A 228194-nucleotide genomic window follows, 5' to 3' on the forward strand; every position below is an offset into this window, starting at 1 on the left:
ATGTCGACTGACGGCATCGGCGAAAGCCTCTGGCAGGCCTGCGTCGACCAGCTCGCGCAGGAGCTGTCCGAGCAGCAGTTCAACACCTGGATCAAACCCCTGACGGCACAGGTCGCCGACGACCTGTCGCGCATGACGGTGTTCGTGGCCAACCGGTTCAAGCTCGACTGGATCCGTGCCCAGTACGCCGGCAAGATCGCCGCCATGGCGGAAAAGATGTACGGCCAGCCGGTTGCCATCGAGTTAGCGCTTGCTCCTCGCGAAATCCCCGTGCGTGCTGCACCCGTGGCCGTCATGACCGAGACGGACGTGCCGCGCGACGTGGCGGGCCCGGGCGAGGAGCCGGCCGCCGCCGGCTTCAAGAACCGCCTGAATTCCGGCCTCACCTTCGACACCCTGGTCGAGGGCACGGCCAACCGCATGGCGCGCGCCGCGGCGATGCACGTGGCCGGCATGCCGGGTCACCTGTACAACCCTCTTTTCATCTATGGCGGCGTCGGCCTGGGCAAGACCCACCTGATGCATGCTGTGGGTAACCGGCTGCTGGCCGACAAGCCGGACTCCAAAGTTCTCTACATCCACGCCGAGCAATTTGTGTCGGATGTGGTCAAGGCCTATCAGCGCAAGACCTTCGATGAGTTCAAGGAGCGCTACCACTCGCTCGACCTGCTGCTGATCGACGATGTGCAGTTCTTCGCCAACAAGGACCGGACGCAGGAAGAATTCTTCAATGCGTTCGAGGCACTGCTGGCCAAGAAGTCGCACATCGTGATGACCAGCGATACCTATCCGAAGGGCCTGGCGGACATCCACGAGCGCCTGGTTTCGCGCTTCGATTCCGGCCTCACGGTCGCCATCGAGCCGCCCGAGCTCGAGATGCGCGTGGCCATCCTGATCAACAAGGCGCGCGCCGAATCGGCCGAAATGCCGGAAGAAGTCGCCTTCTTCGTCGCCAAGAACGTGCGCTCCAACGTGCGCGAGCTCGAGGGCGCGCTGCGCAAGATCCTCGCCTACTCGCGCTTCAACCAGAAGGAGATCTCGATCGCCCTGGCGCGCGAGGCGCTGCGCGACCTGCTGTCGATCCAGAACCGGCAGATCTCCGTCGAGAATATCCAGAAGACGGTGGCCGACTACTACAAGATCAAGGTCGCCGACATGTACAGCAAGAAACGCCCGGCCAGCATCGCGCGGCCGCGGCAGATCGCGATGTACCTGGCCAAGGAGCTCACTCAGAAGAGCCTGCCGGAAATCGGCGAGCTGTTCGGCGGGCGCGATCACACGACGGTGCTGCACGCGGTGCGCAAGATCTCGGGCGAGCGCCAGCAGCTCACCGAGCTCAACCAGCAGCTCCACGTGCTCGAGCAGACCCTCAAGGGCTGACCGGAAAGAAATCGGATGTCGTCCAGGAAGCTCCCCGCGACAGCGGAGAATGGCGCCCTGCAAGCTGATTCAAAGAGATAGGAAGAGGAAGAAGACATGATCGTTTTGAAGGCAACCCAGGACAAGGTCCTCGCCGCGCTGCAGTCGGTGGCGGGCATCGTGGAGCGGCGTCACACCTTGCCGATCCTGGCGAACGTGCTGATCCGCAAGACCGGCGGCCAGCTGCAGCTGACCACCAGCGACCTCGAGATCCAGATCCGCACCACCGCCGAGCTCGGCGGCGATGAAGGCAACTTCACCACCACCATCGGCGCGCGCAAGCTGATCGACATCCTGCGCACCATGCCGGCCGACCAGACCGTGAGCCTCGAATCGAGCGCCAGCAAGCTCGTGCTCAAGGGCGGCAAGAGCCGCTTCACGCTGCAGTCGCTGCCGGCGGAAGACTTCCCGCTGGTGCAGGAAGCCGCCAACTTCGGCCCCGTGTTCAGCGTGCCGCAGAAGACGCTCAAGGACCTGCTCTCGCAGGTTTCGTTCGCGATGGCCGTGCACGACATCCGCTACTACCTCAACGGCATCCTCTTCGTGGCCGAGGGCAAGCAGCTGAGCCTGGTCGCCACCGACGGCCACCGCCTGGCCTTCTCGTCCGCCACGCTCGACGTGGAAGTGCCGCGCCAGGAAGTGATCCTGCCGCGCAAGACCGTGCTCGAAATGCAGCGCCTGCTGTCCGACGCCGAAGGCGCCATCGAGATGCAGTTCGCGAACAACCAGGCCAAGTTCAGCTTCGGCGGCATGGAGTTCGTCACCAAGCTGGTCGAGGGCAAGTTCCCCGACTACAACCGCGTCATCCCGAAGAACCACAAGAACACCGTCACGCTCGGCCGCGCGCCGCTGCTGGCCAGCCTGCAGCGCACCGCCATCCTGACCAGCGAGAAGTTCAAGGGCGTGCGCCTGAACATCGAGCCGGGCACGCTGCGCATCGCATCGAACAACGCCGAGCAGGAAGAGGCCCAGGACGAGCTCGACATCGACTACGGCGGCGACACCATCGAGATCGGCTTCAACGTGACCTACCTGATCGACGCGCTGTCGAACATGGACCAGGACATGGTCAAGATCGACCTGGCCGACTCCAACAGTTCGGCGCTGCTGACCATTCCCGAGAACGCATCCTTCAAATACGTCGTGATGCCGATGCGCATCTAGCAGACAGAAACCACGGCGCCTTGCGCACACGACCCGCGGCCTTCCGCGGGTTTGCGCTTTCAAGAGGCGGCGAATTGAGCTTTTGAGAGCCCGAAAAATCACGCGCGAATGCCGTGAGAGACTGAGGAATATCCGAATGAGTGCTGAAGAAAACAAGCCCGACGTGCCGCACACCGAGCCCGTCTACATCCCCGAGATCGAAACCGTGGCCGCCGACACCAGCTATGGCGAAGGCTCGATCACGATCCTCGAAGGGCTTGAGGCCGTGCGCAAGCGCCCCGGCATGTACATCGGCGACACCTCGGACGGCACCGGGCTGCACCACCTCGTCTTCGAGGTGGTCGACAACTCCATCGACGAGGCGCTGGCCGGCCACTGCGACGACATCGTCGTGACCATCCACACCGACAACTCGATCTCCGTCACCGACAACGGCCGCGGCATTCCCACCGGCGTGAAGATGGACGACAAGCACGAGCCCAAGCGCTCGGCCGCCGAGATCGCGCTGACCGAGCTGCACGCGGGCGGCAAGTTCAACCAGAACAGCTACAAGGTCTCCGGCGGCCTGCACGGCGTGGGCGTGAGCTGCGTGAACGCGCTGAGCACCATGCTGCGCCTGGTGGTGCGCCGCGAGGGCAAGATCCACGAGCTCGAATTCAGCCGCGGCTTCGTGCAGAACCGCCTGCTGGAGACGGTGAACGGCGTCGAGGTCTCGCCCATGAAGATCATCGGCGACACCGACAAGCGCGGCACCGAAGTTCACTTCCTGCCCGACACCGAGATCTTCAAGGAGAACTCGGACTTCCACTACGAGATCCTCAGCAAGCGCCTGCGCGAACTGAGCTTCCTGAACAACGGCGTGCGCATCCGCCTGAAGGACGAGCGCACCGGCAAGGAAGACGACTTCTCCGGCGCCGGCGGCGTGCGCGGCTTCGTCGAGTTCATCAACAAGGGCAAGACCGTCCTGCACCCGAACTCGTTCTACGCCGAGGGCGAGCGCCCGGCCGACACCTACGGCGGCATCCCCGGCACGCACATCGGCGTCGAAGTGGCGATGCAGTGGAACAGCGGCTACAACGAGCAGGTGCTGTGCTTCACCAACAACATCCCGCAGCGCGACGGCGGCACCCACCTCACGGGCCTGCGAGCGGCGATGACGCGCGTCATCAACAAGTACATCGAGGAGAACGAGCTGGCCAAGAAGGCCAAGGTCGAAGTCACCGGCGACGACATGCGCGAAGGCCTTTGCTGCGTGCTGAGCGTGAAGGTGCCCGAGCCCAAGTTCTCGAGCCAGACCAAGGACAAGCTGGTGTCCAGCGAAGTGCGCGCGCCGGTGGAAGACATCGTCGGCCGCCTGCTGACAGACTACCTCCTGGAACGCCCGAACGACGCCAAGATCATCTGCGGCAAGATCATCGAGGCCGCCAAGGCCCGCGAGGCCGCGCGCAAGGCCCGCGAAATGACGCGCCGCAAGGGCGTGCTCGACGGCATGGGCCTGCCCGGCAAGCTGGCCGACTGCCAGGAGAAGGACCCGGCGCTGTGCGAGGTCTACCTGGTGGAGGGCGACTCCGCCGGCGGCTCCGCCAAGCAGGGCCGCGACCGGAAGTTCCAGGCCATCCTGCCGCTACGCGGCAAGATCCTGAACGTCGAGAAGGCGCGCTACGAGAAGCTGCTGACCAGCAACGAAATTCTCACCATGATCACCGCGCTGGGCACCGGCATCGGCCGCGCCGGCGCGAGCACGCCGGGCGGCGGCGCCGATGACTTCAACGTCGCCAAGCTGCGCTATCACCGCATCATCATCATGACCGACGCCGACGTCGACGGCGCCCACATCCGCACGCTGCTGCTGACCTTCTTCTATCGGCAGATGCCGGAGCTGGTGGAGCGCGGCCACATCTATATCGCGCAGCCGCCGCTTTACAAAGTGAAGGTCGGCAAGGAAGAGCAGTACCTGAAGGACGGCCCCGCGCTCGACGCCTTCCTGCTGAAGGTGGCGCTGAAGGACGCGCGCATCGAGACCGGCGGTGCCAGCTCGACCACGCTCAGCGGCGACACCCTGGCCGAACTGGCGCGCAAGCACCAGGTGGCCGAGGCCGTCATCGCGCGCCTGCGCAACTTCATGGACGCCGAAGCGCTGCGCGCCATCGCCGACGGCGTGGCGCTCGACCTCGACACCACGCCCGCCGCCGAGGCCTCGGCCGTCGCGCTGCAGGCCAAGCTGCGCGAGCTCAACACGACCGGCGTGCCGGCCGAGGTGAGCAGCGAGTTCGACGCCCGCACCGACAAGCCCCTGCTGCGCATCAGCCGCCGCCACCACGGCAACGTCAAGAGCAGCGTGCTCACCCAGGACTTCGTGCACGGCGCCGACTACGCCGCGCTCGCCGAAGCCGCCAACACCTTCCGCGGCCTGCTGAGCCCCGAGGGCGCGGTGGTCAAGCGCGGCGAGGGCGACCGTACCAAGGAAGAAAAGGTCGACGACTTCCGCCAGGCCATGAAGTGGCTCATCGGCGAAGCCGAACGCGCCACCTCGCGCCAGCGCTACAAGGGCCTGGGCGAGATGAACCCAGAGCAGCTGTGGGAAACCACCATGGACCCGAACGTGCGCCGCCTGCTGAAGGTGCAGATCGACGACGCGATCGAGGCCGACCGCGTGTTCACGATGCTGATGGGCGACGAGGTGGAGCCGCGCCGGGAGTTCATCGAGCAGAACGCGCTGCGGGCGGCGAACATCGACGTCTGATTATTCTTCTTCCCGGCCCTGGGGCCGCGCTCCATCGGAGCGCCCGGCCTTGTATCTTTAAGCCTCGGACCGGCTCGGGTAGCCCGAGCGGCCTCCGGGCCATTTGTTGAAGCCCGCCTCTGAGCACTGGGCGCCCGAGCCGGACCGTCCTTCTCTGCAGCCCGAACGGTTGTAGGAACTTGAAGTTCGTATAGACAAGGATGGGAGTGAGAGGACGTGTCCGACTCTGTTTTTATCGGTATTGATGTCTCCAGCCAGACCCTGGAGATCGCCAGCAGCGATCAGGGCAAGACTTGGCAGCTCGCCAATGACGTGGCTGGCATCGAGCAACTGGTCAACCAGGCATCGGCTTTGGCGCCCGCGCTGGTTGTGCTGGAGGCCACGGGCGGCTACGAGTTCGAAGCGGCCTGCGCGTTGCAAGCCGCGGGCTTGGCGGTGGCGGTGGTCAACCCGCGCACCGCGCGCGACTTCGCCCGCTCGATGGGCGCGCTGGCCAAGACCGATGCGCTGGATGCGCGCATGCTGGCGGCCTTCGCCCGCGTGCTGCACCAACACCCCGAGCGCGAGCGCTTCGTCAAGCCGCTGGCTGATGCCGAGTTGCAGCAACTGCAGGCCTTGGTGCTGCGTCGGCGCCAGTTGGTGCAGATGCTGACCTCCGAGCGGCAGCGCCTGCGCCTGGCGCACGCGGCGGCGCGCCCGAGCATCGAGCGAGTCATTGAATTCTTGAAGCAGGAACTCGGCGACAGCGAAGCCGAGGTGGCTGCGCATGTGCAGCGCCATCACGCCCGATTGGCCCAGGCGCTGGCCAGCGTGCCGGGCATCGGCGCTGCCAGCGTTGCAGTGCTGCTGGCCGAACTCCCCGAACTCGGCAAGCTCGACCGGCGCCGCATCGCTGCGCTGGTGGGCGTTGCGCCCTTGAACCGCGACTCCGGCCAGATGCGTGGTCAGCGCTGCATTTGGGGTGGGCGCGCCGATGTGCGGCGAACCCTGTACATGGCCACGCTGACGGCGGTGCGACATAACCCGGCGCTTAAGGCCTGCTATGAGCGCCTGCTGGCGGCAGGAAAGCGCAAGAAGGTCGCTCTCGTGGCCTGCATGCGCAAGCTGCTGACCATGCTCAATGCCATCGCCAAACACGGCACCACATGGGATCCGACGATGCATATCGCTTGACTGACAAGACGGTTGCTCAGTGCTGCAGGATCTTCGAAAGAAACTGCCGCGCCCGATCCGACCGCCCCGCGGGGTTGCCGAAGAACTCTTCCTTCGCGCAGTCTTCGACGATGCGGCCGCGGTCCATGAAGATCACGCGGTTCGCGACCTTGCGGGCGAAGCCCATCTCATGGGTGACGCACATCATGGTCATGCCTTCGCGGGCGAGTTCGACCATCACGTCGAGCACCTCGTTGACCATCTCGGGATCGAGCGCGGAGGTGGGCTCGTCGAAGAGCATGGCGACGGGGTTCATCGCCAGCGCGCGGGCGATGGCCACGCGCTGCTGCTGGCCGCCGGAGAGCTGGCTCGGAAACTTGTGCGCGTGGGCGCGCATGCCCACGCGCTGCAGCAGCGCCATTGACGCCGTGCGGGCTTCCGAGGCCGAGCGCTTGAGCACCTTGACTTGCGCGATGGAGAGGTTGCCCTCGATCGAGAGGTGCGGAAACAGCTCGAAGTGCTGGAACACCATGCCCACGCGGGCGCGCAGCTTGTTGAGGTCGGTCTTCGGGTCGCCCACCGACACGCCGTCGATGGTGATGCGGCCGCGCTGGAAGGGCTCCAGCGCGTTGACGCACTTGATGAGGGTGGACTTGCCTGAGCCCGAAGGCCCGCAGACCACCACGACCTCGCCCTTGCGGACCTGGGTGGTGCAGTCGGTCAGCACCTGGAAGGCGCCGTAGCTCTTGTCGACGTGGCTGATTTCGATCATGTCGTGTCTCGGTGAGATGAAATTCAGCGCGCGAGCAGCCGGTGCAGGGTGTTGGCGACCACGCGCGTGGCCTTGCGCAGTTCGTCCAGCGGCACGCGCTCGTCGGCGCGGTGGCCGTTGGCTTCGAGCAGCGACTCGGGGCCGGCGCCGTACATCACGGTGGGAATGCCGGCCTCGCTGTAGAGGCGCGCGTCGGTGTACAGCGGCACGCCGATCGGCGTGACCGGCTTGCCCATGACTTCGCTGGCCTCGCGGCACACGAGCGCGGCGAACTCGTCGGCGCCGGGTGCGGGCGCGAAGGGGCGGGCCAGCAGGATCTGGCGGATCTCCACCGAGATGCCGGGCAGCGGCCGGCAGGCCGACTCGATCACCTCGCGCAGCTCGGCCTCGACGGCTTCGGGCGACTCCTCGGGCACGATGCGCCGGTCGATGCGCAGGCTCAGCACGTCGGACACCACGTTGGTGTTGATGCCGCCGTCGATGAGGCCCACGACCATCGTGGGATGGGTGATGCCCGGCGTGCGCGATGGGCGGCCGGCGAGGCTGTCTCGATATCGATAGAGCGCGGGCAGCAGGGTGGCCGCGGCTTCGATCGCGTCGTGGCCGGTGTCGGGTCGGGCGGCATGCGCCGAGGTGCCGCGCACGATGACCTCGAGGTGCAGGCAGCCGTTGTGCGCCACGACGACGTGGTGCGAGAACGCGGCGGAGAGCACGAAGTCGGGCTTGCTCAGGCCCTTGGAGAGGATCCAGCCGGGTCCCGTCATGCCGCCGGTTTCCTCGTCGTAGGTCAGGTGCAGCTCGACGCTGCCGGCCAGCGACGTACCCGAGGCCGCGAGATGCTTGAGCGCGCGCATCGCGAAGGCGTAGGTGGTGAAGTCCGACTTCGACACGGCGGCGCCGCGCCCGTAGAGCCAGCCGTCGCGTACCTCGCCGCCGTAGGGGTCGACGCTCCAGCCTGCGCCGGGCGGCACCACGTCGCCATGCGCGTTCAGCGCCACCACCGGGCCGTCGCCGAAGCGTTCGCGCACGATCAGGTTGGTCACGCTGCGCATGCCGTGCTCGGCGGCGAACTCGGCCGGCACTTCGTGGCGCTCGACCGTGAAGCCCATGGCCTCGAGCAGCCGGGCGGTGAGCTCGGCGTGCGGGGCGCAATCGCCGGGCGGGTTGTCGGAGGGACAGCGCACGAGCTCGGCGAGGGTGCGGACCTGCTCGTCGAAGTGCGCGTCGATGTAGTCGCGCAGCGTGTCGCGCGCAGAAGCTTTTTCGGTCATGGCGGTCAGAGGAAGCGGTCGATGAGAAAGGGGCTGATGTCGATGTCGGTGCGGCCGCGCACGATGAGGTCGGTGACCAGCCGCGCGGTGACGGGGGCGAGCGTGTAGCCGTTGGAGGTCACGGCGTTGTAGAAGCCGGGGCGGCCGGGCACTTCGCCGAGGATGGGTGCGCCGTCGATGTTCACGTTCATGCCGGCCCAGCAGCGCACCATGTGCAGCCCGCGCACGGCCGGCAGCACGTGGCCGGCCACCCAGAGATTGCCTTCGATGCTCTCGCGCTCGGCGCGGTTCAGGCGCATGCCTTCGTTGAAGGCGGCCGTCCAGCCGCCACCGACGATGAGGCCGCCGCTGGCGGCCTGCTTCAGGCTCAGGTGCCGGTCGGCATGCGCAACGAGGTGGTTGACCAGCGGCGGCGCGGGCTCGGTCACGATCATCTGCAGCGGCGCGCCCTTGACGGGGATGTCGATGTCCAGCATGCGGCCGACCGCGCTCGACCACGCGCCGCTCGCATTCACGACGCGTCCTGCGTGGATGCTGCCGCGCGAGGTGCGCACGATGAAGCCGGCGCCTTCGCCGGGCAGCGCCTCGATGGACTGCACGTCGCAACCGCGCAGCATGCGCGCACCCTGCTGCTGCGCGCGCCGCACGACGGCGTAGGTGGCGCGCAGCGGGTTGATCTTGCCTTCCATGGGGCAGAGCTCGGCGCCCAGCAGCTGCCCGGAGAGCGCGGGCGAGAGTCGCCGCAGCTCGGCGCCGTCGATCACCTGCGCGTCGATGCCGTGGCTGCGCTCCAGCGCGGCCTTGGCTTCGAGAAAACGCATGCCGGCTTCGCTGTCGGCCACCATGAGGCCGCCGGTGATCTTGATCTCGAGGTCCTCCCCGCAGTCGGCCTCGATCTCCTGCCACAGGCGCACCGACATCGGCCCGAGCGGCAGCGTGGCCGCGGCCGGGCCACCGCCTTCCTGCGCCTTGGCACCGAAGTCGAACGAAAGAAGCTGCACGTGGAGGCTGCCGGCGTTGGCGCCGGAGGCCTGGAGGTTGATGTCGTCGCGGTCGACCACCGTCACGTCCTGGCCGGCCTTCGAGAGGTAGTAGCCCAGGCAGGAACCGAGCACGCCGGCGCCGATCACCAGCACGTCGGTGCGCAGCGTGCCATCGAAGGGCGCCTGTTCCACCGGCCTCGCGAGGTTGGGCGTGATGGCGGGCTTGTGGCCGCCCCATTCGGGTTTCTCGAAACCGAGCGCGCCGGCCGGCACCGGCTTGGCGGGCGGACGCGGGGCGAAGTACTGCTCGACCTGCGGCGGCCGGCCGGTCATCTCGGTGAGCAGGCGGCCGGCGGTGACGCCGCAGTAACGCGCCTGGCAGCGGCCCATGCCGAGACGGGTGTTGCGCTTGAGCGCGGCCAGCGTGTCGCTGCCGGCGCGGATCTGTTCGCGTACGGAGCCGAAGGTGATTTCCTCGCAACGGCACAGCAGCGTTTCGTCGGGCACCGCCGCGAGGGTGACGGGCGGCGGCGCGTAGATCGACCACAGCGCCTGCTGGAAGCATTCGGCGCGGTGCAGTTTTTCAGCGGCCTCGTCGGGCTCGGGGGCCTGCAGGCCGAGGTTGCGCGCGACCGCGGCGCCCGCCAGCGTGCCGCGCGCCAACGCGACACGGGAGCCGCCGAGGTCGGCGCCGTCGCCCACCACGTACACGCCGGGCAGGCTGGTGGCGCCGTCTTCCTGGGTGACGGTTGCCAGGTAGCCGAGATGGCGGGACGCGAGGCGGTGTTCGCAGCCCAGCATGCGCGCGAGTTCGGTGGAGGGGATGAAGCCGTAGCCGAGGCAGAGCGTGTCGGCTTCGAGGCGGCGTTCCGTCGCGGGCATGGCCTGGCCCTGGGCGTCGATCTGCGCGACCTGCACAGCGTGCAAGCCGGTGGAGCCTTCGGCGGAGACGACGGCGTGCTCCCACAGCACGGGCACCTTGTGCGCGCGCAGCTTGCGCAGGTAGCGCCAGCCGTCGAGCAGCAGGTCGGCGGCCGTGCGCGCCGCGGTCAGCAGATGGCGCCATTGCTTCGGCGACGGGCGCGGGGCTGATTCCAATACCGCGACGACCTCGGCGCCGCCGGCGAGCAGCTCGGCGGCGAGCTGCAGGTTCAGCGGGCCGTTGCCGGCGATCACCACGCGGCGGCCGGGCGCCACACGGTAGGCGCGCGCGAGCGTCTGGCCGGCGCCGGTGGTCATCACGCCGGGGAGGGTCCAGCCGGGGAAAGGCACGGGGCGCTCGTAGGCGCCGGGGGCGATGACGAGTTGCCGGCAGCTGATCACGCAAGCGCGACCGTCGATGAGCGCGGCGACTTCGTGTGCAGAGAAGGCCGCCCAGACCTGCGCGCCCTGGACGATGGCAACGCCGGCAGCGCGGACATCGTTTTCCAGCGCGAGGCCCTGCGCGAACTGGCGGTCCGCAGGGGAGGGCGCCGCATGCGAAGGCGCGAGCGGCTTGTAGAACTGGCCGCCGGGCTGCGGGCGCTCGTCGAGCACCAGCACATCGGCACCAGCGCGACGCGCTGCGAGCGCGGCCGAAAGGCCAGCGGGACCCGCGCCGACGACAAGCACGTCGACCTGCCGGCGCTCGGGTTCGGCGCCGGGCTGAGGGATGAGCGGCTGCAGCGGATCGTCGTGCGTGCCGGCGGGCTGGGTCGAACGCACCTGCTGGCCGTCGGCCACTTTGGTCAGGCAGGCGCGCTGGCTGGCCTGGCCGTCGACGGTGACGAGGCAGTCGAAGCACGCGCCCATGCCGCAATAGAGACCCCGGCGCTCGCCGCCGCGGGTATGGCGCATCGCCTTGATGCCGCCAGCCGCTAGCGCGGCAGCGATGGTCTCGCCCTCCAGGCCCTCGACGGGCTGGCCGTCGTACCAGAAGCGCACGGGGCGCCCGGCCGGGGTGATGGAAGGGTGGGTCAGTCTGGCGCTCATGGGCAGTGCGAAGGAAGAACGTCAACTTACGATTGACGCGTCGAATTGTATACGTATACTCAACGTATACATATACCGAATTGCCCGAATTTTTCCCAAGGACTGCCCATGACAGCGTTCCGCGGCACCTATACGGTGCTCATCACCCCCATGACCGCCGACGGCAAGCACGTGGACGTGCCTGCGCTGAAGAAGCTGGTCGACTGGCAAATCGAGGAAGGCATCCACGGGCTGATTCCCCTAGGGAGCACCGGTGAGTTCCTCTCGCTGACTCCCGACGAGCGCCAGCTGGTGATCGAAACCTGCGTGAGCACCGCTGCAAAACGCGTGCCGGTGTTGATCGGCACCGGCGCGGAGTGGACCGACGAGTGCGTGCGGCTGAGCCGCGAGGCCGAGAGCATGGGCGCCGACGGCGTCATGATCATTCCGCCCTTCTACAGCACGCCCACCGAAGACGAGCTGTTCGAGCACTACCGCAAGGTAGGCGAGGCGATCGGCATTCCGATCATGGTCTACAACAACCCGGCCACCGCCAACGTCGACCTCAAGCCCGAGCTGGTGGCGCGCCTCTCGCGCATCGACAACTGCAAGTACATCAAGGAGTCGACGCTCGAGGTCACCCGCGTGCGCGACATCATCGAGCTGTGCGGCGACCGCATGACGGTGTTCGCGGGCATCCTGGGCTACGAGTCGTTCTGGCTCGGCGCACAGGGCTGGGTGGCCGTGTGCTCCAACCTCATCCCGAAGATGTCGGCGCGCCTGTTCGAGCTGGTGGCCGACGAGCGCGACATGCCCGCCGCGCTCGAGCTCTACAAGAAGATGCTGCCGATCGTGCGCTGGGTCGGCGGCCACCGCTACGTCGCGGCCTCCAAGGACGGCCTGTCGATGATGGGCCTGCCAGTCGGCAAGCCCCGCGCCCCGCGCCTGCCGCTGCCCGATGCCGATGCGGCCGACCTGCGCCGCGAGCTCGCGCGCCTCGAACTGCTCGATTCGATCCGCGCCTGAAGCAGCCGGCACCTCATTTCCGTTCCCGTTTCCCACCTCGTCGCCTCGATCCCTCCTCAAGGACCACACCATGAAACTGCTTCCCGCCCTCGCGTCGGCAACGGCACTCCTCTTCTCCTTCGCTGGCGCCGCGAACGCGCAGCAGGCCTGCAAGTCGCCCGTGCCCGATTCGGCCCTCGTCAAGAAGGGCACGCTGACCATGTCGGTCAACCCGACGCTGCCGCCGATGCAGTTCGTCGACCAGTCCGGCGCGCTCAAGGGCATGCGCGTGGAGCTGGGCGAGCAGATCGCCAAGCGCCTGTGCCTCACGCCCGAATACGTGCGCATCGAGTTCTCGGCCATGATCCCCGGCCTGCAGGCCGGCCGCTGGGACGTGATCAACACCGGCATCTTCTTCACCGACGAGCGCGCCAAGCTGATGCAGATGCTCGTCTACGAAGACCAGGCCATCAGCATCAGCGCCGCCAAGGGCAACCCGCTGAAGATCGCCAAGCCGGAAGACCTCTCGGGCAAGAGCATCGGCGTGGAGATCGGCGGCTTCGAGGAGCGCAAGGCGCGCGAGCTCGACAAGCAGCTCACCGACAAGGGCATGAAGGGCATGACCATCCGCACCTTCGAGAACTTCGCGATGGCCTTCCAGGCGCTGCGCGCGGGGCAGGTGGAGGTGGCGCTGTCCATCGACTCGACCGGGGCCGAATACCAGAAGCGCGGCGACTTCGAGCGCGTGCTCAACGGCCTGTTCCCCACGCCGGTGGCGCTGGCCGCGCGCAACAAGGAGCTGGCCGCCGCGATGGCCAAGGTCATGAACGACATGAAGGCCGACGGCAGCTTCCAGAAGCTGTTCGACCAGTACGGCGTCAAGGCCGCCGACGGCGCCGTGACGGTCAAGGGCCCGGCGAGCTGAGGGCGCGCCGCCGTCCGCATCGCCATAGAGCAAGCAAGCGAAGGAAACTTCCATGGGACAAGGCTGGAGCTGGTCGGGCTTCTTCGACTACCTGTTCAATCCGTACATCCTCAGCGGCGCGGTGACCACGCTGTGGCTCACGCTCGCGGCGATCGCGGGCGGGCTGGTGGTGGGCTGCGCGCTGGCCCTGGCCCGCCTGTCCAGCCACCGCTGGCTGTCGGCGCCGGCGCACTTCTACATCTGGGTGTTCCGCGGCACGCCGCTGCTGGTGCAGCTCATCATCATCTTCACCGGGCTGCCGCAGCTGGGGCTGAAGCTATCCGTGATCGAGTCGGCGCTGCTGGGGCTGATCCTCAACGAGGCGGCCTACCTTGCGGAGATCGTGCGCGGCGGCATCCAGTCGATTCCCGCCGGGCAGACCAACGCCGCGCGCGCCGTCGGCTTCAGCAGCGCGCAGACCATGCGCTACATCGTGCTGCCGCAGGCCATGCGCCTGATCGTGCCCACGCTGGGCAACAGCATCAACGGACTGCTCAAGACCACGTCGATCACCTCGGTGATCTCGATGGAGGAGCTGCTGCGCCGCACGCAAGTGCTGATCCAGGAGAAGTTCATGGTGCTGGAGCTCTTCATAGTTGCCGCCATCTACTACCTGCTCATGACCACCGCCTGGGACTTCATCCAGCGCCGCATCGAGCGCCACTACGGCCGCGCCTACGGCAGTGCCGCCGATGCGCCGGTCGTGCCCGCGGAGCCCGCGCTCGAGCAGCGCTAGAAGGAACCCGAGCCCATGAACACCTACGACCTGATCCTGCGCAACGCGGACATCGCCACCGCCGGCGACCGCTACACCGCCGACATCGGCGTGCGCGACGGACGCATCTGCGCCATCGCGCAGGGGCTCGACGCCAGCGCCGCGCGCGAGATCGACGCTCGCGGCCGGCTGGTCACTCCCGGCGGCGTCGACGGCCACTGCCACTTCGACCAGCCCACCAGCGACGGCTCGCGCTTCGCCGACGATTTCCTCTCCGGCACCCGCTCGGCGGCATGCGGCGGCACCACCACCGTGCTGCCCTTCGCCGCGCAGCAGAAGGGCCGCAGCGTGCAGGAGGCGGTGGACGACTACCACCGCCGCGCCGAGGGCAAGGCGGTGATCGACTACGCCTTCCACCTCATCGTGGCCGACGCCACGCGCGACGTGACGCAGCGCGAGCTGCCCGCCTTGATCGAGAAGGGCTATACCTCCTTCAAGATCTACATGACCTACGACGACCTGAAGCTGGACGACCGCCAGATCATCGAGGTGCTGGCCACCGCGCGCCGCCACGGCGCGATGACGATGATCCACGCCGAGAACAGCGACTGCATCGCCTGGCTCACCGAGCAGTTGCTCGACGCGGGCCTCACCGCGCCGCGCTACCACTCCAGCTCGCGGCCGATGGCGGTGGAGCGCGAGGCCACGCACCGCGCCATCGCGCTGGCGGAACTGGTCGACACGCCGATCCTGATCGTCCACGTCTCGGGCCGCGAGGCGGTCGAGCAGATCCACTGGGCGCGCGGGCGCGGGCTGCCCATTCACGCCGAGACCTGCCCGCAGTACCTGTTCCTGAGCGCCGAGGACCTGGGCATCGACCCCGACGACCCGATGCACGGCGCGCGCTGCATCTGCAGCCCGCCGCCGCGCGACAAGGCGAACCAGCAGTTCATCTGGAACGGGCTGTCGAGCGGGCTCTTCACCATCTTCTCGTCCGATCACGCGCCCTTCAACATGAACGGCAGCGACGGCAAGCGCGTGGCCGGCGACAACGCCTCCTTCGACCGCATCCCCAACGGCATTCCCGGCGTGGAAACCCGCCTGCCGCTGCTCATGAGCGAAGGCGTGCTCAAGGGGCGCATCGACATCCACCGCTTCGTCGAACTCACCGCCACCAACCCGGCGCGCCTTTACGGCCTGTACCCGCGCAAGGGCACCATCGCCGTGGGCAGCGACGCCGACTTCGTGGTGTGGGACATGTTCCCCGAAGGCCAGGAGAAGCTGCTCGCCAACGACATGCTCCACCACGACGCCGACTACACGCCCTACGAGGGCATGCGCCTGCGCGCCTGGCCGGGCCTCACCGTCTCGCGCGGGCGCATCGTGTGGCAAGACGGCGTGTTCCAGGCCGAGCCCGGCTCCGGCCAGTTCCTGCCGTGCCTGCGTCCTCGTGCGCCCAACGACGGCAATCCGCTGGACAAGTGGCTCTGAAAGAATGGCTCTGAGCGCGCCTGGCCGCCCCTGCTAAGCTCACCCGCCCTCGTGGCTTTCGCCCATCCCCGCATGCCCAGCCTTCCCAGCCCCACGCAGCCCGCCACCATCACGATCGCTCCGCTGGAGGTGCGCTCCGCCAGCCTGGCCGAACAGGCCTACGAACGGCTGCGCACCCTGATCCTCGATCGGCAGATCTCGGCCGGCAGCCCGCTGCAGGAAGCGCGGCTGGCGGAAGACCTGCGCATCTCGCGCACGCCCATGCGCGAAGCGCTGGTGAGGCTGGCGGGCGAGGGGCTGCTGGTGCGGCGCGACGCGCGCTCCTACGCCGTGCGTGCGCTCGGCACCAAGGAGTACTTCGATTGCATGCGCGCGCGCGAGGTCATCGAGTGCGAGGCCATCGCGCTGGCGGTGGGCAAGATCACCGACGCCGAGATCGACGCGCTCGAAGCCGACATCGCCACGCTGGGCGGCGGCGAGCACAGCGAAACCGAGCACTGGCACTTCGACGACCGCTTCCACCTGCTGATCGCCAAGGCCAGCGGCAACGTCGTGTTCCCCCGGCTGGTGGAGGAGCTTCGCGTCAACGCACGGCTCTTCCGCCTGCACAGCCCGCTGCACAGGCATTCGGAGAACCACGACGAGCACGGCGAGATCATCGGCGCCCTGCGCGCGCGCGACGCCGAACGCGCGCGCGTGGCCATGCGCGACCACCTGCGCAGCCTGCAGGAAGACGTCAAGCGCGCGCTGATCGAGTAGCCGGATAGCGGCGGGCGCGCGCAGCTTCGTCGATCAATCGCCCTCGAGCTGCGTCTCCAGCTTCTTCGCGACGCCGCTGTAGTGCCGCGCCGAGGCCGCGTTCTTCTGTCCGGCATAGTGCGCGCTGACAGCGCGCGCCGCGCGTAGCGCCGTCTCGAAGCCGTCGTGCCGCTCCTGCCATTCGGTGTCGCGCGTGCCGATGTCGCCCCGCACGAACCTGCCCACCTGGAAACCGCCATCGAGGTCGACGGTGCCGATCACCGGAACGCCTTCGCGCAGTTCGCCGTAGAACGCGTGGCCCGCGGTGGTGCCGACGCGCGTGCGGAGCATGCCGAGGCCGGCGGCCTTGCCGCCGGGGCAGGCGCCAATCCAGTAGGTCGGTGCCGTGCCCAGCGAGGAGGGCGCCACGAAGCGGCATCCCGTAGCGGGGTCCTGCGACCACTTCATGCCGCCGCCGCTTTCCTGCCCGACCGCCAGCATCGGTGCCGATGAGAGGACCAGCGCCACGAGCATGGCGGCACCCGGTCCGGTGCCTGGATAACTCTTCTTCTTGCGCGAAATGCGGCATTCCAGTTGCATGACATCGTTCCTGTAGAAGCCCGTTGGCCGACCCGCCTGCGGTATGTGGCGGCCCCGAACAGCCGGGGATTCTCCTATGGCTGCGGGCGTCCGGCACCTCTTCCGGCCGCGCAAGGTGTCGGCCCCCGGAATTCGGGCCGGTCCATTTAAAAACTGCCAACGAATTCATTAATAAAAAGGCCTCGGGCATTGCCGGAGGCCTTTTTCTTTTTCCCCTACCCGCAGTGCGGCAATCCCTTTGCCGTGGTTGCCTGCCTGATTTTTTCGAGCGCCCGATTCAAAAACTCCCAACGCTTTCTTTTTTCTACAAATGAATTTCTAAACAGAATTACTACGCCGGCCCGGCCGATTTCCGGGCCCGATCCGCCAACCTGTCCTGCACCTGAACACCTCAGGGGAGACAAGGTGTTGCACTTCGGATTTGACTCTCCGTGCCCTTTAGGGTCTGCGCCACAGCCTTTCCGGATCGTCCGATGCCATTCGCATTGCCCCGTTCGCCTGCAAACGGAACAGATTTTCGTAATTCCAAATACGCTTCAATTCCGAAGTTCTCGTGCTTTTACGTCAACAAATTTAACTGATGCGTCATTTGTGCGAGCACCCCAATTACAGTGCTGCAGCGCGGAATAATCGTGCAACGCCCGCGGCCCGGCCGCGCAAATATTCATCCCGCCACCCGAAGTACCTGCGCTTTTTTATTAATTGACAGAGCGCGGACCCTGGAGAGCGCACGTTATGCAGGAAGTGACCGTGGAAGCCGCTGCGACTCCAACCCGTGACAACCCGGCCAGGCCGCCGCCCCTGCAACAACAGGAGCAGCAACAGGCCCGGGGCACCCGCTCCACTTTCGCCCTGCTGTGGCTCAGCGAGACCGCCTTCGACCTCGGCACCACGCTGGTCAGCTTCGCGGTGGGCGTCTGGATCTTCTCGCGCACCGGCTCCGCGCAGGACTACTCCTTCTCGGTGCTCGCCGCCGCGCTCGCGGCGATGCTGGCCACGCCCTTCGCCGGTGTGCTGGCCGACCGGCACGACCGGCGCCGGGTGGTGCTGTGCTGCGACCTCGCCGCCGTCGCCGGCACCTTCGCGATCGTGCTGGCGCTGACCTCGGGCCGGCTCGGCATCGGCGCGCTCTACGCCTATGCCGCGGTCGCGGCCGCCGTCGGCGCGCTGCGGCGGCCGTCGATCCGGGTGGCCGTCAGCCGTTTCGTGCCCAAGGACCGCTTCGCCCAGGTCGGCGGGCTGACCGGCATCTCCCGCGCGCTGGTGCAGGTCGGCGCGCCCGCCACGGCCGGCTTCCTGATGGCGCACGCGGGCGGCCTGCAGGGCGTGATGGCGACGCAGCTGTGCCTGCTGTTGGCCGCCGCCGCGCTGGTGTTCGCCGCGCTGACCCGCGCCGGCGCGGACGTACGCGGTGGCGCGGACGTACGCAGTGGCGATGTGCCCGCGCAAGGCGGCGCGCTTTGGCGCGGCGCGGGCGCCAGCCTTTCCGGCGCGCTCGCCTACCTGCGCGAGCAGCCACTGATGCGCGCGCTGCTCGGCTACGGCGCGCTGGTGCAGTGCCTCATGGTGCTGGCCACGGCCATGGTGACGCCGATGGTGCTGTCCACGCACTCCAGCGGCGTGCTGGGCCTGGTGATGTCCGTCGGCATCGTCGGCGGCCTGCTCGGCTCGATCCTGGTCGCCACCGCGCGGCTGCGGCACGGGCTGATGCGATGGGTGCTGGCCTGCGACGCGCTGCAGTGCGCGGCGGTGCTGGCCGCCGGCTGCGCGACCACGCCGGCGCTGTGGTGCGCCGCGGCCTTCGTCTGCCTGTTCTGCGGCAGCACCTCGGTCGCGTGCTCGCATGCGCTGTGGATGCGCAAGGCGCCCCTCGGCCGGCAGGGCAGCGTCTTCGCGCTGATCGCCGCGTCCAACATGCTCGTGATGTGCGCCGTGCTGCTGGCCGGCGGCTGGCTCGCCGACGCGGTGCTCGAGCCCGCGCTACGCCCCGGCGGCGCGCTCGACGGCACGCCGGTGGGCAGCCTCTTCGGCACGGGGCCGGGCCGCGGCATCGGCTTCCTGTTCTTCGCGAGCGGCGCGGCCGGCCTCGCGCTGACCGTTCTCGCGCTCTTCCACCCGCGCCTGCGCCGGCTGGAAACGCTGGTCCCGGACGGCGGCCAATCGTGAGCGGCCCGCACGTGCACCCCCTGAGTTCGCCCCAGCAGGCCGTCTGGCTCGAGCAGTCGCTGGCGCCCGATGTGCCCTGCCACAACATCGGCGTGACGGCCAGCCTCGACGGGCCCACCGATGTCGACCGGCTGGAAGCGGCGATCCGCGCCGTCGTCTCGCGCCACCAGGCGCTGCGCACCGTGCTCGAGCGCGGCGGCAACAACGGCGACAACAACGGCGAAGCCATGCAGCGCTTCGCCGCGCCCGACGACGATGCCGCCGGCGCGCCGCTGCAGCGCTTCGATTTCACCGGCGAAGCCGACCCTGAGGCGAGCGCATGGGCACACCTGCGCGCCGCCTTCCTCGCCCCCTTCGCGCTCTACGGCCAGCGGCTGTGGCGCATGCAGTGGCTGCAGGTCGCGCCCCGGCGCGGCTACTGGCTGGTGTGCTTCCACCATCTCGTCGCGGACGGGTGGTCGGTCTCGCTGATCGGCAATGCCGTCGCCGATGCATACAACCGGCTCGGGCGCGGCGAGGCAGCGCTCGGGGAAGAAGAAAAAGACGAAGGCGGCGACTATGCCGGCTTCATCCGCCTCGATGCCGAGTACCGGGCCTCCCCGCGCTACGCCCGCGACCGCGCCTTCTGGCTGCAGCGCCACGCACGCCTGGCCGCGCCGCTGTTCGAAGACGCCCCCGCGCGGCGCAGCCAGGCGGCCCGCCGCAAGGTGGAGCAGGCCGTCTGGCACCTGGACCGCGCCGACCACGACCGCCTGACCGAAGTGGCTGCCGCGCAGGGCGCGTCGAGCACGCACTTCCTCGCCGCGCTGCTGGCGGTGTACTTCGCGTGCCTTCATCAGGAACGCGAAGCTGGCGACGAAGTCGTGATCGGCATGCCGGTGCACAACCGCACCAGCGTCGCGCACAGGCGCATGCCCGGCATGTTCTCGGGCGCGATCCCGGTCGGCATCGCGGTCGATCCGCGGCAGAGCTTCGCGCAGACCCTGCGCGGCGTCGCGGCCGAACTGAAGCAGTGCTACCGCCACCAGCGCTATCCCCTGGCCGAGCTGCACCGCGAACTGCTGGCCGGCACGGGCGAGCGCCGCGGCCTGTTCGACATCTCCCTGTCGATCGAAAGCTTCCAGGGCGACCTGAGGCTCGAAGGCATCCGCAGCACGGTGTTCCCGCTGCACAACGGCCACGAGCGCCAGCCGCTCGCGGTCTACGTGCGCGACTACGAGCCCGGGCGCCCGGTGCACGTCGAGTTCAACCACGACCCGGCGCTGTTCTCCGCGCCGCAGATGGCCATGCACCTGCGGCGACTGCAGGCGCTGATGCGCGCCGCAACCGATGCGCCGCATACACCCGTGCGCGACCTGCCGCTGATGGACGAAGCCGAGCGCGACCTGGTCGTGCACGGCTTCAACCGGCCGCTGCTCGACACCGGCGCCCCTTCGCTGATCCACGCGCTGTTCGAGCAGCAGGCCGCGCGCGACCCGGACGCCATCGCCGTGCAGTTCGAAGACCAGCGGCTGAGCTACGGCGAACTCGACCGGCGCGCCAACCAGCTGGCCCACCACCTGCGCGGGCTGGGCGTGGGCCCCGACGCGCTCGTCGCGATCTGCCTGGAGCGCGGGCCCGGCATGGCGATCGCGATCCTCGCCACGCTCAAGGCCGGTGGCGCCTACGTCCCGCTGGATCCGGCGCAGCCCGACGAACGCCTGGCGCACATGCTGCGCGACAGCACACCGGTGGCGCTGATCGGCGACCGCGCCTCGCTCGATCGCCTGCCCTCGCTGCCTGCGCTGCCCTCGTGCCAACGGCTGCGCCTCGACCAGCCATGGGAAGAAGCACCGTGGTGCGACGCACCCATCGGCAATCCGCAAATCGAGGGCCTCGCGCCCTCGCACCTGGCCTACGTGATCTACACCTCCGGCTCCACCGGCCTGCCCAAGGGCGTGATGGTCGAGCACGCGCAGGTCGGCCGACTCTTCGCCGCGACGCGCGGCTGGTTCGGCTTCGGCCGCGACGACGTGTGGACGCTCTTCCACTCCTTCGCCTTCGACTTCTCGGTGTGGGAGCTGTGGGGCGCGCTGCTCCACGGCGGCCGGCTGGTGATCGTGCCGCACGCGGTCAGCCGCGCGCCGGCGGAGTTCCACCGCCTGGTGTGCGAGCAGGGCGTGACCGTGCTCAACCAGACGCCGAGCGCATTCCGCCAGTTCGCCGCCGCATGCCGGTCTGCCCCGAAGGAGCTGCCGGCGCATGCGCTTCGCCACGTGATCCTCGGCGGCGAGGCTCTGGAAACCGCCACGCTCGCACCCTGGTACGCGCTGGCGCACAACCGGCGCGCGCAGCTGGTCAACATGTACGGCATCACCGAGACCACCGTGCACGTCAGCTGCCGGGTGCTCGGCCCCGACGATGCCCATCGCGCCGGCGCGAGCCCGATCGGCACGCGCATTCCCGACCTGAGCCTGTACGTGCTCGATGCGCAGGGCCGGCCGCTGCCGGTGGGCTGCGCGGGCGAGATCTGCGTCGGCGGCGCCGGCGTGGCCCGCGGCTATCTGCGCCGGCCCGAGCTGGACGCGCAGCGCTTCGTGCCCGATCCGTTCGGCGGCGTGCCGGGCGCGCGCATGTACCGCAGCGGCGACATGGGCCGCCTGCTCGCCGACGGCAGCCTGGAGTACCTCGGACGCAACGACCAGCAGCTCAAGATCCGCGGCTTCCGCATCGAGCCCGGCGAAATCGAGGCCCGGCTGTTGCGGCTCGACGGCGTGGCCGACGCGGTGGCGATCGCGCGGGAGGACCAGCCGGGCGATACGCGCCTCGTCGCGTACCTCGTGTTCGCCGACGCAGATGCCGAGGCCAGGGCGGCCTTCGATCCCGCCGCCGCGCGCATCGCCTTGGGCAGGCACCTGCCCGACTACATGATCCCGGCCGCGTACGTGCCGCTGGATGCCCTGCCGCTGACCCCCAACGGCAAGCTCGACCGCAAGGCGCTGCCCCCGCCGGAGCCTCGCGCATGGCACGGGCAGCGCGAGCATGAGCCGCCGCAGGGTGCCACCGAGCAGGCAATGGCAAGGCTGTGGTCCGAAGTGCTCGGCATCGAGCGGGTGGGGCGCGGCGACAACTTCTTCGAGCTCGGCGGGCATTCCATCCTCGCGGTGCGGCTGGTCGAGCGCATGCAGCGCGAAGGGATGGAGGCCGATATCCGCCAGCTCTTCACCGAGCCGACACTGGGCGCGCTCGCAGCCCGCGTGGCGGCGCAGGACAAGGCCGCGGCACCTGCACCTGTGCCGCCGAATGCGATCCCCGCGCAATGCGGGCGCATCACGCCGCGGATGCTTCCGCTCGCGGGCCTGACGCAGGCGCAGATCGACCTGATCGCCGCCGCCGTGCCGGGCGGCATGCGCAACATCCAGGACATCTACCCGCTCGCGCCGCTGCAGGAAGGCATCCTCTTCCACCACCTGCTGCAGGGCGAAAGCAGGGGCGAGGGCGACGCCTATGTGCTGCCCGCACTGCTGCGCTTCGACGATCGCGCGCGGCTCGACCGGTTCGTGGCCGCGCTGCGGCAGGTCATCGCCCGCCACGACATCCTGCGCACCGCCGTGCAGTGGGAAGGGCTGGACACGCCCGTGCAGGTCGTCTGGCGCAGCGCCGGCCTTGCGCTGCGGGAGCACCGCTTCGACCCGGCCGATGGCGACGTACAGGCGCAACTGCAGGCCCGTGCCGATGCGCGCACGGTGCGCCTGGACCTGCGCCGCGCGCCGATGCTGCAGGCCCATGCGGCCTTCGACCCCGTTTCGCAATGCTGGCTGCTGCAGCTACTGCATCACCACCTGACGCTGGACCACACCACCACCGAGCTGATCCTGCACGAGGTGGTGGCGCTGCTGCAGGGGCGCGGAGACAGCCTGCCCGCGCCCGTACCGTTCCGGGATTTCGTGGCCCGCTCGCGCCAGGGCATGAGCGAGGCGGAGCACGAAGCCTTCTTCGGCACGATGCTCGGCGACGTGGACGAGCCGACGGCGCCATTCGGCCTTCTCGACGTGCAGGGCGATGGCTCACAGGTCGAGCAGGCGAGGGCGACGCTGCCCCCGGCCTTGTCGCTGCGGCTGCGCGCCCTCGCCATGCGCCACGGCGTGAGCACGGCCAGCATCTTCCATCTGGCCTGGGCGCGTGTGCTGGCTTCATGCAGCGGGCGTGACGACGTGGTCTTCGGCACGGTGCTGTTCGGCCGCATGCAGGGCGGCCCGGGGATCGAACGCGCGATGGGCATGTTCATCAACACGCTGCCGGTGCGCATCGCGCTGGGCGGGCGCGGAACGCTGCAGGGGCTGCATGAGACCCATGCGGCGTTGAGCGCGCTGCTGCGCCACGAGCATGCATCGCTCACGCTGGCGCAACGCTGCAGCGGCCTTGGGCCGGGCGTGCCGGTCTTCCCGGCGCTGCTCAACTACCGGCACAGCCGAAGCGAGAGTTTCTCCGCGGAGGGCGGGATCGCGATCGCCGATGGCATGCACTACCTCGGCGGACGCGACCTCACCAACTATCCGTTCAGCCTGTACGTCGACGACCTTGGAGAAGGTTTCGTGCTCAGCGCCGAGATTCACGACTCGGTGCCCGCGCGGCGCGTGTGCGGGTTCGTGGTGCGGGCATTGCAGGCTGTTGCCGAGGCGCTGGAAGAGGAGCCCGGCCGAGCGCTGATGGCGCTCGAAGTCTTGCCGGCGGAAGAGCTTCAGCGCGTGTTGCACGGCTTCAACGATACGCATGGTGCGTACGGCACGGCGGCGCTGGCGCACGAGGCCTTCGAGCAGCAGGCGGCGCAGCACCCGGAACGCATCGCGCTCGAACTCGATGGCGCCCAGCTGAGCTATCGCGCGCTCAACGAGCAGGCCAACCGGCTTGCACGGCATCTTCATGGGCTCGGAGTCGGGCCGGACACCCGTGTCGCGATCCGTGCCGGGCGCAGTTTCGCGATGGTGATCGCGATCCTGGCCACGCTCAAGGCCGGCGGTGCCTGCGTGCCGCTGGATCCGGCATATCCACGCGAGCGCCTGGGCCACATGCTGCGCGACAGCGGGGCGGCGGTCGTCCTGGGGCAGATGGAAGGGCTCACGCCCGACGTGGCGTCGGTGCCGCTCGATGAAGCGGCCTGGGCCGGAGCATCTGCCGACAACCTTCGCGTCGAAGGCCTCGCGCCATCGCACCTGGCTTACGTGATCTACACCTCCGGCTCCACCGGCGAGCCCAAGGGCGTGGCGATGCCGCATCGCGGGCTCGTCAATCTGCTCGCATGGCAGCGGGAGCAATTGCCCGAACCCGCGCGCACCCTGCAGTTCGCGGCGCTCGGCTTCGATGTCGCCTTCCAGGAGATCTTCTCGACGCTGGCCAGCGGCGGCACGCTGGTGCTGCTGCGCGAGGGCTTGCGCCAGGACCTGCCAGCCTTGGCCGAATGGCTCGCCGAAGAATCGGTCGAACGGCTGTTCCTGCCTTGCATCGCGCTGCAGAACCTGTGCGAGCTGTGGTCGCAGCGCGGTGCGCTGCTGCCGATGCTGCGGGACGTGATCACGGCAGGCGAGCAATTGCGCATCACGCCCGCGATCCGGCTCATGTTCGGCAAGCATCCGCAGGCCCGGCTGCACAACCACTACGGCCCGACCGAGACGCACGTGGTCAGCACGCACACGCTGGGCGGCGCGCCCGGGCAATGGGAAGACCTGCCGCCGATCGGGAAGCCCGTCGGCAACAGCCGCATCTACGTGCTGGATGCGCAGCGCAATCCGGCTCCCGAGGGAGTCGTGGGCGAGCTGTATCTGGGCGGCGAACAGGTCGCCCGGGGATATCTCTCGCAGCCCGATCTCACCGAAGCACGCTTCCTGCCCGATCCGTTCGGCGGCCCGGGCGCACGCATGTACCGAAGCGGCGACCTCGGCCGCTGGCGCGCCGACGGCAGCATCGAGTATCTGGGGCGCAACGACCATCAGGTGAAGCTGCGCGGCTACCGCGTCGAATTGGGCGAGATCGAAGCGCAGCTCGCCCGCATCGAAGGCGTACGCGAAGCTGCAGTGATCGCCCGCGAAGACCAGCCGGGCGACAAGCGATTGGTCGCCTACCTCGTCCTCGCCGGTGCCCTCGATCCATCCGCACTGCGCGCCGCCTTGCGCGAACGCCTGCCGGACTACATGGTCCCCTCGGCCTTCGTCGCACTCGACGCGCTGCCGCTGACCCCCAACGGCAAGCTCGACCGCAAGGCACTGCCCGCACCCGGGGCCCATGGCCACGGCACCTCCGCGCCACCCCAGGGCGAAGTCGAACAGGCCCTCGCGGGCATCTGGTCCCGGCTCCTCGGCATCCGCCAGATCGGCCGCAACGACGACTTCTTCGAGCTCGGCGGCCATTCCCTGCTCGCCATCCGGTTGCTCGAACAGCTGCGCCGGCGCGGCTGGTCCACCGACATCCGGTCGCTCTTCACGCACCCGAGGCTGCATGCATTCGCCTCCACGATCCGGCGCGACGAAGAGACTGCATCGGTGCCGCCCAACCTGATCCCGCCGGGCTGCGAAGCCATCGAGCCCGCGATGCTGACGCTCGCCAGGCTCGACGCCGCCGATATCGCGCGAATCGTGCAGGCCACGCCGGGCGGCGCGGCCAACATCCAGGACATCTATCCGCTCGCGCCGCTGCAGCAGGGCATCCTGTTCCACCACCTGCTGCAGCGCGAAAGCAAGGGCGAGGGCGACGCCTACGTGCTGCCGACGCTGCTCGAGTTCGACAGCAGGCCGCGCATGGACAGCTTCGCCGCGGCGCTCTCCCAGGTGATCGGGCGCCACGACATCCTGCGCACCGCGATCCACTGGGAGGGCCTGGCCGAGCCCGTGCAGGTGGTGTGGCGAAACGCCGGATTCGCGCCCGCGACATTGACGCTGGCACCGGGCGAGAGCCCCGCGCAGCAGCGCCTGCGCGAGCATCCGCGCGTGCGGGGCCTACGCATCGACGTGCGGCGCGCGCCCATGCTGCAGGGCTTCGCGGCCCGTGACGACGCGAGCGGGCGCTGGCTGCTGCAGCTGTCCTATCACCACCTCGTGATGGACCACACCGCGCTGGAGCTGCTGGTGGAGGAGATCGCGGCCATCGAGCGCGGCGACGCGGGCAGCCTGCCCGCGCCGGTGCCGTTCCGGGACTTCGTGGCCCGCTCGCGCCAGGGCACGAGCGAGGCGGAGCACGCGGCCTTCTTCGGCGCGATGCTCGGCGACGTGGACGAGCCGACGGCTGCGTTCGGCCTGCTCGATGTGCAGGGCGATGGCTCGCGCATCGGGCAGGCGAAGTCGATGCTGCCTGCGGCGTTGTCGTCGCAGCTGCGCGCCCTCGCCATGCGGCATGGCGTGAGCACGGCGAGCCTTTTCCATCTGGCCTGGGCCCGCGTACTGGCCTCGTGCAGCGGACGCGAGGACGTGGTGTTCGGCACGGTGCTGTTCGGCCGCATGCAGGGCGGCCCGGGCATCGAACGCGCGATGGGCATGTTCATCAACACGCTGCCGGTGCGCATCGCACTGGGCGGGCGCGGAACGCTGCAAGGGCTGCATGAGACCCATGCGGCGTTGAGCGCGCTGCTGCGCCACGAGCACGCCTCGCTGGTGCAAGCGCAGCGCTGCAGCGCGATGCCCACGCATGTGCCCCTGTTCTCTGCGCTGCTCAACTACAGGCACGGCCAGTTCGCGCGCGCCGAGGTGCTCGACGGCGTGCGCCTGCTCGACGTGCGCGACCGCACCAACTACCCCTTCGGCCTGCATGTGGACGACGACGGCAGCGGCTTCGGGCTGACGGTGCAGGTCGATGCCTCGGTGGGCGCGGAACGCGTTGCCGGGTTCGTGCGGCAGGCGCTGCAATCTGTTTCGCGGGCTCTGGAAGAAGAGCCGGGGCGGCCGCTGATGACGCTCGATGTGCTGCCTGAGCAGGAACGTCGGCGTGTGCTCCATGGTTTCAACGACACGCATCGCGCGCACGACCCGACAGCCCTGGTCCACGAAGCCTTCGAACGGCAGGTGGCGGTGCACCCCGAGCGCATCGCGCTCGAACTCGATGGCGCGCAGCTGAGCTATCGCGCGCTCGGTGAGCAGGCCAACCGGCTTGCCCGGCATCTGCGCGGCCTCGGCGTCGGGCCCGATACCCGCGTCGCCATCTGCGCCGGGCGCGGCTTCGCGATGGTGGTGGCGATCCTGGCCACGCTCAAGGCCGGCGGCGCGTGCGTGCCGCTGGACCCTGCGTATCCGCGGGAGCGGTTGGTCCGCATGCTGCGCGACAGCGCGGCGACTGTCGTGCTGGGCCAGCAAGCCCTGATCGAACGGCTTGCGCCGGACGTGGCAACGGTCCCGCTCGATGAAGCAGGCGCGGCCTGGGCCGAAGCCTGCGCCGACGACCTGCAAGTCGAAGGGCTCGCCGCATCGCACCTGGCCTATGTGATCTACACCTCCGGCTCCACGGGCGAACCCAAGGGCGTGGCGATGCCGCATCGCGGGCTGGCCAACCTGCTGGAGTGGCAACGGGAGCAGCTGCCCGAGCCCGCGCGCACCCTGCAGTTCGCGGCGCCCGGCTTCGATGTCGCCTTCCAGGAGATCTTCTCGACACTGGCCTGTGGCGGCACGCTGGTGCTGCTGCGCGAAGGGCTGCGTCAGGATCTTCCGGCGTTGGCCGAGTGGTTGGCGCGGGAGTCCGTCGAGCGCCTGTTCCTGCCCTACATCGCGCTGCAGAACCTCTGCGAACTGTGGTCGCGGCGCGTCGAGCCATTGCCGATGCTGCGCGATGTGATCACTGCCGGCGAGCAGTTGCGCATCACGCCGGCGATCCGCCGGATGTTCGCGCGGCATCCGCAGGCAAGGCTGCACAACCACTACGGCCCGACCGAGACCCACGTGGTCAGCACGCACACGCTGAGCGGCCTCCCCGAAAAGTGGAAAGACCTGCCGCCGATCGGAAAGCCCGTCGGCAACAGCCGCATCCATGTGCTCGACGCGCAACGCAATCCGGTGCCGGTGGGTGTCGCCGGCGAGCTGTACCTGGGCGGCGCACAGGTGGCGCGCGGCTACCTGTCGCAGCCCGAACTGAGCGCCGACCGATTCGTGCCCGACCCGTTCAGCCGCGGCGGCGCGCGCATGTACCGAAGCGGCGACCTCGGCCGCTGGCGCGCCGACGGCAGCATCGAGTACCTGGGGCGCAACGACCATCAGGTGAAGCTGCGCGGCTACCGCGTCGAGCCCGGTGAGATCGAAGCGCAGCTGGCGAGGCTCGACGGCGTCAGGGAAGCAGCGGTGATCGCGCAAGAAGACCAGCCGGGCGAAAAACGGCTGGTCGCGTATCTCGTCCTCACCGAGGCCGCAGATCCGGGCGCATTGCGCACCGCCTTGCGCGACCGCCTGCCGGACTACATGGTCCCCTCGGCCTTCGTCGCACTCGACGCGCTGCCGCTGACCCCCAATGGCAAGCTCGACCGCAAGGCGCTGCCCGCACCCGGGGCCCATGGCCACGGCACCTCCTCGCCACCACAGGGCGAAGTCGAACAGGCCCTCGCCGGCATCTGGTCCCAGCTCCTCGGCATCCGCCAGATCGGCCGCGACGACGACTTCTTCGAGCTCGGCGGCCATTCCCTGCTGGCCATCAGGCTCATCTCGCAGATCCGCGAGCGCCTCGGCGCGGAACTTCCGCTTGCCACGCTCTTCGCCCGCCCACGCCTTGCCGCGCTCGCCGAGGCCATCTCCGAGGCCATCTCCGAGGCCATCTCCGAGGCAGGTCCGGGCGCACCGGACGCGATCACGCCCGCCGACCGCAGCCGGCCGCTGCCCCTGTCCCCGGCACAGCAGCGCCTTTGGTTCATCTCCGGTGTCGATGCCAAGGCCAGCGTCGCGTATCACATCACCGGCGCCCTGCGCCTGCGCGGCGCGCTCGACGGCACGGCCCTGCGTGCCGCGCTGGACCACGTCGTCGCCCGGCACGAGGCCCTGCGCACGCGCTTCGTCGAAGCGGATGGGCAGCCATGGCAGCACATCGACCCGCCGCGCGGCTTCGAGCTGCGCGAGCAAGGCGTCAGCGCCGCCGACGCCGCGGACCCCGCGCACATCGAGGCGCTGTGCCGCGAAGCCGCCGCCGTGCCCTTCGACCTCGCGGCCGGCCCGCCGATCCGTGGCCGACTGCTGCGCGTCGCGGCGCAGGACCACGTGCTCGTGGTCTCGATGCACCACATCGTCTCCGACGGCTGGTCGCTGGGCGTGCTGATGCGCGAGTTCGCCGCCGCCTACAGCGCGCTGCGCGAGGGGCGCGAGCCTCGCCTGCCGGCGCTGGCCGTCCAGTACGCCGACCATGCGGCGTGGCTGCACCGCCACCTGCAGGGCCCCGCCGCACAGGCCCGGCTGCGGGAGTGGGCCGGGCATCTGCAAGGCGCACCGGCGCTGGTCGAGCTGCCGCACGACCGCCCGAGGCCCGCGCTGCAGGACTATCGCGGCGCGAGCATCGAGGTCGGCGTCGATGCCGAAACCACGCGGGCCCTGCGAGCGCTCGCCCGGCGGCACGGCGCGACGCTGTACATGGTCGTGCTCGCGGCCTGGGCCGCGGTGGTGGCGCGCTACGGCGGCCAGCGGCAGGTGGTGATCGGCAGTTCGCATGCCGGCCGCGGCCGCGCCGAGGTCGAGCCGCTGATCGGCTGCTTCATCAGCACGCAGGCGATGAAGATCGCGCTGGACGGCAACCCGAGCGTGGCCGGCCTGCTCGCGCAGGTGCGCGAGACCGCGCTGCAGGCGCAGGCCCGGCAGGACGTGCCCTTCGAGCGCCTGGTCGAGACGCTGAACCCGCCGCGTTCCATGGCCCACCACCCGGTGTTCCAGCTGATGCTGGCCTGGCACAACACGCCGCCGATCGCGCTGGAGCTCGCGGGCCTCGCCGTCGAGCGGGTCGAGAGCCTGCCGGGCAGCGCGCAGTTCGACATGGCGCTGGACCTGCAGGAAGCCCAGGAAGAGGGCGGCCGCATCGTCGGCAAGCTCAACTACGCCACGGCGCTTTTCGACGAGGCCACGGTCCGCCGTCACTGGCAGGCGCTGGTGGCGATGCTGCGCGGCATGGCGCAGAGCGACGAAGGCCTGCCGGTCGAGCGCATCGCGCTGCTCGACGACACGGAACGCGACCACCTGCTGCACGTCTTCGCCCAGGGCGCATCCGCAGTTCCCGCGCACCCGTTCGCGCACGCGGCGTTCGAACGGCAGGCCGCGCTGCGGCCGCAGGCGGTCGCGCTGGAGCACGATGGCGAACGCCTCGGCTATGCCGAGCTCGACCAGCGGGCCAACCGGCTCGCACACCACCTGCGCGGCCTGGGCGCCGGGGCCGGCGAGCGGGTCGCGCTGTGTCTCGAACGCGGGTTCGACCTTGTCGTCGCTGTGCTGGGCACGCTCAAGGCCGGGGCCGCGTATGTGCCGCTCGATCCCTCCCACCCCGACCAGCGGCTGGCCTGGCAACTGGAAGATTGCGCGCCGGCCGTGCTGCTGACGCACTCCGCGCTGAGCCCGCGCCTGCATCCGCCGCCGCGCTGCACGACGATCGCGCTCGACAGGCACGAGCCGCTGGCGAACGAGCCCGCGCACCCGCCCGATGCAGGCGGCCTGCCCGGCGACGGCTCGCACCTGGCCTACGTGATCTACACCTCCGGCTCCACCGGCACGCCCAAGGGCGTGATGGTCGAGCACCGGCAGCTCTCCCACCAGGTCGCGGCGCTGCAGGCGCTCTACGGCTTCGGTGCGCAGGACAGGGTGCTGCAGTTCTCCGGCCTGAGCTTCGACGTGGCGGGAGAGGAGATCTTCGGCGCGCTCAGCCATGGCGCGACGCTGGTGCTGCGCACCGACGAATGGCTCGCCGAGCCCGCGCGCTGGTGTGCGCTGTGCGGCGAGCACCGGCTCAGCGTGGCCAATCTGCCGACGCTGTTCTGGCAGCGGCTCGCTCTGTCGCCCGAAGCGGTGTTTCCGCCGTCGCTGCGCCAGATCGTGATCGGTGGCGACACGGTCGGCGCGGCCGCGCTAGACGCGTGGTGGCGGCGCGGGGGGCATCGCCCGGCGCTGGCCAATGCCTACGGGCCGACGGAAACCACCATCAACGCCACCGTCGCGCGCTGCCGTGCCGGAGATTCGCCGCTGGACATCGGCCGGCCGGTCGCCAATGCGCGGGTCTATCTGCTCGACGCGCATCGCGAGCCGGTGCCGGTCGGCGCCATCGGCGAAATCTGGATCGGCGGCGCGGGCGTGGCGCGCGGCTACCTGCATCGCCCCGAGCTGACGGCGCAGCGCTTCGCGGCCGATCCGTTCGTGAAGGCGCCCGCCGATGCATCGCGGCCGCGCATGTACCGCAGCGGCGACCTCGGCCGCTGGCGCGCCGACGGTTCCATCGAATTCCTGGGCCGCGACGACCGGCAGCTGAAGATCCGCGGCTTTCGCATCGAGCCGGGCGAGATCGAAGCCGAGCTGATGCGCCTGGGCGGCATCCGCGAAGCGGCGGTGATCGCCAGCGAAGGGCCGGACGAAGACAGGCGCCTGCTGGCCTACGTGGTGGCCGCCGACCCGACCAGCCCGCCGCCCGAACCGGCGCAACTGCGCGCACGCCTGGCCGGGCGCCTGCCCGAGCACATGCTGCCGGCCGCCTTCGTGCCGCTCGATGCATTGCCGCTCAACGCCAACGGCAAGCTCGACCGCGCCGCGCTGCCCGCGCCGGACGACGAAGCCCATGCGCGGCGCGGCTACCGGGCGCCCGAGGGCGAGCACGAACGGGCGCTGGCACAGACATGGGAATCGCTGCTCGGCATCGAGCGCGTCGGCCGCGACGACGGCTTCTTCGAGCTGGGCGGCCATTCGCTGCTGGCCGTGCGCATGATCTCGCAGCTGCGCCAGCGCTTCGGCGTCGAGCTGGCGCTGACGACGGTGTTCGCGCGGCCCCGGCTGGCGCAGCTCGCGCAGGAGATAGCACGCGAGGCGCCCGGCGCGGCAGATCCGATCGTCGCGGCGGATCGGGCAACGCTGGATCGCGGCACGTGGCCGCTGTCGCACTCGCAGCAGCGCCTTTGGTACGTGACGCGCATCGACGCACAGGCCGGCGCGGCCTACCACCTGCCCGCCGCCCTGCGCCTGCGCGGTGCGCTCGACCGCGTCGCGCTGCAGCGCGCGCTCGAGCGGATCGTCGCGCGGCACGAGTCGCTGCGCGCGCGCTTCGTCATGGTCGACGGCCAGCCGCGCCAGCGCATCGAGGCGGCGCAGGGCGTCGCGCTGGAGCTGCAGGAAATCGACGGCCTCTTCAGCGGACCCGGCGGACCCGACGAGCTCGGCCGCAGCACCCTGCGCGCGCTGTGCCAGGCCGAGGCCGCCGCTCCCTTCGACCTGGAGCGCGAGCCGCCGCTGCGCGTGCGCCTGCTGCGCCTCGCGGCCGACGAGCATGTGCTGCTGCTCACGATGCACCACATCGTGTGCGACGGCTGGTCGCTGGCGGTGCTGGCGCACGAGTTCTCTGCGCTGTACGCGGCCTTCGGCCGCGGCGAGCCCGACCCGCTGCCGGCGCTGCCGGTGCAGTACGGCGACTACGTCGCGTGGCAGCGGCGGCGCCTGCAGGGCGAGGGCGCGCAGGCGCGGCTGGGCTACTGGGTGGAGCGGCTGCGCGACGCGCCGCCGCTGATCGGCCTGGCCACCGACAGGCCTCGCCCGCCACAGCAGGACTATCGCGGCGCCAGCATCGAAGTCGGCATCGACGAGGCGTTGACGCGCGAACTCGGCGCGCTGGCGCGGCGCCATGGCGTCACCGTCTACATGGTGGTGCTCGGGGCATGGGCGGCGGTGCTCGCGCGCCTGAGCGGCCAGACGCGCGTGGTGCTCGGCAGCGCCGTCGCCGGGCGCGACCGGGCCGAGCTCGAGCCGCTGATCGGCTTCTTCGTCAACGCGCAGGCTCTGCGCTTCGACATCGGCGAGGGCCTGGACGCCGAAGGCCTCCTGAAGCAGGCGCGGCAGGTGGCGCTCGAAGCGCAGCAGCACCGCGACGTGCCTTTCGAGCAGGTGGTGGAAGCGCTGAACCCGCCGCGCTCCAGCGCCTTCAACCCGGTCTACCAGGTCCGGCTGGCATGGCAGAACACGCCGCCGGCCCGGCTGGAGCTGGAAGGACTTGCCTTCGACAACCTCGCCAGCCACGCGGGCAGCGCGCAGTTCGATCTCTCGCTGGACCTGGAGCCGGCCGGCGAGCGCATCGCGGGCCAGTTCAACTACGCCACCGCCCTCTACGACGAGGCCACGGTGCGGCGCCACTGGCACGCACTGGTGGCAATGCTGCGCGGCATGGCGGCCGATGCCGCCGCGCCGGTGGACCGCATCGCGCTGATGGCGCCACGCGAGCGCGAGCTGGTGCTGCGCGGCTTCAACGACGGCGGCGAGGCCGGCGGGGGCAATGGCCTGCTGCACCGCCTTTTCGAGGCGCAGGCCGCAAGACGGCCGGGGACGCTGGCACTGGCCTGCGAGGGCGAATCGCTGGACTACGCGGGGCTCAACGCCCGCGCCAACCGCATCGCGCATCACCTGCGCGGCCTGGGCCTGCGCCCCGACGACCGCGTCGCGCTGTGCCTGGAACGCAGCGTGGACCTCGGCGTGGCGCTCATGGCCACGCTCAAGGCCGGCGGCGCCTGCGTGCCGCTGGACCCGGTTCACCCCGACGACCGCCTCGCCCATATGCTGGGCGACAGCGCCCCGGTGGCGGTGCTGACGCAGGCCCGCCTGCTGGAGCGCCTCGCGGTGCCCGAAGGATGCGCGGTGCTGGTGCTGGACGGCGATTCGCCGCCGCCATGGGCCGGTGCGCCCTCGCACGACCCCGACCCCGAAGCCGTGGGGCTGACCCCCGCGCACCTGGCCTACGTGATCTACACCTCGGGCTCGACCGGCGTGCCCAAGGGCGTGATGGTCGAACACCGCAACGTGCTGAACTTCCTGCGCGGAATGGAGCGGCGCATCCATGGCCCGGCGCCGGACTGCAGCCGCGTGGCCTGGAACTCCTCCTTCGGCTTCGACATGGCGGTGAAGGCATGGGGCCAGCTCGCCTTCGGCCGCAGCGTGTTCCTGCTGCCGGAGCGCACACGCCTCGATGCGCAAGCGCTGCTCGACTTCCTGGAGCGCCATGCCATCGAGGCGATGGAGTGCACGCCCTCGCACCTGCGCATGCTGCGCGCGGCCGGCTTTCCGCAGCGGCGCGGCACCTCGCTTCGAAAGCTGCTGCTGGGCGGCGAGGCGCTCGACGCCGACACCTGGCAGGGCCTCGCGGAGAGCGGCACGGAGCTCCGGTTCCACAACATGTACGGCCCGACCGAATGCAGCGTGGACGCCACCTGCGGCCCCGTCGCGGGCGCGGTGCCGAACATCGGCCGGCCGATGCCGGGGGCGCGTATCTACCTGCTCGACGCGCATGGCGAGCCGGTGCCCATCGGCGTTGCCGGCGAGATCCACATCGGCGGCGCCGGCGTCGCGCGGGGCTACCTGGGGCAGCCTTCGCTCACCGCCGGGCGCTTCCTGCCCGATCCCTTCGCGGCCGAAGCCGGCGCGCGCATGTACAGGACCGGCGACCTCGGCCGCTGGCGCGCCGACGGCAGCATCGAGTACCTGGGCCGCAACGACCATCAGGTGAAGATCCGCGGCTACCGCATCGAGCTGGGCGAGATCGAGGCCAGGCTCGCGCGGCTGGAAGGCGTGCGCGAGGCCATCGTGGTGGCCGATGGCAGCCAGCCCGGCGAGCCCCGCCTGGTCGCCTACCTGCTCGCGCAGCAGGGCGCGGCGCCGGAGCCTTCCACGCTGCGCGCGCAGCTCGGCGCGCAGCTGCCCGACTACATGCTGCCCGCCGCGTGCGTGGTGCTCGCGGCCTGGCCGCTCAACGCCAACGGCAAGCTCGACCGCATGGCGCTGCCGCCACCCGGCGACAGCGGCCTCGCCCGCCGCACCTACGCCGCGCCGCGGACCGACATCGAGGCCCGGCTGGCCGCCCTCTGGGGCGAACTGCTCGGCGTGGCGCAGGTCGGCCGTCACGACAACTTCTTCGAGCTCGGCGGGCATTCGGCGCTCGCGATACAGCTGATCCACGCCATGGGCGAGCAGCAGCTGCAGGTCGACGTGCAGATGGTGTTCAACGCGGCGACGCTGGCCGAGCTCGCGGCGGCCACCGTGCAGCTGGAGGAGATCGTCCTGTGAGCAACTTCGACGCGACGCCCTTGCAGCTGCTCGAGGCGCTGGCCTCGCGCGGCCTCGCGCTGCGGCTGGACGGCGAGCGGCTCGCGCTGCAGGGCGATGCGCAGCTGCTGGCCGACCCGGCGTTGGTGCGGGCACTGCGCGAGCGCAAGGCCGAGCTGATCGCGCTGCTGCGCGAGGGCCAGGGTGCCGATGCGCTGCCGGCGCTGGAGCAGGACGCCATCGACCGCCTCGCGGCGAAGGTGCCCGGCGGCCGGCGCAACGTGCAGGACATCTATCCGCTCGCGCCGCTGCAGGAGGGCATCCTGTTCCATCACCGCCTTCATCGCGAGAGCGAGGATGGAGGCGACGCCTACGTGATGCCGACCCTGCTGCGCTTCGACAGCCGCGAACGGCTGGAGGGCTTCGTGCAGGCGCTGCGCGAGGTGATCGCGCGCCACGACATCCTGCGCACCAGCGTGCACTGGCAGGAGCTGGAACAGCCGGTGCAGGTTGTGCAGCGCGAGGCAGACCTGGAGATCGCGATGCTGGCCGCCGCGCCCGCAGAAGAAGCACTGCAGCGGCTGCGCGCGCTGGCCGACCCACGCAGCTGCCGCCTCGACGTGCGCCGCGCGCCGATGCTGCGCGGCCATGCCATCGGGGAAGAGGGCAGCGGGCGCTGGCTGCTGCAGCTGCTGCACCACCACCTGATCCTCGACCACACGGCCTCGCAGCTGCTGGTGCACGAGGTCATGCTGATCCTGCAGGGCCGGCGCGATGAATTGCCAGTACCGGTGCCGTTCCGGCGCTTCGTGGCGCAGGCGCGCCGCGGCGGGTCGGAAGCGGGGCATGAAGCCTATTTCCGCCGCGTGCTGGGCGACGTGGAGCAGGCCGCCGTGCCCTTCGGGCTGGACGAGGTGCGCGGCGACGGCAGCGGCGTGCTGCAGTCGCGCGGCGAACTGGAGCCCGGGCTGGCGCGGCGCCTGCGCGAACAGGCGCGGCTGCACGGGGTGGGCGCGGCCAGCGTGTTCCACCTGGCCTGGGCGCTGGTGCTGGCGCGCTGCTGCGGCGCAAGCCGCGACGTGGTCTTCGGCACGGTGCTCTTCGGCCGGCTGCAGGCGGGCGCCGAGGCGACGCGCGCGATGGGCATGTTCCTCAACACGCTGCCGCTGCGCGTGCGCATCGACGACGGCGCCGAAACGGCGCTGCGCCGCGTGCACGCCGATCTCGCGCAGCTGATGCGCCACGAACACGCCTCGCTGAGCCTGGCGCGGCGCTGCAGCGGGCTGCCGGCCGAGGCGCCGCTCTTCACCAGCCTGCTCAACTACCGCCACAGCCATCGCGAAGGTAGCGCGGGTGCCGCGAGCATGGCGGGCATCGAATCGCTGGGCGGGCACGACCGCACCAACTATCCCTTCGTGCTGCACGTGGACGACCATGGCGACGGCTTCGGCATCACCGCCGAGATCGACCGCCGCATCGATGCTCGGCGCATCCGCGGCTTCGTCGAGCAGGCCCTGCGTTCGCTCGCAGATGCGCTGGAGGCCGAGCCCGGTCGGCCGCTTCATCGCATCGAGGTGCTGCCGGAAAGCGAGCGCCTGCGGGTGCTGAGCGGCTTCAATGCCACCGCCGCCGACTATCCGCGCGGCCTGCTCCTGCACCAGCTCTTCGAGCGCCAGGCCGCGCAACGCCCCGACGCGACCGCCGTGGTGTTCGAAGGCCGCAGCCTCAGCTATGCCGGCCTCGACGCGCATGCGAACCGGCTGGCGCGGCGGCTGCGCGCGCTCGGCGTGGCGCCCGACGCGCGCGTGGGCATCTTCATGCAGCGCAGCGAGATGCTGGTGGTGGCGCTGCTCGCGGTGCTGAAGGCCGGCGGCGCGTACCTGCCGCTCGACCCCTCGCATCCGCCGCAGCGGCTGCGGGAAATGATCGACGAGGCCGGCCCGGTGGCGGTGCTGGCCGACGCCGGGCTCGCGGCGGACCTGCCGACGATGGTGCCTACGCTCGCGCTGGATCGCTGCGCCCTCACGGATGCGCCCGCCGAACCGGACGAACGCGGCCCCGAAGTCCGCGAAAGCCACCTGGCCTATGTGATCTACACCTCCGGCTCCACCGGCCGCCCCAAGGGCGTGATGAACGAGCACCGGGGCATCGTCAACCGCCTGCACTGGATGCAGCAGGCCTACGCGCTGGCACCCGACGACGTGGTGCTGCAGAAGACGCCGCTGGGCTTCGACGTGTCGGTGTGGGAGTTCTTCTGGCCGCTGATGGCGGGCGCGCAGCTGGTGCTGGCGCGCCCCGACGGGCACAAGGACCCCGCCTATCTGTGCGAACTGATCCGCGAGAGCGGGGTGACGACGCTGCACTTCGTGCCTTCGATGCTGCGGCTTTTCCTGGCGCGGCTCGACGGCGATGCCGATGGCGCCGCCGCCTGCGCCGGCCTGCGGCGTGTGGTCTGCAGCGGCGAGGCCCTTTCCGCCGGCCTGGCGCGCCGCTGCCGCGAGCGCCTGCCGCATGCGCGCCTGCACAACCTGTACGGGCCGACCGAAGCGGCGGTGGACGTGAGCGCCTGGACCTGCGGCGATGGCGATGGCGATGGCGATGGCGATGGCGACGGCGTGCCCATCGGCAGGCCGGTCGCCAACACCCGGCTCTACCTGCTCGACGGCGCGCTGCGCCCGGTGCCGGCCGGCGTCGCGGGCGAGCTCTACATCGGCGGCGTGCAGGTGGCGCGCGGCTACCTGGGCCGGCCGGAGCTGACGGCGCAGCGCTTCATCGCCGACCCCTTCGGCGGGAACGGCCGGCTCTACCGCACCGGCGACCTCGGCCGCTGGCGCGCCGACGGCGCCATCGAGTACCTGGGCCGCACCGACTTCCAGGTCAAGCTGCGCGGGCAGCGCATCGAGCCGGGCGAGATCGAGGCGCGGCTGCGCGCCGTCGATGGCATCGCCGATGCCGTGGTGCTGGCGCGCGAGGACCGTTTCGGCACGCCGGCGCTGGTGGCCTACGTGGTGCCGGGCTCGTCCGGCGACGCGCCGGAGCCCGCCCGGTTGCGCGGCCGGCTCGCCGAGCACCTGCCCGAACACATGCTGCCCGCCGCCTACGTGCGCCTCGCCGCGCTGCCGCTGGGCGCCAACGGCAAGCTGGACCGCAAGGCGTTGCCCGCGCCCGGCGACGAGGCCTTCGGCCGCCGCGACTTCGAGCCGCCGCAGGGCGAGGTCGAGGAAGCGCTGGCGTCGATCTGGTCGCGGCTGCTCGGGGTGGAGCGCATCGGCCGCCACGACAGCTTCTTCGCGCTCGGCGGGCATTCGCTGCTGGCGGTGCAGATGCTGGAGCAGTTGCGCGGACGCGGCTGGGATATCGACGTGCGCGCGGTCTTCGACCGGCCGGGGCTGGCCGCGATGGCTGCGGCCGTGCGCACCGCGCCGGGCGCGCACGTGGTGCAGGTGCCGCACAACGCCATTCCGGCGCATTTCGCCCACCACGAGCCCGAAGCGCAAGCCGGGTGTGACACCGAATCGGAAACCGAGGAGTTCAGACTGTGAATCTGGAAGCAGCGAACACGCAATCCATGGACGCGCCGGCGCTGATCGGCCTGCTCGAGCAGCGCCGGGTCCTGGCGCGCATCGAGCAGGGCGAGCTGGTGCTCAAGGCGCCGCGCGGCGTGCTGACGCCGGGCGTGATGGCCTCGCTGAAACTGCACAAGCAGGCGCTGCTGAGCTGGGCTGCCGCGAAGGGCGACGCCGTTGCGCGGGAACAGCAGCCGCACGAGCCCCGCACCACACCCCGCATCACGCCCCGCATCACGCCCCTCATGCTGCCGCTGGTGCGGCTGGAGCAGGCGCAGATCGACCGCATCGTGGCCGCCACGCCGGGCGGCGCGGGCAACGTGCAGGACATCTATCCGCTCGCGCCGCTGCAGGAGGGCATCCTGTTCCATCACCTGCTGCAGCAGCAGGGCGACGCCTACCTGACCCGGCTGCTGATGGCCTTCGACAGCCGCGAGCTGCTGGACGGCTTCGTCGCCGCGATGGACGAAACCATCGCGCGCCACGACGTGCTGCGCACCGCGGTGCAATGGGATGGCTTGCCCGAGCCGGTGCAGGTGGTGTGGCGGCGTGCCCGGCTGGAAATCGAAATGCTGGAAGCCGGTGACGGCGGCAGCGAGAGCGATGTGCAGGCGCGGCTGCAGGCCCATGCCGACCCGGCGCGCTGCCGCCTCGACGTGCGGCGCGCGCCGATGATGCGCGGCTTCGCGGCGTTCGACGCACCTCGCGGACGCTGGCTGCTGCAGATGCTGCATCACCACCTCGCGATGGACCACGTCACGCTGGAGCTGCTGGCGCAGGAAGTCGGCCTGGTGATGCAGGGCCGCCGCGCGGAACTGCCGCCGCCCGTGCCTTTCCGAAACTTCGTCGCGCAGGCGCGGCTGGGCGCACGCGAGGCGGAGCACGAGCAGTTCTTCCGCGCGATGCTGGGCGACGTGGAGCAGCCGACCGCGCCCTTCGACCTGCTCGACGTGCAGGGCAACGGCAGCGACGCGGTGCAGGCGAGGCTTCGGCTGGAACCCGCGCTGTGCGCGGACCTGCGCCGCGTGGCGCGGGCGCGCGGCACCAGCGCAGCCAGCGTGTTCCACCTGGCCTGGGCGCAGCTGCTCGCGCGATGCAGCGGCAACGGCGGCGGCGACGTGGTGTTCGGCACCGTGCTGCTGGGCCGCCTGCAGGGCGGCGCGGGTGCCGACCGCGCCATGGGCATGTTCATCAACACGCTGCCGCTGCGCGTGCGGCTGGAGGGGCGCGGCGCGGGCGAGGCGCTGGACGAAACTGCCGCGGCTCTTGCCGAACTGCTGCGCCACGAGCACGCATCGCTGACGCTCGCGCAGCGCTGCAGCGGCCTGCCCGCGAACACGCCGCTGTTCTCGGCGCTGCTGAACTACCGCCACAGCCGCGAACAAGCGGCGCAAGGCGAGCAGGGCATCGCCGGCATCCATCACCTGGAAAGCCGCGACCGCACCAACTACCCCTTCGTGCTGCACGTGGACGACCATGGCGAGGGCTTTTCCATCACCGCCGAGATCGTCGAGCGCGTGGACGCCGCGCGCATCGCCGGCTGGATGCGCGAAACCCTCGGCAACCTGGTGCGCGCGCTCGACCGGGCACCCGACACGCCGATGCACCGCATCGAGACCCTGCCGCCGGCCGAGCTCGAACAGGTGCTGCGCGGCTTCAACGGCACACGCCGCGACCACGCTGCCGAAGGCGAACTGGTGCACGCGCTGTTCGAGCGCCGGGCCGACGGCGATCCGTCCACACCGGCGCTGGAATCCGCCGCCGGGCGGCTGACCTATGGCGAGCTCGAAGCGCGGGCGAACCAGCTGGCCCGGCATCTGCGCACGCTGGGCGTGGTGCCCGACCAGCGCGTGGCGATCTGCCTGGACGGCGGCGCGGCGGCGGCGGCGATCGCCATCGTGGCCACGCTCAAGGCCGGCGGCGCCTACGTGCCGCTGGACCCCACGCTGCCCGACGGGCGCCTGGCGCACATGCTCGCCGACTGCGCGCCGCGCGTGCTGCTCACGCAGCAGCGGCTGTTGCACCGCCTCGCCGCTGCGCCGGCCTGCGAACGCGTGCTGCTCGACGACATCGCCGGGGCGCCATGGGCGCAGGCCGCCGCGCCGCGTCCCGACGCGCATGCGATGGGCCTGCGCGGCGACCACCTGGCGTATGTGATCTACACCTCCGGCTCCACCGGCGTGCCCAAGGGCGTGGCGATGCCGCACCGTGCGCTGGCCAACCTGCTGGCCTGGCAGCGCGAGCAGCTGCCGGACGCGGCGCGCACCCTGCAGTTCGCGGCGCCGGGCTTCGACGTCGCGTTCCAGGAAATCTTCTCGACGCTGGCCACGGGCGGCACGCTGGTGCCGGTGCCCGAGGAGCTGCGCCGCGACCTGCCCGCGCTGGCCGGCTGGCTGGCCGGGCAGGGGATCGAGCGGCTCTTTTTGCCCTGCATCGCGCTCCATGCGCTGGGCGAGCTGTGGTCGCAGCAGGGGGAAGCGCTGCCGCCGGCGCTGCGCGACCTGATCGTCGCGGGCGAGCAGCTGCGCATCACGCCGGCGATACGGCGGCTGTTCGACGGCGGCGGCGCGGCGCGGCTGCACAACCACTACGGCCCGACCGAGAGCCACGTGGTCACGACCCACACGCTGGCGGGCCCGGCCCGGGACTGGGACGACCTGCCGCCCATCGGCACGCCGGTCGACAACTGCCGGCTGTACCTGCTCGACGCGCTGGGCCGGCCGGTGCCGCGCGGCGTGGCAGGCGAAATCCACATCGCCGGCGCGCAGGTGGCGCGCGGCTACCTGAACCAGCCCGCGCCTGGCGCCGAGCGCTTCCTGCGCGATCCGTTCCCGGACGCCGAAGGCGCGCGCATGTACCGCAGCGGCGACCTGGGCCGCTGGCGCGAGGACGGCACGATCGAATACCTCGGGCGCAACGACTTCCAGCTCAAGATCCGCGGCCACCGCGTCGAGCCGGGCGAGATCGAGGCGCGCCTGGGCGAGCTGCCCGGCGTGCGCGAGGCGGCCGTGGTCGCGCGCGAGGATGTGCCCGGCGAGAAACGCCTGGTCGCCTACATCGTCGTCGCGGACGGCGCGCCGACCGAAGACCCCCTCGATCCCATCGACCCCGCCGAACTGCGCCGGCAACTTGCCGCGCGCCTGCCCGAGCACATGCTGCCCGGCGCCTTCGTGCCACTCGCCGCCCTGCCGCTCACTCCCAACGGCAAGCTCGACCGCAAGGCGCTGCCGGCGCCGGAGAGCCTGGCCTTCGCCCACCGCAGCTACGAGGCGACGACGGGCGAGATCGAGGACACCCTGGCGCGCATCTGGTGCGAGCTGCTCGGCATGGAGCGCGTGGGGCGTGACGACGACTTCTTCGAGCTCGGCGGCCATTCGCTGCTCGCCGTGCGGCTGGTCTCGCAGCTGCGCGAGCGGCTCGGGGTGGAGCTGCCGCTGCCGGTGCTCTTCACCCACCCGCGGCTCGCCGACCTGGCGCGGGAGGTGGCCGAGGCAAGCCAGAACACGCTGGGCGCGATCGCGCGCGCCGACCGCTCGGCGCCGCTGCCGATGTCCTTCGCGCAGCAGCGGCTGTGGTTCATCGCGCGGGTCGATCCCGAGGCCAGCAAGGCCTATCACGTGCCCGACGCGGTGCGGCTGCGCGGCCCGCTGGACAGGGCGGCGCTGCAGGCCGCCTTCGACCGCATCGTCGAGCGCCACGAGGTGCTGCGCACCCGCTTCGTGGGCATGGCGGGCGAGGCGCGGCAGGTCATCGACGCGCCGCGCGGCTTCGCGCTTCTGCATGAAGACCGGCGCGGCATCGACGACGAGGCGCTGGAACGCATCGTGCGAGAGGAGGCGCTGCGGCCCTTCGACCTGGCGCTGGGCCCGCTGATCCGCGGCCGGCTGCTCGCGCTCGGCCCCGACGACCATGCGCTGCTGGTGACCATGCACCACATAGTGTCCGACGGCTGGTCTGGCGGGGTGCTGGCGAAGGAGTTCTCGGCCCTGTACGGCGCCTTCCGTGAAGGCCGCCCCGATCCGCTGCCGCCGCTGGCCATCCAGTACGCCGATTTCGGCATGTGGCAGCGCCAGTGGTTGCAGGGGCCGCTGCTGCAACAGCAGCTGCAGCAATGGGTGCGGCAGCTGCGCGGCGCGCCGGCGTTGCTCGACCTGCCGACCGACCGGCCGCGCCCGCCGGTGCAGGACTACCGCGGCGCCAACATCGCGGTCGAGCTCGACGCGGCGCTCGGCCAGGGCCTGCGCGCGCTGGGCCAGCGCCACGGCACCACGCTCTACATGACGCTGCTCGCGGCATGGGCTGTGGTGCTGGGCAGGCTCGCCGGGCAGGAGCAGGTGGTGATCGGCAGTTCGCACGCCGGGCGCAACCGGGTGGAGGTGGAACCGCTGATCGGCTTCTTCGTCAACACGCAGGCGCTGAAGATCGACATCTCGGGCGGCCCGAGCGTGGGCGCGCTGCTGGGGCAGGCGCGGCAGACGGCGGTGCAGGCGCAGAGCCTGCAGGACGTGCCCTTCGAGCGGCTGGTGGAGGCGCTGAACCCGCCGCGCTCGCTGGCCCATCACCCGGTGTTCCAGGTGATGCTGTCGTGGCACAACACGCCCGGGGCCGCGCTCGACCTGCCCGGCCTGCAGGCGCAGAGCCTGGGCGGCGGCGCCGACAGCGCGCAGTTCGAGCTGTCGCTGGAGCTGCGCGAGAACGGCGAAGGCATCGCCGGCCAGCTCAACTACGCCAGCGCGCTGTTCGACGAGGCCACGGTGTGGCGCCACTGGCGCTGCCTGGAGGCGGTGCTGCGCGCCATGGTCGCCGACGACGGCCAGCCGGTCGACCGCATCGACCTGCTGGATGCCGACGAGCGCGCGGCGATCGTGGAAGGCTTCAACGAAAGCCATGCCGCGGCGGCCGAACCGGTGCTGGTGCATGCGCTCATCGAGCAGCAGGCGGCGCGCCAGCCCGACGCGCAGGCGATCGAATACGCGGGCGAAAGCCTGGGTTATGGCGAGCTCAACGCGCGCGCCAACCGGCTCGCCCACCATCTGCGCGCGCTCGGCGTGAAGCCCGACGACCGCGTGGCGATCTGCGCCGAACGCAGCCCCGAACTGGTGGTGGCGATGCTGGCCACGCTCAAGGCCGGCGGCGCGTACGTGCCGCTCGACCCGGTGCATCCGGACGAGCGCCTCGCGCAGATGCTGGAAGACAGCGGCGCGGCCGTGCTGCTGACGCAGCGGCGCCTCGACGCACGGCTGCAGGCGCCGCAACGATGCGCGCGCGTGCTGCTCGATGCCGAACTGCCCAAGTGGGCCTCGGCGCCGTCCGCCAACCCGGACCCGGCCGCAGTCGGCCTCACGCCCTCGCACCTGGCCTATGTGATCTACACCTCCGGCTCGACCGGCGAGCCCAAGGGCGTGATGGTGGAGCACCGCAACGTGGCCTTCTTCCTGCGGGCGATGGAGGCCTGCGCGCACGGCACGGCGCCCGATTGCCGGCGCGTGGCGTGGAACTCCTCCTTCGGTTTCGACATGGCGGTGAAGGCATGGGGCCAGCTGGCTTTCGGCCGCAGCGTGTTCCTGCTGCCCGAAACGGACCGGCTCGGCGCGCACGAGCTGCTCGGCTTTCTCGAAACCCATCGCATCGAGGCGATGGAGTGCACGCCCTCGCACCTGCGGCTGCTGCAGGGCGCGGGCCTCCTGCAAGGCCGCGCACCGAGTCTGCGAAAGCTGCTGCTCGGCGGCGAGGCGATCGACGCGGCCACCTGGGGCACGCTGGCCGCGGTCGAAGGGCGGCTTTTCTTCAACATGTACGGGCCCACCGAGTGCAGCGTGGACGCGAGCTGCGGCGTGATCGACGGGCGCCGCCCGCACATCGGGCAGGTGATGCCGGGCGCGCGCATCTACGTGCTCGACGCGGCGGGGCAGCCGGTGCCGGTGGGCGTGGCCGGAGAGATCCACATCGGCGGCGCCGGTGTCGCGCGCGGCTACCTGGGCCGGCCCGAGCTCACGGCCCAGCGATTCCTGCGCGACCCCTTCGTTGCCGAAGATGCGCCGGCGCGCATGTACCGCACCGGCGACCTCGGCCGCTGGCGCGATGACGGCACGCTCGAATACCTGGGCCGCAACGACCAGCAGATCAAGCTGCGCGGCTTCCGCATCGAGCCCGGCGAGATCGAGGCGCGGCTGACCCGGCTGCCGGGCGTGCGCGATGCGGCGGTGGTCGCGCGCGAGGACGTTCCCGGCGACAGGCGGCTTGTCGCGTATGTGGTGGCCGGTGCGGAAGCGCCCGATCCGGCACTGCTGCGCGCGGGCCTCGCCGCGCAGCTGCCCGAATACATGCTGCCCTCGGCCTTCGTGACGCTCGACGCGCTGCCGCTCACGCCCAACGGCAAACTCGACCGCAAGGCGCTGCCCGCGCCCGACGCGCAGGGCCTGGCGCTGGGCCGCTACGAGCCGCCGCAGGGCGAGGCGGAGCGCGCCATCGCCGCGCTGTGGTCGGAGTTGCTCGGCATCGAGCGCATCGGCCGCCACGACAACTTCTTCGACCTGGGCGGCTATTCGCTGATGGTGTTCCAGGTCATCGAGGGGCTGAAGCGCAAGGGCTACGAGGTGGCGCTGCAGGACGTGCTGCTGGCGCAGCAGCTCAGCGCGCTGGCGGCGCTGATCGGCCAGCCGCGCGAGGGCGTGGCGGACGGGAACGCGGGTGCGAACGCGCAGTGGGTGACCATCCGCAAGGGCGGCGGCACACGGCGCGCGCTGGTGTTCGTGCACGAACCCAGCGGCGAGGTGCTGTCGTACGAGCGGCTGGCGCGGCATGTCGATCCGGAGATCGGCCTCTACGGCATTCGCGCCGACCGCGCGGCGGTGCATGGCGAAAGCCGCTACGAGGACCTGGCCGCCGGCTACGCGCGCCTGATCCGCGAGGCGTTGCCGCAGGGGCCCTACCGGCTCGCGGGCTGGTCGGCCGGCGGCGTGCTGGCCTTCGAGGTCGCACGGCAGCTGATCGCGGCGGGCGGGCAGGTCGAGTTTCTCGGCCTCATCGACAGCTGGCACCGTGGCGAGGGCGAGCGCGGTGTGTCCGAGCTGGGTGAGCAGGACCGCAAGCTGCTGCTGGTGGCCTTCGCCGAGTACTACGGACGCAAGCTGGAGGCGAGCGAGATCGAGCGCATCCTCGCCGCCGACGGGCTGCCCGCCGCGATCGCGCTGGCGCGCGCCGAGGGGTGGCTGAAGAAGGACATGAGCCCGGCGGAGTTCGACGCGCGCGCGGGGCTGTGGTTCGATCTGCGCGCGGCGGCGCACCGCTATCACGCGCGGCCGCTGGAGGTCGATGCGCACCTGTTCTCGGCACTCCCCGGGGACGCTGGCGATCCGGCCAACGGCTGGAGCGCGGTGCTGGGCAACCGGCTGCAGGTGCATCACGTCGGCGGCGACCACTGGAGCATCATGATGGACGCCGGGCATGCGGCGCGCGTCGGCGGGGCGATCGATTCGCTCCTCGCGCGGCTCGATGGCGCTCAGGCGAAGCCGGCCATGGCCAGCCGCCAGCCGGCGCCCGGCGCGGTGGTGACCATCAGGAGCGGCAGCGGCGCACAGGCACGCAAGGTGTTCTGCCTGCCGGGTGCAGGGGCCAACGCGACCACCTTCCTCGACTTCGCGTCGCGCAGCCCGGGCGACGCAAGCTTCATCGGCCTGGAGGCGCCCGCGCTGCTGGGTCGCGAGGGCGAGCCGCCGACGCTGCAGGAGGCGGCGCGGCGGCATGTGGATGCGATACGCGCGCTGCAACCGCAGGGGCCCTATCACCTGATCGGCCATTCCTTCGGCGGCTGGGTGGCGCTGGAGGCGGCGCGGCAACTCGCCGGAGCCGGTGCGACGGTCGCGCCGGTGGTGCTGGTCGACACCGATGCGCCGCGCGCCGAAGGCTTCGGCGACCGCGCCCACGCGCTGCGCGAGTACCTGGCGCTGATCCGGCTGCAGGGCGGAAAGGAGCACGGGCTCGACGCCGGCACGCTGGCCGCGCTGCCGGCCGGCGAGCAGACGGCATCGGTCTTCGAGGCCATGCGGCGCGCCCGCCTGCTGCCGCCCAGCGCGCGGCGCGCGGACTTCGCGCCGGTGCTGGAGATGTTCTGCCGCCAGTGCGCGATCGGCTACCGACCCGAGGGCGAGTTCACCGGCCTGGCGTTGCTGCTGCGCGCGGTTTCAGGCGACGGGACGGAGGCCGTCGGCCTCGATGCCTGGCGCCGCCACGAGCCCCGGCTGCGCAGCTTCGATGTGCCCGGCAGCGATCACCTGTCGATCCTTCGGCCGCCGCACGTCGATCGCGTGATCGGCATCGTCGGGCGCCATTGGTACCTGGGGCAGCGGCCATGAGCGGGGTGGCGATGACCGCAACGGACCCGGGCGAGGGCGAGGGTGAGGACTTCGGCGACGGTTTTCCGCATCGCATCCACGCCGATGCGGAACTGGCCGGCGGCAGCGCGGCCGACGCGCAAGGCTGGTTCCGCGAGGCGATGCCGCGGCTGGAGCCGGTGCTGCTGCGCGCCGGCGCGCTGCTGTTTCGCGGCTTTCCGCTGCGCGAGGCGGCGGACTTCCGGCGCGCGGTCGCGGCGATGGCGCCGCTGCAGCTGCGCGACTACGCGGGCGGCACCTCGCCGCGCAGCAAGGTGGACGAGGGCGTCTACACCTCGACCGAGTACCCGAGGCAGCTGGAGATCCCGCTGCACAACGAGATGTCGTACAGCCTGCGCTGGCCGGGGCGCCTGTATTTCTTCTGCGCGACCGCGCCGCAGGCGGGCGGCGAGACGCCGCTGGCCGACTCGCGGCGCGTGCTGCAGGCGATGCCGGCTTCCATCGTCGAGGAGTTCGAGCGCCGCGGGCTGATGTACGTGCGCAACCTCGCGCCGGCGCACGCGCCCTACAACGCCTGGAGCAAGGCCTTCGAGACCGCCGACCGCGGGCAGGTCGAGGCGCATTGCCGCGAGATGGACATCGGCTGCGAATGGCAGCCCGGCGGCGGCCTGCGCATCCACGAGCGGCGGCCGGCCACGCGCGTGCATCCGCTGAGCGGCGAGCGCGTCTGGTTCAACCAGGCGCACCTGTTCCACGCCTCCAACACGCCGATGGGCGCCAGGGTCGATGCGCGCATCGAGGCCGGGCTGCCGATGGCGGCGTACTACGGCGACGGCGGGCGCATCGACAACGACACGCTGGCCGGCGTGCGCGAGGTGCTGCGCGCGCAGCGCCGCAGCTTCGCCTGGCGCCAGGGCGACCTGCTGGTGGTGGACAACCTCCTCGCCGCGCACGGGCGGCTGCCCTTCGAGGGGCCGCGCCGCATCCTGGTGGCCATGGCCTGACGAGATCGACGAACCCAAGGTGTGAAACAACCCATGCAGATCACTTCCCCTTCCCACGAGCCGCTCGCGCCCTGGATCCGTCGGCACCGCGAGCGCATCGACGAGGCCCTGTGGAGCGACGGCCACGTGCTGTTCCGAGGCTTCGACGTCGGCGGCCTCGCCGGCTTCGAGGACTGCGCGGGCTCGGCCTGCGACGCGCTCTACCGCCACTACGGCGACCTGCCGCTGGCCAGCGCGGGCGACAACGTCTATTTCGCCACGCCGTATCCGAAGCACCTGGAGATCCGCTTCCACAACGAGGCCTCGCACACGCGCAGCTGGCCTTCGCGCCAGCTGTTCTTCTGCCTGGAGCCGGCCTCCGAGGGCGGCGAGTGGACGCTCTCGGACGGGCGCCAGGTGATCGAGCGGCTGCCGGCGCAGATGCTCGAGCGCTTCCGCGAGCTGGGCCTGATGTACCGGCGCCGCTTCATCCGCGGGCTGGACACTTCCTGGCAGCAGTTCTTCAAGGTCGAAAGCCTGGGCGAGCTGCGCGAGAAGATCGGCGCCAGCGGGCACGGGATCGACGCGATCTCCGAGAACGACCTCACCGTGTCGTACCGCACCCATGCGGTGCTGCGGATTCCCGAGCGCGACACCGAGGCGTGGTTCAACCAGATCCTGCTGCACCACCCCGACGCGCTGCCGGCCGAGGTCGATGCGATGCTGGGCAGGCACTTCCGCCGCGACCAGTTTCCGCGCACCGTGTTCTTCGGCGACGGCAGCCCCATTCCGGCCGAATGGGTGCGCACCATCGACCGGGTGCTGGTGGAGTGCTCGGTCCGCATACCCACCGAGGCCCACGACGTGCTGCTGGTCAACAACCTGCTGATGGCACACGGGCGGCTGCCCTACAGCGGCAACCGCCAGGTGCGCGTGGCGCTGGGCGACATGCGCGAGGTGGCCGCGTGATCCGCCGCCAGCACGTCGCCGCCGACTTCTTCCCGGAGGCCGAGGCGATGCGCGCGGCCTACGACGAGAAGGTGGGCAACGCCTACCGGCAGGCCATCGAGTGGCAGTACTTCTGCGACCCGCGCATGTACACCTACCTGCGCACGGCGCCGCAGCAGGTGTTTGCGCAGCCGCTGTGGCGGCGCTTCGACCGGCACCTGCGGCAGTGGTGCATGGAGCACGCCGGCCTGGTGCCGACGGGCGAGCCCAACCTGCACCTGATGGTCAATGGCTGCACGCTGGGCCTGCACAGCGACTTCCAGAACGGCACGCTGGGCTTCGTCTACTCGCTCACGCGGTGGGAGTCGCGCAAGTTCGCCGGCGGCGAGACGCTGCTGATGCGCGACGGCGTGCCCAGCTACAGGAAGCACCACGTGCAGGGCGAGGTGCTGTACGAACTGGTGCCGGCGCGGTTCAACCAGCTGCTGCTGTTCGACGACCGCATCGTCCACGGCACGCCGATCATCCAGGGCAGCATGGACCCGCTGGAAGGGCGCATCGCGCTGGTGGGGCACCTGCGCGCCGCCTCGCCGGTGGTGACCGCGGGGCCGCTGGACGAGGCGGCCGCGCGCGAGGTGATCGCCGGATTCCATCGCTCGCTCGCGCAGCCGCTGAAACCGTTCAAGGAAGTACAGGGCGTGACGAGCCTGCGCCTCGCGGTGGCGGCGGACGGCCGGGTGGAGTCGGTGGAGGTACTGACCGACAACTTCGTCACCGCGCAAAGCGGCTACGAGGCGGACGACGATGTCGCGGCGGCGCGCGCGCTGGTGCTCGACGCGGCGGCGAAGCTGCGCTTTCCGGGCGCGGGCGGGCCGTCGAAGCTCATCGCGCCGGTGCTGCTGCCGCTGCCGGATTTGCGGCCGGTGGAGATCGTCGTTGCGCATGCCGGTCAGGCGGCGGTGCTGCGCGAGGCGCTCAAGGCGCAGCTGAAGGAGGGCGAGGCGCTGGGCTTCCGGGTCGAGGTGCAGGGCGACAGCTTCGCGGTGCGCGAGCCGCTGGCGGGCACGATCCGCATCGAGAGCCATCGCATCGTCGCCTTCTTCGACGCGCCGATGTGGGTGCCCTCGCAGCGCGAGCATTTCCAGGCCGCGCTGGCCGAGAAGCTGGGCATGCTGGCCAGGTACGCGGGCTGAGGGAGCCCAGGCCGTGTCGGTGCTCGATGGCGCGATCGTGCTGGTCGCGGTCGGTCTTGCGTTGGCCGCCGCGGCGACGAGGCGGGTGGGCGCGCGCGTGGTCTCCGGCGTGTCGGCGATGCTTCTGGCCGCCTGTGCCTTCCAGCTCTGGCGCGAGGGCTTCTACTGGCAGTTCCTTCCCGTCTATTCGTTGCTGGCGGGACTGCTGGCGCTGGGCTGGAGGCGCGGCCGGCCAGCACCATCACCACTGCCGCCGCGCGCGCTCGCCTGGCTCGGCCGTGGCGGCGTGGCGGGTCTGGCCCTGGCGGCGCTGCTGGCGTGGAGCTTCCTGCCTGTGCCGGAGCTGCCCGCGCCGCACGGCCCTTACGCGGTCGGAACCCAGGTGTTCCGCTGGGTCGACAGCGAGCGCGCCGAGGACGCGACCGCCGGCCCGGACGACCGGCGCAGCGTGGTGGTGCAGGCCTGGTATCCGGCGGCAGCCGGGGAGGGCGCCGCGGGGCCGTCGCGCTACATCGACGGCCTCGAAAGGCTGCCGGACTTCGTCTCGCTGATACCCGGACTGGTGATGCGGCGCTACGACCGCATCGACACCCACGCGCGCCTCGACGCGCCGGTGGCGGCGCAGCGGGAGCGCTGGCCGGTGGTGCTGTTCTCGCCGGGGTACGGTGCCTCGCGCGCTTTCTATTCCGGCCTTCTTGCCGACCTGGCCAGCCGCGGCTTCGTGGTGCTCGCGCTGGACCATTCCTACGAGGCGCCGGTGGTGGAGCTGGCCGACGGCCGGCTCGCGACGCCGGTCGTGCGCTTCCTGCCCGACGACCCCGACCGCCTGCGCTACATGGGCGCCAGGCAGGCTGTGCGGGCGGCGGACCTTCGCTTCGTGGCCGGCCGCGTCGGTGAGCCCGGGGCCTTCGGCCCGCGCCTGTCGCAGCGGCTCGATCCGCGGCGCATCGCGGCGATCGGCCATTCCTTCGGTGGCGCCAGCGCGGTGGAGGCGGCGATGGAGGACGCGCGCATCCGTGCCGTCGCCAACATCGACGGCACGCTGTACGGCCACGCGGCCACCGGCGCGCTGCCGGTGCCCTTCCTCCTGCTGGAGAGCGACCACCGCGAGACGCGGCATTCGCGGCACTACCTGGACGGCAATCTCGCCCTGGTGCGGCATGCGCGGGCAGGCGGCTACCGCTACCAGATCGCCGAGGCGAACCACTATGGCTTCACCGACGTGCCGCTGTATCTTTCGGCGCCGGCGCGCCTCGCTGCCGCAGTGCTGATCGGCGGGTCGCGCGGCCCCGCGCGGACGCAGGCGGCCGCCAACGACGTGCTGGCTGCTTTTCTGGCGGGGCTGTCGATGGATGCGCCCGGCGATGGCGTCGCCGCCGCGGCGGCGCGGCATGCCGGGGTGAGCGGGGGACCGGTGGGCATGCGTGCCGGCGGCCCCTGAATGTCACTTCACGTCGGTGCCGTGGCCCGTGGCGTTGCGGGGACAGCCGAGGTTGAACTGCTTCTCGAGCGTGTGCTGCAGCTGCCGAGTCAGCTTCGAGATGCCGCCGGTGCCGCTGGCGGCGCGGCCGATCAGCGCGCCACCCGCCGCGCCCGCCGCGAGGCGCGCCACGAGCGAGCGGCTGCGGCCCGCGGCGAGCAGCAGCAGCACGCCCACGCCCAGCACCACCAGGTGCTCGCCGGGGTAGTCCTCGCGCTGCGCGTCCACTCGCCTGAATTCGTTGATCGTCGATTCCCAAGACATGGCTGAAAGCTCCTTCGTTGCGGTTTGCAGCCGTCGTTCTTAGCCCGCCCGAACGTGCACCGCTGTAGGCGTTCGCCATGCACTGTTGCCGAACGCACTCCCGGATGCGCTCGATGGAGCGGATCAGGGTTTCCGCGAGGTTTGTGAGCAGAAGTAGCGCGGGGCCACGTCACACGGCCGTCATCAGCTATGAAAACAATAGCATTCAGTTCCGATCCGCAGATCGTTCCTCGTAAACGCTATATCTAGCCCGACTCTTGCTAAGCAAAATCCCCGACGGATTTCACGTCACGCAAGTTCGAGGACCACACAGCAATGAACCCTAAGCGTCTCCGCCGGCCCCTGGCCGCGCTGGTATTGGGCGGCACAGCAGCATTCCTCGGGGCCGTGAGCATGGCCCATGCGTTCACCAACCCGCCCATCCAGGTGGCGCAGGGCATCGAATACATGTGCGGCGGCGCCGCCAGGGACGAGGCCGCGTTCATGGAAATGGTCTCGCCGCGCTGGGCCGCGACCATCGAGCTGGGCATCAGCGACGGCAAGGGCGCGCTGAAACCCGGCTTCCCGGCCAAGGCCGCGGTGGAAATCCACCAGAAATACACCGGCCAGACGGTGATGAGCGTGGAATCGCAAAGCCCCTACATGCTCGCGCGCCTGAATCCGGGCGCCTACGACGTGAACGTGACGCTCGGCGGCCTGACGCTGACGCAGACGCTGGTGGTGATCGCTGGCGTGCCGGCGCGCGCTTCCTTCGTGTGGCCGTCGAACTTCGACATGGCCTCGGTGATGCCGCCGCAGACGCAGACGCTCGCGCAGTCGTCCGCCACGGCGCGCTGAGCCAGCGAGCGCCCGCCCGCCGCCGCGGGCATCCACAGGTCAGACTTTCCTAAGCCGCGCACAGCACAGTGGCGGCGTGGCTTATCGCCACGACGACCAAGGAAAGAAAGGACTCTGACCATGACCCCCCGTTTTCCATCCTCGCTGCGCGCAATGCGGCCGCTGGCGGCCGCGATGTTCTGCGGCGCCGTCCTGCTCGGCGCCGTGACGTCGGCCCAGGCCACGGTGAACCCGCCTATCTACATGTCGCACGGCGTCGAATACATGAGCGGCGGCATCGGCAGCGACGAGGCCCAGCTGATGGAGACGGTGTCGCCGCGCTGGCCCGCCACCTTCGAATTCGCGATCAAGGACCACAAGGGCGCGGACTTCGCGGCCAACGTGCACGTGACAGTGCGCGACGGCAGCGGCACCGCGCTGCTCGACAACGTGGTGTCGGGCGGCCCCTTCATGGTGGCGCGGCTGGACCCGGGCAACTACACGGTCGAGGCGCGCATCGGCAGCCAGGTGCTCAAGCAGGAGCTGCGCGTGCCGCAGGGCGCGCCGGCCAAGGCGACCTTCGTCTGGCCGGCCGGCACCGACATGGCCTCGGCCGGCACGCGCACGGTGCAGTAGCGCCACGCAAGTGAGCGCCGGCCTGCATCCGGCTGGCGCACAATCCGGGGTTGGGCCATGCCACAAGGCTTGCTATCCGGGCGCCGTACGCTATAGAAAAAATAGCGACCGATGCGCCTCGCGGTGTCTTGAATGCGCGGCATGCGCCTTGCAGATGGCCTGTCCCGGGCCGCGCCCGACCCCTTTGCCCCGATGCCGATCCGTCCCCTGAGCGCACTGACCGCGCTGTTGCACGTCTATATCGCGCTGCGCCTGCTGCCCGCGCTCGCCGTGCTCACGCCCGCGTGGCCGCTGGCGCTGGTCGCGCTGGCGGTGTCGGCGGCGACGATTCCCCTGCCTTTCGTGTCGCGCCGCGGCACCCGCGAACGCTCCGGAAACGGCAGCGTGCTCAAGTGGACCGGCCTGATCAGCATGGGCTGGTTCTCCTCGATGTTCGTGCTGACGCTGGTGCGCGACGCCGGCCTGCTGCTGGCCTGGCTCGCGGGCGCCGTCGGCGGCGTGCAGGTGCAATGGGCCACGCTGCTGCCGTGGAGCGCGCTGGCGGTGCTGGCGATGGCCACGGCCACCTCGGCCGTCGGCTTCCTGAACGCGCGCCGCACGGCCGGCGTGAAGCGGGTGGAGGTGCCGATCCGCGGCCTGCCGCAGGCGCTGGAGGGCTTCAGCATCGCGCAGCTCAGCGACATCCACGTGGGGCCGACGATCCGCAACAGCTACATCCAGCGCATCGTCGACGCGGTGAACCGCCTGGGCGCGGACGCCATCGCGATCACCGGCGACCTGGTCGACGGCAGCGTGCCCGAGCTGCGCGAGCACATCGCGCCGCTGGCCGGGCTGCGCGCGAGGCACGGCACCTTCGTGGTCACGGGCAACCACGAGTACTACGCGGGCGCGCATGCCTGGATCGACGAGCTGCGCCGGCTGGGCCTGAAGGTGCTGCTCAACGAGCACGTGGTGCTGCAGACGCGCAACGTGCGCGGCGCGCAGACCGATGAAGAGCTCTTCGAAAGCGCGCTGGTGCTGGCCGGCGTGACCGACTTCACCGCCGGACATTTCGACGCGGCGCACGCCAGCGACCCGCACTTGGCGCTGCACGACGCGCCGCCGCTGGTGCACACGCGCGTGCTGCTGGCGCACCAGCCGCGCAGTGCGCCGCTGGCGGCTGCGGCCGGCTACCAGCTGCAGCTGTCGGGCCACACGCACGGCGGCCAGTTCTTTCCGTGGAATCTTTTCGTGCCGATGCAGCAGCCCTTCACGGCCGGCCTGCACCGCCTGCACGACATGTGGGTCTACGTGAGCCGGGGCACCGGCTACTGGGGCCCGCCCAAGCGCTTCGGCGCGCCTTCGGAGATCACGCTGCTGACGCTGGTGCCGGCGAAGGCCTGAAGTTCAGGATTCTTCGAGCCCCGACAGCCGGCGCGCGTTCGACGTGGCGGCGGCGTGGATGGGCGTGAGGCCCTGGCGCGCGATGCGCGCCGCGATCTCGGGCAGCTCGCCCGCCGCATCGACCGTGTCCGCCGCCGATTGCACGAAGGCGTCGCCGTGCGCGGCCGCCTGCGCGGGCGTGACGCTGCCCGCGAGCGAGAAGAAGGCCGTCGTGCTCCGCAGCCATTGCTGCAGCACCCGGTTGGCCAGAGAGAAGTGGCTGCTGTGCCACTGCCGGGCCATCGCGAAGCCCGACTCGCTCGCGGCATCGAGCTTTTCCTGTCCCATGAGCTGGAACTCGGCAAGGTCGTCCGCGCTGGGCGCGAGCCCCGCACGGGCCATGCGCTCGGTGCGCATGCCGATCACGAGGCCGGAGGACAGCAGCATCTCGTGGGTCTTGAGCGCCAGGTCGAACCACTGCTGCATGAGCGGGCCCTGGAGGCGGACAACTGGACTTGAAGAAGAAGAAGACGACATGTTGGACGGGCCGTGAAAGAGGCCGAGGGCACTATAGGCGTGGGCCGGCGGAAGCGGTTGGTGCACAAGAACAACAGTTCTGCATTTTTGTTGATCGAGTCCTACTTTCCGATGTGGAAATTACGTGCCGGGCAGGTGCGAACAGCGGCGGAGATTGAAGATGGCCTCTCGATTCCATCCAGTGCATTCGCCCGCCACATCATGAGATTTCACACCTGCCTGCCTGCCGTCGCAACCGCTCTGGTCGCGGGTCTTCTCGGTCTGGCAGGTACCTGCGCCCACGCCTTCGAGGACAAGGAGCGCGGCTTCTACGTCGAAGGCGGCCGTGCGCCGCACGGGGAGAGAGGCGCCACCAATTCGGCCACGGTGGGCATGACCATCCCGTGGTCGCCGCGGCAGCCGGTGCAGGAGGGCGCGCTCACCACCTACTGGGACCTGTTCCTGAGCAACTGGCATGCACCGGCGCTGGGCAACGGTCCGCACGACTACGCGCAGATCGGTGCGATCTACACCTGGCGCTACCGCTTCGACCACGGCGGCTCGCCCTGGTTTGCCGAAGGCGGCGTCGGCGGCAGCGTGATGGACCACGTCTACAGGACGCCCGACCGCAGCTTCAGCACCGCCTTCCAGTTCACCGAGGTGATCGGCATCGGGCGCAGCTTCGGAGAACACGGCGCGCACGAACTGACGCTGCGGCTGCAGCACTTCTCCAACGGCGGCATCAAGAAGCCCAACCCGGGCGAGAATTTCGTGCGGCTGCGCTACACGTATCACTTCTAGCTAGCGCCCGCCACGCAGCGCGGGCGCGCGCAGCCGCCGGGCCCGCGCCTCGGTGAGCAGGTAGCCCAGCGCGGCCACCGCCAGAGGCAGCAGGTAGTAGAGCCCCCTGTACGCCAGCAGCGCGCCGAGCAGCTGCGCCTGCGGTACCTCGTGCGAGAGCAGCGCGACGAACACCGCCTCCAGCACGCCGAGTCCCGCCGGCACGTGCGTGAGGACGCCGGCCACCGCCGCCACGAGCAGCACCGCGAGCACCTGCGCATAGGCCACCTGCCCCTGCAGCAGGAACCAGATCACGCCGCCGATCAGCGACCAGTTGGCGCACGACATCGCGAGCTGCAGCAGCGCCATGCCGAACCCCGGCACCTTGAGCCCGAACCCGCGCACGCGCCACACGTGCCCGCGCGCCAGGGCGCACATCACCAGGTAGGCCAGCGCAACCACCAGCAGCGTCGCGCCGAGGACGCGCAGGCCCTCGCTGCCGATCTTCCATTCGGGCGGCAGCGTCATTGGCCAGAAGCAGAAGGCGGCGCCGGCCACCACGAGGTAGCCCAGCCAGTTGGTCAGCATGCTGAAGCCGAGCACGCGCGTGATGGTGTCGTTGGAAAGCCCCAGCCGCGAATAGAGCCGGTAGCGGAAGGCCACGCCGCCCACCAGCGAGCCGAGGTTGAGGTTGAAGGCGTAGCTGATGAAGGTCACGCCCATCACCGTGCCCGTGCCCAAGCGGTGTCGCGTGATGTGCCGGCCCAGCAGGTCGTAGGTGCTGTAGAGGGCGAAGCTGCAGGCCGCCAGGGCGCCCCCCGCGAGCAGGGAAACCGCGGGCAGCGCGCGGATCGCGTCGAGCACGTCCTCCCAGTCGATGACGAGCGCCTGCCGCACCAGCAGCCACGCGATCAGCGCGAAGAAGCCCCACACCGCGGCGCGGCGGGCCCAGGGCCACCAGCTGTGGCGCGAAAGGGCCAGGGTGCTCATCGGAAGGCGCTCCTGTTGCGGTTCGGGCGGTCCGGGCCGTTCAGGCCGCTTCCGTCTGCGTGGCGCCGCCCGTCGGGTTGCTGCGCCCGGTGTCGCGCCGGCTCGCGAGGTCGGTGGCTTCGGCCGGCGTCAGGCGCGGCACGTGGCGCGGCAGTCGTCCCAGCAGGGCCGGGTACCAGCGCAGGATGTGGAACACGAAGAAGCTGCGCACCAGCCGCCAGCCGCTCCATTCGCTGGCGAGGTCGGCCGCCTGCACCTGCTTGCAGCTGTGCTGCATCAACCTCTCCATTCGCTCGGCCAGCACGTTGTTGAAGGCCTCGTCGCGCACGACCACGTTGGCCTCGAGGTTGAGCGAGAGGCTCAGCGGATCGAGATTGCTGGAGCCCACGGTGCTCCACCTGCCGTCCATGAGCGCGACCTTGCCGTGCAGCGGGCGGTCGCAGTACTCGTAGATGCGCACGCCCGCGTGCAGCAGATGGTGGTAGAGCATGCTGGCCGCGGTCTTCACGATCGGCATGTCGGGCTCGCCCTGCAGGATGAGCCGCACGTCCACGCCGCGCCGCGCCGCGCGCCGCAGCTCCTTGATGAGCCGGTAGCCCGGGAAGAAATACGCGTTGGCGATCACGATGCGCTCGCGCGCGGCGCGGATCGCCGCGCGGTACTGCCGCTCGATGTCGTTGGTGTGGCGCCGGTTGTCGCGCGTGACGAACATCGCGTCGGCCGTGCCGGCGGACTGCGCATGCCTCGCATCGGGCAGCTGGCGCAGCCTGCGGCGGAACCAGCCCGCGCCCTTGCCTCCGAGAGCGATCGCGCGCAGCACGAACTGGTGGATCTCGCCCACGATCGGGCCTTCGAGCTCCACCGCGTAGTCCTGCTTGGCCATCGGGCCGTAGTCGAGCAGGTGGTCGGCCGAGTAGTTGATGCCGCCGACGAATGCGCGCTCGCCGTCGATCACCACGATCTTGCGGTGCATGCGGCGGAACACGTTGAGCCGCTGGCCCATGAAGCGGCGGCCCGGGTCGAACACACGCACCTTCACGCCGGCCGAGGTCAGGCCCTCGATGAATTCGCGCGAGAGATCGGGCGAGCCGAAGCCGTCGATCATCAGGTCGACCTTCACGCCGCGCAGCGCCGCCTCGCGCATGGCGGCATGCAGCTGCAGGCCGACCTTGTCCTCGAACAGGATGAAGGTCTCGACGATGGCCTCGCGCCGCGCCCGGCGGATGGCTTCGAACACGCGCGGGAAGAACTCCTCGCCGTTCTCCAGCAGGCCGATGCGGTTGCCGGCGATCCAGTGGTTGTCGTTGACGTTGTTGTCGCTCATGGCGGCGTGCTCACAGGTCGATGTCCGCCACCAGCGGCGCGTGGTCCGAAAGATGCGACCACGGCCTGCGTGGCAGCACCACCGGCGCATGCGCGCCGGCGTTGCGCACGTAGATGCGGTCCAGCGAGAGCACCGGGAAGCGCGCCGGAAAGGTCCGGGCCGCCCGGCCGGTGGCGTGCACGAACACCTCGCGCAGCGAGGCGCCCTTTTCGAGGATGTCGTGCGCACGGCCGCGCCAGTCGTTGAAGTCTCCCGCCACGATCAGCGGCGCCTCGGCGGGCACCTCGTCGCGCACGATGTGGCACAGCAACTCCAGCTGCTGCTGCCGGTGCGCCTCGGCCAGGCCGAGGTGGGTGCAGATCACGTGCACGTCGACCACGCGGCCCGGCAGCCGCAGCACGCAGTGCAGCAGGCCGCGCTTCTCGGGGCCGCTGACCGACACGTCGTGATTGCGGAAATGCACGATGGGGAATTTGGAAAGCACCGCATTGCCGTGGTGCCCCTTCGGATACACCGCGTTGCGGCCGTAGGCGAACTGCGGCCACATGGTGTCGGCCAGGAACTCGTAGTGCGGCGCCTCGGGCCAGTTGCTCACCCGGCGCGAATGGCGCGAGTGCGTGCCCAGCACCTCCTGCAGGAACACCACGTCCGCGCCCACGGTGCGCACGGCGTCGCGCAACTCGGGAAGGATGAACCTGCGGTTGAGCGCGGTGAAGCCCTTGTGGGTGTTCACCGTCATGACCTTGAGCGAAGTCGGCGTGACCTGCGCTGCCGGCTGGCCATTGGCGACATCGGCCGCGTCGGCGGCATCGGGCATGGTGGCGTCGGGAATGATGGGCGTGGAGGACATCGTCATGCACGTTGTACGTGGCCGCGCCCGTGCTGACTGTAGGAACGCGCCAACTTCTTCCCGCCGCCATCCCGCCGCCGCCTTCGTGCCCGGACGGCCGGCTCCTACAGGCACGCCTGCCGCACCCCCACACGGGCGGAATTTCGAGGCTTCTACGGTGAATTCACGGTTCGGAAAAAGGCAGCCCGCCTTTCAAGGAACAAGCCACAAGGAGTACCCCATGAGACACAAGACAGCTTTCCACGCCACCGTTCTCGCCGCGCTGCTGGGCGCGGCGGGCATCGCGATGGCGCAGACCACGTCCATTCCCGCCCAGCCCGATCCCTCGGTCGGCGGCGAAGCCAGCACCATGACGCCGGCCGGCGTCGCCAATCCGCCGCAGCGGCCCGACAACTCGATGCCGCTGTCGCGTGAATCGGTGAAGGCAGAGGCCCGCGCGCACAACCGCAACAACGCCAACAACCCGGTGCCCAAGGGCGAGGTGACCACCACGGTCAACAGCCAGCCCAACGCCATGCCGCCGCCCACCGGCGAGATGTCGCGCGCCGAAGTGAGCCAGACCGGGCGCAAGGTGAAGCCGCAGTTCGGCCAGAAGGGCGAGCGCCCCGACGTGGTGACGAACCCCACGGACAAGACGGGTACGCCGAAGTAGGCACAAGGGCCCATTGAGCCCATGAGCCCATGAGCCCATGAGGCAAAAAGCCCGCAGCGCTTTTCGCGTTGCGGGCTTTTTTGTTGCTGCCTCCGGGCAGCGATCGATCAGCTCTTGGCGGGAGCCGGCGGCGCGCCGCGATGGCCGCCGTCATGGCCACGGTGACCGCGCGGGCCGCCGAAGTGGGCGGTCTCGGCGTCGAAGGTCTTCTGCTGGTCGGGAGACAGCGTGGCGTAGAAGGTCTTCGTGGCCTCGGCGCGCTTGGCGAACATCGCGCTGCGCTCGGCCTGGCGGGCCTGCATGCGTTCCAGGCGCTCCGGCGTGGTCAGCTTGGCGAACTCGGCGCGGTCCATGTGCGGACGCGGACCGGCGGGCGGCTGCGTCGCGCTGGTGAAGGTGCTCCATGCGCCTTCCTGGGCCGAGGTGAGCTTGAGCTTTTCCTTCAGGGCGGCGAGACGCTTGGCGCGGTGTTCCTTCATGCGCTCCATGCGCTGGGCCGGATCCATGCGCTTGTGCTGCGCCTTGGGCGCGGCGGCGTTGTCGGCCTGGGCCACCGCGGCGGTGGGCGCGGCTGCGGAGGGAACGGCAGCCGGCGCTTGAGCGAAGGCGCCCGAGGAGGCGAGGGCGGCCGAACCGAGCAGGCTGGCCCAGACGATGCGTTGGCGAAGAGAAATCATGAGAAGTGCTTCCTTTCGAAGAAGCCCGCCGCCGATGGGCAGCAGGTGAGAGGAAGTGTGGAAGAGCTCTGTATCGCATCCGTTAGCCCGGCGTGAGCTTGCGTAAAGAATGATGAACAGGGCCCGTGGAAGCCGCCTCCTGCGTGATTTATCGACTCTTTTCCTCCTACTTGGGCCGGGGCCGCTTCAGTCCGCGGTCGGGAGGCTGCAGCCGGCCCGCGCGCAGTTCGGCGACCGCCTTGCCCATGGAGCGGGCCGCCTGGCGCACTTCCTCCTGCACGTCGGCATCGGCGTCGAGCGCCTCATGGCTGGTGGCGTAGGGCTCGTAATAGCCGATGTAGCGGTCCAGCCACGATTGCGTGCCGGCCTCGATGAGGCCCATCCAGTCGAGCCAGTCGCAGAGATTGCGGCGCACGCTCTCCACGCCGGCCACGTCGCCGTGCACCACCACGCCGTAGGCGCGGCCGTCGAGGTGCCTGGGATAGCCCCAGCCCTCCAGCTCCAGCGCCTTGGCCTCATCGGGCTTCTTGCCGTGGGTGCTGGTGGGGTCTGGGTTGCCTCCGTCCGCGCACACCAGGCGGTCGATCATGAGCTTCAGCGGGCTCGCGGCCTGGTACCAGTGCGTGGGCGTGAGCAGGATCACGCCATGCGCGGACACCCAGCGCTCGTAGATCTCGTTCATCCAGTCGCCGGTCTGGCGCAGCGAGTGGTTCGGATAGCAGCTGCAGGGCCAGTGGCACAAGGGCATGGCGGTGGAGACGCAGCCCTTGCACGGGTGGATCTGCCGGCCGTATTCGGAAGTCAGCAGGCTCAGGTCGAGCAGGTCGGTCTCGATGCCGCTGCCGTCCAGCACCTCGCGCGCGATCTGCGCCAGCCGCCAGGTCTTGGAAACCTCGCCGGGGCAGGTACCGTCGTTGCGCGGCGAGCCGATCACCAGCAGCACTCGTGACGCCGTCTGCGGCTGGCTCCAGGCCGCCTGCGCGGCGTCGATGCGCGCCTTGGCCTCGAGCCAGTCGACCGAAAGTTCGTACTCGGGGTCCGCATAGCCGGGCCCGGCCTTGCGGGTGACGGGCGACTTGCGGCCTTCCTCGTAGGCCTCCCAGGCGATGAGTTCGATGCGCCGCAGCGAATCGGCCTCGGCGCGGAAGGCCGGGTCTTGAAAGGGCTGCATGAAACGTTCATGGAACTCGGCGCGCTGCAGCGTCTTCGGCGCCTGTCCTTTCCGGATCGTGGGAGGCATGTCGCAATCTAGGCTGCCCGCGCGGCAACCGGAGCCCGTGCCCGATGCCGTCTTCCGGTAGGCGGGCGACTACAGCAGCCTCAGCCCAGCTTCCCGTTCTGGAAGTCGTGCACCGCCTGCCGGATCTGCTCGGGCGTGTTCATCACGAAGGGGCCGTACTGCGCGATGGGTTCGTTGAGCGGCCTGCCGGCTATGAGCAGCGCGCGCGCCGGGCTGTGGTTGGTCGCGCCGGCGCGCAGCACCACGCCGTCGCTGCCCGGGTCGTTGGCGAGGATGGCCATGCGCCGCGTCGGGATCTCGCTGCCCGCGATCCACAGCGATTCGCGGAACACGTAGACCAGGGCGTTGTGGTCCTGCGGCAGCGGCTGCGCGAATTCGGCGTTTGGCGGCAGCTCGATGTCCAGGTAGAGCGGCTCGGTGTGCTCGCGCCGCACGGCGCCTTCGATGCCGTGGCTCGCGCCCGCGATCACGCGCACGCGCGCGCCGCCGGTGGTGGTGAATTCGGGAATCTCCGCGCTCTGGATGTCGCGATACCAGGGCTCGCGCATCTTGTCTTTCGCGGGCAGGTTCAGCCAGAGCTGGAAGCCTTCCATCAGCCCTTCTTCCTGCTCGGGCAGTTCGCTGTGCACGAGGCCGCGGCCGGCGGTCATCCACTGCACGCCGCCGTTTTCCAGCAGTCCTTCGTGGCCCGCGCTGTCGCGGTGGCGCATGCGCCCGGCGATCATGTACGTGACGGTCTCGAAGCCGCGGTGCGGATGGTTGGGAAAGCCGCCGATGTAGTCGCCCGGGTTGTCGCTGCCGAAGGCGTCGAGCATGAGATACGGGTCGAGCCGCTTCTGCAGGGGCTGCTGCAGCACGCGGGTGAGCTTCACGCCGTCGCCATCGCTGGTGGAAACACCGGCCACGATGTGGTCGATGCCGCGCGGCGTGGCGACGGGATCGGTGGGGTGATTGGCGTGGGGGTTGGCGTTCGTCATGCGTCCATGGTGGCACTAACGCCCGCGCCGCGCCACCCGCGCGCTGTCAGCCGACGGCTCGTGCGGCCTGCAGCTTCAGGGCCATTGCTGGCGCTGCCAGTAGCTGTATTTCCACTGCGTCCCGAAGCCGGCGCGGCGGTACAGCGACAGCGCCGCCTGGTTGTTCGCATCGACCTGCAGGAACACGCGCTCGAAGCCCCGTTCCGACGCGGCCTGCGCCAGCCCGGCCAGCACGCGCCCCGCGAGGCCCCGGCCGCGCTGCGCCTGGTCGGTGCGCATGCCGTGCACGCTGGCCCAGCCGTGGCCGAAGGCCATCGCGCCGGCGGCCACGGTGCGGCCGCCCTCGCGCACGCTGGCGTAGAGCGTGCCCTTGGCGCGCGAGAGCATGCGCACGCGATGGGCGCCGTCCACGGGGTCGAAGCCCTCGCCGAGGAACAGGGCCGACCAGGCGTTGTCGGGCGCGCGGTCGACGTCGGCCAATGCGCCGCCCGGCGCGGCCACCTGCCGCATGCGCTGCACCGAGCCGATCTGCACGCAGGTGGGGCTGTCGGCCATGTAGTGCCTGCGCTCCAGCTCGGCGCGCAGGCTGTCGAAGCAGGATGCGTCGGCAAGCCGCAGCGCGGGCGCGGCCTTGCGGCTGTCGTAGCGGTCCTCGATGCGGTCGAGCGTGGCGGCCTCGACCGCGCCGCGATGCAGCGGCACGGCCGACTTGGCGCGCTTGACGGTGCCGCTGGCGAAAGGCAGCAGCCAGCCGTCGATTTCCTCGGTCAGGTCGGGCGACACCGCCGTGATGGTGGCGCGTTCGATGGCTTCGATATCGGTGGCGCCCAGCACGGCTGTGTTCGTCATTGCGTTGCGGCCTCCGGCGCCATGAATTTCGCCGCGGCCACGCTCTTGAGCAGGGCCTCGCGCTGGTTGCGGCTGATTCCGCGGATGCCTTCGGCGATCCATTTGACGCGGTCGGCGTCGATCTGGCCGTCGCGGCGCCATTGCTCGAGCACGGCCTGCGGCTTGTGCAGCATGGCTGCGAGCCACACGGCCTGTGCCGGCTCCAGCGTGCGCGCGCTGCGCTTGAAGTAGCGCCTGGCCGCAGCCTCGGCGCCGCAGAGATTGCCGCCCCAGGGCGCGTTATCCAGGTACAGCTGCAGGATGCGGGCCTTGCCCAGCGTCTGCTCCATCTCGACCGCGTAGAGCAGTTCGCGCAGCTTGCGCTCGGCCGTGCGGTCGCTGCCCGTCACCAGCAGCTTGGCGAGCTGTTGCGTGAGCGTGCTGCCGCCGCGCCGTGTCTGGCCGGGCTTCTGGTTGTTGTCGATGGAGGCGAGGATTTCCGTCAGGTCGTAGCCGCCGTGGGTGAAGAAGCGCTGGTCTTCGGCAGCGATGACGGCGCGCGCCAGCCAGCTGTCGTTGGCCAGCTTCGCCGAGGGGCCACAGCTGGTGCGCGCGCCCAGCATGGCCTCGGTGCCCAGCCCTTCCACGGTGAACTGGCTGATGGCCGGCTGCACCGCGAAGGTGGCTTCGGGCAGCACGAGCTGGCCGCGCAGCGCCAGCGTGCCGCCGATGCGCGCGCGCTGCAGCTCCGGCAGGGCGGGCACCAGCACCGCGTACCAGCGGGCGATGGGCGCGTCCTGCACGCTGGCGTTGAGGTGGATGTTCTTCGGCATGAGCCTGCCGTCCCAGTGGCCTTGGAGCTGGCTCGCGTCGTTGCTCTGCGGCGTGGCCTCGAAGGTGCCGTTGAGCGTGTTGCCGTCGCGCTTCACCGTGGCGACCAGGCGATCGACGCGGATCGGCTGGGTGCCCAGCGCCGGCACCTCGGCGCTGCAGGGCGCGCACTGCATTTCCAGCAGTTCGCCGGCCGGCTTCCAGGCGAAGCGCACGGTGCCGAATCGGGTGCCGAACGAGCGGCCGTCGAGATACGGCGCGAACCATGTCGAGGTGGCCACGCGCACCGCCGTCGGCACGCCGATCTCGAAATTCAGCGGCCCCGCCTTCACCGTGGTGCTCCATTCGCCGGCAGCCGGCGCGAGCGCCAGCTTGACTATCAAAAAGATAGCTACACAGGCCGTAATGACCAGGGCCAGCAGGCCATAGAGCACGAATCGCAGGGTCTTCTTCACAGGCAGGTTTCTCAGATCGGTCTCGCTACGGTGACAGCTTGCCACGGCCCATGCGATTGGCCGCTGGCTGCTGCCCAGTACCAGCTTGAAGTGTCAGTGAAAGCCGTGCCCCGGGCGTCGACGATGCGCTCGCAGACGCGGATTTTTTGCGCTCCGTGCCGTTGAGCAACAAAACAGCGCCACATGCGCTCGCGCGCGTCGCGTTCCAGGCGCGCCTGCTCGATGCGGTAGCCCAGTGCGCGGTAGCAGTCGGCGGCCGGATGCAGCATGCGCGTGGGCTGGCTGACCTCGCGCATCACCAGCGTCTGGGTGCCGTCGGTCATGCGGCCGATGGCGCCGGGGAAGCGGTCCGCGAAACGCTGCTCCACGTCGCTGAGCGCCAGCGGGCGCAGCGCGGCGCCGTCCCATTCGCTGGGCCATTCGTGCGACGCGACGGCGGGTGCCATCGGTTCCGCCGGCGTGCGCAGGGCCGCCATGGCCGACCACAGCATGCACAGCAGCATCGCGAACGCGAAAGCGGTCTTGTGGCCGATGCGGTTGATGAAATGGTTTGCGAACCAGCGCTCAAAGAACGGTGTCGACATGGCGGCCTCCGTGGGTGGTGATCAGGCCCGGAATGGGCAGTTCGGCGGCTTCGGGCTCGGCGCGTGCGGGCACCATCAGCCGGGCGATGGAGCCGCAGACCACCGCCAGCACCACGAGGCCCAGCGTGTTGTGCGCCCACGGGGCGAGCGGATGGCCGGCGCCCTCGAAGGCGATCAGCACGCTATTGCGCACGATGTTCCCGGCAAGCACCAGCAGGCCGACCATCGGCAGCCGCGCCATGAAGTCCCGGCCGCTGCGCGAAGCCCACAGCGCGACCGCGCAGGCCGTGAAGTAGCCCAGCCACACCATCTGCACGCCCGAGCAGGGCGCATCGACGATCACGAGGCGGCCGTCGACCGCCAGGCTCGCGCCTTCGCGCGCCACGTCGAAGCCCGGCGACAGCAGCCAGCGGCTGACCTCGGCCGTCACCACGCGCAGCGGATAGCCCGCATAGAACTGCAGCGAGGAGAGCAACGGCAGCGCGAGCACCGCGAGGCCGGCCACCGGCAGTGCCGCTACCTTGCGCGGCAGGAAGGCCAGCAGCCCGCAGGCCAGCGCCAGCACAGCGATCAGCCCGGCCGCGAGCGGTGGCAACGCGGGCATGAAGCCGAGCCCCGTGCGCATCAGCGTCGCGAGCACGGTGCCCGCGCCGGCCAGCGCGAGCCAGCCCAGCCGGGGCGACGCGCGCAACTCGCGCCGGCGGCTCCAGGCCAGCGCTGCGAGCGCGACCAGCGCCAGCAGGCCCAGCGGATCGTCGGAGCCGTCGCGCATGCGCTGCGCCATCCAGACCCAGGTGGGCATCAGCGCGATGAACTGCAGGCCGATCCAGCCGGCAGCCGGCGTGCGGTCGATGTGGATGCCCCAGTCCACGATGCGCGGATGGCGGTGGGCAAGCATTGCCAGAGACATTCTTTTCTTTCTTACGGATGGATCAGGCAGTGAAGCGGCGCGCGTCGTTGCGGCGCGCGCGGCGGCGCAGCATGGCGAGCATCGACAGCACCACGACGATGGCGCCCAGCGATTCGGGCTCGGGCGTGCTCGGCACCTCGGCGCCGAGCGCCAGCTCGCTCACGCCTTGCGGCAGGGGCAGCGGCTGGTTCACGTCCACGCTGTCCTGCGGTGCGACGTTGCGCACCACCTTGTCGACGGCGATGAAGCTCGTGTATTGGGTGAGCAGGCTGTACCTCAGGCCCAGCTCGGTGATGCGGTCCTTCAGGGCCGTGCCGCCTTCCAGCGTCTCCTGGTCGCTCAGGCTCTGGATGCGGTGGCGCGCCCACAGCGTGCGCAGCGCGGCCGTGTCCTGGCGGGTGCTGCCGTCGATGCGCACTTGCTGGCGGTAGGGGCCGCTGGCGCCCTGGCCTTCGATGATCACGCGGCCTTTTGCCTCGCCGCGCCACTTGCCGAACACGATCACCGGTCGTTCGCCGAGCACGTCGGGCAGCGCCTGCGGCTCCACGTCGTACACATCGAGGCCGCCGAAGGTGGCCTTCACGTTCGTGAGCACCGGCGACTCGACCATGCGGCGGAAGCGCGCGGCCTGCTCGGGGGCCTGGACCGGGTCGGTGATGATGAAGGGCTCGCCCATGCCGGCGCGCGCAATGCCTTCCATCAGGCTGCGGTTGACCGAGGAGCCGATGCCGAAGGCGAACACGTTGGCTTTCGACAGGTTGTTGCGCACCAGCTCGAAGGCCTCGCGCTCGACCGTCACGTAGCCGTCGGTCACCACTACCACGGTGCGCGACACGTTCTCTTCCTTGGGTTCTGCATACACGCGCTTGAGCGCCGGAATGAGCTCGGTGCTTCCGCTGCCGCTGTAGTTCTTGATGGTGGCCAGCGCCTGCTCGATGTTGGCGCGCGTGGCCGGCACCGACTTGGGCGACAGCATCTTGTTGCTACCCGAAAAGAGCAGCACGTTGAAGGTATCGCTCGGACGCAGGCCGCCGATCAGGCGTTCGAGCACCGTCTTCGCGGTGTCGAGCGGAAAGCCGTGCATCGAGCCCGAGATGTCGACCACGAAGATGTAGTCGCGCGGCGAGATCGCGCTGGCGGCCACGGCCTTGGGCGGCTCGACCATGGCGAGGAAGAAGTTCTCGGCGTTCTCCCCCTGGCCCTTGTAGAGCATCAGGCCCGATTCGATCTTCTCGCCCGCGAGGCGGTAGTCGAGCACGAAGTCGCGGTTGTCGGCGGGACGGCCGTCGGCGGCGAGCGCGATGTCGGCGTGCTGGTCCTCGTCGCTCTTCTTCACGTCGATGGTGTGCGTGGCCGAGCGGATCTCCTTGATGCCCATCGGCGTGTCGATGGTGGCCTTGAGCCTGAAGCTGGTGCCGGCGGCGGTGCCCGCGGGCAGCGTGGGCTGCGCGACCCACTTGGCCTGCGCGTTCTCCGATTGCGGCGAGTTGTAGCGCGGGCCGACCACGGTCGGGAACACGAACTGGTAGTTGCCCGACTGCGGCACCAGCAGCTCGGTGTAACGCAGCTCCACCTTCACGTCGTCGCCCGGCAGGATGTTGGCGACGTTCATCTGGAACACGTTGGGCAGGTGCTGCTCGAGCAGCGCGGCAGTCTTGCCTTCCTTCTTGGCCGTGTCGTACTCGATCTGCGCCTGCTGCTTCTCGCGGATCTGCGCGGTGATGAGCCGGTCGGCCAGCCGTACGTTGAGGCCGCTTACCGCGGCCTTGGTCGAGCCGGGGAACACGTACTTCGCCTCGATGGCGCGCTGGCCTTCGTTGCGGTAGGTCTGCGTGACCGTCACATCGGCGATCACGCCCGAGATCTTCACCGAGACCTCAGTGCCCTTGAGCGGCAGGCGGTCGACCGAAGGATCGTCGCTCTTCACGAAGAAATAGGGGCTCTCGGTCTTCAGGCGCGGACCGGCGGGCGCTTCCTGAGCGTGCGCCGGGCGCACGCCCATGGCGATGAAGCCCGCGGTCGCCAGGCTCACGGTGGCGAGCCAGAGCCAGCGGCCGGGACGTGGGGTGGTTTGGGCATCCATGGCGGGGGTCCTTGTCCGTGCGAACTTGCACGGCCGCAACTTTCTCCAGCGCGCGAGAAGCCAGTTGGAAGGCGTCTTGAAGTCGCCGACAGCCCGCATCCGCTGTGTGAAGTCTGTGTGAAGCGAGGCGGCCCGGGCCCTTCACACGGCCTTCGGGTCGCGCGGCGAGCATCGCGGCCACCGCTACAGACGAGGAGAGAAAAAATGCTTCAGTTGCTCAGGGTCGTGATGAGTTCCATGCTGGCCAAGGTCGCCGGCCTGCTGTTCCTGCTGCTGCTGCTGTGCATTCCGCTGGGAGAGATCGATTCGATCAACCGCGCACGCGGCGAGAGCCAGCGAGAGGCGGCCAGCGAACTCGCCGCCACCTACGCCGGGCGCCAGACCATGGTCGGCCCGCTGCTGCTGGTGCCCTACGTGGAGCGCTGGATGGAGCCGCTGCGCAACGCGCAGGGCAAGGTGATCGGCCAGGAACCGCGCAGCAAGGAAATGGCCCACGTGGTGTTCCCCGACAAGCTGCACATCGAGGGCACGATGGCGCCGCAGGAACGCTATCGCGGCATCTTCAGGATTCCCTTCTACACGCTCGACGCCACGCTCAGCGGCGGCTTTGCCGCCTTCGACCCGAAGGCCGTGTCGCACAGCGAGACCGACTCGAAGATCGAATTCAAGGCCCCGCTCATCGCCTTCAACGTGAGCGACCTGCGCGGCCTCGATGGCTCGCCGACCATGACCATGGGCAGCGAAGCCCTGCGCTTCAGGCAGCGCGTGCCCGGCCTGGATGACGATGCCTGGTTCGCCAACGGCATCCATGCCCCCGTCACCGGCGCCGCGCTCGCCGCGTGGCAGGCCGGCACGCCGATTCCCTTCGAGATGAAGCTGGGCCTGGTCGGACAGGACACGCTCGCCATCGCACCCATCGCCGAAGAAACGACCGCGCACCTGAGCTCGCCCTGGGCACACCCCAGCTTCGGCGGCCGCTTTCTCGCGGCCCAGCGCAGCGTGACGCCGCAGGGCTTCGATGCCCACTGGCGCGTTTCCTCGCTCGTGACCTCGGCGCGCGAACAGGTTCGCGCAGGCCTCTCGGGCCGGGGCGGCGCAGTGGATGTGGCCAGCAGCGCCGACGTGGCAGCGACGGCTGCCCCCGCTGTCCCGGCACGTCGCAACCTGGGCCCTTTGCAGACCTTCGACGTATCGCTCGCTCAGCCCATCAACGTCTATTCGATGAGCACGCGCGCGGGCAAGTACGGCGTGCTCTTCATCGGCCTGGTGCTGATGGCCGCCTTCATGTTCGAGTTGTTCCGCAAGCTGCGCCTGCATCCGATCCAGTACGGCCTGGTGGGCCTGTCGATCGCGCTCTTCTTCCTGCTGCTGCTGGCGCTGTCCGAGAAGTTCGCCTTCTGGATGGCGTACGCGAGCGCCGCCTCGGCAAGCGTCGCGCTGCTGGCCGTGTACTTCAGCGCGGTGCTCGGCGGCTGGCAGCGCGGCCTCTCGTTCGGCGCGTTCGTGGCGCTGCTGTACGGCGCGCTCTACGGCCTGCTGGCTTCGGAAAGCAATGCGCTGCTGCTGGGCGCGCTGCTGATCTTCGGCATGCTGGCCACCTTGATGCTCGTGACGCGCAAGGTCGACTGGTACGCGCTCTCGCGCCGCAGCGAAGCCGCGCCCGTGGCTGTGCCCGAGGCGCAGACGGCCGCATGAGGCTGCTGCGGGTCATCGCTGGTGCATCGGGCTGGCTGGCGCTGGCCGTGCTGTGGTTCTGGGCCTGGCACCTGAAGGACCCGCACCTGCGCTTCATGCGTGCCTGGGAACTGCCGCTGCTGCTGGCTTTTCTTCTTGCGGGCATCGCGCTCGCATGGCGCTACGCACGAGGCAGGCTGCGGCCCGTGGCACTGGGACTGGCATTCGCAGCCCTGCTCACGGCGCTGTGCAACGAAGCGATGTCGCGCCAGCATCGCGCCGAGGTGAATGCGATGGAGGGCCCGCTCGCGCAGGCGGTGGGCGCGCATTTCATCGTCGGCTATGACGACGCGAAGGAGTTGCGCGAACTGGCACGCAAGGGGCTGATCGGCGGCATCTTCGTCACCGGCCGCAATGTCAGGGGCCGCACGGCCGAAGAACTGCGCGACGAGATCGCGGGCCTGCAGGCGCTGCGCCGTTCGGCCGGCCTGCCGCCGCTGATCGTCGCAACCGACCAGGAAGGCGGCGCTGTCTCCCGCCTGTCCCCATTGATCGAACGCCAGCCCGCGCTCGCCTCGCTTCTCGATGCCGATCTGCCAGAAGACGAACTCGCCCAGAGCGCCCATGCCTACGGCGCGCAACAGGGCAGGGCGCTCGCCGATCTGGGCGTCACGCTCAACTTCAGCCCGGTGGTGGACCTGCGCACCGGCCGTGCGCCGGGCCGCTGGGACTTCCACACCCGCATCGACGAACGCGCCATCTCGGCCGACCCGGCGGTCACCGCGCAGGTGGCGCTCGCTTACGAACTGGGCCTCGAGTCGGCAGGCGTACGAGGCACGCTCAAGCACTTTCCCGGCCTGGCCGGCGTGACCGAGGACACCCACCATTTCGCCGCCGAACTGCGCACGCCGGTCGCCCGGCTCGCGGCGCACGACTGGAAGCCGTTTCAAGACGTATCGAAACATTCGGATGCGGCCATCATGCTGGGCCATGTCATCCTTGAGGAACTCGACGCCGCTTATCCGGTCTCTTTCTCGCGCAAAATCGTACAGCGGGTGATCCGAGGCGAACGGGGCTACCAGGGCCTGCTCGTCACCGACGATCTCACGATGGCCGCGGCCTACAACCGCGGTCTTTGCGACGCCACCGTCCGTGCCCTCGACGCCGGGGTGGATCTTCTTCTTATCGCCTTCGACCACGACAAGTACTTCGACGCGATGCATTGCGCGCAGCGTGCTGCGCGGCAAGGCACGTTCGAGCTCCGGAAGCCGGAACGCGCAGGCGCGCCGCGGCTCCAACCCTTTCGCTAGCCAAACAGGCATTTCCCATGTTCAAACGCACAAACTCCAAGGCTCCCGGCGACGACGGCGCGGCGCCGCGCGATTCCCGCCTCGACTGGAAGCGCATCGCCGGCTGGGGCGCCATCGGTGTCGGCTCCGGCGCGCTGGTGGTGCTGGTCGCGGCCATCGTCGCCGTGGTGACCATCTACCCGAAGCTGCCCGATGTCTCGGAGCTTTCCGACTACCGCCCCAAGCTGCCGCTGCGCGTGTATTCGACCGAAGGCCAGCTGATCGGCGAGTTCGGTGAAGAGCGGCGCAACCTCACGCCCTTCGCCAACATCCCGAAGGTGATGAAGGACGCGGTGCTGGCCGTGGAGGACGCCCGCTTCTACGACCACGGCGGCGTCGACTACAAGGGCTTCGTGCGCGCGGCCGTGGCCAGCCTGAAGGGCGGACGCAAGCAGGGCGCCTCGACCATCACGATGCAGGTGGCGCGCAACGTGTACCTGAGCTCCGAGCGGACCATGAGCCGCAAGACCTACGAAATCCTGCTGGCGATGCGGCTGGAGCAGCAGCTCACGAAGGACCAGATCCTCGAGATCTACCTGAACCAGATCTACCTCGGCAACCGCGCCTACGGTTTCGCCGCCGCGGCCGAGACCTACTTCGGCAAGCCCTTGCAGAACATCACCATCGCCGAGGCCGCGATGCTCGCCGGCCTGCCGAAGGCGCCCGGCGCCAACAACCCGGTGGCCAACCCGCGACGCGCGCGTGCGCGCCAGCTGTACGTGATCGACCGCATGCAGGAGACCGGCTTCATCACCGCCGAGCAGGCGGCCGCCGCGAAGAAGGAAGAGCTGCACCTGCGCGATGCGGCCGACCCCAACCGCCTGCATGCCGAATACGTCGCCGAGACGGTGCGCCAGATGATGTACGCGCAGTACGGCGACAGCATCTACACCAGCGGCATGAAGGTCTACACCTCGATCGTGGCGGCCGACCAGGCTGCGGCCTACAGGTCGCTGCGCAAGGGCATCATGGACTACGAACGCCGCCAGCCCTACCGCGGGCCCGAGAAGTTCGTCGACCTGCCGAGCGAGCAGAAGGAAATCGACGAAGCGGTGGACGACGCGCTGGCCGAGCACCCCGACAACGGCGACGTGATCGCGGCCGTGGTGCTCGATGCGAGCACGAAGGAAATCAGCGCGGTGCGCGCAAACGGCGAGACCATCCAGATCACGGGCGATGGTTTGAAACCCGCGCAGTCGGGCCTTGCCGCGAAGGCGCCGCCCAACATCAAGATCCGTCGCGGCGCGGTCATCCGCGTGGCGAAGACGCCGAAGAACACCTGGGAAATCACCCAGCTGCCCGAGGTGGAGGGCGCCTTCATCGGCATGGATCCGCGCAGCGGCGCCATCAAGGCGCTGGTGGGCGGCTTCGACTACGGCAAGAACAAGTTCAACCACGTGACACAGGCCTGGCGCCAGCCGGGTTCGAGCTTCAAGCCCTTCATCTATTCGGCCGCGCTCGAGAAGGGCTTCACGCCCGCCACCGTGGTGAACGACGCGCCGCTGTACTTCGACGCCAGCGCCAACGGCGGCCAGGCCTGGGAACCCAAGAACTTCGAGGGCACCTACGAAGGTCCGATGCCGCTGCGCAACGCGCTGATGAAGTCGAAGAACCTCGTCACGCTGCGCGTGCTGCAGTCCATCGGCACTCCCTATGCGCAGGACTGGGTCACCAGGTTCGGCTTCGACAAGGACAAGCAGCCCGCCAACCTGCCGATGGGCCTAGGCGCAGGCTCGGTCACGCCGATGCAGATGGCGGTGGGCTACTCGGTGTTCGCCAACGGCGGCTACCGCGTCAATCCCTACCTCGTCACGCGCGTCACCGACCTGCGCGACAAGGTCATCATGGAGACCGAGCCGCCAGTGCTCGACGAATCGCGCCGCGCCATCCCGCAGCGCAACGCCTTCATCATGGACTCGCTGCTGCAGAGCGTGGTGCGAAACGGCACCGGCTTCAAGGCCTACCAGGCACTCAAGCGCGACGACCTCTACGGCAAGACCGGCACCACCAACGATTCCTTCGACACCTGGTTCGCCGGCTTCCAGCCGACGATGGTCGGCATCGCATGGGTCGGCTACGACACGCCGCGCCAGCTCGGCGTGCGCGGCGAGACCGGCGGCAGCCTTAGCCTGCCGATCTGGACCGGCTACATGCAGACCGCGCTGCAGGGCGTGCCCGTGACTCACCCGGCCCAGCCCGAGGGCGTGGTGAGCATCGACGGCGAGTGGTACTTCGACGATTTCACGCCGGGCCACAACGTGGCGAGCCTGGGCCTGGAGAGCAGCGACACGCTGCCGCCGCCGGTCGAGCAACTCACCGGCGCGCCCGTCGGTGCGCCGCCCCCGCCGGAGGAACGCAACCGGATCCTCGATTTCTTCCGGTAGCCGCACTTCTTCGAGAAACCGGAAGCGAAGGCGGGTTCGCGGTGCCTACACTCGGTACCGCTTCCCGCCTTTTCCTTTTTCTCCTTCTTCCGCATCCATGGAAATCCTCACCCTGGTGGCGCTCGTCGCCGCCGGCTTCTACATCCTCAAGTCCAGGGAACAACGCCTGCGCATCGCCCTGCTGGCGAGCCACCTCGGCCGCTACCAGATCGAAAAGCTGATGGAGAGCCTCACATCCGGCTACATGCGCTGCCTCGGCGAGGACGACGCCGAGCGCCGCCGCCAGATCTGGCAGATCCTGGACAGCACAGAGGAAAAACTCTCCGGCCAGATCGATGGCTTCGCAGCCGAGTTCTCGCGCATGCCCGAACCCGTCACCCGCGTAAGCAAGCTGCCCGTGGCCATTCCGCTCTTCACCCAGTTCTTTCCGTCGGCGGCCTTCGACATGCGCCAGGCGTTGCTCATCCACGCACGCGGCATCGCCGGCGTGATGCGCAACGAAGCAGGCCGCACACCCAAGTCCAAGGCCTACATGATGTCGGCCGAACTGTTCCTGCTGCAGCACACCTGCCACTGGTATTGCCGATCGAAGACGGTGGCGTCGGCGCGCATGATCGGGCAGCACCAGACGCAGTACCTGCAGGCACTGCGTGCGGTGAGCCCGCAGACGCGCGAAGCCTATTGCGCGCTGATCGGGCGCTGAGCTTCCTGCAATGCAGTCCACCGGTCTCGATCACCATCGGGTTCACGCGGGACAGGGCGATTTCGTCTGCCAAGGCGAAGTTCTGTACGCACCGGTCAAGTCGCTCTGGTTCTCGGGCATGGCCGCCGCCGCACTGGTTGGCGGTTTTTTCTTTTTCCGGTGGGATGCATTCGCGCTTTTCGTCGTCAGCACCGCGTTCGTGCTGTTGTTCGGCCACTCGCTGGGCAGCCATCGCCAGCTGATTCATCACAGCTTCCAATGCCCCCGATGGCTGCGCTGCACGTTGATCTATTGCGGCGTGCTGGTCGGCCTTGCGGGCCCGCTGGGAATTCTTCGCCAGCACGAGTTGCGCGACTACGCGCAACGTCTGTCGGTCTGTCACGACTACCTGAGGCACGGCCGCGGTTTCTGGACGGATGCCTGGTGGCAGCTTCACTGCGAGCTTCATCTCTCGCATCCGCCCGACATCCGGATCGAGCCTCTCGTCGCGAACGACCGCTTGCTGCACTGGCTCGAAAGAACCTGGATGCTGCAGCAACTGCCTGTCGCCTTGCTCTTTTATCTCTGGGGCGGATGGGCTTTCGTCTTCTGGGGCGTATGCGCACGCGTCACTGCCGGCGTGCTGGGCCATTGGCTGATCGGCTGGTTCGCGCACAACCAGGGCGAGATGAATTACGAGGTGCGCGGTGCCGCCGTACAGGGACGCAACATCCCATGGACTTCGCTGTTGACCATGGGCGAGAGCTGGCACAACAACCACCATGCCTATCCAGGCTCGGCCCGGCTGGGACTCGCGCCCGGCGAATGGGATCCGGGCTGGTGGATGCTCAGGTTGTTCGAGCGCTGCGGCATGGCATGGGATCTGCGCCAGCCGGATTCGCTGCCGCCGCGCCCCGAGCTTGTCGAAATCCGCTCAGTGATGCGATGACGACAACGGCAACGTCAGCGTAGCCACCGCCCCGCCGCGCGATGCGTTGCCCAGGTCGATGCGGCCGTGGTGCAAGGCCGCGATCTCCTTGACGAAGGCAAGGCCCAGCCCGGTGCTCTTCTTCTGGCTGTGCGGCCTGGCGAGCGAATAGAACTTCTCGAAGACTTTTTCCTGCGCGTAATCCGGAATGCCGGGGCCATGGTCGCGCACGCTCACGCGGGCCAGCTTGGAAGTGGTTTCGAGGGTGAGCAGCACCTCGCTGTCCAGCGGCGAGAAGTCGATGGCGTTGTCGAGCAGGTTGCTGATGGCGCGGCGCAGCAGGAAGGGGTCGCCCTCGGTGCGGGCTTCGTTGCGGATGTTCACGAGCAGCCTGATGTTGCGCTTCGCGGCCGCAGGCTGCGCGCTCGCGGCGATGTCTTCGATCAGCGCGGCGAGCGACACCGGCTCCGTGCGGTCGAGCGCGCGCCGCGTCTCCAGCGCGGTAAGTTCCATCATGCGGTCGACGATTTCCTGGATGCGTTGGGTCTCGCGCTCGATGTTCTTCAGGAACCGTTCGCGCTCGGCGTGCGGCATCGACGGTTCCTGCAGCAGCTCGGCCGCGCCGCGAATGGCGGAGAGCGGGCTCTTCACTTCGTGCGTGAAGGTCTGGACGTAGTCGGCCACGTAGTTGCGGCCGGTGAGCGCGTCGCGCATTTCGCTGAAACCTGTGCGCACGCCGTCGATAGCGCGCCTCACCATGCGTGAAAGGCTCAGGCTGCGCTGGGCGCGCACCCAGGTCCAGTAGTCACGGATCAGGCCGAAGGGCCGCACCAGCCAGACCGAGACGATCAAGGTGAGCAGCAGCAGCGCGAGCGCCGAACCCACGCCGACCCAGATGGTGCGCCCGCGCGCGTCTTCCACGAACTGGCCGAAGCTTTGCACCGGCTTGCCGACGCTGACCATGCCGACGATCTCGTTGTTCCAGCGGATCGGCGCGCCCACGTACATGACCGAGGTGCGCGGATCGCCGTCGACGTCGCGCGACGTGCGCGCGCCGTACAGGCCGGCGAGCGTGCGGCTCACGTCGCTCCACTTCGAATAGTCGGCGCCGAGATGCCTGCCGAGCGAGTCGAACATGACGCGGCCGTTGCGGTCGGTGACGTACACGCGCAGCTCGACGCGGCTCTTGTGCAGGTTGTAGATCTGCGCCGAGAACTCGCGCGCGTAGACGGTGCGGAACAAAGGCTCCAGCCGCGCGGTGTTGATGGCGCCGGCGATCACGTCCTGCTCGACCAGGCTGGCCACGAGCTGCGAGGTTTCTACCAGCGATTCCTCGGCGGATTCGCGATAGCGGGGATCGATATCGGAGACGACGCGATAGAGAAGGAAGGCGATGCCCGCCGTGTAGATCAGCAGGATCCCGATGAAGATGCGCGTGCGCCGTGTCACGACGCCTTGGCGGGCAGTTCTTCGTTCAGCGCGTAGCCGGTGCCGCGCAGCGTGCGGATCGGCTCCACTTCCGGCGCGATCGCCTTGAGCTTGGCGCGCAGGGTCTTGATGTGGGCATCGACGGTTCGGTCGAAGCTGTCGCTGGAGTCGTCCCAGACGAGTTCGAGCATTTCATCGCGCGTGAAGACGCGGCCGGGGCGCTGCACCAGGAGTCTCAGCAGGCCGTATTCATAGCGCGAGAGTTCGAGCAGCCGGCCGTAGTAGCGAATCTGCATGCGCTCGGTATCCAGTGCGAAGGGCGATACGGGGGCCTGGGAGCCCGCAGGAGCGCCGTTCGCGGAAGTTTGATGCCCCCCCACGTGATTCGTGCCCGCGGCGCCTTGGGGGGCGCCTGAGCCGCTCCTGGCACTGCGCCGCAGGATGGTCCGCACGCGCGCGACCAGCTCCCTTGGAGAAAAGGGCTTGGCGATGTAGTCGTCGGCGCCCAGTTCGAGGCCCACCACGCGGTCTATTTCGTCGCTGCGGGCCGTAAGGAACACCATGGGCACCTCCGGTCCTCCCATGGACTGGTTGAGCGCCTGCAGGCGCTTGAAGAGCTCGAAACCGTTGAGGTCGGGCAGTCCGATGTCCAGGATGGCCAGCGCCGGTGGTTCCTGCGCGAACTGGGCGATCGCTTCCTCGGCCGTGGCGCACCAGACAGGGATGAATCCGTCGCTTTTCAGGACGTATTGCAGCGTGTCGGCGATGCCCGACTCGTCTTCGGCGATCAGGATCCGGGGTTTGAAGCTCATCCACGGATGTTACCGAGGGGAGGACCGGCCGGGAGGGCCGGTTCGCCCCCAGCTTCCGGGACCGGCGCGGCCATTCGCGGCGTTTTTTTCGGGCGCGGCTTTTCCTCTTCTTGTCTTCTTGTTTTTCTTATTCAAATTAGTAGTAGTAGATAAGGGTCGCCCCCCTCTGTGGACATGCCCTTTTTTTCGTTATGCGACAAGCACTTGTCATGCCGCTGTCACTGTGCGCAGCCGCGCTTCCGGTTTGTACGCGCGACATGGACAACATTGGGTAACCCTTCGGGCCTGTGGATAAACCATGCCTTGTTCAAGAAATGTCCCCAGACTTGTCCTTTGACGGCACTTCAGAAATCTGCGAAAGACGGTTTTCGCCCGGAGAAATTCATTGCTGAAAATTTGGGCAAACCGTAGATTTCCATTTGAAATCAATAACTTGCAAGACCCCTACACAGAAGTGCCGACGTTATCCACAGAGTTGCCCAAGGTTTGTGGGGAGAACGCCCGACGGAACCTTCGGACCGCAGCCACGACCCCACCGGATCATTGAAATTGCGGAAATATCGAACATGACACCTTCTGAAACAAAGTCGATCGTTACCCTGAGCCTGCTGGCCGCCTTCGTGGACGGCGAGAAGCACGAGCGCGAGCGCGCCGAGATCAAGCGCATCGCGGAAGGCCTGTCGCAGGCCGACGGGCTGAACCTGCCGACGCTCTACCAGGACGTGCTGATGAAGCGGGTGTCGCTGGCGTCGGTGGCGGGCGAGCTCAAGAGTCCGGAAGCGAGGCAGCTCGCCTACGAAATGGCGGTGTGCGTCTGCGACGCGGACGGCACGCAGTCGGAGGCGGAGCGGATGTTCCTGGCGGACGTGCGCACCTCGCTGGGCCTGGACGCCTCGGCGGCCGCGTTCTCGCAGCAGGCGGAAGAAATCGCCGCGGTGCCGGTGGCCGCCACTGCGGCGGCCGCATCGGTGCCTGCAGCGCCGAAGAGTCCCGACACGGCGGAGCTGGACAAGTCCATCCTCAACGCCTCCATCCTCAACGGCGCGCTCGAGCTGCTGCCCGAGACGCTATCGACCATGGCGATCATTCCGCTGCAGATGAAGCTGGTCTACCGCATCGGCCAGGCCTACGGCTACCAGCTGGACAGCGGACACATCAAGGATTTCCTCGCGACCGTCGGGGTTGGCCTTACCTCGCAGTACCTGGAGCAGGCCGGGCGCAAGCTGCTCGGCGGCTTGCTCGGCAAGGTCGGCGGCGGCCTGCTGCGCGGCCTCGGCAACCAGGCTGTGAGCTCGGGGATGAGCTTCGCGTCGACCTACGCGCTGGGGCACGTGGCAAAACGCTATTACGCTGGCGGTCGCACGCTCTCGGCGCAGATGCTGAAGGACGCGTTCTCGGGCGTGGTGAAGGAAGGGCAGAGCCTGCAGACGCAGTACCTGCCGGCGATCCAGGAAAAGGCCCGCACGCTGGATGCGGGCAAGGTCTTGTCCTTGGTGCGCGGCGCTTGAAGGACTTATTCCAGGAACATCGTGGAACCGGCTTCGCCGGGCCACAGGTGTTGCCCCCGGCGAGGGGGTAGGCGAAGCGACACGAAGTGCGCGAAGCCTGGGGGAGTACCTAGTTCGCCAGGTCGTCGAGGATCGGGCATTCGGGGCGCGCGTCCCCGTGGCAGCAGTGCACCAGGTGCGCCAGCGTGCTGCGCATGGACTGCATGTCGGCGATGCGCTGCTCCAGTTCGCCAAGGTGCTTCTCGGCGATGCGCTTCACGCTCGAGCTGGCGCGGCGCCGGTTGTTCCACAGCCCGACCAATTCGGCGATTTCCTCCATCGAGAAGCCGAGGTCGCGCGAGCGCTTGATGAAGCGCAGCGTGTGGATGTCGGCCTCGCCGTACTGGCGATAGCCGCTTTCGGTGCGCGCCACCGCCGGCAGCAGGCCCAGGCTCTCGTAGTGGCGGACCATGCGGGCCGACACGCCCGAGCGCTGCGCGGCTTCGCCGATGGAAACCTGGCTCATCGTCATTGAACCGCGTACCCCGCGTTCTCGATCGCGGCCACGATGTCCTTGCGCGGCTGCTCGCTCAGCACGTCGACATGGCCCGTTTCCAGATCGACCGTGACCTGCGCTTCGGGATCCACCGTTTGCACCGCGTTCTGCACTGCGTTCGCGCAGTGGCCGCAGCTCATGCCCGTGACCTGGAATTTCTGGCTCATCGTGTTGCTCCTTGAAAGTAGCTGGTAAAGAGAAGTGGCCGGCCTGACGACCGGGGAACCCGCAGTTTGAACCCTCTCACGATGTCAATGTTCAGCGCAGGGGCTCTGAATTTTTCCGCTTGACCTTGACATGGTGTGAGGCTTTAGCCTCGGCACATGGAAAAACTTCAGCTCCAGCAAACCCCCGGTACCGCCACGCTCGACCTGTCCGTCGGCGGGATGACCTGCGCCTCCTGCGTCATGCGCGTCGAGCGTGCCTTGAAGAACGTGCCCGGCGTGCAGGACGTGAGCGTGAATCTCGCGACCGAATCGGCCCGCGTGGTGACGTCCGGCGACGATGACATGGATGTCCGGCTGCGCCGCGCCGTGCGCGCCGCCGGTTACGAGCCTCGGGCGGCGAGCGAGGCCGCGGACGAAGCAACGCTGTCGCCCTGGGCCGGCTTCGCCCCGGTCGCCATCGGCCTTGCGCTGTCGATTCCGCTGATGGCGCCGATGCTGGGCGACCTCATCGGGCTCGACTGGATGCTGCCGCCGTGGGTGCAACTGCTGCTCGCGACGCCGGTGCAGTTCTGGCTGGGCGCGCGCTTCTATCGCGCGGGCTGGCATGCAGTGAAGGCGCGCACCGGCAACATGGATCTGCTGGTCGCACTTGGCACCAGCGCGGCCTTCGGGCTTTCGCTATGGCTCTGGTGGCGTGCGACCACCGGCGAGCATGCGGGCCACGGCATGGTGCCGCACCTGTACTTCGAGGCTTCGGCGGTGGTGATCACGCTGGTTCTGCTCGGCAAGTGGCTGGAGGCGCGCGCCAAGCGCCAGGCCACGTCCGCGATCCGCGCGCTGCAGCAATTGCGGCCCGAGGTGGCGCACCTGCTCGACGCACGCGGCAAGGAAAGCGACGTGCCGCTGGCCGAGGTGATGGTGGGCGACCGTCTCGCGGTGCGTCCCGGCGAGCGCGTACCGGCCGACGCGAAGGTGGTCGAAGGACATTCCGAGGTTGACGAATCGATGCTCACCGGCGAGCCGCTGCCTGTGGCCAAGGGCCCGGGCGATGCGCTGACCGGTGGCGCGGTGAACGGCGACGGCCGCATGGTCGTCGAGGTGAGCGCGGTCGGCTCCGAGAGCGTGCTGGCGCGCATCATCCGCCTGGTCGAGGACGCGCAGGCCGCGAAGGCGCCCATCCAGCGGCTGGTGGACAAGGTCGCCGCCGTGTTCGTGCCGGTTGTGCTGCTGATCGCGCTGGCCACCTTCGCGGGCTGGATGCTGGCGGGCGCCGGCATCGAGACCGCGCTGATCCATGCGGTGGCGGTGCTCGTCATCGCCTGTCCATGTGCGCTGGGCCTTGCAACGCCCGTGGCTGTGATGGCGGGCACCGGCGTGGCGGCTCGGCATGGCGTTCTGATCAAGGATGCGCGTGCCCTGGAGATCGCCCACCGCGTCGATACCGTCGCCTTCGACAAGACCGGCACGCTGACCATCGGCCGTCCGGTGCTCACCGCGCTGGTGCCAGTGGCCGGCGCCTCGGCCTCGCAAGACCAGTTGCTGGCCACCGCCGCCAGCCTGCAAGGCGGCAGCGAGCATCCGCTGGCCAAGGCCGTGCTGTCGGCCGCCGCGCAGCGCAACCTGCAGGTGCCAGCGCTGGGTGCGATGCAGGCTTCGCCGGGCCGTGGCGTGCGCGGTGAAGTCGAGGGCGTCCAATGGGCCATCGCCAGCCTGCGCTGGTGCCGTGAGCTCGATGCGATGCCAAATGCCGAAGAAGTGGAGCGCCTGCAATCGCAAGGCGCGACGGTTTCCGCGCTGCTGCGCTTCGACGAAGCCGGTGCCGCGCAGGTGCAGGCCCTGCTCGCCTTCGCCGACGAGCCCAAGCCACAGGCCGCCGAAGCCATCCGCACGCTGCGTGCACGTGGTCTGCGCGTGGTGATGATCTCGGGCGACAACCTGCGCGCGGCGCAGGCCATGGCTGCACGGCTGGGCATCGCGGCCGAGGATGTGCGCGCCGATGTGCTGCCTGCAGACAAGGCCGCGCAGGTCGCCGCGCTCAGGAGCAACGGACATGTCGTCGCGATGGTCGGCGATGGCGCCAACGATGCACCTGCACTGGCAGCGGCCGATGTCGGCATCGCGATGGCGCCTTCGGGCGGCGGCACCGACGTGGCGATGGAAGCAGCCGGCATCACGCTCATGCGTGGCGATCTCGCGCTGGTCGCGCAGGCCTTCGAGCTTTCGGGCCGCACGGTGGCGAAGATCAGGCAGAACCTGTTCTGGGCCTTCGCCTACAACGTCGCCGGCATTCCGCTCGCCGCCTTCGGCCTGCTGAGCCCGGTGGTGGCCGGCGCGGCGATGGCGCTGTCGAGCGTGAGCGTGATGGCGAATGCGCTGCTGCTGCGGCGCTGGAAGCCCTGAGCCTGCCGCTCAGTCGAGCAGCAGCGCCATGATGTGGTCGTCGATGGCCTGCGCATCCGTGGCGCGCTTGTAGAACCTGCGCAGCGTGCCTTCGCGTTCGAAGCCGAGCTTTTCGTAGAAGCGCAGCGCCGGTGCGTTGTCGCTTTCCACGATGAGCTCGATGCGCCTGACGCCGTCCGCTTTCAGCCGCTCGATCGCATCCGTGACCATCGCCAGCGCGATGCCCTGGCCATGCAGTGCGGGGTTTACAGCCAGCGTGCCGAGGCTGGCCACATGCCGCACACGGCCCGGGTAGCGCGAGGCGCGGTAGAAGCCGGCGATGCGGCCGTCGCGTTCGTAGACGAAGAAGTCGCCACCATCGAGCAGCTGCCGGTAGATCGGCTTGAAGTCTTCCAGCGGCATCGGGTCGTAGCCCAGGTAGGGCACGACCTTCTCGTGCATGTAGAGGGCGAAGACGGTGTCGATGTCTTCGGAAGTGGCCAGCCTGCGCATGATGGGTGCCCCGCAACGGTGAAGGCGCCGAGCATAGCGGGCGGCGTATGCGTGGCGGTCAGCCGAAGAGCAGTACCGCCGAGATGGCGAGAAGCGCTGCCTGCGCGCACCAGGCCCATCGCAGACGCAGCCGCGAATCGAGCACTGCGCCGATGGACCAGAAGCCGCCGACCGAGAGTGCAAGAAGCGTCAGCCCGGTGTGGAAGGCGAGATCGTCCGCGCGCCAGAGAAAGGCCAGCGTCACGCCGACCCAGCATGCGAAGTGGAGGGCGGCCGACGCGACCTGTGGACGCGTGAGCACGGGGGCGTGGATGTGCATGGCTTTTTCCAGCGAGAACGCGGGTTCCGGAAAGCGCGCAGCCACGTCGGCCGGCCGCCAGCCCGGCGGCTTGAACCACACGGCGATCTTGTCTCGCCAGCGCTTCGTGTGCCAGGCATCGCGCAGCAGCGGCATGTAGGGACCGAGGATCGCGCGCATCGGGTCGAAGCTCGTGAGCGCCTTGCGCGTGCCGTAGACGCACCGTTCGGTCTCTTCGGCGAAGGTGCCGAACATGCGGTCCCACACCACGAGCATGCCGCCGTAGTTGCGGTCGATGTACTGGTCGTTCACCGCGTGATGCACGCGGTGGTTCGACGGAGAGGAGAACACGCGGTCGAACCAGCCCAGCTTGCCGATGTGCTCTGTGTGAATCCAGAACTGGTAGACCAGCACGATCAGCCCCGCGAGCCCGAACTGCTCCGGCGGCACGCCGATCACCGCCATCGGCAGGTAGAAGGCCCAGCCGAGGAATGCCACCGTGCTTTCCTGCCGCAGCGCGGTGGAGAAGTTGAAGTGCTGGCTCTGGTGGTGCACCGAGTGCGCGGCCCAGAACACGGCCGACTCGTGTCCCGCGCGGTGCAGCCAGTAGTCGAAGAAGTCGAACAGCAGCACCGCAGCGATCCAGCCCATGGCGCTGTCCCAGAAGGCGGACTGCGTCCAGATCGCGACCAGCGGATAGATCAGTGCGTAGAGGCCGATCTGGAAGAGCTGCGTGCACACCGAGAGCGCCTGGCTCAGCAGTCCCTGGCTGAGGCTGCCGATGGTGTCGCCGAAGCGGTAGGTGTTGCGCCGCTTCAGCCAGCCCCATGCGAACTCGCACGCCATGAGCAGCGCGAACACCGGCACGACGAAAACAACCAGCCGGTGCACCGCGCGATTTTTCAGGAAGCGTTCAGTGAATCTTCAGCGATCGGACGCGCGGCCGGCCACGATGACGGCGTTGGTGCCGCCAAAAGCGAAGGAATTGGACAGTGCGTAACGCATGCCCTTGGCCTCGCGAGCCTCGCCTTGCACGAAGTCGAGATCGAAGGCGGCGTCGGGCGTCTGCAGATTGGCGATGGGCGGCAGCGCTTCGCGTGCCAGCGCGCGCAGCGTCGCGACGAGCTCGATCGCGCCGCCGCCGCCGAGCACGTGGCCGTGGATCGCCTTGGTCGCGCTCACCGGCACGGTGTTGCCGAACACTTCGCGGATCGACGCGGCCTCGGCTGCATCGCCGGCCGAGGTGGCCGTACCGTGCGCGTTGATGTGGCCGATCTCGGAAGGCTCGATGCCCGCGTCGCGCAGCGCGGCGCGCATCACGCGCACCTGGCCCGCGGTGTCGGGGTTGGTGATGTGCGTGCCGTCGCAGTTGGTGGCGTAGCCGGCGAGAACGAAGGGCGCGGCTCCGGCGCCGCGGGCGGCGGCGTGCGCTTCGGATTCGAGCACCAGCGCGGCGGCGCCCTCGCCGATGGCGAAGCCCGCGCGGTCGCCCGAGAAAGGGCGGCAGGCGGTCGAAGGCGCATCCGCCGGCGGCGGCGCCATCACGCGCATGGCGTGCCAGCTGGCCATCACGCCGGGCGTGAGCATGGCGTCGTGGCCGCCGACGACGGCGACGTCGATCCAGCCGCCGCGGATGGCGCGCATCGCCTCGCCGATGGCCACGGCCGAGGAGGCGCAGGCACAGGCATAGGCGATGGCCGAGCCGCGCGCGCCGAAGTGCAGGGCGAGCTCGGCCACGGCGGCGTTGGGCATCACGGTGAGCACGGTGGTCGGGCGCATGCGGCGCTGTTCGCCGTAGAGCGTGCTGGTGGTGTTGTCGAAGGTGCCGGCGCCCGCGAGGCCGCTGCCCCAGAAGATGCCGAGACGGTCGCGGTCGATGCTGTCGAGGTCGATCTTCGCTTCGCCGGCGGCGTCCTGCGCGGCGGCCAGTGCCATGGCGGTGCCGCGGTCCAGTGGCAGGCGGGAGGTGCTGCGTACGCCGTTCGAGTCGAAGTCGCAGGCCGCGACGGCCAGCGTCATCGGGTCCATGCCCTTGATCTCCAGCGTCTGCGCGCGCACGGCAGAGCGCCCCGCGAACAGGGCCTCGTCGAAGGCCTCCACGGTGCGGCCGATGGGCGTGACGAAGCCGATGCCGCTCACACGCACGGGTGCGGATGCGGCGCGCGCGGCGGAGGCCGCGAGCACGGAGTGAGCGGCGCCGCTGCTCATGCGGTTGCTTCGGCGGGCTGGGCCGCAACAGCGCCGGCGCTCTCCGCGTCGATCACTTCGCACAGGCGCTGCAGCGTGATGCCGGCTTCGCGCGGGTCGAGACGCTCTTCGGGAATGCGCAGGTGGAAAGCGTCCTCGACGGCGAAGACGAACTCCATCAGCGCGAGCGAGTCGAGGCCGAGGTCGGTCAGCGCGGTGGCGGGCGAGATGGCTGCGGGGTCGACGCGGAAGTCGGTCTGCAGGATTGCCGCGATGCTGTTGAAGGTGGGCGAGGAGAGATCGGAAGAAGACATGGAAATGCTTTCCTTTCGGACGTGGTCGAAGTTGTCAGGCGTACAGCGGATGCTCGGGCATCGTGCCATGCGCCACCGCGTCGACGAATGACACTGTTTCGCTCACGACCTGTTGACGATCGTTGTCGATGGTGATCATGTGGTAGCTGTTGGCGACCACGACGGCACGGAACGCGCGGCAGCGCAGGCCGCGCGCGAGGATGCCCAGGTTGGCCACGCTGGCCACCTCGTCCTGCTGGGCGTGCAGCGCCAGCACGTTGCCGCACTGCACGCCGTGCAGGTTGCGGCGCACATGGCGGATGAGCCTGTCGTGCTCGCGCAGGTGGCCCACGCCGATGACCGAGCTGCCTGCGCGCGAGATCTTGCGGTGGCGCAGCTCGCGCTCGATCCAGGCGCGCACGCGCTCGTTCTTCACGCCATAGGGCGGGCGTTCGCGGTATTGCCAGAGCCTGCCCAGCGGCGTGTAGAAGGCCAGCGGCAGCAGGAACTGCGTGCGCGGAATGGCCCAGCCGTCGAAGCGCAGCGTGGTCGACATGAGCACCAGCGCATCGACTTCGCTGCCGCAGCGGATGGCCGCGCCCAGTGCCAGCGAGGAGCCCGCCGAGATGCCGACCAGCATCACGCGGTCGTGCCGCTCGCGCAGCGACTTCACCTGTGCCTGGATCGCGTCGAGCCAGCGTTCGTACGGCGCCGCGCGCTGCATCGGCGCGCTGGCGTCGAACGAGTAACCCTCGATTGACAGCGGATGGACTGGATAGCCCCGGCTGCGCAGTGCGGACTGCACGGTCAGCAACTCGTCAGGCGTGCTGCATAAACCATGCAGCAGGACCACGGCGGTGCGTTGCACCTCCGGGGGAACCAGGCTCAGCAGATCGGAGGGTTCGCGCGCACTCATCGTGTGGCGCAGGCCATGAAAGTGGCCCGTGATTCATCGTGCTGTCGTATGCTCATGTTGCGTTTATCGCTTGGAGCGACTGACCGGCCGCTGACCCGTCGTTCGCAAGGCAGATTACCCCCAACCATTCAAAGACCATGCGAATTCTGCTTGTCGAAGACGACACCGTTCTGCGCGATGTGATGGTGCGCAGCCTTGCCGATGCAGGCCACCGTGTCGACGTTTCCACCAACGTGGAAGACGCCGATCACCTGTGGCGCGTGCAGCCCTTCGATGCGGTGCTGCTCGACCTCAACCTGCCCGCCACCGCGAGCCCGACCAGCGGCCTCGCGAGCGGCCTCACCGCGCTTCGGCAGGCACGCGCGCGCGGCGACCGCACGCCCGTGCTCGTGCTCACGGCGCGAGGGCGTACCGAGGAACGCATCGCCGGCCTCGACGCGGGTGCCGACGACTACCTCGGCAAGCCCTTCGACCTGGCAGAGGTCGAAGCGCGCCTTCGTGCACTGGTGCGCCGTGCCAAGGGCACGGAAGACATCGTGCTGCTGGGCCAGCTCAAGCTCGACCGCAAGGCGCGGCGCTTCTCCACCGCGAGCGGGCCGCTCGACCTGCCCGCGCGCGAGTTCGAGGTGCTCTGGGAGCTCATGAGCCCGCCGGGCCGTACGGTGAGCAAGCGTGCGCTGTCCGACAAGCTGTCCAGCTTCGATGAGTCGCTCGGCGACAACGCGCTCGAGGCCTTCATCTCGCGCCTGCGCAAGAAGCTGCAGGGCACGGGCGCGAGCATCCGCACGCTGCGCGGCATCGGCTACCTGCTCGAAGCCGAGGTGTGATCGACGCCGGTCCGCGCGTGAACGGGCAGCAGCAACAGACCATCGCCGAATCGCAGCCGGCTGCGGTGCGCGCGCCTTCGCTCACGCAGCGCGTGCTGCGCAACGTGCTGGTGCCGCTGGCGCTCACGTGGATGGTGGGTGCGGTCATCGCGCTGGTCATCGCCAACTACTTCTCCGAACAGGCCTTCGACCGAGGCATGCTCGACGACGCCTATGCGCTGTCGGCCAACGTGCAGGCGGGCGAGCGCGGCATCGAGCTGATGCTCACGCCGCGCGAAGTGGCCACCGTGCTCTTCGACCAAGTCGACAAGGTGTACTTCGCGGTGCAGCGGCTCGACGGCTCGCTGATCTCCGGCCAGGCGGGCCTGCAGGCGCCGCTGCCGGTGGACGGCTCGCGCTACCGCTTCTCCGACGTGAACTACGAGGGCAGCACGCTGCGCGCGGTGGTGCTCGAGCATGACGCCGAGCCCGACATCAGCATGCCCTATCGCGTGATCATTGCGCAGACCACGCTGAGCCGCGCCGCGCTCGTGCGGCAGCTGTTGGGCTATGCGCTCGCGCCGCAGATCGTGCTGCTGATACTGCTCGCGATATGGCTCTGGTACGGCATCCGCAGCGACCTGCGGCCGCTGGGCGACCTGCAGCGCGCGCTCGACCGGCGCGACGTGCGCGACCTCTCTCCGGTGGCGGTGGCGCAGACTTCGCGCGAGATCCAGCGCCTGGGCAATGCGGTCAACTCGCTGTTCGAGCGCCTGGGCAACAGCGTGCAGGCGCAGCGCGAGTTCGTCGGCAACGTGGCGCATGAGCTGCGCACGCCGCTGGCGGGCATCCGCGCACTGGCCGAATACGGGCTGGCGCAGCAGGACACCCATGTGTGGCGCGAGCAGCTCGAGCGCGTGTCGGAGCGGCAGGCGCGCGCCAGCCACCTCATCGACCAGTTGCTGGCGCTCGCATTGGCCGAGGAGGCCCGCACCGAGCTCAAGCGCGTGCCTGTGCGGCTCGACGTGCTGGCCGAGCAGACGGTGCTTCGGCACCTGGGGCGTGCCGATGCGCGCGGCGTCGACCTGGGCGCGCGCGGTCTCGACGACGTCGTGGTGGTGCAGGCCAACGAGGCGCTGGTCGAGGGCATCCTCGACAACCTGATCGACAACGCGCTGCGCTATGGAGGCCGCACCATCACCGTAGAGCTCGCGGGCCACACGCTGAGCGTGATCGACGACGGGCCCGGCATTCCGCTCGAAGCCCAGCGCGCCTTGATGCAGCGGTGGGCGCAAGGCCCTGCAGGAGAGAAGCTGGGGCAGGGTTCCGGGCTGGGCCTGTCGATCGTCTCGCGCTATGCGGAGCTGCTGGGGGCCGAGCTGCGGCTCGAAGCAGCGGAGCCCACGGGCCTGCGGGTGAGCGTGGCGTTCGGTGAAGTCGCCTGAGCGCTCAGGCGAGCGGCGTGCCCTGGTGGAAGGCCATGCGCCAGCGGCCCGCGCGCCGCTTCCATAGCGAGCTGCGCAGGGAGTGGGCCGCCGGGCGCTGTGGAATGACTTCCCGGCGCGCGCGGTAGGTGACCAGCGCCACATCGGGGGCCATGCGCAGCACGCGGAAGTCCGAGATCGTGCGTTCGGAGAAGGCTTCGTCGCGCAGCGCCTCGATGATGGCGGCGCGCGTCCATACAGTGCCCGAGACGCCGAGTTCGTGGAAGTCGTCATCGAGCAGTTCTTCCAGCCGTGCAGCGCTCGCACGCACCTCGCGCAGATGCAGCGCGCCTTCGAGCTCCAGCAGCAGCGCTTCGAGTTCCTTGCCCGGCGCGGCCTCGTAGAGTTCGAGCGGCAGCCCATCGGGATCGGCGAAGAAGGTGAAGCGCCGGCCGGTGTATTCGTCGATGCGCAAGGGCTCCACCGCAATGCCCTGCGCCGCGAGTTCGTCGGCGGCGGCTTGCACATCGTGCACTTCGAAGGACAGGTGCCGCAGTCCCTGTGCCTCGGGCCGGGTAGGCCGCGCGGGCGCGCCGGGGAAGGAGAAGAGCTCGATCTGCGAGCCGTCGGGCAGGGCGAGATCGAGCTTGTACGAATCGCGCGCGGCGCGGTAGTTCTCGGCCACCACGTGCAGGCCCAGCACCTCGGTGTAGAAGCGCTTCGACACCGCGTAGTCGGCGCAGATGATGGCGACGTGATGAATGCGTTCCAGCTGCATCGCAGAAGATCTCACTTCAACGGCTTGCGCATGAACACGCGGGTGCGCTGCGCGAGCGCGAGGCGCTTGTATTCGACGTAGCCGATGCGCTCGTAGAGCGCGCGGTTCTCGGTCATCTTCTCGTTGGTGAAGAGATGGATGGAGTCATGGCCCTGCCGCAGCGCCTCCTGTTCCGCCAGTTCGAGCAACGCGCGGCCCACGCCCGTGCCCTGCTGCGCGGGGCGCACCGCGATCACGTCGATAAGGAAGCCCTCTTCGGTGATGTCGAGCACCAGCGCTGCGACGATGCGCTTCTCCTGTTGCGCCACCCAGACCTGCGCGTTCGCGATCGCCGCGCCATAGTCCTTCGTCATCGGAATGGGCGTGAGGCCGAGGCGCGGAATGTAGTGGCGAAAGGCTTCCACGGCGCATTCGGTGATGGCCGTGGCATCAGCAACATCGGCACGCCGCAGTGTCCAGGGCGTGGTGCTCATGCGTCGAACTCCACCTCGCCTTCGATCTCCACCGGAATGTTGAAAGGCAGCTCCGCCATGCCCACCGCGCTGCGCGAATGCGCTCCGATGTCGGGGCCGAAGACTTCGAGGATGAGATCGGAGAAGCCGTTGATGACGGCCGGCTGTTTGTCGAAGCCCGGTGCGCAGGCGACCATGCCGAACACGCGCGTCCATGCGGTGATGCGGTCCAGGTCGCCGAGGGCGCGCTGCAGGCTGCCCAGCATCGCGAGCGCGGTGAGCCGAGCGGCGGTGTAGCCCTGTTCGACGCTCAGCTCGCGGCCCAGCTTGCCCAGCGGCGCAGCGATGGTGCCGTCGGCATTGAGCGGGCCATGGCCCGAGATCAGTGCGCGCCGGCCGACGATGCGCACGAACCGGAATGGCAGCACGACGCCGGGAGGCGGCGTGACTGCGGGTGGCAATACGAGGCCTGAATCGGCCAGTCGTTGCGCGATGCGGGCCATGGCATTTCTCCTTCCTTGCTGGCGGCGGACGAACGGGTCCGCCGCATCTTGCCATGGCCGCTTCCGGCTTCAGGCCAGCGCCGGATAGTCCGTGTAGCCCTTGGCGCCGCCGCCGTACATGGTGGCCTTGTCGAGCGGATTCAGCGGCGCGTTCTCGCGCAGGCGGCGCACGAGGTCGGGGTTGGAGATGAAGGGCTTTCCGAAGGCCACGAGGTCGTCGCCTTCCTTCAACGCTTCCTCGGCCAGCGGCTTGTCGTAGCCGTTGTTGACCATCCATGCGCCCTTGCCGCCGGCTTCGCGGTACGCGGCCTTGAGGGCCTCGTAGTCGAAGGGGCGGTCCTCGATCTCGCGCGGGCCGCCGGTGGCGCCTTCGATGATGTGGATGTAGGCCAGGCCGAGCGTGGCGAGCTGCTTCACCACGTAGTTGAAGAGCGGCTGCGGGTCGCTGTCGTGCGCGTCGTTGGCGGGCGTGACGGGCGACAGGCGGATGCCGGTCTTGCCGCCGCCGACGGCGTCGACCACGGCGCGCGTGACCTCGAGCAGCAGGCGGGCGCGGTTCTCGATGCTGCCGCCGTAGTCGTCGGTGCGCTTGTTGCTGCCGTCCTTCAGGAACTGGTCGAGCAGGTAGCCGTTGGCGCCGTGGACTTCCACGCCGTCGAAGCCTGCGGTTTCCACGGCGCTGCGGGCGGCAACCGCGTAGGAGTGGACGATGCCCGGCAGTTCGCCGGCGTCCAGCGCGCGCGGCTCGGAGGTGTCGACGAAGGTGGGCACGCCGTCCTTGATGAGCACGGTCTTGGTCTTGGCGGTGATGGCCGAGGGGGCGACGGGCTTTCCGCCACCGGGTTGCAGTTCGTTGTGCGAGACGCGGCCCACGTGCCACAGCTGCACCACGATCTTGCCGCCCTTGGCGTGCACGGCTTCGGTCACGCGCTTCCAGCTGTCGAGCTGCTCGGTGCCGTAGAGGCCGGGCACGTCGGAGTAGCCCTGGCCCTGGTGGCTGATGGCGGTGGCTTCGGTGATGAGCAGGCCCGCACTGGCGCGCTGCGCATAGTAGGTGGCGGCGATGTCGGGCGGAATGGCGTTCGGCGAGCGGTTGCGCGTGAGCGGCGCCATGACGATGCGGTTGGCGAGCTTCAGGTCGCCGGCCTGTACGGGGTCGAAAAGGGTGGACATCGTGCGATCGAAAGCAGAGTTGATACGGGGCGCAAGGCTAAGCGCGCCGCCTCAACCCTGCTGTCGCACGGTTGACGGATTGGTGCTAGGCGAGCAGCGCCAGCAGTGCCGGGCTCACGCGCACCGGCATGGCCAGCAGGATCTGGCCCATGCCCTTGCCGAGCGGATCGTTGCGCAGCGAGGCCATGCCGCCGCCGCCCAGCGCCTGCTCGCAGACGAAGTTGAAGGCGTCGATGCCGGGCACCTCGTAGCGCGTGACGCGGCCCTTGACCAGGTGCGCGAGCCATTCGGCCACGCGCGCTTCGGTGAGCTGCTCGCGCAGCAGCGGCAGCAGGGCAGGGTGACGTGCGATGACGCCGATGTTCGAGGTGTCGCCCTTGTCGCCGCTGCGGGCCCAGGCCAGGCGCAGCAGCGGTACTTCGATGCTGTCGGCATCGGAAGCCGTGATCTCCGTCTTGATGGCTCTGGCAGGCGAAGAGGTGGGCTTGGCCACCTCGGCTGGCGACGGGACTTGGGGGCGGGGAACATCGATGCGCTTTCCATCGATGACCACCGATGCCTCGACCAGTGATTTGTCGAGCAGGAACGCGTACTGACGGATCGATGGGGAAACCGAGGCGCGTCCGCCACCCGCGCCGGTAGTGCCCGGGGCCCACGATGTACCGGCCGGAGCGACCTCACGCACGAACAGTTCCAGAGCTTCTTTGCGCGGGTGCGTCACCGCAAGCCGCAGCACCGCTTCGCGCGTCTGCGATGCGCGCGCGTGCGGTCCGTAGCAGGACTCCGCGCCCAGCACTTCGAGCTGCGTGCCGCTGTAGGGGCCGAAGCCGTACTGCGAGAAGAGCGCGCCGGTGCGCGCGAGGATAGCTTCGCCCGTTCGCTTCGCCTTCGCCACAGCGTCGAAGCCCACGATGGTGAGCTGCGCCGCCGTCTTGAAGCCGTCAACGTAGGTGGCGCTGACCTTGTAGCTCGCAGTCGGTGCATGGCCGCGAGCGCCGTGCACGCGCACGCGGTGCTCACCGGCCTGCTCGATGCGCACCTGCGTGAAGTCGGCCACCACGTCGGGCAGCAGGTAGGCGGCGGGGTCGCCGATCTCGTAGAGCATCTGCTCGCCCACCACCGCGGGCGTGACCTTGCCGCCGGTGCCCGCGGGCTTGGTGACTATGAAGCTGCCGTCGGCGCTGCATTCGACGATGGGGTAGCCGATGTCGGGCCAGTCGGGCACGGTGTCCCAGTCGGTGTGCAGGCCACCCGTGGCCTGGCAGCCGCATTCGATGATGTGGCCCGCGAGGCTGCCCGCGGCGAGCAGGTCGAGATCGTCCTGCTGCCACTCGAATTCATGCATGAGCACGCCGAGCGTGACGGCCGAGTCGACACAGCGGCCGGTGATGACGACCTGCGCGCCCGCATCGAGCGCGGCCCTTATGGGCTGCGCGCCGAGGTAGGCGTTGGCGGTGAGCACGCGCTCGGGCAGCGCGGCGCCGTTCTGAAGTTCGCGCACCGGCGGTTGCGACTTGCGCAGCCCGGGCAGCAGCGGCGACACGTCGTCGCCGCTCACTACGGCGATCTTCAGTGCGATGCCCTGTTCGGCCGCGAGCGCGGCCAATGCATCGGCGCAGCCTTGCGGGTTGACGCCGCCCGCGTTGCTCACCACGCGGATGCCCTGTTCCACGACGTCTTTCAGCACGGCCTTCATCGCCACCGAGACGAAGTCGGTGGCGTAGCCGAGCTCCGGCTTCTTGAGCCGCGCGCCCGCGAGGATCGACATGGTGAGTTCGGCGAGGTAGTCGAACACGAGGTAGTCGATCCGGCCGCTGGCCACGAGCTGCGGCGCGCCCACGCTGCTGTCGCCCCAGAAGCCCGAGGCGCCGCCGATGCGGACGATGCGTTCGTCGATGTTGCCGCTGCCGCTCATCGTCCGCTCCACTGCGGCTTGCGCTTCTCGCGGAAGGCGAGCTGTCCTTCGGCCGCGTCCTCGGTGAGCGCGAACAGGCCGATCTGGCTTTCGGTGAAGGCCATCGATTCCTCGAAGGCCATGGCCTCGATCTTCTTCATGGTGTAGAGGCCGCGGCGGATGGCTGCGGGCGACTTGTCGAGCATGCGGCCGAGCAGCCAGTCGACGCTCTCGTCGACGTCGTCGCTCACGCGGTTGACGAGATTCAGTTCCAGCGCCTGTGCCGCGTCTATGGGCTCGCCGGTGATGCACATCTCGGCCAGCACGCGGCGCGGCAGCAGGCCGCCGAGCACGCTGAGCACCTGCGCGGGAAAGAGGCCGACCTTCACTTCGGGCAAGCCGAACACCGCGTGGCTGCTGGCCACCGCCATGTCGCACATCGCCATGAGGCCCATGCCGCCCGCCATGCAGGCGCCGTTGACGCGCGCGATCAGCGGCACGGTCGACTGCCGGGCCTGGCGGAAGAGGTTGGCGAAGCCCTGGTAGGGCGCGGCGTAGTCGAACTTGAAGGAGGTGCCGCTCTGCAGGTCGGCGCCCGCGCAGAAGGCACGTGTGCCCGCGCCGGTGATGACTACCGCGCGCACCGCGCTGTCGTTGTTGGCACGTGCGATGGCATCGCCCAGGCCGGCGAGTACGGCGCCGCTGATGGCGTTGCGGCGCTCCTCGCGCTCGATGGTGAGCCACATGACGGGCCCGCGCATCTCTTCGCGCAGTTCGGCGGGTGGAGGGGTTTCGGTCATGGCGAGATTCCTTCTTCGGTCTTCCGGGAGTTCTTTTCTCTCTTGCCCGTAGCGTCGCCCGAAAAAAAAGCCGCATCGTGCGGCTTGTGGCTGAAGCGGTTCGGGTTTTCCCTGAAGGGGTTCCGATCCGCTTGCTGCTTCTGAACGCTTTTGCGTGCTTCGGCTTACTTCAGAAGACCTTCGGCCTTCATCGCTTCCTGCACGGCGGGGCGGGCACCCACGCGGGCATGCCAGGCCAGCAGGTTGGGGAAGTCGGAGATGTCCACGCCCGTGGGCTTGGTCCAGTTGGTCACGGTGAACAGGTAGCCGTCGGCCACGCTGAAGTGATCGCCCATCAGGTATTCCTTGCTGGCGAGTTCGCCGTCGAGCCACTGGAAGCGCGACTTGAGCTTGTCCTTGAAGATGGTCTTGGCTTCCTCGGGCATGTTCGGGTTGAACAGCGGGCTGAAGCCCTTGTGCACTTCGGTGCCGATGAAGGTCAGCCATTCCTGCAGGCGGTAGCGCTGCATGGTGCCGGCGGCCGGCGCCAAGTTCTTGGTGGGGGCGAGGTCGGCGATGTACTGGAGGATGGCCGGGCCTTCGCGCAGGCGGGTGCCGTCGTCGAGTTCGAGCATCGGCACGTAGCCCAGCGGGTTGATGCCGTAGTAGTCGGTGCCGTCCTGGAGCTTGTGGCTCTTGGTGCTGGCCAGCACGGGTTCGGCGGCGATGCCCGCTTCATGCAGCGCGATGTGGGGGGACAGCGAGCAGGCGCCGGGCGAGTAGTACAGCTTCATTCGAGAACTCCAGTGAATGTCGAGGTTGGTTGGATTCTTTGGGTAAACCGCAGCGGATGCTAGCGGGTTTGGAGGCGTCGCGTTTTTGTCCTACGGCCGCACGCGCGGCGCGACTATCGGGCTGGAGGACGGCGCTTCCTAAGCTGCGCTCCATGGCAGGCAGGGCCTGCTGCAAGGAGAAACGCATGTTGAAGTACGCCATCATTTTTGCAGTCATCTCGCTCGTGGCCGCGCTGCTCGGCTTCGGCGGCATCGCGGCGGGTGCGGCCGGCATCGCCAAGTTCCTGTTCGGCCTGTTCCTGGTGCTGGCGCTGCTGTTCGTGGTGCTGGCGGTCCTGGGCGTGGGCGCGGTGAAAAAAGCGATCGACTGATGCACCTCTCGCACATCGAGGCGCAGCTCGACTACGAAGTTGCCGCCCCGGCGCACATGCTGCTGAACATCGAAGCAGCGCGCTCGGGCATGCAGAGCGTGGTCGGGGAGGAACTGGTCGTGGAGCCGCCGACGCCTTTGCGGCTTTTCTGCGACGAGGGAAGCGGCAACCGCTTCGTCCGTTTCGATGCGAAGCCGGGGCCGCTGAAGATCGCCTACAAGGCCAGCGTGAGGCGCGCTCACGTGGTGGTGCCGAACGACCTGGCCGAGATGCCGGTGACCGAGGTGCCCAACGAGGTGCTGCACTACATGATGCCGACGCGCTACTGCGAGTCGGACCTGATGTCGCGCTGTGCCCAGCAGCTCTTCGGCGACCTGCCGCCCGGCATCGGCCGGGTGCAGGCCATCGTCGACTGGATCCACGACAGCATCACCTACGAGCCGGGCAGCAGCGACTCGACCACTACCGCGCGCGAGGTGTTCGTGGAACGCGCGGGGGTGTGCCGCGACTTCGCGCACCTGGGCATCACCTTCTGCCGCGCGCTGAACATTCCGGCGCGGTTGGTGGTCGGCTACGTGTGGTTCGACGAGCCTCCGCAGGATTTCCATGCTGTGTTCGAGGCGTGGCTGGGCGGGCGCTGGGTGCTGTTCGATCCGACCCGCATGGCGCCGGTCGACCGGCTGGTGCGCGTGGGTACGGGGCGCGACGCGAAGGACGTGGCCTTCTGCACGATCTTCGGCGACGTGCGGATGACCGGGAAGAAGCTCGTCGTGCGCGAGCTGCAGGACGAGAGCCTGCAGCCGTCGATGCCGCCTTCGCCCACCGGCGAGGTGATGGGCATCGAGAAGCCGGTGCCTTTGGGACAGGTCGACGAAGCCGCGGCCTGACGGATTCATTTGCTATAAAAAATATAGCAAACTATCAAGCGACGGCCTTGGAAGCAGCCCTTAGGCGTCGCTCTCCAAGCTTATCCACACAAGGGACGCAAGAGGGTCGCGCCGATTAAAATTGGTGCCCCTTTTTGCGCCGCGCACGCGTCAGTTGTGCGCTCCCCATTTTCAAATGCTGTACCCCGAAGAATTCGACGTGATCGTCGTCGGCGGTGGCCATGCCGGCACCGAAGCCGCGCTCGCCGCTGCACGCATGGGCGCCAAGACGCTGCTGCTCTCCCACAACATCGAGACGCTGGGGCAGATGAGCTGCAACCCGTCGATCGGCGGCATCGGCAAGGGCCACCTGGTGAAGGAGGTGGACGCGCTCGGCGGTGCGATGGCGATCGCGACCGACGAGGCCGGCATCCAGTTCCGCATCCTCAATTCGAGCAAGGGCCCGGCCGTGCGCGCGACCCGCGCCCAGGCGGACCGTGTCCTGTACAAGGCGGCCATTCGCCGCAGGCTGGAGAACCAGCCGAACCTGAGCCTGTTCCAGCAGGCGGTCGACGACCTGATGGTGGAGGGCGATCGCGTGGTCGGCGCCGTCACGCAGGTCGGCATCGCTTTCCGTGCGCGGACCGTGGTGCTGACTGCGGGCACTTTCCTCGACGGGCGCATCCACGTCGGCCTCGACAACTACCAGGCCGGCCGCGCGGGCGATCCGCCGGCGGTCAGCCTTTCTGCGCGGCTCAAGGAACTGAAGCTGCCGCAAGGCCGGCTCAAGACCGGCACGCCGCCGCGGCTCGACGGGCGCAGCATCGATTTCTCCAAATGCACCGAGCAGCCGGGTGACGGCATGCCCGGTGGGGCAGGGCCGATGCCGGTCTTCAGCTTCATGGGGCGCGCCGACATGCACCCGCAGCAGATGCCCTGCTGGATCACCCATACCAATGCGCGCACGCACGAGATCATCCGTTCGGGCTTCGACCGCAGCCCGATGTTCACCGGCAAGATCGATGGCGTGGGGCCGCGCTACTGCCCGAGCGTGGAGGACAAGATCAACCGCTTCGCCGACAAGGAAAGCCACCAGATCTTCCTCGAGCCCGAAGGGCTGACGACCAACGAGTACTACCCGAACGGGATCTCGACCAGCCTGCCCTTCGACATCCAGTACCAACTGGTGCGCTCGATGCCCGGGCTGGAGAACGCACACATCCTGCGGCCTGGCTATGCCATCGAATACGACTACTTCGATCCGCGCGAGCTCAAGAGCAGTTTCGAGACACGCTCGGTCAAGGGACTGTTCTTTGCCGGGCAGATCAACGGCACGACCGGCTACGAAGAGGCGGCGGCTCAGGGTCTGTTCGCCGGCATCAACGCCGCGCTGCAATGCCGCGGCGAAGACGCTTGGCTGCCGCGCCGCGACGAAGCCTATCTGGGCGTGCTTGTTGATGACCTCATCACCAAGGGAGTGACCGAGCCATACCGCATGTTCACCAGCCGCGCCGAGTTCCGGCTGCAGCTGCGCGAGGACAACGCCGATATGCGCCTGACGGAAATCGGACGAAAGCTGGGCCTGGTGGACGACGAACGCTGGGACGCCTTCAGCCGAAAGCGCGATGCTGTTTCACGTGAAACAGAGCGCCTCAAGTCGATCTGGGTGAACCCGCGCAACCTGCCGGCTTCGGAATCGGAGCGGGTGCTGGGCAAGGCCATCGATCACGAATACAACCTGGCTGACTTGTTGCGTCGGCCCGATGTGAGCTACGAAACGCTGATGACGCTCGATGGCGGCAAGTACAGCGCCCAGGCTCCGCTGAGCGAGACCGAGATCGAGCAGATCGAGATCTCGGCCAAGTACTCCGGATACATCGAGCGCCAGCATGACGAAGTGGAGCGCGCGGCGCACTTCGAGAACCTGAAGCTCCCGGCCGATTTCGACTACAGCCAGGTCAAGGCGCTGAGCTTCGAGGTGCGACAGAAGCTCAACAAGCACCGGCCGGAAACGCTGGGACTGGCTTCGCGCATCTCCGGTGTGACGCCGGCCGCCATTTCCCTGCTGATGATCCATCTGCGAAAGGGCGGCCATAAGGCCTTTGCCCGCGACGCTGCAACGGAAGCTGCCGCCGAATGACGGCGCCGATCGACACGCTGCGCGCAGGCGCAGCCGACATGGGCGTGGCGCTGTCCGATTCCCAAGCCGAGCGGCTGCTGGCCTACGGCACGCTGATGCTCAAGTGGAACAAAGTCTATAACCTCACGGCACTGCGCGATCCGGCCAGCGTGCTGACGCACCACCTGCTCGACAGTCTCGCGGCGGTCGCGCCGCTGCGGCGCGAATGGGCAGGGAAGGGGAAGCTGCTGGATGTAGGTTCCGGTGGCGGCTTGCCTGGGGTGGTGATCGCGATCATGCGACCCGATCTTGAAGTGAGTTGCCTTGATGCGGTGGCCAAGAAGGCTGCCTTTGTCCAGCAGGTCGCAGCTGAACTGGAACTGCGGAACCTTCGCGGGCTGCATGCCCGGGTCGAATCGCTGGTCGGCAGCTATGAAATCATCAGCTCCCGCGCCTTCGCATCGCTGCCCGATTTCTTCAACGGCTCGATGAATCTGCTCGCACCCGGCGGTGTTTGGCTCGCCATGAAGGGCAAGGTACCGACCGACGAACTCGCTGTATTGCCCAAGGGCGTGTCTGTGTTTCACGTGGAACAACTGGCGGTTCCGGGCTTGGATGCCGAGCGCTGCATCGTCTGGGCACGCAAGGCTCCTGCCGAAATCGGCGCCTGATTCACGAAAAGAGGGGGCGACACCGGTAAAAGCCGGTGTCCGAACGATCTTCGCGGCAGTGTGCTCGCTTAGACTCGATGCCTCCCTCTGGTCTCCTTCCCGGCTCGCTTTTTCGAGGCAAACCCATGTTCGGCATCGCTGACTACGGCGCATTCGTCGCCGCCATCATCCTGTTCCTCTTGATTCCCGGTCCGGGCAATCTGGCGCTGATCACCTCGACCAGCAAGGGCGGCATCCGTGGCGGTCTCGCCGCGACGGCCGGAGTGATCGTCGGCGACCAGTTCCTCCTCTGGGCAGCAGTGGCCGGCGTGTCGGCCGTCATGGCTGCCTACCCGGCTGCGTTCAAGGCAGTGCAATGGCTGGGCGCAGCCTATCTGGCCTGGATGGGCATCAAGATGCTGATGGCGAAGCCCGGCTCGGCCCCGATCCTCAACATCAAGCCCAGCCACTTCATGCGCCAGGCATTCACGATCACGCTGCTGAATCCGAAGGCGATCGTGTTCTACATGGCCTTCTTCCCGCTGTTCGTGGACCCGGCCCGGCACCAGGGCGTGATCACTTTCGGCGCGATGGCCGTGACCATTGCCGCGCTGACCTTCCTGTACGGCCTGACCTCGACGCTGCTCACGCACTTCTTGGCCGAGCGCATCCGCGCGAATCCCCGCATTTCCACCACGCTCGAAAAGCTTGCCGGCAGCTTCCTGATCGCCTTCGGCGTCAAGCTCGCAATCTCGCGCTGATCGATCGACCCCCCGGTACTCACATGGCCAAGATTTTCTGCATCGCCAACCAGAAGGGCGGCGTCGGCAAGACCACCACCACCGTCAATCTCGCCGCCGGTCTGGCAAAGGTAGGCCAGCGCGTGCTGATGATCGACCTCGACCCGCAGGGCAATGCCACCATGGGTTCGGGCATCGACAAGCGCGAGCTGGAGTTGACGGTGTACGACGTGCTGCTCGAATCGGCCTCGGTGGCCGAGGCGCGGGTCAAGGCCGACAAGCTGGTGGAAGGCGGTTGCGGCTACGACGTGCTGGGCGCCAACCGCGAGCTGGCGGGTGCCGAAGTCGAAATGGTCGCCCTCGACCGCCGCGAGAAGCGCCTGCGTACCGCGCTGGCGGCAGTCGGTGCCGAGTACGACTTCGTGCTGATCGACTGCCCGCCCAGCCTGAGCCTGCTGACGCTGAACGGCCTGTGCGCTGCCCACGGCGTGATCGTGCCGATGCAGTGCGAGTACTTCGCGCTCGAAGGGCTGACCGACCTGGTCAACACCATCAAGCAGGTGCACGCCAACCTCAACAAGAACCTGCAGATCATCGGCCTGCTGCGCGTGATGTTCGATCCGCGCATCACGCTGCAGCAGCAGGTGAGCGAGCAGCTCAAGTCCCACTTCGGCGACAAGGTGTTCGACACGGTCATCCCGCGCAACGTGCGGCTGGCCGAGGCGCCAAGCTACGGGCTGCCCGGCGTGGTGTTCGACCCGGCCGCGCGCGGCAGCCAGGCCTTCATCGCCTTCGCGCAGGAGTTGGTCGACAAGATGCCGCCCGCGAGCGCCTTTGCCTCCGGCGCGGTGGCTCCGCCGATCGCACCGGTTGCGCGGATTACGCCGGACCTGCCGATTCCCGACGACGTCATGGCGCCGGCCGCCGCGCCGGCTACCGACTCGACAAGTGAGAACAATGCCTGACGGCCGCATGCGACCCGCAGGATGCTATCAAATCCGTAGCAAATGACAGAGCCTCGCATCCTGCTGCTGCCCGGTTGGCAGAACAGCGGCCCCGGCCATTGGCAGACCCGCTGGGAATCGGTCCATGGCGATCACCGCGTCGAGCAGCACGAGTGGATGCGCCCGCTGCGCGGCGACTGGTCCGCGCGGCTCGAAGAAGAAGTGCTGGCATCGCCCGGCCAGGTGGTCTTCGCGGCGCACAGCCTGGGCTGCATCCTCGTTGCCGCCTGGGCCGCGCATTCGCGCAACACGCACAAGGTGCGCGGCGCGCTGCTGGTCGCGCCCGGAGACGTGGAGAGCGACAACCTGCGCCAGCAGATTCCCGGCTGGGCGCCCATCGTGCGCAAGCCGTTGCCGTTCCCGGCGGTGCTGATCGCCGCCAACGACGACCCTTACTGCGAAGCTTCGCGCTCCCGCCAGCTTGCCGCCGACTGGGGCGTGCGCTTCGTCGATGCCGGCGCGGGCGGTCATCTGAATGCCGAATCGGGCCTGGGCGACTGGCCCGAGGGCCGGAAACTCCTGAACGAAATCTCGAAAGAAAAGAACTGATGGCGACCAAGAAACCCAAGGGACTGGGCCGCGGCCTCGAAGCGCTGCTGGGCCCGACGGCCGCCCCATCCGCCGACAACACAAGCGGCGGCAGTGGCAGCGTCAACGATGCGGAGGAGGGCGGCGCGCAACGCAACCCGAGCACGCTGATGCTCGACCAGATGGTCGCCGGCGTCTACCAGCCGCGCACGCGCATGGACGAGGGCGCGCTCTACGAGCTGGCCGAGAGCATCAAGGTGCAGGGCATCATGCAGCCGATCCTGGTGCGCCGGCTCGATCCCGACTCGGCGGCGGCCAAGAACGCCGAGTACGAAATCATCGCGGGCGAGCGGCGCTTCCGTGCCGCGAAGCTCGCCGGCCTCGACAGCGTGCCGGTGCTGGTGCGCGACGTGCCCAACGAGGCCGCTGCGGCGATGTCGCTCATCGAGAACATCCAGCGCGAGGATCTCAATCCGCTCGAAGAGGCCCAAGGTTTGCAACGCCTGGTGACCGAGTTTGGGCTCACTCACGAGCAGGCCGCGCAAGCCGTGGGCCGCTCGCGCAGTGCGGCCAGCAACCTGCTGCGCCTGCTGAACCTGGCCGAGCCCGCGCAGCAGATGCTGATGGCCGGCGACATCGACATGGGCCACGCCCGCGCGTTGCTGTCGCTCGACCGCGGCACCCAGATCACGGCCGCCAACCAGATCGCGGCCAAGAAGATGTCGGTGCGCGAGGCCGAGTCGCTGGTGAAGAAGCTCGCGGCCGAGTTCACGCTCACGCCTTCGCGCCGCAGCAATGATGGCGAGAAGTCGCGCGACCTGCTGCGCGTGGAAGAAGAACTGGCCGACCTGCTCACGGCCGAGGTCGAGGTCCGCATCAAGAAGCGCACCAAGCGCGGCGGCCGCGTCGAGGAAAGCGGCGAGCTCGCGATCCACTTCGGCTCCATCGAGGCGCTCAACGGACTGATCGAACGCATCCGCCGAACGGCCTAGTGTTGTGAATCAGGGCTCCGGCATTCGTTTGATTGATTCCTGCAATCCTTTGCGCGTATCCTCGACCGCTGGTTTTTCCAACCCCAGTTCTCTGAACAAACAGAGGGAGTAGTCCACCATGCAGCTCACCAGGTTTCCGCTCGCGGCCATCGCCGCCGGCGCACTTCTTCTCACCGGTTGCGCCACGACCGACATGCAAATGGGCAGCCAGTCGGCCAAGACCATGGCCACCGGCAGCGCGGCGGGTGGCGCCACCGACAACGCCAGCAGCCAGCTCGAGCGCTGCGAATCGCCGCTCGGCACCGTCTCCCTGATCGAGAACCAGAACGCGGGCTGGTACACCATCCTCACCGGCGAATACCGCCTGCCTCCCACTGCCAACCTGCTGCGCCTGCTGGTGCAGCAATCGAACTGCTTCATCGTGGTCGAACGCGGCGCTGCAGGCATGAATGCCATGACGCGCGAACGCGCGCTGATGCAGTCGGGCGAAATGCGCGGCGGCAGCAACTTCGGCCGCGGCCAGATGGTCGCTTCCGATTACGGCCTGTCGCCCGAAATCGTGTTCAGCAACAGCGATGCTGGCGGCGTCGGCGGCGCGCTCGGCGGCCTGGTGGGTGGCGGCCGTGGCCGTGCGCTCGCTGCCCTGGGCGGCAGCATGCAGACCAAGGAAGCCAGCGCGATGTTGACCCTGATCGACAACCGCTCGGGCGTGCAGGTTGCCGCTTCCGAAGGCAGCGCCTCCAAGACCGACTTCGGCGCCTTCGGTGCACTCGCTGGCCGCAGCGCGGGCGGCGGCCTCGGTGGCTACACCAACACCGCCCAGGGCAAGGTGATCGCCGCGGCTTTCATGGACGCCTTCAACCAGATGGTCCGCTCGCTGCGCAACTACAAGGCGCAGACGGTGCGTGGCCAGGGCCTCGGCGGCGGCGGCCGCCTGGGCGTGGACGGTGGTGCGGCTCCCTCGCAGACCTACGTGCCGGCAGAGAAGGCACCAGCCCGTCGCCGCAGCAACTGATCGATCGATCGGTCATCGCACAACAAAAAGCCCGGCGGCTCGCAAGAGCCCCGGGCTTTTTCGTTGAGTGCTGAGCGGAATCAGAGGCTGAAGATCTTCCCCGGATTCATGATGTTCTTCGGGTCGAGCGCGCGCTTGATCGTGCGCATCATGTCGATGGCGCCCGTGCCCGCCTCGTTCACCAGGAACTCCATCTTGTGCAGCCCCACACCGTGCTCGCCGGTGCAGGTGCCTTCGAGCGCCAGCGCGCGGCTCACCAGCGCGTGGTTCAGCTCTTCGGCCTTCACGCGCTCCTCGGGGATGTTCGGGTCGAGCAGGTAGCCGAAGTGGAAGTTGCCGTCGCCCACGTGGCCGACGAGGAAGTAGGGGATGCCGCTGGCATCGGCCTCGGCCACCGAGTCGAGCAGGCAGTCGGCCAGGCGCGAGATCGGCACGCAGGTGTCGGTCGAGATCACGCGGCAGCCGGGACGCGACTGCACCGCCGCGAAGTAACTGTTGTGCCGCGCCGTCCACAGGCGCGTGCGCTCTTCCGGCGTGCTCGCCCATTCGAAGGCATTGCCGCCATGGCCGCTCGCGATTTCCTGCACCGTCTCGGCCTGCTCCTTCACGCCGGCGGGCGAGCCGTGGAACTCCATCAGCAGCATCGGTTCCTCGCGCAGGTTGAGCTTGGCGTAGGCGTTCACCATGCGCACCGTGTTCACGTCGATCAGCTCCACGCGCGCGATCGGCACGCCGAGCTGGATGGTTTCGATGGTGGTGCGCACGGCGGCCTCGATGCTCGGGAACGAGCAGATCGCCGCGGACACCGCCTCGGGCAGCGGGTAGATGCGCAGCGTGATCTCGGTGACCACGCCCAGCGTGCCTTCGCTGCCCACCATGAGGCGCGTGAGGTCGTAGCCAGCCGACGACTTCTTCGCGCGCGTGCCCGTGCGGATGACGTCGCCCGCGGCCGTCACCACCTCGAGCGCCAGCACGTTCTCGCGCATCGTGCCGTAGCGCACCGCGTTCGTGCCGCTGGCGCGCGTGGCCGTCATGCCGCCGATGGAGGCATCGGCGCCCGGGTCGATGGGGAAGAAAAGGCCCGTGCTCTTGATCTCTTCATTGAGCTGCTTGCGCGTGACGCCGGGCTGCACCGTCACCGTGAGGTCGTCGGCATTCACCGACAGCACCTTGTTCATGCGCGAGACGTCGATGCTGATGCCGCCCTGCACCGCCAGCAGGTGGCCTTCGAGCGAGGAGCCCACGCCGAAGGGGATGACCGGCACGCTGTGCTCGCTCGCGAGCTTCACCGCGTCTGCAACATCCTGCGTGCTCTCGGCGAACACCACGGCGGAGGGGGGCGGCGCGTCGAAGGAAGACTCGTCGCGCCCGTGCTGCGTGCGCACCGCCATCGCCGTGGAACAGTTGGCGCCGAAGCGTGCCTTCAGCGCCTCGATCAGGCTGTCGGGCACGTCGCGCAGATGAAGCTCCGGCATCAGGTGCGAGGTTTGGGTCGGGGCGTTCATCGGCTGTCTCCTGGCGGGGTGGGGGTGATCGGCCATTCTACGGAGCGAGCACCATAATGCGCTTCGGAAAAACATGAACCCCACCACACTCAGCGCCCTTGCGGCCTTCCCCTCGCAGCTGGAGGCCCACTACGCGGCCATTCCCTTCGCCTTCAGGCACTGGACGCCGCCTTCATGGGAAGGCGTGCCCAGCGAGGCCTTCACCGCCATCGAGCAGCTCTGCCATGTGCGCGACATCGAGATCGAGGGCTACCACGTGCGCTTCCGGCGCACGCTGGCCGAAACCCATCCGACGCTCGCATCCATCGACAGCGAGCCGCTGGCCATCGAGCGCAACTACGGAGCGGCCGATGCGGCGCAGGTGCTGGCCGATTTCCGCATGGCGCGCGCGCAGACGATGGAGATCATCTCCAGCCTGAGCGACGCACAGCTCGCGCGCACGGCAGTGTTCGAAGGCTACGGGCCGCTCACGATGCGCAGCCTTATCCACTACCTCTGCAGCCATGACCAGCAGCACCTCGCCGGTCTGCAATGGCTGGCGGGCAAGATCGACGCGTCGACCGTCGCGCAGTAAGAAAGAAGCAGGAGCGCCCATGGGCAACCGACTTTCCCAGATCGCCACCCGTACCGGCGACGACGGCACTACCGGCCTCGGCGACAACACGCGCGTGTCGAAGGACAACCTGCGCGTGCACGCGATGGGAGACGTGGACGAACTCAACTCGAACATCGGCGTGCTGCTGTGCGAGCCCATGCCCGAGCCCGTGCGCGAGCTGCTGGTCGATGTGCAGCACCAGCTCTTCAACCTTGGCGGAGAGCTGTCGATGCCGGGCTTCACGCTGCTGAAGTCCGATGCCCTGCTGCAACTGGACAACGCACTTGCCGAACACAACGCGGCGCTGCCGCGCCTGGCCGAATTCATCCTTCCCGCCGGCACACGCGCGGCCTCGCTCGCGCATGTGTGCCGCACGGTGGCGCGCAGGGCCGAGCGTGCCGTGGTGGCGCTGGGCGCCGCCGAGCAGCTCAACGACGCGCTGCGCCAATACCTCAACCGGCTCAGCGACCTGCTCTTCGTGCTCGCGCGCGTGCTCAACCGCATGGACGGCGGCGACGACGTCTACTGGAAGAGCGAGCGCATGGCGCGTGCTGCCGCTGTGGCAGCGGAAGACACAAACACCAAGGAGGCTCCATGAAACTTTCCTTCTCTCTCCACGCGCCGCTTGCCGTGGCGATGTCCGCCATGCTGTGCCTGCCCGGTCTCGCGCAGGCCCAGAGCGCCGACAACCCGCCGAAGGCGCAGCGCGCCCATACGCTCAAGTCGCCCTCGCGCGGCGGCAAGGTTGTGGGCAGCGTGCAGCGCGGCACCAACGCCGCCGGCCGCGGCATCGACCGCGCCGACGCGGCTACGCGGCGCGGCGTCAACAGCGTGTCGGAAAAGGCCAGCCGGCCCGTGCGCCGGGTGGGCGAGGCCTTCGGGCGCAAGCTCTCGCCAGGATCGAGCGGACGCGCTGCACCGCCGTCCGTGGGCCCGCAAGGCAGCGCGCCCTGATCCTTGGAGCCGCTACTCGGCGTGATCGATGAGCGCAGCGCTCATGCGACCGGCATGAGCAGAGCGTCCTATGCGAATGGCGCCGGGTGCTACCCGGTGTCATTCGCACGCATCCCGGAACATCTCTCCAAGGAACACATGGCACGAAATGTAGAGATCAAGGCCCGCATCGACAGCATTGACCGGGTCGCAGCCATCGCCGCGACACTGGCCGACAAGGGCCCCATCGAGATCGCGCAGGACGACACCTTCTTCCGCTGCACCGACGGCGCCGACCGCCTCAAGCTGCGCACCTTCGCGCCCGACCGCGCGGAGTTGATCTTCTATCGCCGCACCAACAGCAGCGGTCCGAAGGAATCTTTCTACCTGATCACGCCCTGCGCCACGCCCGACGTGCTGCGCGAATCGCTCACGCTCGCCTGGGGCCAGGCGGGCCGGGTGCGCAAGCAGCGCCGGCTGTTCCTCGCGGGCCGCACGCGCATCCACCTCGATCGTGTGGAAGGGCTCGGCGAATTCCTCGAGCTCGAAGTGGTGTTGGAGGAGGGCGAGTCGGCCGAGGCCGGCATCGCCGAGGCGCATGCACTCATGGCGCAACTGGGCGTGCGCACCGATCAGCTGGTGCAGGGCGCCTACGTCGACCTGCTCAACGCCAGCCAGCGGACTTGAGCTGATCCGCCAGGAGCTGCGCGACCTTCTCGTAGCCTCGCGCATTCGCGTGGATGCGGTCGGAGCGCAGCGACGAATCCGAGAGCACGCTCGAATACACGTTCGCGACCAGCAGCGCCTGCTGCGCCTTCGCCACCTCTTCGTAGAACGGCGCATCGCTGAGCGACCCCACCGCCGCGCGCATCGCGTCGGGCGAGGGCGTCGCCAGTACGGCCACGTAGGGCGTGTGCGCGCGCGCCTGGGTGACGAGCTCCACGAGGTTGTCGCGCGTGGATGCGGCCGACACGCCACGCAGCATGTCGTTGCCGCCGATGCCGATCAGGATCGCGTCGTAGCTCGCGCCGCCCAGCAGACCTGGCAGGCGCTGCAGCGCGCCCGCCGAGGTGTCGCCGTTGACGCCCGCGTTCTCGACCTGCCAGCCAGTGAGCTCGCCCAGCTTCACCGGCCATGACGCCTCGGGCGGCGCGCCGTAGCCGAAGGTCAGGCTGTCGCCCAGGGCCAGCACGTGGGCTCCGGACTTTAGCGCCGCCGTCGAGGGCTTGCGCCTGCCGCATGCCGCCAGGAGGCTCGCAGCGGATACGCCCGCCAGCAGATGGAGAAGGTGTCGTCGCTTCATGTGGCGCGCAGCTTAAACGCGCCCGAAGCCGCGCGAGCGCTTGTCCCTTTGCTCGGAAAGCGCATAAGCCTCCCCGTTTTTGTTCGTTCCCCGGCGTGGAGCGCGGGCGAAGAATGACTGGCTCCCCGCACCTCTCCCATCCATCACCGGACCCGAACGACACCATGCCGCTGCTCTTGAACCGCCACCGCTTCCTGCGTCATGTGACCGCACTCTCCATGGCCCTGCTGGCCGCGCCTTTTGCCGCATTGGCCGCACCCGCCACCGGCGAGCCGGTGTGGTTCGGCGCGAGCGGGCCCGTCACCGGACAGAACGCGCAGTACGGCGCGCAGTGGAAGGCCGGCTTCGACCTCGCGCTGGAGCACATCAACGCGCAGGGCGGCATCCACGGCCGTCCGCTGGCCTACAACTTCGAAGACAGCCAGAGCGACCCGCGCCAGTCGGTGGCCATCGCGCAGAAGCTGGTGAACGACAAGCGCGTGCTCATCGAGCTCGGCGACTTCTCCAGCCCGGCCTCGATGGCCGCCTCGCCCATCTACCAGCGCGCGGGCCTGGTGCAGCTGGGCTTCACCAACTCGCACCCCGACTTCACCAAGGGCGGCGACTACATCTGGAGCCCCTCCATCAGCCAAGCCGACGCGCAGCCACTGCTGGCCGAGCTCGCGGTGAAGACGCTGGGCTTCAAGCGCATCGCCGTGCTGTATCTGAACACCGACTGGGGCCGCACCAGCAAGGACGTGCTCGTGAAGGCCGCGCAGGAGCGCGGCGCGCAGGTCGCCATCGCCGAGGGCTACCAGCCCGACGAAAAAGACTTCCGCTCGACCCTGGTGCGCGTGCGCGACGCCAACCCCGACGGGCTGGTGCTCATCTCCTACTACCCCGACGGCGCGCTCATCGCGGGCCAGGTGCGCAGCGTGGGGCTGAAGCAGCCCATCGCCGCGGTGGGCTCGGTGTATTCGCCCAAGTTCATCGAGCTCGGCGGCGCGGCGGTGAACGGCATCTACACCAACACCGCCTTCTATCCCGACGAGCCGCGCGCCGAGGTGCAGGACTTCGTGAAGAGCTTCCGCGCCAAGTACGGCAAGGAGCCCGACGCCTTCAACGCCTACGCCTACGACGCGGTGGTGTACGCCGCCGCCGCGCTGCGCCAGGCAGGCCCCGGTGCCGACCGCAAGGCCGTGCGCGACGCCTTCTACAAGATCAAGGACGTGCCCAGCGTGATCTTCGGCAAGGCCAGCTTCGATGCGCAGACGCGGCGGATCATCGGCGTGAAGAGCGTCAACCTCGTCGTGAAGGACGGCAAGTGGGCGCAGCTGGACGAGAGGGCGGCGCTCGCCGCTTCCAAGTGAGCCGTCTTCCGCGTTGTTCCCTCTCCCGCTTGCGGGAGAGGGCCAGGGTGAGGGCAGGGGCCTTCGCAAAACAGCAGTCCCTCGCATCGGCCGCTGCACCCTCACCCCAACCCTCTCCCGCACGCGGGAGAGGGAGTAAAGCCGGCATGCCATGAGCTTCACTTCGTTCTTCGACTACACCGTCAACGGCCTGATCATCGGCAACATCTATGCGCTGCTGGCGGTGGGGCTCGCGCTGATCTTCGGCGTCTCGCACCTCATCAACTTCGCGCACGGCTCGGTGTACACGGTGGGGGCGTACATCGGCTGGGCGTCGATCACGTACCTGCACACGCCGCTGCCCGTGACCATCGCGCTGGTGGTGATCGGCTCGGCCGCGCTCGGCATGCTGATCGAGCGCGTGGGCCTGCGGCCGCTACAGGGCGCTGCGCGCATCGCGCCGCTGCTGGCCACCATCGGCATCAGCTTCGTGCTCGACATCCTGGTGCAGCTGGTGTTCAGCCCCGACCCGCGCTCGCTTCCCACGCAGCTGCCCGACTGGCGCCTGCAGATCGGCACCGGCACCATCGGCGCGCTCGACATCCTCATTGCCGGCATCGGCCTCGCGAGCGCGGCCGTGCTGTTCGGCTTCCTGCGTTTCACGAAACTCGGCTGGGCCGTGCGCGCCACCGCGCAGGATCGCGACGCGGCTCAGCAGATGGGCGTGGACGTGGACCGCGTGAACCAGACAGTGTTCGCCATCGCCGCCGCGCTGGGCGGGCTATCGGGCCTGCTGGTGGGCATGTACTACAACAACATCAGCCCGGCGATGAGCTTCCAGGCCACGCTCAAGGGCGTGGTGGCCACCGTGGTCGGCGGGGTGGGCAACGTGCCCGGCGCCATCGCGGGCAGTTTGCTGCTGGGGCTGATCGAGAGCTACGGCGTGGCGATCCTCGGTACGCCGTACCGCAATCTCTTCGCCTTCGCGCTGCTGCTTGTGATCCTGCTGTGGAAGCCCAACGGGCTATTCGGACGCAAGCGCGCGTTGCCGCCCGAGCCGCTCACGGGCACCTTCATCGCGCCGAGCAAGCCGTGGCATGTGCCGCGCAGCCTGCTGCTCGCGCTGTTCGCAGGGGCGGTGGCGCTACCGCTGTTCGACCCGTCTCCGTACCTGCTGCAGACGCTCACCAACGCGTGGCTCTACGGCGCGCTCGCGCTGAGCCTCACGCTGGTGGCCGGCACCATCGGGCAGATCTCGCTGGGCCACGCGGGGCTGCTGGCCATCGGTGCGTATGCGTCGTCGCTGCTGGTGCTCGACCTGCGCCTGCCGGTGGGAACGGGCATCGTGCTCGCGGGCCTTCTCACTTCGCTGATCGGCACGGCGCTGATCTTCCCGGCCTTCAGGCTGCGCGGCCACTACGTGTCGATCGCCACGCTGGGCATCGGCGAGATCGTGGCGCTCACCATCCTCAACTGGGAAAGCCTCACGCACGGGCCCATCGGCGTGTCGGGCATTCCACCGCTGTCGCTCTTCGGGCGCGATGCGTCGTCGAACGAGGCGCTCTACTGGGCTTCGTTCGGCGCGATGGTGCTGCTCGGGCTGCTGCAGTGGCGCCTGCTGCGCTCGCACCTGGGCCGCACCTTCCGCGCGGTGCGCGAGGACGAGGTGGCCGCGCGCGCCTACGGCGTGAGCCCCGACCGCTACAAGGCGCTGGCCTTCGGCTTCGGCGGCTTCGCAGCCGGGGTGAGCGGCGCCTTCACCGCGCACATGTACTCGTACATCAACCACGAGACCTTCGGCTCGCAGATCTCGATCCTGGCGCTGACGATGGTGATCCTCGGCGGACTCGGGAACATCAGCGGCGCGCTGCTGGGCGCGGTGGCGCTCGTGAGCCTGCCGGAGCTGTTCCGCGTGACGGCGGAGTACCGGATGCTGATCTACGGCGTCGCACTGCTTCTCCTGATCCGATTCCGCCCGCAGGGTTTGCTGGGCACTGTCTGAAGGAACACACCACCATGAGCCACCTCAACGACTACCTCGCCGAGAAGCGTGCCGCCGTGCTGGCGCGCAATGCCGCCATCGAAACCGGCACAGCGCGGCCCGTGCAACTCAAAGCAAGCGTGAAAGCCGAAGGCCGCAGCGGCGTGCGCCGGCTGCGCATCCGCGAACATCAGGTCATCAGCGACAGCCCACCGGACTTCGCCGGCTACGACCTCGGGCCCAGCTCGCCCGAGCTGCAGCTGGGCGTGCTGGGCACCTGCGTCACGCACATCTTCCTGATCCAGGCGGCCGAGCGGCAGGTTCCGCTCGAGAGCCTCGAGGTGGAGGTGACGGGCATCATCGATCCGCGCGGCGGCAAGCCGGGCCACGAGAAGACGCCCATCTGGCCGCACGAGATCGGCTACACGGTGCACATCGACTCGCCCGCGAGCCGCGAGGAGATCGATGCGCTTTTCGAGGCGGTGGAGCGCAACTGCCCCATCCTCAACCTGCTGCGCAATCCGCAGACCATCCGCGCCGAGGTGAAGCACTTCGACTCGAAGGCTCGGGCGGGGGAGAAAACGGTCGATGCCGTCGCTGCTTGAGATACGCGGCCTCGTGCGCCGCTTCGGCGGGCTCACGGCCGTCAACGCGGTCGACCTGCACGTGGGCGAGGGCGAGCTGCTGAGCGTGATCGGGCCGAACGGCGCGGGCAAGACCACGCTGTTCAACCTCGTGACCGGCCTCGACCGGCCCGACGAAGGGTTGGTGCTGTTCGACGGGAACGACATCACCGGCCTGCCTGCGCAGCAGCTCGCGCAACGCGGGCTCGCGCGCACCTTCCAGCATGGGCGCGTGTTCGCGAATCTCTCGGTGCTCGACAACGTGCTGGTCGGCGCGCACACGCGGCTGCGCGCCGTGAAACCGCGCCTGGGCGGTGTGCCCGGGCTGGGCGCCATCGCCGAGCTGGCACTCGCGCTGGTGCAGCCCGGCGCGGTGCGCCGCGAGGAAGAGGCGCTGCGCGAGGAGGCGCGAGAGATCATCGCGCTCTTCGGCCAGCGCCTTGCCCCGCGCATCGACCACCCGGCCTACAGCCTCTCGTATGCCAACCGCCGCCGCGTGGAGATCGCGCGTGCACTTGCACTCAGGCCGCGCCTGCTGCTGCTGGACGAGCCCACCGCCGGCATGAACGAGAGCGAGACCGCGGAAATGCTGGAGATCATCCGCGGCCTGAAGGCGCGCGGCCAGGCCATCCTGCTGATCGAGCACAAGCTCGACCTGGTGATGCAGCTGTCGGACCGCGTGGCCGTGCTCGACGATGGCCGCAAGATCGCCGAGGGGCTGCCGGACGAGGTGCGCAACGACCCGGCGGTGATCGAGGCGTATCTCGGCCATCGCCATGTGGGCTCGGTGGAAGCACCGAACGAAGAAGAGGCGGTGCCCGCATGATCGCCACAGTCGCCCGCACCGGCCTCGCGCCTTCGCCCTTCTGGGGAGAGGGGCGGGATGAGGAGCAGCCCGAACGCAGCGCGGCACCTGCCTTCCATGAGCCGCAGCAGGAGCAAGCGCTGCTCCAGCTGCGCAAGATCAACAGCTTCTACGGCCCCGTGCAGGCGCACTTCGATCTCGACATCGAAGTGCGCAAGGGCCGGATCGTCAGCCTGCTCGGCGGCAACGCGAGCGGCAAGTCGACCACGATGAAGATCGTGCTGGGCCTGCTCAAGCCGCGCTCGGGCGAGGTGCTCTTCAACGGCGAATCGACGCTGGGCCTGAGCACGCCGCAGATCGTGCGCAAGGGCATAGGCTCGGTGCCCGAGGCGCGCCGCCTGTTCCCCGCGATGACGGTGCGCGAGAACCTGCTGATGGGCGCCTATGCGCGCAGCGACCGCAAGGCCGTGGCGGAAGACTTGGAGCGCATGCTGGAGCTGTTCCCGCGCGTGGCCGAGCGCATCGAGTTCCAGGCCGGCACGCTCTCGGGCGGCGAGCAGCAGATGGTGGCGATGGCGCGCGCGCTCATGGGCCGGCCGCAGCTCATCTGCATGGACGAGCCGACCATGGGCCTGTCGCCGCTGTACGTCGACAAGGTGCTGGAGCTCATCGCGCGCATCAACGCGCAGGGCGTGTCGGTGTTCATGGTCGAGCAGAACGCGAGCCTCGCGCTGCAGATCGCGCACCACGGCTACGTGCTGCAGACCGGGCGCATCGTGCTGTCGGGTCCGGCGCGCGAGCTGCTGGCCGACACGCGCATCCGCGACGCCTACCTCGGCGGCGGCGGCGCGGCGCGCACCGCATCCTGAACCCGGAAATCCACGGAGAACGCATTCATGGCACTCAGGCTCGACCACATCGTCATCGCGGTCCACGACCTCGAACGCACCATCGCCGACTACGGCGCGCTCGGATTCCACGTGCTGCGCGGCGGCGAGCATCCGGGCCGCGCCACGCACAACGCGCTGGTGGTGTTCGGCGACGGCAGCTACTTCGAGCTGATCGCGTGGCGCGAGCCTTCGCCCGGCGAGCGCTGGTGGCAGCTGCTGCACAAGCACGGCGAAGGCATCGTCGACTTCGCATTGCTGCCGCGCGACACCGCCGCCACCGTGGACGATGCGAAGGCGCGGGGGCTCGTGCTCGAAGGTCCGCTCGACGGCGGCCGCGTGCGGCCCGACGGCGAACGCCTGCGCTGGCAGACCGCGCGCCCGCTTTCTGCCGACCTGCCTTTCCTGTGCGGCGACCTCACGCCGCGCGCCTTGCGAGTGCCTGAAGGCGAGGTGCGCGTGCACGCCAACGGCGCCCTTGGCGTCGCGAGCCTGGCGGTGGCGGTCGCCGACCTCGATGCCACGCTGGCGCGCTACCGCGCCCTGCTCGCCAGCAGCATCGCCGCCGATGCCGACACTCACGTCGGCGAACCCGTGGCCGTGCCCGGCAGCAACGTGCGCATGGCCGTCATCGCGCTGGGACGCAGCGTGCTGGTGCTCTCCTCGCCGAGAGAGAACGGCGGCGGCGGGGGCAGGCTCGGCCAGCGCCTCGCGGCGCGCGGCGAAGGTCCCTATGCGCTCGTGCTGCACACCGACAGGCCGCAGTCCACGGGCAGCTTCGACCTGGCGAAGGCGCACGGCGCGTTGATCGAACTCGACCTGCCGCCGGTGGACCGCGATGCGAGGCGCGGCAGCGGCTCGCGCGTGCACCAGGCCCACAACACGGTCGGCGGCTGAGTCTTCGCTCCACCAGCCAGGGCTGAGCGCCGGCCCGTTGGCCGCCGCGTTCTGGCTCTAGTGCGAGTCGAGGTGCGTCTTGCGCAACTCGGCCTGCATCTTCTTCTGCAAGGCGGCGCCGCCCTTTTCGAGGGCCACGGAAGGCGCTGCACTTTCCTCGGTCACCGGCCGGTACTTGCGGCCCCAGATGCCGATCTGCGTGACCACCGGCAGCAGGTCGATGCCCGTCGGCGTGAGGCTGTAGACGGCCTTCTGCTTGTGGCTGGGGTCGTCGGCCTTCGAGAGCACGCCGTACTCGACCAGCTTGTTCAGCCGCTCCGCGAGGATGTTGGAGGAGATGCCTTCTTCCGACTGCAGGAACTCGCGGAAGTGCCGCTTGCCCGCGAACATCATGTCGCGAACGATCAGCAGGCTCCACCGGTCGCCAAAGACTTCGAGCGCGAGGTTGATCGGACATGCCGACTTTTCGCTGGAGGCCATGGTCTCTCCGATCTCTTTCAAAAACTGCTTGCATTTTTGCATCAGTCACCGAATACTGCAACTGATTGCATTTAACAAGCAGTTATTCCAGACCCAACCGAATGGAGAGACAAGATGCCAACGACTCGAAAGACAAGCACGTACGCGGTGGTCGGAGCGACGAGCGACGTGGGAAAAGCAGTAGTCCGGGGCCTGCAGGCCGCGGGTCATCATGTACGGCCGGTCTCGCGCAGCGCGGGCGTTTCGCTGGATGACGCCGCTGCGCTGAGGCAGGTGTTCGCCGGCGTGGACGGCGCGTTTCTCATGGTCCCGTTCGACCTGCAGGCGGCGGACCTGCATGCCCGCGAGCGCGAGATCGGCGCCAACCTGGCGCGGGCGGTGAAGGAAGCCTCGGTGCGCCGCGTGGTGCTGCTGAGTGGCCTCAGCGCGCATCTGCGCAAGGGCAGTTCGCTGGGCGCCGCGCTGCTGGAGCAGGGCCTCGACGAACTGCACATTCCCGAACTGGTCCATCTGCGCGCTGGCTTCTTCATGGAGAACTTCCGAAAGGGCCTCGACTTCGCATCGCAGGCTGGCACCGGCTTCTTCGGCACGCTGTTTCGCGGCGACCGTCCGATGCCGATGGTCTCCGCCGCAGACGTCGGCGATCGCGCGGTGCGGCTGCTGACCGACGAAGCCGCCACCCTCACGCGCGTGCACGAACTGCACGGCGGTGGCGACTACACGATGGCGCAAGCCACCGCCATCCTCGGCGCAGCCATCGGCAAGCCCAAGGTGCAGTACGTGCAGGTGCCTCACCAGGACGCACTGGCGAGCATGCTCGGCGCCGGCATGTCGCCGAGCTTTGCCGAAGCGGTGCTCGAAACCGCGCGCAGCTTCAACGAACAGGAAGGATGGGCTCTGGAAGCCCGTTCGCCACGCAACACGTCGTCCACCACGCTGGAGCAATGGGCGAAGGCCATACTGCCCGAAGGAGAACGCGCATGACCAGAAAGCTCATCCTGCAAATGCAGATGTCGGTCGACGGCTATGTGTCGCCGGCCAATGGCAGCCTCGACTGGCAACTCTGGGGCTGGGGCGATCGCTGGGGTTGGGACGACAGGCTGAAGCGCGACTTCAACGCCGTCTTCGAAGGCATCGACACCATCCTGCTGAGCCGGCTCATCGTGCAGGAGGGCTACCTCGATCACTGGGGCCGTGCCGCGAAGAGATTTCCCGCGGATCCGCACTACGCCTTCGCGCAGAAGATCGTCGAGGCGCGCAAGGTCGTGCTCACCGACAAGCTCGAGTCTTCGCGGTGGGAGCGCACCGTCATCGCAAGGGGCGGCATGGCGGAAGAAGTGAACGCGCTGAAGCGCGAACAGGGCAAGGACATCATCACCATCGGTGGCGTGGGCTTCGCGTCGGCGCTCGTGGCGACGGGGCTGGTCGACGAGTTCCAGTTCTTCGTGAACCCCACGGCCGTGGGCGCGGGGCGCTCGGTGTTCCACGACCCCCACAAGGGCCACAAGCTGCGGCTGCTGGGCTCGACGGCCTACGAGAGCGGCATGGTGGTCAACCGCTACGTGCCAGTCACATGAAGGACAAGGCGCCGCGCGGATACCAGCGCTTACCTGATTTCACCTGACCGCGACCTGAAGCGGCCGAATCGGATACACGCGCGGCACACAATGAACTTGTCATCAACGCATGAAGGAGTTCCGGATGAAGACCAACTCGAAGATCATGGCCGTGGGCGCCGCGGCACTCGCGATGTGCATGGCCGCAGGGAGTGCCTTTGCGCAGGATCGGCGCTTCGACAACAACGGCCGTCCCGGCGATGGCCGCTATGAGCAGCGCGACCGCAATTTCGATCGGCGCGGCCCGCACGGCGACCACTACCGCGGCAACCAGGACTTCCGCGATGGCCGCCAGTTCGACCGCCGCGGCTTCCCGCAACCGCATACGGAATGGCGTCGTGGCGGCCGCGTGCCGCCGGAGTACCGTGGCCGCAACTACGTGGTGCAGGACTGGCGCGCCTACAGGCTGCAGCAGCCGCCCCGCGGCTATCAGTGGGTGGGCGTGGGCGGCGACTTCGTGCTCGCGGCCATCGCCACGGGCGTGATCGCGAACATCATCGCCGGCCAGTAAGCGGAACCGGCACGTGTCGCAAGGCCGCCGCAAGCAACTGCGGCGGCTTTTTCGTTTGCGCGGAGAAGGAAGGCCCTCAGGCCAATGCCGCGGGTATCGACTGGGCGCAGACGTTGCGCCCCGTGATGGTCAGGCGCAGGCCGCCGCCGTGCCACTCGAGCCAGTTGAGGCTCACGTACGCGTCGATGTCGGCGTCGTCGATGCGGTCGGCCTGTCGGCTCTGCAGCAGTTCAACCGTGGCGGGCAGGTTCCGTCTCAAGCGTTCTCGCCGCTCCGCTGCATCGGCCGCCCTCTGGGAGGCCTTTGTTTGCTGTTGCTGCTGCTGCGAGGTCGACGATGCCATTGCTGATCCATTTCCAGGAAGCCAAGGAATTAACCCGAATGTACGCCGCCTGTGTGAAGCTTCAGACTTCTTTTTTAACCATTCTGTCGTCCCCAGTACACAACCGCTTCCAGCTTCTGGACAAAGCCTAGATTTCGTAGTGGGAGGCCTTCTCCTGGTCTCCCAGAGCCCCTTCGACGACCGCGCGTGTCAGCGTGGGCGCGAAAGATTCGATGAAAGCGTAGACATATTTGCGCAGGTAAGTGCCGCGTCGCACGGCCAGCTTGGTGAGGTTGATGCCGAAGAGCCGCCCTGCGTCGATCGCGCGCAGCTGCGTGTCGCGCTCGGCCTCGTAGGCCACGCCGGCCACGATGCCGATGCCCAGGCCCAGCTGCACGTAGGTCTTGATCACGTCGGCGTCCATCGCGGCCAGCACGATGTTGGGCTGCAGTCCGCGCTGCTCGAAGGCCTCGTCGATGCGCGAGCGGCCGGTGAAGCCCGTGTCGTAGGTGATGAGCGGGTAGCGCGCGAGCGCCTCCAGCGTGAGCGGCGCGTCGAGCAGCGGATGCCCCGGCGGCACTATTACCGAGTGCGTCCAGCGGTAGCAGGGCAGGGCGACCAGCTGCGGATAGTCGCCCAGCGCCTCTGTGGCGATGCCCACGTCGGCCTCGCCGTCCAGCAGCATCTGCGCGATCTGCTTGGGCGAGCCCTGGTGCAGGTGCAGCTTCACGTTCGGGAACTGCGCGCGGAATTCCTGCACGGCCACCGGCATCGCGTAGCGCGCCTGCGAGTGCGTGGCCGCCACCGAGAGCAGGCCGCTTTGCTGCGCGACGAACTCCTGGCCCGCGTGCTTGAGGTTGCTGCTCTCCATCAGCATGCGCTCGATGATCGGCAGCACGTGCCCGCCAGGTTCGGTGAGCCCCGTGAGCCGCTTGCCGGCGCGCACGAAGAGTTCTATGCCGAGCTCTTCCTCGAGCTCGCGGATCTGCCGGCTCACGCCGGGCTGGGAGGTGTGTAGTGTGTGGGCGACTTCGGTCAGGTTGAAGCCGCAACGAACGGCCTCGCGTACCGAGCGCAGTTGTTGGAAGTTCATCTGGCGCGGAGGAGTCATCGAAGCCCCGGGCTGGGGCCGACCGGCGATTCTCGGCAGAAGCGCTTATTCGGGGAACGATGCGTTTGTTGGTTTCACATGAGCAAAACATCTTTAAGGCGCTCCAGCAGCGGCCTTCTCCAGGCACTTGTGATTTCGCACGGCTGTGCTAAAGTTCGCCGCATGGACGCCAAGACCCAGAAAAGCGAACTCACCCGCGCCGCCATCGTCGGCGCGGCAATGAACCTCGCGCTGGCAGAAGGCCTGGAAGCGATCACGCTGCAGGCCGTGGCCAGCAGGCTGGGCCTGTCCAAGAGCGGCGTGTTCTCGCGCGTGGGTTCGCGCGAGGCGCTGCAGAAGGCCGTCATCGAGGAGTACGGCCGCGGCTTCCTGGCCGATGTGTTCGTGCCCGCCATGCAGAAGCCCAAGGGCCTGGCCCGGCTCAACGATATCGTGTCGCGCTGGATCGCCCGCACGCGCGATGTCGAGATGCACACCGGCTGCCTCTACATGGCCGGCGCCTTCGAGTTCGACGACCGCGAGGGCGAGCTGCGCGACGTGCTGCTCGGCGAAATCACCCGCTGGCGCGCCGCGCTGCGCCGCACCGTGCTGCAGGCCATCGAGACGGGCGAGCTCAAGGCAGATACCGATCCGGCGCAGCTCGTGAGCGAGCTCAACGGCGTGACCATGACCCAGCTGCACGACGCGCGCTTCCTGCGCGACCCGCAGGCCGCCGACCGCGCCACCCAGACCTGGCAGCGGCTTCTTTCCAGCTACCTCGCCTGAGCGAGGCCCCTTCAAGAAACAGGCGGATTCCCTGCGTTCGATTTGCCAAAATTTCGCACAGCCGTGCGATAAAACAGGAGAAGCACCATGCTGATCATTGCCCTCTTTCTAGCCGCCTACGCGGCCGTCCTTGGCATCAAGGGCCTTCGCGACACCCTGCGCAGCCTGCCGCGCAGCAACCGCGACTGGGTCTGGTACTGAAGCCCGGAAGGACCACCGACCCATGACGAGCACTTCCCCTCCGGCAGCCGGCCACGCCGCGCAGTCCAACTACTACCGGCCCAGCCGCACGATGCGCGCGCTGCGCTTCGGCCTCACCACCTCGCAGCGCTTCTGGCCGGCGCTGGCGGTGCGCGCAGCCTACCGCGTCTTCGGCACGCCGCTGCCGCCCAAATGGCTCTATCGCGGGCAGGGCCCCGGTGCCGAATGGCGGCGCGAGGACTGGTCCTTCGAAGAGGCCAGCGTCGGCATCTACCACCTCGCCGCGCAGGACTCGGGCGCCGAGTCGGCGCCGGTGGTGCTGCTTGTGCATGGCTGGGGCGGCCATGCGGGCCAGATGCTGCCGCTCGCGCAGGCCGTGGCCGCCGCAGGGCTGCGGCCCGTGCTGCTCGAGCTGCCGGCCCATGGCCGCAGCGCCGGCACGATGAGCAATTCGCCGCAGTTCGCGCGCGCCATCGCCTACGTCGCGGCCCGGCTGGCGGCCGATGGCCATGCATTGCGCGCCGCCGTCGCGCATTCGCTGGGCGCCAACGGGCTGGCCCTGGCTGCCGCACGCGGGCTACCGGCCGAGCGCCTCGTGCTGCTCGCTCCGCCCGCTTCGCCGCGCGAATACACGCGCTACTTCGCCCACACCTTCGGGCTGAGCGAAGCCACGCGCCTCGCGATGCAGCGGCGCTTCGAATCGCGCGAGGGCGTGCTGATGCCGCAGCTCGAACCGGCGGCGGTGGGCCCGCGCATCGCGCAGCCCACGCTGATCGTTCATGACCGCGACGACCGCGTGAACCGCTTCGCCGACGCGCAGGCGTATCGCGATGCGATCCGCGGTGCGCAGCTCGTCGCCACGCAGGGATGGGGACATCGCCGCATCCTCAAGGAAGTCGAGGTGCTGGCGCAGGTGGCGCGCTTCGTGGCGCAGCGCTGAACGCGGGCCCGGCGCTGCGCTTCAGGTCCTTCGCGCTCAGCGCGCCGGCGTCGGAGCCGGGTCGGGCAGCTCGATCTTGATGTCGAGCACTTCGAGGTTGTCCTGGGTCTCCAGGTTGACCTTGATGTCGTCCGCGTTGATGGACACGTACTTGGAAATCACCGCCACCAGCTCGCGCTGGAGTTCGGGCAGGTAGTCGGGCCGCTTCTTGCCGCTGAGGCTCGAGCGCTCGTGGGCGAGGATGATCTGCAGCCGCTCTTTCGCGACGCTGGCAGTCTTCTTCTTTTCGCCCAGCAGGAACGAGAGGAAGGACATGGGCTACTTGCTCCCGAAGATTCGCTTGAAGAAGCCCGGCTTCTCCGCCTCGACGAAGCGCATCGGCCGGTCCTCGCCGAGGAAGCGGGCCACCACGTCGGTGTAGGCCTGGGCCACGTCGGTTTCCTTGTCGTGGATCGCCGGCACGCCCTGGTTGGAGGCGTGCAGCACGCTCTCCGACTCGGGGATCACGCCGATCAGCTTGATGCGCAGGATGTCCTGGATGTCCTCCAGCGAGAGCATCTGGCCGCCCGCCACCCGGTTGGGGTTGTAGCGGGTGATCAGCAGGTGCTCCTTGATGGGCTCGCCGCCTTCCTTGGCGCGCTTGGTCTTGCTGCTGAGCATGCCCAGGATGCGGTCGGAGTCGCGCACCGAGGACACCTCGGGGTTGGTCACCACCAGCGCCTCGTCGGCGAAGTGCATGGCCATCATGGCGCCGGTCTCGATGCCCGCGGGCGAGTCGCAGACGATGTATTCGAAGTCCATCGCGGCGAGGTCGGCCAGCACCTTCTCGACGCCTTCCTGCGTGAGCGCTTCCTTGTCGCGCGTCTGCGAGGCGGCCAGCACGAACAGGTTGTCGCACTGCTTGTCCTTGATGAGCGCCTGGCTCAGGTTGGCCTCGCCCTGGATGACGTTGATCAGGTCGTACACCACTCGGCGTTCGCAGCCCATGATCAGGTCGAGGTTGCGCAGGCCCACGTCGAAGTCGATCACCGCCGTCTTCTTGCCCGCGAGCGCGAGGCCCGACGCGAAGCTGGCGCTCGTCGTCGTCTTGCCGACGCCGCCCTTGCCCGAAGTCACCACCACAATTTTGGCCATGGCCATTCCTTCTTGTTTCGATTCAGTTGTTGCTTGTCAGGGTCGCCGCATTCCGTGATCGGGTTCGTCCGCTCAGGGAATGGGATCGATCGAGATTTTCTTGCCGTCCAGGCGCACCTGGGCCGGCTTGCCCAGCACCGTGTCGGGCAGCGGCACCTCGTTGGTCCGGTAGATGCCGGCCACGGCCACCAGCTGGGCCTCCATGCAGGTCGAGAAGATCCGCGCCTCGGTGTTGCCGCGCGCGCCGGCAATGGCCTTGCCGCGCAGCGGCGCGTACACGTGCACGTTGCCGTCGGCGATGACTTCCGCGCCGAAACTCACGATGGCGGTCACCACCACGTCGCCGCCGCGGGCGTAGACCTGCTGGCCCGAGCGCAGCGGCTTGTCGATCAGCAGCGTGCCGTTGGCCGGCACCGGCACCTCGCGCACGATCTGCGGGGCCTCGGAGGCCGGGGGCTCGGCCGGCGGGGCCGGGGCGCGGGGCGCCGGGGCCGCGGGCATGGCCGCCACCGAGAGGCCGGCCGCGCGCGCTGCGGCGTGCTGGGTGTCGTTGCCGCCTCGCACCGCGATGGGCTGCGTCTGGTGGCGCGCCAGCAGGCCGCGCAGGGCGGCGAAGTCGATGTCGCCGTCGTCCTGCGACTCCTGCAGCAGCGAGAGGTCGATCACCACCGGCTCCTGCTCGAAGAAGTCGGGCGAATCCGCCAGCTGGGCGTCGAGCGCCTCGGCCAGCACGTCCAGGTCGGACGTCTTGAGGATCACTGCGATCAGCGGCAGCGTGGCGCTCTTGAATTCGAAAACCGCCTTGGTGCGCGCGGCGGAGACATCGGCCATTGGGAAAACGTCGGTGCGAAAAGCGTTGGAGTCTAACGGGCGCGGGCCAAAGGCCGGTGAAGGGCCCCCGCCTCAGGCCCTCCGGCAAACACTTCTTTCATGAGGTTACCAAGCTAACCCCCAGGCTTCGCGGCACTTCGTGTCGCTTCGCCAACCCCCTTGCAGGGGGCGATACCGGTGGCCCGGCAAAGCCGGTTCCACGGTATCCCTGGAAGGGCTCGCTCGCAGTTCAATTCCTGGAGCGGCCCAGCAGCGCGTAAAGAATGATCGCGCCGAAGGTCGCGCAGCCGATGCCGCCCAGGGCGAAATCGCCGAACTTCAGCGTGAAGTCGCCCGTGCCGATGATCAGCGTGATGGCCGCCACGATCAGGTTCCTGTTCTGCGAGAAGTCGACCTTGTTGTCGACCCAGATCTTGGCGCCCGCGATGGCGATCAGGCCGAACACCACGATGCTCACGCCGCCCATCACCGGCAGCGGAATGGCCTGGATCAGCGCTCCGAACTTGGGGCTGAATCCCAGCACCAGCGCGATGACGGCGGCCACCACGAACACGGCGGTGGAATAGATGCGCGTGGCCGCCATCACGCCGATGTTCTCGGCGTAGGTGGTCACGCCGGTGCCGCCGGCGGCGCCGCTCACCACGGTGGCGATGCCGTCGCCGATGAAGGCGCGGCCCATGTACGGGTCGAGGTTGCGGCCGGTCATGGCCGTCACCGCCTTCAGGTGGCCGAGGTTCTCCGCCACCAGGATGATCGCCACCGGCGCGATCAGCAGCATCGCGTTGGCCGTGAACACCGGCGCGGTGAAGGTCGGCAGGCCGAACCAGGCCGCGTTGGCGATGCCGCTCAGGTTCACCGGCTTGCCCATGCCCATGCCATTGGTCAGCGCGGCGTAGACCAGCGTGGCGAGGATCAGCCCCACCAGGATCAGCAGGCGCTGCAGCATGCCGCGGGTGAACACCGCCACCAGGCCCACGCAGAGGAAGGTCACGGCCTGCATCCAGGCGTCGAAGTTGCCTGCCGCCATGTTCTTGACGGGCACGCCCGCCAGGTTGAGCCCGATCACGGCCACCACCGCGCCCGTGACGACGGGCGGCATGAAGCGCTCGATCCAGCCCGTGCCGATGGCCTGCACGATGGCCCCGATCAGGATGTACACCACCCCGCAGGCCACGATGCCCCCCAGCGCCACCGCGATGTTGGCGTTGGGCCCCTTGCCCGCGTAGCCGCTGGCGGCGATCACCACGCCGATGAAAGCGAAGCTCGAGCCCAGGTAGCTGGGCACCTTGCCGCCGGTGACGAAGTAGAAGATGAGCGTGCCGATGCCGCTCATCAGGATCGCGATGTTGGGGTTGAAGCCCATAAGGATCGGCGCCAGCACCGTGGCGCCGAACATCGCGATGACGTGCTGCACGCCCATCGCGCCGGTCTGCAGCCAGGGCAGCCGCTCGTCGGGCGCGATTACCGCGCCGTTGGCCAGCGCGGACGCGGGCCGTTCAGTCCAGTTGAACATTCTTCTATCTCCTCTTGTTGGATGTAGTGCTCGGTGGCCGGGACGTCCCGGCTTTCCCGGGGCGTGATTGTGGGTGATGAACCCCGCCCTGAACACCGGCATGCACCCTGCCGCAGGAGAAAGAAAGCCGCCGCCTTCAGCGCGCCTGCAGCACCGCCATCGTGATGCGCGATACGCAGGTCAGCTCGCCCGCCTCGTTGGTCAGGTCGATCTGCCAGACCTGCGTGGTGCGCCCCCGGTGCACCGGCCGCGCCGTGCCGATCACCCAGCCGCTGGTCACCGAGCGGATGTGGTTGGCGTTGATGTCCAGGCCCACGGCGCGGTCGCCCTCGGGGGCCGAGTAGTGGGCGCCGCAGGAGCCCAGCGTCTCGGCCAGCACCACCGACACGCCGCCGTGCAGGATGCCGTAGGGCTGGCGGGTGCGCTCGTCCACGGGGCAGCGGGCGCGGATGAAGTCGTCGCCCACCTCCAGGAACTCGATGCCCAGCGCGGAGACGACGGTGCCCACGTGGTTGCTCGTCAGGGTCTCGACGGAGACCTCTTTCTTCCAGATACGCATTCAGTGCCTCTTTCTTTCTTCCTGCCTGTAACAGTGGCCAAAACTATAGCGATGGCGGCTGACAAACCGAGTCGCCTTTGCGTGCTACCTTGCGCCGATGAAGCTCCCCCTGCGCCGCTGGCTCCTCGGCATCGCCGTTGCATTGCTGCTGGGCGCGGGCGCGCTGGTGTGGGTGGTGAGCGCGCGCCTGCCCACCGACGACGAGGTGGCCGCGAAGATCGCCGAGGCCTTCGAGAAGCGCTTCGGCGTGGCCCTGAAGGTGGGTGGCGCCCATTGGGCGCTGGTGCCGGTACCCGTGCTCGTGCTGTCCGACATCGCCACCGACCAGCCCCGTCCCATCACCCTGCGCCGCGTGAGCGTGCAGCTGCAGCTCGCGCCGCTGCTGCAGCGCGTCATCGCGGTGGACGAGATCGAGGTCGACGGCCTGGTGTTGCCGCGCGCCTCGGTGCGTGCCTTCCGGGGCAAGGGGCCCAAGCCGCGGGAGAGCGGGGAGGGCGTCATCGCGTTGCCGGCGCCATGGACGCTCGCGCCCGTCCCCGTGGAACAGCTGCGCTGGCGCGACGTGAGCTGGATCGACAGGCGCGACATCTCCCTGGCCTACGACGGCGACATCCGCTTCGACCCCGGCTGGCGCCCGCGTCAGGCCCGCATCGAGCGCGCCGGCACCCCTTCGCCCGTGCGCCTGCGGCTGGACCGCCAGGCCGGGCAGGACCGCTGGCGCACCCGCATCGACGTGGGCGGCGGCACCTGGAACGGCGTCTCCCGCCTCGAGACGCAGCCCGACGGCAAGCTCCAGCTCTCGGCCGACCTGGAGCCGCGCCAGATCGACATCGAGAGCCTGGTGCAGGCCTTCGGCCGCCGCACCTCGGTGGCCGGCAAGTTCTCGGGCACCACCACGCTCGCGGCCGAGGCGGCGAGCGCCGAGGATCTCGGCGCGCTCATCCGCAGCCTGCACACCCGCACCACCTTCTCGGTCCAACCGGCCACGCTCACCAGGCTGGACGTGGCCAAGGCCGTCACCACCGCAGGCATCAGCCGAGGAGGCACCACCGCGCTGGACGAACTCACCGGCACCCTCGACACCCAGGGCACCGAGGACGGCGTGGTGATGCAGTACAGCAACCTCAAGGCCCGCTCGGGCGTGCTCACCGCCAGCGGCAACCTGAAGCTCTTCAACCGCAAGCTCGACGGCGAGATCGCGGTCGACCTCGTCGACGGCGTGGTCGGCGTGCCGCTGAAGGTGGGCGGCAGCATGAGCGACCCCGAGCTCTCGCTGACCGGCGCCGCGCTCACCGGCGCGGCCATCGGCAGCGCGGTGCTGCCGGGCGTGGGCACGGCCATCGGGGCGCGCGTGGGGCAGCAGGTGGAGAAGCTGTTCGGGGGCGACAAGCCGAAGCCGGCCCAGAAGAAGACCCAGCCGAAGCCGCGCTGAGCTGCCTTGGGCCTGCTTTGATATCTTCCGGCTGCCGGCCGGTGCCGGTCCATGCAGACATACAGAACCACACAGGGAGCCTGAGCCATGAATCCGTTCCTTCGCCTGATCCCCGCCATCGGTGCCTTCGCGCTGGTGGCCGCCGTCCCTTGTGCCACCGCGCAGCAGCAGAAACAGCAGGAGTGGACACAGCTCATGACCACGGCCCGCAAGAAGGTTTCGCTGAAGATCCCGTCGATCCGCCCCCACGGCGAATTCGTCGAGGCCTGGACCCGCTACGACTACTTCGAGCTCCAGAACGACGTGGGCAAGCAGCCCTTCCGCGCGTCCAACTACCTGGGCGACTACGACTGCAAGGGCCGCCGCGAGAAGATGCGCCGTGTCGTCAGCTACAACGGGCCGCTCGAGGTGCACGACCTCGACATCGGCCGCCACACCCAGTGGTCGCCCGTCGGCAAGCCCGAGACGGTGAGCGGCGCGGTGTTCGAGGCGGTCTGCGCGAAGGTGCGCTGACAGCCTCTTTCTCCGATCAGCCGAAGGCCTTCACCACCGCAGGCACCGTCAGCACCGCCGTGTAGTAGCCCATGAACTGCACGCCGGTGTTGAAGCCGATGGCGCGCGACAGCAGCCCGCCCAGCAGCCCCATCGTCAGGATCACCAGCAGCCCGAGCAACTGGCCTTCCCACACGCTGATCACCACGATCAGCCCCACGAAGGTCGCGATGATCGCCTCGTGGCTGACCTTGCGTGAGACGAAGAGCGCCGCGCGGCGCGCGAAGTTCATCGTGAACGGATAGGCCACCAGCGCCGCCAGCACCACCGCCAGCATCCCGTAGCCCAGGAACTCCCAGTGGCTCAGCAGGTTGTGCAGGTTGTGGGTCTGGCCGCTGGCCGCGTCGATGGTGAAGACCGGCGGCGCGTTGAAGAGCGGCGCGGCCGGCCCCGCGGCCACCGGGCTCAGCGGCAGGCCGATGGCGATCAGCGGAATCAGCGCCTCGGCGATGTAGGTGGCCTCGGTCACGCCGTTGCGCGCGGCCAGCGTGGTCGTGAGCCGGTGGTAGGCGTGCTTCACGCGCGAGCCCACCAGCTCGCCGAGCACCACCGTCATCGCGACGGGGCTGAACACAAAGGTGGCGCTGGAGACGGCCGCCGTCGCGAAGGTCCACTTCACCTGCCCGCGGTCGAGCACCTTGAACGGGTTCGGGAAGTAGCCCGACCAGCCCTTCACGTCGGGCGCCAGCGAGAAGGTGCGGACCTTGTCGCGCTTCATGCGCGCACGCGCGGCCGGCGAGATCACCGAAAACAGGTCGGCCACCAGCGGCCCGATGGCGATGCCCAGGAAGTAGCTGATGCTGAGCTTCACGCCGTACTTGCCCGTGAGCGCCTGCAGCGCCACGATCACCACCACGAAGGGCACCAGCGTCGCCACCGAGGCCCAGCGCCCGCTCGAGAAATACGCGATGGCCACGGCCGCCACCACGAAGATCCACGGCGCCGCCTTGGTGATGGCCGCGCCGTAGGGCGCCAGCAGCACCGCGAACAGCACGGCCAGCGGCACCGCGATGAAGGCCGCGATGATCGCGCCCGACACCATCTTGCGCAGCGCGATGTGCGGCACGCCGAGGTTGCGCAGCACGTTGGCGTCCTGCAGCAGCGGCGTGGCCATGGTGTCGCCCGGGATGCCCAGCAGCGCCGTGGGCACCGCGTGCGTCATGTGCTTGGCCACGGCCGCGGCCAGGAAGAAAGTGAAGACGCCCTCGGGCGGCACGCCCAGCAGCACCACCAGCAGCGTCAGCGGCGCGAGCGTGGTGGTCTCGTCGGTGCCCGAGACGAGGCCGATGGCGGCGAACACCACGGCGCCGACAAGGCCCATGCCGGTGGCGACGAGGATCTGGTCGAGCAGCGATGCGTCGATCATGGCGCGCCGCCTTCCTGCCGCGCGGCGCGCGGCCGGTACGAGGCGAACAGGTCGTGGATCTCGAGCTCCTTCATCTCGCGCACCACTGCAGGGGGCAGGTCGGCCACCGAGCCCAGGTCGCCGTGCTCGCCGGCCAGTTCGGCCAGTACTTCCTCGCGCCAGCGCGGATCGGCGCTCGTGCCCTCGATCACCTCGCGCTTGGGCGTGAAGAGCCAGGCGCAGATCAGGCCCGACAGCACGCAGCCGCCCAGGCCCGCGAGCATGGCGTAGGCCCGTGCCAGCTCGGGCGTGCCCACCGTGCTCGCGAGCACGCGGTTGGCCACCAGGAAGCCTGCGAGGCTCACGACGAGGCCGATGGCAATCGACCACGCGAGGTGGCCCAGGTCGGCGGTGTCGCCCCATATCTCAACCAGCCGCCATCTCGCGCGGCCTGCACTGTCCGTCTTCATGCTGTTGTCTCCGTCGTTGTTGTGGATGCGGGCCGTGCCCGCAATGCCTTTCTGCCTGCCTACTTCTTGTTGTTCTTCTCGCGCAGCGCTTCGAGCAGCGCCACCGCGCGGTCGGTGCGCACGTCGTGCTCGGCCGCCATCTGCTTCGCGACGGCGTCGATCTCCTCGCCGGCGGCACCGGCCACCAGCGCGATGTTGCGTGCGTGCAGTGCCATGTGGCCGCGCTGGATGCCTTCGGTGGCCAGCGCGCGCAGGGCGCCCAGGTTCTGCGCAAGGCCCACCGCAGCGGCCACTTCGCCGAGCTCCTGTGCCGACTGCACGCCGAGGACCTTCAGCGCCAGCCGCGCCAGCGGATGCGTCTTGGTAGCGCCGCCCACCAGCCCCACCGGCATCGGCAGCTCGATGGTGCCGACCAGCGCGCCGGTGTTGTCCTTCTCCCAGGTGGTGAGCGAGGTGTAGCGGCCATGGCGGCAGGCGTACGCGTGTGCGCCGGCTTCGACCGCGCGCCAGTCGTTGCCGGTGGCGACGATCACCGGGTCGATGCCGTTCATGATTCCCTTGTTGTGCGTGGCCGCTCGGTAGGGGTCGACGGCCGCGAAGGTGTAGGCGTCGATCACGCCTTCCACCACTTCCTCGCCGCTGCGCTCGCGCGTGGCGAGCACGGCCGGTGCGAGCCGCACGCGGGCGCGCGCCAGCCGCAGGTCCGCGAGGTTCGACAGGATGCGCAGCCGCACCGTGCCGCCGGTGAGCTCCTCGACCAGCGGCGACACCGCCTCGGCCATGGTGTTGACCGTGTTCGCGCCCATCGCGTCGCGCACGTCGACGATCAGGTGCATCACCACCATCGCGCCGCGTGGCGTGCTTTCGAACACGTGCACCTCGATGTCGCGGCAGCCGCCGCCCAGGCCGATCAGCACCTTGTCGCGGCTGTTCGCCACCTCCAGGATGCGCTCGCGCGCCCGCAGCAGTGCGAGCCGTGCCCCCTGCGGATCGCCGATGCCCACCACCTGCACCTGCGCGCGCATCAGCGGTCCGGTGCTCGATGCCTCGAATCCGCCGGCTTCGCGCGCCAGCTTGGCCATGAACGAGGCCGCGGCCACCACCGAGGGTTCTTCCACCACCATCGGCACCAGGTACTCGCGGCCGTTCACCACGAAGTTGCCGGCCACGCCCAGCGGCAGTTCGAAGGTGCCGATGACGTTCTCGATCATGCCGTTGGCGCGGTCCATGCCCAAGGCGTCGGGCCGGGCGAGCAGGGCGGTCTCGTCGGCGGTGAGCGAGGCGATGCCCGCGATGTGTTCGAGGCGCTGCGCGGGTGTCAGTGCGCGGAAGTTGGGAAGGCGGGAGTCGGCGACCATCGTTGCGTGTCTCTTCTGAATGCGAGTTCGGGAGCAGGCAATTTAGGTCGGCTGTACCGCCGCCGGAAGGCACAGTTTGGCGGGACAGTGGAGACAGTGGGTGGCCGTTCGCGCCCGCTGTGTCACAGTCGCAGGCCATGACCACCATCGCCGATTCGCTCGCCAACGCCATCGAACGCCAGATCGCGAGCGGCGCCTACAAGGCCGGCGACAAGCTCCCCTCGCTGCGCGAACTGGCGCAGCTGCACGGCTATGCGAAGAACACCGTGGTCGCCGCCTTCGAGCTGCTGGTGTCGCGCGGGCTGGTCGAGCCCAGGCGCGGCTCGGGCTACTTCGTGTGCGCGCGGCCCTCGGCCCCCGGGCCCGCGGAGGAAGACGCCGGCAGCCTCGGCCGCGCGATGGACATCGTGTGGCTCATGCGCGAGCAGCTCAAGACCGAGCCCGACGCGATCGCCGTGGGCGACGGCTTTCCGCCGGTCGAGTGGCTGGCCGACGTGCGGCTCGACAAGTACCACCCCAAGGTCGTGCGCACGGGGCTCGGTGCGCTCTTTCGCTACGGCAGCCGCTTCGGCTACGCGCCGCTGCGCGATCACCTCGTGCGCAAGCTGGCCGACTTCGGCATCGGCGCCGAACCGCGGCAGATCGTGCTCACGCACGGCGCCAACGAGGCCATGGACATCGTCATCCGCTATTTCGTGCCGCCCGGCGGCAAGGTGCTGGTGGACGACCCCGGCTACTACCCGCTGTTCGGCAAGCTCAAGCTCGCGGGCGCGCAGGTGCTGGGCGTGCCGCGCCTGGCCGACGGGCCCGACCTGGAAGCGCTGGAGCGCCTGCTCGTTGCCGAGCGGCCGCGCCTCTTCTTCACCCAGTCGATCGCGCACAACCCCACCGGCTCCGACATCTCGCCCGCCAAGGCATTCCGAGTGCTCCAGCTCGCGCAGAAGCACGACCTGCTGATCGTCGAGAACGATCCGCTGGCCGACTTCAAGCCCACGGCGCTGCCCCGGCTGGCCGCGCTCGACCAGCTGGAACGCACGATCTACATCGGCAGCTTCTCCAAGTCGTTCTCGGCCGCGCTGCGCGTGGGCTTCATCGCATGCGGCGCCGATCTCGCGAGCGATCTCGCCGACCTGAAGGCGCTGATCCACGTGAGCAGTTCGGAGTACGCCGAGCGCACTGTCGACGTCATCCTCAGCGAGGGCCACTACCAGCGGCACCTGAACCGGCTGCAGACGCGGCTGGGCGAGGCCACGCGCAACGCCATCAAGCTGCTGGAGTCGGTCGACGCCGAAGTGTTCGCGCGCAGCCCGCAGTCGCTCTACGTGTGGGCCGCGCTGCCCGGCGTGGCCGACTCGCTGGCCTTCGCCAAGGAGCTGCTGCCGCGCAAGATCGTGATGGCGCCGGGGCGTATCTTCGCCGTCGACTCGACGCAGGTGTCGCGCTGGTCGCGCTTCAACGTCGGCGCCATGGCGGACCCGCGCTTCGCGAAGGCGCTGCGGACCACGCTGCGCCGCATCGGCCAGGGGTAGGCCGGGTTTTCAGCTTCCGAACTCGCCGTGGCGCCCGGCGCCGCCAGCAAAGCGCGCGGCGCCGGCCTGGCCCTCGGCGAAGACCACCGGCACGCCCAGCGCACCTTCGCGGCGCAGGGCCTCGGCCAGCGGCATGTCCCATTGCTCGTAGGCGGAGCGCCGGTCGGCCAGCATGCACCGCTGCGGAAAGGCGGCGATCTCGCGAGCCAGCTGCTGCGCGGCGGCCAGCGCGCCGCCGGGCGGCACCATGCGGTTGACCAGGCCCATCGCGAGCGCCTCGGGCGCGCCCACTGGACGGCCCGAGAGGATCATGTCGAGCGCTCGCCCCATGCCCACGATGCGCGGCAGCCGCACCGTGCCGCCGTCGATCAGCGGCACGCCCCAGCGGCGGCAGAACACGCCGAACACCGCGTCCTCGTCGGCCACGCGCAGGTCGGCCAGCAGCGCGAGCTCGAGGCCGCCGGCCACCGCGAAGCCGTTCACCGCCGCGATCAGCGGCTTCGACAGCGCCATGCGCGTGGGCCCCATCGGGCCGCTGCCGCCGCCTTCGGGGTCGAGCTCGTTGCGGCGGGCGGGGTCGCCCACGGCGGAGAGGTCGGCGCCCGCGCAGAAATTGCCGCCTGCGCCGGTGAGCACCGCGACGCGCAGGGCCTCTTCGGCCTCGAACCGGCCGAAGGCCTCTCGCAGTTCGGCCGCCACCAGGCCGTCGACCGCGTTGCGCTTGTCGGGCCGGTTCAGGGTGATGGTGCAGACGGCGCCGTCTGTGTCGCAGCTCACGTATTGCATGGCCATGCGCGCATCCTTCCGGGCAAAATTACATGCTCGATCGCTCACGATGATCGTAGGAAATATTTCTCTCTCCTGCAAACATGGACAAAGTATGTAATGTGCCGGTCGCCGTCCCCAGCGCGCCCGACCTGATCCTCGACCTTCTGGTGGCCGACGGCGGCACGCTGAGCGCGCAGGCGCTGTGCCGTGCGGGCGCGCTCATGGGCATCGGCGAGTCGACCCTGCGCGTGGGCCTGACGCGGCTCGCGGCCGAGGGCAAGATCGCGCGCGGCGAGCGCGGCAGCTACATGCTCGACCGCAAGGGCGCGGCGCTGTCGCGAACCGTCGATGCCTGGCGCAACCGGCAGGCGCAGACCGTCGCATGGCGCGGCGACTGGCTGGCGGTGCACGACGCCGGCGTGCCGCGCGCCGACAAGACCGCGTGGCGCCATCACGCGCTCGCACTGTCGCTGCGCGGTTTCGCCGCGCTGCACCCGGGCCTGCACATCCGGCCCGACAACCTCTCGGGCGGCCTCGCGGCCGAGCGCAAGCACCTGGCGGCACTGGGGCTGTCCTCCGACGCGCTGGTGTTCCGCATCGCCGACCTCGACGAGGCGGCGCAGGCGGCCGCGCGCAAGCTGTGGAATGTGCGCGCCATGGAGGCCGACTACCGCCGCCTGCAGGCGGGCGTGGAACGCAGCGAGAAGCGGCTCGCCACCCAGAAGCTCGAAACCGCGACGCGCGAGTCGCTGCTGCTGGGCCGTGCCGTGATCGCGCACATCATCCGCGACCCGCTGCTGCCGGCCGAACTCATGTCGACCGCGCCGCGCACCGCGCTGCTCGCCGCCACCCGGCGCTACCAGGACAAGGCGCTGGTGCTGTGGCGCAAGTGGCTGGCGCAGCCGTAGCGTTCTCGTTCAGTGCAGGGTGGCGAGTTCGTCGAACTGCACCACGCCTTCCTTCATGACGAGCGGAATGCGCTCGCCCTGGCCCAGCAGGCAGCCGATGTCGCGCAGCGGGTTGCCGTCCACCACCAGCAGGTCGGCCAGTGCGCCGGGCACCAGCCGGCCCAGGCGGTCGCTCATGCCCAGAATCTCGGCGCCCACCGTGGTCGCGCTGGCGATGGCCTCGGCCGGCGACAGCACCTCGGCGCGCAGGCGAAACTCGTCGCTCTGCAGCCGCTGCGATTCGCCCAGCAGGTCGGAGCCGTAGCCCATCTTCACGCCTGCCGCCTTGTAGATTTCCAGCGAGCGCAGGCCGGCCTCGCGCACGCTCGCCACCTTCGCCACGCTTTCGGCCGGCAGGCCCAGGCTCTCGCCCTCGGTGGCCAGCGCGTCGTAGGTGACGAGCGTGGGCACCACGTAGGCGCCCAGCTGCGCCATGAGCGTGGCGGTGGGCGCGTCGACGAGGTTGCCGTGCTCGATGGTGCGCACGCCGCAGCGCACGGCACGCGCGATGGCGGCTGCCGTGTAGGCGTGCGCCATCACGTAGGTGTCGCGCCCCTGTGTCTCGGCCACGATGGCGCGGATCTCGTCCTCGCTGTAGCCGAAGGCACCCACCGGGTCGGTGGGCGAGGCCACGCCGCCGGAGGCCATGATCTTGATCTGGTCCGCGCCCATCTGAAGCTCCTCGCGCACCGCCTTGCGCACCGCGTCCACGCCGTCGGCCACGCGCGCCAGCGCGCCTACGCGCACGCAGGTGGCGCACACGCCGTCGCCGTTGCCCATGTAGTCGGAGCGCGCGCGCATATCGCCGTGGCCACCGGTCTGGCTCAATGCGCGGCCCGAGACGAAGAGGCGCGGGCCCTGCGCCAGCCCGGAATCCACCGCCTGCTTGAAGGCGAAGCCCGCGCCGCCCGCGTCGCGCACCGTGGTGAAGCCGCGTCGCAGCATGCCGCGCAAGATCGGCACGCTGCGCAGCGTCACCAGCACGTTGGGCATGTGCACCTGCCGCGCGAGGTTGAGCTCCACCGCGATCACGTGCACGTGCAGGTCGATGAGGCCCGGCATCACGGTCTTGCCCCTCACGTCGATGGCGCGGGCCGAGGGGCTGTGGATGGGCTTGTCGGAAACCTCGCGCACCACGCCGTCCTCCACGAGGATGTGGTGGTCTTCCAGCAGCTCGGCGCGCTGCGGATCGAGCAGGTTGGCGTTCTGGAACAGTACGGCGTTCGTCATGATGAAGGGTCTCCTGTGAAGGCATTCAGTCGGCGGCGGCCATCAGGGCCGGCACTGCGAGCTGCGCGAACACGCGCGCGGTCTCGACGTGCTGCGTGCCGTACCAGTTCTCCTGGTGCAGCAGGTTCAGCGTGCCCAGCGTCTCGCCGCGCCAGCGCAGCGGAATGTTCAGCACGCTGCGGCAGCCCAGCGACTCGATGAGCGCGTGGTCGAAGAACACGTCGCGTATGTCGTCGGCTGTGCGTCCGATGTAGGGCTGGCCTTGGTGCATCACCTGCTGCATCCAGGGCGAATCGGTGATCGGCTTGCGCCCGCCCACCGGGTAGGCATCGCGCATGTTGGTGTAGATGCGCTCCGACTCGCGCGCCGCGCGGTGATGGACCAGGATGGTGAAGAGCCGGTGGCCCACGGTGGCGGCCAGCGCCTTGTCGATGGCGTCGAAGGTGGCCTGCGGCTGCTGCGTGTCGGCGTGCGCGCGTGCCACGGCCGAGAGCGATTCGTCGATGAGGTGGTTGTTCGTGTTCGGTTGCATGGGTGTCTGGTCGATGTCTCTCAGGAAAGCTCCGCGGCTGCGATGTCTTCCAGCGAGCGGCCGCGCGTGGGAATGCCCATGAATGTGACGGCCGCCGCGCCGAGCAGAAGCACGGCGGTCGTCATGCCGAACACGCCCGCGAAACCCAGCGACGGGTAGATGAAGCCCACCAGGATCGGCGCTGTGATGCCGCCGATGCGCCCGATGGCCGAGGCCAGGCCGGAGCCGGTGGCGCGCACCTGCGTCGGGAACACCTCCGGCGTGTAGGCATAGACGCCCGCATAGGTGCCGTTCATGAAGAAGGAAAGCAGCACGCCGGCCGCCATGATCTGCGTGTCGCTGTGCGTGAAGGCCAGGCCCAGTGCCGCGATGCCACCCAGCAGCATGTAGCCCACGATGGTGGCCTGCCGGCCGATCTTCTCGTTGAGCCATGCGGCCGAGAAGTAGCCCGGGATCTGCGCAAGGTACATCACCAGCGAATAGCCGAAGCTCTTGGTGATGGTCATGCCGTTCTGTATCAGCAGGCTCGGGATCCAGGTGAAGAAGGAGTAGTAGCTGAAGGTGATCGACAGCCACATCAGCCACGTCATGACGCTGATGCGCATCAGCTTGCGCGAGACCAGCGTGGCGTAGTTCTTCAGCAGGCCGCCGCGGCTGTTGCTGGGCGGCGGCGCGGCCACGTCTTCCTCGTTGAGCGCGGGCAGCGCGAGGCCTCGGCGAACGGTGTCGGATTCCATCGCGTCCACGATCGCACCGGCCTCCGCCTGCCGCCCCTGGCTTTCGAGCCAGCGCGGCGACTCAGGCAGCGCGCGGCGCCACCACAGAAGCAGCAGCACCGGCATCGCGGTGATGAAGATCACGATGCGCCAACCTTGTGCATGCGCCGGCACGATGAAGTAGCCCAGCAGCGCGGCGGCCACGAAGCCGAAGGAGAAGAAGCCCGCGAGTGCGCCGGTGAAGGTGCCCCGGTAGCGGCGCGCCACGAATTCCGAGAGGTAGGGTGCGATGATCGCGCTCTCGGCGCCGGCGCCGAAGCCGGCCACGATGCGCAGGCCGAGGAACAGCGTCCAGCTGTCGACCATGCCGCTGAAGAGCGAGGCCACGCAGTAGATGGCAAGGGCCGACATCATCACCCTGCGCCGCCCGAACAGGTCGCCGCAGGTGCCGGCCGCGAGCGCGCCGAAGAAGAAGCCGATGAAGTTCGCGCTGGCCAGCACGCCGATCTGCACGCTGCTGAGCCCCCATTCGGTGCGCAGCACCGGCAGCACGAAGGCGATCACGGCCGCGTCCATCGCGTCGAAGGTGTAGCCCAACCCTCCCATGAAGAGCAGGCGCCGATGGAAACCGGAGAACGGCAGGCGCTCGATGCGGGCCGACAGCATGGTCATGTGAATCCCTCGACTTCGGTGGTGCGGAGAAGCGGCAGATCGTAGGATCGCTGGGATATCACGACAAATTTATATGCGTGATTGTGTTTATTGACCTCGTGAATGAATGGACGAAGAGGAAGTGCGATGAACTACCGCAATGCCGACCTCAACCTGCTGAAGGTGTTCGAGGCCCTCATGACCGAGGGCAACGTCACGCGCGCGGCCAGCAAGCTGTCGCTGACGCAGCCCGCGGTGAGCAATGCGCTGCGCCGGCTGCGCGACACCTTCGACGATCCGCTCTTCGTGCGCAGCGGCGCGGGCGTCAACCCGACGCGGCGCGCCATCGACCTGTGGGAGCCGCTGTCGATGGCGCTGCATGCGATCCGCGCGACGATGGACGTCGAGCAGTTCGACGCGCTGCGCAGCACGGCGAGCGTGAGCATCGCGATGTCCGACTACGTGTCGTCCATCGTGGTGCCGCGGCTGGCGCAACGGCTCGGCAAGGTCGCGCCGTCGATGCAGGTCCATGCCATTCCCAACACGCTGGTCGACTTCGGCCCGGTGCTGGCCGACAACAAGGCCGACTTCGCGATCAGCGTCTACAACGAGGAAGTGCGGCGGCCGGCGTTCCTCAAGTCACGGGCGCTGTGGTCGCCGGACTTCGTCTGCATCATGCGTGCCGGCCATCCGCTGGCGCGGGCCGAGAGAATTCCGCTGAAGAAATTCCTTGCCGCACGCCACGTGGACGTGAGCCTGGTCGGCAAGACCACGCCGACCTACGACCTGTTCCTGCGCAGCCGCGGATTGCAGCGCAACCTGGTCGCGACGGTCAACCACTACGGCGCGGCATACGAGGTGGTGCGCCGCTCCGACCTGATCGCGGTGCTGCCCTGGTCCGAGAAGTTCGAGCCCCCGCGCCTGACGGGCCTGCGCAAGATGCCCGTGCCGCTGGAGGCGCCGCCGCGCATCATCGAACTCTTCTGGCATCAGCGCCACGAGACCTCGGGGCTGCACCGGTGGCTCAAGAACACGCTGCTGGAGCTGTTCGAGCAGGCCTGAGCGCCCGAGGGGAAGGAAGCGTCAGCCTTCCAGCCGCACCACCAGCGCATCGCTCGGCGTGCGCGCATGCAGCCGCTGCACCTCAGCGGCGCGGCGCGTCAGCACCGCGCGCTGGTTGATGTAGCCCTTGTCGGTGATCTCGCCCGCGTCGAGGCTCGGCGGCTCGGCGAGCACCAGCGCGCAGGCGGGGCACTGCGAGGAGCCCGCGCCCTCGTCGCGCAGCGCGCGCAGCACGCCGGCGATGCGTTCGCCCATGGCCTGCGGCGCGAGCGCGGCGCCCTGGGGGCTCGCGAACACCAGCATGCCGATCTCGTCGCGGTCGTGGCCGGTGAGCACGATGTCCTGCACGTGCGGCGCGAGCATCGACACCAGCTTCACGCGCAGCGTGCCCACCGACACCCAGGTGCCGGTGGAAAGCTTGAAGTCCTCCGCCACGCGGCCGTTGAAGATCACGCCCTGCGCGGGCTGCGACGGGTCGGCCAGGAAGCCGGCGTCGCCGATGCGGTAGTAGCCCTCTTCGTCGAAGGCCTGCGCGGTTTCGCGCGGGGCATCGCGATAGCCGGGGAACACCGAAACGCCCTTGACGCGCATCTCCAGCTTCTCGCCGTTGGGCACGAACTTCAGCTCCAGCCCCGGCAGCGGCGCGCCGATGCAGCCGGCGCCATCGAGCTTCCAGTGCGCGGAGGTAATGGCGGGCGATGTCTCCGTCGCGCCCCAGGAGGTGGTGAGCCACAGCGGCCGCGTGGGCCGTACGCGCGCGGCCACCGCCTCGAGCCGCTTCCAGGTGGAGGGCGCGAGCGCCGCCGCCGCATAGAAGGCCAGGCGCAGGCGCGAGAGCACGTCGGCGGCCAGCGCCTCGTCGGCCTCCAGGAAGGGCAGCAGCATGTCGAAGCCGCGCGGCACGTTGAACAGCAGCGTGGGCTTCACCTCGCGCAGGTTGCGCACCGTCTTCTCGATCAGCCCCGGCGCAGGCCGGCCCTCGTCGATGTAGAGCGCGCCGCCGTGGCACAGCACCATGTGCAGGTTGTGGTTGGCGCCGAAGGTGTGGCTCCAGGGCAGCCAGTCGACCAGCACCGGCTTCTCTTGCGCGAGGAAGCGCCAGGTCTGCGCGATCATCTGCTGGTTGGCGCACAGCATGCGGTGCGTGTTGATGACCACCTTGGGCTTGCCGGTGGAGCCGGAGGTCAGCAGGTACTTGGCGTGCGTGTCGGGCAGCACGCTCGCGAAGGCTTCCATGACGGCGGGCGTTTCCTTCGCCGCGAGCAGGCTGTCGAAGGCGACGGCGCCCGGGTGCGCGTCGGCATTGCGGCTGAACACCGCGACGGCCTCCACGCCGCTGCCCGCGAGCGAGCCGCCGTACACCTTCGCGTCGGAGGCGTAGATCAGCGCGGGCTTCAGCGCCTGCAGCATGCCGTGCAACCGCGAGGTGTCCTTCGCCATGCGCGAATACGCACTCGAAAGCGAGCAGGCGGCGCGCCCGATGTGCATGGCCGCGAGCATCAGCACCACGTGGTCGATGGCGTTGTCTGAAAGAATCACCACCGGCTGGCCTGCCGGCAGCTTCATGTCGAGCAGTGCCTGCGCCACCGAGCCCACGGCCTGGCGCAGCGCGCGGTAGTCCAGCTTGCGCCAGCCTTCGCCGCTCTCGTCGCGCTCCGCGAAGGCCAGCGCGTCGGGCGTCTCGCGCGCCCAGCGCTCCAGCCATTCGCCGATGCAGCGCGCATAGGGCTTCAGCGCCATCGGCGAACGCAGCGCGAAGGAGCCGTCGTCGAAGTCGATGCGCACCGTGCGGGGCGGGGCGATCAGGTTTTCATCGAGGAGGAAGTCGGTCATTTCAGTCGAGTCTGCCGGTGTCGGATTTGGCGCGAATCAGGTTTAACAGCAGGATGTCGCGCGTGGCTTCGAGGTCGGCTGTCCGGCGTTGGCCCAGTTCTTCGGCCACGCCTTGTGCGACTTTTTGCTCCAACTCCGCCGTCATCGACGGCGCTCCCAGGTCTTTCCACCAGTCCTCGATCGGCCCGCCCAGGTGCGCGAGCACATGCTCGATGCCGCCCGCGCCGCCCGACAGGTGCAGGTTCATGAACGGCCCCATCACCGCCCAGCGCAGGCCGGGCCCGTGCGCGATGGCCGCGTCGATGTCGGCCACGCTCGCCACGCCCTGGTCGACGAGGTGGAAGGCTTCGCGCCACAGTGCCGCCTGCAGCCGGTTCGCGATGTGGCCTTTCACCTCGCGCTTCACGTGGATCGGCCGCTTGCCAATGGCCGCGTAGAACGCCATCGTGCGTTCGATGACCTCGGCCGAGGTCTGCTCGCCGCCGATCACTTCCACCAGCGGAATCAGGTGCGGCGGGTTGAACGGATGCCCCAGCACCACGCGCTGCGGATGCACGCAGCCCGACTGCACGCCGCTGATCGCAAGGCCCGACGAGCTCGACGCGAGGATGGTCTCCGGCGGCGCGGCCGCGTCCATGCGGCGGAACAGGTCGATCTTGAAGTCCATGCGCTCGGGGCCGTTCTCCTGAACGAAGTCGGCCACCGAGACAGCGTCTTCCAGGCTGTCGTGGAAGCGCAGGCGGTCGATGCTCGCGCCGGGCGCGAGACCGAAGCGCTCCAGCGTGGGCCAGTGCCGTGCCACGGCTTCGCGCAGCCTTTCCTCCGCGCCGGGCGACGGGTCGGTCGCGTTCACGTCGAGGCCGTGCGCGAGGAAATGCGCGGCCCAGCTCGCGCCGATCACGCCGGTGCCTACCACCGCCACGCGTTGGATTTCCGGGGATGTGCTCATGTCGATTTCCACCGCGCGCAGCGGCTCTCCGCCTTCGTGGTCCATGCGGCCTCGCCGCGGATCGGCTCGACCACCTTGTAGTAGTCCCAGGGTTCCTTCGATTCGGCCGGCGTCTTCACCTGCATCAGGTGCATGTCGTGCACCATCAGCCCGTCGTCGCGCAGCCAGCCGCCCTTGACGAACATGTCATTGAACTTCGTCTTGCGCAACTGCGCCATCACCTTGTCGGCGTCGTCGCTGCCCGCGGCCTTCACCGCCTGCAGGTACTGCAGCGCGGCCGAGTAGTCGCCGGCATGGAAGGAGGAGGGCATGCGCTTGTGCCTGTCGAAGAAGCGGCGCGCCCATTCGCGCGACTCGGGGCTCTGGTTCCAGTACCAGCTGTCGGTGAGGTACATGCCCTGCGATGCCTTCAGGCCCAGCGCGTGCACGTCGTTGATGGTGATGATCATGCCGGCCAGCTTCATGTTCTTGCCGACGCCGAACTCCGCCGCCGACTTGATGGCGTTGACCGTGTCGCCGCCCGCGTTGGCCAGTGCCAGCACCTGCGCCTTGGAGCCCTGCGCCTGCAGCATGAACGACGAGAAGTCGCTCGCGCCCAGCGGATGCTTGACCGAGCCCGCCACCGTGCCGCCCGCGGCCTGCACCGTCTTGGTTGCGTCGGCCTGCAGCGCTGCGCCGAAGGCGTAGTCGGCCGTCACGAAGTACCAGCTCTTGCCGCCGGCCTTGACCACCGCGCTCGCGGTGCCGCGCGCCATGGCCACCGTGTCGTAGGCGTAGTGCACCGTATAGGGCGAGCAGTATTCGTTGGTGAGGCCCGAGGCGCCCGAGCCCACCACGAAGTACGGTTTTTTCTTGTCGGCCGCCACGCCCGCCATGGCGATGGCCGCGCCCGAGTTGACGCCGGCGACCAGCATGTCGACCTTCTGCACGTCGAACCATTCGCGCGCCTTGGCGGCGGCGATGTCGGGCTTGTTCTGGTGGTCGGCCGTGACCAGCTCGATCTTCTTGCCGCCGATGGCACCGCCCATGTCGGCGATCGCCATGCGGATGGCCTCGGCACCGGCCGGGCCGTCGTAGTCGCGGTAGATGCCCGACATGTCGCTGATGAAGCCGATGCGGACCACATCGTCGGACACCTGCGCCGAGGCGCCCGTTGCGGCGAATGCCGCACCGAGCGCGACGGCCAGGGCGGTGCGGGAAAGCTTGCTCATGTATTCGTCTCCGTTCGTCTTTTCCTGCTGCGTGCCGCTGTCAGCCCAATGCGAACTCGGGCCTCGGCGTGCCCACCCGCGGCAGGCCCATCATCTGCCGCGCCTCGGCGGGCGTCGCCACTTCCATGTCGAGTTCGCGGATCACGCGCACGATGCGCTCGGTGAGCTGCACGTTGGTGGCCAGCTCGCCCTGGCGGAAGTAGAGGTTGTCTTCCAGGCCCACGCGCGCATGGCCGCCCAGCAGCAGCGCCGCCACGTTGGCCTCCAGCTGCGAGGGGCCGATGCCGCTCACGCAGAAGATGCTGCCCTTGGGCAGGGTGTCGACCATCATCTGCAGGAAGCGCGGCGAATACGGCATCGCGTTCTGGAAGTTGCGGTGCACGTTCATCACCAGGTTGATGAAGTAGGGTTCGTCGTCGTGGCCCTCGCCGATCAGCGTGGTCGTGTCCTGCAGGATGTGCGTGGGGCTGAACACTTCCCACTCGGGCTTGATGCCGCGCGCCTTCATGCCGGCGGCCAGCTCGCGGCCGCGGGTGATGGGCGTGTCCATCAGGATCTGCTTGCCCTCGAAGCTCAGGTTGAGCGTGGTGGCGTCCAGCGTGCACATCTCGGCGCCGGCGTCCATGCCCTTGATGCGCTCTTCCCACGCGATCTCCCAGCGGTCGCCGGCCAGCGGTTTCACCATGTCGCCATGCACGCCGCCGCCGGTGGAGTTGTTGATGACGATGTCGCAGCCGCCCGCGCGGATGCGGCTGTTGATGTCGCGGTACACGTTGGCGTCGCAGGTGGCGCCGTCGTCCGGGCGGCGCGCGTGGATCGCGACCACGCTCGCGCCGGCGTTCCAGCAGCGCAGCACGTCGGCCGCGATCTCGGCGGGCTGGGTGGGGAGGTTGGGGTTCTGCGACTTGTGCGCCATGCCGCCGGTGGGGGCGATGGTCACGATCACTTTGCGCTTCGACATGGTCGGGGCTCCTGGTGTCTTTCAAGGGGGCCGCGCTATTATTTTTGGGTGCGCAGGCACACTCAGTCATCGCGACGACATTTGGGCTCAGGGTTTACGCACCCGGCCTTCAGGAGCTTTCATTCCATGCCCACGACGAAGCCGGCCCCCAGAGCGGCATCGCTGACGATCCCGCAACTGCTGCAAGGTTCGGCCTGGTTCCCCCTGCTCGACGTGAGCGCTGGCGAGCGCGTGCTCGACGAGATGCGCGAGGTGGAGGTGGCGGCGGGCGCCGCGCTGTGCCGGCGCGGCGACACGCCGATGCATTGGTACGGCACCCTCGAGGGGCTGCTCAAGTGGTCGATCACCTCCAGCGATGGCCGCTCCGTGACCTTCGGCGGGCTCTCGGTGGGCAGCTGGTTCGGCGAAGGCACGCTGTTGCGCGCGCTCCCGCGCTCGGCCGACATCATCGCCCTGCGGCCGAGCAGGGTGGCGGCGCTGCCGCTGGAAACCTTCGAGTGGCTGCACCGCACGCAGCGCGGCTTCGATCACTTCCTTCTGCAGCAGATCAACGAGCGGCTGCACTGGTTCATGGGCAACTACGCGGCGCATCGCCTGCTCGATGCCGACAGCCAGGTGGCGCGCGCGCTGGCGGGGCTCTTCCATCCCTGGCTGCACCCGGGCAGCGAGCCGCATCTTCAGACCTCGCAGGAGGAGATCGCGAACCTTTCGGGCGTGTCACGCCAGCGGTGCAATGCGGCGTTGAACCGGCTGAAGGAGGCCGGGTTCCTGCGCATCGAGTACGGCGGCATCACCGTGATCGACCTGGAAGGGCTGCGGCGGTTCATCAGCGAGTGAGCGGACTCGCTCCCTCTCCCGCTTGCGGGAGAGGGGACAACACCAAGTCAGCGCACGTGGTGCGACGCGGCCCGCTCGTACACGGGCGTGTCGATCCCTTCCATCCGCGCCTTCAGCTGCAGCGCCAGGAACTGCGAGTAGTGCCGCGACTGGTGCAGGTTGCCGCCGTGGAACCACAGGTTGTCCACCTGCGTGGGCTTCCACATGTTGCGCAGCTCGCCTTCCCACGGCCCCGGGTCCTTCGGCGTGTCGGAGCCCAGGCCCCAGCACTTGCCGACCTTGTCGGCGATCTCCGGCGAGATCAGGTCGGCCAGCCAGCCGTTCATCGAGCCGTAGCCGGTGGCGTACACCAGCAGGTCTGCCGGCAGCTCGGTGCCATCGGTGAGCGTCACCGAGCGCTCGTTCACCCGCTCGATGTTCACGCCGCTCTTCAGGTGGATGCTGCCGTTGGCCACCAGCTCCGAGGCGCCCACGTCGATGTAGTAGCCCGAACCGCGGCGCAGGTACTTCATGAAGAGCCCTGATCCGTCGGCGCCGAAGTCGAGCATGAAGCCTGCCTTTTCGAGCCGCGCGTACAGGTCGGCGTCGCGCTTCTTCATCTCCTCGTACACCGGGATGTGGAAGGTGTGCATGATCCTGTAGGGCACCGACGCGAAGATCAGGTCGGCCTTGTGGTGGTCGATGCCGTTCTTCATCGCCTGCTCCGAATAGAGCCCGCCCAGCGCCAATTCCATCAGCGACTGGGAGGGCGCGATGTGCGTCGACGAGCGCTGGATCATCGTCACGTCGGCGCCGTGCTCCCACAGGGCGGCGCAGATGTCGTGCGCCGAGTTGTTGGAGCCCAGCACCACGCACTTCTTGCCGGCATAGGCCTCGGGCCCGGGGTGCTGGCTGGAGTGGTGCTGGTCGCCCTTGAAGTTCTCCGCGCCAGCCACCTTCGGCACATTCGGGTAGCCCGACACGCCCAGCGCGAAAACCAGTTGCCTCGGCCGCAGCACCACCGGCTTGCCCTCGCGCTCGACCGTCACCTCCCAGCGCTGCGCGGCTTCGTCGAAGCGTGCCTTCTTCGCGGTGGTGGAGCTCCAGTAGTTGAGCTCCATGATCTTGGTGTACATCTCCAGCCAGTCGCCGATCTTGTCCTTGGGCGCGAACACCGGCCAGTCGTCGGGGAAGGGCATGTAGGGCAGGTGGTCGTACCAGACCGGGTCGTGCAGGCACAGCGACTTGTAGCGCTTGCGCCAGGAGTCGCCGGCCTTCGCGTTGCGCTCCACGATGATGGTCGGCACGCCCAGCCGCCGCAGCCGCGCGCCGAGCGCGATGCCGCCCTGGCCGCCGCCGATGATCACCACCTCGGGCTGCTCGGTGTAGCCCAGCGACGCTTCTTCGTCGCGGCGCTTCTCCAGCCAGTTCTTGCGGCCCTTGTGCACGCCGTGCTCCGCGCCCTTGATGCGGTTGTCGCCCGTCTTCTCCTCGAAGCCCTTCAGCTCCGTCATGGTGGTGAGCAGCGTCCAGGCCTTGCCGTTGCGCAGCCGCAGATGGCCGCGTCCGCGCGCCACGCGCGTCTCGAAGGTGAACCACGCATCGACCACGCCATCGGCCTCGGTCGCCTCGCCCTCCACCGCGAAGGCCGTGGGCTGCACGTCGGCCAGCCGCGCCTGCAGCATCGCGCGGATGGCATCGGGGCCTTCCTGCGTGCGGATGTTCCAGGTGAAGGCGACTAGGTCGCGCCAGAAGCTGTCGGCCTCGAACAGCGAGACGGCCGCGTCGATGTCGTTGCGCGCGAGCGCGGCGGCGAAGTCGGCGAGCCATTGGGCCGCGGCCCGGGTAGGGGCGGTGGTGGGGTCTGTCATTGCGTGTCTCCGTTGCGTCGTTGATGGATGCGCGGCGCCTTGGGGCGGCGCGGCATGCGTTGCGCAGCTTTCGTGCCGCGCGCGGGGCGACGATGGATCAATGACTTGCGCGGGGTTTTGTCGCAGCGCAAGCGTTTGTCGCACGCCGCATGCGACGAAGCCGAGACAACTGTCGCAGCGCGTCTCAGTCGTCCGCCAACGGCCGGCTGCGCGGCGGCGCGATGCCGTGGCGCTTCATGTGCCGGTACACCGTGGCACGGCTCAGGCCAAGTTCGTCGGCCGCGCGTGCCACGTGCCATCGGTGGCGCCTGAGCAGTTCGACGAGCTCGGTGGCGGCGATGCCATCTGGGTCGTCGGCCGAAGAAGCGGCGACACAGGCCACGTTGGCCGGGGTGACGTGGCCCGATCGTGCGGGCAGCTGTAGCTGGAGGTCTTCCACGCCGACCCGGCCGTCGCTGCACAGCGCCAACGCCAGCCTCAACACATTGCGCAGCTCCCGCAGATTCCCCGGCCAGTCATGCGCCAGCAGTTTCTGCATCGCCTCTTCCGACAGCCGTGCCGGTGAAGACATCGCCGCGGCTTCCTCGTTGAACATGCCCTCGATCAGGTAGCGCATGTCGCCGCGCTCGCGCAGCGGCGGCAGCTTCAGCACCGCGCCGCACAGGCGGTAGTAGAGGTCCTCGCGAAAGCGACCCGAGGCCACGAGCCCGGGCAGGTGGCGGTGCGTGGCCGCGACCACCGCGATGTCCACGCGCTGCGGCGACTCTGCGCCCAGCGGCAGCACCTCGCCCTCGGATAGCACGCGCAGCAACCGCGTCTGCAGCGCCATCGGCATGTCGCCGATCTCGTCGAGGAACAGCGTGCCCCGGTCGGCCTGCGCGATCAGGCCCTTCATGCCCTTGGCGCGGCCGCCGGTGAAGCTGCCGGGCGTGTAGCCGAACAGCTCGCTCTCGATCAGCGAATCGGGAATGGCCGCGCAGTTCACCGCCACGAAGGGCATCGCCGCGCGGCCGCTGGCGCCGTGCAGCGCGCGCGCCAGCACTTCCTTGCCGCTGCCGGTCTCGCCCTCGACCAGCACGTGGATGCCGCGGTCCACCAGCCGGCGTGCCTGCGCGAGCAGCTTCTGCATCTGCGGATCGTCGCCCGCGATGCGTTCCAGCGGCGGCAGGCGGTCGTTCGGGCGTGCGGCGGGCGCCGCAGGAGCGCTGCCCGAAGGCCTGCGCACGCGCGGCGCCAGCAGCGATGCGTGGTACTCGCCGCCGCCCGGCAGCAGCACCGTGTGCGCGAAGGGCATGGCCGACGCGCCGCCGTTGCCGATGCGCCAGATCGCGTCCATCGGCATGTGCAGCCATTCGGAGATCGCGCCACCCAGCGCACGCCCCGCAAAGGCCTGCCGCGCGCCGCCGTTCGCGCCCACCACCGTGCCGCCTTCGTCGAAGGCCAGCATCACCTCGCCCGCCACGTCGACCAGCCCGAAGGCGCTGCCCAGCCGCAGGATCCAGTGGCCCCGGAAGCTGCGCAGGAAGTCGGCGTCCTCGATCATCCGCGCGTAGATGGCCACCAGGTGCCGCACGAGATGCTGGCTTTCCCTGGCTTCTGGCGAGCGCAGGGCAGACACGTCGAGGATGGCCGTGAGCTTGCCGCTGTGGTCGAACAGCGGCGCGGTGGTGCAGGTGAGCGCGATGTGCGTGGCGTCGAAGTGCTCGGTCTGGTGGCAGGTCATCGGCTGGCGCTCGACCAGGCAGGTGCCCACGCCGCAGGTGCCCGCGTGCGCCTCGTTCCAGTCGGCGCCGAGGTAGAGGCCGGCCTTGCGCAGCTGGTCGTCCCACGCGGGGTTGCCGATGTAGTCGACCGTGATGCCTTCCGCGTCGGTCAGCAGCACCATGTAGCCCAGGTCGGCCACGCGGCGGTAGATGTCTTCCATGCCCGAGCGCGCGGCGCGCAGGAAATGCTCCAGCTGCTGCTGGTGCGCGCGCACTTCCTGCGCCGGCAGGATGCGCGCGGGGCTCGGCCTCGACGGATCGAGCCCGTGGTCGCGCACGCAGCGCGCCCACGACTTGTGGACCAGGCTCGCCGCCGGATCGGCCAGCGCCGCGCCGGTGGTGATGGAGTAGACGTTGTCGATGTGACGCGATTGCAGGGACGTCATGCGCAGCCTCGCGGATGGGTGGGCACGGCCACGCCGGGCCGTGCAGCCGACCATCATTCGGCTGTCGCGCTGTCGCAGCACAGAGGTGAAACCCGGTGAAGTCCGAAGATCGCCTTCGTGCTTTGCAACAGAGTGTGCCGCCGGTTCGCTCAGCGGCAGGCGAAGCTCTCGGCCTTGCTCACGTCGCCGCCGAGGTAGGCGATCTTCTTCGGGTAGGTGCACAGCGGCCGCGCGAGCGACCTGTCGGCGTTCTGCATCACCATGCTGTCGGGCGCGATGCCTTTCTCGACCCAGTCGGTCAGCGCCGTGAACAGCTGGTTCTGCGCCGGCAGCGGCGGGTTGGCCGTGGGGCTGGTGCCGGCGAGGCCGTTGACAGAGCCCACGCCCGCGCAGTGGCCCATCGCCGGGATCTCCACGTAGCGGTAGAACTTCTGCAGTGCATCGATGCCGCCCATCGCCTTTGCCGCGCGCTCGTAGTAGTTGGCGGTACCCGAGCTCGGAATCAGCTGGTCGGCCAACCCGTGGTACGTCAGCAGCTTGGCGCCGCGGTCGCGGAAGCGCGCGAGGTCGGGGTTGTCGGCGTTGATGTTCGCGAAGGCCGTCTGCAGCGCCTTGCCGCGGTCGCTCGCGTTGGCGAGCTGGGCGTAAGACAGGCCCTTCCACTTGTCCGCGCCGTTGCCCGTGGCGTTGATGAAGTCCGGCGTTGCGATCGTCGGGTCCTGCAGGTTCAGCGCCACCTGGTGCGCGGCGATGTGGAAGGGCATGGGCACGCCGGCCACCGAGTCGGCCAGCGAGAAGCCTGGCGCGCCGGGGCTGTTGAGCGCGGTGCCGCGCGTGAGGCCGTACCAGAGCTGGTTCGATGCCAGCGTGGCGCCGTAGCCGATGTCGCTGGCGGGCGCGGGCGCGCTGCCGTCGCGTGTCTGGCCGTACCAGATCTTGTTGACGGCCTGCGCCTGCGCGGTGCTCAGGCATGCGGCGGTGGCGTTGGTGCCGCCGCTGGCGGTGCAAAGCACGGTCTTGTCCTGAGCGGGGTCGTACTTGCAGGCGGCGGGGTCGCTGATGAAGCCGTCGTGCTGGCCCGTGAGCGCGCTGTCGCAGGCGCTCACCGCCGACGAGGACACCAGCGAAAGCTGGTCGGCCGTGAGCGGCGTGCCGCCAAGGTCGCGCTGCATCACCACCTGCGGATACAGCTCGGCGGTGATGAAGCTGGTCCAGTTGATCGCGCTGTTGCCGGCCAGGATGCCGTCGAAGTCGTCGGGGTTCACCTGCGCCTGCATGTGGCCCTGGCGGCCGCCGGTGGAGCAGCCATCCCAGTAGGCGTACTTCGCGTCGCGCTGGTAGAAGCCGGCGGCGAGTGCCTTGGCCTTGACGGCCATCTGGTGAATGCCGCGGCTCGCGAAGTCGGTCCACAGCGTGGTATTGACGGTGCCGTCGGGGTTCATCGCGAAAGAGCCGTCCACCGAAGGCAGCGGGGCCTTCGATGCATGCCCGGCGTCGGTCACAGCGCTCACCGAGCCTTCGCCCGCCGCGATGGCGGCTGCATTCGCCCCACCGATCTGCGTCTTCGCGCTGATGCCCGCGTCGCCGACGAAGCCGCCGCCGCCGAGCACGCGGATGCGGCTGTTCCACGAGGCCTGCGAAGGCAGCCACACCTCGATGCCGATGCCCGGCGAGGTCGATGGCGCATCGGCCGGGCCCGCATGGCCGGGTCCCACGTTGAGCTTGACCATGCACACGTCGCTGGCCGCCACCGTGCCCGAGGCCTTGCCGTCGAGGTTCAGGTCGTCGCCTTTCCTGAACTGTTTCACCACCGTCACGGTGGTGTCGGCGTCGGGCTTGAACGCGGTCTTCAGGCTTTCATCGCAGGCCAGGGCCAGCGGCGCGCCAGCGGGTGGAGCCGTGGCTGGCGCGGGAACGAGAGGCAGCACGGCAGGGCCTGAGGAGCTGCTGCCGCCGCAGGCCGTGAGCACGGCTGCCGCGGCGAGGCTCAGGCAGAGGACGGCGGAAATGGGGATTGGCGGGGTGGGCAATGGCTTGGGCATCTTCTCGTCTCCTGTTGTGTAGAGACATGAATTTGCCCGCGCCCCCCGCCGCGGTATATCGACATGCGATCACCGCTTGCAGGATTCCTTCACCCTCCACCGGGACTTACCCGCGCCGCGCGCGCGCCGGCGTGGTGCCGACCAGCTGGCGGAACACCTGCGTGAAATGCGCCTGGCTCGAAAAGCCCACGGCCTGCGCGATCTCCGCGAGCGACTGGTTGCCGCGCAGCAGCGACAGCGCGTGGCGCACGCGCTGCTCCATCACGTAGCGGTACGGCGTCGCGCCGGTGCTGGCGCGGAAGAGCCGCGTGAAATGCACCGCGCTCAGGTGCAGCTCGGCCGCGAGTTCGTCGATGCCGAAGTCCTCGGACAGATGCTGCATGACCCAGTCGTACACCCTGCGCAGGTCGTTCTGCGAGAGCCGTCCGCGCGGGCGCCGGGTGTTGCCCGTGGCGCCGTAGCGGTTGCGCAGGTAGCTCGCGAGCGCCATCGACAGGCCCTGCGCATGCAGGCGGCCCGAGCTGCAGCCGCGCTCCACCTCGTCGCGCATGGCGATGACCAGGGCCGACAGCGTCGCGTCGGTGGTCGACAGTTGCGTCTGCAGGTGCAGCTCGCCGTCGCCCTCGGGCATGAGGCTGCGCAGTGCCTCGGGGCGGATCTCCAGCACGATGGTCTCGGCGAGCTCGCCGGTCCAGGTTGCGCGCTCGACCTCGTAGCCCTGCTCGAAGATGAAGATCCCGCCGGCGTTCGACTCGAAGGGATGCTGGCGCCGCCCCCGCGTCATCGCGCCTTTCACATGGCCGCGCACGCACAGGCCGATCAGCGGATGCGGGTTGTAGCAGGCGGGGTTCTCGCCATCGCCGGACATTGCGCGCACCTCCAGCGCGAAGCCCTGCCACGCGGTGGCCTGCGCGTTCATCAGCATCCTGCCGTCGAAGGGCAGGGGCTTGCCCGATGTGTCGAGGAGGCTGATCTCGCGCGTCATCGCGTGGCCTACACGCCCAGCAGTTCCTCCAGCGCGTGCGGCTCGGCCAGCAGGTCGGCCGAGGCACCGTGCCGCACGATCTGTCCCTTCTCCATCACTACCGCGAGGTCGGTGTGCGCGAGCACCTTGCGGTAGTCGCGGTCGACGATCAGCGTGGCGATGCCGGTGGCGCGGATCTCGCCGATCACGCGCCAGATCTCGGCCACGATCAGCGGCGCAAGGCCTTCGGTGGCCTCGTCGAGGATCAAGAGGCGCGGGTTGGTCATGAGCGCGCGGCCGATGGAGAGCATCTGCTGCTCGCCGCCCGACAGCTGCTGGCCGCCGTTCGACAGGCGCTCCGCCAGGCGCGGGAAGGTGGCCATCACGCGGTCGAAGGTCCATTCGCGCCGGCCGTCGATGCCCGCGCGCTCGCTCATCACGAGGTTCTCGCGCACCGAGAGGTTCGGGAAGATGCCGCGCCCCTCGGGCACGTAGCCGATGCCCAGGCGCGCCATCTTCTCGGGCGGCAAGCCGGTGACGGTGCGGCCGTCGACCTGCACTTCGCCCGACGCGGGGCGCACGTAGCCCATCATGGTGCGGATCAGCGTGGTCTTGCCCATGCCGTTGCGCCCGAGCAGGCCGACCGAGGTGGCCGCGGGAATGCCGGCATGCACGCCGCGCAGGATGTGGCTGTTGCCGTAGTAGGTGTTGAGGTCGCGCACGAGCAGCATGTCAGTGGTCTCCGAGATAGGCCGTGCGCACTTCCGGGTTCTCGCGGATCTCGGTCGGGTTGCCCGTGGCGATGACCGCCCCGTTCACCATCACCGTGATGCGGTCGGCGATGCGGAACACGGCGTCCATGTCGTGCTCCACCAGCAGGATCGCGTGCGTGGCCTTCAGCCGCGCGAGCAGCGTGAGCATGCGGTCGGTTTCCTCGGCGCCCATGCCGGCGAGGGGTTCGTCGAGCAGCAGCACGCGCGGGTTGGTGGCCAGGCACATCGCCACTTCGAGCTGGCGCTGCGCACCGTGGCTCATGGTGCCGGCAATGCGCTGCGCCTCGTGCGTGAGGCCGGCGGCCTCCAGCGCCGCGTCGGCCGAAGCGCTGCTGGTGGCGCAGCCGCGCGACGACTCCCAGAAGGCCCAGGGCTTCGGCGTGGCGGCCTGCGCGGCGAGCCGGCAGTTCTCGTGCACGCTGAACTCCGGGAAGATGGTGGTGCGCTGGTAGCTGCGGCCCACGCCGTCGCGCGCGCGCTTCCATTGCGCGCGGCCGGTGATGTCCGTGCCGTCGAGCGTGATGCGGCCCTCGCTCGCCTCGATCTCGCCCGAGAGCATGTTGATGAGCGTGGACTTGCCGGCGCCGTTGGTGCCGATCACGGCATGCACCTCGCCCACGTGCAGGTCGAGCGTGACGCCGTTGACGGCCGTGAGGCCGCCGAAGCGGCGCGTGAGCTTCTCGACGGAGAGCAGTGCGTTGGTGGTCGTCGTCATGCGGCCCCCTTAGGCGAGAGACGCTGCACCAGGCCGATCAGGCCCTTGGGCAGCAGCGCCACGAACACGATGATCGTGAGCCCCAGCGTCAGCTGCCAGTGGTCGGCCAGCGGGCCCATCACCGCGTGCGTGGAGAAGATTTCCTTCAGCAGCGTGAACGCCACGGCACCGATCACCGCGCCGCGCAGGTGACCGAGACCGCCGAGGATCACCATCAGCAGCACCTCGCCCGAGTTGTGCCAGGCCATCAGCTCGGGGTTGACCACGCCGTCGCGCGAGGCCAGCAGGAAGCCCGCGAGCCCGGCCAGCGCACCCGCCAGCACGAAGGCCGCGAGCTTGTAGCCGTACACAGCGAAGCCGGCGGCGCGCATGCGCTGCTCGTTCACGCGGATGCCCGCCAGCGCCGCGCCGAAGCGCGAGCGCCGGATGAGCGCCAGCAGGGCGTAGGTGAACACCAGCGAGGCCAGCACCACGTAGAACAGCACCGTGCGGTTCTCCATGTCGAGCGCGCCGATGGCAGGCCGCACGTACATGTAGATGCCGTCGCTGCCGCCGCCCACTTTGGTGTCGTGGAACACGAAGAAGGCCATCTGCGCGAAGGCCAGCGTCACCATGATGAAGTACACGCCGCGCGTGCGCAGGCTTAAAGCGCCGACGAAGAGCGCATAGAGCGCCGCAACGCCCATGGCGGCCGGCAGCAGCAGCGCGAAGTTGCCGCCCTCGTTGCCCGAGGCCAGCACCGTCACGTACGCGCCGATGCCATAGAACGCCGCGTGGCCCAGGCTCACGAGGCCGGTCATGCCCACCAGCAGCTCCAGGCTCAGCGCGAAGATCGACAGGATCATCACCTTCACGATGAAGTCCGATGCGTAGTTGCCCATGAACGGGCCGGCGATGCCGACGGCGACCGCGCAGGCCACGGGCAGCAGGAAGGCGCTTCTCTTCATGGCTGTCATGGCCGCCTCCCCATCAGCCCCTCGGGCTTCCAGATCAGCACGATGGCCATCAGCAGGTAGATGCCGATGCCGCTCAAGTCGGCGAAGAACACCTTGCCGAAGGTGTCGACGAAGCCCACCAGCAGCGAGGCCACCAGCGCGCCGGTGATGGAGCCGATGCCGCCGATCACCACCAGCACGAAGCAGATGATGAGCACGCTTGCGCCCATGTTCGGATACACCGAGGACATCGGCGCGGCGATCATGCCGGCCAGCGCGGCGAGCGCCACGCCCGCGGCGAACACGATGCGGTAGAGCCGCTTCACGTCGATGCCCAGGCCGCGCACCATGTCGCGGTTGCTCGCGCCGGCGCGGATCATCATGCCCAGGCGCGTGCGGTTCACCACCCAGTACAGGCCCACGGCCAGCACGATGCAGGCGGCCGACGCGAAGAGCCGGTACCACGGATAGCTCATGACGCTGCCCAGCGCGAAGCTGCCGTCGAGCCACGCGGGCACCTTCACGCCATGCACGTCGTTGCCCACGAGGATGGAGCGCAGCTCCTCGAACACCAGGATCAGGCCGTAGGTCATGAGCACCTGCTGCAGGTGGTCACGCTGGTAGAGGTAGCTGAAGAAGGCCCATTCGAGCAGGTAGCCGAACACGGCCGCCAGCACCACGCCGGCCACCAGCATCAGCAGGAACTGGTCGCCGAACAGTGGCGCGAGCGAGAACGCCATGTAGGCGCCGATCATGTAGAAGCTCCCGTGGGCGAGGTTGATGACGCCCATGATCCCGAAGATCAGCGTCAGCCCCGAGGCCACGAGGAAGAGAAGCAGTCCGTACTGAACCGAGTTCAGGCACTGGACCAGGAAGGTTCCGAAATCCACGAGGGGGTTCTCTCTGGGCGGGATCGTTGTTCAATAGGCGTGCGTTGCGCGGGACACCGCGGAACCGGCTTTGCCGGGCCGCAGGTGTCGCCCCCTGCAAGGGGGTTGGCGCAGCACACGAAGTGCGCGAAGCCTGGGGTGCTTACATCCTGCAGCCGCGGGCCGGATCGGCGAGGCCCTTGATGGCCGTGCTCACCAGCTTGTTCTCCTTGCCCTCCACCTTGCGCAGGTAGATGTCCTGCACCGGGTTGTGCGACTTGCTCACGGTGAACGCGCCGCGCGGGCTGTCGATCTTGGCCTTCTCGACGGCGGCCGCGAACTCGGCCTTCTTCGAGATGTCGCCCTTGGTGGCGTTCAGGCCCACGCCCAGCATCTGGGCGGCGTCGTAGCCCTGCACGGCGTACACGTCGGGCTGCAGCTTGAACGACTTGGCATACGCCACGCGGAAGGCGTTGTCGCGAGCGGTGTTCAGGCCGTCGGCGTAGTGCAGCGTGGTCAGCATGCCCTGGGCCGAGTCGCCCTGCGCGTCGAGCGTGCCGTCGGTCAGGAAGCCGGGGCCGTACAGCGGGATGGTCTTGTTCAGGCCGGCGGCCTGGTAGTCCTTGACGAACTTCACCGCGCCGCCGCCCGCGAAGAAGGCGTACACCGCATCGGGCTTGGCGGCCGCGATCTCGGTCAGCAGCGCCTGGAACTCCACGTTGGGGAAGGGCAGGGTGAGCTGCTTGTCGACCTTGCCGCCGTTCTTCTCGAAGCCTTCCTTGAAGCCGTTGACCGACTCGTCGCCCGCGGCGTACTTCCAGGTGATGGTCATCGCCTTCTTCTTGCCCTGCTGCTTGGCCGCCACCTCGCCCATGGCGTAGGCCGGCTGCCAGTTGCTGAACGAGCTGCGGAAGATGTTGGGCGCGCACATCGGGCCCGTCACTGCGTCGGCGCCGGCATTGGGCACGATCAGCACGGTGCCGCTTTCCTTGGCGGCCTTGGCCATGGCCATGGCCACGCCGGAGTGCACGGTGCCGACGATCACGTCGACGTTGTCGCGCTTGATGAGCTTGTTGACGTTGTCGGTGGCCTTGGCCGGGTCGGACTCGTCGTCGACCTTGAAGTATTCGATCTCGCGGCCGGCGAGCTTGCCGCCCTGCTCGTCGACGTACAGCTTGAAGCCGTTCTCGATGGCCACGCCCAGGGCGGTGTAGGTGCCGCTGTAGGGCAGCATCAGGCCGACCTTGAGCTTGCCCGTGCCCTGGGCGCCGGCGGCCGCCGCCAGCGAGGCGAGGGCGATGGCCGTGAAGGCGAGGCGGGCGGTGCTGCGAATGGTCATGGTGTCTCTCTCCGATTTCTGGTGATGAAGGAAGTGGCCGCGACGATGACACGATCCGGCTGATCGCGATGCGGGGAATGCCCGCATTGAGGGATTTCCAGCAGCTCGCATCCATCCACGCGCGCGGCGATGCCGCGGATCTGCGCGAGGGTGCCGTACTCGTCGTCGATGCCCTGCACGGCGAGCACGGGGCAGCGGATGGTGTCGAGTTCGCTCTCGATGTTCCAGTCGCGGAATGGCGGGTGCAGCCAGATGCGGTTCCAGCCCCAGAAGGCGGAGTCGGCGCTGTCGTGGTAGCGGCCCAGCTTCTGCGGCAGGTCGGTGCCGAGATAGGCGGTGCGCGCGTTCTCGATGTTCGCCACCGTCACGTCCTCCACGAAGATGTGCGGCGCCAGCACCACGAGGCCGGCCACCTTGTCGGGAAAGCGCGAGGCATGCAGCAGCGAGATCGAGCCGCCGTCGCTGTGGCCGAAGAGCCAGGGTTTCTGGTCGCCGAGGCCGAGCGCGGCGAAGAGGGCGGGCAGCACCTCGTGCGCCTGGCGGTGCATGAAGTCGACGTCCCAGATCTCGTCGTCCGCGCGCGGCGTGGAGCGGCCGTAGCCGGGGCGCGAGAACACGAGGCCGCGCACGCCGGCGGCTTCGCACAGCCGCGCGGGAAAGTCTTTCCACATCGCGACCGAGCCCAGGCCCTCGTGCAGGAACACGACGAGCGGCGCAGCGGTGCGCTCGGGCGCGATCCACTGGCATTCGATGCGCACCTCGCGGTTGCGCCAGGTGATGGTGGCGAAGTCGGTGCTCATGGTTGCTGCGCCTTCCCCTTTTGGGGAAAGGTCGGGATGGGGGCAGGCTGCGCCTGCAAAGGCCGTGCCTGCATCACGCCTGCTTTTCCTTTTCGCGTAGCCGGAAGCGCTGGATCTTCCCCGTCGCCGTCTTGGGCAGCTCGCCCACGAATTCGAGAAAACGCGGGTACTTGTAGGGCGCCAGGCGTTCCTTGACGAAGGCCTTGAGCTCGTCCTCGGTGGCCGCGCTCCCGTCCTTCAGCACCACGAAGGCCTTGGTCTTGGTCAGGCCGTCGGCGTCTTCCTTGCCGATCACCGCCGCCTCGAGCACGGCCGGGTGCTGCATCAGCGTGGCCTCGACCTCGAAGGGCGAGACGTAGATGCCGCTGACCTTGAGCATGTCGTCGCTGCGCCCGGCGTAGGTGAAATAGCCGTCAGCGTCGCGGGTGTACTTGTCGCCGCTCTTGGTCCAGCCGCCCTGGAAGGTCTCGCGCGACTTCTCGCGGTTGGCCCAGTACATCAGCGCCGAACTCGGGCCGCGGATGTAGAGGTCGCCTACCTCGCCGTCGGGCACGGGGCGGCCGTCCTCGCCGCGCAGCTCGACCTCGTAGCCTTCCACCGGCCGGCCGGTGGTGCCGTAGCGCACGTCGCCGGGGCGGTTGGAGATGAAGATGTGCAGCATCTCGGTCGAGCCGATGCCGTCGATGATCTCGCAGCCGAAGTGCTGCTTGAAGCGCTGCGCGATCTCGCCCGGCAGCGCCTCGCCGGCCGAGGAGCACATGCGCAGCGCCACCGCCTCGCGCGCGGGCAGCCTGGGCGAGGCGAGCATGCCGGCGAAGCCCGTGGGTGCGCCGAAGAACACGGTCGGCTTGTGTTCCACCCAGCGGCGGAAGGTGGCGTCGGGCGTGGGGCGCTCGGCCATCAGCACCACGGTGGCGCCCACCGAGAGCGGAAAGGTCAGCGCATTGCCCAGGCCGTAGGCGAAGTACATCTTGGCGGCCGAGAAGCAGACGTCGTCCTCGGTGAGGCCGAGCACCGGCTTGCCGTAGAGCTCGGCCGTCCACCACAGGTTGGCGTGCGTGTGGACCGTGCCCTTCGGCTTGCCGGTGGAGCCGGAGGAATACAGCCAGAAGCCCGGGTCGTCCGAAGCCGTGGTCACCGGCGCCGCGAGCGGTTCGACGGCGGCGAGCGCGGCGTCGAATTCCTGCGCGCCTTCGGGCAGCGCGCCGGCGGGCTGCGACACGAAGAGCGCGCGCACCTCGTGCCCGCCGCGCGACATCGCCTCCTGCAGCGTAGGCAGCAGCGCGCCCGACACCAGCACCGCCTGCGCGCGGCTGTGGTCGAGCATGTAGGCGTAGTCGTCGGGCGTGAGCAGGGTGTTGACCGCCACCGGCACCGCGCCGGCATAGAGGCTGCCGAGGAAGCTCACGGGCCAGTCGTTGCCGTCGAGCATGAGCAGCAGCACGCGCTCTTCGCGCCGGATGCCGGCGGCCTGCAGCGCGGCGGCCAGGCGGCGCGAGCGCTCCTCGAGCTGGCCGTAGCTCAGCGTGCCGCGGTCGTCGATGTAGGCGGGGCGCGCGGCGCGTTCGCGGTTGAGGTCGAACAGGTGTCCGGCGAAGTTGAATCGTGGGGGCGGGGTCATGGTCTTGTCTCCTTCGGCCGTGTTCTTTTCTAGAGGCCGAGCGCGGCGATCACGCCGGGGCTCGCCTGCACCGCGGCGCGGCGGTGATAGAAGTCGAGCGCGCGCAGTCCGCCCAGCTCGGCGCCGCCGCCCGCGCGGCCGGGGCCGCCGTGCAGCGACATCGGCATCACGTTGCCGTGGCCGGTGTGGGCCTGCGCCACTTCGGGGCTGACGACGTGCACGCGGCCGTGGCTAGGGGCCACCGCGAGCGCGGCCTGCGCCAGTGCCGCGTCGTCGCTTCCATATATGGAGGTGACGAGCGAGCCCTGGCCGCGATGCGCCAGTGCGATGCCGTGCGCGAGGTCGCGGTAGGGCAGCAGCGTGGCGACGGGGCCGAACACTTCCACGTCGTGCACCTGCTGCGCTGCGTCGGCGTCGCGCGCGCCCAGCAGCACGGGGCCGATGCAGGCGGCAATGGCCGGGTCGGCGTCGACCAGGGGCTTGTCGCGGCCGTCGTGCAGCACGGTGGCCTGCGCGGACAGCGCAGCCAGTCCTTCACGCACCGAATCCAGCTGCGCGCGGCTCACCAGCGAACCCATGCGCACGCTCTCGTTGCGCGGATTGCCGACGGTGATGCCCGCGAGCCTGGCGCCGATGGCCTCGGCCGCCGCGTCATACAGCTCCGATGGCACCAGGATGCGGCGGATGGCGGTGCACTTCTGGCCCGACTTCACCGTCATCTCGCGCACCACTTCGCGCACGAGCAGGTTGAAGGCGTCGCTGCCGGGCGCGGCGCCGGGCAGCAGCAGGGCGCTGTTGAGGCTGTCGGCCTCGATGTTCACGCGCACCGAGCGCTGGGCCACGGCCGGGTGCGAGCGGATCACCGCCGCCGTTTCAGCCGAGCCGGTGAAGGAGGCCACGTCGAAGGGCTGCAGCGCATCCATCAGGCCGGCCGAGCTGCCGCACACGATGGAAAGCGCGCCGGCCGGCAGCACGCCCGCGTCGACCACGTCCTTCACCATGCGCTGCGTGAGCCAGGCGGTGGCCGTGGCGGGCTTCACGATCACCGGCACGCCGGAGAGCAGCGCGGGCGCCGCCTTCTCCCACAGGCCCCACGAGGGGAAGTTGAAGGCGTTGATGAAGAGCGCCACGCCCTGCGTCGGCACCTGCACGTGCTGCGACTGGAACACCGGCTCCTTGCCGAGCTTGACCGCGTCGCCGTCGCGCAGCGCGCGCACGTCGCCGAGCGCATCGCCCCACTTGGCGTACTGGCCGAGCGTGAAGATCGCGCCGTCGATGTCCACGGCCGAGTCGTTCTTCACCGTGCCGGAGTTGGCGGTGGCGATCTCGTAATACGCGTCGCGGTTGGCCTGCAGCACCTTCACCACGGCCGCAAGCAGCCCCGCGCGCTGGCGGTAGGTGAGGGCGCGCAGCGCGCTGCCGCCCTGTTCGCGTGCGAAGGCGAAGGCGGCCGGCAGGTCCAGGCCGGTGGCATCGACGCGCGCGAGCTCGGTGCCCAGCACCGGGTCGAACAGGGGCGTGCCGGCGCCCGAACCGCTTTGCCAGCGGCCGGAGACGTAGTTGGGAAGAAGCTCGGTCATTGGGTGAACTTGATCTGCCCTTCAGGCAGGAGATACAGGACAAGCGCGCGGCCCTGGGCCACGGTCGGGCGATGCGCGGTGCCGGGGCCGTAGACGCACCAGCCCGCGGGCCGTCCGTCGAAGGTGGCGGCGGCGCCGTCGAGCGGCATGATCAGGTCGATCTCGCCGTTGGGATGGGTGTGGTGCGGGCCGGCGATGTCCTGCATGTCGACCACGTCGACCGAGAAGCGGTGCAGCGCGTCTTCGGCCTTGAAGACGCGGCCGTACCTGATGCCGCCGCCTTCGCGCTCGCAGAGCCAGCCTTCGGCGACGCCGCCGATACAGGCCTGGCGCAGCCGCTCGAAGCTGGCGCTGCCGGCGCCGTGGTGGGCGTTGAGCCACCGGTCGAGCTCGCCGTCGAGCGGTTTGCCGGCGATTTCGGCGGTCAGGCCGGCGATCAGCTGGTGAAATGCTTCCTTGCCGGTGGCGGGAGTGCTGCTGCTGTCGGACATCGTGGGGCCTCGAACTTTGGAACTACCTTGCAGGATCACTGAGTGTGCAGTATCTTGCGTGTGGCCGAACAATAAGCATCGAGACAATGAGTGTCAAGCAATATAGTGCATCTATGGTGTTTACCCTGAGCGCGCACAATCCCGGCGAAGAACGAGGAATTGCATGAACGAGCATGTAGACGCGGCGCTGGCCGCCGCGCCTGAAAGCGGCAACGGCGCGCCGGGCCAGGCCGTCGCCGGGGAGGCGAAGAATCCGCTGCTGTCGGCGCTGGGCGACCGCGTGCGCAACCTGCGCGCGCAGCGCGGGCTCACGCGCAAGGCGGTGGCTGTCGCGGCCGACGTGTCGGAGCGCCATCTGGCCAATCTCGAATACGGCATCGGCAATGCATCGATCCTGGTGCTGCAACAGGTGGCTGGCGCGCTGCACTGCTCGCTGGCCGAGCTCGTGGGCGACGTGACCACCAGCTCGCCAGAGTGGCTGCTCATCCGCGAACTGCTGGAGAACCGCAGCGAGGCCGACCTGCGCCGCGTGCGCGTGGCCATCGGCGAGCTGCTGGGCACCGCCTCGGTCGACCCGGCGCGGCACCGGCGCATCGCGCTCGTGGGCCTGCGCGGCGCGGGCAAGTCGACGCTGGGGCAGATGCTGGCGGAAGACCTGGAAATCCCGTTCATCGAGCTCAGCCGCGAGATCGAAAAGCTCGCCGGCTGCAGCGTGCGCGAGATCCACGACCTGTACGGCACCAACGCCTACCGCCGCTACGAGCGCCGCGCGCTCGAAGAAGCGGTGCAGATCTACAGCGAGGTGGTGATCGCCACGCCCGGCGGCATCGTCTCCGACCCGGCCACCTTCAACGAGCTGCTCGCGCACTGCACCACCGTGTGGCTGCAGGCCGCGCCCGAGGAGCACATGGGCCGCGTGGCCGCGCAGGGCGACACCCGCCCGATGGCCGCCAGCAAGGAAGCGATGGAAGACCTGCGCCGCATCCTGAACGGCCGCGCCGCCTTCTATTCGAAGGCCGACCTGTCGGTGGACACCAGCGGCAAGACGCTCCCGCAGAGCTTCCAGGCCCTGCGTGCGGCCGTCCGCCAGTCCATGGGACTGGTCTAGGCGCCTTCCGGACTCCTGAAATCTGAAAAAAAGTGCAGCAGGCATTGACTTGCCTGTGTGCATGCAGCATGATGCATGTCATCGGAGCAAGAAAGTGCATTATCTTTCCTGTTCACGGTTTCCGAACACTGCCCCACAGGAGACTTCCGCATGACCGACACCATCACGCTCCAGGCGCCCCAGCGCGTCGACTACCGCACCGAACCCGGCCAGTACCGCCACTGGTCGCTGAGTTTCGACGGCGCCATCGCGCGCCTCGTGCTCGACATCGCGGAAGACGGCGGCATCCGCCCCGGCTACAAGCTCAAGCTCAACAGCTACGACCTGGGCGTGGACGTGGAGCTGAACGACGCCCTCAACCGCGTGCGCTTCGAGCACCCCGAGGTGCGCAGCGTGATCGTCACCAGCGGCAAGGACCGCATCTTCTGCTCCGGCGCCAACATCTTCATGCTGGGCGTTTCCAGCCACGCCTGGAAGGTGAACTTCTGCAAGTTCACCAACGAGACGCGCAATGGCATCGAGGACTCGTCGAAGCACTCGGGCCTGAAGTTCCTGGCGGCCGTCAACGGCGCCTGCGCGGGTGGCGGCTACGAGCTGGCGCTGGCCTGCGACGAGATCCTGCTGGTGGACGACCGCTCTTCCGCCGTCTCGCTGCCCGAAGTGCCGCTGCTGGGCGTGCTGCCCGGCACCGGCGGCCTGACCCGCGTGACCGACAAGCGCCACGTGCGCCATGACCTCGCCGACATCTTCTGCACCAGCGTCGAAGGCGTGCGCGGCCAGCGCGCGGTCGACTGGCGCCTGGTCGACGCCGTCGCCAAGCCCGCGCAGTTCGCCGCCGCCGTGCAGGAGCGCGCTTCGCAGCTCGCCGCCGGCAGCGACCGCCCGGCCAACGGCAAGGGCGTGGCGCTGACCCGCCTGGAGCGCACCGACAGCGCCGACGGCATCTCGTACGCGAACGTCGACGTGCGGATCGACCGCAGCAAGCGCACCGCCACCATCACAGTGAAGGCGCCCACCGGCGCGCAGCCGTCGGACATCGCCGCCATCGAGGCAGCCGGCGCCGCATGGTGGCCGCTCGCGATGTGCCGCGAACTCGACGACGCCATCCTGAACCTGCGCACCAACGAGCTCGACATCGGCACCTGGCTGCTCAAGACCGAGGGCGACGCTGCCGCCGTGCTCGCGTCGGACGCCGTGATGCTCGCCAACAAGGACCACTGGCTGGTGCGCGAGACCATCGGCGCGCTGCGCCGAACGCTGGCGCGCCTGGACGTGTCCTCGCGCAGCCTCTTTGCGCTGATCGAAGCCGGCTCCTGCTTCGCCGGCACGCTGGCCGAACTGGCCTTCGCGGCCGACCGCGCCTACATGCTCGCGCTGCCCGACGACGCCGATCGCGCGCCCAGGCTCACGCTCGACGAATTCAACTTCGGCTTCTTCCCGATGGTGAACGACCAGAGCCGCCTGCAGCGCCGCTTCTATGAAGAAGCCGCGCCGCTGGAAGCCGCTCGCGCCGCCGCCGGCAAGGCGCTCGATGCCGACGAGGCGCTGAAGCTGGGCCTGGTGACCGCCGCTCCCGACGACATCGACTGGGACGACGAAATCCGCATCGCCATCGAGGAACGCGCCGCGATGTCGCCCGACTCCCTGACCGGCCTGGAAGCCAACCTGCGCTTCGCGAGCAAGGAGAACATGGTCACCCGCATCTTCGGCCGCCTCTCGGCCTGGCAGAACTGGATCTTCAACCGCCCCAACGCCGTGGGCGAGAAGGGTGCGCTGAAGGTCTACGGCACCGGCCAGAAAGCCGGCTTCGATTTGAACCGGGTCTGAGGCAAATACAGGACCACAGGAAGAGACAAGAACAGCCGAACGCAGAAGGAAGACAAAAGCTACGCAGAAGCCGCAGAAGAAGAATCACGAGAACCTTCCCTGGTTTTTCTTCTGCGGCTTCTGCGAAACCTTCGCGACTTCTGCGTTCGGTCCCGAGTTTGTGTGTATTCGGAAGGAACCCCCCATGAGCACGATCAACTACAGCGAGAAGATCCCCAACAACGTCAACCTCGGCGAAGACCGCACGCTGCAGCGTGCGCTCGAAGGCTGGCAGCCGAACTTCATCAACTGGTGGGACGACGTGGGCCCCGAGGGCTCCACCAACCACGAGGTGTACCTGCGCACGGCGGTGAGCGTCGATCCGCAGGGCTGGGCGCAGTTCGGCCACGTGAAGATGCGCGACTACCGCTGGGGCATCTTCCTGAACCCGGGCGACGCCAACCGCGAGATCCACTTCGGCGACCACAAGGGCGAGAAGGCCTGGCAGGACGTGCCCGGCGAGCACCGCGCCAACCTGCGCCGCATCATCGTGACGCAGGGCGACACCGAGCCCGCGTCGGTGGAGCAGCAGCGCCACCTGGGCCTCACCGCGCCCAGCATGTACGACCTGCGCAACCTGTTCCAGATCAACGTGGAAGAGGGCCGCCACCTGTGGGCCATGGTCTACCTGCTGCACAAGCACTTCGGCCGCGATGGCCGCGAGGAAGCCGAGGCGCTGCTGCAGCGCACCTCGGGCGACGAGAACAACCCGCGCATCCTGGGCGCCTTCAACGAGCGCACGCCCGACTGGCTCGCGTTCTTCATGTTCACGTACTTCACCGACCGCGACGGCAAGTTCCAGCTGTCGGCGCTGGCCGAGAGCGCCTTCGATCCGCTGGCGCGCACCACGAAGTTCATGCTGACCGAGGAAGCGCACCACATGTTCGTGGGCGAGAGCGGCGTGTCGCGCGTCATCGCGCGCACCGCGCAGGTCATGAACGAACTCAAGACCGACGACCCGCAGAAGGTGCGCGCCGCCGGCGCCATCGACCTGGGCACCATCCAGCGCTACCTGAACTTCCACTACAGCGTGACCATCGACCTGTTCGGTGCCGACCAGTCGAGCAACGCCGCCATCTTCTACAGCTCGGGCCTGAAGGGCCGCTACGAAGAAGGCAAGCGCACCGACGACCACGTGCTCAAGGGCCAGACCTACAAGGTGCTCGAGGTGAAGGACGGCCAGCTCGTCGAGAAGGAAGTGCCGATGCTCAACGCGCTCAACGAAGTGCTGCGCGACGACTTCATCAAGGACTCGGTGGCCGGCGTGGGCCGCTGGAACAAGGTGCTGGAAAAAGCCGGCATCCCGACTCGCCTGGTGGTGCCGCACAAGGCCTTCAACCGCCAGATCGGCGCGCTCGCCGGCATCAAGATGTCGCCGGAAGGCCGCGTGGTGAACGACGTGGAATGGGCCGCCAAGCGCGACGAGTGGTTGCCCAGTGCCGAAGACTTCGCTTTCGTGGCATCGTTGATGGGCCGCGTGGTGGAGCCGGGCAAGTTCGCCGGCTGGATCTCGCCGCCGGTGATGGGCATCAACCGCCAGCCGGTGGATTTCGAGTACGTGCGGTTCGGTTGATCTGCAATTGGGGTATGACTCCCTCTCTCCTCGGGGAGAGGGCGGGGGTGAGGGTGGCAGCGTCCCCACGACAAGCTGCTGCCCCCTCACCCTGACCCTCTCCCCAAGGGGAGAGGGAAAGGAGAAAGAACATGGACATGGCCGTCGAAGCCGGAGTCATCAAGCAGCACCTGATCGACCCCGAGATCTGCATCCGCTGCAACACCTGCGAGGCCACCTGCCCGGTCAACGCGATCACGCACGACGACAACAACTACGTCGTGCGCGCCGACGTCTGCAATGGCTGCATGGCCTGCATCTCGCCGTGCCCCACGGGCTCGATCGACAACTGGCGCACCATGCCGCTGGTGCGCGCGTACTCCATCGAGGAGCAGTTCACGTGGGAATCGCTGCCCGCCGAGCTCTCGCCCGAGGAGCTCGAAGCGGCCGGCGTGTCGGCCGAGGCCGCCGGCGGCGCCGAGGCTGCCGTGCCCGCGCAGACCCAGGCGCAGGCCCAGGCAGCGGTCGAGTCGCTGGAGCCGGCCTTCAACTCCGCGCAGTACGGCGCCACCGTGCCGCCCTGGTCGGCCGCGCACGCCTACACCAACCTCTTTCCGCCGAAGACACCGACCACCGCCACCGTGGTGGGCAACTACAACTGCACCGAGGCTGGCTTCGACAGCGAGACTCATCACATCGTGCTCGACTTCGGTGTGGTGCCGTTCCCGGTACTCGAGGGCCAGTCGATCGGCATCGTGCCGCCCGGCACCGACGCCATGGGCAAGCGCCACCATGCGCGCCAATACTCGGTGGCCAGCCCGCGCAACGGCGAGCGGCCCGGCTACAACAACGTCTCGCTCACCGTGAAACGCGTCACCGAAGACCACGACGGCACGCCCGTGCGCGGCGTGTGCTCCAACTACGTGTGCGACCTGAAGGTGGGCGACACGGTGCAGGTGGTGGGGCCCTTCGGCTCCTCGTTCCTGATGCCGAACCATCCGAAGTCGCACATCGTGATGATCTGCACCGGCACCGGCAGCGCCCCGATGCGCGCCATGACCGAGTGGCGCCGCCGGCTGCGCAAGAGCGGCAAGTTCGAAGGCGGCAAGCTGATGCTGTTCTTCGGCGCGCGCACGCAGCAGGAGCTGCCGTACTTCGGCCCGCTGCAGTCGCTGCCCAAGGACTTCATCGACATCAACCTCGCGTTCTCGCGCACGCCGGGGCAACCCAAGCGCTACGTGCAGGACCTGATGCGCGAGCGCGCCGCCGACCTGGCCGCGCTGCTGAAGGACGGGGCCAGCCACTTCTACGTGTGCGGCCTGAAAAGCATGGAAGAGGGCGTGGTGCTCGCGCTGCGCGACGTGGCGAAGGAAGCCGGACTCGACTGGGACACGGTGGGCGCGGCGCTCAAGCGCGAAGGCCGCCTGCATCTCGAGACCTACTGAGCCGCGGCGGATGAAGTTCGCCGACTTCCACGCGGGCCAGGTCATCGAGGCCGGGCCCTATGTGCTCACAGAGGCCGAGCTTCTGCAGTTCGCGCGGGCCTACGACCCGCAGTGGTTCCATGTCGATGCGCAAGCCGCTGCGGAAAGTCCCTTCGGCGGGCTCATCGCGAGCGGGTGGCATACCTGCTCCATCGCCATGAAGCTGGTGGTGCAGGCCGCGCTCGCCGGTTCGGAATCCTTCGCGTCGCCAGGGCTGGAGCATGTGCGCTGGCCCAACCCCGTTCGGCCGGGCGACGCGCTGAGGCTGGTAGCCGACGTGATCGAAGTGCGCCGCTCCGAGAAGCGGCCGTCGCTCGGCATCCTGCGATGGCGCTGGCGGCTCTTCAACCAGCGCGAGCTGATGGTGCTCGATGCGGAGGTCACGAGCCTGTTCAAGCTCAAGCCGGCCGACTGAACGACGCAACGTGAAAAGGCCCGCGGTGCCTGGGCACCGCGGGCCTTTGTCATCGGGTGGCTGCCGTCGTTATTTCTTGACGTCGACTGCGCCCGACCCATGGGCCTTCGCGCCCACGGCAGGCGCCTTCACGGCGCTTCCGGCCGAGCCCACGGCGCCTGTCGCGCCGCCGAGCGTGTTGCCCACGGTGTTGGTCACGCCGCCCACGGCATTCGTTGCTCCGCCCACCGCGCCGGTAGCGCCGCCCAGCACGCCGCCGACGGCATTGCCGGCCGTGCCCGTGGCGCCGCTCACTGCGCCGCCGGCATTGGTGTTCGCGCCGGCACCGGCGTTGGCGCCGGTTGCCGCACCCGCACCGCCGCGTGTGCCTGCGGTGGAGCCCGAGGCATTCACGTCGGCATTGACCCCTACGCCCACCCCGACGCCTTGCGCCTGGGCGACGCCGCCGATGGCCAGCATGCCTGCGAGCAGGGTGCCGAGGACGATGCGCTTGTGTTGATGCTGTTGCTTCATGGGTGACTATTCCTTTCGTTGCATGGTCACGGTTTCATGGACCGATCGGGTTCGATCGATCCGGGTGCAACCATGGCTGTGCCGCGATCTGTCGCCATGTGCGCCGCTTTCGCCCGCTCGCGTGGGAATCGGCCGTCGGCGAAATCGGGGGCTCGTGCGTTAGGCCCCCGGATCGACGTTCGGCCCATCAAGGCAACAGATGCTTACAGAAGAAAGCCGTTGTCTTCGTGTTCACATCCGGCAACACGTTCTGGCGGTCGAAGCCCGGTGGGTCGTCGAGCATGTCGCCGATCAGCCCGCTCAGTCCCGGCGGGGGTGGCGAGAGCAGCGCGCCGTGGCCGCCGGTGGGCATGTCGGCGATCAGCTCGCAGCGCGGCAGGCAGGCCGCGAGCACGCGGTCGCTGTGAAAGCGCGGGATCAGCCAGCGGTCCTGCCCGGCGATGATGAGGCCCAGCGGCACGCGCGGATCGGCCAGCGAGGCCATGTCGAAATCGGCCGAGGAAGGCACGCCCGCCACGATGGCCGCGATTCGTGGATCGGTGTGCTCGCGCGGCGCGACGTCGTCGCCGAAGCGGTGGCGTATGACGAAGAGCGCCGCCCATTTCCTGATGCCGTCCAGCGGGCCACCGGTCAGCCGCGTGATGAGGCCGACGCAGGACTGGAAGTCGTCCACCAGGTTCGCCTCGCAATGCCGCGCGAAGGCGGCCGGCGACCAGCGCCCGCCGGCCAGGCTCAGGGCCGTGTGGCCGCCCGCCGACATGCCGTACATCCCGACCTTGTCGAGCCGCAGCATCGGCGCGAAGCGCGGGTCGCGTGCCACCGCGTCGATGGCGCGCGAAACCTCGGCTGGGCGCATCGTCCAGCTGTCGGGGCCGGGGTCACTGTCGTCCTTGTAGTTGTCGGCCTTGTGCTCGGGCATGGCGACCACGAAGCCGGCCTCGACCAGGCTGCGCGCGATGTCCGCATGCACCCACGGCGCGCCGCCCGAGCCGTGCGAGACGATCACCAGCCGGCCATTGCCGGGCACTGGCGCGCCTTGCACGGCCAAGTCGAGCGTGAAGCGGGCGCGCTGGGTCGGTCGGGCTGCGTCGGCCGAGGGATAGAACACCGTGACCGGGCCGTCGCCGGGCGCGGCGTCGAGCAGGGTGATCGGGGCGGGTGTCATGGCAGGGGGAAGTGCAGCCGGGCCGATTCTCGCCGCCCGGGGCGATGCAAGACCCTTTCGCCCGTCATGGCAAACACACGCAACTCATAATGTTGCATGAAACGCGACAGCAAGCTCTCCGCCGTCCTCCACGTGCTGCTGCACATGGCCGAGATGAAGACGCCCGTCACCTCCGAGTCGCTCGCGGTTGCGATGCAGACCAACCCGGTGGTCGTGCGCCGACTCATGGCCGGCCTGCGGCAGGCGGGGTTCGTGAGTTCGGCCAAGGGGCATGGCGGCGGGTGGGTGCTGTCGTGCACCTTGTCGGCGGTGACGCTGGGCGACGTCCACAACGCGGTGGGCGCGCCCGCGCTGCTGGCCATGGGCAATCGCACCGAGAGCCCGGGGTGCATCGTCGAGCAGGCGGTGAACGCGGCGCTCGACGGCGTCTGCGACGAGGCCGAGGCGCTGCTGCTCAGGCGCTTCAACAGCATCACGCTGGCCGATCTTTCCAGGGACTTCCATCGCCGCATGACAGGCGGCGGCTTCACATTGAAGGACATCGAACATGCATCATGACGCTCTGATCGTGGGCGGCAGCTTTGCCGGCCTTTCCGCTGCGATGCAGCTTGCACGGGCGCGGCGCAAGGTCTGCGTCGTCGACACCGGCGCGCCGCGCAACCGCTTCGCGGCCGCGTCGCACGGCTTCTTCGGGCAGGACGGCGTGCCGCCCCTGAAGATGATTGCGGATGCGCGCGAGAAGCTGCTTGCGTATCCCAGCGTCGAGTTCGTCGAGGCGGCCGTGGTGGATGCGGGTGCCGAGGAGGCAGGTGGATTCACCGTATCGCTGAGCAACGGCGAGCGCCGCTCGGCCGGCAAGCTGCTGCTGGCCTATGGCGTGCAGGACGGCCTGCCGGAGATTTCCGGCATCGGCGAACGCTGGGGCTCGAGCGTGCTGCACTGTCCCTATTGCCACGGCTACGAGTTCAGCGAGCGCCAGCTGGGCGTGCTCTATCACCACGGCGCGCAGCCGCCGGACCATGCGCTGCTGATCGCCGAATGGGGCCCGACCACGCTCTTCCTGAATGGCGGCGAAGGGCCCGATGCCGAGGCGCGCGCGAAGCTGCAGGCGCGTGGCGTGATCATCGAACCCGGGCGCATCGCCGGCCTTGAAGGCGAGGGGCAAGAATTGACCGGTGTGCGCATCGGTGACGGCAGGCTGGTGCCCATCGAGGCGCTCTACGTGGCGCCGCGCACGCGGCCCGCGAGTCCGCTGGCCGAGCGGCTGGGCTGCGCCTTCGACGACGGCCCGCTCGGCAAGGTGCTGCGCGTCGACGCGATGAAGATGACGACCGTGTCCGGCGTCTACGGCGCGGGCGATCTGGCGATGATGTTCTCCAACGCCACGATGGCATCGGCGGACGGGCTGATGGCGGGCGTGTCGATGCACCGCTCGATGGTGTTCGACGCCTGAAATCACTCCGGCAAGGGAAAAAGGGGAAAAAAGAACTTTTTTCCGGGACCCAGGCAAATCTGTCAAAGATCGCTATATAATCTGAGGCTCACGCGGGAATAGCTCAGTTGGTAGAGCGCAACCTTGCCAAGGTTGAGGTCGAGAGTTCGAGACTCTTTTCCCGCTCCAGATCGCAGAAAAGGCCACCTCATCAGGTGGCCTTTTTCATTTGCGCTTCGGCTCAGCGGTCCGAGTGCTTCAGCAGGTAGCTGTTCGAGATCGCCTTGAACGACAACTCGCCGTCCAGCCGCTTGAACACCAGTCCCTCGCGCGAAGTGCCCGGATTCAGCGAGGGCCCTTCGGCATACGCCAGCACCTCGGCGATCGATCCGCCGAAGCGGTCGAGCGCGGTCACTTCGAGCAGTGGCACGGTGCGTACGGTGGCGCCCAGCGCGCGCAGCGAATCGACGATGGCGCCGCGCTCTTCCATTCCGCAGTAGCTGCCGCGATCGATGTCGAACACATCGAAGACGTGGAACTGCTGGCCGCGCAGCTTTTCCGGGTTGCCCTGGATGCCCTCGCCGATGATTTCGCCCTGGAGCGCCACGTTGCGGCTCAGCGCCGCAAGAGCTTCCAGCAGGCGGTCTTCCCGCGCCACGCGCCAAAGGCTGTTGCCCGGGGTTTCACGCAGCTGCCAGTTGCGCCCGCAGACGCCGACTGCTCCCGCGTTGTGGAACACGGTCATGCTCGATCCGTCGAGCTTGACCGTGACCTCGAACGCATGTCCGTCGTTCGCCGCCAGCACCTCCGGGAGGTTCTGGATGCGCTCCTGGTCGGTCTTGGCGATGAAGGCCGGGAACGCGCCCTCCACCTCGCCCGACAGGCAGGCCGGGATCACCGGCTCCCACTTGTCGATGCAGAGCAACTCGGCCCAGTCGTGCTGGCGCAGCGCCGGGTCGGCCAGCGCGAGCGCGTCGATTTCCGAGAACTGCGACAGTGGCAGGATCAGCCCTTGCGAGATCTGGCCGCGCAGCTTCAGCGTGCGAAGCCGCACGCCGCGCTGTTCGTTCCAGGTGATCGCGGCCTTCTCCAGAAAGGCGAAGCGCGAGTCGTCGAGCGGCAGGAACGAGTCGATCTCGAAGAAGACGCAGCGGTCGCCGACGGCGAACTCGCCCTTCTTGATGACGACGGTCCAGCCTTCGACGATGGCGCATTCGATTGCGTCAGCCCCGGGGATGGGGCGGACGGCATCGACGACGCGGACGGTGACGAGTTTGCGCATGGTTGTTTTCTCCCTGTGGTTTGCTGCTTGATGGTGACGAAAAAGAAAGAGGCCCGGAACCATTCGGTGTCCGGGCCTCTTGTTGAAAAGAGTTGAAGGGGAGTGTGCGCTGCTATGCGCTGCCTCCGCCCGGAAAGGCGCGACGATCCGTATGCTGCGTGCCGCCCTGCTCGGGACGGATGCTGCTTGTGACGGCAATGATGGCTGGTGTGTTCACAAAGATGTTTCCGGGTGCTTGTAGTGGCTGTGCCAGTTTCTCCATGCGAACCTGCATGGTTGGATTCGCAAGGGAGTCGGACTGTAAATAGTGTTTACGGCGGCGTCAACCCCTCGCCGCCAACACCATCCCCCGGCTCTCCCCGAACCCGATGCGCGCATGCCCCGGCTTCTCGCACCAGCCGCGCAGCAGCACCGCGTCGCCGTCTTCCAGGAAGCCGCGCTGTTCGCCGTTGGCCAGCTTCACCGGGCTTTGCCCAGCGCGCGTCAACTCGATGATCGCGCCGGCTTCGCCCTCACCGGGACCGGAGATCGTGCCGCTGCCGAACAGGTCGCCGGGGTTCAGGCTGCAGCCGCCCATGGTGTGGTGCGCCACCATCTGGGCGACGGTCCAGTACTGATGCCTGAAGCTGGTGGAGGACAGGCGCGAGGGCCCGGTCTTCTCCCTGCGTGCCTTTTCGCTTTCGAGCAACACCTCCAGCCGGATGTCGAGCGCGCCGCTCTCGCGGTTCGTCGCGTGCTCCAGGTAGGCCAGCGGCTGGGGCTCGTTCGACGGGCGGGTCCATGCCTGGCGGTAGGGCGCGAGCGCTTCCATGGTCACGATCCACGGCGAAATGGTGGTGGCGAAGTTCTTTGCGAGGAAGGGCCCGAGCGGCGCCATTTCCCAGAACTGGATGTCGCGCGCCGACCAGTCATTGAGCAGGCAGATGCCGAAGATGTGTTCGTCCGCGTGTTCGAGCGCAATCGCGTCGCCCTGTGCGTTGCCCTTGCCGATCCACACGCCGAGTTCCAGCTCGTAGTCGAGCCGAGCGCATGCCTGATAGGTGGGCGCTTTCGCGCCGGGCGCCATCGCCTGCCCCATCGGCCGATGGAAGCGCTGGCCGCTCACGCCGATGGTCGACACGCGCCCGTGGTACGCGATCGGAATCCATCGGAAGTTGGGCGTCACATCGCCGTCCGGGTTCATCAGGCGGCTGATGTTCAGCGCGTGGTCGATCGAGGTGTAGAAGTCGGTGTAGTCGCCGATGCGCGCGGGCACGGTGTATTCGGCTTCGGCCTGCGGCACGAGGCATTCGCGCACGGCCTGCACCGCGGCGATGGGCGCGTCGTTCTTCAGCAGATCGAAGAGCGCGTGGCGCAGCGCCTTCCATGCGGCGTTGCCGAGCGCGAAGAAGTCGTTGAGCGCCGGCAGTGCGGCCGCCTTCGCAGCGTCGAGCGCGAGGCCGTCGAGCTGCTGCTTGGTGACGAGCGCGGCCAGGTCCAGCACCTGGTCGCCGATCGCGACGCCGCCGCGAAATGCCTCGGTGGCGCCTGCGCGGCGGAACACCGCATGCGGCAGGTTCTGGATCGGAAAGTCGCTGTCCGTCGCGTTGGCCGATTCGACCCAGCTGCGCGCGTGAACGTCGTGCGTGTGGTTGAGTGCAATGCTCATGAGCCGTGCCTCATGCCGACGCCATCAGCGCGTCGTCGAAGATGGCGACCGCGCGCGTCCATCCGGCCGAAGCGCCGCGGATCTTGTGTGGAAAGCAGCTGATGTAGAAGCCCGTGGGCGGCAGCGCCTCCAGGTTGTGCAGCTTCTCGATGTGGCAGTAGCCGATGTCGCGGCCGGCCTTGTGGCCTTCCCAGATCAGCGAGGCGTCCTGCGTCTCGCCGTACTTCTTCGCGGTGTGCACGAAGGGTGCGTCCCAGCTCCATGCGTCGGTGCCCGTGAGGCGAACGCCGCGCTCCAGCAGGTACATCGTCGCCTCGTAGCCCATGCCGGCGCCGGCCGACACGTAGTCGGGGTGGCCGTAGCGCGAGCCCGCGCGGGTGTTGACCACCACGATCTCCAGCGGGCTCAGCGTGTGGCCGATGCGCTTGAGCTCGGCCTCGACGTCGGCGGCCGTCACTACATAGCCGTCGGCGAAGTGGCGGAAGTCGAGCTTCACGCCGGGCTGGAAGCACCACTCGAGCGGCACGTCGTGGATCGCGATGGCGGGCTTCTTCTCGCCCAGCGCCTTGTCCATGGTCGAGTGGAAGTGATAGGGCGCGTCGAGGTGCGTGCCGTTGTGCGTCGACAGCTGCACCAGCTCCACGGCCCAGCCTTCGCCGTCGGGCAGGTCTTCCTTTTTCAGGCCGGGAAAGAAGGGCTCGATCTGCTCGTAGGTCTGCTCGTGCGTGAAGTACTGGATCTTCGGCGCGAAGGCCGGTGGGTCGGAGAGCACATCGTTCTCGAGAAAGATCGAGAGGTCGACGAATTTGCGTGGCATGGGAACTCCTTGTGGGGTGTACGTGTTGGAAGAAGACGAAGGAATCAGGGGCGCTGCCAGCGCAGCAGGCGCTGTTCCGCGAAGGCCAGCAGCGCATTGCTCACGAAGCCGATGAGGCCGAGCAGCACGATGCCGGCGAACAGGTCGCTTGCACGGAAGGCGCGCGCGGCCAGCAGGATGGCCTGGCCCAGGCCGCTTTGCGAGGCGATCATCTCGCCCACCACCGCGACGATCAGCGCGATGGTCAGCGCCAGCCGCATGCCGGCCAGGATGTCGGGCATCGCGTTGGGAAGGCCCATCTTCCAGATGTACGCCGCGCGCGACATCTGCAGGCAGCGCGCCACTTCCGCGAGGCGCGGCTCCACGGCCGCGAAGCCGTGCACCGTGGCCAGCAGCACCGGCCACATCGCGCCGAAAGCCACCACGAAGAGCACCATGCCGGGGTTCAGCCCGAAGATGGAGATGGCCAGCGGCAGCAGCGCGGAGGCGGGCAGGGGGCGGATGAACTCGAGCGTCGGCTGCACCCATGCGCGCACCTGGGGCGACACGCCGATAGCCGCGCCCAGCAGCACGCCGAAGAGCGAGGCGAGCAGCCAGCCTTCGATCATCCGGCCCACCGTGGCGTGCGTGAAGCCGAGCAGCTCGCCGCCGCTATCGCCGCTTCCCGAGAGATTCAGTCCTTCGAGCAGGCTCGCGAAGGTGGCCTGCGGCGTCGGCAGGAACACGCGGCTCACCCAGCCGGCATTGCTCGCGACCCACCATAGCGCGACCAGCGCCAGCAGCACGCCCAGTGAGCCGAACCTGTACAGGCCGATGCGGTTGTCGTTCATGACGGCACCCCCATGCGCCGCGACACCGCGCGCTGCAGCATCAGCATGCCTGCGTTGACCGCGAAGCCCACGACGCCGATCCAGCCCAGCCAGGCGAGCATCAGCGCGGGGTCGAAGCTCTGCTGCGCGATCATCATCGCGTAGCCCATGCCGTTGGGGTTGGCCGCGATCTCCACCGTCACGGCCACCACCAGCGCCACCGCCACGCCGAGGCGCAATGCGACGAACAGGCGCGGCACGATGGCCGGCAGCACGATCTTGAACGCGCGCTCGCGCGCCGAAAGCCCCAGCACGCGGCTGACCTCGAGCAGCCGCGGCTCGACCTGCTGCACCGCCGCCTGCACCAGCACCAGCAGCGGCCAGAAGGTGGCGAAGGCGACGATGGCCAGTTCCATGCGCACGCCGAAGCCGAAGCCCAGCATCGCGAGCGGAATCAGCGCGACGGATGGCACGGGCCGCAGCACTTCGATGGAGACGGAGCCCAACTGCGCTGCGCGGCGCGAGAGCCCGAGCACCACCCCCAATGCGATGCCGAGCACGGCGCCCAGCAGCAGCCCGAGCGCGGCAGTGCCCAGCGTGAAGCCGGTGGCGGTCCAGAGCGAGCCGTCCATGGCCGCACCCACGAAAGCCTTTGCCGCTGCGCTGGGCGGCGCGAGCGCGTCGCTGCCCAGAGCGGCCGCGCGCCGCGCGTACCACTCGAAGGCGCCGATCAGCACGACGGGAAACACCCACGGCCGCAGCCAGCGGTAGAAGCGGCCGTCAGTCATGGCCCTGCTCGATGAAGGCGAAGAGTTCGCGGCGCAGGTGCAGGTACTCCGGATGCTCCTTGGTCGAGAGCTGGTCGCGCGGGCGCGGGATCTTCACGTCGATCATCCGCGCGAGGCTGGGCCGGCCCGGCCCTGGGTTGGCCTGCAGCGCGATCACTCGGTCGCCGAGGTAGATGGCCTCTTCGAGATCGTGCGTGACGAAGAGGACGGTGAGCCCGTCCTCGCGCACCAGCCGCGCGAGCTCGTCCTGCAGGCTCTGGCGGGTGAGCGCGTCCAGCGCGCCGAAGGGCTCGTCCATCATCATCAGCTCGGGCTTCTGCGCGAGGCAGCGGGCGATCTGCGCGCGCTGCTGCATGCCGCCCGACAGCTGCACCGGGAACTTGTGCGCGTGCTTCGCGAGGCCGACCTTGCCGAGCACGTCGGCGATGCGCGGTGCGCGCTCGGCCGCGGGCACACCGGCCGCCTCGAGTGCGAGGCTCACGTTGCCCTCCACCGTGCGCCAGGGCAGCAGGGCGCGTCCGTAGTCCTGGAACACGAAGGCCACTTCGCGCGAGGGCTCGGTCATCTTCACGCCGTTGCGCCGCACCTCGCCTGCGCTGGCCGTGACGAGCCCGCTGGCCGCGCGCAGCAGCGTGGTCTTGCCGCAGCCGCTGGGGCCGACGATGCAGACGAACTCGCCGCGCGCCACGTCGAACGAGGTGGGCGAAAGAATCTCGCGCCCGCCGAGGCGGATGGTCACGCCGTCGAATCGCAGGAAGGGCACGGCCTGCGCCGCGGTGCCGGCCGGTGCGTGAAAGGCGCCCGCCTGCAATGCGGCACGCGCGGTGACTTGAGCGGGCGCTGCGATCACTTCGCCACCAGCTTCGCCACGTCGATGTTCGTCTTGAGCATCTCCTGCTCCTTCATCAGCCCTGTCCAGTAGGACAGTTGTTTGTCGGTCACCACGGGGCCGGGCGGCGAGACCTGCACCTTGGCGAGCACGTCGGCCGGCAGCTTGATGTACTTGCCGATGGATGCGCGCACCTTGGCGTCGTTCTTCGGCTGCTGCATGAACGCGGCGGCTTCCACCAGCGCCTCGCGGAAGGCGCGCGCCGCCGCCGGATTCTTCGCCACCCACTCGCGCTTGGCGGCGTGCACGATGGTCTGGTTGTTCTCCGGCAGGAAGGTCGAGTAGTACGAGGCCACGTAGCCCGCGCCGCTCTCGGTGATGCGGCTCATGAACGGGTCGGCCGACACCACCGCGTCGACCGAGCCGCCGCGCAGCAGGTCGGCATGCTGCGGGAACGCGGCTTCGACGAAGTTGACCTTGCGGTAGTCCACGCCGCTGTCCTTCAGCCATGCGCGGAAGGTCACGTGCAGGAAGGCGCCCAGGCCCGGCACGCCGATCTTCTTGCCCACGCAGTCCTGCGCGCTCTTGATGCCCGAGCCCGCACGCGCCACCAGCCCGAAGCCGGTGATGGTCTTCGAGGTGAGGCCGCCGCCGGCCACCAGCACCAGGTCGAGCCCGCCGTCCACCGCCTGCAGGAACACCGAGGGCGTGGGGCCGCCGATCTGCAGCGAATCGGACTGCAGCGCGGCCGGAATCGTCGAGTTCAGCGGGATGAACTTGAGCTCCACGTCGAGGCCGCGCTTCTTGAAGTAGCCCTCCTCGGCGGCCACGAACACCGATGCGAAGTCGGTCACGGCCGTGTAGCCGAACACGATCTTCGTGGTGGACTGCGCGCGCGAAGGCAGCGCCGCGGCAGCCGACGCCGCGGCGAGCGCCGACAGCAGGGTGCGTCGTTTCATCATGTCTTCTGTCTCCTGGGAGTGGTTTTCTTGCGTGGGGTCTTGGGCCGCGGCAGGGCAGCGCGCAGGCCGCCGACGATGAAGCTCACCAGCATCGGTGCCACGGCCGGGTCGGCGCGCGTGTTCTCGCCGCGTGAGAGCCGTTCGATGCGGCTGTCGTTCAGGTGGTGCAGCAGCGAGCCCAGCGCGAACTGGTAGCCCCAGGCGGCCTGGCTGCGCGTGGCGTGCGGCATCGCGAGATGCAGCGCGTCGATGTAGGCCTCGGCCAGCGGATCGAAGTAGGCACGCAGCACGCGGTCGGCTTCCTCGGTGGCGTGATAGAGCTCGCGCGCCACCAGCAGCGCGTAGTACTCGCCCTCGGCGCTCGCGCGCAGCGCCAGCACAGGCGCGGTGAAGGCGTCGATGATGCGCGGCAGCGTGCGCGCGTCGTCGGGGTCGATGTCGACCGCGGCCAGGCCGGCCAGCCGCGCCTCGATGGAATGGCCCCAGTGCTCGAAGATCGCGTGGAAGAGCTCGTGCTTCTGCCCGTAGTAGTAGCCCACCAGCGCCAGCGGCACGCCGGCCTCCTCGGCGATCTGGCGGATCGTCACCACGTGGTAGCCGTGCTGCGAAAAAAGCTTCTCCGCCGCCAGCAGGATCGCCTGCTTGCGGTCGGGCCGCGCAGTCTCGATGGCGACTGCGGCCGCGGCCTGTGCCGGGGCGCGCGAGACCTGGCGCTTTGCGGTGGGTGTGCGGGTACTCATCGGGGTCGTATTGAACGCTTGTACAAAAACATTGAACACGCGTACAAACCCTGAGGTCAACCCTCATTGAGCACGGTCGTTCGCGGCGCTACGCTCGTGCAATGCCCGCTCCCAACATCCCCCAGATCCGCCTCTACCAGGACTGGCTGCGCGAAACGCGCGGCCTCGCATTCGACAGCTACGACGCCCTGTGGCGCTGGTCCGTCACCGAGCTCGATGCCTTCTGGCAGAGCATCTGGGACTACGCCCGCATCGAGTCGCCCACGCCGCACACGGCGGTGCTCGCCGAATCGCGCATGCCCGGCGCGCGCTGGTTCCCCGGTGCACAGGTCAACTACGCGCGCGAGGTGCTGCGCCACGTCGACGCAGCCCATGCGGCAGGCATGCCCGCCATCGTGAGCGACAACGAACTGGGCCAGGTGCGCGAGATGTCGTGGCCCGAGATGCGCCGCCAGGTCGCATCGGTGGCGCTCACGCTGAAGTCGCTGGGCGTGAAGCGCGGCGACCGCGTCGCGGCCTACATGCCCAATGTGCCCGAGACCATGGTCGCCTTTCTCGCATGCTCCAGCATCGGCGCGATCTGGAGCGTGTGCGCGCCCGACATGGGCACGGCCGCGGTGGCCGACCGCTTCAGGCAGATCGAGCCTAAGGTGCTGATCGCCGTCGATGGCGTGCACTACGGCGGCAAGCCGCTGGACCGCAGCGCGGTGCTTCGGGAGCTGCGCGGGCAGCTGCCCAGCGTGCAGAAGCTGCTGCTCGTGAAGTCGCCCTATGCCGCGAGCTCGGTGCCGCACGACGTCGAATGGACGCAGGCCATCGCGCGCGACGACGCCGAGGTCGCCGCCTTCGAGCCCGAATGGCTGCCCTTCGACCACCCGATCTGGATCGTCTATTCGAGCGGCACCACCGGCCTGCCCAAGCCCATCGTGCACGGGCAGGGCGGCATCATCCTCACCATGCACGCCTGCGGGCTGCACAACGACGTGGGCGCGAGCTACGGCGCCAACAACTTCGGCGAGCGCTACCACTGGTTCAGCTCCACCGGCTGGGTGATGTGGAACTCGCAGCTCTCGGGCATGGCCTTCGGCGCCACCATCTGCATCTACGACGGCAACCCGGCGGGCAGCAAGGAGAAGCCCGACTGGGGCGTGCTGTGGCGCTTCGTGGCGCGCCACAAGGTCACCTTCTTCGGCGCGGGCGCGGCCTACTTCACCAACTGCATGAAGGCCGGGCTCGTCGCGAAGGAGTGCGGCGATCTCTCGCGCGTGCGCGCGCTAGGCAGCACCGGCTCGCCGCTGCCCGAGGAGGTGCAGCGCTGGGGCTCGAGGCAGATCCTCGAAGCGGGTTCGAAGGAGGTGTGGTGGTGCAACATCTCGGGCGGTACCGATTTCTGCGGCGCCTTCGTCGGCGGCAACCGCGACCTGCCCGAGGTGCCCGGACAGATGCAGTGCCGCGAGCTCGGCCATGCGGTCGAGGCCTGGAACGAACAGGGCCAGCCCGTCATCGGCGAAGTGGGCGAGCTCGTCTGCACCAAGGCCATTCCGTCGATGCCGCTGTACTTCTGGGGCGACGAGGGTAACGCGCGCTACCTGTCGAGCTACTTCGACACCTACCCGGGCGTCTGGCGCCACGGCGACTGGATAAAGATCGGCACCGACGGCGGCTGCATCATCTACGGCCGCAGCGACGCCACCATCAACCGCCAGGGCCTGCGCATGGGCACCAGCGAGATCTACAGCGCCGTCGAGGGCCTGCCCGAAGTGCTCGACTCGATGGTGGTCGACCTCGAATACCTGGGCCGCGACAGCTACATGCCCCTCTTCGTGGTGCTGCGCCCCGGCGTGTCGCTCGACGACGCCATGCGCGCGAAGATCAACAACGCCATCAAGACATCGCTGTCGCCCCGCTTCGTGCCCAACGACATCTTCCAGGTGGCCGAGATACCGCGCACGCTCTCGGGCAAGAAGCAGGAGCTGCCGATCAAGAAGCTGCTGCTGGGCCAGCCTATAGAAAAGGTTGTCAACCGTGAAGCAATGGCGAACCCCGGCAGCCTCGACTGGTACGTGGCCTTTGCCGCGCAGCGTGCCTCCGCATAATGGGCGGATGAAAAGACGCACCAGCCTCCTCATGTTCTCCGCCATCGCGGGCGCCTCGCTGCTGAGCGCCTGCGCAGTGCCTTCTTCTCCGGCAGCGGGCGGTACCGCGCAGCTGCGCGTGACCGGTACCGTCACCTACCGCGAACGCATCGCGCTCGACCCCGCGGCCGACATCGTGGTGCAGCTGCTCGACGTGTCGCTCATGGACGCGCCCTCGAAAGTTCTCGCCGAGCAGCGCATCAAGGCCAACGGCAGGCAGGTGCCTTTCGCCTACGAGCTGAAGGTGGATGCCGCGCGCATCGAGCCGCGCATGCGCTACGCGGTATCGGCGCGCATCACGCGCGGCGACCAGCTCCTCTTCATCAACGACACGCAGTACCCGGTGCTCACCCAGGGCGGTGCCACCAGCGCCGATCTCGTGCTGGTGCGCGTCACCCAGGCTCCCCGCTAGGACATCACCAGCTCATAGAGCACCATGCGCGTCTGCCGGCCGCGCAGTTCCACCTGTTCCTCGATGCGCCGCGCATGCAGCCGGCCGTCGAGGCCGGCAAAAGTGGTTTCCGAGATCAGCGCCAGCGTGCCCAGCTGCTTGTTGATGCCCTCGATGCGGCTCGCCACGTTGATCGCATCGCCGAACGCGGTGTACGAGAGCCGGTCGTTCGAGCCCAGCACCCCCGCGATCACCGTGCCCGTGTGAATGCCCACGCGCGTGCGGAACTCGGGCAGGCCCTGCTCGGCCCACTTGCGGTTGAGCTCGTCCATCTCCACGTGCAGTTCCAGCGTGGCCAGGCAGGCCTTGTACTCCGCGTCCTTGAGATCGGAGGGCGCGCCCCACAGCACCATGATGCCGTCGCCGATGAACTTGTCGATCACGCCGCCGTGCCGCGAGAAAACGCCGGTCGCGAGGTTGAAGTATTCGGTGAGCATGCCCACCAGAACGTCGGTGTCCAGCGACTCCGAGATCGAGGTGAAGCCCTCCACGTCGGTGAACATCACCGTCACGCGGCGCGGCGAACCCGAAGGAGCGAGCGCGTGGCCTTCGTCGATGAGCTGGTTGATCACGTCCACCGGCACGAACTTGCTGAAGGCCTTGAGGCTGCGCGCCGAATCGTCCAGCGCCTGGTCCAGGTGCTGTATCTCGAGCACGCGGCTCGGTTCGCGCGGCAGGTTGTCGAGCTCCAGCAGGCCGATGCGGCGCGCGATGTGCGAGAGGTTTTCCACCGGCGCGGTCACCAGCTTCGAGAGCTTCAGCGACATGAACAGCGCGATCACCAGGAAGGCCGTCGCCAGCCCCAGGCCCCAGAGCACGGCACGGCGCAAGTCGCCCAGCAGCACGTCTTCGGGCACCCAGCTCACCAGCTGCCAGCCGGTGCTCGGTATGAGCGAGGTCTGCACCAGGTAGCGGCGGCCTTCGTAGGTGAAGGAGAACGCCGTGTCGCTGCCGCTGCCCGCGGTGCCGGCAGTGAGCATGTGGGCGTGCAGCGCGCCCAGCACGCCGCTGGGCGGCTCCAGCTTGTGAAGCACGCCGGGCATGTCGCTGCGCGCGAGCACCCGGAAGTCGGCGCTCAGCAGCGCGCTGTCGCCGTAGCCGTCGCTGTTGAACTGGCGCACGAATTCCGAGAGCCGGCCGAGCGAAACGTCGCCCGCCACCACCAGCTTCTGCGCACCGCCCGGGTAGCTGCGCTGGCTGGGCAGCGCGTATGTCACGCCGAGCTCCTGCGCGGCGGCGAACACATAGGGCTGCGTCCAGACCGGACCGCCCGCCTTCGAGGCCTGCAGGTACCAGCTGCGCCTGGTCGGGTCGTAGTCGCTGCGGAATGCGCCCAGGCGCTGGGTGGCGTAGCGCTGCTGCACGTTGGCCTCGGCGCCCAGCGGCAGCTTGTACTGCCAGGTCTCGGTGGTGAAGCCTTCGTCGAGCTCGATGTGGCGCATGGCCGGCACCGGGTAGCGCAGGGCCATCAGCATCTGGCCCCTCTCGTTGCTCACGTAGATGCTGTCGAGCTCGGGCGACTGCTGCAGCAGTGTCCAGAGCAGCTCCGCCGTCTTCTCCGATTGCTCGCCCGCTGGGCGCAGGCTGGGCGCGGAGCCCACTGCGTTGATGACCGATTCCGCCTTCTGCAGGAAGGCCAGCACCTTGTCCTCGGTGCGGTCGTGGTTCGACTTGTGCGCCGACACGCCGATGCGCGACACCAGCCTCTGCGAGCCCCAGTAGCCCAGCGACACCAGCAGCAGCGACTGCGCCAGCGCCACCGCGCTCACGATGGTGCCCACGTCCACCCGGAAGCGGCGCGAGCGCCCGGGAGGTGCGACGAGCGCCGGCGTGGGGGGCGACGCTCCCGTGACAGATTTGACCGGCGGCTTTCCAGCCGCTTCCGGGTTTCCGGACGAGTTCTTGTTCATACAGCTCCCTGACAACCACTCGACGCCGCAAGGCCGAAGCCGCGGGCCGGCTTCCGTCAGGCCCGCGGCGCCGATCGTTGGTGTCGGGGTCCGTGGCTGCGCGGAAGCGGGCGTGATTTTCGCTCGACTTCGGCTTGCCGTGCGGTATTGCACGGCGCGGCGGTGGCTCGAGCCTGTCTAGACCAGTCCGGGGAAGCTGCTGAAAAAAGAGGCGGCTCGTCCGTCAGCGCGCGTCGTGGAAGATGATGCCCAGCGTATGCCGGCGCCCCGAGCGTACGCGGCTCACACCGTGGCGCATCGTCACGCGATAGCTGCCGCGCGTGCCGGCCACCGGCCGCTGGTTGACCGCGAAGATCACCGCCTCGCCCCGCGAGAGCGACACCACCTCGGCGCGCGACTGCATGCGCGGGCGCTGTTCGGTCAGCACGAACTCGCCGCCGGCGAAATCGCTGCCGGGCTCGCTCAGCAGCACCGTGAGCTGCAACGGGAATTGCAGGTCGCCGTACAGGTCCTGGTGCAGGCAGTTGTAGTCGCCCTCGCCGTAGCGCAGCAGCAGCGGGGTGGGGCGCTCCTGGCCGGCGGCGTGGCAGCGCGCCAGGTACGCGGCGTGTTCCGCCGGATAGTCGGCCGGCTGGCCCATTGCCGCCGCCCACGCGTTGGCCAGCGGCGCGAGGCGCTCGTACAGCGCGGCGCGCCACGCCGCCAGCTTCGGCGGCAGCGGATAGGCGAAGTACTGGTACTCGCCCTGGCCGAAGCCGTGGCGCTGCATCACCACGCGGCTGCGGAAATGACGGGGCCGGTCGTACATGGCCACGAGCGCGGCGCATTCCGTCGGGGTGAAAAGCGGTGTGCCGGTGGTGGCGCAGCCGCGGGCGGCGATGTCGGCTTCGATGCGGGGCCAGTCGAGGGCTTCGACCAGGGAGGCTGGGGTTGCTGCTGTCATGCGTGCAGTGTCCCGTCTTCGGCACCGAGCGGCTGGCCGTTTCCGGACGCGGCTTTCCGCACCGGTTCGCATCGCGGGCTTTGGAGGGCCAAGCGGAGGCTGTCCGGGGTTTTGAGCGATCATCCCCTCATGGCAAGAGAAAAAACCACCTCGCGCGAAGGCTCCACGGGGCAGCTGGTGCAGGGCCGGCCGGTGGCCGTGCTGGGGCGCGGCATGGCGCTGGTCAAGGTCGGCAAGGCGCCGCGTCCGCAGGTGCGGCCCGAGGACAACACCACGGCGCTGATGAAGAAGGCGGCCCGTGCGCTGGGCAAGCCCGGCATCGACAGGTCGGTGGTCTTCCGCGGACCCAACGCGGCCAAGGTGTACGCCTACTCGGCCTATCCGCCGGACCCGAGCAAGATCGTGCGCGAAGCGGCCGACGGCACCAAGGTCATCGGCCGCATGGTCGACGGCAGGTTCCGCGCGAGCAAGGCGTGAGCATCAGCCGCCCGCCGAAGCTCGAGAAACTGCTGGAGCAGACGCAGGGCCCGCGTCCCGTGGCCTTCGTGCTGGCCGGCCACAACGGCTCCGGCAAATCCACCCTCTGGTATTCGCGCCTGGCGCCCTCGCTGCGCCTGCCGCTGGTCAATGCCGACCGGATGATGATGTCCATCCTGCCCGACGCAGACCCCGCCACCGGACACATCCCCGCCTGGGCCCAGCGCCTGCGCGACGACGACGAGCGCTGGCAGATCCTTTCGCAGAAGGGTGTGCGCGCCTTCAAGAGCCTGGTGATGGACCAGCGCATGCCCTTCGCCTTCGAGACCGTCTTCTCGCACTGGAAGCCGCTGCCCGGCGGCGGCCACGAGTCGAAGGCCGACGACATCCGCGCGATGCAGGAAGCCGGCTACTTCGTCGTGCTGCTCTTCGTGGGGCTGGTGTCGGTGGACATGTCGGTCTTCCGCGTGAGCACGCGCAGGCAGCAGGGCGGCCACGACGTGGACCGCAGGAAGCTCATCGAGCGCTTTCCCCGCACGCAGGCGGCGGTCGGCCACGCGGCGCAGATCGCGAACATGACGCTCATGTTCGACAACAGCCGCTCGGAAAAGGACGCCTTCTCGCTGGTGCGCGCGCAGGCGAAGAAGTCGGTGCTGTTCGACGCGCGCGACCCGCAGTTCGACGTCGACCCGCAGTTGCGCGCCGTCTGCGACCCGTGGCTGGAGAAGGTCACGGGGCCGTTCAGGCCGCCGCGCGCTTCGCCGCCGAAGAAGAACAGCGCGGCATCGGCAGCGCCGGCGACCACATCGACAACCTGACCGGAGATCTTTGTGAGCACCTCGAATCCATCCCCCGATCAAGCCGGCGACTGGCAACTTCCCTGGACCGGCGGCTGCCGCTGCGGCCGAGTGCGCCTGCGCATCAGCGCGCCGCCGCTGCTGTCGATGGCTTGCCACTGCACCGGCTGCCAGACCATGAGCGCGAGCGCCTTCTCGCTCTCCATCGCCATTCCCACGCAGGGCTTCGAGGTGGTGTCGGGCGAGCCCGTCATCGGCGGGCTGCACGGCGCCGATTCGCATCACTACTTCTGCCCGCACTGCAAGAGCTGGATGTTCACGCGCGCCGAAGGCCTCGACCAGTTCGTCAACCTCCGGCCGTCGATGCTCGACAGCCACGCATGGGTCGAGCCCTTCGTCGAGACCTGGACCGACGAGAAGCTGCCCTGGGCGAATACGCCCGCGAAGCACAGCTTCGGCGCCCTGCCCGAGATGGACGCCTTCCCGGCGCTCATCGAAGCCTATGCCCGGGAAGGCTCCCGGCCCCCGAAGCGCTGACGGAAGGACTGGCGCCATGACGCCCCAGGCCGTTCTCGACCACTACGATCAGGGCCTGCTGTGGCCCGCCGATCGCCCGCTCCCGATCGCCGCCGACATGGACGCCGCCTACCAGCAGGCGCTGGCCCTGCGCGCGCTTCGCGCCGCTCGCGGCGAACGCGCAGTGGGCTACAAGATCGGCTTCACCAACCGCACGATCTGGCCCCGCTACGAGGTCTACGCGCCCATCTGGGGCACCGTGTGGAACACCACGCTCACGCGCAGCAGCGGCGGCACCGGCGAAGTGAGCCTCGACAGGCTGTGCCAGCCGCGCCTCGAACCGGAGATCGTGTTCGGCATGGCCGCCACCCCGCCGCGCGACGCCACGCTGGAAGACCTCTTCGGCTGCATCGCGTGGCTCGCGCCGGGTTTCGAGATCGTGCAGTCGCACCTGCCCGGCTGGAAATTCAGCGCCGCTGGCACCGTGGCCGACGGCGGCCTGCATGCGCGCCTGCTGATCGGGCGCGAAACGCCCGTCGGCCACTTCGCCACCAGCGCCCATGCGCTCGACGAACTGCTCGGCCGCACGCGCGTGAGGCTCCGTCGCGGCGATGAACTCGTCGAGGAAGGCAAGGGTGCCAACGTGCTCGACGGCCCGCTGCATGCCTTGCACCACTTCAACCATGAGCTGCAGCGCTGCGCCGGCGCACCGGCCTTGATGCCCGGCGACGTGGTCACCACCGGCACATGGACTGACGCCTGGCCGCTGGAGCCCGGCCAGTCGTGGCGCGCCGAATTCGACGCGCCCTTCGATTCGCTCGGGATCACGCTGCGCTAGCGGCGGCCCGCGCCTGCTCCAGCAGCCACTCGCTGAAGAACCTCAACAACGGCCGCTGGTCGGCCCGTTCGGGCGTCACGAGGTAGTAGTTGCGCTCGCCCGAGAGCGGCCGCGCGCAGGCCACCACCAGTTCGCCGCGCGCGAGCTCGTCGGCCACCAGCATGGTCGGCATCAGCGCCACGCCGAGCCCGTGCGACGCGGCAGCGGCGAGGATGGAGAACAGCTCGTAGCGCGGGCCGCCGCGTGCGTTGGGCGCGTCGATCTGCTGCGCGTCGAACCACTGGCGCCAGCCGTCGGGACGCGTGCTCTGCTGCAGCAGCGGCATCCTGGCGATGGCGGCGGGCGTCACGGCCTTGCCGCGCGGAAGAAGGGCGGGGCTGCACACCGGCACCACGTCCTCGTGCATCAGCAGCAGCGCGCGCGTGCCGGCCCAGTTCTCGACTTGCGCGGGCGTGCCGGCGTAGAGCGCGGCGTCGAACTCCGCGTCGGCGAAGAGAAAGGGGCGGGTGCGCGTCTCGATGTGCACCACCACGTCGGGCTGCAGCGCCGCGAAGCCCTTCAGGCGCGGCATCAGCCAGCGGGTGGCGAAGGTGGGCACGGCCGCCAGCGAGAGCGAGCCGCCCTCGCCCTGGTGCGCCATGGCGTCGAGCGTGTCGCGCTCCATCGCTTCGAGCCGTTTGCTGATCTGCCGCGCATAGGCCGCGCCGCTGGCCGTGAGCGCCACGCCGTGCCGCGTGCGGCGGAACAGCGCCACGCCCAGGAAGGCCTCGAGCGTGCCGATCTGGCGCGACACCGCGCTCTGCGTGAGGGCCAGCTCCTGCGCGGCGCGGGTGTAGCTCTCGTGGCGCGCGGCGGCGTCGAAGCACACCAGGGTCTGCAGGGGCGGGATCTTGCGGCGCATGTATGCCTCGGCTGTATGTATGGATCCGATGGCTCGTCAATGGAGAAGCCGCTCGAACATCTTGCAAGACATTCTACGAACGCATATCTGGGTGCGGAATCATCGTTTGCGTCATGGCCCCCGCGTGGCTAGCATCGGCCGATCCCCCCTCGTTTTTCTTTCTTCCCCCCTTTTCCGGAGACAGCCACATGGCCGCCAAAGCGCAATTCCACTGGGACGACCCCCTTCTTCTCGACCAGCAGCTGACCGACGAAGAACGCATGATCCGCGACGCGGCCAATGCCTACTGCCAGGAGCGCCTCGCGCCCCGCGTGCTCGAAGGCTTCCGCACCGGCGAGACCGACCCCGCCATCTTTCGCGAAATGGGCGCCCTCGGCCTGCTGGGCCCGACCATCCCCGAGCAGTACGGCGGCCCCGGCCTCAACTACGTGGCCTACGGCCTGATCGCCCGCGAAGTCGAGCGCGTCGACTCGGGCTACCGCTCGATGGCCAGCGTGCAGAGCTCGCTGGTGATGGTGCCGATCTTCGAGTTCGGCTCCGAGGGCCAGAAGCAGAAGTTCCTGCCCAAGCTCGCCACCGGCGAATGGATCGGCTGCTTCGGCCTGACCGAACCCGACCACGGCTCCGACCCCGGCAGCATGGCCACGCGCGCCAAGAAGGTGCCGGGCGGCTACTCGCTCACCGGCTCGAAGATGTGGATCAGCAATTCGCCCATCGCCGACGTGTTCGTGGTGTGGGCCAAGGAAGTCAGCGAGAGCGGCGCCGTCGGCCCGATCCGCGGTTTCGTGCTCGAGAAGGGCATGAAGGGCCTGAGCGCTCCTGCCATTCACGGCAAGGTCGGCCTGCGCGCCAGCATCACCGGCGAGATCGTGATGGACGGCGTGTTCTGCCCCGAAGAGAACGCCTTCCCCGAAGTGCAGGGCCTGAAGGGCCCCTTCACCTGCCTCAACAGCGCCCGATACGGCATCTCGTGGGGCGCGCTCGGCGCCGCCGAAGACTGCTGGCACCGCGCCCGCCAGTACACGCTGGACCGCAAGCAGTTCGGCCGCCCGCTGGCCGCCAACCAGCTCATCCAGAAGAAGCTGGCCGACATGCAGACCGAGATCACGCTGGGCCTGCAGGGCAGCCTGCGCCTGGGCCGCATGAAGGACGAAGGCATCGCCGCGGTGGAAATCACCTCGATCATGAAGCGCAACAACTGCGGCAAGTCGCTCGACATCGCCCGCATGGCGCGCGACATGATGGGCGGCAACGGCATCAGCGACGAATTCGGCGTGGCCCGCCACCTGGTGAACCTGGAAGTGGTCAACACCTACGAAGGCACGCACGACATCCACGCGCTGATCCTGGGCCGCGCGATCACGGGCATCGCGGCGTTCTCGAACTGAAAGCGGACAGCCGAACGCAGAAGAAATACAAAAGGCACGCAGAAGTCGCAGAAGGAAACCTAAGCAAATTCCTGGGTTTTACTTTTGCGACCTTTGCGTGACCTTCGCGACTTCTGCGTTCTGTCCCCGTATTCCTTCTCGATAGACCCATGACCCCTCAAGCAGCCCTGGACGGCATCAAAGTCCTCGACCTCTCCCGCGTGCTCGCCGGCCCGTGGTGCACGCAGATCCTCGCGGACCTGGGCGCCGACGTCGTCAAGATCGAGCGCCCCGGCGTCGGCGACGACACGCGCACCTGGGGCCCGCCCTTCATCAAGGACGCGGACGGCAACGACACCGACCAGGCCAGCTACTTCACCGCCTGCAACCGCAACAAGCGCTCCGTCACGGTCGACATGGCCACGCCCGACGGGCAGGCGCTGCTCAGGCAGATGGCGGCGCAGGCCGACATCGTGGTGGAGAACTTCAAGACCGGCGGCCTGAAGCAGTACGGCCTCGACCACGAGAGCCTGCGCGCGGCCAACCCGCGCCTCATCTACTGCAGCGTGACCGGCTTCGGCCACGACGGCCCGTACGCCGAGCGCGCGGGCTACGACCTGATGATCCAGGCCATGACCGGCATGATGAGCATCACCGGCCGTCCCGACGACGTGCCTGGCGGCGGCCCGCTGCGCGTGGGCGTGGCGCTGACCGACCTGTTCACCGGCGTCTACGCCAGCACCGCCATCCTCGCGGCGCTGCAGGTGCGCGAGCGCACCGGCGAAGGCCAGCACATCGACATGGCGCTGCTCGACGTGGGCATGGCCATCCTCGCCAACCAGGCCAGCGCCTTCCTCAATACCGGCAAGGCGCCCGGACGCCAGGGCAACACGCACCCCAGCCTCGCGCCGTACCAGGACTTTCCGACGCAGGACGGCGCGATGCTGCTGGCCATCGGCAACAACGGCCAGTTCGCGCGCTTCTGCGAGGCCGGCGGCCACCCCGAGTGGGCGACCGACGCGCGCTTCGCCACCAACACCCTGCGCGTGAAGCACCGCGGCGTGCTCATTCCGATGATGGAAGAGCTCACCCGCACCCGCACCACCGCAGCGTGGGTCACGCTGCTCGAAGACAAGGCCGTGCCCTGCGGCCCGATCAACGACATCGCGCAGGCCTTCGACGACGCGCAGGTCAAGGCGCGCGGCCTCGCGGTCACGCTGCCGCGCGATGCGGGTGACGGCATCGCCAGCATCACCGGCGTGGCGAGCCCGCTGCGCCTGTCGGCCACGCCGCCCGTGCTTCGCCACGCGCCCCCGGCGCTGGGCCAGCACACGCAGGAGGTGCTGGCGGAAATGGGCATCGACGCCGCCCGCTTCGAGGCGCTGCGTTCGGCCGGCGTGGTCTGACGAAGAGGCAAGCGGCATGACGAACCCGATGCGCCAGCCGCCGTTCTCGGTGCTGCGCATCGACCACGTCGTGCTGCGCGTGAAGGACGCCGAACGCGCCATCGCCTTCTACTGCGGCGTGCTGGGCTGCACCGTCGAGAAGCGCCGCGACGACCTGGGGCTCGTGCACCTGCGCGCGGGCGCCAGCCTGATCGACCTCGTCACGCCCGACGGCCCGCTGGGCAGGCAGGGCGGGGCGCTCGCCGGTACCGAGGGCCGCAACGTCGATCACTTCTGCCTGCGCATCGAGCCTTTCGACGAAGCCGCCATCCGCGCGTTGATGGCGGCGAATGGCGTGACGGTGTACGGCGATGTACAGAACAACTTCGGCGCCGAGGGCAACGGCCCCTCGATCTACATCGCCGACCCCGACGGCAACAGCGTCGAGCTCAAGGGCCCCGCGGCGGCCTGAGCGTCCCTCTCTTTCTTCTTTCTCCGCCGATTTGTACGCCACTGTGTCTGCCCGACGCAGTGAACACACGCGCATGCAAATCGGCAGGTGGTTCGACATATCGCGGATACAGCCCGTCGATGTAATTCCTGCATCGCTTCAGATGCACGTCACACGAGGCGATGGGGCCCGAGACGAGGCCTCATTCCGAACCACCTTCCATCCAAAGGAACCACCATGACCGACAAGCAAGTCCTCTACACCGGCAAGACCCACACCACCGGCGGCCGCCTCGGCGCATCGCGCAGCAGCGACGGCCATCTGGACATCCAGCTGTCGCCCCCCGGCGGCAATGGCACCGGCACCAATCCCGAGCAGCTGTTCGCCGCCGGCTGGTCGGCCTGCTTCATCGGCGCCATGGGCAAGGCCGCGGGCACGCTGAAGGTCAAGCTGCCGGCCGACCTGTCGGTGGATGCCGAGGTCGACCTGGTCCTGCAGGAAGGCCAGTATTTCCTGCAGGCCCGACTGAACGTGAGCCTGCCCGGCCTCGACCGCGAGACTGCTCGCGCCGTGGTCGATACCGCGCACCAGACCTGCCCGTACTCCAAGCTCACGCGCGGCAACATCGAAGTGGAGTTGAATCTGGTCTGACAGGCGCGGGGCCGTCAGCCGGATCAAAGACGCGGGCTCGTTCAGCCCGCGCGCCCGACGGTCGCCACGCCGAACACGATCACGCCCAGCGCCAGGTTCACCGTCACCAGCTTGCGCACCGTGTTCAGCCGCGCGGCAGCCATCGGCCAGGCGCTTTCATCCACCGCGCGGCGCATCGCCCTGAACACCGAGGCGCGGATGTAGGTGTAGATGGCGGCCATCACGATCGCGATGCTCATCATGGCCTCGATGCGCCAGTGCAGGCCGCGGAAGCCGCCGCCAGCCAGGATCATCGCCACGCCGGTCGCGAAGAGCAGCGTGACCGATGCGTCCACCCCCACGAAGAAGCGCCTGAGCGCCGCGGCCATCATGCGCAGGCGCTGCGGCGGTTGTTCGAGCGCGGCGACGGCCGAAGGGCGCACCGCGAAGTGCATGGTGGCCATGCCGCCGACCCAGAAGGCGGCGCACAGCAGGTGGATGAAGAGGGCGGTGACGTAGAGCATGTTGGGCCCGATCAGAACACCGAAGGGCCCCGGCGCGCAACGAAGCCCTTCATCGTCATCCGGAGGGCTTGGTTTCCGCGAAACGCCGCATGTCCACCACCACCTGCCGCAGCAACTCCGATGCGGCCGGCGAGAGCATGCGCCCGTGTCGCGACACGATGTGCGAGCGGCCCTGCGACAGCAGCGGGTTCTTCATCGGCAGTTCCACCAGTTCGGGGTTGCTCGCGTTGGGCGTGAGCGAGATGCGCGTGCCCAGCGCATAGCCCAGCCCCGCCGACACGAAGTGCCCGAGCGCGCTGAAGGAGGTGGTGGTCAGGAGCGAGGCCAGGCGAACGCCCTCGCTGATCTCGGCGGCCTCGATGTGCTGGCGCACGCCGAAATTGCGGTGCAGCGTGGCGCCTGGGTAGGGCTGCAGGTCGGCGAGCGTCAGAGGGCGGTCGAGCTGCGCGAGCGGGTGCGAGCGCAGCACCATTGCCTGGATCGGCTGCGGGTGGGAATGGTGCGAAGTCAGCCGCTCGTCCTTCGGCGGCTGGAACAGCAGGCCGACGTGGGCGCGCTCCTCCACCACCCGCTGCACGATCTCGTCGGTGCTGGCCACGTCGAGATCGATCGTGATCTTCGGGTGCGAGATCATGAAGTCGCGCAGGCTGTGGCGCATGAGCCAGTCCACGTAGCCCTCGCCGGCCACGATGTCGATGTGGCCGCGCTCGATCTTGCGGATGCTGTCGAGCTGCGCCATCAGGTGCTGCTTCTGGCTGTGCTGGCGCCGCACGTAGCCGGCCAGCATCTGGCCCGCGTCGGTGGGCACCACGCCGCGCCCGTGGCGCTCCAGCAGCGGCAGGCCGCACTCCTGCTCCAGGATGCCGATGGCGCGGCTGACGGCCGAGGGGTCCATGTCGAGCACCTCGGCGGCGCCGCGCACGGAGCCGCTGTCCAGCACCTGCATGAAGTAGCGCACGCGGCGCGTGTCGAGCCTGTCGTCCATGGCCTTCGTCTCCGGAGTGTTGCATTCAATGCAACGAATATCCCGATTCGCGGCCATTGATGCAAGGGGCCGGCGATCCGAAACTTCCCGGCAGCCCGCAGCCGCCGCTGCGCCACACGATGCCCCAACCGATGACATCCGCTGCTTCCACCCCAACTTCGCTCGCTCCCGGCGCCTCTTCGTCGGCTTCCGGAAAACTCCGGCTCGCGCTCGTCACCCTGGCCGTCGTGGCCGCGGCCGAGCTCATCGGCCCGGTGCAGTTCAGCGTCGGCCCGGGCAAGGTGGCGCTGCTGCCGATGCTGTGGGCGCTGCTGATCGCGGCCGCGTGGGGCATCGCGCATCGCCGCGTGCCGGGTGCGGTGCGGGTGGCGACGGCCGAGCAGTCCTTCGCGGGCGGCCTGTTGAACGCGGGCCTGCTGCTCTTCGTGGTGAAGCTGGGCCTCACGGTCGGCGCCGCGCTGCCGCAGGTGAAGCAGGCTGGCTGGGCGCTGCTGTTCCAGGAGTTCGGCCATGCGCTGGGCACGCTGGCGCTGGGCCTGCCGCTGGCGCTGCTGCTGGGCATCAAGCGCGAGGCGGTGGGCGCCACCTTCTCTGTGGGCCGCGAGGGCAACCTCGTGATCATCGGCGAGAAGTACGGCATGGCCTCGCCAGAAGGCCGCGGCGTGCTGGCCGAGTACATCACCGGCACGGTGCTGGGTGCGCTCTTCATCGCGGTGCTGGCGGGCTTCATCGCCAGCCTGCACATCTTCGATCCGCGCTCGCTGGCCATGGGCGCCGGCGTGGGCTCGGGCAGCCTGATGGCGGCGGCGCTGGGCGCCATCGCCGCGCAGCAGCCGGCGGAGATGCTGCCGCAGCTCACGGCCATCGCCGCCGCGTCGAACCTGCTGACGACGGTGGTGGGCTTCTACTTCACGCTGTTCCTGTCGCTGCCGCTGTGCTCGTGGCTCTACGGCAAGCTGGAGCCGGTGCTGGGCCGCTTCTCGAAGCGCGGCGCGCAGGACGCGGGCACGGGCGCCGTGTCGCAGGTCAGCGTCGGCCACGGAGGCGCATTGCCGCTGCGCGACACGCTCATCGCCTGGGCGGTGGTCAGCGGCGGCGTGCTCATCGGCAATTCGCTGACCTACAAGGTGCCGGTGCTGGTGTCGCTCGAAGGCCTGGCGGCGGTGGCGTCGATCGCGCTGATCGTCGAGGGCATCAAGCGCCTGGTGCCGCGCCTGCCGATGGTGCTGGTGCTGTCGGTGGTGGCCACGGTGGCCGGCATTCCGGGGCTGTTCCCGTTCTCCGACGCGCTGATCGCGATCACCGCCAAGCTCAACTTCCTGGCCTTCACCACCCCCGTGCTCGCGCTGGCCGGCTTCTCGGTCGCGAAGGACCTGCCGGTGTTCCGCCAGCTGGGCTGGCGCATCGTGGTGGTGTCGCTCACCGCCACCGCGGGCACCTTCCTCGGCGCCACGGTGATCGCCGAATTCTTCCACTGACAACCAATCCATCCCACGACAGGACCCGCAAACCATGTACCGCGACCCCGAAATCGCCGAAGACACCCGCGCCCGCATGCTGGCCTGGCGCCGCGACATCCACGCCAACCCCGAGACCGCCTTCGAGGAGCACCGCACTGCCAACGTCGTCGCCAACGCGCTGATGCTGATGGGCCTGCCGGTGCACCGCGGCCTGGCCGGCACCGGCGTGGTGGGCACGCTGAAGAACGGCGAGGGCCCGAGCATCGCGCTGCGCGCCGACCTCGACGCGCTCAACATGCAGGAGCTGGGCACCCAGCCGCACGCCTCGAAGTGCGCCGGCAAGATGCACGCTTGCGGCCACGACGGCCACACGGCCATGCTGTTGGGCGCGGCCGAGCATCTCTCGCGCCACAGGCCCTTCAAGGGCACGGTGCACTTCGTGTTCCAGCCCGCCGAGGAGAACGAGGGCGGCGGCCGCGTGATGGTGGACGAGGGCCTGTTCGAGCAGTTCCCGGCCGACGCCGTCTACGGCATGCACAACTTCCCCAGCCTGCCGCGCGGCCAGTTCGCGATCCGCAAGGGCACGATGACGGCCTTTCTCGACACCTTCGAGATCGTCGTCACCGGCAAGGGCAGCCACGGCGCCATGCCCGAGACCGGCATCGACTCGGTGGTGGTCTCGGCCCAGCTGGTGAACGCGCTGCAGACCATCGTGAGCCGCCGCACCGGCGCGACCGACTCGGCTGTGGTGAGCGTCACGCAGATCCATGGCGGCGACACCTGGAACGTGATCCCCGAGACCGTCGTGCTGCGCGGCACCGTGCGCACGCTGGACCCGGCCATTCAGGACAAGACCCAGGCCGCCATGCAGCAGATCTGCGACGGCGTGGCCGCCACGCACGGAGCGAAGGTGGCGCTGGACTACCGTCGCGGCTACCCCGGCGTGGTCAACACGCCCGCCGAGACCGACGCCGCCATCGCCGCGGCCGCCAGCCTGGTCGAGCGCGCGCAGGTGCACACCGACATCCCGCCCGCCATGGGCTCGGAAGACTTCGCCTTCATGCTGCAGAAGCGCCCGGGCGCCTACATCGGCATCGGCGCGGGCGAGGGCCCGAACGACCCGAACGTGCACAACCCGTACTACGACTTCAACGACAACATCCTGCCGCTGGGCGCCGCCTACTGGGTGGCACTGGTCAAACAGCAGCTTCCTGCATCGAGAGATGAGAGCATGATGCGCTGATGCTCTCCGCCTTCGACATCTTCAAGATCGGCATCGGCCCATCCAGCTCGCACACCGTGGGGCCGATGCGCGCCGCGCTCATGTTCGCGCGCTCGCTCGAAGCGCGCGGCCTGCTCGCGCAGGTGGCGCGGCTGCGCGTTGACCTTTTCGGCTCGCTCGGCGCCACCGGCCACGGCCACGCGACCGACCAGGGCGTGATCCTCGGCCTCTTCGGCGACGCGCCCGACACGGTACGGCCCGAGACCGTTCAGCCCCGGCTGGAGGCGCTGCGCCGCACCGGCCGCCTCGACCTGCTGGGCACCACGCCCATCGCCTTCGACCGCGTGCGCGATATCGCCTTCAGGGGTGAGGAATCGCTGGCCGAGCATCCCAACGCGATGCGCTTCACCGCCTTCGCGGCCGATGGCGGCACGCTGGCCGAGGGCACCTACTTCTCGGTCGGCGGCGGCTTCGTCGTCGAGGGCGGGCAGGCGGTTGCACAGACGGCGGCTGCGGCGTCGGCCGTGCCGCATCCCTTCGCCACCGGCGACGAGCTCATGGCGCAGTGCCGAGAACATGGCCTTTCCGTGGCCGCTCTCGTCATGCGCAACGAATGCGCGTGGCGTCCGGAAGCCGAAGTGCGCGCGGGGCTGCTGCGCGTCTGGCAGGTGATGCAGCAGTGCGTGCAGCGCGGATTCGGCATCGACAACCCGCTGGCCGCGCAGGCGCTTCCCGGCCCGCTGCGCATGCGCCGCCGCGCGCCCGAGCTGCACCGCGAGCTGCTCGCGCAGGCCGGCGCGGCCGATCCGCTCGCGGCCATGGACTGGGTCAACGCCTTCGCGATGGCGGTGAACGAGGAGAACGCCGCCGGCGGCCGCGTGGTCACCGCGCCCACCAATGGCGCGGCCGGCGTGGTGCCCGCGGTGATGCACTACTACCAGCGCTTCGTGCCGCAGGCGAGCGACGAAGGCATCGTCGACTTCCTGCTCACCGCCGCGGCCATCGGCATGCTCTACAAGACGAATGCCTCCATCTCGGGCGCCGAGGTCGGCTGCCAGGGCGAGGTGGGCGTGGCCTGCTCGATGGCGGCCGGCGCGCTCGCCGCTGTGCTCGGCGCCACGCCGGCGCAGGTCGAGAACGCGGCCGAGATCGGCATGGAGCACAACCTCGGCCTCACCTGCGACCCGGTCGGCGGCATGGTGCAGATACCGTGCGTGGAGCGCAACGCGATGGGCGCGGTCAAGGCCATCAATGCGGCGCGAATGGCGCTGCGCGGCGACGGCAGCCACTACGTGTCGCTCGATGCCGTGATCCGCACCATGAAGCAGACTGGCGAGGACATGAAGGCCACCTACAAGGAAACCTCGCTGGGCGGACTGGCCGTGAACGTCGTGGAGTGCTGAGGGCGCGAGGCTGCGTCAGAATGGCCGGCCCACCGTCTTGAACATTCAAAGCCGAGGCCCCATGACCCGCACCATCGCCGAAAAACGCGCCGATTTCCGCGCGCTCCATCAACAAGGCTGCTTCGTCATTCCGAACCCGTGGGACACGGGCAGCGCGCGTTATCTCGAAGGCCTGGGCTTCAAGGCGCTGGCCACCACCAGCTCCGGCTTCGCCTGGTCGCAGGGGCAGGCGGACGGCGCGATGTCGCGCGAGCACATCCTCGCGCACCTGCGCGAACTGGTGGAAGCCACCGACCTGCCGGTGAACGCCGACTTCGAGAACGGCTTCGCCGCCGATGCGCAGGGCGTGGCCGAAAGCGTGAGCCTGGCCATCGAGATGGGCGTGGCGGGCCTGTCCATCGAGGATTCGACGGGCAACGCTGACGATCCGCTCTTTCCGCTCGATGTGGCGGTGGAGCGCCTGCGCGCCGCGCGCAAGGCCATCGATGCCTCGGGCGCCGACGTGCTGCTGGTCGGCCGCGCCGAGAATTTCTTCGCCGGCCGCCCCGACCTGGACGATGCCGTCGCGCGCATCAAGGCGTATGCCAATGCGGGCGCCGACTGCCTCTACGCCCCGGGCATCAAGACGCGCGAGCAGATCGCCGCCGTGGTCGCCGCCGCGGGAGGCAAGCCGGTCAACCTGCTGGTGGGCGCGCCCAGCGAACTCACGTTGAAGGACATCGCCGAACTCGGCGTGCGCCGCGTCAGCGTGGGCGGCGGGCTGGCGCGCGCGGCGTGGGGCGGCTTCATCCGGGCCGCGCGCACGCTGGCCGACGGGCGCTTCGACGGCTTCGCCGATGCCGCGCCGGGTGCCGAGCTCAACGCCTTCTTCAAACCCTTCGCAGACTGAGGCCGTGGAGGCGCTGCTCGCCGAGGTCCGCGCCTGCCGTGCGTGCGCGGTGCACCTGCCGCTGGGCCCCAGGCCGGTGGTGCAGGCCAGCGCGAGCGCGAGGCTGCTCATCGTCGGCCAGGCGCCCAGCCTCACGGTGCACCAGACCGGCGTACCGTGGAACGACCGCAGCGGCGACCAGCTGCGCCGCTGGCTCGGCATCGAGCGCGAGGTGTTCTACGACGCCGCGCGCGTGGCGATCGTGCCGATGGGCTACTGCTACCCCGGCCGAGGAAAGAGCGGCGACCTGCCGCCGCGCAGGGAATGCGCCGAGTTGTGGCACGAGAAGCTGTTCGCGCAGATGAAGCAGGTGGAGCTGACGCTGCTCATCGGCCAGTACGCGCAGCGCCATTTCCTCGGCAGGAAGGCGCACGCGGGCGTCACCGAGACCGTGCAGGCCTTCGCCGACTACGCGCCGCGCTTCGTTCCGCTGCCGCATCCGTCGCCGCGCAACACGGGCTGGCTCAAGCACCATCCGTGGTTCGAGAGCGACGTGCTGCCGGTGCTGCGCGAGCGCGTGCGGCACGCGCTCGGGCTCTGAGTGGGTTTCAGGGCGCCAAGGCGACCGAAGCACCCGTGGCGTTGAAGGGCCGCGCCGCATACACGATGCGCCCGCCCACCACCGTCATCAGCGATGTTGTCTTGCCTATGCGCTCCAGCGGCACGCTGAAGAAGTCCTGGTCGAGCACGGCGAAGTCGGCGAGCTTGCCCACCTCCAGCGTGCCGCGTCTGCCCTCGTCGAAGCTGAACCACGCGCTGCCCTGCGTGTACAGGCGCAGCGCCTGCTCGCGCGTGGGCGTCTCGTCGGCGCCGCGCATGGCCTTGCCGCTCACCGTCTTGCCGTCGAGCATCCACTGCAGCGCAACGAAGGGGTTGTACGAGGCCACGCGGTGCGCGTCGGTGCCAGCGCCGATGTTCACGCCTGCGCGCAGCGCGGTGCCTATGGGCGGCATGCGCCGAGCCGCGTCGCCGCGCACGGCGAGCGCGCGGTCGCCCTGGAAGTACATCGCGTCCTGCATGGTCCAGCCGATGCCCAGCGCCTTCATGCGCGCGAGCGTCTCAGGCGAGGCGTCGTCCAGGTGGGCGATGGACCAGCGCAGGTCCTTGATCGGCACTTCGGCGTTCAGCTTCTCGTACAGCCCCAGCAGGTGGTCGACCGAGCCGTTCTCCTGCCAGTGGATGGTGACGGCCATCTTCTTCGTGGCGGCCCACTTGACGAGTTCGTAGAACTTCGCCTTCGCGGCCTCGTCGGGGAAGTTGTTGTTGTACATGGCGAGCGTCACGCGTTCGCCCAATCCGTTGAACTTGAGCATGTCGTCGCCGAAGCCCATCGGCAGCATCTGCGTGAGGTCGCGGAACTCCTGCAGCTCCGCGCCGGGCTTCTGCGCGAACACGCTGTAGGCCACGCGCAGCGTCAGCGCCTTCTCGCGCCACAGCTGGAAGAGCGCCGCGTACTGCGAGGGCGCGATGCTGAAGCCGCCCGGGTCCACCAGGCCGGTGATGCCCAGGCGGTTGAGCTCGGTGAAGAAGGCGCGCGTGCCGGCCACGTTGTCGTCGTAGGTGGGCTTGGGCAGCTTGTCGAAGAGAGCCGAGATGCCGACGATGTCGCCGCTCATCCAGCCTGGCGCGCCGTCGGCCACGGGCTTCATGCCGGCGGGCAGCGTGCCGGGTGCGACGCCCAGCGCTTCGAGCGCCTTGGGCGTCATCACCACCGCCTCGTAGAAGAGCTGCACGTACACCGGGTTGTTCGGCGCCGCTTCCTGCAGCTCGGCCAGCGTGGGGCGGCGGCGCTCGGCGAACTGCTGCTCGGTCCAGCCGCCGGCCACGATCAGCCAGCCGCCCGGGCGCGCGTTGGCCGCTGCGGTGCGGATGCGCGCCATCGCCTCGGCGATGGTGCCGGCGCCGATCCAGTTGACCTCGGTGGAGTAGCTCAGCGCGGCGCGCACCGCGTGCATATGGGAGTCGATCAGGCCGGGAACGACGGTGCGTCCGCCTGCGTCGACAGTGCGTGTCGCGGGGCTCGTGAAAGCGCCCATCTGCGCGGCGCTGCCGACGGCCACGATGCGGCCGTCGCGCACAGCGATTGCCTGGGCCATGGTGCCGGCGGCGTCGAGCGTGGCGATCTTCGCGTTGGTGACGACGAGGTCGGCCGGTTGAGCCTGCGCGGCAAAGCTCAGGGCGAAGAGGCTGGTAAGCAGCAGCGTCCGGCCAGGGACACCGCGGAACCGGCTTTGCCGGGCCGCAGGTGCCGCCCCCGGAGAGGGGGTTGGCGAAGCGACACGAAGTGCGCGAAGGCTGGGGGTGAGTTTCATCAGTCCACCTTGATGCTGGCGGCCTTCACGACCTGCTGGGCCTTCGCCGTCTCTTCGACGATGAACTTGTTGAACTGAGCCGAAGGCATGGTGAACGGCTCGGCGCCCAGTTTCTCCAGCCGCTCCTTCAGCTCGGGCGACACCATGATCTTCGCGACCTCGGCCTGCAGCCGGTCGACCACCGGCTGCGGCGTCTTCGCGGGCGCGAACAGGCCGACCCAGAACAGGTACTCCGAGCCCGGTACGCCGGCCTCCACCGTGGTGGGCGCGCTGGGCAGCGCGGAAGAGCGCTTGCCGGTGCCTACGGCCAGCGCCTGCAGCTTGCCGGTCTGTATCAGCGGCAGGGCAGACACCATGGGCGCGAAGAACCAGTCGACGCGCCCGGCCATCACCTCGGTCATCGCCTCGGGCGTGCCGCGGAAGGGAACATGCTGGGCGTCGACGCCGGCCGCGAGCCGGAACACCTCGGCGTTCATGTGCGTGGCCGATCCGTTGCCGGCCGAGCCGTAGTTGAAGCCGCCGGGCTTGGCCTTCGCCTTGGCCACCAGGTCCTTCACGTTGGCGAAGTGCGAGGGCGCGGTCACCAGCACGTTGGGCAGGCTGGCCATCGGCGTGATGCCGGTGAAGTCCTTGAGGGTGTCGTACGACAGGCCCTTGTAGATCCACGGGTTCACGAGGTGGCCGGCCGAGTGCACCAGCAGCGTGTAGCCGTCGGCCGGCGACTTGGCGACGATGGCCGCGCCCAGCGTGCCGCCCGCCCCTGGCTTGTTGTCCACGATCACGCTGGTGCCCAGCGCCGGCCCGAGCTTTTCGGCCACCAGGCGCGCGACGATGTCGGTGCCGCTGCCGGCCGTGAAGGGCACGACCAGCCGCACCGCCTGCGTGCCGGGCCACGGCCCCTGCGCGTGGGCGCCGGTGAGCGCGCAGGCCGCGAGGGCCGCCGCCGCGGCGAGCGTCTGCCGCCGGCTCCAGTTGAAAGTCTTCTTCATGCGTCTTGTCTCCGTTGATCTATTTGGTTGAGCGATGAATGACCGGGAAAGAGAGGAAGACAGCCGCTAGGCGGGCGGTGCGTTCGGCATCACCAGCGCCACCAGCACCGGCCGGTTGCCGCGGTTTTCCAGCTGGCGCTTCTCGCCGGGCGCGAAGCGGCAGCTGTCGTAGGGGCCGAGCACTTCTTCCTGGCGGGCGCCGTCGATCTCGCCGATCACGTGCAGCTGTCCTTCGAGCACGAGGTAGAGCTTTTCCATCGGCGAGCCGTCGAGGCCGGTGCGCCCGCCGGGCAGGATCTGGCTCATGCCCATCCACATCTGCGTGGAAGGGCCGGCCTCCTTGCCCTGAAGGCGCAGGCAGCGCATGTCGAAATGGTTGGGCGCCTCGTAGTGCGGCGCCTCGGCGAAGCGGGTGACGTGCATGGATGTGCTCCGGAAAGGGTTCAGGGCCGCAGCACGACGCGGTCGGTGCTGCCCGAGAGCACCAGCCGGTAGGCCTCGTGCGCCTCGTCGAGCGTGAAGTGGCGCGCCACCGGAAAGGGCTTGAGCGTGCCGCGCTCGAAGCCCTCGCGCATCGCGTCGAGCTGCGCGGTGCTGGCGACGCAGTCCATCGCCAGCGAGTCGATGCCCACGTAGGTGTGCATGCCGCGGTAGAACGCGAAGATGTCGAAGGGCACGGCGCGGTCGTGCGTGGCGATGAAGATCTGCGTCGCACCCTTGGCCATGGCCTTGTTGGCGGCCTCGAAGTAGGCGCTGCCCACGGTGTTGTAGACGATGTGCGCGCCGCGCCCGTCGGTGAGCTCGCGCACCCGCGTGCCCACGTCGGCGTGGTGGCGCGCGTCGATCGTGTCCACCGGCCCGCTCGCGAAACCCTCGAAAGGCCCGGCGCGGCGCTGCACCGCGATCACGCGCGCGCCGGCCTGCGAGGCGAGCTGCACCGCCGCCTGTCCGACCTTGCCATTGGCACCGAGCACCAGCACCGTCTGGCCGGCCTGCGGCATACCGCTGCGGCGGAAGCCCTCGTAGGCGGTGACGAAGGGCACGCCCACCGCGCCGGCCTCGTCCATCGAGATGCCGCGCGGCTTGGCGCGCAGCGCCTGCTCGGGCAGCACCAGGTAGCGCGCATGGGAGCCGTCGCGGGTGATGCCAACGTCGCCGCCGGAACCGTAGACCTCGCGGCCGATCCATTCGGAAGGCCCGCTGACGACGGTGCCCGCGAAGTCGCGGCCGGGGGTTCTGGGCCACACGGCCTGCGGCATGATGCCCAGCGTCGCTTTCACGTCGCTGGGGTTCACCGCGGCGGCGGCGATGTGCACCACGGCGTGGCCGGGTGGCGGCACAGGTTCGGGTTGCGGCGCGGCTTCGAGCCTCAGCGCGTCGAGGTCGGCGGCCTTCTCGTTCACGCGAAGTGCGTGTGGGCTGTGCATGGCTGCGGTGCTCATCGTTCAGCTCCTCGCATCGGGCAGGCCCAGCATCGCGCGTGCCTCGCGCGGGTTGGCGACTTCGCCGCCCAGGCTCACGAGGATGTCGCGCGCCTTCGCCACGAGCTGGGCGTTGCTCTCGGCGAGCACGCCCTTCTCCAGGTAGATGTTGTCCTCCATGCCCACGCGCACATGGCCGCCCAGCAGCCAGGCCTGCGCGACGATCGGAAACTCCATGCGGCCGATGCCGAAGGCGCTCCAGAAGGCGCCGCGCGGCAGCATGTTGCGTGCGTAAAGCAGCGTCTCGGGCGTGGGCGCGAAGCCGTACTTCACGCCGAGAACGAAGGTCCACATGGCGGGCCCCTCGAGCGTGCCGTCGGCGATCAGGTCGAGCGCGAGGTTGATGTCGCCCGAGTCGAAGATCTCCAGCTCGGGCTTCACGCCCGCCTCGCGCATCACCTTCGCCATGCGCCGCACGTTCTTCGGCGTGTTGATGACCACGTCGGGGCCGGAGTTCATGGTGTTCAGGTCGAGCGAGCACACGTCGGGTTTGATGAGCGCGATGTGCTCCACGCGCTTCTCGGGCGGCAGCAGCGTCGTGCCGGGCGCCGCGATCTTCGGGTCGTCCTCGCTCGGAATGAAGCGCCCGCCGGGGCCGGTCGTGAGGTTCACGATCAGCTCGCGGTTGCCGCGGCGGATGCGGTCGACCACCTCGCGGTACAGATCGACCTCCATCGAGGGCCTGCCGGTCTCGGGGTTGCGCACGTGGATGTGCACTTGGCTCGCGCCGGCCTCGGCCGCGGCCAGGCATTCGTCGGCGATCTGCACCGGTGTGATCGGCAGGTGCGGCGTCTGCTCCGGCTTCACGAGGTTGCCCGTGACGGCGCAGGTGATGAGGGTCTTGGCGGTGCTCACAGGTGGCGCCCTCCATCGACCACGATGCGCGTGCCGGTCACGAAGCGCATGGTGGTGGCCAGCGCCTCGACCGTGGCGGCCACATCCTCCGGCTGGCCGATGCGGCCCAGCGGCGTGGTGCTGGCCATCTTGCTCGCGAACTCCGCGCCGCGCCCGGGCACGAAGGCCGATTCCACCGCACCCGGCGACACCGACACCACGCGCACCGCGGGTGCCAGCGCCTTGGCCAGCGCATCGCCCACCACGTCGAGCCCGGCCTTGGCGGCCACATAGGCGAGGTTGCTGCCCACGCCCGTGAAGCCCGCGATGGACGAGATGTTGGCCACTAGGCCGTCGCCGCTCGCCTTCAACAGCGGCGCGAAGGCGCGGATGGTGGCGAACACGCCGCGGAAGTTGGAACGCACGATGTCGTCGATCAGCTCGTCGGTCAGCGCGTCGAGGTCGCCGGCCGGCACCGGCTTCGTGTGGCCCGCGCTGTTGACCAGGATGTCGCAGCGCCCGAGCGTGGCCTTCACCTCGGCAGCGGCGGCCACGAGGCTGGGCGTGTCGACGATGTCGGCGCGGATCGCCGCATGGCGCTGGCCTTCGGCCGAGGGCAGGGTGGCCGCGCGGGCCGCGGCATCGTCTCCCTTGCGGTGCAGCAGCACGCAGGTGGCGCCCAGCGCGGCAAGGCGCCTGGCGGTGGCATAGCCGATGGCGCCGAGGCCGCCGGTGATGACGGCGACCTTGCCGTCGAGTCTGGAGACTGGGTCGAAGCTCATGTCGGTGTGGGAAGTGGAGTCAGGGAATGGGTGGACGGGGGAACTTCATCTCGCCGGGTTCGAGTTCGAAGTCGTGGTGCAGCGAGGCGCTCTTTCCGTCGGGTGCGAGCGCGAAGCGGCCGATGAGCCGGCGCGTCACGCCGAAGGTCGGGTCGCTCTCGAGGTTCTCGTCGTCGTCGGCGAACACCTGCGTGATGAGCACCTTGTGGCCCGGCTTGCTCACCATGAAGTGCAAATGCGCGGGCCGGTTCGGGTGGCGCTTCTGCGCGCGCAGCAGCACGCCGCAGGGGCCGTCGGTCGGCACCGGGTAGCCGGCCGGGCGCACGCTGCGGAAGTGGAAGCGGCCCTCGGCATCGGTGGCAAAGCGCCCGCGCAGGTTCATGTTCTCCTGCGACGGGTCCTGGTTCTCGTAGAGGCCCACGGGCGAGGCCTGCCACACGTCGACCGTGGCGCCTTCCACCGGCCGGCCCTGGTGGTCGCGCACCGTGCCTGTCACTTCGAGCGGAGTGCCCGGCGTGCCCGAGCGCGCGATGCTCTCGCCCTGGGCGCAGGCCGGCGCGTTCGCGCGCCAGAAGGGCCCGAGCAGCGCGGCCGGCGACTCGCCTTGCGGGTCCTGGTTGTTCTGCAGCGCGACCACGGTCGACACGCCCAGGATGTCCGCCGCCAGCACCACCTCGTTCTTGGTTTCGCCGGTGGCCTGACCGATGGCGACGATGAATTCGAGCGCCTGCTCGAACTCCTCTTCCGTCAGCTTCACCTCCTGCACCAGCGCGTGCAGGTGGCGGGTGACCGCTTCCATCACGGTGCGCAGCCTGGGGTCGGGCGTGTGTCTCATGGCGTCGAGCACATGGTCCAGCACCGAGTGGGGGGAGGTGGCGATGTTCATGGTAAGTCTTTGCAATCGTTTGCACGATATTAGTCCAAATCGCCGAAAAGTAAAATGGAGGGAATCCGGGCTTCAGGAATGAGGGAAAGCCACCCGAAGCCATGCAGCCCGGCGACAATCGTTTGCATCAATGAGCGCCAATCAACCTTCCACACCAGCCACAGTGACCATCCGCGACGTCGCCCGCGCCGCCGGCGTGCACGTGTCCACCGTCTCGCGCGCGCTCAGCCCGGAGAAGCGCTCGCTGATCAGCGAGGAGGTGCTGCGCGTGGTCGAGGAGGCCGCGCAGCGCCTGGGCTACCGGCCCAACCGCGCGGCCTCGGCGCTGCGCACGGGGCGCACCCACACCATCGGCGTGCTGGTGCCCGACATCACCAACGCGGTGTTCCCGCCGATCCTGCAGGGCATCGAGGCCAGCGCCGCCGCGCGCGGCTACTTCGTGTTCGTCACCAACGTGGTCGACCATGCGCTCGCGCGGCCGGTGCTGGAGCGCATGCTGGCGCAGCGCGTCGACGGCGTGGTCATGGCCACCGCCACGCGCGACGATCCGCTGGTCGACTTCGTCACCAGGGCCGGCATGACGGCCGTGCTGGTCAACCGCGCCGACGAAACCGGGCGCCTGCCGGCCGTGGTGAGCGACGACCGGCTCGCGATGAAGCTCGCGGTCGACCATCTCGTGGGCCTGGGCCACAAGCGCATCGCGCACCTCGCGGGCCCGCAGACCATTCCCACCGGCGTGGGCCGCCGCCTCGGCGTGGAGCAGGCATTGCGCGACCACCGCATGAAGCCCTTCCGGGTGGTGGAATGCGCGAGCTACAGCCGCGAAGCCGGCGCCGCAGCGATGAAGCAGATGCTCGAGGCGGGTGCCGCGCCGCAGGCGGTGGTGTGCTGCAACGACCTGGTTGCGCTGGGCGCCTACGACGCGCTGCGCGAGGCGGGCCTGCGCGTGCCGCAGGACATTTCAGTCACCGGCCACAACGACATGCCCCTGGTCGACATGGTCGACCCGCCGCTGACCACCATCCGGCTGCCGCACCGCGAGCTGGGCTGGCGCGCGGCCGAGATGCTGTTCGAGGAGATCGACGGCCATTCGATGTCGGCCTCGACGGTGGTGCTGCGCCCCGAGCTGGTGGTGCGCCAGTCGACCGCCGCGCCGGCAGGCACGCGCTGAGCCTTCGCCGCTGCTGCCGCTACCACCACCAGCGGGCGATGTCGTCGCTCAGGCCCATGTAGAGCAGCACCAGCGTGACCAGCACGACGATGCACTTGTTGCGCAGCGACATCTTCGGCTTCGGCGCGAAGACCGCGGCACCGCCCAGAAAGTGCACGCCGCAGTGCGGGCACTGCCGCACCTTGCCGTAGATGAGCTCCCCGCACCGGGCACAGGGCACGTCGTCGGGGCCAGGCTCCGGCGGCGGCGTGCCGGCGTCGCGCTGCCCGTCCCGCTGGCGCTGCTGCTGCAGCCGCGCGCGGCGTTCGCGGTGCGCGGCCAGGTCGATGGGGTCGTTGGGCTTGTCGGACATGCTCTGGTGAGAACGTATCTGGCTAGCGTGCCACACCTGCGCGCGACGTGGGTTTCCTGCGCGCGGCGGGCCGGCGCGGCGGCTTCGCCTCCAGCACCAGCTCGGCCGGCAGCTGGTCGTTCCACGATTCGGTGAAGTAGGCGCGGTCGCTGGGCACCAGCTGGGGCAGCACCTCGCGCAGCAGCGCCAGCGACTGCTCGGCCGCTTTCAGCTCGCCCGCATGCGCCGCGTACCAGGCGTGCTCGAAGAGCAGGCTGCAGTGCTGCAGGCCCGGGTAGCGGCGGCGTCCGGCCTGGTGGTCGGCCAGCCGCGCCTGCGCCACCTGCACCCAGCGCGCGGGCCAGTTGGCCGCGTCGAAGGCGTCGGCGAGCGGGCCGGCCAGCTTCGAGATGGCGGCCGGGTCCAGCGGCTTCTGCGCGCGGAATTGCGCGAGCGTGGGCTGCCGCTCCGGCCGGCAGTGGCCGCGCGCGATGCGCATCAGGTAGATCGCGTTCCATGCCGAGCGGCCCTGGCCGTCGGTGTGGCCGCAGAGCCATTCGCTGAAGGCGATCCATTGCACCGCGCGGCGGGTGGTGTCGGCGTTGCCGTCGTGCGCCAGCGCGGGCAGGTCGGCCAGGCCCACGCGGTCGAAGAGCCACGCGGCCATGCCCATGTTGGCGGCCACGTGCTGCGCGGCGTCGAAAGAGTGCGATTCGAAGGCGGCCGCCAGCGCCTCGCCGAAGCGCTGCAGCGATTCCTCGGCCAGCGCGGCGGCGGCGGGCTTGTCGTCGGCCGCGAGCGCCAGCGCGCGCGAGCGGCAGGCCAGCGCCCACAGGTTGCACCACTCGAAGCGCACGTCGGGATGGTGGCGCAGCACCAGGGCGCGCACCGCGTCTTCGGCCATGCCGCTCAGCAGCGACTGCGCCAGCGGCAGGTCGCGCGCGGTGTAGGCGCACCATGCGGAAACGATGCACTCCATCGCGCCCAGGTAGTCGTTGCCCGCCACGTGGTGCGCGAGCCGCTGCTTCTTGAGCGCCTGCAGCCGGCGCCGTGCCTGCTCGTTGTCGCCGAGGCGGCGCCACAACATGGCCTCGTTGAGCGTGACCAGCGCGCGCTGGAAGTCGGTGGCCGCCAGCGTGCCGGCGAGGCGGATCGATTCGAGGGCGTTGCCCCCTGCGTTCTCGCCGGCCTTCTCGCCTGCGACAGGCGCCATCAGCCGCCCCTGCCGCGCCGCCTGCTGCGAGGCGACGAGCTGCTTCCAGAACGCCGCGTCCTGCAGATGCACCGCGTCGGGCGGCGGCGAGCCAGCGGCCTGGCGCGCGGCGCGCGAGCGCAGGCCGAGGAAGGACGCCACTTCTGCCGCGGCGGCCGCGCGGCCTTCCACCAGCACGCGTACGCGCTTCGCCTCGGCGGCGGGCAGCCAGAAGGGGCCCTGGCTGCGCCGTTCGGCATTCAGGAAGCGGGGCTCGCGCTGCGTGTCCTCGCCCCAGCCGGCGTCGATGCCCCAGGCCTTGAAGTCGCGGAACGCGCGGCTCACCACCATGCGCAGGGTGCTGGCGTCGGAGACCTCGCCGCGCAGGTCGGCCAGCCGCACGACATCGGCGCCGGCCTCGTGGGCATGCTGCATGCGTACCAGCAGCCACAGCGACTGGAAGGCCGCGCGCCGGCCGTTCACCGACTGCGGCGAGGTGAGTTCGATGGAAACCTGGTTGGCGTGTGGGGCTGGCTTGGGCACGCCCCGATTTGAACCTCAAAACGGGGCGCTACCTGAAGATGACGCCGCAGAAGAAGGCTCGGCCCCGCCTTCAGTACCGGTGCTCGTCCAGCAGCCCCGGCACTTCGCTGCGTCCGATGCCCAGGTCGCGCAGATCGTGCTCGCTCATGCCGGCGAGGTGCCGCGAATCGGCGCGGGCGCGGCGGCGATTCACCACGCGGCGGCGCCAGCCGCGCAGGGCATGGATCAGGCGTTGATGAAAGGACGTTGGCTTAGGCGCATTCACGATGGGCTCCTTGGTTGGTGCGCTCATCTTCTCGCCGGGCGTGATATTGTGGAAGTTGAGAATTCTGAGCCTGGCAATCAGGCTTCCTGATACCGGCACAGCCCATGCGACAGCTCAACCTCGATCAACTGCGCACCCTCATCGCCATCGTCGACCTCGGCACCTTCTCTGCGGCCGCCCAGGCGCTGCACCTTGCCCAGCCCACGGTGAGCCTGCACATCAGCGAACTTGAATCGCGCCTGGGCGCGGCGCTGGTGGTGCGCGGCAACCGTCGCATCACGCCGACAGCGGCCGGCTCGGCGCTGGTCGAGCGCGGGCGAAAGCTGCTGCGCGACACCGACGACGCGGTAGAGGCGGTCAAGCGGCAGGCCGAGGGGCGGGTGGGCCGCGTGCGTCTCGGTACTTCCACCGGTGTCCTGGTCGACCTGCTGCCGCAGGTGCTGGAGGCGCTGGGCGCGGAGCACTCGGGCATCGACGTGGAGGTGAGCATCCGCGGCTCCTTCGAGGCCATGGAGCGGCTGGCCGCGGGCACGCTCGACATCGGCCTGGTCGCCATTCCGCAGCCGCCGCTGCGCGGCATCGTCGTCACGCCCTGGTGCGAGCAGCCCATGATGGCCTTCGTGCCGCGCCGCTGGAAGGCGCCGAAGCGCGTCACGCCGGCCTGGCTGGCGGCGCAGCCGCTGATCTTCAACGAGGCGACCACGCACATGTACCGCCTCACCATGGAGTGGTTCGCCGCTGCCGGCTTCGCGCCGCGCGCACGCATCGAGCTCAACTACGACGCCGCCATGCGCAGCCTGGTGGCCGCCGGCTATGGCGCCGCACTGCTGCCGCTGCAGCAGTCCACCGATACCTTGCCGAGCAACGACCGCATGCAGATCCTGCCGGTGAGCCCGAAGCTCACGCGCCGCGTGGGCATCGCGCACCGCCAGCATGCGCTGCTCGACGGCGCGACGCTGAGCGTGCTCGAGGTGCTGAAGACCTTCAGCCAGGCATGAGCACCTTCAGCGCGACTGCGCCGGATCGTTCGGAATCCCCCCGATCGGGCATTCGGGCGTGCCCGCCGTGCTGCGGGTGAGCGACTCCATCATCTCGCGCGTGCCCTCGGGGTCGTTGATCCACTTCGTGTAGAACTCGTAGGGGCAGGCCGCCAGCCCCTTGTCGCCGTCGCCGGAGTTGATGGTGCCGGTGTAGCCGCGGTGCAGCAGCTTGAACAGGTGGTTCTGCGACTGGCCGTTGCGCCGCGCGTCGCGGATCAGGCCCATCGACAGCTCGGCGTAGTTGATGCCCATCTCCTCCTCGCCGCATTCGCCCAGCGTGCGGCCGTCGAAGCCGATGAGCGCCGAATGGCCGAAGTACGAGTAGACGCCGTCGAAGCCGGCCGCGTTGGCCACCGCCACGTAGGTGTTGTTCATGAAGGCCATGGCCTTGGACACCAGGATCTGCTGCTCCTTGGCCGGGTACATGTAGCCCTGGCAGCGGATGATGAGTTCGGCGCCGCGCATCGCGCAGTCGCGCCAGATCTCGGGGTAGTTGCCGTCGTCGCAGATGATCAGGCTGATCTTCATGCCCTTGGGGCCTTCGCTCACGTAGGTGCGGTCACCCGGATACCAGCCCTCGATGGGCACCCACGGCATGATCTTGCGGTACTTCTGGACGATCTCGCCCTTGTTGTCCATGAGGATCAGCGTGTTGTAGGGCGCCTTGTTCGGGTGCTCCTCGTGGCGCTCGCCGGTCAGCGAGAACACGCCCCACACGTTCGCGCGGCGGCAGGCGTCGGCGAAGATGGCCGTCTCCTCGCCGGGCACCGTGCCGGCCGTGTCGTACATCTCCTTGGCGTCGTACATGATCCCATGCGTGGAGTACTCGGGGAAGACCACCAGGTCCATGCCCGGCAGGCCCTTCTTCATGCCGACCAGCATCTCGCCGATCCTGCGCGCGTTGTCCAGCACCTCGGCCTTGGTGTGCAGGCGGGGCATCTTGTAGTTGACGACCGCGACGCCCACGCAATCGTTGCTGCTCGAAATATCACCGTGTCTCATGACGCTGCTCCTGATGGATGGTTGATGAAGGAAGAAAACAGGAAGGCCCGGATCGGCGTTCAACCGATCCGGGCCTTCCGGTGGAGCAATGGGTGCGTGTCGTCGGAGCCGATTGTTCTCAACTCATCGCGAGCTGCACATACGTCATTTCGCTGATTGCGGCGGCAACGCGCTCAGCGCGGGCGCGCGTAGCCCGACTCGATCCACGCGCTCGCGCTGCTCGCCGTGAGCCTGAACGCGGGCGACACGCCCACGCTGGCGAGTTCACTGTCGTCTGCGTCGTCATGGGCCGTGAGCGTGGCCGTTGGGTTGTCCTCGTCGGGCACGATGCAAAGCGCCACGCGCACGCGCCGGTCGTCGCGCGCGGTGACGGTCACGCTCTTGTTGAGCGTGGCGTGCAGCTGCTGCTCGTGGCGGCGGATGACTTCGGCGGCGGTCTTCACCAGCGTGGAGAAGGCGGGCGCGTCGAGCGGCTTCGGGTTCTTCTTGTCGCGGCCCATGGTCCAGGGGCCGACGAGGGCGGGCTCGGGGTCGCCGTGGCGGGTCATCTCGACGGCCCAGCCGTCGTCTTCCTCGTTCTTGATGATGCGGGCGGTCCAGCGGTCGTCGCGCCAGAGGCGGTCTTCCTGCAGGGGGAGGGTGTCGGAGTCTGTGGTCGTATCGGTCATTCGGATGCTTGCTGTCTGGCGCGTGGCATTTTCGCCTCCGTTGCGCAGCCGCCGACGTATTGCACCAGCCCCTCGACCAGCGCGTCGAAGGCCACGCGGCAGCGCGGGCTGTTGCGCAGGTCTTCGTGCATCGTGACCCAGGTGTCCAGCTTCAGCGAGAAGGCGCGCGGCATCAGCCGCACCAGCGCGGGGTCGCGCTTCGCGAGGCCCACCTGGCAGACGCCGATGCCCGCGCCCGCGCGGATCAGCGCGAGCTGGGCGAGGTCGCTGTCGGCGCGCAGCGAGAAGGTGTCACGCGTGAAGTTCCTGATCGACTTTCCCGCCGCGCGCACGAAGGCCGGCGGCTGGTCGTAGCCGATGACGGTGTGCGCCGGCAGGTCGTCGAGGTTGCGCGGCGTGCCGTGGCGCGCGATGTAGTCGCGATGCGCGTGAAAGCCCAGCTCGATGTTGCCGATGCGGCGCGCGACCAGCTGCTCCTGCCGGGGCCGCACCATGCGCACCGCGATGTCGGCCTCGCGCCTGAGCAGGTCCTGCACGCGGTTGGTCGACACCAGCTCGACCTTCAGCGCCGGATGCGCCTCGCGCAGCTGCGTGATGATGGGCGGCAGCACCTCCGTGCCCACCACCTCGCTGGCCGATACGCGTACCACGCCGCGCACGCCTTCGCCCTGGCTGGTGGCGGCGCGCTCCATCGAGGCCGCGATGCTCTCCATGGCCTCCGCGTGCGTACGCAGTGCCAGCGCGACCTCGGTGGGCAGCAGGCCGGTCTGCGAGCGTGTGAAGAGCACTACACCCAGCGCCTCTTCGAGCGCGGCCACGTGGCGGCCCGCCGTGGGTTGGGTGATGCCGAGCGCGCGCGCCGCGCCCGACAGGGAGCCCTCGCGCAGCACGCCGAGGAAGGAGCGGTAAAGCTCCCAGCCGATGTTCCAGGTCATGCATAAATGTATGGCTGATGGCTCATGTTCGGCAATTCCAATGCAACCCCGTCGAAACCAGAATTCTTCCATCGACAACTGTTCTGGAGCATTTCATGGCACACGAAACGGCACGCAACGACAAGGTTCTGGTTCTCGGCGCAACGGGCGGCATCGGCGGCGAGGTGGCCCGCCAGCTGCGCGATGCGGGCTGGGATGTGCGGGCGCTCAAGCGCGGCGCAACAGAGGGAAAGAGCGACGGAATCACCTGGCTGGCGGGCGACGCGATGGACGAGCAGTCGGTGCGCCGCGCCGCGAAGGGCTGCTCGGTCATCGTGCATGCGGTCAACCCGCCGGGCTATCGCGGCTGGTCGGAGCTGGTGCTGCCGATGCTCGACAGCACCATCGCCGCAGCCAAGGCCGAGGGCGCGACCATCGTGCTGCCGGGCACGGTCTACAACTTCGGTCCCGACGCCTTTCCACTGCTGGCGGAGGATTCGCCGCAGCATCCGCTCACCAGCAAGGGCGCGATCCGCGTCGAACTGGAGCGGCGCCTCGAGGAGGCCAGCCGGCAGGGCGCGCGCGTGCTGATCGTGCGCGCCGGCGATTTCTTCGGGCCGAAGGCCGGCAACAACTGGTTCTCGCAGGGGCTGGTGAAGGCGGGGCAGCCCGTGCGGGCCGTGAGCCAGCCCGGCAGCCCCGGTGTAGGCCACCAGTGGTCGTACCTGCCGGACGTGGCGCGCACCATGGTCGAGCTGCTCGCGCGGCGCGACAGGCTGGAGCCCTTCGCGCGCTTCCACATGGCAGGCCACTGGGATTCGGACGGCACGCGCATGAGCGAGGCCATCCGCAAGGTGGTGGCGCGGCGCACCGGCGCGAAGGTCCGCGTGTCGGCCTTTCCGTGGTGGCTGCTGGCGCTGGCCTCGCCCTTCGTCGTGACCTTCCGCGAACTGCGCGAGATGCGCTACCTGTGGCGCACGCCCGTGGCGATGGACAACGCGAAGCTGGTGGCCTTTCTCGGCCGCGAGCCGCATACGCCGCTCGAAGAGGCCGTGGAGACGGCGCTGGACGGCATGGGCTGCCTGGCCGCAGCGCCGGTGGCTGCCGCCGCCTGAGGCAGGTTCAGAAAACCGACAGACCCGTGCGCGCCACGAACATTTCGAGCGCCTTCATGCCCAGCAGCGAATTGCCGGTGGCGTCGAGCGCGGGCGACCACACGCACAGCGTGAGCCTGTCGGGCACCACCGCGACGATGCCGCCGCCCACGCCGCTCTTGCAGGGCAGGCCGATGGAGAAGGCCACGTCGCCCGCCGCGTCGTAGGTGCCGCAGGTGAGCATCAGCGCGTTGATGCGGCGCGTCTGCCGCTCGCCCGTGACCTCGGGCTCGCCGTCGATGGGGTGCGCCCCGTCGCGGCACAGGAAGGCGGCGGCGCGCGCGAGCTGGCGGCAGCTCATGCGCAGCGCGCATTGGTGGAAGTAGGTGTCCAGCACGGTCTCGACGTCGTTGTCGATCTTGCCGAAGCTCTTCATGAAGTTGGCCAGCGCGATGTTGCGAAAGCCCGTGTCGGCCTCCGATTGCGCCACTTCGTCGTCGAAGGCGATGGGCTCGCCGCACAGGCTGCGCATGAGCGCAAGGATGTCGGCCTTGGCGCTGCCGCCGCTGGCTTTGGCCTGGCTCACCAGCCGGTCGGCCACCGCGATGGCGCCGGCATTGATGAAGGGATTGCGCGGCTTGCCCTGTTCGTTTTCCAGCTGCACCAGCGAGTTGAACGGGTTGCCCGAGGGCTCGCGGCCGATGCGCTCCCACAGCGCGTCGCCCATGCGCTGCATGGCGAGCGTGAGCGTGAAGAGCTTGGAAACGCTCTGGATGGAGAAGGGCGTCTCGAAGTCGCCCGCGCCGGCTTCCTCGCCCTCGCAGGTGCGCAGCGCGATGCCGAACTGCCGGGCATCGACGCGCGCGAGCGCCGGAATGTAGCTGGCGACCTTGCCGCCCTGGCCGAGCTGCGGGCGCAGCGTGGCGACGATCTCGTCGAGGACGGGCTGGAATCGGGTGATGTTGCTGCTCATGCGCTGCGTTGTACCGCAGGCCGCCGGTTCACCAGCACGATGCCCAGCGCCACGCCGATGAGCGCCACGATCAGTTGCGCGGTGAGCGGCTCCTTCAGCAGCGCCACGCCGAACACCAGCGCGAAGAGCGGCGTGAGAAAGGTGAAGGACGACATCTGCGTGGCGGGGTAGTGCCGCAGCAACCACATCCATGCGAGATAGCTGGCGAAGGCGCCGACCACCGTCTGCAGCCCGATGGAGGTCCAGGCCCAGGCCGAGTACGAGAAGCTCCAGTGCTCGCCGAGCACCAGCGACAGCACCGGGCACATCGCCGCGGTGACCGCCACCTGGTAGAACAGCGTCTTCTCGGCGCTGGCCGTGGCCAGGCGCGTGGTGCGCAGCGTGAGCGTGGTCAGGCCCCAGAGCATGCCGGCCGCCAGCGCCATGCCGTCGCCGATGAGCTGCGACGAGCTCATGTGGGCGAAGCCCTCGCTGAAGGCCAGCACCACGCCCGAGAACGCGATGAAGAGCCCCAGCCACTGGAAGCCGCGCAGCCGCTCGGCCGGCACCCAGCGTGGCAGCAGCAGCGAGACCCAGAACGGCGCGGTGTAGAGGAACACCGTGAGCCGCGATGCGCTGGTGTGCTGCAGCCCCAGGTAGATGCCGGCGAACTCGCCCGCGAACAGCATGCCCGCCAGAAGCCCGGGCCACAGCGTGCCGTCGCGCTCGAAGAGCGGCACGCGCCGCCACACGCACCACAGCCACAGCAGCACAGTGGCGCCGACCATGCGGATCGAGGCCTGCCACATCGGCGGCACCTCCGCCACGGTGGTCTTGATGAGGATCTGCTGCAGGCCCCAGAAGGCACAGCAGGCGATGAGCAGGCCGATGGCGAGGCCGTCGAGGTGGGTCTTGCGCTGGATCATTCGGATCGGGTCGTTCGCGGCGAGGAGCCGCCGGATTCATCCGATGATCGTATCGCGGCGGCGTGTTCGGCGTGCGCGCGAGGCTTCCCGGCCCCTATCCCGGCGGGGCCACCGGATAGGGCGGCTTGCCCCGCGTGCCCGTCATCAGGTCGGGCACCACGGTTTCCACGTCGGCCACCGCGCGCGCGGCGCGCTCCAGCTTCCTGGCGAGCGCCGCGTCCGGCACGCAGCCCTGCAGGTACACCCAGCGGCGCTGGATGATGACCCAGACGCTGCTTTTCTTCACCCCCGGCACGGCCAGCAGCGCGGCGCGCACCTTGGGCGCGAGCGGCTTGTCGTAGCGGTAGGCGTTGCTGTCGGCGCACTTGCCGGCCAGCCAGCAGGTGGTGCCGCGCTCCAGCCTCGAATGGGTCTGCAGGCGACGCTCTTGCGCCGTGTAGAACGGGCCCTCGGGCACGGCGCAGGCCGGCAGGCCCGAGGAGAGCTGGAAGAACGGGTCGTCGAACCAGTTCTGCTTGACCGGCCCGTTCGCTTCCTGCGCCGTGCCGGCCTGCGCGGCGAGCAGCAGGACAAGCAGGAGCGCAGGACGATGAGTCACAAGGGATGCTCCGTGTAGAAGCGACCGCCGTGGAAGAGCAGCGGCGATGCGCCCGCGTCGTGCGAGCAGCGCTCCACCTCGCCGACGAAGATCACGTGGTCGCCTTCGTCGTAGCGGCTGCGGTTGAAGCACTCGAAGCTGGCCGCCGCGCCCACGAGCACCGGCGCGCCGCCCAGGCCTTCGGTGAAGGCCACGTCGGCCCAGCGGTCGATGTTCTTGGTGGCGAAGCGCTCGGCCAGCGCCTTCTGGTTGGCCGCGAGGATGTTCACCGTGTAGTGCGAGCCGGCGCTGAGCGCGGGCATCGAGCCGGCCGCGCGCGACAGGCTCCACAGCACCAGCGGCGGCGTCAGCGACACCGAGTTGAAGGAGTTGGCCGTGAGGCCGACCAGCGTGCCGTTCGCCGCGCGCGCGGTCACGACGGTGACGCCGGTGGCGAACATGCCGAGGGCTTCACGGAACTCGTCGGACGAAAAGGAGGGCGGCTGGGCCCGGCGGGGAGTGGTCACTGAAAAAAGACGCAAAGGCTTGAAGGCGGAGGGCCATTTTGGCTCAGTGCCCGCCGGCCTGCCCGAGCGGGTCCATCAACTCGTCGACCAGCCGGGTATAGACGGCGGCCGCCGGCGAAGGCGTGCGCGCCGCCAGCGTGACGAGGCTGTAGTGCGTCTGCATGCGCTCCAGGCCCGCCACCGGCAGGGGAACAAGGGTGTCGGTGTCGTGGCCCGGCACGGGGGCGACCGGCGCGAGGATCACCGCGTCGGCGGTGAGCGCCAGGTGCCGCAGCGTGCCGGCGTCGTCGCAGGTTACGTTGAACACGCCGCGGTCGCCGCGCGGCGCCACCCGGTCGAACTGCGCCGCGACCTCCGCCGGCAGGCGCGGGCCGGCGACGGGGTAGGCCATGAGCTTGTCGAGCGGCACGGGCCGGGGCTTGAGCTTCAGCAGCGGGTGCTTCGGCCGCACGAAGAAAGACACCGGCAGGTTGGGCAGCCGCGAGAGCTTCAGCCCGGGCTGAAGCTTCGTCAGGTCTCGCGTGTCGGCGACGAACAGATCGAGCTCGCGGCGGTGCAGGCGCTCGCAGAGGGTGGCGGTATCGGCCACTTCCATGCGCATCTGCAGCTGCGGGTGGCGCTGCGTCATGAGCGACAGCGCCGCGCGGCCCAGCGTCCCGGCGGCGAAGGGGCCGAAGCCGACCGCGAGGCTGCCGATGGCAAGGCCTTCGAGCTGCAACACGTCACGCGCGATCTGCTGCGCGTCGGCCAGCAGCTCGCGGGCGCGCGCCAGCACCAGTTCGCCGGCCTGGGTGAAGCGCACGCTGCCGTAGGCGCGGTCGACCAGGCGCGCCTGCAGGTTCTCTTCGAGGTTCTCGATGCTGCGCGAAAGCGCCGGCTGCGAGAGATGCACCGCCTGGGCCGCGCGGCCGAAGCTGCCCTGGTCGGCGAGGGCGACGAGATGCTGGAGCTGGCGCAGCTGCATTTTGCGTTTTGCTTCAAAAGGAAGCGCATATTTTGCATTTGCCAATGGTTCTGGCGCTTCGCATCATTGCCGGATGAAATCTTCCTCGCCCGCTCCTTCTTCCTTCTCCGTTGCGCTCGTCGCCCTTGCATGCGCGCTGGGCGCGCCGTCGGCCTCCTTTGCGCAGACCGCGCCCAAGGCGCCCGAGCCCTCCACGCTGCAGGCCAACGCCGAGATGGCGAAGACGCTGCCCTTTGCCAACCGGCAGGACTTCGAGGACGCGATGCACGGCTTCGTCGGCACCATGCCCGACGCGCTGGTGCCGGGCTCCGGCGCTCGCCCGGTGTGGAACATGAAGCCCTACGACTTCCTCAAGACCGACGCGCCGGCCGATACGGTCAACCCCAGCCTCTGGCGGCAGGCCCAGCTCAATGCGATACATGGCCTTTTCAAGGTGACGGAGCGCGTCTACCAGGTGCGCGGCTTCGATATCGCGAACATGACGATCGTCGAAGGCGACAGCTCCCTGATCGTCATCGATCCGCTCCTGGCCGCCGAGACCGCGCGCGCCGCGCTGGAGCTCTACTACCAGCACCGCCCGCGCAAGCCGGTGGGCACGGTGATCTACACGCACGGCCATGCCGACCACTTCGGCGGCGTGAAGGGCGTGATCGACGAGGCCGACGTGAAGGCCGGCAAGGTACAGGTGCTGGCACCCTCGGGCTTCATGGAAACGGCGGTGGCCGAGAACATCCTCGCGGGCAACGCGATGAGCCGGCGCTCGCAGTACCAGTTCGGCACGCTGCTGCCGCCGGGCGTGCGCGGGCAGGTCGACACCGGCCTGGGCAAGGCGCTGGCGCGCGGCACCATGTCGCTGATCGCGCCCACGTCCACCATCGACAAGCCCACGGAGGAGCGCACCATCGATGGCGTGCAGTTCGTCTTCAGGCTGGTGCCGGGCTCCGAGGCGCCGTCGGAAATGCTCATGTACCTGCCGCAGTTCCGCGTGCTCAACATGGCGGAGGACGTGACGCACAACATGCACAACCTCTACACCATCCGCGGCGCGGAGGTGCGCGACGGCAACCTGTGGTCGAAGTACATCGACGAGGCGCGCGTGGCCTTCGGCGGCAAGGCCGAGGTGCTGATCGCCCAGCACCACTGGCCCACCTTCGGGCAGGACCGCATCGTCGACCTGCTGAAGAAGCAGCGCGACATGTACAAGTTCATCAACGACCAGTCGCTGCGCCTGCTCAACCAGGGCTACACCGCGGCCGACATCGCCGAGACGCTGCGCATGCCCGCGAGCCTGGAACAGGAATGGTCCGCGCGCGGCTACTACGGCACGCTGCGGCACAACGCCAAGGCCGTCTACCAGAAGTACCTGGGCTGGTACGACGCCAACCCCGCCAACCTGAACCCGCTGCCGCCGGTGGCCTATGCGAAGAAGACCGTCGAGTACATGGGCGGTGCCGACGCGGTGCTGGCGCGCGCCCGCGAAGATTTCAGGAAGGGCGAGTTCCGCTGGGTGGCCAGCGCGATGAGCCAGGTGGTGTACGCCGACCCCGCCAACCGCGCGGCCCGCGAACTGGGCGCCGACGCCCTGGAGCAGATGGGCTACCAGTCGGAGGCCGGCACCTGGCGCAGCGCCTATCTGGTGGGCGCGATGGAGCTGCGCAACGGCGTGCCGAAGATCGCTGCCGGCAACAGCGCCAACGCTGATTCGCTCAAGGCCGTGAGCAACGACCTGTTCTTCGACTTCCTCGGCGTGCGGCTGAACGCGGCCAGGGCCGAGGGCAGGAAGATGGCCATCAACTGGAACTTCACCGATTCGAACCAGCAGTTCGTGCTGACGCTGGAGAACTCCGCGCTCACGCACATCGCGGGCCGCCAGCCGGATGCCGACGCCACCGTGACGCTGAGCCGCGCCACGCTCGACGCGATCACACTGAAGGAAACCAGCTTCCCGGCGGCGGTGCTCGCGGGCAAGGTGAAGATCGACGGCGACCGCACGAAGCTGGCGGAGCTGATGTCGATGCTCGACACCTTCGAGCCGATGTTCCCGGTCGTCGAGCCCCGCGCTCAGCCGAAGAACCAATAGCAGACAGCGATGGCGGCCACCACGCCCGCCAGCTCGGCCAGCAGCGCGCACGACACCGCATGCCGCGTGCGCTGGATGCCCACCGCGCCGAAGTACACCGCAAGCACGTAGAAGGTGGTCTCGGTGCTGCCCTGGATGGTGGCGGCCACCAGCGCGGGGAAGCTGTCGACGCCGTGGCTCTTCATGGTCTCGATCAGCATCGCGCGCGCCGCGCTGCCCGAGAAGGGCTTGACCAGCGCGGTGGGCATGGCGTCGACGAAACGCGCGTCGAGCCCCGCCGCGGTCACCAGCCAGCGCAGGCCGCCGAGCGCGAAGTCGAGCGCGCCCGACGCGCGCAGCACGCCGATGGCGCACAGCATCGCCACCAGGTAGGGCAACAGGTTCTTCGCGATGTCGAAGCCTTCCTTCGCGCCCTCGATGAAGCATTCGTACACCTTGATGCGGCGGATGGCGCCCGCCAGCAGGAACACGACGATCACGCCGAACAGCGTCAGATTGCCCAGCAGCGACGACAGCGAGGCGATGGCCGTCGCCGACAGCGTGCCCAGCAGGGCCATGAATCCGCCCAGCAGCAGCGCGCCCGGCACCAGGTAGGCCAGCACCACCGGGTCCCACAGCCGCAGGCGCTGCGCCACCGCCACCGACAGCAGCCCGACCAGCGTGGAGGCGCTGGTGGCCAGCAGGATAGGCAGGAACACCAGCGTCGGGTCGCCCGCGCCCTGCTGCGCGCGGTACATGAAGATGGTGACCGGCAGCAGCGTCAGCGACGAGGCGTTGAGCACCAAAAAGAGGATCTGCGCGTTGGTGGCCGTCACCGGGTCGGGGTTCAGCCGCTGCAGCTCGCGCATCGCCTTCAGGCCGATGGGCGTGGCGGCGTTGTCCAGCCCCAGCGCGTTGGCCGCGAAGTTCATCGTGATCAGCCCGAGCGCCGGATGCCCCGCCGGCACGCCCGGCATGAGCCGCCGGAAGAGCGGCCCCAGCAGCCGCGCGAGCCAGCCCACCAGCCCCGCCGCCTCGGCGATGCGCAGGAAGCCCAGCCACAGCGTGAGCGTGCCGAACAGCAACACCATCACCTCGACCGCCAGCCGCGCCATCGCGAACAGGCTTTCGACCAGCGCCGCGAACACGGTCGGATCGCCCCCCACCAGCCAGCGCACCAGCGCCGCCAATGCCGCCACCCCGAAGAAACCCAGCCACAAGCCGTTGAGCACGCTTCTTTTCCTTTTGTTTCGCTTCGATGATAGGGCCGCCATCCGGGGCCGCCGCGAGCTACAGTTCGGCCCATGCGCGCCTCCATCGTCCGCCGATTCGCCGCTCTCGCACTGGGCGCCGCCGCCCTGTGGCTGGCGGGTTGCGCGAGCCTGCCGCCGCCGCAGCCGCGCCCGGTGGTCACGGCCTTCACAGACGTGTCGCAGACCGAGCTCGGGCAGCTGGCGGCCAAGGGCACGCCTGGCGGGTCGACCTCGCTCTCGGGCTTCAGGCTGCTGCCGGAGGCCGCCTTCGCCTTCGATGCGCGCATCTCGCTCGCGCGGCATGCCGAGAAGTCGCTCGACGTGCAGTACTACCTGATCCAGAAGGACGACGTCGGCCTGCTGTTCCTCAAGGAGCTGCGCGAGGCCGCGGCGCGCGGCGTGCGCGTGCGGCTGCTGGTGGACGACCTCTACACGGGCGGCGAGGACGAGGTGTTCAGCACGCTGTCGGCCTTCCCGAACATCGAGGTGCGGCTGTTCAACCCGCTGCCGTCGCGCGCGAGTTCGCTGGCCACGCGGCTGCTGTTCTCGCTGACCGATTTCGGCCGCATCAACCACCGCATGCACAACAAGCTTCTGGTGGCCGACAACAGCTTCGCGGTCTCGGGCGGCCGCAACATCGCCAACGAATACTTCATGCGCAGCACGGCCGCGAACTTCATCGACATGGACGTGCTGTCCAGCGGCCCGGTGGTGCGCCAGATGTCCGAGGGCTTCGACCGATACTGGAACAGCGAGCACGTGCGCCCCATCGAGCAGATCGCGCCGCTGCGCATGCCCGTTGCGCAGGCGCAGAAGCGCTTCGACGAGATCGCGCGCACCGCGGTGCCCGACGTGGCCATGCACCAGCGCGACGTGCTCGACAAGTCGCCGGTGGGGCAGCAGCTCATTGCCGGCAACGTCGAGCGCTACTGGGCACCGTCGACGCTGTTCGTGGACGACCCCGAGAAGATCACGCGCAAGGCCGAGGCCGCCTACGAGGGCAGCGTGACCGAGGGGGCGCTGAGCGTCATCAATTCGGCCAGGCGCGAGGTGAAGATCGGCTCGCCGTACTTCATCCCGGGTGCGCGCGGCATGGCGATGATGAAGAAGGCCATCGAGCGCGGCGGGCGCATCACGGTGGTGACGAACTCGCTGGGCGCCACCGACGAGCCCCTGGCCTATGCGGGCTACGAGCGCTACCGCGCCGACATGCTGAAGATCGGCGTCACCATCTACGAGATCGCGCCCACGCTCACCGGCAAGTCGGGGCGTTTCGGCGACTTCGGCAAGTCGATCAGCCGGCTGCACGCCAAGCTGGCGATCGTCGACGACGAGCGCTTCTTCATCGGCTCGATGAATCTCGACCACCGCTCGGCCGCGGTCAACACCGAGATGGGGCTGGTCATCGACAGCCCCGAGCTGGTGAAGGACTACGACAGGCTCATGAGCGGCGAGCGCGTGAACCTCGGCTACCGGCTGCGGCTCGCGCCCAACGGCCGGCGCGTGCAGTGGCTGGAGTACGACGACGCCGGCGGCGACATCGTCCACGAGGACGAGCCCGGCGAATTCCTCTGGCTGCGCTTCAAGAACTGGCTGCTGCTGCCGATCGTGGGCGAAGAGCTGCTGTAGCGGTTCCTTCGTCGATGCGCGCCCGCGGCGCGCCTGCAGCGATGTAATACGGCTTGCACACTGGCCCTCTAGATTGCGGCGTCCCACGACACAACAACCAGAGGGATTCCCAGATGCGCACCACACTCACCGCGGCCCCCGCGCCGCGCGCCATGCGCGACCTGCGCTGGCTGGCCGGCCTAGCCTGCACCGCCATCCTGCTGCAGGGCTGCAACGGCGGCGGCAACAACCAGTCGATCGTCCTGGGGCCACCGGCGGCCCCGGCACCCGCTCCGGCCCCAGCGCCGGCTCCCGCCCCGCAACCCGACGCCGCCTCGGCCGACGCCAACCTGCAGGCCACCTGGGTGGAGATCGGCGACAACAACGCGGCCATCGCGCGCGCCATCACCAGCTACGCCGCACCGTCGGCCGACACGACGGCCGACGCCAACGCCGTGTGCCCGCAGATCACGATCGACGGCAAGGTCACGCGCATGACCCTGCGCGTGGGCGCCGGCACCATGGCGCTGCGCCCCACGGCCAGCGACCCGGCCGATTCGAAGCCTTCCGCCTTTCCCGTCTCGGCCTGCGAGACCACGCTCCCGGCCGACGCGAAGCAGGCCGCCATCGGCAGCCGCACGCTGCCGATGCCCAAGGCCGAACCGCAACGTGTTCTGGTGCTGGCCGACACCGGCTGCCGCCTGAAGAAGGCCGACAAGGCCTACCAGCCCTGCAACGACAGCACCGTGTGGCCCTTCGCGCCGCTCGCGGCTACCGGCGCGGGCTTCAACCCCGACCTGGTGCTGCACATCGGCGACTACCACTACCGCGAGAACGCCTGCCCCGACGACATCGCCGGCTGCAAGGACAGCCCCTGGGGCTATGGCTGGGACACCTGGCAAGCCGACTTCTTCAAGCCGGCCGCGCCGCTGCTGGCCAAGGCGCCGTGGATCGTGGTGCGCGGCAACCACGAGGAATGCGCGCGCGGCGGCCAGGGCTGGATCCGCTTCCTCGATCCGCGCCCGTACTCCGACAAGCGCTCGTGCAACGACCCGGCCAACGACAGCACCGGCAACTATTCCGAGCCATACGCGGTGCAGCTGGGCACCGGCTCGCAGATCATCGTGTTCGACTCGGCCAAGGCCGGCAAGGCGGCGCTGGCGACGAACGATCCGCAGTTCATCGCCTACCAGAAGCAGTTCCAGACCGTCGCGACGCTGGCCGCCAAGCCTGGCATCACGACCACGATGTTCACCAACCACCACCCGATCCTGGCCTTCGCGCCGGTCGCGGGCCAGACCCCGGCGCCGGGCAACCTCGCGCTGCAGTCGGTGATGAGCAACCTCAACCCCAAGGCCTACTACCCGAGCGGCGTGCACGTCGCGCTGCACGGCCATGTGCACGACTTCCAGGCGCTGAACTTCGCCACCGACCATCCCGCGACGCTGGTGTCGGGCAACGGCGGCGACAACCTCGACGTGGCGCTGCCCGATCCGCTGGCTCCCGGCACCACGCCCGCGCCGGACGTGACGGTCGACCGCATCACGCACCATGCCAGCTTCGGCTTCATGCTGATGGAGCGCAAGGCCTCGCCCGGCGTGGGCTGGACCTTCAAGGCCTACACCGTGGCCGGCAAGCTGCTCGCCACCTGCGTGCAGACCGGGCGCACGCTGGCTTGCGACAAGACGGGCTTCCTGACGCCGTGACGATGCGTGCCGCGCTGGCGATGGCGGCCGCCTGCCTGGGCTGGCCGGGCGTGGCTGCCGCCGCCACCACCGTGGAGATCAACCCGGGCGGCCCGCCGAGCGTGGTCGTCGAACGCATCGGCTCCACGCCGAAGGTCTCAGCGCGCATCGATCCCACCGAGGCCACCTTCAGGCCCGACCCGGCGCTGGCCGCGCTGGGCAAGCGCATCTTCTTCGACACGCGGCTGTCGCAGCCTCAGGGCACCTCCTGCGCGAGCTGCCACGATCCGCTGCGCGCCTTCACCTCGACGCTGAACGCGCCTTCGCTGGCCGGCCCGCGCACGCCGCAGGGCAGCCGGCCGGGGCGCTTCAGCGCGCGCACGGCGCCGTCGCTGCTGTACGCGCGCTACGTGCCGCGGCGCCACTTCTACCAGGACGACGACGCGCCTTTCGCCTCGCCGTTCGGCGGCCTCTTCGCCGACGGCCGCGCCGATACGCTGGCCGAACAGGCGCGCGGCCCGCTGTTCGACCCCGACGAGATGAACAACGCCTCGCCGCAGAGCCTGCTGCGCAAGCTGCGCGGCACCGACCTGGCTCCCGCGATGTCGCTGGCCTTCGGGCCGCGCGTGCTGCGCGACCCGGAGCAAGCCGTGAAGGGCATCGGCCAGGCTTTGCAGGCCTACCTGCAGAGCGACGAAATGGCGCCCTTCAGCTCGCGCTTCGACGACTACCTGCGCAAGCGCACGCCGCTGAGCCCGCAGGAGATGCGCGGCCTCGCGCTGTTCAAGAACCCCGACAAGGGCAACTGCATGTCGTGCCACACGCTGTCGGACACGGCGAGCCGGCCCGAGCGTTCGCTCTTCACCGACTTCGGCTACGACGCCATCGCCGTGCCGCGCAACCTCTCGCTGCCGGCCAACCGCGATCCGCGCCGCTTCGACAACGGCCTGTGCCGCACCGCGGCGCAGCTGCGCTGGCCGGAGCCGAACCAGTGGTGCGGCTACTTCCGCACGCCGGGGCTGCGCAACGTAGCGGTGCGCCAGAGCTTCATGCACAACGGCGTGTTCACCACGCTGCGCGACGCGGTCGCGTTCTACGCCACGCGCTCCACCGACCCTGCGAAGTGGTACCACGGCAGGCCGACCTTCGACGACGTGCCCGCCGCCTGCCGGGGCAACATCAACGTCAACTCCACGCCGATGAACCGTCGCCCCGGCACCACGCCCGCGCTGACCGACGAGGAGATCGACGAGATCAGCGCCTTCCTCGGCACCCTGACCGACGCACGCTATGTGGCGGCCATGCCGAAGCCGGCCATGAAGTAGCAGCCAAGGTCATCTCCGGCGCGGCAAGGTGCGTTACATTCCTCGCAAGAGTGTGAACTTTTGTCACAGACGCATTCATTTCCGGAGACTTCGACCATGACCGTTCCCGTGCCGCGCGAGTCGATTGCGCCGCTTTCCAACAGCCGTCGGCGTGCGCTGACCGGGCTGGCCGCCGCCACTGCCGCCGCCGGCCTCGGCTTTCCGGCGCTCGCGCAGAACCGGCCGCTGCGCGTGGGAACGACCTTCGACAACAGCAGCGTCGAGAAGGCCAACGGCCAGGGCCTGTACCAGGGCTCCAGCGCCTTCTTCAATGCGCTGAACAAGGCTGGCGGCATCAACGGCTCCAAGGTCGAGCTCGTGATGGCCGACGACACCTTCAAGCCCGACGTGGCCAAGGCCAACGCGCTGGCGTTCGAAAAGGACAGCTCCGTGCTCGCGCTGGTACACCCCCTGGGCACGCGCCAGACGGCCGAGGTGATGGATGCGGTGCCCGGCATGGCCGTGGTGGGCCCCATCACCGGCACGATCTCGCTGCGCAAGAAGAATTCGCCCAACACTTTCTGGGTCCGCGCCAACTACGACCAGGAAGTCGAGAAGCTGGTGAGCACCGCCGCCGTGCTGGGCCAGAGCCGCATCGGCCTCGTGCATTCGAACGATCCGCTGGGGCAGTCGGTGCTGGCCGCCTTCAAGGCCGCGCTGGCGAAGGCGAAGCTGGAGCCGGCGGTGATCGCGACCACGCCCAACACGACCAGCATGGAAGTGGGCCCCGCCGCCGAAGCCATCGCCAAGGCCAAGCCTCAGGTGGTGGTGGTCGGTCTGGCCGGCACGGCGCCGGTGTTCCTGAAGGCGCTGCGCGAGGCGGGCAACAGCAGCTCGGCCTACGGCCTCTCCATCACGGCCAGCGCGCTGTCGGCCATGGGCGACCTGGCCAAGGGCCTGGGCTTCGTGATCGTGGTGCCCTCGCCGTACTCGACCAAGTTCGAGATCGTGCGCCGCTACCAGGCCGACATGGTGGCCAACGGCGTCAAGGACTTCTCGCTCACCAGCCTGGAGGGCTACCTGAACGCGGCGGTGCTCGCAGAGGGCATGCGCCGCGCGGGCGGCTCGCTCACCCGCGCATCGGTGATGTCGGGGCTCGCGAGCATCGAGAACTTCGACTTGGGCGGCGTGAAGATCAACTACGGGCGCACCAACCGCGAAGGCGGCCAGTTCGTGGACGTGGCCGTCATCGGCAGCCGCGGCCAGATGCTCAGCTAGGCCGCCGGGCGCGAAAGCGGGAACGGACAGCCGAACGCAGAAGGAATACAAAAACTACGCAGAAGTCGCAGAAGAAATCGAAAACTTTTTTGGTTTTCCTTTTGCGACCTTCGCGAAACCTTCGCGCCCTCTGCGTCCGGCTGCCCGCTCCCGAATTTCAGACCCCGACCCCGAGCAGCCCCTCGAGCAGCGACGCGTCCTCCGCCAGCTCCGCACTGAGCCCCGCGTGCACCACGGTGCCACGCTCCAGCACGATCGCCTTGTGCGTCATCTGCAGCGCGAGCACCGGGTGCTGCTCCACCACGATCGACGCGAGCCCCTCCGACTCGCACAGCCGGCGGATCGCCGTCGCCAGTTCCTCCACGATGATCGGCGCGAGGCCCTCCATGGGCTCGTCGAGCAGCAGCAGCTTCGGGTTGGTCATGAGCGCGCGGCCGATGGCGAGCATCTGCTGCTCGCCGCCCGAGAGCTGGTTGCCGTAGTTGCCGCGACGCTCGCGCAGGCGCGGGAAGAAGTCGTAGACGCGCTTGAGGTTCCAGCCGCCGAGCCGCGAGATGACGGTGAGGTTCTCTTCGACCGTGAGCGAGGGGAACACCTCGCGCTCCTGCGGCACCCAGCCCAGCCCCGCGCGCACGCGCTGGTGCGAGGGCCAGCGCACGATGTCCGTGCCCTGCCAGCGGATCGCGCCCTGCATCACGCGGGTGTTGCCCATCAGCGTCTCGAGCAGCGTGGTCTTGCCCACGCCGTTGCGCCCGAGGATGGCGAGGCTCTCGCCCTGCTGCAGGGAGAAATCGAGCCGGTCGAGCACCACGGCGTTGCCATAGCCGGCGGTGACGTTGTCGAAGGCGAGTGCTTCAGGCATGGGTGTGTGGGTGGTGATGGAGGTGCGAGCTGCCCAGGTAGACCTCGCGCACGCGCGGATCGGCGCCGATGTCCGAAGGCGTGCCCTCGGTGAGGATGCGTCCGCCCACCAGCACCGAGATGCGGCGGGCGAAGCGGAAGACCAGCTTCATGTCGTGCTCGATGAAGAGCACGCTGATGTCCGCGGGCAGCGCCGCGATGGCTTCGAACAGCTCGCCGCTCTCGTCCTGCGGCACGCCGGCGGCGGGTTCGTCGAGCAGCAGGATGCGGGGTTTGGCCGCCAGCGCGAGCGCGATCTCGAGCAGCCGCTGCTTGCCGTAGGCCAGCTCGGCCACGGGCACGTCGGCGAGGCCGTCGAGCTTCAGCGTGCGAAGCAGCGCATGCGCCTCGTCGAACACCGCGGTGCAGCCCTTCAGCGGCCGCCACCAGGTGGCGCCCAGCCCTTCGCGCTCGCTGATCGCCAGCACCACCGACAGCAGCGGCGTGAGGCTGGGAAAGAGCGTGTTGATCTGGAAGGTGCGCGCCAGGCCCATTCGGGCGCGCTTGTCGCCGGGCAGCCGCGTGATGTCGGTCCCGCCCATGTGGATGCTGCCGCTGGTGGGCTTGAGCACGCCGGTCAGCAGGTTGATGAGCGTGGTCTTGCCGGCGCCGTTGGGGCCGATCAGCGCCTGCCGCGCGCCGGGTTCGAGCGAGAGGTTCACGTCGGCCACGGCCTGGAAGGCGCCGAAGCGCACGCCGAGGTCCTGCGTGCGCAGGGTGTGCGTGGTGTTCGTCATCGCGCCTTCCCCGTGCGAACGAAGCGCGAGAGCGCGCCCATGATGCCGCCGCGCCCCAGCATGACCGCCGCGATCAGGAAGATGCCGAGCCAGAACATCCAGTACTGCGGGTTCATGTCGGCGAACCAGTCGTGCACCAGCATGTAGACGATGGCGCCGATCATTCCGCCGTACAGCCGCCCCGTGCCGCCGAGCACCAGGATGATGAGCACCTCGGCCGAGCGGTTGAAGCCGATCGATTCGATGCCGACGAACTGCGTGGTCTGCGCCAGCAGCGCGCCCGCCACGCCCGCCACCGCCGCCGAGAAGGCGTAGGCCATGCGCAGCCGCGCCTCCACCGGCGAACCGATGGCCGTCATGCGCTTGCGGCTGTCGTGGATGCCGCGCAGCGCCAGCCCGAAGGGCGAGCGCAGCACCAGCCGCACCAGCAGGAACATCGCGAGCACCACGCCGAAGGCGTAGCCGAACGCGGTCTTGCCGTAGAGGTCGAATTCGAAGAGGCCGAGCACCGGCGCGATGACCACGCCCTGCAGCCCGTCGGTGCCGCCGGTGATGCCCGAGAGCCGGTTGGCCAGTTCGTAGAGCAGCACGCACACGCCGATGGTGATCATCAGCCGCGTGAGGTCGGCGCCGCGCACCACCAGGTAGCTCAGCGCATAGCCCAGTGCGCCGCACACCGCGAGTGCGAACACGAGGCCGCTGAAGGGCTCGCTCCAGCCGTACTTGGCGAGCAGGCCGGCCGCGTAGGCGCCCGCGCCGAAGAAGGCCGCGTGGCCCACGGTGAGGATGCCCGCGTAGCCCAGCGCCATGTCGAGCGACACCGCGAACAGGCCGAAGATGAGCACCTGGCTCATCAGCGTGAGCTTGTCGGGCAGCAGGAAGAAGCTCGACGCCAGCGCGAGCCAGAAGGCGGCCTCGGCGATGCGCAGCTGCGCGGGAGAGAGGTTCAGGGCTTTCATGCGAGCCCCTTCTTCGCGACGATGCCGTTCGGGCGTACCAGCAGCATGGCGATCATGAAGACGTAGATGAGAAATGCGCCGGCTTCCGGCAGGTAGTACTTGCCCGCCACGTCGACGATGCCGACCAGCAGCGCCGCGATGAAAGGCCCCGTGACGGTGCCCGCGCCACCCACGCAGACCACCATCAGGAAATAGACGAGGTACTTCAGCGGGAACGAAGGCTCCAGCCCCAGCATCCCCAGGCTCAGCGCGCCGCCCAGGCCCGCGAGGCCGCAGCCCAGCGAGAAGGTCAGGAAGAAGAGCCGCTGCACATGGATGCCGGTGCCGCCGGCCACGCGCTGGTTGTCGACCGCCGCGCGCACCATCGCGCCGTAGCGCGTCTTGCCCAGGCCCAGCAGCAGCGCGGCCAGCACCAGCACGCCGCAGACGATCAGGAAGAGCCGGTAGCGGCCCACTTCCAGGCCCGCCAGCGACACCTGCCCGTCGAGCGCCGGCGGCAGCGTGAAGGGCTGCATCGTCGGACCGAAGAAGTAGGTGAAGGCCGCGATGGACACGAACACCACGCCGATCGACAGCAGCACCTGGTCCAGCGGGTGCGCGCGGTACAGGCGCCGGTAGAACACGAACTCCAGCAGGGCGCCCAGCACGGCTGCCACCACGAAGGCGGCCGCCAGCGAGAGGCCGAAGCCGAGCCCGAAGCGGTTCATCAGCACGGCGGCCGCGTAGCCGCCCACCATCGCGAAGCTGCCGTGCGCGAGGTTGACGAAATTCATGAGTCCCATCGTGATGGACAGGCCCACGCCGATGAGGAAGAGGAGCATGCCGTAGGCCACTCCGTCGAAGATCACGATGCCCATGAAATTCCCGCTTGCTGACTCGCTGGCTGAACGATGGATACGACGAGGAATGCCTACTTGGCGGCCGCGCCTTCCTTCGCCGGGTCCTTCACGCGCTCGAACTTGTCGAACTCGACGTTCACCAGCTGGCCGTTCACGCGCTCGGTCTTGCGGATGTAGACGGTCTGCACGATGTCGCGCGTGGCCGGGTCGATCTCCACCGGGCCGCGCGGGCTCTCGAAGCTCAGGCCCTTGAGCGCGTCCATGAACTTGTCGCCGGCGGTGTCGCCCTTGGTCCTGGCCAGCGCGAGGTCGATGGCGGCCATGGCGTCGTAGGCGGTCACGGCGAAGTAGCTCGGGCGCAGCTTGGCGCCGTTGTCGGCGGCGAAGTCCTTCACGAACTTCTGGTTCTTCGGCGAGGGGTGAGCGAAGGAGTAGTGGTGGCTGGTGACCAGGCCCAGCGCCACGTCGCCGGTGGCGTCGAGGTAGCTGTCGT

General features: G+C 69.0%; 196 protein-coding genes, 1 tRNA gene and 1 pseudogene (1 of these 198 running past the window's edge). 92 read left to right on the top strand and 106 right to left on the bottom strand.

The genetic code is table 11. The features are described 5' to 3' along the window. The 4 genes from dnaA to ABL838_RS00020 all read left to right on the top strand — a co-directional run bounded on the left by dnaA (position 1) and on the right by ABL838_RS00020 (position 6499). The gene (gene dnaA / locus ABL838_RS00005) at positions 1-1380 is read left to right on the top strand and encodes a chromosomal replication initiator protein DnaA (RefSeq protein WP_126020845.1); all 1380 of its coding nucleotides are present in this window, start codon (positions 1-3) and stop codon (positions 1378-1380) included. Positions 1381-1476: 96 nt separating this feature from the next. Beyond that, on the top strand, positions 1477-2583 hold the full coding sequence (gene dnaN, locus ABL838_RS00010; protein ID WP_126020843.1) for a DNA polymerase III subunit beta: 1107 nt from the start codon (positions 1477-1479) through the stop codon (positions 2581-2583). 136 nt (positions 2584-2719) lie between these two features. Continuing rightward, the gene (gene gyrB, locus ABL838_RS00015; RefSeq protein WP_369660244.1) at positions 2720-5326 is read left to right on the top strand and encodes a DNA topoisomerase (ATP-hydrolyzing) subunit B; all 2607 of its coding nucleotides are present in this window, start codon (positions 2720-2722) and stop codon (positions 5324-5326) included. A 216-nt stretch (positions 5327-5542) separates the two neighbouring features. After that, entirely contained in the window at positions 5543-6499 is a 957-nt protein-coding gene (locus ABL838_RS00020) for an IS110 family transposase (RefSeq protein ID WP_418121320.1), read from the top strand. A 16-nt stretch (positions 6500-6515) separates the two neighbouring features. On the opposite strand, the gene ABL838_RS00025 is transcribed toward ABL838_RS00020, so the two are convergent. The 3 genes from ABL838_RS00025 to ABL838_RS00035 are packed head-to-tail and all read right to left on the bottom strand — an operon-like array spanning position 6516 to position 11475. Continuing rightward, positions 6516-7250, bottom strand: a complete 735-nt coding sequence (locus tag ABL838_RS00025; RefSeq protein WP_418123522.1) for an amino acid ABC transporter ATP-binding protein — start codon at positions 7248-7250, stop codon at positions 6516-6518. Between the two features lie 23 nt (positions 7251-7273). Beyond that, positions 7274-8521 carry a M20/M25/M40 family metallo-hydrolase gene (locus ABL838_RS00030; RefSeq protein WP_418123524.1) on the bottom strand — a complete coding sequence of 416 codons (1248 nt, stop codon included), beginning with the start codon at positions 8519-8521 and terminating at the stop codon, positions 7274-7276. Between the two features lie 5 nt (positions 8522-8526). Continuing rightward, positions 8527-11475, bottom strand: a complete 2949-nt coding sequence (locus tag ABL838_RS00035) for an FAD-dependent oxidoreductase (protein WP_418123526.1) — start codon at positions 11473-11475, stop codon at positions 8527-8529. 108 nt (positions 11476-11583) lie between these two features. Between ABL838_RS00035 and ABL838_RS00040 the strand changes: the two genes are divergently transcribed. The 5 genes from ABL838_RS00040 to ABL838_RS00060 all read left to right on the top strand — a co-directional run bounded on the left by ABL838_RS00040 (position 11584) and on the right by ABL838_RS00060 (position 16388). Next, positions 11584-12480 (top strand): dihydrodipicolinate synthase family protein, encoded by an 897-nt coding sequence (locus tag ABL838_RS00040; protein WP_418123527.1) that lies wholly within the window; start codon positions 11584-11586, stop codon positions 12478-12480. Positions 12481-12550: 70 nt separating this feature from the next. Then, positions 12551-13384: an ABC transporter substrate-binding protein gene (locus ABL838_RS00045; RefSeq protein ID WP_418123529.1), complete on the top strand. Its 834-nt coding sequence runs from the start codon at positions 12551-12553 to the stop codon at positions 13382-13384. 52 nt (positions 13385-13436) lie between these two features. Then, positions 13437-14159, top strand: a complete 723-nt coding sequence (locus tag ABL838_RS00050; protein WP_126020829.1) for an amino acid ABC transporter permease — start codon at positions 13437-13439, stop codon at positions 14157-14159. A gap of 15 nt (positions 14160-14174) precedes the next feature. Further along, positions 14175-15629: a dihydropyrimidinase gene (hydA, locus tag ABL838_RS00055; protein ID WP_418123530.1), complete on the top strand. Its 1455-nt coding sequence runs from the start codon at positions 14175-14177 to the stop codon at positions 15627-15629. Between the two features lie 72 nt (positions 15630-15701). Next, on the top strand, positions 15702-16388 hold the full coding sequence (locus tag ABL838_RS00060; protein ID WP_418123531.1) for a GntR family transcriptional regulator: 687 nt from the start codon (positions 15702-15704) through the stop codon (positions 16386-16388). Between the two features lie 33 nt (positions 16389-16421). On the opposite strand, the gene ABL838_RS00065 is transcribed toward ABL838_RS00060, so the two are convergent. Then, a complete protein-coding gene (locus ABL838_RS00065) occupies positions 16422-16967 on the bottom strand; it encodes a hypothetical protein (protein WP_418118574.1) in 546 nt (181 codons plus the stop codon). Positions 16968-17702: 735 nt separating this feature from the next. Here ABL838_RS00065 and ABL838_RS00070 point away from each other — a divergent pair. The 8 genes and pseudogenes from ABL838_RS00070 (at position 17703) to ABL838_RS00105 (ending at position 51790) form a co-directional block, all read left to right on the top strand. After that, on the top strand, positions 17703-19133 hold the full coding sequence (locus ABL838_RS00070; RefSeq protein WP_418123532.1) for an MFS transporter: 1431 nt from the start codon (positions 17703-17705) through the stop codon (positions 19131-19133). Continuing rightward, positions 19130-35347, top strand: a complete 16218-nt coding sequence (locus ABL838_RS00075) for an amino acid adenylation domain-containing protein (protein ID WP_418123533.1) — start codon at positions 19130-19132, stop codon at positions 35345-35347. The genes ABL838_RS00070 and ABL838_RS00075 overlap by 4 nt, the downstream gene beginning before the upstream one ends. Then, positions 35344-38868, top strand: coding sequence for an amino acid adenylation domain-containing protein (locus ABL838_RS00080; protein WP_418123534.1), 3525 nt, complete (start codon positions 35344-35346; stop codon positions 38866-38868). Before ABL838_RS00075 ends, ABL838_RS00080 begins: the two co-directional genes overlap by 4 nt. A gap of 254 nt (positions 38869-39122) precedes the next feature. Next, positions 39123-47153: pseudogene (locus tag ABL838_RS00085) on the top strand (amino acid adenylation domain-containing protein); the annotation flags it as partial. A 104-nt stretch (positions 47154-47257) separates the two neighbouring features. Beyond that, positions 47258-48229 carry a TauD/TfdA family dioxygenase gene (locus tag ABL838_RS00090; protein ID WP_418123535.1) on the top strand — a complete coding sequence of 324 codons (972 nt, stop codon included), beginning with the start codon at positions 47258-47260 and terminating at the stop codon, positions 48227-48229. Positions 48230-48262: 33 nt separating this feature from the next. Beyond that, positions 48263-49177 carry a TauD/TfdA family dioxygenase gene (locus ABL838_RS00095; RefSeq protein ID WP_418123536.1) on the top strand — a complete coding sequence of 305 codons (915 nt, stop codon included), beginning with the start codon at positions 48263-48265 and terminating at the stop codon, positions 49175-49177. After that, complete coding sequence (locus tag ABL838_RS00100; RefSeq protein WP_418123538.1) at positions 49174-50349, top strand: hypothetical protein; 1176 nt, start codon at positions 49174-49176, stop codon at positions 50347-50349. The genes ABL838_RS00095 and ABL838_RS00100 overlap by 4 nt, the downstream gene beginning before the upstream one ends. A gap of 13 nt (positions 50350-50362) precedes the next feature. Next, positions 50363-51790: an alpha/beta hydrolase family protein gene (locus tag ABL838_RS00105; RefSeq protein WP_418123539.1), complete on the top strand. Its 1428-nt coding sequence runs from the start codon at positions 50363-50365 to the stop codon at positions 51788-51790. Between the two features lie 3 nt (positions 51791-51793). Here ABL838_RS00105 and ABL838_RS00110 read toward each other — a convergent pair whose 3' ends face one another. Then, complete coding sequence (locus tag ABL838_RS00110; protein WP_184639107.1) at positions 51794-52093, bottom strand: hypothetical protein; 300 nt, start codon at positions 52091-52093, stop codon at positions 51794-51796. 315 nt (positions 52094-52408) lie between these two features. On the opposite strand from ABL838_RS00110, the gene ABL838_RS00115 reads away from it, so the two are divergent. From ABL838_RS00115 to ABL838_RS00125, 3 genes are all read left to right on the top strand, one after another. Then, positions 52409-52930, top strand: a complete 522-nt coding sequence (locus ABL838_RS00115) for a hypothetical protein (protein ID WP_418123541.1) — start codon at positions 52409-52411, stop codon at positions 52928-52930. Between the two features lie 120 nt (positions 52931-53050). Further along, positions 53051-53545: a hypothetical protein gene (locus ABL838_RS00120; RefSeq protein WP_126020800.1), complete on the top strand. Its 495-nt coding sequence runs from the start codon at positions 53051-53053 to the stop codon at positions 53543-53545. 132 nt (positions 53546-53677) lie between these two features. Then, on the top strand, positions 53678-54928 hold the full coding sequence (locus ABL838_RS00125; RefSeq protein WP_126020798.1) for a metallophosphoesterase: 1251 nt from the start codon (positions 53678-53680) through the stop codon (positions 54926-54928). A 3-nt stretch (positions 54929-54931) separates the two neighbouring features. Here ABL838_RS00125 and ABL838_RS00130 read toward each other — a convergent pair whose 3' ends face one another. Then, on the bottom strand, positions 54932-55393 hold the full coding sequence (locus tag ABL838_RS00130; RefSeq protein ID WP_418123542.1) for a polyhydroxyalkanoate granule-associated phasin: 462 nt from the start codon (positions 55391-55393) through the stop codon (positions 54932-54934). Positions 55394-55645: 252 nt separating this feature from the next. Here ABL838_RS00130 and ABL838_RS00135 point away from each other — a divergent pair, with 252 nt between their 5' ends. Then, positions 55646-56224 carry an acyloxyacyl hydrolase gene (locus ABL838_RS00135; RefSeq protein WP_418123544.1) on the top strand — a complete coding sequence of 193 codons (579 nt, stop codon included), beginning with the start codon at positions 55646-55648 and terminating at the stop codon, positions 56222-56224. On the opposite strand, the gene ABL838_RS00140 is transcribed toward ABL838_RS00135, so the two are convergent. Genes ABL838_RS00140 through ABL838_RS00150 form a run of 3 tightly spaced genes read right to left on the bottom strand, consistent with a single transcriptional unit; the run spans position 56225 to position 59367 of the window. Further along, positions 56225-57193, bottom strand: a complete 969-nt coding sequence (locus ABL838_RS00140) for a lysylphosphatidylglycerol synthase domain-containing protein (protein ID WP_184639103.1) — start codon at positions 57191-57193, stop codon at positions 56225-56227. Positions 57194-57233: 40 nt separating this feature from the next. Beyond that, positions 57234-58517, bottom strand: a complete 1284-nt coding sequence (gene clsB / locus ABL838_RS00145; protein ID WP_369660212.1) for a cardiolipin synthase ClsB — start codon at positions 58515-58517, stop codon at positions 57234-57236. A gap of 10 nt (positions 58518-58527) precedes the next feature. Further along, complete coding sequence (locus ABL838_RS00150; protein ID WP_375792094.1) at positions 58528-59367, bottom strand: endonuclease/exonuclease/phosphatase family protein; 840 nt, start codon at positions 59365-59367, stop codon at positions 58528-58530. 220 nt (positions 59368-59587) lie between these two features. On the opposite strand from ABL838_RS00150, the gene ABL838_RS00155 reads away from it, so the two are divergent. After that, positions 59588-60019, top strand: coding sequence for a serine/threonine protein kinase (locus ABL838_RS00155; protein WP_418123546.1), 432 nt, complete (start codon positions 59588-59590; stop codon positions 60017-60019). Positions 60020-60126: 107 nt separating this feature from the next. Here ABL838_RS00155 and ABL838_RS00160 read toward each other — a convergent pair whose 3' ends face one another. The 8 genes from ABL838_RS00160 to ABL838_RS00195 all read right to left on the bottom strand — a co-directional run bounded on the left by ABL838_RS00160 (position 60127) and on the right by ABL838_RS00195 (position 68604). After that, complete coding sequence (locus tag ABL838_RS00160; RefSeq protein ID WP_369660211.1) at positions 60127-60696, bottom strand: Spy/CpxP family protein refolding chaperone; 570 nt, start codon at positions 60694-60696, stop codon at positions 60127-60129. Between the two features lie 166 nt (positions 60697-60862). Then, positions 60863-61936: a flavodoxin family protein gene (locus ABL838_RS00165; RefSeq protein WP_418123547.1), complete on the bottom strand. Its 1074-nt coding sequence runs from the start codon at positions 61934-61936 to the stop codon at positions 60863-60865. Positions 61937-62016: 80 nt separating this feature from the next. Next, positions 62017-62913 carry a pirin family protein gene (locus tag ABL838_RS00170; RefSeq protein WP_184639096.1) on the bottom strand — a complete coding sequence of 299 codons (897 nt, stop codon included), beginning with the start codon at positions 62911-62913 and terminating at the stop codon, positions 62017-62019. Positions 62914-62988: 75 nt separating this feature from the next. Beyond that, positions 62989-63762, bottom strand: coding sequence for a GNAT family N-acetyltransferase (locus tag ABL838_RS00175; RefSeq protein WP_418123548.1), 774 nt, complete (start codon positions 63760-63762; stop codon positions 62989-62991). Beyond that, the gene (locus ABL838_RS00180) at positions 63759-65027 is read right to left on the bottom strand and encodes a biosynthetic peptidoglycan transglycosylase (protein ID WP_418118585.1); all 1269 of its coding nucleotides are present in this window, start codon (positions 65025-65027) and stop codon (positions 63759-63761) included. Before ABL838_RS00180 ends, ABL838_RS00175 begins: the two co-directional genes overlap by 4 nt. Before the next feature lie 11 nt (positions 65028-65038). Then, positions 65039-65611 (bottom strand): hypothetical protein, encoded by a 573-nt coding sequence (locus ABL838_RS00185; RefSeq protein WP_369660209.1) that lies wholly within the window; start codon positions 65609-65611, stop codon positions 65039-65041. Further along, a complete protein-coding gene (gene xrtQ, locus ABL838_RS00190; RefSeq protein ID WP_418123550.1) occupies positions 65592-66521 on the bottom strand; it encodes an exosortase Q in 930 nt (309 codons plus the stop codon). Before xrtQ ends, ABL838_RS00185 begins: the two co-directional genes overlap by 20 nt. Positions 66522-66543: 22 nt before the next feature. Next, positions 66544-68604, bottom strand: a complete 2061-nt coding sequence (locus ABL838_RS00195; RefSeq protein WP_418123551.1) for a VIT and vWA domain-containing protein — start codon at positions 68602-68604, stop codon at positions 66544-66546. A gap of 204 nt (positions 68605-68808) precedes the next feature. On the opposite strand from ABL838_RS00195, the gene creD reads away from it, so the two are divergent. From creD to ABL838_RS00220, 5 genes are all read left to right on the top strand, one after another. Further along, entirely contained in the window at positions 68809-70299 is a 1491-nt protein-coding gene (gene creD, locus ABL838_RS00200) for a cell envelope integrity protein CreD (protein WP_418123552.1), read from the top strand. Continuing rightward, a complete protein-coding gene (locus ABL838_RS00205; protein WP_418123553.1) occupies positions 70296-71588 on the top strand; it encodes a glycoside hydrolase family 3 N-terminal domain-containing protein in 1293 nt (430 codons plus the stop codon). The genes creD and ABL838_RS00205 overlap by 4 nt, the downstream gene beginning before the upstream one ends. Before the next feature lie 17 nt (positions 71589-71605). Continuing rightward, a complete protein-coding gene (locus ABL838_RS00210; protein WP_418123554.1) occupies positions 71606-74011 on the top strand; it encodes a penicillin-binding protein 1A in 2406 nt (801 codons plus the stop codon). A gap of 97 nt (positions 74012-74108) precedes the next feature. Next, on the top strand, positions 74109-74714 hold the full coding sequence (locus tag ABL838_RS00215) for a hypothetical protein (RefSeq protein ID WP_126020766.1): 606 nt from the start codon (positions 74109-74111) through the stop codon (positions 74712-74714). Between the two features lie 10 nt (positions 74715-74724). Next, positions 74725-75642: an acyl-CoA desaturase gene (locus ABL838_RS00220; RefSeq protein WP_418123555.1), complete on the top strand. Its 918-nt coding sequence runs from the start codon at positions 74725-74727 to the stop codon at positions 75640-75642. Here ABL838_RS00220 and creC read toward each other — a convergent pair. Beyond that, on the bottom strand, positions 75628-77070 hold the full coding sequence (gene creC / locus ABL838_RS00225) for a two-component system sensor histidine kinase CreC (RefSeq protein WP_126020762.1): 1443 nt from the start codon (positions 77068-77070) through the stop codon (positions 75628-75630). The two genes, ABL838_RS00220 and creC, sit on opposite strands and share 15 nt — an antisense overlap. Next, on the bottom strand, positions 77067-77861 hold the full coding sequence (gene creB / locus ABL838_RS00230; protein WP_126020760.1) for a two-component system response regulator CreB: 795 nt from the start codon (positions 77859-77861) through the stop codon (positions 77067-77069). The genes creC and creB overlap by 4 nt, the downstream gene beginning before the upstream one ends. Positions 77862-78427: 566 nt before the next feature. Between creB and ABL838_RS00235 the strand changes: the two genes are divergently transcribed. Next, positions 78428-79369 (top strand): YcjF family protein, encoded by a 942-nt coding sequence (locus ABL838_RS00235; protein WP_126020758.1) that lies wholly within the window; start codon positions 78428-78430, stop codon positions 79367-79369. A gap of 109 nt (positions 79370-79478) precedes the next feature. Here ABL838_RS00235 and cueR read toward each other — a convergent pair whose 3' ends face one another. Together cueR and ABL838_RS00245 are read right to left on the bottom strand one after the other, a co-directional pair. Beyond that, the gene (gene cueR / locus ABL838_RS00240) at positions 79479-79880 is read right to left on the bottom strand and encodes a Cu(I)-responsive transcriptional regulator (RefSeq protein ID WP_369660200.1); all 402 of its coding nucleotides are present in this window, start codon (positions 79878-79880) and stop codon (positions 79479-79481) included. Then, positions 79877-80071, bottom strand: a complete 195-nt coding sequence (locus ABL838_RS00245; RefSeq protein ID WP_126020754.1) for a heavy-metal-associated domain-containing protein — start codon at positions 80069-80071, stop codon at positions 79877-79879. Before ABL838_RS00245 ends, cueR begins: the two co-directional genes overlap by 4 nt. Positions 80072-80227: 156 nt before the next feature. Between ABL838_RS00245 and ABL838_RS00250 the strand changes: the two genes are divergently transcribed. After that, complete coding sequence (locus ABL838_RS00250) at positions 80228-82471, top strand: heavy metal translocating P-type ATPase (RefSeq protein WP_418123556.1); 2244 nt, start codon at positions 80228-80230, stop codon at positions 82469-82471. Between the two features lie 9 nt (positions 82472-82480). Here ABL838_RS00250 and ABL838_RS00255 read toward each other — a convergent pair whose 3' ends face one another. From ABL838_RS00255 to ABL838_RS00275, 5 genes are read right to left on the bottom strand one after another with little or no spacing between them, the layout of a single operon-like run. Further along, a complete protein-coding gene (locus ABL838_RS00255) occupies positions 82481-82963 on the bottom strand; it encodes an N-acetyltransferase family protein (RefSeq protein WP_418123557.1) in 483 nt (160 codons plus the stop codon). A 58-nt stretch (positions 82964-83021) separates the two neighbouring features. After that, the gene (locus ABL838_RS00260; protein ID WP_418123559.1) at positions 83022-84152 is read right to left on the bottom strand and encodes a sterol desaturase family protein; all 1131 of its coding nucleotides are present in this window, start codon (positions 84150-84152) and stop codon (positions 83022-83024) included. A 33-nt stretch (positions 84153-84185) separates the two neighbouring features. Next, entirely contained in the window at positions 84186-85469 is a 1284-nt protein-coding gene (locus tag ABL838_RS00265; protein ID WP_418123560.1) for a beta-ketoacyl-[acyl-carrier-protein] synthase family protein, read from the bottom strand. After that, positions 85466-85762, bottom strand: coding sequence for a phosphopantetheine-binding protein (locus ABL838_RS00270; protein WP_126020746.1), 297 nt, complete (start codon positions 85760-85762; stop codon positions 85466-85468). The genes ABL838_RS00265 and ABL838_RS00270 overlap by 4 nt, the downstream gene beginning before the upstream one ends. 34 nt (positions 85763-85796) lie before the next feature. Beyond that, positions 85797-86657 (bottom strand): alpha/beta hydrolase, encoded by an 861-nt coding sequence (locus ABL838_RS00275; protein ID WP_418123561.1) that lies wholly within the window; start codon positions 86655-86657, stop codon positions 85797-85799. 137 nt (positions 86658-86794) lie between these two features. On the opposite strand from ABL838_RS00275, the gene ABL838_RS00280 reads away from it, so the two are divergent. Further along, on the top strand, positions 86795-87484 hold the full coding sequence (locus tag ABL838_RS00280; RefSeq protein WP_126020743.1) for a response regulator transcription factor: 690 nt from the start codon (positions 86795-86797) through the stop codon (positions 87482-87484). 41 nt (positions 87485-87525) lie between these two features. Then, entirely contained in the window at positions 87526-88908 is a 1383-nt protein-coding gene (locus ABL838_RS00285; protein WP_184639810.1) for a sensor histidine kinase, read from the top strand. A 4-nt stretch (positions 88909-88912) separates the two neighbouring features. On the opposite strand, the gene ABL838_RS00290 is transcribed toward ABL838_RS00285, so the two are convergent. The 7 genes from ABL838_RS00290 to gstA all read right to left on the bottom strand — a co-directional run bounded on the left by ABL838_RS00290 (position 88913) and on the right by gstA (position 95260). Further along, entirely contained in the window at positions 88913-89665 is a 753-nt protein-coding gene (locus ABL838_RS00290; protein ID WP_418123562.1) for a VOC family protein, read from the bottom strand. A gap of 11 nt (positions 89666-89676) precedes the next feature. Further along, entirely contained in the window at positions 89677-90138 is a 462-nt protein-coding gene (locus ABL838_RS00295) for a GNAT family N-acetyltransferase (RefSeq protein ID WP_418123564.1), read from the bottom strand. Beyond that, positions 90135-90620, bottom strand: coding sequence for a RidA family protein (locus ABL838_RS00300; RefSeq protein ID WP_126020737.1), 486 nt, complete (start codon positions 90618-90620; stop codon positions 90135-90137). Before ABL838_RS00300 ends, ABL838_RS00295 begins: the two co-directional genes overlap by 4 nt. Before the next feature lie 69 nt (positions 90621-90689). Next, complete coding sequence (locus tag ABL838_RS00305; protein ID WP_418123566.1) at positions 90690-91793, bottom strand: alkene reductase; 1104 nt, start codon at positions 91791-91793, stop codon at positions 90690-90692. A gap of 85 nt (positions 91794-91878) precedes the next feature. Continuing rightward, positions 91879-93708: an acyclic terpene utilization AtuA family protein gene (locus ABL838_RS00310; protein WP_418123567.1), complete on the bottom strand. Its 1830-nt coding sequence runs from the start codon at positions 93706-93708 to the stop codon at positions 91879-91881. Further along, positions 93705-94487 carry an enoyl-CoA hydratase/isomerase family protein gene (locus ABL838_RS00315; protein WP_418123569.1) on the bottom strand — a complete coding sequence of 261 codons (783 nt, stop codon included), beginning with the start codon at positions 94485-94487 and terminating at the stop codon, positions 93705-93707. Before ABL838_RS00315 ends, ABL838_RS00310 begins: the two co-directional genes overlap by 4 nt. Positions 94488-94651: 164 nt before the next feature. Beyond that, positions 94652-95260, bottom strand: a complete 609-nt coding sequence (gene gstA, locus ABL838_RS00320; RefSeq protein WP_418118602.1) for a glutathione transferase GstA — start codon at positions 95258-95260, stop codon at positions 94652-94654. 185 nt (positions 95261-95445) lie between these two features. Between gstA and ABL838_RS00325 the strand changes: the two genes are divergently transcribed. From ABL838_RS00325 to ABL838_RS00365, 9 genes are all read left to right on the top strand, one after another. After that, positions 95446-95631 carry a DUF1328 family protein gene (locus ABL838_RS00325; protein WP_126020728.1) on the top strand — a complete coding sequence of 62 codons (186 nt, stop codon included), beginning with the start codon at positions 95446-95448 and terminating at the stop codon, positions 95629-95631. Continuing rightward, on the top strand, positions 95631-96518 hold the full coding sequence (locus ABL838_RS00330) for a transglutaminase-like domain-containing protein (protein WP_418123570.1): 888 nt from the start codon (positions 95631-95633) through the stop codon (positions 96516-96518). Before ABL838_RS00325 ends, ABL838_RS00330 begins: the two co-directional genes overlap by 1 nt. Positions 96519-96693: 175 nt before the next feature. Continuing rightward, positions 96694-98637: a tRNA uridine-5-carboxymethylaminomethyl(34) synthesis enzyme MnmG gene (mnmG, locus tag ABL838_RS00335; RefSeq protein WP_418118603.1), complete on the top strand. Its 1944-nt coding sequence runs from the start codon at positions 96694-96696 to the stop codon at positions 98635-98637. Next, positions 98634-99287: a 16S rRNA (guanine(527)-N(7))-methyltransferase RsmG gene (rsmG, locus tag ABL838_RS00340; protein WP_418123572.1), complete on the top strand. Its 654-nt coding sequence runs from the start codon at positions 98634-98636 to the stop codon at positions 99285-99287. Before mnmG ends, rsmG begins: the two co-directional genes overlap by 4 nt. A 125-nt stretch (positions 99288-99412) precedes the next feature. After that, entirely contained in the window at positions 99413-100027 is a 615-nt protein-coding gene (locus ABL838_RS00345) for a LysE family transporter (RefSeq protein ID WP_369660187.1), read from the top strand. Between the two features lie 23 nt (positions 100028-100050). After that, positions 100051-100971, top strand: coding sequence for a ParA family protein (locus tag ABL838_RS00350; protein WP_126020717.1), 921 nt, complete (start codon positions 100051-100053; stop codon positions 100969-100971). Positions 100972-101013: 42 nt separating this feature from the next. Continuing rightward, positions 101014-101559: an RBBP9/YdeN family alpha/beta hydrolase gene (locus ABL838_RS00355; protein ID WP_418123573.1), complete on the top strand. Its 546-nt coding sequence runs from the start codon at positions 101014-101016 to the stop codon at positions 101557-101559. After that, on the top strand, positions 101559-102530 hold the full coding sequence (locus ABL838_RS00360) for a ParB/RepB/Spo0J family partition protein (protein ID WP_418118605.1): 972 nt from the start codon (positions 101559-101561) through the stop codon (positions 102528-102530). The genes ABL838_RS00355 and ABL838_RS00360 overlap by 1 nt, the downstream gene beginning before the upstream one ends. A gap of 118 nt (positions 102531-102648) precedes the next feature. Then, on the top strand, positions 102649-103545 hold the full coding sequence (locus ABL838_RS00365; RefSeq protein WP_126020711.1) for a CsgG/HfaB family protein: 897 nt from the start codon (positions 102649-102651) through the stop codon (positions 103543-103545). Between the two features lie 80 nt (positions 103546-103625). Here ABL838_RS00365 and ABL838_RS00370 read toward each other — a convergent pair whose 3' ends face one another. Next, a complete protein-coding gene (locus ABL838_RS00370) occupies positions 103626-105050 on the bottom strand; it encodes an FAD-binding oxidoreductase (RefSeq protein WP_418123576.1) in 1425 nt (474 codons plus the stop codon). Between the two features lie 73 nt (positions 105051-105123). On the opposite strand from ABL838_RS00370, the gene ABL838_RS00375 reads away from it, so the two are divergent. From ABL838_RS00375 to ABL838_RS00390, 4 genes are all read left to right on the top strand, one after another. After that, positions 105124-105624 carry a DinB family protein gene (locus ABL838_RS00375; RefSeq protein ID WP_418123578.1) on the top strand — a complete coding sequence of 167 codons (501 nt, stop codon included), beginning with the start codon at positions 105124-105126 and terminating at the stop codon, positions 105622-105624. 19 nt (positions 105625-105643) lie between these two features. Continuing rightward, positions 105644-106243 carry a cob(I)yrinic acid a,c-diamide adenosyltransferase gene (locus tag ABL838_RS00380; RefSeq protein WP_418123580.1) on the top strand — a complete coding sequence of 200 codons (600 nt, stop codon included), beginning with the start codon at positions 105644-105646 and terminating at the stop codon, positions 106241-106243. Continuing rightward, entirely contained in the window at positions 106240-106599 is a 360-nt protein-coding gene (locus ABL838_RS00385) for a hypothetical protein (protein ID WP_418123582.1), read from the top strand. The genes ABL838_RS00380 and ABL838_RS00385 overlap by 4 nt, the downstream gene beginning before the upstream one ends. A 138-nt stretch (positions 106600-106737) precedes the next feature. Continuing rightward, a complete protein-coding gene (locus tag ABL838_RS00390; RefSeq protein ID WP_418123584.1) occupies positions 106738-107265 on the top strand; it encodes a class IV adenylate cyclase in 528 nt (175 codons plus the stop codon). On the opposite strand, the gene ABL838_RS00395 is transcribed toward ABL838_RS00390, so the two are convergent. After that, on the bottom strand, positions 107243-107881 hold the full coding sequence (locus tag ABL838_RS00395; RefSeq protein WP_418123585.1) for a GDSL-type esterase/lipase family protein: 639 nt from the start codon (positions 107879-107881) through the stop codon (positions 107243-107245). The genes ABL838_RS00390 and ABL838_RS00395 overlap by 23 nt on opposite strands. Positions 107882-108045: 164 nt before the next feature. Here ABL838_RS00395 and ABL838_RS00400 point away from each other — a divergent pair, with 164 nt between their 5' ends. The 6 genes from ABL838_RS00400 (at position 108046) to ABL838_RS00425 (ending at position 114402) form a co-directional block, all read left to right on the top strand. Continuing rightward, positions 108046-109230 carry an ABC transporter substrate-binding protein gene (locus tag ABL838_RS00400; RefSeq protein WP_418123586.1) on the top strand — a complete coding sequence of 395 codons (1185 nt, stop codon included), beginning with the start codon at positions 108046-108048 and terminating at the stop codon, positions 109228-109230. Positions 109231-109381: 151 nt separating this feature from the next. Continuing rightward, a complete protein-coding gene (locus ABL838_RS00405; protein WP_418123588.1) occupies positions 109382-111211 on the top strand; it encodes an ABC transporter permease in 1830 nt (609 codons plus the stop codon). 14 nt (positions 111212-111225) lie between these two features. Further along, positions 111226-111795, top strand: a complete 570-nt coding sequence (locus ABL838_RS00410) for an OsmC family protein (RefSeq protein WP_418123590.1) — start codon at positions 111226-111228, stop codon at positions 111793-111795. Then, positions 111779-112639 (top strand): ABC transporter ATP-binding protein, encoded by an 861-nt coding sequence (locus ABL838_RS00415; RefSeq protein WP_418123592.1) that lies wholly within the window; start codon positions 111779-111781, stop codon positions 112637-112639. The genes ABL838_RS00410 and ABL838_RS00415 overlap by 17 nt, the downstream gene beginning before the upstream one ends. Beyond that, complete coding sequence (locus tag ABL838_RS00420) at positions 112636-113487, top strand: ABC transporter ATP-binding protein (protein WP_418123594.1); 852 nt, start codon at positions 112636-112638, stop codon at positions 113485-113487. Before ABL838_RS00415 ends, ABL838_RS00420 begins: the two co-directional genes overlap by 4 nt. Before the next feature lie 27 nt (positions 113488-113514). Further along, complete coding sequence (locus ABL838_RS00425) at positions 113515-114402, top strand: VOC family protein (RefSeq protein ID WP_418123595.1); 888 nt, start codon at positions 113515-113517, stop codon at positions 114400-114402. 57 nt (positions 114403-114459) lie between these two features. Here ABL838_RS00425 and ABL838_RS00430 read toward each other — a convergent pair whose 3' ends face one another. Beyond that, positions 114460-114882, bottom strand: coding sequence for a winged helix-turn-helix transcriptional regulator (locus ABL838_RS00430; protein WP_126020691.1), 423 nt, complete (start codon positions 114880-114882; stop codon positions 114460-114462). A 114-nt stretch (positions 114883-114996) separates the two neighbouring features. Here ABL838_RS00430 and ABL838_RS00435 point away from each other — a divergent pair, with 114 nt between their 5' ends. The 3 genes from ABL838_RS00435 (at position 114997) to ABL838_RS00445 (ending at position 117009) form a co-directional block, all read left to right on the top strand. Beyond that, positions 114997-115866 carry an NmrA family NAD(P)-binding protein gene (locus ABL838_RS00435; protein ID WP_418123596.1) on the top strand — a complete coding sequence of 290 codons (870 nt, stop codon included), beginning with the start codon at positions 114997-114999 and terminating at the stop codon, positions 115864-115866. After that, positions 115863-116459: a dihydrofolate reductase family protein gene (locus ABL838_RS00440; protein ID WP_418123598.1), complete on the top strand. Its 597-nt coding sequence runs from the start codon at positions 115863-115865 to the stop codon at positions 116457-116459. Before ABL838_RS00435 ends, ABL838_RS00440 begins: the two co-directional genes overlap by 4 nt. Before the next feature lie 124 nt (positions 116460-116583). Further along, positions 116584-117009: an RcnB family protein gene (locus tag ABL838_RS00445; protein WP_126020687.1), complete on the top strand. Its 426-nt coding sequence runs from the start codon at positions 116584-116586 to the stop codon at positions 117007-117009. A gap of 76 nt (positions 117010-117085) precedes the next feature. Here ABL838_RS00445 and ABL838_RS00450 read toward each other — a convergent pair whose 3' ends face one another. Together ABL838_RS00450 and ABL838_RS00455 are read right to left on the bottom strand one after the other, a co-directional pair. Continuing rightward, entirely contained in the window at positions 117086-117268 is a 183-nt protein-coding gene (locus tag ABL838_RS00450; RefSeq protein ID WP_260319318.1) for a hypothetical protein, read from the bottom strand. A 211-nt stretch (positions 117269-117479) separates the two neighbouring features. Then, positions 117480-118424: a CysB family HTH-type transcriptional regulator gene (locus ABL838_RS00455; protein ID WP_126020683.1), complete on the bottom strand. Its 945-nt coding sequence runs from the start codon at positions 118422-118424 to the stop codon at positions 117480-117482. A gap of 180 nt (positions 118425-118604) precedes the next feature. Here ABL838_RS00455 and ABL838_RS00460 point away from each other — a divergent pair, with 180 nt between their 5' ends. Next, on the top strand, positions 118605-119207 hold the full coding sequence (locus ABL838_RS00460) for a TetR/AcrR family transcriptional regulator (protein WP_126020681.1): 603 nt from the start codon (positions 118605-118607) through the stop codon (positions 119205-119207). 223 nt (positions 119208-119430) lie between these two features. After that, the gene (locus tag ABL838_RS00465; RefSeq protein WP_418123601.1) at positions 119431-120348 is read left to right on the top strand and encodes an alpha/beta fold hydrolase; all 918 of its coding nucleotides are present in this window, start codon (positions 119431-119433) and stop codon (positions 120346-120348) included. A gap of 36 nt (positions 120349-120384) precedes the next feature. On the opposite strand, the gene minE is transcribed toward ABL838_RS00465, so the two are convergent. The 5 genes from minE to ABL838_RS00490 all read right to left on the bottom strand — a co-directional run bounded on the left by minE (position 120385) and on the right by ABL838_RS00490 (position 124385). Beyond that, a complete protein-coding gene (gene minE, locus ABL838_RS00470; RefSeq protein ID WP_019653579.1) occupies positions 120385-120663 on the bottom strand; it encodes a cell division topological specificity factor MinE in 279 nt (92 codons plus the stop codon). Positions 120664-120666: 3 nt separating this feature from the next. Further along, complete coding sequence (minD, locus tag ABL838_RS00475) at positions 120667-121482, bottom strand: septum site-determining protein MinD (protein ID WP_126020677.1); 816 nt, start codon at positions 121480-121482, stop codon at positions 120667-120669. Between the two features lie 72 nt (positions 121483-121554). Then, positions 121555-122313, bottom strand: a complete 759-nt coding sequence (gene minC / locus ABL838_RS00480; protein WP_126020675.1) for a septum site-determining protein MinC — start codon at positions 122311-122313, stop codon at positions 121555-121557. Between the two features lie 229 nt (positions 122314-122542). Next, positions 122543-123826: a solute carrier family 23 protein gene (locus ABL838_RS00485; protein WP_418123604.1), complete on the bottom strand. Its 1284-nt coding sequence runs from the start codon at positions 123824-123826 to the stop codon at positions 122543-122545. Positions 123827-123962: 136 nt separating this feature from the next. After that, positions 123963-124385, bottom strand: a complete 423-nt coding sequence (locus ABL838_RS00490) for a hotdog fold thioesterase (protein WP_126020671.1) — start codon at positions 124383-124385, stop codon at positions 123963-123965. Between the two features lie 97 nt (positions 124386-124482). Here ABL838_RS00490 and ABL838_RS00495 point away from each other — a divergent pair, with 97 nt between their 5' ends. Both ABL838_RS00495 and ABL838_RS00500 read left to right on the top strand, forming a co-directional pair. Then, on the top strand, positions 124483-125817 hold the full coding sequence (locus ABL838_RS00495) for a hypothetical protein (protein WP_418123606.1): 1335 nt from the start codon (positions 124483-124485) through the stop codon (positions 125815-125817). Between the two features lie 87 nt (positions 125818-125904). After that, positions 125905-126330, top strand: a complete 426-nt coding sequence (locus ABL838_RS00500; protein ID WP_418123607.1) for a surface-adhesin E family protein — start codon at positions 125905-125907, stop codon at positions 126328-126330. Positions 126331-126346: 16 nt separating this feature from the next. Here the strand turns inward: ABL838_RS00500 and ABL838_RS00505 are convergent, their stop codons facing one another. The 3 genes from ABL838_RS00505 to ABL838_RS00515 are packed head-to-tail and all read right to left on the bottom strand — an operon-like array spanning position 126347 to position 129542. Further along, on the bottom strand, positions 126347-127735 hold the full coding sequence (locus ABL838_RS00505) for a tripartite tricarboxylate transporter permease (protein ID WP_184639017.1): 1389 nt from the start codon (positions 127733-127735) through the stop codon (positions 126347-126349). Beyond that, entirely contained in the window at positions 127732-128184 is a 453-nt protein-coding gene (locus ABL838_RS00510; protein ID WP_418123608.1) for a hypothetical protein, read from the bottom strand. Before ABL838_RS00510 ends, ABL838_RS00505 begins: the two co-directional genes overlap by 4 nt. A gap of 59 nt (positions 128185-128243) precedes the next feature. Further along, positions 128244-129542, bottom strand: a complete 1299-nt coding sequence (locus ABL838_RS00515; RefSeq protein ID WP_418123609.1) for a hydroxymethylglutaryl-CoA reductase, degradative — start codon at positions 129540-129542, stop codon at positions 128244-128246. 137 nt (positions 129543-129679) lie between these two features. Between ABL838_RS00515 and ABL838_RS00520 the strand changes: the two genes are divergently transcribed. Then, positions 129680-131071 (top strand): PLP-dependent aminotransferase family protein, encoded by a 1392-nt coding sequence (locus ABL838_RS00520; RefSeq protein ID WP_184639011.1) that lies wholly within the window; start codon positions 129680-129682, stop codon positions 131069-131071. Between the two features lie 9 nt (positions 131072-131080). On the opposite strand, the gene ABL838_RS00525 is transcribed toward ABL838_RS00520, so the two are convergent. After that, complete coding sequence (locus ABL838_RS00525; RefSeq protein WP_184639009.1) at positions 131081-131863, bottom strand: crotonase/enoyl-CoA hydratase family protein; 783 nt, start codon at positions 131861-131863, stop codon at positions 131081-131083. Positions 131864-131940: 77 nt separating this feature from the next. Here ABL838_RS00525 and ABL838_RS00530 point away from each other — a divergent pair, with 77 nt between their 5' ends. Then, positions 131941-132747 carry a PaaX family transcriptional regulator gene (locus ABL838_RS00530; RefSeq protein WP_418123611.1) on the top strand — a complete coding sequence of 269 codons (807 nt, stop codon included), beginning with the start codon at positions 131941-131943 and terminating at the stop codon, positions 132745-132747. A gap of 9 nt (positions 132748-132756) precedes the next feature. Here ABL838_RS00530 and ABL838_RS00535 read toward each other — a convergent pair whose 3' ends face one another. From ABL838_RS00535 to ABL838_RS00545, 3 genes are read right to left on the bottom strand one after another with little or no spacing between them, the layout of a single operon-like run. Continuing rightward, entirely contained in the window at positions 132757-134016 is a 1260-nt protein-coding gene (locus tag ABL838_RS00535; protein WP_418123613.1) for an amidohydrolase family protein, read from the bottom strand. A 25-nt stretch (positions 134017-134041) separates the two neighbouring features. Next, complete coding sequence (locus tag ABL838_RS00540; protein ID WP_418123614.1) at positions 134042-134548, bottom strand: GAF domain-containing protein; 507 nt, start codon at positions 134546-134548, stop codon at positions 134042-134044. A gap of 20 nt (positions 134549-134568) precedes the next feature. Beyond that, the gene (locus ABL838_RS00545) at positions 134569-135936 is read right to left on the bottom strand and encodes an MFS transporter (protein WP_184639001.1); all 1368 of its coding nucleotides are present in this window, start codon (positions 135934-135936) and stop codon (positions 134569-134571) included. Positions 135937-136062: 126 nt separating this feature from the next. Between ABL838_RS00545 and ABL838_RS00550 the strand changes: the two genes are divergently transcribed. Beyond that, positions 136063-136977, top strand: a complete 915-nt coding sequence (locus ABL838_RS00550; protein ID WP_418123616.1) for a LysR substrate-binding domain-containing protein — start codon at positions 136063-136065, stop codon at positions 136975-136977. Between the two features lie 21 nt (positions 136978-136998). On the opposite strand, the gene ABL838_RS00555 is transcribed toward ABL838_RS00550, so the two are convergent. Genes ABL838_RS00555 through ABL838_RS00570 form a run of 4 tightly spaced genes read right to left on the bottom strand, consistent with a single transcriptional unit; the run spans position 136999 to position 141931 of the window. Beyond that, positions 136999-138810: a feruloyl-CoA synthase gene (locus tag ABL838_RS00555; RefSeq protein ID WP_418123618.1), complete on the bottom strand. Its 1812-nt coding sequence runs from the start codon at positions 138808-138810 to the stop codon at positions 136999-137001. Between the two features lies 1 nt (position 138811). Beyond that, the gene (locus ABL838_RS00560; RefSeq protein WP_418123620.1) at positions 138812-139759 is read right to left on the bottom strand and encodes a 3-hydroxyacyl-CoA dehydrogenase NAD-binding domain-containing protein; all 948 of its coding nucleotides are present in this window, start codon (positions 139757-139759) and stop codon (positions 138812-138814) included. Next, entirely contained in the window at positions 139756-140970 is a 1215-nt protein-coding gene (locus tag ABL838_RS00565) for an ABC transporter substrate-binding protein (RefSeq protein WP_418123621.1), read from the bottom strand. Before ABL838_RS00565 ends, ABL838_RS00560 begins: the two co-directional genes overlap by 4 nt. A gap of 40 nt (positions 140971-141010) precedes the next feature. Beyond that, positions 141011-141931: a 3-keto-5-aminohexanoate cleavage protein gene (locus ABL838_RS00570; RefSeq protein ID WP_418123623.1), complete on the bottom strand. Its 921-nt coding sequence runs from the start codon at positions 141929-141931 to the stop codon at positions 141011-141013. A 126-nt stretch (positions 141932-142057) separates the two neighbouring features. Between ABL838_RS00570 and ABL838_RS00575 the strand changes: the two genes are divergently transcribed. Beyond that, positions 142058-142768 carry a Crp/Fnr family transcriptional regulator gene (locus ABL838_RS00575; RefSeq protein WP_184638991.1) on the top strand — a complete coding sequence of 237 codons (711 nt, stop codon included), beginning with the start codon at positions 142058-142060 and terminating at the stop codon, positions 142766-142768. Between the two features lie 47 nt (positions 142769-142815). Here the strand turns inward: ABL838_RS00575 and ABL838_RS00580 are convergent, their stop codons facing one another. The 13 genes from ABL838_RS00580 to ABL838_RS00640 all read right to left on the bottom strand — a co-directional run bounded on the left by ABL838_RS00580 (position 142816) and on the right by ABL838_RS00640 (position 158896). Beyond that, positions 142816-144618 (bottom strand): NAD(P)-binding domain-containing protein, encoded by a 1803-nt coding sequence (locus ABL838_RS00580; RefSeq protein ID WP_418118635.1) that lies wholly within the window; start codon positions 144616-144618, stop codon positions 142816-142818. Between the two features lie 184 nt (positions 144619-144802). After that, the gene (locus ABL838_RS00585; RefSeq protein WP_418123624.1) at positions 144803-146767 is read right to left on the bottom strand and encodes a sigma-54-dependent Fis family transcriptional regulator; all 1965 of its coding nucleotides are present in this window, start codon (positions 146765-146767) and stop codon (positions 144803-144805) included. Positions 146768-146916: 149 nt separating this feature from the next. Further along, complete coding sequence (locus tag ABL838_RS00590) at positions 146917-148809, bottom strand: tannase/feruloyl esterase family alpha/beta hydrolase (protein WP_418123625.1); 1893 nt, start codon at positions 148807-148809, stop codon at positions 146917-146919. 106 nt (positions 148810-148915) lie between these two features. Beyond that, the gene (locus ABL838_RS00595) at positions 148916-149794 is read right to left on the bottom strand and encodes a helix-turn-helix domain-containing protein (protein WP_369660151.1); all 879 of its coding nucleotides are present in this window, start codon (positions 149792-149794) and stop codon (positions 148916-148918) included. 8 nt (positions 149795-149802) lie between these two features. After that, a complete protein-coding gene (locus ABL838_RS00600) occupies positions 149803-150504 on the bottom strand; it encodes an ABC transporter ATP-binding protein (protein WP_126020628.1) in 702 nt (233 codons plus the stop codon). Position 150505: 1 nt separating this feature from the next. Continuing rightward, on the bottom strand, positions 150506-151261 hold the full coding sequence (locus tag ABL838_RS00605) for an ABC transporter ATP-binding protein (RefSeq protein WP_418123627.1): 756 nt from the start codon (positions 151259-151261) through the stop codon (positions 150506-150508). Continuing rightward, complete coding sequence (locus ABL838_RS00610) at positions 151258-152217, bottom strand: branched-chain amino acid ABC transporter permease (RefSeq protein ID WP_418123629.1); 960 nt, start codon at positions 152215-152217, stop codon at positions 151258-151260. The genes ABL838_RS00605 and ABL838_RS00610 overlap by 4 nt, the downstream gene beginning before the upstream one ends. Beyond that, entirely contained in the window at positions 152214-153086 is an 873-nt protein-coding gene (locus tag ABL838_RS00615; RefSeq protein ID WP_126020622.1) for a branched-chain amino acid ABC transporter permease, read from the bottom strand. Before ABL838_RS00615 ends, ABL838_RS00610 begins: the two co-directional genes overlap by 4 nt. 142 nt (positions 153087-153228) lie before the next feature. Continuing rightward, positions 153229-154404, bottom strand: coding sequence for an ABC transporter substrate-binding protein (locus tag ABL838_RS00620; protein WP_184638979.1), 1176 nt, complete (start codon positions 154402-154404; stop codon positions 153229-153231). Next, positions 154401-155204 (bottom strand): alpha/beta fold hydrolase, encoded by an 804-nt coding sequence (locus ABL838_RS00625; RefSeq protein WP_418123630.1) that lies wholly within the window; start codon positions 155202-155204, stop codon positions 154401-154403. Before ABL838_RS00625 ends, ABL838_RS00620 begins: the two co-directional genes overlap by 4 nt. A gap of 73 nt (positions 155205-155277) precedes the next feature. After that, the gene (locus tag ABL838_RS00630) at positions 155278-156825 is read right to left on the bottom strand and encodes a benzoate-CoA ligase family protein (protein WP_369660147.1); all 1548 of its coding nucleotides are present in this window, start codon (positions 156823-156825) and stop codon (positions 155278-155280) included. A gap of 29 nt (positions 156826-156854) precedes the next feature. Further along, a complete protein-coding gene (locus tag ABL838_RS00635; protein WP_418123632.1) occupies positions 156855-158405 on the bottom strand; it encodes a 3,4-dehydroadipyl-CoA semialdehyde dehydrogenase in 1551 nt (516 codons plus the stop codon). Next, positions 158402-158896 carry a DUF4863 family protein gene (locus tag ABL838_RS00640; RefSeq protein ID WP_418123633.1) on the bottom strand — a complete coding sequence of 165 codons (495 nt, stop codon included), beginning with the start codon at positions 158894-158896 and terminating at the stop codon, positions 158402-158404. Before ABL838_RS00640 ends, ABL838_RS00635 begins: the two co-directional genes overlap by 4 nt. 163 nt (positions 158897-159059) lie before the next feature. On the opposite strand from ABL838_RS00640, the gene ABL838_RS00645 reads away from it, so the two are divergent. The 5 genes from ABL838_RS00645 to ABL838_RS00665 all read left to right on the top strand — a co-directional run bounded on the left by ABL838_RS00645 (position 159060) and on the right by ABL838_RS00665 (position 165321). Beyond that, the gene (locus ABL838_RS00645) at positions 159060-160004 is read left to right on the top strand and encodes a helix-turn-helix transcriptional regulator (protein ID WP_184638973.1); all 945 of its coding nucleotides are present in this window, start codon (positions 159060-159062) and stop codon (positions 160002-160004) included. A gap of 150 nt (positions 160005-160154) precedes the next feature. Continuing rightward, the gene (boxC, locus tag ABL838_RS00650) at positions 160155-161831 is read left to right on the top strand and encodes a 2,3-epoxybenzoyl-CoA dihydrolase (RefSeq protein ID WP_418123636.1); all 1677 of its coding nucleotides are present in this window, start codon (positions 160155-160157) and stop codon (positions 161829-161831) included. Between the two features lie 184 nt (positions 161832-162015). Beyond that, positions 162016-163443, top strand: coding sequence for a benzoyl-CoA 2,3-epoxidase subunit BoxB (boxB, locus tag ABL838_RS00655; RefSeq protein ID WP_418123638.1), 1428 nt, complete (start codon positions 162016-162018; stop codon positions 163441-163443). Between the two features lie 131 nt (positions 163444-163574). Then, positions 163575-164867 carry a benzoyl-CoA 2,3-epoxidase subunit BoxA gene (gene boxA, locus ABL838_RS00660; RefSeq protein WP_418123639.1) on the top strand — a complete coding sequence of 431 codons (1293 nt, stop codon included), beginning with the start codon at positions 163575-163577 and terminating at the stop codon, positions 164865-164867. Positions 164868-164877: 10 nt separating this feature from the next. Further along, positions 164878-165321 (top strand): MaoC family dehydratase, encoded by a 444-nt coding sequence (locus tag ABL838_RS00665; protein ID WP_418123641.1) that lies wholly within the window; start codon positions 164878-164880, stop codon positions 165319-165321. Between the two features lie 69 nt (positions 165322-165390). Here ABL838_RS00665 and ABL838_RS00670 read toward each other — a convergent pair whose 3' ends face one another. Beyond that, positions 165391-165834 carry an adhesin gene (locus ABL838_RS00670; protein ID WP_126020599.1) on the bottom strand — a complete coding sequence of 148 codons (444 nt, stop codon included), beginning with the start codon at positions 165832-165834 and terminating at the stop codon, positions 165391-165393. A gap of 187 nt (positions 165835-166021) precedes the next feature. Further along, complete coding sequence (locus ABL838_RS00675; protein ID WP_418123642.1) at positions 166022-166999, bottom strand: alpha/beta hydrolase family protein; 978 nt, start codon at positions 166997-166999, stop codon at positions 166022-166024. A 96-nt stretch (positions 167000-167095) separates the two neighbouring features. Here ABL838_RS00675 and ABL838_RS00680 point away from each other — a divergent pair, with 96 nt between their 5' ends. From ABL838_RS00680 to ABL838_RS00690, 3 genes are all read left to right on the top strand, one after another. Next, entirely contained in the window at positions 167096-167557 is a 462-nt protein-coding gene (locus tag ABL838_RS00680; RefSeq protein ID WP_418123643.1) for an RrF2 family transcriptional regulator, read from the top strand. Then, on the top strand, positions 167547-168452 hold the full coding sequence (locus tag ABL838_RS00685; RefSeq protein WP_418123645.1) for an NAD(P)/FAD-dependent oxidoreductase: 906 nt from the start codon (positions 167547-167549) through the stop codon (positions 168450-168452). The genes ABL838_RS00680 and ABL838_RS00685 overlap by 11 nt, the downstream gene beginning before the upstream one ends. 92 nt (positions 168453-168544) lie before the next feature. Further along, positions 168545-168620, top strand: a tRNA-Gly gene (locus ABL838_RS00690). 52 nt (positions 168621-168672) lie between these two features. On the opposite strand, the gene ABL838_RS00695 is transcribed toward ABL838_RS00690, so the two are convergent. From ABL838_RS00695 to ABL838_RS00730, 8 genes are all read right to left on the bottom strand, one after another. Beyond that, positions 168673-169713, bottom strand: coding sequence for an RNA ligase (ATP) (locus ABL838_RS00695; RefSeq protein WP_418123647.1), 1041 nt, complete (start codon positions 169711-169713; stop codon positions 168673-168675). Positions 169714-170035: 322 nt separating this feature from the next. Continuing rightward, positions 170036-171361 (bottom strand): fumarylacetoacetase, encoded by a 1326-nt coding sequence (gene fahA, locus ABL838_RS00700; protein WP_418123648.1) that lies wholly within the window; start codon positions 171359-171361, stop codon positions 170036-170038. A 10-nt stretch (positions 171362-171371) separates the two neighbouring features. After that, on the bottom strand, positions 171372-172178 hold the full coding sequence (locus tag ABL838_RS00705; protein WP_369660136.1) for a cyclase family protein: 807 nt from the start codon (positions 172176-172178) through the stop codon (positions 171372-171374). 44 nt (positions 172179-172222) lie between these two features. Continuing rightward, positions 172223-173008 (bottom strand): ABC transporter permease, encoded by a 786-nt coding sequence (locus ABL838_RS00710; protein ID WP_418123649.1) that lies wholly within the window; start codon positions 173006-173008, stop codon positions 172223-172225. After that, positions 173005-173775: an ABC transporter permease gene (locus tag ABL838_RS00715; protein WP_418123650.1), complete on the bottom strand. Its 771-nt coding sequence runs from the start codon at positions 173773-173775 to the stop codon at positions 173005-173007. Before ABL838_RS00715 ends, ABL838_RS00710 begins: the two co-directional genes overlap by 4 nt. After that, positions 173768-174625 carry an ABC transporter ATP-binding protein gene (locus tag ABL838_RS00720; RefSeq protein ID WP_418123651.1) on the bottom strand — a complete coding sequence of 286 codons (858 nt, stop codon included), beginning with the start codon at positions 174623-174625 and terminating at the stop codon, positions 173768-173770. Before ABL838_RS00720 ends, ABL838_RS00715 begins: the two co-directional genes overlap by 8 nt. Further along, a complete protein-coding gene (locus ABL838_RS00725; RefSeq protein WP_418123653.1) occupies positions 174622-175566 on the bottom strand; it encodes an ABC transporter substrate-binding protein in 945 nt (314 codons plus the stop codon). The genes ABL838_RS00720 and ABL838_RS00725 overlap by 4 nt, the downstream gene beginning before the upstream one ends. Next, on the bottom strand, positions 175563-176306 hold the full coding sequence (locus ABL838_RS00730; RefSeq protein WP_369660132.1) for a TetR family transcriptional regulator: 744 nt from the start codon (positions 176304-176306) through the stop codon (positions 175563-175565). Before ABL838_RS00730 ends, ABL838_RS00725 begins: the two co-directional genes overlap by 4 nt. A 101-nt stretch (positions 176307-176407) precedes the next feature. On the opposite strand from ABL838_RS00730, the gene ABL838_RS00735 reads away from it, so the two are divergent. Together ABL838_RS00735 and ABL838_RS00740 are read left to right on the top strand one after the other, a co-directional pair. Next, complete coding sequence (locus tag ABL838_RS00735) at positions 176408-178402, top strand: acetoacetate--CoA ligase (protein ID WP_418123654.1); 1995 nt, start codon at positions 176408-176410, stop codon at positions 178400-178402. A gap of 7 nt (positions 178403-178409) precedes the next feature. Then, a complete protein-coding gene (locus ABL838_RS00740; protein ID WP_260319317.1) occupies positions 178410-178853 on the top strand; it encodes a YbaY family lipoprotein in 444 nt (147 codons plus the stop codon). Here ABL838_RS00740 and ABL838_RS00745 read toward each other — a convergent pair. Together ABL838_RS00745 and ABL838_RS00750 are read right to left on the bottom strand one after the other, a co-directional pair. Further along, positions 178850-180802 carry an adenylate/guanylate cyclase domain-containing protein gene (locus tag ABL838_RS00745; RefSeq protein ID WP_418118654.1) on the bottom strand — a complete coding sequence of 651 codons (1953 nt, stop codon included), beginning with the start codon at positions 180800-180802 and terminating at the stop codon, positions 178850-178852. The genes ABL838_RS00740 and ABL838_RS00745 overlap by 4 nt on opposite strands. 223 nt (positions 180803-181025) lie before the next feature. After that, positions 181026-181745: a 2OG-Fe(II) oxygenase gene (locus tag ABL838_RS00750; protein ID WP_126020570.1), complete on the bottom strand. Its 720-nt coding sequence runs from the start codon at positions 181743-181745 to the stop codon at positions 181026-181028. A 129-nt stretch (positions 181746-181874) separates the two neighbouring features. On the opposite strand from ABL838_RS00750, the gene ABL838_RS00755 reads away from it, so the two are divergent. Genes ABL838_RS00755 through ABL838_RS00770 form a run of 4 tightly spaced genes read left to right on the top strand, consistent with a single transcriptional unit; the run spans position 181875 to position 184373 of the window. Beyond that, entirely contained in the window at positions 181875-182222 is a 348-nt protein-coding gene (locus ABL838_RS00755; protein ID WP_221297555.1) for a hypothetical protein, read from the top strand. Beyond that, positions 182219-183040 (top strand): zeta toxin family protein, encoded by an 822-nt coding sequence (locus ABL838_RS00760; RefSeq protein WP_418123655.1) that lies wholly within the window; start codon positions 182219-182221, stop codon positions 183038-183040. The genes ABL838_RS00755 and ABL838_RS00760 overlap by 4 nt, the downstream gene beginning before the upstream one ends. A gap of 12 nt (positions 183041-183052) precedes the next feature. Continuing rightward, the gene (locus ABL838_RS00765) at positions 183053-183556 is read left to right on the top strand and encodes a GFA family protein (RefSeq protein ID WP_311737024.1); all 504 of its coding nucleotides are present in this window, start codon (positions 183053-183055) and stop codon (positions 183554-183556) included. A 16-nt stretch (positions 183557-183572) separates the two neighbouring features. Then, positions 183573-184373: a 2-keto-4-pentenoate hydratase gene (locus ABL838_RS00770; protein ID WP_418123657.1), complete on the top strand. Its 801-nt coding sequence runs from the start codon at positions 183573-183575 to the stop codon at positions 184371-184373. Here the strand turns inward: ABL838_RS00770 and ABL838_RS00775 are convergent. Then, positions 184360-185274, bottom strand: a complete 915-nt coding sequence (locus ABL838_RS00775) for a LysR substrate-binding domain-containing protein (protein ID WP_418123659.1) — start codon at positions 185272-185274, stop codon at positions 184360-184362. The genes ABL838_RS00770 and ABL838_RS00775 overlap by 14 nt on opposite strands. Before the next feature lie 188 nt (positions 185275-185462). Here ABL838_RS00775 and ABL838_RS00780 point away from each other — a divergent pair, with 188 nt between their 5' ends. The 4 genes from ABL838_RS00780 (at position 185463) to ABL838_RS00795 (ending at position 189128) form a co-directional block, all read left to right on the top strand. Next, entirely contained in the window at positions 185463-186662 is a 1200-nt protein-coding gene (locus ABL838_RS00780) for an acyl-CoA dehydrogenase (RefSeq protein ID WP_093195687.1), read from the top strand. 149 nt (positions 186663-186811) lie between these two features. Beyond that, a complete protein-coding gene (locus ABL838_RS00785; protein WP_126020562.1) occupies positions 186812-188047 on the top strand; it encodes a CaiB/BaiF CoA transferase family protein in 1236 nt (411 codons plus the stop codon). Positions 188048-188063: 16 nt separating this feature from the next. Then, a complete protein-coding gene (locus tag ABL838_RS00790) occupies positions 188064-188498 on the top strand; it encodes a VOC family protein (protein ID WP_418123661.1) in 435 nt (144 codons plus the stop codon). A 216-nt stretch (positions 188499-188714) separates the two neighbouring features. Further along, on the top strand, positions 188715-189128 hold the full coding sequence (locus ABL838_RS00795; protein ID WP_126020558.1) for an organic hydroperoxide resistance protein: 414 nt from the start codon (positions 188715-188717) through the stop codon (positions 189126-189128). A 41-nt stretch (positions 189129-189169) separates the two neighbouring features. On the opposite strand, the gene ABL838_RS00800 is transcribed toward ABL838_RS00795, so the two are convergent. Further along, on the bottom strand, positions 189170-189631 hold the full coding sequence (locus ABL838_RS00800) for a CopD family protein (RefSeq protein ID WP_418123662.1): 462 nt from the start codon (positions 189629-189631) through the stop codon (positions 189170-189172). A gap of 55 nt (positions 189632-189686) precedes the next feature. Beyond that, complete coding sequence (locus tag ABL838_RS00805) at positions 189687-190616, bottom strand: LysR family transcriptional regulator (protein WP_184638908.1); 930 nt, start codon at positions 190614-190616, stop codon at positions 189687-189689. Positions 190617-190747: 131 nt separating this feature from the next. Here ABL838_RS00805 and ABL838_RS00810 point away from each other — a divergent pair, with 131 nt between their 5' ends. From ABL838_RS00810 to ABL838_RS00830, 5 genes are all read left to right on the top strand, one after another. Further along, positions 190748-192094, top strand: a complete 1347-nt coding sequence (locus ABL838_RS00810; protein WP_418123663.1) for a DUF3100 domain-containing protein — start codon at positions 190748-190750, stop codon at positions 192092-192094. A gap of 34 nt (positions 192095-192128) precedes the next feature. Beyond that, a complete protein-coding gene (locus ABL838_RS00815) occupies positions 192129-193319 on the top strand; it encodes a M20 aminoacylase family protein (protein WP_418118664.1) in 1191 nt (396 codons plus the stop codon). After that, positions 193316-194701: an L-serine ammonia-lyase gene (locus tag ABL838_RS00820; protein WP_418125933.1), complete on the top strand. Its 1386-nt coding sequence runs from the start codon at positions 193316-193318 to the stop codon at positions 194699-194701. The genes ABL838_RS00815 and ABL838_RS00820 overlap by 4 nt, the downstream gene beginning before the upstream one ends. 61 nt (positions 194702-194762) lie before the next feature. After that, positions 194763-195590, top strand: a complete 828-nt coding sequence (locus tag ABL838_RS00825; RefSeq protein ID WP_418123664.1) for an isocitrate lyase/PEP mutase family protein — start codon at positions 194763-194765, stop codon at positions 195588-195590. A 4-nt stretch (positions 195591-195594) separates the two neighbouring features. Next, positions 195595-196170 (top strand): uracil-DNA glycosylase family protein, encoded by a 576-nt coding sequence (locus tag ABL838_RS00830; RefSeq protein WP_126020545.1) that lies wholly within the window; start codon positions 195595-195597, stop codon positions 196168-196170. A 7-nt stretch (positions 196171-196177) separates the two neighbouring features. Here the strand turns inward: ABL838_RS00830 and ABL838_RS00835 are convergent, their stop codons facing one another. The 7 genes from ABL838_RS00835 to ABL838_RS00865 form a co-directional block, all read right to left on the bottom strand. Next, complete coding sequence (locus ABL838_RS00835; RefSeq protein WP_418123666.1) at positions 196178-197941, bottom strand: amidohydrolase; 1764 nt, start codon at positions 197939-197941, stop codon at positions 196178-196180. After that, positions 197941-198930, bottom strand: coding sequence for a tripartite tricarboxylate transporter substrate binding protein (locus tag ABL838_RS00840; RefSeq protein WP_418123668.1), 990 nt, complete (start codon positions 198928-198930; stop codon positions 197941-197943). Before ABL838_RS00840 ends, ABL838_RS00835 begins: the two co-directional genes overlap by 1 nt. A 66-nt stretch (positions 198931-198996) precedes the next feature. Further along, on the bottom strand, positions 198997-199353 hold the full coding sequence (locus ABL838_RS00845; RefSeq protein ID WP_418123669.1) for a cupin domain-containing protein: 357 nt from the start codon (positions 199351-199353) through the stop codon (positions 198997-198999). A gap of 20 nt (positions 199354-199373) precedes the next feature. After that, entirely contained in the window at positions 199374-200372 is a 999-nt protein-coding gene (locus ABL838_RS00850) for a quinone oxidoreductase family protein (RefSeq protein WP_418123670.1), read from the bottom strand. 3 nt (positions 200373-200375) lie between these two features. Beyond that, positions 200376-201266, bottom strand: coding sequence for a 3-keto-5-aminohexanoate cleavage protein (locus ABL838_RS00855; protein ID WP_418123671.1), 891 nt, complete (start codon positions 201264-201266; stop codon positions 200376-200378). Then, a complete protein-coding gene (locus tag ABL838_RS00860; RefSeq protein WP_418123672.1) occupies positions 201263-202027 on the bottom strand; it encodes an SDR family NAD(P)-dependent oxidoreductase in 765 nt (254 codons plus the stop codon). Before ABL838_RS00860 ends, ABL838_RS00855 begins: the two co-directional genes overlap by 4 nt. Positions 202028-202046: 19 nt before the next feature. Then, positions 202047-202913, bottom strand: coding sequence for a dioxygenase (locus tag ABL838_RS00865; protein ID WP_418123674.1), 867 nt, complete (start codon positions 202911-202913; stop codon positions 202047-202049). Positions 202914-203043: 130 nt separating this feature from the next. On the opposite strand from ABL838_RS00865, the gene ABL838_RS00870 reads away from it, so the two are divergent. Beyond that, positions 203044-204084 (top strand): LacI family DNA-binding transcriptional regulator, encoded by a 1041-nt coding sequence (locus ABL838_RS00870; protein WP_418123676.1) that lies wholly within the window; start codon positions 203044-203046, stop codon positions 204082-204084. Between the two features lie 19 nt (positions 204085-204103). Here the strand turns inward: ABL838_RS00870 and ABL838_RS00875 are convergent, their stop codons facing one another. The 3 genes from ABL838_RS00875 to ABL838_RS00885 form a co-directional block, all read right to left on the bottom strand. Next, positions 204104-204436 (bottom strand): hypothetical protein, encoded by a 333-nt coding sequence (locus ABL838_RS00875; protein WP_418123678.1) that lies wholly within the window; start codon positions 204434-204436, stop codon positions 204104-204106. Between the two features lie 22 nt (positions 204437-204458). Next, positions 204459-206150: a hypothetical protein gene (locus ABL838_RS00880; RefSeq protein WP_418123680.1), complete on the bottom strand. Its 1692-nt coding sequence runs from the start codon at positions 206148-206150 to the stop codon at positions 204459-204461. A gap of 70 nt (positions 206151-206220) precedes the next feature. Next, positions 206221-206415 (bottom strand): DUF1127 domain-containing protein, encoded by a 195-nt coding sequence (locus ABL838_RS00885; RefSeq protein ID WP_126021252.1) that lies wholly within the window; start codon positions 206413-206415, stop codon positions 206221-206223. Positions 206416-206519: 104 nt separating this feature from the next. Between ABL838_RS00885 and ABL838_RS00890 the strand changes: the two genes are divergently transcribed. Next, the gene (locus tag ABL838_RS00890) at positions 206520-207413 is read left to right on the top strand and encodes a LysR family transcriptional regulator (RefSeq protein WP_126020525.1); all 894 of its coding nucleotides are present in this window, start codon (positions 206520-206522) and stop codon (positions 207411-207413) included. A gap of 6 nt (positions 207414-207419) precedes the next feature. Here the strand turns inward: ABL838_RS00890 and ABL838_RS00895 are convergent, their stop codons facing one another. From ABL838_RS00895 to ABL838_RS00905, 3 genes are all read right to left on the bottom strand, one after another. Continuing rightward, the gene (locus ABL838_RS00895) at positions 207420-208457 is read right to left on the bottom strand and encodes an aliphatic amidase (protein WP_418123682.1); all 1038 of its coding nucleotides are present in this window, start codon (positions 208455-208457) and stop codon (positions 207420-207422) included. Between the two features lie 173 nt (positions 208458-208630). Then, positions 208631-209125 (bottom strand): hypothetical protein, encoded by a 495-nt coding sequence (locus tag ABL838_RS00900; protein WP_126020521.1) that lies wholly within the window; start codon positions 209123-209125, stop codon positions 208631-208633. Beyond that, on the bottom strand, positions 209122-210060 hold the full coding sequence (locus ABL838_RS00905; RefSeq protein WP_418123684.1) for a LysR family transcriptional regulator: 939 nt from the start codon (positions 210058-210060) through the stop codon (positions 209122-209124). Before ABL838_RS00905 ends, ABL838_RS00900 begins: the two co-directional genes overlap by 4 nt. A 95-nt stretch (positions 210061-210155) precedes the next feature. Here ABL838_RS00905 and ABL838_RS00910 point away from each other — a divergent pair, with 95 nt between their 5' ends. Next, complete coding sequence (locus ABL838_RS00910; RefSeq protein ID WP_418123686.1) at positions 210156-211154, top strand: NAD-dependent epimerase/dehydratase family protein; 999 nt, start codon at positions 210156-210158, stop codon at positions 211152-211154. A 7-nt stretch (positions 211155-211161) separates the two neighbouring features. On the opposite strand, the gene ABL838_RS00915 is transcribed toward ABL838_RS00910, so the two are convergent. The 5 genes from ABL838_RS00915 to ABL838_RS00935 all read right to left on the bottom strand — a co-directional run bounded on the left by ABL838_RS00915 (position 211162) and on the right by ABL838_RS00935 (position 215079). Beyond that, positions 211162-212106: a glutaminase gene (locus ABL838_RS00915; protein ID WP_418118682.1), complete on the bottom strand. Its 945-nt coding sequence runs from the start codon at positions 212104-212106 to the stop codon at positions 211162-211164. Then, positions 212103-213011, bottom strand: a complete 909-nt coding sequence (locus ABL838_RS00920) for a DMT family transporter (RefSeq protein ID WP_126020513.1) — start codon at positions 213009-213011, stop codon at positions 212103-212105. Before ABL838_RS00920 ends, ABL838_RS00915 begins: the two co-directional genes overlap by 4 nt. 94 nt (positions 213012-213105) lie before the next feature. After that, positions 213106-213609: a BON domain-containing protein gene (locus ABL838_RS00925; protein ID WP_418123688.1), complete on the bottom strand. Its 504-nt coding sequence runs from the start codon at positions 213607-213609 to the stop codon at positions 213106-213108. Further along, entirely contained in the window at positions 213606-214115 is a 510-nt protein-coding gene (locus ABL838_RS00930) for a flavin reductase family protein (RefSeq protein ID WP_184638853.1), read from the bottom strand. Before ABL838_RS00930 ends, ABL838_RS00925 begins: the two co-directional genes overlap by 4 nt. A gap of 43 nt (positions 214116-214158) precedes the next feature. Next, complete coding sequence (locus tag ABL838_RS00935; RefSeq protein ID WP_418118683.1) at positions 214159-215079, bottom strand: LysR family transcriptional regulator; 921 nt, start codon at positions 215077-215079, stop codon at positions 214159-214161. A 73-nt stretch (positions 215080-215152) separates the two neighbouring features. On the opposite strand from ABL838_RS00935, the gene ABL838_RS00940 reads away from it, so the two are divergent. After that, complete coding sequence (locus tag ABL838_RS00940) at positions 215153-217159, top strand: alkyl/aryl-sulfatase (RefSeq protein WP_418123690.1); 2007 nt, start codon at positions 215153-215155, stop codon at positions 217157-217159. Here ABL838_RS00940 and ABL838_RS00945 read toward each other — a convergent pair. Next, entirely contained in the window at positions 217141-218370 is a 1230-nt protein-coding gene (locus ABL838_RS00945; RefSeq protein WP_184638847.1) for a nucleoside recognition domain-containing protein, read from the bottom strand. The two genes, ABL838_RS00940 and ABL838_RS00945, sit on opposite strands and share 19 nt — an antisense overlap. Positions 218371-218442: 72 nt before the next feature. Between ABL838_RS00945 and ABL838_RS00950 the strand changes: the two genes are divergently transcribed. The 4 genes from ABL838_RS00950 (at position 218443) to ABL838_RS00965 (ending at position 224266) form a co-directional block, all read left to right on the top strand. Continuing rightward, the gene (locus tag ABL838_RS00950) at positions 218443-220020 is read left to right on the top strand and encodes a phospholipase D family protein (protein ID WP_418123692.1); all 1578 of its coding nucleotides are present in this window, start codon (positions 218443-218445) and stop codon (positions 220018-220020) included. 113 nt (positions 220021-220133) lie between these two features. Continuing rightward, entirely contained in the window at positions 220134-221705 is a 1572-nt protein-coding gene (locus ABL838_RS00955; RefSeq protein WP_418123693.1) for a metallophosphoesterase, read from the top strand. A 2-nt stretch (positions 221706-221707) separates the two neighbouring features. Then, entirely contained in the window at positions 221708-223009 is a 1302-nt protein-coding gene (locus tag ABL838_RS00960; protein ID WP_418125934.1) for a cytochrome-c peroxidase, read from the top strand. Between the two features lie 96 nt (positions 223010-223105). Further along, positions 223106-224266, top strand: a complete 1161-nt coding sequence (locus ABL838_RS00965; RefSeq protein ID WP_184638842.1) for an ABC transporter substrate-binding protein — start codon at positions 223106-223108, stop codon at positions 224264-224266. 157 nt (positions 224267-224423) lie between these two features. Here the strand turns inward: ABL838_RS00965 and ABL838_RS00970 are convergent, their stop codons facing one another. The 5 genes in view from ABL838_RS00970 to ABL838_RS00990 are tightly spaced (at most 53 nt apart) and all read right to left on the bottom strand, a layout consistent with a single transcriptional unit that may run on beyond the window. Then, positions 224424-225128 (bottom strand): ABC transporter ATP-binding protein, encoded by a 705-nt coding sequence (locus ABL838_RS00970; RefSeq protein WP_418123695.1) that lies wholly within the window; start codon positions 225126-225128, stop codon positions 224424-224426. Continuing rightward, the gene (locus ABL838_RS00975; RefSeq protein ID WP_418123697.1) at positions 225121-225903 is read right to left on the bottom strand and encodes an ABC transporter ATP-binding protein; all 783 of its coding nucleotides are present in this window, start codon (positions 225901-225903) and stop codon (positions 225121-225123) included. Before ABL838_RS00975 ends, ABL838_RS00970 begins: the two co-directional genes overlap by 8 nt. Beyond that, complete coding sequence (locus ABL838_RS00980) at positions 225900-226862, bottom strand: branched-chain amino acid ABC transporter permease (protein WP_418123699.1); 963 nt, start codon at positions 226860-226862, stop codon at positions 225900-225902. The genes ABL838_RS00975 and ABL838_RS00980 overlap by 4 nt, the downstream gene beginning before the upstream one ends. After that, positions 226859-227719: a branched-chain amino acid ABC transporter permease gene (locus ABL838_RS00985; protein WP_418123701.1), complete on the bottom strand. Its 861-nt coding sequence runs from the start codon at positions 227717-227719 to the stop codon at positions 226859-226861. Before ABL838_RS00985 ends, ABL838_RS00980 begins: the two co-directional genes overlap by 4 nt. Positions 227720-227772: 53 nt before the next feature. After that, a protein-coding gene (locus ABL838_RS00990) for an ABC transporter substrate-binding protein (protein ID WP_418123703.1) crosses the window boundary here: on the bottom strand, positions 227773-228194 show its end. The gene runs 781 nt beyond the window's last position; only the last 422 of its 1203 coding nucleotides appear in the window; the start codon falls outside the window, past its right edge — the gene reads right to left on this strand; it ends in the stop codon at positions 227773-227775.

It is taken from the genome of Variovorax sp. 160MFSha2.1, assembly GCF_048305075.1.
GTDB classification, from domain to species: domain Bacteria; phylum Pseudomonadota; class Gammaproteobacteria; order Burkholderiales; family Burkholderiaceae_C; genus Variovorax; species Variovorax guangxiensis.

Coding starts and splice junctions, on each gene's coding strand:
- dnaA (WP_126020845.1), top strand. CDS start 1: ATGTCGACTGACGGCATCGGCGAAAGCCTCTGGCAGGCCTGCGTCGAC.
- dnaN (WP_126020843.1), top strand. CDS start 1,477: ATGATCGTTTTGAAGGCAACCCAGGACAAGGTCCTCGCCGCGCTGCAG.
- gyrB (WP_369660244.1), top strand. CDS start 2,720: ATGAGTGCTGAAGAAAACAAGCCCGACGTGCCGCACACCGAGCCCGTC.
- ABL838_RS00025 (WP_418123522.1), bottom strand. CDS start 7,250: ATGATCGAAATCAGCCACGTCGACAAGAGCTACGGCGCCTTCCAGGTG.
- ABL838_RS00030 (WP_418123524.1), bottom strand. CDS start 8,521: ATGACCGAAAAAGCTTCTGCGCGCGACACGCTGCGCGACTACATCGAC.
- ABL838_RS00035 (WP_418123526.1), bottom strand. CDS start 11,475: ATGAGCGCCAGACTGACCCACCCTTCCATCACCCCGGCCGGGCGCCCC.
- ABL838_RS00040 (WP_418123527.1), top strand. CDS start 11,584: ATGACAGCGTTCCGCGGCACCTATACGGTGCTCATCACCCCCATGACC.
- ABL838_RS00045 (WP_418123529.1), top strand. CDS start 12,551: ATGAAACTGCTTCCCGCCCTCGCGTCGGCAACGGCACTCCTCTTCTCC.
- ABL838_RS00050 (WP_126020829.1), top strand. CDS start 13,437: ATGGGACAAGGCTGGAGCTGGTCGGGCTTCTTCGACTACCTGTTCAAT.
- hydA (WP_418123530.1), top strand. CDS start 14,175: ATGAACACCTACGACCTGATCCTGCGCAACGCGGACATCGCCACCGCC.
- ABL838_RS00060 (WP_418123531.1), top strand. CDS start 15,702: ATGCCCAGCCTTCCCAGCCCCACGCAGCCCGCCACCATCACGATCGCT.
- ABL838_RS00065 (WP_418118574.1), bottom strand. CDS start 16,967: ATGCAACTGGAATGCCGCATTTCGCGCAAGAAGAAGAGTTATCCAGGC.
- ABL838_RS00070 (WP_418123532.1), top strand. CDS start 17,703: ATGCAGGAAGTGACCGTGGAAGCCGCTGCGACTCCAACCCGTGACAAC.
- ABL838_RS00090 (WP_418123535.1), top strand. CDS start 47,258: ATGACCGCAACGGACCCGGGCGAGGGCGAGGGTGAGGACTTCGGCGAC.
- ABL838_RS00095 (WP_418123536.1), top strand. CDS start 48,263: ATGCAGATCACTTCCCCTTCCCACGAGCCGCTCGCGCCCTGGATCCGT.
- ABL838_RS00110 (WP_184639107.1), bottom strand. CDS start 52,093: ATGTCTTGGGAATCGACGATCAACGAATTCAGGCGAGTGGACGCGCAG.
- ABL838_RS00115 (WP_418123541.1), top strand. CDS start 52,409: ATGAACCCTAAGCGTCTCCGCCGGCCCCTGGCCGCGCTGGTATTGGGC.
- ABL838_RS00120 (WP_126020800.1), top strand. CDS start 53,051: ATGACCCCCCGTTTTCCATCCTCGCTGCGCGCAATGCGGCCGCTGGCG.
- ABL838_RS00125 (WP_126020798.1), top strand. CDS start 53,678: ATGCGCGGCATGCGCCTTGCAGATGGCCTGTCCCGGGCCGCGCCCGAC.
- ABL838_RS00130 (WP_418123542.1), bottom strand. CDS start 55,393: ATGCAGCAGTGGTTCGACCTGGCGCTCAAGACCCACGAGATGCTGCTG.
- ABL838_RS00135 (WP_418123544.1), top strand. CDS start 55,646: ATGAGATTTCACACCTGCCTGCCTGCCGTCGCAACCGCTCTGGTCGCG.
- ABL838_RS00140 (WP_184639103.1), bottom strand. CDS start 57,193: ATGAGCACCCTGGCCCTTTCGCGCCACAGCTGGTGGCCCTGGGCCCGC.
- clsB (WP_369660212.1), bottom strand. CDS start 58,517: ATGAGCGACAACAACGTCAACGACAACCACTGGATCGCCGGCAACCGC.
- ABL838_RS00150 (WP_375792094.1), bottom strand. CDS start 59,367: ATGTCCTCCACGCCCATCATTCCCGACGCCACCATGCCCGATGCCGCC.
- ABL838_RS00155 (WP_418123546.1), top strand. CDS start 59,588: ATGAGACACAAGACAGCTTTCCACGCCACCGTTCTCGCCGCGCTGCTG.
- ABL838_RS00160 (WP_369660211.1), bottom strand. CDS start 60,696: ATGATTTCTCTTCGCCAACGCATCGTCTGGGCCAGCCTGCTCGGTTCG.
- ABL838_RS00165 (WP_418123547.1), bottom strand. CDS start 61,936: ATGCCTCCCACGATCCGGAAAGGACAGGCGCCGAAGACGCTGCAGCGC.
- ABL838_RS00170 (WP_184639096.1), bottom strand. CDS start 62,913: ATGACGAACGCCAACCCCCACGCCAATCACCCCACCGATCCCGTCGCC.
- ABL838_RS00175 (WP_418123548.1), bottom strand. CDS start 63,762: ATGACGAACACAGCCGTGCTGGGCGCCACCGATATCGAAGCCATCGAA.
- ABL838_RS00185 (WP_369660209.1), bottom strand. CDS start 65,611: ATGTCGACACCGTTCTTTGAGCGCTGGTTCGCAAACCATTTCATCAAC.
- xrtQ (WP_418123550.1), bottom strand. CDS start 66,521: ATGTCTCTGGCAATGCTTGCCCACCGCCATCCGCGCATCGTGGACTGG.
- ABL838_RS00195 (WP_418123551.1), bottom strand. CDS start 68,604: ATGGATGCCCAAACCACCCCACGTCCCGGCCGCTGGCTCTGGCTCGCC.
- creD (WP_418123552.1), top strand. CDS start 68,809: ATGCTTCAGTTGCTCAGGGTCGTGATGAGTTCCATGCTGGCCAAGGTC.
- ABL838_RS00205 (WP_418123553.1), top strand. CDS start 70,296: ATGAGGCTGCTGCGGGTCATCGCTGGTGCATCGGGCTGGCTGGCGCTG.
- ABL838_RS00210 (WP_418123554.1), top strand. CDS start 71,606: ATGTTCAAACGCACAAACTCCAAGGCTCCCGGCGACGACGGCGCGGCG.
- ABL838_RS00215 (WP_126020766.1), top strand. CDS start 74,109: ATGGAAATCCTCACCCTGGTGGCGCTCGTCGCCGCCGGCTTCTACATC.
- ABL838_RS00220 (WP_418123555.1), top strand. CDS start 74,725: ATGCAGTCCACCGGTCTCGATCACCATCGGGTTCACGCGGGACAGGGC.
- creB (WP_126020760.1), bottom strand. CDS start 77,861: ATGAGCTTCAAACCCCGGATCCTGATCGCCGAAGACGAGTCGGGCATC.
- ABL838_RS00235 (WP_126020758.1), top strand. CDS start 78,428: ATGACACCTTCTGAAACAAAGTCGATCGTTACCCTGAGCCTGCTGGCC.
- cueR (WP_369660200.1), bottom strand. CDS start 79,880: ATGACGATGAGCCAGGTTTCCATCGGCGAAGCCGCGCAGCGCTCGGGC.
- ABL838_RS00245 (WP_126020754.1), bottom strand. CDS start 80,071: ATGAGCCAGAAATTCCAGGTCACGGGCATGAGCTGCGGCCACTGCGCG.
- ABL838_RS00250 (WP_418123556.1), top strand. CDS start 80,228: ATGGAAAAACTTCAGCTCCAGCAAACCCCCGGTACCGCCACGCTCGAC.
- ABL838_RS00255 (WP_418123557.1), bottom strand. CDS start 82,963: ATGCGCAGGCTGGCCACTTCCGAAGACATCGACACCGTCTTCGCCCTC.
- ABL838_RS00265 (WP_418123560.1), bottom strand. CDS start 85,469: ATGAGCAGCGGCGCCGCTCACTCCGTGCTCGCGGCCTCCGCCGCGCGC.
- ABL838_RS00270 (WP_126020746.1), bottom strand. CDS start 85,762: ATGTCTTCTTCCGATCTCTCCTCGCCCACCTTCAACAGCATCGCGGCA.
- ABL838_RS00275 (WP_418123561.1), bottom strand. CDS start 86,657: ATGAGTGCGCGCGAACCCTCCGATCTGCTGAGCCTGGTTCCCCCGGAG.
- ABL838_RS00280 (WP_126020743.1), top strand. CDS start 86,795: ATGCGAATTCTGCTTGTCGAAGACGACACCGTTCTGCGCGATGTGATG.
- ABL838_RS00290 (WP_418123562.1), bottom strand. CDS start 89,665: ATGCAGCTGGAACGCATTCATCACGTCGCCATCATCTGCGCCGACTAC.
- ABL838_RS00295 (WP_418123564.1), bottom strand. CDS start 90,138: ATGAGCACCACGCCCTGGACACTGCGGCGTGCCGATGTTGCTGATGCC.
- ABL838_RS00300 (WP_126020737.1), bottom strand. CDS start 90,620: ATGGCCCGCATCGCGCAACGACTGGCCGATTCAGGCCTCGTATTGCCA.
- ABL838_RS00305 (WP_418123566.1), bottom strand. CDS start 91,793: ATGTCCACCCTTTTCGACCCCGTACAGGCCGGCGACCTGAAGCTCGCC.
- ABL838_RS00310 (WP_418123567.1), bottom strand. CDS start 93,708: ATGAGCGGCAGCGGCAACATCGACGAACGCATCGTCCGCATCGGCGGC.
- ABL838_RS00315 (WP_418123569.1), bottom strand. CDS start 94,487: ATGACCGAAACCCCTCCACCCGCCGAACTGCGCGAAGAGATGCGCGGG.
- gstA (WP_418118602.1), bottom strand. CDS start 95,260: ATGAAGCTGTACTACTCGCCCGGCGCCTGCTCGCTGTCCCCCCACATC.
- ABL838_RS00325 (WP_126020728.1), top strand. CDS start 95,446: ATGTTGAAGTACGCCATCATTTTTGCAGTCATCTCGCTCGTGGCCGCG.
- ABL838_RS00330 (WP_418123570.1), top strand. CDS start 95,631: ATGCACCTCTCGCACATCGAGGCGCAGCTCGACTACGAAGTTGCCGCC.
- mnmG (WP_418118603.1), top strand. CDS start 96,694: ATGCTGTACCCCGAAGAATTCGACGTGATCGTCGTCGGCGGTGGCCAT.
- rsmG (WP_418123572.1), top strand. CDS start 98,634: ATGACGGCGCCGATCGACACGCTGCGCGCAGGCGCAGCCGACATGGGC.
- ABL838_RS00345 (WP_369660187.1), top strand. CDS start 99,413: ATGTTCGGCATCGCTGACTACGGCGCATTCGTCGCCGCCATCATCCTG.
- ABL838_RS00350 (WP_126020717.1), top strand. CDS start 100,051: ATGGCCAAGATTTTCTGCATCGCCAACCAGAAGGGCGGCGTCGGCAAG.
- ABL838_RS00355 (WP_418123573.1), top strand. CDS start 101,014: ATGACAGAGCCTCGCATCCTGCTGCTGCCCGGTTGGCAGAACAGCGGC.
- ABL838_RS00360 (WP_418118605.1), top strand. CDS start 101,559: ATGGCGACCAAGAAACCCAAGGGACTGGGCCGCGGCCTCGAAGCGCTG.
- ABL838_RS00365 (WP_126020711.1), top strand. CDS start 102,649: ATGCAGCTCACCAGGTTTCCGCTCGCGGCCATCGCCGCCGGCGCACTT.
- ABL838_RS00370 (WP_418123576.1), bottom strand. CDS start 105,050: ATGAACGCCCCGACCCAAACCTCGCACCTGATGCCGGAGCTTCATCTG.
- ABL838_RS00375 (WP_418123578.1), top strand. CDS start 105,124: ATGAACCCCACCACACTCAGCGCCCTTGCGGCCTTCCCCTCGCAGCTG.
- ABL838_RS00380 (WP_418123580.1), top strand. CDS start 105,644: ATGGGCAACCGACTTTCCCAGATCGCCACCCGTACCGGCGACGACGGC.
- ABL838_RS00385 (WP_418123582.1), top strand. CDS start 106,240: ATGAAACTTTCCTTCTCTCTCCACGCGCCGCTTGCCGTGGCGATGTCC.
- ABL838_RS00390 (WP_418123584.1), top strand. CDS start 106,738: ATGGCACGAAATGTAGAGATCAAGGCCCGCATCGACAGCATTGACCGG.
- ABL838_RS00395 (WP_418123585.1), bottom strand. CDS start 107,881: ATGAAGCGACGACACCTTCTCCATCTGCTGGCGGGCGTATCCGCTGCG.
- ABL838_RS00400 (WP_418123586.1), top strand. CDS start 108,046: ATGCCGCTGCTCTTGAACCGCCACCGCTTCCTGCGTCATGTGACCGCA.
- ABL838_RS00405 (WP_418123588.1), top strand. CDS start 109,382: ATGAGCTTCACTTCGTTCTTCGACTACACCGTCAACGGCCTGATCATC.
- ABL838_RS00410 (WP_418123590.1), top strand. CDS start 111,226: ATGAGCCACCTCAACGACTACCTCGCCGAGAAGCGTGCCGCCGTGCTG.
- ABL838_RS00415 (WP_418123592.1), top strand. CDS start 111,779: ATGCCGTCGCTGCTTGAGATACGCGGCCTCGTGCGCCGCTTCGGCGGG.
- ABL838_RS00420 (WP_418123594.1), top strand. CDS start 112,636: ATGATCGCCACAGTCGCCCGCACCGGCCTCGCGCCTTCGCCCTTCTGG.
- ABL838_RS00425 (WP_418123595.1), top strand. CDS start 113,515: ATGGCACTCAGGCTCGACCACATCGTCATCGCGGTCCACGACCTCGAA.
- ABL838_RS00430 (WP_126020691.1), bottom strand. CDS start 114,882: ATGGCCTCCAGCGAAAAGTCGGCATGTCCGATCAACCTCGCGCTCGAA.
- ABL838_RS00435 (WP_418123596.1), top strand. CDS start 114,997: ATGCCAACGACTCGAAAGACAAGCACGTACGCGGTGGTCGGAGCGACG.
- ABL838_RS00440 (WP_418123598.1), top strand. CDS start 115,863: ATGACCAGAAAGCTCATCCTGCAAATGCAGATGTCGGTCGACGGCTAT.
- ABL838_RS00445 (WP_126020687.1), top strand. CDS start 116,584: ATGAAGACCAACTCGAAGATCATGGCCGTGGGCGCCGCGGCACTCGCG.
- ABL838_RS00455 (WP_126020683.1), bottom strand. CDS start 118,424: ATGAACTTCCAACAACTGCGCTCGGTACGCGAGGCCGTTCGTTGCGGC.
- ABL838_RS00460 (WP_126020681.1), top strand. CDS start 118,605: ATGGACGCCAAGACCCAGAAAAGCGAACTCACCCGCGCCGCCATCGTC.
- ABL838_RS00465 (WP_418123601.1), top strand. CDS start 119,431: ATGACGAGCACTTCCCCTCCGGCAGCCGGCCACGCCGCGCAGTCCAAC.
- minE (WP_019653579.1), bottom strand. CDS start 120,663: ATGTCCTTCCTCTCGTTCCTGCTGGGCGAAAAGAAGAAGACTGCCAGC.
- minD (WP_126020677.1), bottom strand. CDS start 121,482: ATGGCCAAAATTGTGGTGGTGACTTCGGGCAAGGGCGGCGTCGGCAAG.
- minC (WP_126020675.1), bottom strand. CDS start 122,313: ATGGCCGATGTCTCCGCCGCGCGCACCAAGGCGGTTTTCGAATTCAAG.
- ABL838_RS00485 (WP_418123604.1), bottom strand. CDS start 123,826: ATGTTCAACTGGACTGAACGGCCCGCGTCCGCGCTGGCCAACGGCGCG.
- ABL838_RS00490 (WP_126020671.1), bottom strand. CDS start 124,385: ATGCGTATCTGGAAGAAAGAGGTCTCCGTCGAGACCCTGACGAGCAAC.
- ABL838_RS00495 (WP_418123606.1), top strand. CDS start 124,483: ATGAAGCTCCCCCTGCGCCGCTGGCTCCTCGGCATCGCCGTTGCATTG.
- ABL838_RS00500 (WP_418123607.1), top strand. CDS start 125,905: ATGAATCCGTTCCTTCGCCTGATCCCCGCCATCGGTGCCTTCGCGCTG.
- ABL838_RS00505 (WP_184639017.1), bottom strand. CDS start 127,735: ATGATCGACGCATCGCTGCTCGACCAGATCCTCGTCGCCACCGGCATG.
- ABL838_RS00510 (WP_418123608.1), bottom strand. CDS start 128,184: ATGAAGACGGACAGTGCAGGCCGCGCGAGATGGCGGCTGGTTGAGATA.
- ABL838_RS00515 (WP_418123609.1), bottom strand. CDS start 129,542: ATGGTCGCCGACTCCCGCCTTCCCAACTTCCGCGCACTGACACCCGCG.
- ABL838_RS00520 (WP_184639011.1), top strand. CDS start 129,680: ATGACCACCATCGCCGATTCGCTCGCCAACGCCATCGAACGCCAGATC.
- ABL838_RS00525 (WP_184639009.1), bottom strand. CDS start 131,863: ATGGCCATGCAATACGTGAGCTGCGACACAGACGGCGCCGTCTGCACC.
- ABL838_RS00530 (WP_418123611.1), top strand. CDS start 131,941: ATGGACAAAGTATGTAATGTGCCGGTCGCCGTCCCCAGCGCGCCCGAC.
- ABL838_RS00535 (WP_418123613.1), bottom strand. CDS start 134,016: ATGACGAACGCCGTACTGTTCCAGAACGCCAACCTGCTCGATCCGCAG.
- ABL838_RS00540 (WP_418123614.1), bottom strand. CDS start 134,548: ATGCAACCGAACACGAACAACCACCTCATCGACGAATCGCTCTCGGCC.
- ABL838_RS00545 (WP_184639001.1), bottom strand. CDS start 135,936: ATGACCATGCTGTCGGCCCGCATCGAGCGCCTGCCGTTCTCCGGTTTC.
- ABL838_RS00550 (WP_418123616.1), top strand. CDS start 136,063: ATGAACTACCGCAATGCCGACCTCAACCTGCTGAAGGTGTTCGAGGCC.
- ABL838_RS00555 (WP_418123618.1), bottom strand. CDS start 138,810: ATGACCGACTTCCTCCTCGATGAAAACCTGATCGCCCCGCCCCGCACG.
- ABL838_RS00560 (WP_418123620.1), bottom strand. CDS start 139,759: ATGAGCACATCCCCGGAAATCCAACGCGTGGCGGTGGTAGGCACCGGC.
- ABL838_RS00565 (WP_418123621.1), bottom strand. CDS start 140,970: ATGAGCAAGCTTTCCCGCACCGCCCTGGCCGTCGCGCTCGGTGCGGCA.
- ABL838_RS00570 (WP_418123623.1), bottom strand. CDS start 141,931: ATGTCGAAGCGCAAAGTGATCGTGACCATCGCCCCCACCGGCGGCATG.
- ABL838_RS00575 (WP_184638991.1), top strand. CDS start 142,058: ATGCCCACGACGAAGCCGGCCCCCAGAGCGGCATCGCTGACGATCCCG.
- ABL838_RS00580 (WP_418118635.1), bottom strand. CDS start 144,618: ATGACAGACCCCACCACCGCCCCTACCCGGGCCGCGGCCCAATGGCTC.
- ABL838_RS00585 (WP_418123624.1), bottom strand. CDS start 146,767: ATGACGTCCCTGCAATCGCGTCACATCGACAACGTCTACTCCATCACC.
- ABL838_RS00590 (WP_418123625.1), bottom strand. CDS start 148,809: ATGCCCAAGCCATTGCCCACCCCGCCAATCCCCATTTCCGCCGTCCTC.
- ABL838_RS00595 (WP_369660151.1), bottom strand. CDS start 149,794: ATGACGCGCGAGATCAGCCTCCTCGACACATCGGGCAAGCCCCTGCCC.
- ABL838_RS00600 (WP_126020628.1), bottom strand. CDS start 150,504: ATGCTGCTCGTGCGCGACCTCAACACCTACTACGGCAACAGCCACATC.
- ABL838_RS00605 (WP_418123627.1), bottom strand. CDS start 151,261: ATGACGACGACCACCAACGCACTGCTCTCCGTCGAGAAGCTCACGCGC.
- ABL838_RS00610 (WP_418123629.1), bottom strand. CDS start 152,217: ATGACAGCCATGAAGAGAAGCGCCTTCCTGCTGCCCGTGGCCTGCGCG.
- ABL838_RS00620 (WP_184638979.1), bottom strand. CDS start 154,404: ATGACCATTCGCAGCACCGCCCGCCTCGCCTTCACGGCCATCGCCCTC.
- ABL838_RS00625 (WP_418123630.1), bottom strand. CDS start 155,204: ATGAGCACCGACTTCGCCACCATCACCTGGCGCAACCGCGAGGTGCGC.
- ABL838_RS00630 (WP_369660147.1), bottom strand. CDS start 156,825: ATGACCCCGCCCCCACGATTCAACTTCGCCGGACACCTGTTCGACCTC.
- ABL838_RS00635 (WP_418123632.1), bottom strand. CDS start 158,405: ATGACCGAGCTTCTTCCCAACTACGTCTCCGGCCGCTGGCAAAGCGGT.
- ABL838_RS00640 (WP_418123633.1), bottom strand. CDS start 158,896: ATGTCCGACAGCAGCAGCACTCCCGCCACCGGCAAGGAAGCATTTCAC.
- ABL838_RS00645 (WP_184638973.1), top strand. CDS start 159,060: ATGAACGAGCATGTAGACGCGGCGCTGGCCGCCGCGCCTGAAAGCGGC.
- boxC (WP_418123636.1), top strand. CDS start 160,155: ATGACCGACACCATCACGCTCCAGGCGCCCCAGCGCGTCGACTACCGC.
- boxB (WP_418123638.1), top strand. CDS start 162,016: ATGAGCACGATCAACTACAGCGAGAAGATCCCCAACAACGTCAACCTC.
- boxA (WP_418123639.1), top strand. CDS start 163,575: ATGGACATGGCCGTCGAAGCCGGAGTCATCAAGCAGCACCTGATCGAC.
- ABL838_RS00665 (WP_418123641.1), top strand. CDS start 164,878: ATGAAGTTCGCCGACTTCCACGCGGGCCAGGTCATCGAGGCCGGGCCC.
- ABL838_RS00670 (WP_126020599.1), bottom strand. CDS start 165,834: ATGAAGCAACAGCATCAACACAAGCGCATCGTCCTCGGCACCCTGCTC.
- ABL838_RS00675 (WP_418123642.1), bottom strand. CDS start 166,999: ATGACACCCGCCCCGATCACCCTGCTCGACGCCGCGCCCGGCGACGGC.
- ABL838_RS00680 (WP_418123643.1), top strand. CDS start 167,096: ATGAAACGCGACAGCAAGCTCTCCGCCGTCCTCCACGTGCTGCTGCAC.
- ABL838_RS00685 (WP_418123645.1), top strand. CDS start 167,547: ATGCATCATGACGCTCTGATCGTGGGCGGCAGCTTTGCCGGCCTTTCC.
- ABL838_RS00695 (WP_418123647.1), bottom strand. CDS start 169,713: ATGCGCAAACTCGTCACCGTCCGCGTCGTCGATGCCGTCCGCCCCATC.
- fahA (WP_418123648.1), bottom strand. CDS start 171,361: ATGAGCATTGCACTCAACCACACGCACGACGTTCACGCGCGCAGCTGG.
- ABL838_RS00705 (WP_369660136.1), bottom strand. CDS start 172,178: ATGCCACGCAAATTCGTCGACCTCTCGATCTTTCTCGAGAACGATGTG.
- ABL838_RS00710 (WP_418123649.1), bottom strand. CDS start 173,008: ATGAACGACAACCGCATCGGCCTGTACAGGTTCGGCTCACTGGGCGTG.
- ABL838_RS00715 (WP_418123650.1), bottom strand. CDS start 173,775: ATGACTGACGGCCGCTTCTACCGCTGGCTGCGGCCGTGGGTGTTTCCC.
- ABL838_RS00725 (WP_418123653.1), bottom strand. CDS start 175,566: ATGATGAAACGACGCACCCTGCTGTCGGCGCTCGCCGCGGCGTCGGCT.
- ABL838_RS00730 (WP_369660132.1), bottom strand. CDS start 176,306: ATGAGTACCCGCACACCCACCGCAAAGCGCCAGGTCTCGCGCGCCCCG.
- ABL838_RS00735 (WP_418123654.1), top strand. CDS start 176,408: ATGCCCGCTCCCAACATCCCCCAGATCCGCCTCTACCAGGACTGGCTG.
- ABL838_RS00740 (WP_260319317.1), top strand. CDS start 178,410: ATGAAAAGACGCACCAGCCTCCTCATGTTCTCCGCCATCGCGGGCGCC.
- ABL838_RS00745 (WP_418118654.1), bottom strand. CDS start 180,802: ATGAACAAGAACTCGTCCGGAAACCCGGAAGCGGCTGGAAAGCCGCCG.
- ABL838_RS00750 (WP_126020570.1), bottom strand. CDS start 181,745: ATGACAGCAGCAACCCCAGCCTCCCTGGTCGAAGCCCTCGACTGGCCC.
- ABL838_RS00755 (WP_221297555.1), top strand. CDS start 181,875: ATGGCAAGAGAAAAAACCACCTCGCGCGAAGGCTCCACGGGGCAGCTG.
- ABL838_RS00770 (WP_418123657.1), top strand. CDS start 183,573: ATGACGCCCCAGGCCGTTCTCGACCACTACGATCAGGGCCTGCTGTGG.
- ABL838_RS00775 (WP_418123659.1), bottom strand. CDS start 185,274: ATGCGCCGCAAGATCCCGCCCCTGCAGACCCTGGTGTGCTTCGACGCC.
- ABL838_RS00780 (WP_093195687.1), top strand. CDS start 185,463: ATGGCCGCCAAAGCGCAATTCCACTGGGACGACCCCCTTCTTCTCGAC.
- ABL838_RS00785 (WP_126020562.1), top strand. CDS start 186,812: ATGACCCCTCAAGCAGCCCTGGACGGCATCAAAGTCCTCGACCTCTCC.
- ABL838_RS00790 (WP_418123661.1), top strand. CDS start 188,064: ATGACGAACCCGATGCGCCAGCCGCCGTTCTCGGTGCTGCGCATCGAC.
- ABL838_RS00795 (WP_126020558.1), top strand. CDS start 188,715: ATGACCGACAAGCAAGTCCTCTACACCGGCAAGACCCACACCACCGGC.
- ABL838_RS00800 (WP_418123662.1), bottom strand. CDS start 189,631: ATGCTCTACGTCACCGCCCTCTTCATCCACCTGCTGTGCGCCGCCTTC.
- ABL838_RS00805 (WP_184638908.1), bottom strand. CDS start 190,616: ATGGACGACAGGCTCGACACGCGCCGCGTGCGCTACTTCATGCAGGTG.
- ABL838_RS00810 (WP_418123663.1), top strand. CDS start 190,748: ATGACATCCGCTGCTTCCACCCCAACTTCGCTCGCTCCCGGCGCCTCT.
- ABL838_RS00815 (WP_418118664.1), top strand. CDS start 192,129: ATGTACCGCGACCCCGAAATCGCCGAAGACACCCGCGCCCGCATGCTG.
- ABL838_RS00825 (WP_418123664.1), top strand. CDS start 194,763: ATGACCCGCACCATCGCCGAAAAACGCGCCGATTTCCGCGCGCTCCAT.
- ABL838_RS00835 (WP_418123666.1), bottom strand. CDS start 197,941: ATGAAACTCACCCCCAGCCTTCGCGCACTTCGTGTCGCTTCGCCAACC.
- ABL838_RS00840 (WP_418123668.1), bottom strand. CDS start 198,930: ATGAAGAAGACTTTCAACTGGAGCCGGCGGCAGACGCTCGCCGCGGCG.
- ABL838_RS00845 (WP_418123669.1), bottom strand. CDS start 199,353: ATGCACGTCACCCGCTTCGCCGAGGCGCCGCACTACGAGGCGCCCAAC.
- ABL838_RS00850 (WP_418123670.1), bottom strand. CDS start 200,372: ATGAGCACCGCAGCCATGCACAGCCCACACGCACTTCGCGTGAACGAG.
- ABL838_RS00860 (WP_418123672.1), bottom strand. CDS start 202,027: ATGAGCTTCGACCCAGTCTCCAGACTCGACGGCAAGGTCGCCGTCATC.
- ABL838_RS00865 (WP_418123674.1), bottom strand. CDS start 202,913: ATGAACATCGCCACCTCCCCCCACTCGGTGCTGGACCATGTGCTCGAC.
- ABL838_RS00870 (WP_418123676.1), top strand. CDS start 203,044: ATGAGCGCCAATCAACCTTCCACACCAGCCACAGTGACCATCCGCGAC.
- ABL838_RS00875 (WP_418123678.1), bottom strand. CDS start 204,436: ATGTCCGACAAGCCCAACGACCCCATCGACCTGGCCGCGCACCGCGAA.
- ABL838_RS00890 (WP_126020525.1), top strand. CDS start 206,520: ATGCGACAGCTCAACCTCGATCAACTGCGCACCCTCATCGCCATCGTC.
- ABL838_RS00895 (WP_418123682.1), bottom strand. CDS start 208,457: ATGAGACACGGTGATATTTCGAGCAGCAACGATTGCGTGGGCGTCGCG.
- ABL838_RS00900 (WP_126020521.1), bottom strand. CDS start 209,125: ATGACCGATACGACCACAGACTCCGACACCCTCCCCCTGCAGGAAGAC.
- ABL838_RS00905 (WP_418123684.1), bottom strand. CDS start 210,060: ATGACCTGGAACATCGGCTGGGAGCTTTACCGCTCCTTCCTCGGCGTG.
- ABL838_RS00910 (WP_418123686.1), top strand. CDS start 210,156: ATGGCACACGAAACGGCACGCAACGACAAGGTTCTGGTTCTCGGCGCA.
- ABL838_RS00915 (WP_418118682.1), bottom strand. CDS start 212,106: ATGAGCAGCAACATCACCCGATTCCAGCCCGTCCTCGACGAGATCGTC.
- ABL838_RS00920 (WP_126020513.1), bottom strand. CDS start 213,011: ATGATCCAGCGCAAGACCCACCTCGACGGCCTCGCCATCGGCCTGCTC.
- ABL838_RS00935 (WP_418118683.1), bottom strand. CDS start 215,079: ATGCAGCTGCGCCAGCTCCAGCATCTCGTCGCCCTCGCCGACCAGGGC.
- ABL838_RS00940 (WP_418123690.1), top strand. CDS start 215,153: ATGAAATCTTCCTCGCCCGCTCCTTCTTCCTTCTCCGTTGCGCTCGTC.
- ABL838_RS00950 (WP_418123692.1), top strand. CDS start 218,443: ATGCGCGCCTCCATCGTCCGCCGATTCGCCGCTCTCGCACTGGGCGCC.
- ABL838_RS00955 (WP_418123693.1), top strand. CDS start 220,134: ATGCGCACCACACTCACCGCGGCCCCCGCGCCGCGCGCCATGCGCGAC.
- ABL838_RS00960 (WP_418125934.1), top strand. CDS start 221,708: ATGCGTGCCGCGCTGGCGATGGCGGCCGCCTGCCTGGGCTGGCCGGGC.
- ABL838_RS00965 (WP_184638842.1), top strand. CDS start 223,106: ATGACCGTTCCCGTGCCGCGCGAGTCGATTGCGCCGCTTTCCAACAGC.
- ABL838_RS00970 (WP_418123695.1), bottom strand. CDS start 225,128: ATGCCTGAAGCACTCGCCTTCGACAACGTCACCGCCGGCTATGGCAAC.
- ABL838_RS00975 (WP_418123697.1), bottom strand. CDS start 225,903: ATGACGAACACCACGCACACCCTGCGCACGCAGGACCTCGGCGTGCGC.
- ABL838_RS00980 (WP_418123699.1), bottom strand. CDS start 226,862: ATGAAAGCCCTGAACCTCTCTCCCGCGCAGCTGCGCATCGCCGAGGCC.
- ABL838_RS00985 (WP_418123701.1), bottom strand. CDS start 227,719: ATGGGCATCGTGATCTTCGACGGAGTGGCCTACGGCATGCTCCTCTTC.